We start from the raw sequence: 226076 nt of genomic DNA, 5'->3' as shown, positions 1-226076 counted from the left end.
TGCCCAGCTCCCGATACTGCAGCCATTGTTCTCGACTGAGATTGACGGTAGACGCCAGCCGAATGGCTTGGCCGTAACGTTCACGCATGATGAAACCTCCAAAACAAAAAGCCCCGCTGGCGAACCAGTCGGGGCTTGAGAAGAGTGTGAAATGACGAACGAAATCAGAACAGGGAGTGTGACTAAGCCAGTAGCGCCATGGCTTGATGTAGAGCTTTGGACTTCAGTTGTGCGCCTTGGCCAAACCATGCCGAATCGAGGCGGTAATCCTGACTGCGCGCTCGGCGCTGGTGATCAACAAATTCAGTCACCGCATTGAGTGCACCCCAAGCTGTACCGCGACTACTTGCCAACAAAGAGCCCATCCCGGCTCCGCTATACAGCGCCTGTACTTGTTGCATGGCACGGGAAACGGAGGGGTTATCCAGATCAAGGATTTGTTCACCCAGTACTTCACCAAAGTACTGTGCTGCTTCACTGGCAGAGATTGGGCGTTGCGATAGTTGCTTGAGATTGCCAATGAACTGCTCCCAGCCCGACAAGCCCAACCCCAAAGCTTCTTTCACCGCCTGCGGATCAAACTTGGTTGAGTGCGGCACCTTCACCGCGCCACTACGTTCAGCTACCGCCATTTGCAGCGTGTTATTACACACCACCCGCACCGAAGTGAATTGTGCCGTCGTGCACATCGACCCATCGCAACTGGTGGCCAGCAACAAATAGGCCTTCACCCGATCATTGCCACGCAGCAGGCTTTCTTGCCCGGTGCGTGCCAGTGCCCAGAGTTTCTTCCCGCCTTTCAGTACCCCAGCCGTTTCCAACTCAAAACCACCGGCCTCCACCAAGTCCTTATAAAAATGCAGCACCTCATCAGGCTGTACCACCTGATAACGATTTGACACCACCGACAACGGTGCCAACGTATCGGAGCGATACAGCACCTTGGCATCAGTGTGCGAGCGGATATGCATACCGGTGTCCGACACATTAAACAGCACATCGCTCTGATCAATCGACCAGGCCATCCCAGCCTCACGCAGCCACACCTCCAAGGGTTGCTGCTCAGTTAAGCGATTCCCTAAACCGTGCCACGGGGTGTCACGGACAAAAGCCATAGATTCAACAAGATGTGACATGAGCATTCTCCAGACGTAAAAAAAGCCCAAGTTCCAACTTGGGCGATGAATAAGAAAATGGCCTCACTTAGCCATTAACACATCAGTTATATATATCCAAGAAATTCTAAATACAAAAACAACCAAAATAACTTGTATATATATTATGAGAAATAAAATCCCAACACACAGCCAGAAAAACAAAAAAATCAGCAACGCAGAAGGCAATTAAATCAGCGAAAAGATTTGGTATTTTATTATTCTATATTTATCAACAATCATCAGAAGCACCATCAAACAATCACAACCTTAAACATTAAAGCCTCCATAGCTGCACAAGCTGTCCAGACACTCAAACAAACAACCAACTCACAAAGGTACGATATGCTCCAAAATCAAGAGCCCATATTTCATATTACTGCATCAGAGTTCTTAGATGAAGTCAGCAAAAACTTTATCAACGCCAACCAGTTCGTAACGGATCTTTTTACGGAAAGGTCTCGCTTGCTGGTAATTAGATTGGACTTAGGCCTAAGGGGAGACTCTGCCCGCAAGTACGACCCATACCATTTACGCGAATGCTTTAATCATCTTCTAAATAACCGGAGGCAAAAACCGAGTCTATTTGCCAATTGCCTTGGTTATATTTGGAGCTTGGAACTTGGGCAAGAAAAAGGCTTCCATTATCACTGCTACTTTTTCTATGACGGGGCCTACTCACAACAAGATCAGAATATTGGCCATGGAATTGGTCAATATTGGCAACAAGTCACCCATAGCGAAGGGACCTACTACTGCAGTAATGACGATAAGGCGTGGTTTGAACAACAGGGAACGTGTGGTATCGGCATGATCTCGCGCCACGAGGTGCTAAAACGCAACAATCTCACTAATCTCGTTGGGTATCTATTTAAAGACGAGGCCAATACACGTGCTTGTATCACGAGCTTGGGTTTGAAAAACATCAGGCTCTATGGCAAGGGGCGCTGAGAGCGTTAAGGCGAAATTGAAGGAGCCCCATGCTGCTGGAAAAGCGACAGAGTTTAGTCATCTTTGTCGCTTGGGTTCTAGATGGAAATGATTCATCATGAAGATGGAGTGGACGTCGCTGTGACCGCAAAATCGTTTGTACTCAGCAACCAAACTTTTTGGAATACCTATAAATCTCGGAAGGCGGAAACCCCGACTGGGGGAAGGGCATACATACTCACACACTGTTGAAACTTGTTGAATGAATCAACGCTTGTGGGCGGCCAAGTCAATGTTTGGTGGGGATACCATAGGGTAAAAAATACTGACACGGGTAATGATCTGAGAGGAACACCAGTTTGCTATCGACAGCAAATTTCGATTGCGCGTCGTTAGCTTACTGGCCTCTCTCCATTAACCCGGTTAGGAGAGCACCATGCCCACCCAGATCAATCAGCCTATTCGCTTTATTCGTTTGCCCGAGCTCTTAAAAATGGTTTCGATGGGGCGAACTACCCTGTACGACAAACTTGATGAGAAATCAAAGCGTTACGATCCAACTTTTCCTAAACCAATCAAAGACGGCAGTCGAATTATGTGGGTTGAGCACGAAGTGCAAGCATGGATAGAACAGCTTATTTGTAAGACAAGATCAATCGAATCAATTGCTTCGTCAATTTGACATTGGTTTTTAGGCCATAACCATTTGGTGGGGCTCAATAGGTGCTTTGCTTGAGCGGTTATGATTCCTGAAGAAGTTTGTGGTTAGAATAAATAGGTCAGAAGGTAGATAAAATTTATTATCCTTACACAATCCTTCATGTAGTATTGAGCCATGAAGAAAAAATGGCTCATTTCCTGGATTGGCGACACCGATCACAAGGCGGCAGAGGGTAAGCTCCCAGCTGGCGTAGGCCCTATTGCCAATGCGTTGCTAGGCCCGAATGTGAAATATGATCGGGTTTGTCTGCTCACCAACTACCACCGCGAGCGCAGTCTTAAATTCTGCGAATGGCTTGAGGACCTGACAGGTTATCCAGATGTCGGGCTCGAGGAAGTCGCGCTAAGCAGCCCCACCGATTATCAAGATATTTACCGCGAAGTCAGCCAATTTCTCACCGAATTGAAACTACCGCGCGAAGATGTTGAGCTCACCTTCCATCTCAGTCCGGGTACGCCAGCCATGGCGGTGATCTGGATTATGCTGGCGCGTACACGCTTTCCTGCTTCATTGATCCAGTCAGCTCAAAACAAAGCAGACGATAGTTCCGTAAGTTTTAGCATTGAGTCGGTGACTTTTCCGCTGGATCTGGCCAACGCATTCCTGCCCGATTTCCTGCAACGCAGTGATGAACGGATCGAGCGTCTCAGTCAGCCCATGGCGCTGGCGCCTGAATTTGCCAAAATCATCCATCGCAGCCCGATCATGCAGCAGCAAATCGAGTTGGCCCGTCGCGTAGCGATTCACAATGTGCCGGTGTTGCTGCTTGGCGAAACCGGTACCGGTAAAGAGCTGTTTGCCACCGCAATTCATGAATCTAGCCGCCGCAAAGATCAGCCGTTTGTTGCGGTCAATTGCGGTGCCATTCCCAAAGAGCTGGTCAACTCCGAATTATTCGGCCACAAGAGAGGCGCATTTACAGGAGCAGACTCTGCTCGACTGGGGCATTTTCGCGAAGCCAACGGTGGCACGCTGTTTCTGGATGAAATCGGCGATTTACCGCTAGATGCCCAAGTGCGGTTATTGCGCGCTTTGCAGGAAGGCCAAGTTACGCCGGTGGGCGAAACCAATCAGGTCAAAGTCGACGTGCGCATCATCGCCGCCACGCACCGTGATTTGATGGCTGAAGTGGCCGCAGGGCGATTCCGTGAAGACCTGTTCCATCGTTTGGCGGTGGGAATACTGCACTTACCCGCGCTGCGTGATCGCGGTGATGACATTGAGCTGCTGATCGAGCATTGCCTAGCGCGTATTAATGACGATAGCCGTGATTTGCCCGAGTGGCAGGATAAGAAAATTTCTGTAAGCGCAAAAAATATTCTGCTCACGCATGCATGGCCCGGCAATATCCGCGAGTTGTATCACACCCTGTTGCGGGCTGCGATTTGGTCCAAATCCAGTGAAATATCTGCGGAAGACATCCAAACCAATTTGCTGACCATGCCCAATAAATCCGGCGAGGTGCTGAATCAGCCTCTCTTCAAAGGCTTTGATTTACAAGCAGTTTTGGATCAGGTTGAGCGCCATTACTTGCAGCGCGCAATGCAAAAAGCGGGTGGCAAGAAAAAGCAGGCCGCTGAAATGTTGGGCTTTGCCAATTACCAAACCCTGAGCAATCGCATGGAAAAACTAGGCCTTTCCAGCGACGAAAACAACGACTAAAGGAGGCTGGCACAGTTTTCGCTATGAAGTGACCATCGCTAAAACGAGAACGCCAGACATGTTGATGCAAGACCTGCAATCACTCAATTTCGAACCATTGCGCAGCACTTACCCAGAGCTCGCCAATTTGGCCGCCCATGCCGAGCAATATCTGCATACCGATCCTGAAAGTGCCTTGGTGAAATTGCGCAGCTTTGCCGAGCGTATGGTCGATCACATCTACACCAAGCTGCGTTTGCCACAAGCGCCGCAGTCCAAATTCGTTGATTTGCTCAATAACGCCAGTTTTACCATGCTGGCCAACCAAATGGTGCTCGATAAATTTCACCTGCTGCGCAAGCTAGGCAATAGCGCTGCGCATGGTGAAACAATCCGCCCGATGGATGCCAATCGTGCACTGCATGAGGCGTGGCAAGTGGCGCGCTGGCTACATGTATCGATTGTGGGTGGCAAATCTGAAGACTTCGGCCCATTCCAAGAGTCGCCGAGCGATGGCATCGATACCAAAGCCGAGTTCAAGCGCGAGAAAAAACGCCTCAAACAAGAAAACGAAGCGAAAGAAGCCAAAATCCAAGCCATGCTCGCCGAGCTCGAAGCAATGCGTGCGGCTGAAAAAGCCATGCGTGACGTGATCAATGCCGCCAATCAACCATTGCCGCACGATCAAATTGCCTTGATGGCCACAGTGGCCGGCAAAGCCAGCGATCAGCTCAAATTCTCTGAAGATAATACTCGCCAATATCTGATCGACCGCGATCTGGCGCTGGCAGGCTGGAAAGTACCAAAGGCTGGTCAAACCAGCCCTGCGGTCGGCCTTGAAGTCGAAGTTAAACATCAAGGTACACAAACTGGGATTGGTTACGCCGACTACGTGCTGTGGGATGACAATGGCAAACCGCTGGCGGTGATTGAAGCCAAGCGCACCACCAAAGACGCGCGTGCCGGGCAAGCGCAAGCCAAAGACTACGCCGATGGCCTAGAGAAAATGCACGGCCAGCGCCCGATGATTTTCTGCACCAATGGTCACGACATCTGGGTGTGGGATGACGCGATGGGTTATCCGCCGCGCAAGGTGTATGGCTTTTACAGCAAAGATACACTCCAGTACCGTATTGGCTTCCAGCGCAATAACCGTATGGACTTGACGCAGATACATCCAGATGAAAATATCGCTGGCCGCTTGTATCAACTCGAAACCCTCAAGCGAGTGCAAGAGCGCTTTGCTGCCAAGCATCGCAAATCGCTCATCGTGCAAGCTACCGGCACCGGCAAAACCCGTGTCGCGATTGCGCTCACCAAGTTGATGATCGAGGCCAAATGGGCCAAGCGCATTCTGTTTCTGTGCGATCGTAAAGAGCTGCGCAAGCAGGCTAAAAAGGTCTTCAACGATTATTTAAAAGAGCCAATCTACGTCTTCGGCCAGCAAAACGAAGTCGGCAAGCAGGATGCCCGCATTTACATCGGCATCTACCAGGGCCTGATCAATCAGTACGAAGACTTCGACGTTGGCTTTTTCGATCTCATCATCGCCGATGAATCGCATCGCTCGATTTACAACCAGTACGGCGATATTTTCCGCTACTTCGACGCGCTGCAAGTCGGCCTGACCGCCACACCAGTCGAAATGGTTAGCCGTAGTACCTGCCAGCTATTTGGTTGTGACTACAAAATGCCCACGGCCAATTACACGCTGGAAGACGCGGTACGCGATAAAAATCTGGTCCCTTTCCGTGTCGTGACGCACACCACCAAATTCCTGCGCGATGGCATCAAGGGCAAAGACCTCAGCGACGAGCAAATCGCCCAGCTCGAAGACCAAGGGATCGACCCGAACGAGCTAGAGTTTTCCGGCAAGGACATCGACGAAGCCGTATTTAACAAAGACACCAACCGCGTCATTCTGCGTAATCTGATGGTCAACGGCATTCGTGATGCCGATGGCCAGTTGCCGGGCAAAAGTATCATCTTCGCCCGCAATATTGACCACGCCCGTTTGCTCTCCGAGCTATTTGACGAGCTGTACCCGCAATTTGCCGGTAAATTCTGCGCCGTGATTCACTCCGAAGAGCCCCGCGCCGAGCAGCTGATCGACGATTTCAAGGGGGGCGACAATTGTAAAAACGACGCGCTGCGGATTGCCATCTCGGTCGATATGCTCGACACCGGTATTGACGTGCCCGAAGTCGTGAATCTGGTCTTCGCCAAGCCGGTGAAATCCAAAGTGAAATTCTGGCAAATGATCGGCCGTGGCACGCGCCTATGCCCGGATCTGTTTGGCAAAGGCGAGCATAAAAAAGAATTCCTGATTTTCGATCACTGGGAAAACTTCGCCTACCACGAAATGGATCAGGAAGAAGCTGAGCCCAAAGTGCCCAAATCAATCGCCCAGCGCCGTTATGAAACGCGACTGGAGCTGGCAAAGCAGGCGCTAAAAGCCCACGAAACCGCCGCGTTTGCCGTGGTGCGCGATCTACTGATCAGCGATGCCGTAGCACTCAATGACCTGACCATCGCCGTGCGTGACAACTGGCAAGCGGTGCAGCAGGCGCGGGATGTGAATATCGTCGATGCCTTTGCACCCGCTACGGTACAAATGCTCGCCGAGACCATCGCGCCCTTGCTCACGTCACTTGATGTGCGCGGCCAAGGTGATGCCTTGCGCTGGGATATTTTGCTCGCCAGCGCCCAACATGCGCTGATTACGCAGCCCAAATTGCCGAATGCCTATCGTGCTGAGATTATCGCTTGGCTTGAACGTTTGCCGTCTAACCTGAACGCCGTACGTGCCAAGGCTGAAGAACTCAAAGCCATTAAATCCGATGATTACTGGCAAACCCTCAGCTTTACCGCGCTAGAGCATGGCCGTAAAGAGTTGCGCGAAATCATTCATCTGGCCGAGCGACCAAAATTACCGCCGCCACTGCCGCCGATGCAGCTTGATATCAAAGAAGACGAGGCCGAATATCAGGTAGCGCAGCGCCAGACCAAAATCAAATCGGTCGATGCACGCATCTACCAGCAAAACGTCGAAGCGGCCTTGCGCCCATTATTTGACACCAGCCCTGTGCTGCAAAAAATCCGCGAAGGTCTGCCCGTCAGCGATGCCGAGCTGGCCCAGCTCAACAGCCTGATCCACACCCATAATCCGGATGTCGATCTAAACGTGCTGCGCGAATTTTACGCCGACACTGCCGTACCGCTGGCCGATATCCTGCGCAGCATCATTGGCATGGATGCCAAAGCAGTCGAGCACCGTTTTGCCCAGTTTGCGCAAAAATACACGCTCAACAGCCAGCAAATGCGCTTTCTCGGCATGCTGAAAGACCAGATTAGCCTTTCTGGGGGTATTCGTTTGAACGCATTGTTTGAAATGCCTTTTACTTCAATACATGGCGAGGGTATTGGTGGCATCTTCCAGCGCGAAGATCAATTCGACGAGCTAACTAACATCATCCGCAGTTTTGGTGAACCCATCACTCAAGCCGTAACCTCAGTCAACGAAACAAGAAGTAACTAAGCAATGACGCAAGAAATACAAAACCATGTCTTCTGCCTAATGCACGAGTCCGGCGAAGCTTTGTACCCCGTCAAAATGAAGAATCGCGCCACGGGGGTTACGGCATACCGTGTTTCCAAATCAGGCAACACGCTGGCCGACTGCATCGAGCTACACGATGAGCAGGAAGTGCTGCGCTATGTACGCGATCTTGGTTATGGCGTGCGAGCACGTGGCAAACATTCGGCGCAGGCTAGTATCTACAAACTTGATCAGCGTAGCATCACCGAACTGCGCCTCCTCAAATCAGAATAAAGGTTTCCCATGATCACCGGCGAACTCAAAAACAAAATCGACAGCCTCTGGACCGACTTCTGGACCGGCGGCATTACCAACCCGCTCACCGTCATCGAGCAGATCACCTTCCTGATGTACTCGCGTCTGCTGGATATGGAAGAGCGCAAGGACGAGCGCCGCAAGCAATTGACAGGCAAACCCTTCAATCGCCGTTTTAACGACGACGAGCAGGATTGCCGCTGGGAAACTTGGCGCCATTTCGGCGCAGAGCAAATGCTGCCGCACGTGCGCGACAAGGTCTTCAAGCACTTCCGCGCTATGGCGGACCGTTCTGCAAATCAAGGTTCCGGCAACGAAGCTAGTCTGTTCGCGGATTTCATGAAAGACGCGCAACTGATGATCCAGAAAGCCACCTTGCTCGCCAAGGCGGTCGAGGCCGTGCACAACCTGCCGCTAGAACAAGGCGACACCAAGGGCGATCTGTACGAATACCTGCTCGGCAAGCTCACCACCGCCGGCATCAACGGCCAGTTCCGCACCCCGCGCCACATCATTCGCATGATGGTCGAGCTGATGCAGCCGCAGCCGGACGACCGCATTTGCGACCCGGCCTGCGGCACCGGCGGCTTTCTGGTGGAAAGCTACGACTACCTGCTGCGCAGCCATACCAGCGAAGCCGGCAAACACGTTGAAACCTATCTCAACGACAAGGGCGAAACCGAGACCGCCACGCTCTACTCGGGTGACTTACTGAGTGAACATCGCCAGCATATTGATAACGACATGTTCCACGGCTTCGATTTCGACGCCACCATGCTGCGCATCGCCAGCATGAACCTGATCATGCACGGCGTGGCCGCGCCGGATATTCACTATCAGGACACGCTCAGCCAGGGCTTTGCCGAAAAGCGCCCGCAGGCTGCCAAAGACAGCTTTGACCTTATCCTCGCCAACCCGCCATTCAAGGGCAGCCTGGACGAGCAGGACGTATCCCCCGACATTCTGCGCGTGGTGAAAACCAAGAAAACCGAGCTGCTGTTTATCGGCCTGATCCTGCGCATGCTGAAAACCGGCGGCCGCTCCGCCACCATCGTGCCCGATGGCGTGCTGTTCGGCTCGTCCAAAGCCCACGTGCAACTGCGCAAGCACCTGATTGAAAACAACCAGCTCGAAGCCGTGATTTCGCTGCCCAGCGGCGTGTTCAAGCCCTACGCCGGCGTCTCCACCGCCATCATCATCTTCAGCAAGGGCGGCAGTACCGACGACGTGTTCTTCTACGACATGCACGCCGACGGCTACTCGCTGGACGACAAGCGCCAGCCGATCAAAGACAACGACATTCCCGACATCCTCGCGCAATACCAGCGCTGGTGTGACCGTGACGGTGACTTTAGCGACCGCACCAAGCAAGCCTTCGGCGTGCCCAAAGCCGATCTGCTCGCACAGAACTACGACCTGTCGATCAACCGCTACAAACAGCAAGTGTACGAGGCCGAGCAGCACGAAGACCCGCGCGAAATACTGAAGCGGCTGATAGCGCTGGAAGCCGACATCCAGCGCGAGCTGCAGGAGCTGGAGGGGATGCTGGGATGAGCATGAAGCCCTTATCAGACTATTGCGAAGTAATTACTAAAGGTACAACACCAAAAACCATGGGGATAGATTTTGTTGAATCAGGCATTCCATTCATCAAGATTGAAAATATTAATGAAGGTCGCATTGTATTAGACTCGGGCGTAAGTTATATCGATGAAGCGGCAGATAAGGCACTAAGTCGCTCAAGGATTTACTCAGGGGATGTTTTGATTTCAATTGCAGGAACAATTGGAAAAACTGTTGTCGTTCCTCTTGAAATTCCAAGATTGAATTGCAATCAAGCAATTGCAATAATTCGCCCCAAAAAGGGATTGGATTCTCAATACCTTAAACACTGGCTTGCATCGCCTGCGGCAATTGAGCAGATTAATGGTGCAAAAGTTACGGCGACAATAGCAAACTTGAGTCTTGGACAAATTGGAAATCTGAACATAGATCTCCCCCCCCTCGAAGAACAAAAACGCATCGCCGCTATCCTCGACAAGGCCGACAGCCTGCGCCGCAAACGCGCCCAAGCCATTGCGCTGGCCGACGACTTCCTACGCGCCACCTTCCTCGACCTCTTCGGCGACCCCGTCACCAACCCGAAGGGGTGGCCGGTTAAACCACTTCACCAACTATGTGAAGTCGGTACTGGAGGAACGCCGAGTCGAGAAGTTGAGGCTTATTATGGTGGCGATATTCCATGGGTAAAAACTGGTGAAGTTGATTCTGATTGGATTACAACCTCAGATGAATGCATTACAGAGCGAGCGCTAGCAGAAACCAACTGCAAACTGTTCCCACCAAAGACTATTTTGGTTGCAATGTACGGCCAAGGTAAAACGAGGGGAAAAGCGGGAATGCTTGGACTGAGTGCAACTACGAATCAAGCGTGCGCAGCAATATTGCCATCCGAAAAAATCCAACCCGAATTTTTGTTGTCACTATTGAAATTTAGCTATGAATCAATACGGGCAATGGGGCGAGGTGGGAATCAAGAAAATTTGAATCTTGGTATGATTAAGTCGCTTGAAATTATTGTTCCAGATTCTGATGTGATTTCGAAATTTATGCATGTTAGCGAAAAAATTAAGGCATTGTTTGAGAATGAGAATGCCGCAATTGGTGAGCTTGATTTGCTAAATAGAAGCATGCAGTGGGACTGTTTGGGCTAAATTAAATAGATACCAAAAAATCTATTGGTTTAAGCAACTTAGTCTCGGGCGAAGATTGCGTCTGATATAGAAGAAGTGGTGGCCTTATAATGTTGTGAAAAAATAGTGCTTTGCTTGGTTTGCATGGTCTATTAGTGCGCAAGTGTTTTTTTGTTGAAAATGAAGTACATATGTTTAATTTTTGGTCGAAGGATAAAAAATGCCTGAAGATATTACTAGTGTAACTACAAATGAGCTAATAGCCAGAATAAGGCAGGCTGAGGCAATGAGAAGAGGGGCCGTTAATAATCTACATAGAGAAGGTCCGGAATATCTTGAGGCTTGCGAAGAGCTTGTGAGGCGTGGTTATCAAGAACTAATAGACGAAATTCGGAGGGGGGTAAATCGATGTGCTAATAATCCTTGTGTTGAAGGTAAGAACACGGCCCATCTTCCGGCAAAACCCACAGGAAAATGTAAATTCTGCGGTTTCCCAATGCCCTAATTGATTATTTATGCGTGACCGCAGGCGGCGAATTGGTTTTATAGGGGGTATTCGCCGCGTAGCGGCAAAACACCGCACGAAGCACCACCGCCCACGGCGTAATGCCTGCGGCGATTTCGCCCGACGGTAATTGATAATGACGGGCATTGCTCTGTAGCCCTTGTTAATAAATGCCTACAAGACAATACCCATAAAGGATGTCTATGCTCCGCCCCGATCTATCTGCCGATTACGCCCTGTGGCTGTCTGAACTAAAAACCCGCATCGCCGCCGCCCAGCAACGCGCGGGTGAGCTGGCAATGAAGCTTAATTTTTGAAGAAGCAACAATAATTATTAGCAGTGTACAGGGGCAAGATTTATGCGATCAGATAATTACTGATTTTGGCCAGTGGACGTCTCTGGAGGCCGCCTTGCAGGAGGGCGGATTTGAAGACAAAACCGCCGGACGGATCGAACAGGTGATGGCGCGCTGGAACCCTGATTCAAACAAGCTGGGTGTGCTCGGCCATGTGAAAGTACCTACAGATCGTCGCCGCATGGACTTGGTGCTGTACGAGCGCAGCAGCGTGGGCCAGCAGCTGTTAAGCATCGACACCATTGTCGAGCTGAAAACCAATTACGCCGGGCAGAAGGGCGAAATCCAAAAGCGACTGGCCCTGAATGGAAAAGGTAGCGCAATCGAACAGGTGCAAAAATATCAGGCATCTAGCCACCCCGGCAGTAAAGATGGTTATGTGCTGTACACCATCACCGAACTGCCATTTCCTGCACCCAAAGTCACCCCGTGCAGCCCCGGGTTTGCCAATGCAGGTACGCCTCTCCACGCGGGCGTAACGACGTTTATGAATGCAATTCGGCATAACCGTCTTACCCTGCTGGGCCACGCAACCGGCTAGCATGTGTTCTGCGCCTTGATCGAAGTGCCGCCAGTTGCCGTCGCCACTGCAACACCTGGGGTATTTGCTCAGCAGGCTTGATGCTAAAGGCGTTTTAATTAATACCCAGCAAACGAGATCAAAATGAGTATTGAACAACAATTTTCCGCAGCTTTACGCCAAGCCATTATCGATGCCCGCGAGCTGGGCTATAACCCGCAGCGCTTTGAAACCATGCTGAACGACTTGGGCGCTGTGGGCATGGCCAAAAAGCTAATCAAATCCGGCGAGTTGCAGGATGGTTTGAAATCCATCCTCAAAAAGGGGCGCGCCGATTTGACGCTGGAGCACATAATGCAAGCCGAGCCCCATCGCCAGCTTTTTAGCCGCGACGAGCTGGCGGCAGCCGCTTGGCGTTTGGAGCAAGCAAAAACAGCGTGAGAAATGTCGCCTAGAGCCGACTGTAGCCCCAAACTTATGGGTAGGGTTCGGGCATGTTGTCGCTAAATACCAAGTTAATAGTGGTTAGTTTCTACAGGACAATTGATGTGAATATCAAACTGATTGATGGCCTGCACCTGAATCATGAAGGTGTTTTATGCAATGCATTAGATGAGCACGTGCATTTACGTCAAGGCGATATGGATGGTGCTTGCGGACCTTATTGTCTCGCAATGGCTATTCTTATTTTGGACAAGACGCAAAGAGCAAATCTTGGTTCATGGGCGAATCCAGATTATCGAACTCAGATCGGAAAATTCTGGAAGTCAATAAAAGAGTTAGATCCCTTAGTTTTGAATGGTACCACTTCAGTTGATTTGCAAAAAATAATCAAAGCATATAACGGTGTCAAATCAACCTGTTTCAAAGGTGCTGGCAAGCAAATTTGCTCCGAAATACGTCAATCAATCGATAATGGTTTTCCCACAATTGTAGACGTGCGGAGTAGAAAGGAAGAAGGACTCAATCATTGGACCTTGGCGATTGGCTATAGTGATGATTTTATCTGTTTGCTAGACCCCGGATATGAATTGCCTACTTGCGCCCTCTGGAATGCGACTCTAACAAGTGAGCCAACAGCAAACCGAATGGGGTATCGCTATATGAATCCATGGCGGAGCTGTGATGTAGAAATGCGTGAAATGGTTGAAATTCAGCCCTAAGGAGTAAATCAATGAACAAAAATGCCCCATTGATAAATCAAAATGCCCCGCTGTATGAAGTGTTACGCAATGCATCAGAGGAAGAGTTAGCTAAGATTGCTGATTTGATCACTGACTCTGGGAAAGGGCGAGCTTCACTTGACGACAAAGTAAAGAATCAAATTTATACAGCTCAGCACTTTAAGAGACTTGCCCCTATCGTGGATATTTTAGAGCGCGAAATCCGGCGGTTTGGTAGTAATAGTGTTGCAACATTTTTCGGTAGTGAATTGATTTCATACCCGGAAATGGTTGTGGATGTGGCGAAGAAAATTGGAGCAAAGTTCTATAAAGATGATTGCGTTAGCAAAATCGAATTTGCAATTCTTGAGCTGATGCTGGGGGCTGCATTAAAGGGTAAAACTTCGACCGAAATAAAGGAAATGTTGAGGCAAAGTGGCTGCAATGTGAGCGATGAAATAGGGAAAAGTTTGAGTGGGGTAACAAATACAAAAGTTATATTGGATACAGTTGTGAAATTTTTAGGCCCTTACCAACTTTCACGCATAATGGCCGCCTCAGTAACGCCTACAGTGTTTACTGCTAGCACAATTACAGCAACGACAGCATTTGGAGTGGTTAGGGCTCCTGCCATGCTTAATCCAATCGGTTTGGCGCTTGGCGTTGTATGGGGCGCATATGGTTTAAGTGGTCCGGCCTATCGAGTCACTATACCTGTGGTTACCACAGTTGCATATATTCGACAAACACAAATTAAATTTCAAATTGATCGTTTTTGTATGGAGTTAAAACAACTATGTCAGTAGATCCTGGAATCTTACAGCGTGTAGTTGGAATGAACCCGGAAGTTTTAGAAGGGCTTTCGTCTGGAAGGTTAAGAATTGAAGGAGGAGTTATACGCATTACCGCTGGTCATAAAGGTGCGGGACAAATTTTTGCACATTTGAGATTTCCTAATGATCCTGATGCAGCTAGATCGGCATTGGAATCCCTTCAAAATCAAATCAGTAAAATGTCTGAAGGAATAGATGGTTTACAAAGTGGGATCAACTTAGTTAAGAATTTACAGATCGCAAATTTAGCACTTTCAGGATTGAACTTGGCTGTTTCTGCTGTTGGATTTGTAGTGGTTTGCAATAAGCTAAATAAAATTAATGATATATTAAATTATCAAACCATGAAGATTGATCAATTGCTAGAGTTGGCAATTGATTCTAGGCAGAGAGAGGAGTTTCGTGATCTGTCGAGGTTTGGGGCGTTACTTAAAACAGTAAGGCAGTTTGCGGAAGAGGGTGAAGTTACATGCTTGAAATCTCTGATTAAAGATGTTAATGAGCAGTATTGTTTTACGAGACTTGTTCTTGAGAATGTTGCAAGTAAGTTCAAAGAAGTTATTGTCGATCGCCACGAATTGCTGGATCTGCTGCAGGATCGGCTGATCAATCTGGCCTTAGTGAGAGTATTTGTGCAATATAGGGTTGGATATTTTGGGGCTGCATTGAGTGATCTTAACGAATTTCAATCTGATTGGTTGAAGATTAATGAGAGGATTGTTAAAGAAATTAGCTCTGATCCAGACTGGATTGGAGCTATGACGATGGAGTGTTCAAAAAAAGTTAAGAACTATTTGGAGCTTAGGAAAGTTGCGTTGCCTTCATTGGAGTATCAGGCGCAGCTGCTCGAAGCATACAAACAAAATCCTGCATTGGTAGATTATGCTTGTAATGATGCTGAGATAAGGATTTTAATTGCGGCATGATATTGATTGGTATTTTTTGCCAATTCCATGAAGATTAAGAAAAGAAAAGTGGGTGGGTTGATGTTCTCTCTAATTAGGTCGGTATCGTTGCGAAACTTCAAAGGTTTTGCTGAAGAGATAAAAATTGATCTGAAGCCAATTACATTATTGTTTGGTGCTAATAGTGCAGGCAAAAGCAGCATATTACACGCCTTGCAATATGTGCGTGAAATTTTGGAACGCAATAATGCAAATGCTGATCGAACATTGCAGGGAGGCGATGCAGTTGATCTCGGTGGTTTTCTAAACCTAGTTCATGATCGTGATCGTAGTAAAAATATCGAGATTGAAATTGCTATGGTATTGGGCGAAGAGCCTATCCCAGAGTTAGTGCCAGAAGCTTTTGAAGATGGACAAACCAATGAAAGCGATGTGTGGGCTTTTTACGATCAGCTCCAGCAGGTTCGAAATCGAGTCATGGATGTTGCGGTCCGTTTTGTGATCGGGTGGAGCGAACTTCGCGAAACAGCTTTTGTGAGTGAGTACACAATCAGTGCAAATGGCCAGTGGTGCATGAGAATTATTGCCACTAATGATGGTCGTGATGCGCAAATGAATATTAATTCGCAGAATCCAATTTTTATGGTGGAAACCGAGCCAGTTAATATGGACATGCTGGCAGACCTGCTTGGATTCGAACTGCCCACAGAGGATGCTACCACCACCGCTGAGGACGGCACTAAGTTGGCAAGCATCTGGCATGACCTCACCTCAGTTATGGAGGACTACGGTATCCAGCGGCCTGGTGCAGGTTTGAGGTCTTGGCTTAAAGATTCAGAATTCCGAGGTGCACTGCCAAAGTTGGGTCAAATGCTGTACATCCCGACTCCGGATGTTAAAGGGGCAAGTGGTATTTATATTGCCCGCGAATTTACTGCCTTCTTGTCATGGTTGACGATTGGTCCAGCCATGCTGCTGCGTGAACAATTGCAGCAGATGCGATATATCGGCCCATTACGGCGCATTCCTCCGCGCGGATTTGATGTATCACTAACCAAAAATGACAATGCTTGGTCAGATGGTATGGCTGCTTGGGAAAGCTTGCTGGCTGGATCGTCGACGTTTGTTGAAGAATGCAGTGACTGGATGAGAAGCCAACAAAAGCTTGCAACAGGCTATGGGCTTGAGCGTGTTGAAATACAGGAGATGCAACTCGTTAATGGCTTGCCACATGCGGTTGGCCCAATTCGGAAGCGACTATATTTGGTCGATAATCACGAGCTCAAGCACCAACCGCAAGATGTCGGGGTTGGTATTTCACAAATTTTACCCGTGGTGGTCGCAGCCAATGATATGCATGCCAGTATTGTTTGTATCGAGCAGCCAGAATTGCACGTTCATCCTTCTGTACAAGTTGGCATCGGTGATTTACTGATTGATGGTGCCATGAAAAATGGTCTGAATTTCTTGATTGAAACCCATAGCGAGCACTTAATTTTGCGCATCTTGCGTCGCATTCGTGAGTTTGCTGAGAGTCAGCAAGATTCAAATCTGCCAGAGATACGTCCGCAAGATGTTGGAATCATTTATTTGGGTAAGAACGATGGGGTCGTTAGGGTTCACAACCTCATCATTAATGAATCAGGTGATTTTGACACGCCCTGGCCGAAAGGCTTTTTTGAAGAGCGTGGTGAGGAGCTATTCTGATGATCAAGGAGTTTGCTGTTGAGCCTGCTGCAATCGTAGATAGTTACCGGGATTTTTGCTACGTGACTGAAAAGTTTGGAATTAGTGAAGGTAGGGTGATATCGCAGTATCCAAGCAAATGGAAAAAAATGGTTTATGAAGCTGCACAGGCGCGGCACGCAGGGACAGTAGAGTACGCCAGATTTGTCGAGCGATTAAAAAATATGCCTACAGATTTGCTGATGCCATTTTCCCGCCCTGGTGGAAATGGTAACACCCCATGGGTGACTCAGGCCTTGGCCGAGCATGCACGACTTCCGTTTGATTACTTACTCACACAGGAAGTTGAAGATCTTCCTTTGGTGGTCAAAGTGTCGGATATAGATGGTGAACATGCATGCTTCACTCCCTCACGACAGCTACGTATTAGACGAGAAGCAAATGAAATGGCAGATGCTTGTAATTTGCTACTCCGCTCTGCTACACGCATAAAACTTATTGACCCATATTTTGATTTTTTGCATGAGCGATTCCGAGCCCCATTCTTTGAATTCATCGAACGACTAAGGCCAAATACAGTAGTCGAGATTTTTAGAAATGATAGTGTTGCTACTGATGAACTTCGTAGACGGGGGAGCCGATACTTGCCAGAAAGATTGCCCCGAAGCATTAGGGTTTGCATGCATGTTTGGACGCAAGACGTTATGCACAATCGCTACCTCATGAGCAATCATGGAGGGGCTATTTTTGGCGTAGGGCTTGATGCAGCCGAAGATGAGGCTGCCAGAGAAGACGAAGTCACAATAATGCAGAAGGATATTTGGCTAGCTACATGGGATAAATACAGTAATACCCAAGCAATTGCCGAGTGGATACGCACATAACATCTCCACCCTAATTGTTTGAGATATGGGCTTAAGAGAGGGTCTAAGTAATGGTGACGAAGAAGGCTCAGTTTCAGGTTGGTTCTCGGTTGGCACATTTGCTAAGCCAAGAGTATGCATCCTCAGAAAAAGCGCTAAAAGAACTGGTCGATAATGGCTGGGATGCCGATGCAGGAGTAATTCGCATTTCTTTGCCTGAACCGATGACTGATGATCCGATTGAGATTATTGATGACGGTACTGGCATGACCGAGGAAGAAGTTCGTCGGCATTATCTTGCGATTGCCGCTGATCGTCGCCTTGTTCGAGGTGAACGAACAACTGGCAAAAATCGACGAGTGAAAGGACGCAAGGGAATTGGTAAATTTGCTGGTTTAATGGCTGCTGCAGAGATGCGCCTTGAGACCAGTGCGCGTGGAGTGACTAGCAGTTTTGACCTGCGTTTGGCTGACTTGGCTTCAGTTGAAGATATCGAGAATTTGCCAATAAATATCACGACTCAAGCTTGTTCACCCGAGTTGCATGGTACACGCATTGTGTTGACAAGGTTGCATGCTGGGTTTGCTTTTCCTGACCCCAAGAAGTTTCGCCAAGTATTACTCCACGAATATGGTCGAGAATCCAGTATTACTATCTATGTTGATAATAAAGCCCTTGGTGTGGATGATGTAGATGGTAGTTATCAGGAAAGCGTGACTACAGTTCGAGGAGTCGGTGACGTCAAACTTCGTTTTTCAATTGCGGAAAACAAATCAGTGTCAAGGCAACCTGGCATTGTGATTCGTGTCGATGGAAAAGTGATTGGTAAACCATCATTTCTTGGTTTAGATGAACGGGATGATTTCCCTCAGAAACTACTGAAAAAACTATATGGTGAGATTGACGCAGACGGTTTACGTGAACATGTGACTGCTGGTTGGGACGGCATCATTGAAAATAGTGAGTTGCTGGCACAGGTCATCGAAACGGCTCAGCCGGTATTGATTCAGGCTTTTGAAGTGCGTTATCGCCGCGATATTCAACTGGCTCAAGCTCGTTTGCAAAAGACTGTAAAAGAACGCTTGTCAGCTTTGCCGCAGTTTCGCCGCGAATTTGCAGAGCGTGCAATTACCAAAGTGCTAGACCGATTTTATGGAGAGTCGCCCGATAAGGTCGAGCCTTACATCTTTGTGCTATTAGAAGCGATAGAGAACGCTGATTATGGTGTCGTACTAAAGCATCTTGCAGGGACTGATCGTAGTGATGTTGTCGCTGTGGCTGAAGCGCTTGCTGATTTTGGCCTTGCCGACATGGCGCATCTTGTCGAGCAAGCGAAAGCACGAATTGCTTTTCTCGATAATTTAGAAGCCCTGGCGTTAGATCACAAGACATTGGAAGTTCAAATGCATAAAGCAATCGAAAAAAACTTATGGATTTTTGGCTCTCAGTATAGTCTGTTCAGTTCAAACACTACCTTGAAACGCCAGTCTGCTGACTTTCTTGACAAGAAATTTCAAGGGAAGCATGCCGCAAATCGGCCAGACCTTCTGTTAAACGAGAATCTCGATGGCGCGTCTCTGTTAATTGAATTTAAGCGCCCTAGTCACCCTCTGAATCATGATGATTATCAGCAGGCGACTGGCTACAGACATGATCTGTTAAAGGTTGTTAGTAAAGCTATCGAGGTTTTGGTCATTGGTGGCCACCGTTCAGCCGATTTCCCACAATATAATTTGGAGCCGAATGTTAGAGTGCTGACATACCTTGATGTTATTGCCAGTGCCCGACGTCAAATTGATTGGCAACTTAAATCTTAAATTCCTGGTTTACGTTAAGAAAAAACCGAGACCTCATATTGGCTGTTGTTAGCGACCCATAGTGTTTCGCTGTTTCAGTGCAGGTCATAAATTTTACGTAATATATGGAATGATAATCGATACCATTATTATCTTTTGGATTATGCAGCCCTGCTCGGAAACTGCAGAATATCACCGCCAGCCTTTAATTTGTCCAGATAGTCAGCCCACCACTGCATCATTTCTGTACGCTCGGGCAAGTGTTGAGCATGATTATACGTCGCAGCTACTGTGTCTTTTTCTCCATGTGCCAATTGGCGTTCAATCGCATCACGATGCCAAAGGTGCGATTCGTTTAGTTGGGTTGAGGCTATTTTTCGGAAGCTATGACCGGTAAATTCTTCCTGGCTGTAACCCAACCTGCGTAAAGCGACGTTGATCGCTGCCTCGCTCATTGGCCGACCGTTAGTGCGCCCGCCTTCAAAAACATACTGTTTGTGCCCACTGAGTGGGTGAATCGTTCTCAGTATCTCAAGGGCTTGTCTCGACAATGGGACAATGTGCGGTGCTCTACTTTTCATTTTCGCTGCGGGGATGCGCCATTGCTTGCGCTCGAAATCAATCTCAGACCATTCAGCCTTCCTTAATTCCCCAATGCGTGTAAAGACAAGGGGTGCTAATTGAGTGGCACACTTCACTGTTAGGCTTGCTTCCAAGCTATCAATCGCACGCATTAATGCACCAATCTTTACTGGATCAGTGATTGTCGGGAAGGGGGTTGAAGTGGGGGCTTGCAATACATCCGCTTTGGCGAGTATGTCTGCAGGATTGTGCTTTGCACGTCCTGTCGCTATTGCGTACGCAAAGACTTTTCCACATGACCAACGTACCCGATGTGCCGTTTCAATAGCTCCGCGCTCTTCAATGCGCCGTAAGCACGTTAGTAGCTCTGGTGCTTCGATAGTAGAAATATCGCGTTTTCCCAGCCACGGAAAAATATCACTCTCAAGGCGATTCATGGTTCGATCCCTGTGGCTTTTGGACTTGTTTGCCATCGCCCGATCAAACCATTCACGAGCAATTACTTCGAAGCTGGAGGAGTTTACAAAATGAGTCGCTGCTTTTTTGCGATTGCGCTCTTCTATCGGGTCGAGGCTTCTGGCGAGCAACGACTTAGCCTCTTCACGTAAGCCACGAGCGATTGCCAGCGTGACTGCGGGAAACTCACCGAACGACATCAGGGTTTCGACCCCATTGGGTTTGGTGTACTTAAAGCGCCAAATCTTGGAACCGTTACTTTTGACTAAGAGGAATAATCCGCCGCCATCATACAGGCGGTAGTCTTTCTCTCTGGCCTTAGCACTAGAGCACTCTGTTGGACTTAGGGGTTTCGTTTGGCGCGCCATAAGGGTACGGCCTCGCAATTGAGTAGGGTACCTACCAAATGTACCCCTAAACGTATCCCTAAAACAATGGTATCTGGTCAGACGGTATGGGATGTTCTGGGAAATAAAAAACCCGCAAAAGCTAGGCTTTATGCGGGTTTTAGGACTTCCACGTACTTCGTGGAACGAGCAATTGGTGGAGGTGGGGGGAGTTGAACCCGCGTCCTATCTTCGTATGTGTATGATTCATAATAAAATTATTTATCAGGTTGCGATTGAGTGCCGATTAGGCCACGTTTTGATTGCCAGCCGTGTTGAATAACGCGACCGCTTTGCCGCCGGCATCGGGATTCGCATCTGGAATCCATTTTCCATAAACGCGAGCAATCATCGTCCAGTCGGAGTGGCCCATTTGCTGCGCCACCCACATTGGATGTTCGCCCGCTGATAGCATCATCGAAGCATACGTGTGCCTCGTTTGATATGGCCGGCGGTAACGCACCTTCGCGCGCCGTAGCGCTGGCGTCCACAGTGATTTCCTAATAGCTGCATCGCCTTCCCATGGCTGGTTTTTCCGTGGATCGAGGAAAACTCGGCCGGATGGATGCAGGTAGCTGTATTGCTTCTGATCATTCAGCGCAGCCAGGGCAGGGGCCAGCAGTTTCAGATCGCGTGTGCCGGCCTTGGTCTTGGTGACCTCGGGCTCTTCACTGCCTTGAGTGATTGCCCGGCTAATGCGCGCCATGCCTCGGCGCCAGTCGATATCGCCCCATTCCAAGGCCACCAGCTCGGATGTGCGCAGGCCGGTCCAGAAAGCGAATTGGATTTGGTTGCGCGCAGTGCCTTGGAGCGCGGCCAAAATATCTGCCTGCTCGGTCGTTGTGAACGGGTCAACGTCATCATTGGATTTGGGCGCTTCTTTGCGCCGGTAATTCCAGCCATACAGCGGGTTTGAATCAATCAGCTCGTCATACACCGCGTCTTGAAGCGCTGCGCGCAGAGGGCTCAGCACGTTGGCAATCCGCTTATTGCTGACGTTCGACATGCCGTCACACCAGTCGCGAAGCATTGAGCGCGACAAATCCTGCAGCTTCAATGTGCCGAACTGTGGGGTGATCGTATTGAGGATGATCTTGCGATACCCGATATAGGTCGAGTTCTTGATCAGGGGTTTTTGCCGTTCAAGCCAGCGTTGCAGATAGGCTTGAAGGTGTTCTGTGCTGCCTGGTCGTGCCGCAAATCGTGCGGCCATTTTTGAATTCGGGAACGTGACTGAGTAATCGAATGTCCCGTTTTTGATCGCGTATAGAATCGCGTCGCGATGCCGCCGCGCCGCTTCTAGATTAGCGGGGGTGGGCTTGAGCGGGATACGCTCCCGGCATTCGACGCCGTTAAAGCTGAAACTGATTTGGATACTGCTTTCGCTGGCCGGCTTAACGCCGCTTCCGCTTCGACCCATCTTTCGTATGCCTCCAGATCGACAAGTGTTTTAATCCCGCTGGGCTGCAAAACTTCCCGCCCGCGGAGCCAATAACCAGATGATACTCGCGCCCAAACCGCCTTTTCTGTATCGCCGGTGAGCTCGCAGTATTTTCCGATCAGTACGTATCGTGTTCCATGTTGCATTGAATGTCCTCTCGGTTTGATTGGGCGCTAAAAAGCCCGCGGAAGGCGGGCTAGTTTAGGTATTTGCAATTACGGGAGTCTCACAATTTATTAGCGCCCATTCGATCCAATAATCAAGCCAAATTAGCCTGCACAGTGAACCTGCATGTTTGTTTTCTTCATCAAATATTGGCTTTAATTCTGGATGTTTAGTTTTGAAGTCGATTAGCCGTTGACTAACGATTTTTTGCAAATCCTTTGTAACCAACCGAATGCCTGGATGCCCGCCAATGAGGTGGTTATCGCTATAAAAAACATCATACAGCTCGACATCCTTCAAAAAATCACTCCAAGCGCAATAGCTTGGCCAACGTTCGTTGGTGCTGTCTGTGGGTTCACCAAATGCAGGTGAGCCTTTAAGGCTTATGCCTTTTGCGCCAAAGCTAATGCATGGGCAGTCAAGCCCATCGCCCTCACTCTTAATTACTTCGAGCTCGCCAATTGTGAAGGTGTATCCCATTTTCTCAGTCCGTAAAAAAGCCCCGGCTTGCGGGGCATGGGTTATTGGGTTGGGTATTGCTTAATCTGTAAACCCGCTGGGTCGATATGCCGGCACTGGCCGCCGCTCTAGCTCGGTCACTCTTTGCTTGAGCAGCCGGATTTCGAGCAGGGCGACTACTGCGAGCAGTGCCGCAGCTAGCCCCAGTAGCAGGAGTAGGGCGGTCATCCCTTGCCCTCCACCGATTCGACTGCTTCTCGGGCTTCTTTGCATGGGTTGAACTCCACGCCATAGCAAAGAAATTCACGCTGGTTATCGTCGTGCATAAGGTACGGCTTTTCGGCCGCAATCCGTTTCAGCGTTGACAGCAGCTGGTCGCGCTGTTGCTTTACAGTATCCAGTGCAAAAACAAATTGCTCTAAATCCTCGGTTTTTATGCCTTCCACAGCATTGACCGCAGCCACAATACGGCGGGCGTTGCGACCAACAACTGACTCAGCAATTAGATGGCCTCCGTAATATTCAACCGCTTCGCTTCCTGACATTTCGTGAACTGGTGTATCAGAAACCACGCAGTTGTTTGTGCCTAGTCGCCACGGCGTTGGTGTGTGCTGTTCGCTCATGCTGCCTCCCACTGGTTTGCTTCCAGCTTTGGCTCAGTCCAGCCCTTGATCTTGCCATCTTCGCCCACACTCAGAATGATGTAGTCGCCGTAGCCATTGTCACCAATGCAAAGTAAATCGTTAGGCACATAATCGCCTTTCCACTGCAGAAACTTCTTGCGATCATCCTTTGCCAAGAAATACTGTCCAGCATCGCAGACTTTGTAGTGGATTTCTGCTGTAGTGCCACTTGGCCAATCAATGATCTGGCCATCGTCGAGCCTGATTGTGGGATTCCACGAGTCGCCATTACGGCAAGGAATCAATGCGCCATCTTCATCTTCGACACCATTGACTTCGGCATCTTCCCAGTAGCGCACTTCCGCTTCTACGATCAGGTATTTCACTTCAACTTCGGTTCTGGTCAAAACGGTAATTTCGCTCATTTCTCAATCCTCAAATCTGCGCCTGCGCGCCAATGACTTTCAGCGTGGCAGGCATGAAGAAACCGCGGGCGGTCATGTGGGCGGGGCGGTCATTGACGACTCGCCACGCATCGCCGCAGGCTGGGCATTGAAACTGCCCGCGCGGCAGCTCGCCGGTGAGCGTTTGTGTAAAGCTTTCGTGCGGGCCGGTGTGGCCGCACTTGCAGGTGATGCCGATCATGTTGCGCCGCCTTTGCTCACTTCGACCCATCTTTGCCCAAGCGTGATTTTGATATTGCTTGGCTTTGGTTTTCCGTGGCCACAATGAGGGCACCAGTACGTGCCCATACCTGGGCAGTCAGGATCTTCCTCAAAGTTATCCGGCCATTCAGATTTAGGCAGCGTTTCGGAATGGCCGATTGTTCTCCCCTTGATCATGTAGAAGCACTTGTGTGGTGCTGGCCCATAACTGGGGAAGCAGGGGTCGCCATTTGGATCGATGCAATGTTTGCAGGTCATGACTTCCCCTTGCCGGCAATCGCAGCGTTTACTTGTTGGGTGATTTGGTCGAACTTATCTGAAAGGGATTTTTTATAGTCCGGCACGACGTAATGAGTGCGGGTTGTTGTCGTCACCTTAATTCGGTTGTTGCAGTAATCAGCTGCAACTTCCAGTACGTCACTGGCGTTTACGGCCACCCCATCATTCAGTGTTATCAGCATTGCTCGCCTCCCTTGCCGGCTTGCTTGGCCGCCAGCTGGTGTTCGCATTTTTTGGTCAAGTATTCCCACTGCGTGCCAACAAGTGACTCAGGGCTACGCCACTCATAAAGGTAGCGCGATCCGCTTTTGCACCACATCCCTCTAGACGTGACCACCACACGGATTTGATAACCATGCTTCTTTGTGGTGCGAACATCGCCAATTGCAGGCTTTTTCTTTTGCTCGCTCATGATGGTTATTCGCATCACTCGCCCCCTTTGCGCAGGGCTGCGCATTCGTCGCACTGGTCTGGCGTAGCTCCACGGTTATTGCCGCAGTATGAGCTGCCGTAGCGAAGCGGTATCGCTTTGCCGCAGTATTTCGGCTCGCTGGCCGGCTGCGGGGCGGAAGCAGTTGCTAGCTTTTTGCGTCGATTAACAATGAAGTCATGCCCGGCAGTCCATGCGGTGCGCTCCCAAGAATGAGGCGCGGCTTTTCGAGTGAGTGCGCCGGTCGCGCATTCTAGTAAGTGCCATAGCTCCAGTTCTTCCAGTTGCGTTACAGATGCCGGCCCGTGCGCTTGATAAAACCCTCGATTAAAGGCGAGTTGAATATGCCGGAGAAACCAATCGGCCAGCTCATTGGAAGCCGTGGGGTGATAATTCATCCGTTCAAGTGACCGCACAATCTCATCACGGCTGTACCACGTCGGCGCTTTTGCTTGTTTCACCGGCTCCTGCGCCGGTGGCTGCGGGGCGGTGGCGAGTATGGCGCGAACACTTTCAATTTCACGATATGCTTGAGCCGGCATAGAGTCAGCGAAACTACCTAGTGTTTTATCAAGGCGATTAGCCATTTCGATGTACAGCCCATCCGGCACTTGCGCTGGTGGCTGCGGGGCGGCGACTTGATGTCTTTTCTGAGCTGCGTCATTGAACCAGCCAAAATACTTGGCCGATTCATCCCTTAGTTGCTTATTTTCTTTTTCAAGGCGAATCACCTCGCTAGCTAGATCAACAGGTGGCTGCGGGGCTGCTGGCGCAACAGCCAAAATTTTTGCCCACCATTCAAGCTCTGTTGCTTCCGGTGATGCTAGCGCACTGCGCATGTAGGAATCCGGCTCAACAGGCACAAGCTGCCACCCATCCGGCACTTGCGCAGGCTTGCCAGATTCCAGCCCCTGCACAATCGCCCGCTGCGCGTTCAGCTCGCCAACCAAGCGGCGAAGCTCGGCGGCAATTTCATAGCGGTCAAGACTCTCGGCGCGATTTTGTTCAAGGTCTTCTGCTAGTTGAATAGCTTTGCTGTTTTCGCTCATTTCACCACCTCATAAATCACTGCGTTGCGCACGGTTCTGCGGCCTGAATCCCTGATCCAGCCTTCCTTCACCGCCTTATCGATCATCGTCCGGGCTTTGTTGTAGCTATCGGTGATGGCCATCACGTTGGAGAGTTGCACCGTTGTGCGCTCGGCCAGCAGTGCTTGCAGCGGCTCTAGCCCTGATTTGCGCTCGGGTTTTTGCCAGCCAGGCAATTTGCGGAAGGTGGCCAGCTGGTTGATTTTGCTAGTGCGCTTAACTCGGCCTTCTGCCAGCCATGCGCGGGCAGCTTTCAGGCCCGTGTCGTATGACCACTCGGCGATGTCGCACAGGTCGTTGATATTGAATTCGTGCTGGACTCGCTCAAAAACTTCCTCACGGCTAATCCGCTTCTCGGGCTGAATCGGGCTTCCCAGCTTGTTGAATACTCGGCCGCGCGGCGTCTTCACCTGCCGGCCCGTTAATACGTGCATATCGATCATGGTTGCTGATCCCTGCGTGTTGTCTTTTGCCCATGAGAAACGACAGCCTGCGCTGGCGTCGGTGCATGGTGGATAGGTTTCTGGTCAGGCAGCCTTTCATGCCGCGGCTATCTCCCGTTTAGCTGGCTTGGGCTTGCGAGCTTCCCAAGCGCCGATTTGCTCGAACGCTTTCAGATCGGCGGGGATGCCGGGGGCAAGGTGCGCGATTGGCACATGCACCCCATGCGTATTGCTGAGCCGCACCCATGCCTGATCGCCGCGGCGCTGGCTGTAAACACCGTGCTGGCCAGCGTGGTGGCCAGTGGTGATCAATACCGCCGTTGGTTGGTGGAAGGTGTTCATTGTGTTTCCTTTGGCCGTAAAAAATGCCCTCATCTGAGGGCATTCAGGGGCTAGCAGGTTGAGGCTGAATTGGTCGCGGATTTAATGGCTAGTTCACAATTCGGCCGCAAGATTGATAGATGAATTCCTTGGTCATCTCAATTGCTGCAGGATGGTTGCCGATGGAGATGCTTAGGGCGATTTGCTCTAATTCGACGGGGATAGGAGAGCTTTCGCCATAAAGAACAAATGGCGTTTTGCGGTGCGGGTCTTTCACTCGGCGCATTACTTCTCTTTTCAGTGCTTCGTCGCTGATTTCCTCAAGAACTTCATCTTCATCGACGTCTACATTGATATACATCGTCAAACCTCAGGCACTAAAAAGCCCAAGGTATTAGCTTGGGCTTTGCGGTTTATTGGGGAATGTCTTGCTCGGCCATTTCGTTCAAGAAATCACTGTGCTCGGCTAGGTCTTTCCCGATTGTGCTGGGCGCGATCTCTCCGGTTTCCTGATCAATCACCGGTGCATCGTCTTCCACTACCGAGTATTCACCGGTGAGCACAGCCGCGTTGTCCTGCCTGCCGCGCTCGCCTTGCTCGTCGAGGCCTACTGCGGTTTGCATTTCGATGCTGACTGGCAGGTATTTGAACAGCCGGCGGATGACTGTCTTTTTGGCCATTTCGTCGAAGTGGCTAACCCATGGGCCGTTGCCGCTGGCCTTGCTGGTTTTGCGTACTTGTTCAACGTCATAGTTGCTCATGACTTCAAACTGCACACCGCCATCTTTCAGCTTGGCAACAGCGTATACGTGGGTCATTTTGCCGCGCTCGCCACTGGCGGGGATGTGGTGGATATCCGGCGCCAAGCCCAGCTGATAGCGGAATTCATCGTTTTGGTGAACCGTATGCGCGCTGATGCTGATGATCTGACCAGAGCGGCGGGCCAGATCAATCATGCCGCGGTAACCGATGATCAACTGCACGTTGGCAAGGCCATCTTTTGCTTTGCCGTTACCAAAGGGCAGCAGATATACATGGCCCAGCGCATTGCCAGGTTCAAGCCCGAGCTGGGCGCACTGCATGATTGAGCCAAGGAAAGATTCCTGATTGCAGGCGGCAAGGGCTGGCACTTTGCGAATCTCGGTCAGAGCAATCCGCGCCAAACGGTCTGCATTCAGGTGCTTGGGCAGGGCCAGTGCCATTTGCTGCTTGATTTTCGGGTCTGTCAGCAGGCCAGCCAGTGTTTTGGGTTTGCCTTCCGACTTTTGCACGGCTTGGGTACGACTTGCAGCGGCGTTGGCTAGGGCTTGATTTGGGTTGTTGCTCATTTCAGTTATTCCTTGATGACGAAACGGCGCGAGCCTGGTGTTTCGGTGGTGTGTTTATCAACGATTTCGCCTGTGATCTGGTAAACGTCATCCAGTCCGGCGTCTTTAAGCTCTTGCCGAATTTCGGCGATTGCTTCTTTCCAGTTGGTTTTGCTGCTGGCCTTGCTGTTTTTCCAAGTAATCAGCGTGGCGCCATCGGTATCAATGAGGCCTGATTTATCCGCGATAGCGGTTTGCAGTAGGGCTTTGAGACGGTCTTCTTCCTCGTTCAGCTGCTTCTGTTTTTCGCGGAGCAGCTTGAGCTCTGACAGGGCCACCATTTCGGCCATGCCGGCCAGCGCCATGTCTTCAGACTGGTTGCTTGGGAATAGGGCGATCGCTTCTTCTGGCGTGATTGCGGCTGGCGGCACATCCCGCAGCACGTTTTCGTTCCAAAAGATCAGGCCTGCTTCGATTAGGGTTTGAATCAGGGCTTCATCGCGAATGATGCGAATGCAGATGTAGCGCTGGCCACCGATCAAAACGGCCAAGTCCCACCATTCCGCGCCGGTAACCGCCATGTACCACTGGCATTGCGCCACATAGGCCAGCGGGGCCTTACCGTCTTCCCACTGGCTGGCCACGTAGGCCGAGGCTGTTTTACATTCCAGGCCGCCTTTGATACCAACTAGCTTGCCTTCCTTGTCCAGCCGCGCCCGGCTGCCATCGGCCACCACAGCACGATCGATATTGGCCAGCATCCAAGGGTATTGCGGGTGCTGCATCTGGCAGTTAACGCGCTGTACTTTCTCACCGGTGCGGCGCTGATACTCAGCGGCCACCGTGGCTTCCAGCTCAATGCCCCAGTAAGCGGCCTCGCTCATTTCATCGCTGCGTTGCGTTCGGCCGGTCTTTTCTAGCCAGACATCAGCGGGGGATTTCCATTTATTCACGCCAAGGATGGCGCCGATATCTGATCCGCCAATGCCTTTCAGGCGCTGGGCCAGAAACTCTTCGCGAGTCGGTGCGTTCATGATTTAGCTCCAAATGAGGCCAGCCATGCCACCAAGGCAATCGCGGCCAGACAGTAGAAAAGCGGCACAACGACCGCAAAAAAGCCCGAGGGGTTTTGCTCGGGCCGTGGGTCTTTCCAGTAGCGCATCGGGTTCATTGCAGGCGCTCCAAGATGGGTAAACCGTTTTGGAAGGTGCGGGTGTACCGATAGCCATGGCTGATGCAGTAGGCTTCGTACTCTTCCAGCGTTTCTTCGCTATCAACCAGCCATGCTTGCAGCAAATGGCTCAATGTATCGATCACTTCGTCATCTCCTGTTCGGCCCATTCGCGGGCGGTGATTTCTACTGCTAAGCGCAAGGATTCAGCGGCATGCAGATACATGCCACGGCCTAGCAAGGTGAGGGCGCTGGTGGCCAGCTGCTCGGTCTTGTGGTTCCACGACATGGCCATTTCTTCGCGGTCGCTGCGCTGCATGAACTCTTCAATGAGCGCCAGCTTGCGGTCATCTGCCGCATCAGCTTCGCCGAGGTATTCGCAGTGCTGTGCCGTTGCTGTTCCGATTGCACATAGCATGATTGATCTCCAAAAAAATCCCCGCGCCGGCGGGAACCAGGGCGGGGAACAGGGATAAATGGAGTCGCCGGAAAATCCAGCGCAGAGCCTGCGGGGTGACCGGTACACCTTCCCGGCCTTCGGATGGGTCGCTGCGGTGTTTTGCAGCTATCCGATGTTGATCTACACAACCAGACAATCTGAGGTTGCAGGCTCTGCGATGGGTTCTCATCGGCAGGAAATGGGCGCTGGCCTTAACGCCGGCCAGCAGGCGGTTTGCTGATTTCTTCCCCGGTTCGGATCAGCGGCCTACCGGTGTTGTCGATGTAGCAGGATGCAGGAGCATCGGGAAACGTTCTTCTGCAAAAACGCTTCACGATGCCAGCTTTGGGAGCTGGCCGCCTGAATCGTGTCTCAGGCTAGACGCTGGAGTCGTTACGCTCTCCAGCCAAGTCGAATCGGTATTCTCATCCCCCCGATCAGGGTTGCCACCGCAGCGTTTCAGCCTTGTTGGGGCTGGCGCTTCATCATTACCGTCATCTGCGTTTAATCCGCTGGAATCGTCCGCGTTCCGCTCGCCTTGAGCTTTCCGCTGCCGCGCATCGGGCTAGACCGGTGGTTTTGTGTCGCTGAGTTGTTAAAGAGCAGTGCACGGTGTGTTGTGCTGATGGGGTGACTATAAGACTGCTTAATATATGTGTCAAGCATGATTAATAAGAATACTTAATATTTTTGTTGGGCGAAAAAAAACCGCCCGAAGGCGGTTGTGTTGATGGTGGGGTATGTGCCGCGTTTACTGTGCGTTCAGTCTGTTTTCGCACTCCGCATACGCACGACGACCTTCTTCAGTTGTGTCGTAACCTTGCCCGCCGGCCTCATCAAAACAGAACATGACCTGAGAAAAGCTAATAGCTTGTTGAATGGATGAGAAGTAAGCCCGGCTACTTCTTGCACTACAGGCTGCCTTTAAAACTCTTTCCATTGCCGACTCAGGGTAGAGTTGTTGCTCTACCCCTTGATAGTTTTGAAATGTTGAAAGAACTAATCCATTCTTGGCACTCACAATGGCGCTGTGTAATACAACACTATCGGAGCCACACACATAGGATTCTTTAGATATTGTATATTTCGCAGTCGGGTGATCGGTCGCGCCAAGATCTTTTTTTATGGCTAAGACCCAGACAAATAGCTTATTTTTATTTAGGCTAATTTCTTTGGTGCTAAAAATGTAATCTGTTGTTTTTTCTCTAAAAATCCATCCTTCCTGTGCCCCTGCAAAAGCAGACATAAGAACAAATACCACAAAAAAAATGAATCTCATTCTAAACTTGCCCCTGCTTCTTCAATAAATTGCTTGCACCCATCAATAAATGATTCTGAGTTACCCGTGCAATCGTTCTCATCATCAATCCCTTGTTGTTCAGCCCAATCGTAGCCAGCCTGATGCCCTGAGCAATCATCTGTACATCGATAGGTTCCAAATTGTTGGGCTTGATTGGCACTTACTCCTGTCATTGGTGCTGGCGGAAGCGTTTGTACGCCCGCATCTCTATATTCATCGCGGTTTGAGTCACCGCAGCCGACAAGCACCAAGAGGAAAATCAACAAAGCCCGCCGTAGCGGGCCACAACAAGCATCCATCAAGAGCAGTAGCCGCCTTTGTGATGCGACCCAGTCCCACCGTGGGGGTGTGTGCCTTTCGGGCAGGCCATGGCAGAAGACATAGCCGACAGGCCAAAGATAATGGCAACAAGTGCGAGAACCGGTTTTTTCATAAACCACCTCTCTATAGTCGAGCGGTAATTTTAATGAAAGAAGATCGCTGGGTATATGAAAACATGCATCTGTACTGTGAACATTTAATGCAAACCATTGCGGAGCGAAATTTAGCTGATCTTGGGTGAATGGCTGGCATACAATAAGCGCGCCTTCTACGGGAAAACCCTAGTGACCGACAACATTAGCCGCATTCGGATCGACGACATTACCTTTAGCGCCGGCGCCCGGCTGCAGATTCAGTTGGCCGATGGCCGGCCTATGCGAATGCGTTGGGGCGCAGTGAACGCAGGATCGCGTTGGCCAGTAGGCCCATGGGTGATGGGCGAAGATGTGCGGGCAGGGCGTTATGGAGAAGTGACGCCAGTACGGATTTGCTGCCAAGCGATCTACAACAAGGAAGGTACTTGGTGGATCATGCCCGCAGGCATGGGCCTGCAGGGCGTCATCATCAGGAACGGCTACGACAAGCGTGTGTACCTGGTGATGTATTCGGGCGAAGAAGGGTTAGTGGTGCGCTTTGTGTAGGCAAAGAAAAACCCGCTGAGGCGGGTTTTTACTTTAATGATTAAGCTTTATTGATTGCAGAAACAATGTTCCACCAGCTGCAGTTTCCTGTAATACGTGGCCCGCAATACAAAGGCTCATCGCAGCCATACGACTTAAAGCATCTCTTAGCTTTTAGCGCGCCCTCGATAATGTATGATTTGACATCTTTGTAAACTGAATCAATATCTTGAGAGCCATTGATAACATGTAACAAGTCATCATCTTGAGCTAGTGACAAGAAGATTTCTCGAATTTGGATTAGGTCTTCCAGCTTCTCAAAATGGTTCTCTTTGCCATCTCGCAGGCGAATGCGTGAGATCGCCAAATATGGGTCAGTGTCCACCAATATTGCCGCATCAGGTATAACGGTATCTTTCCGTATTATCGCTTCGATGCTGCGATAATCAGAGGATCGAAGGCCTTGATAAGCTATTGTTGAATAGAAATAGCGATCAAGGAAAACGATCTTGCCGTCTTCAAGCGCAGGGATGATCTTGTTTGTGAGATGGTCTTGCCGATCGAGGATAAATGTTTCCAGCTCTTCGTCTGCGGTCATTCGCCCTGATAGCGCAGAAGCTCTTAGTTTTTGCCCCCACTGACCATCTGTTGGTTCTTTAGAAATGAGTACATCTTCACCGACAGCGCGTAAAGCATCGGCGATTTTGTTGATCTGCGTGGTTTTTCCAGCGCCATCAATACCGTCAAAGACGATTAAAATTCCAGGATATGCGTTCATGCGCGTAGATTAGCACACCAACCAAAGGTCGTCACATCCCACCCCCACGCCAAACCACGCGCCCGACGATCTGTAGATCATGCCCAGGTGGCACGCTGATGTCCGGGTATGCGGCTTTGTTTGGATTGTCGCCACGAAGCATCACCACGCCAAACTCCTTGGCGTAGCGCTTGATGATCAGCTCATCGTCCATCATTACTGCGTAAATCTCGCCCATGCGCGGCTGGGCCGGACTGGTATCCAGCAGCACCACATCGCCGTCTTCGATCTTGGGGCTCATGCTTTCGCCGTGTGCGTAAATGACACAGGCGTTTTGTTCGTTCAGGCCAAATTTCTTTAGCCATTCCCGTTTGAACGCCAGCCCACCGGTGACTTCGACGTGGTCATTCAAATACCCATTGCCGCAGGCTGCCCGCGCGCTGTATTGCGGGATCAGCGCGTATTCATCTTCTGATGGGGTGCGGGGGTAAGTCATCTCTGACTTACTTTCTTCACCCGAAAAGGTCATAGGGCCCTTACCAGTGGCCAGCCACTCAGGGTTCACACCTAACGCAGTTGAGGCCGCCATCAGGTACTTGCCGTTAATGGATTTACTGGCGCCGGTACACCAACCATTCACCGCGACAGTAGACACGCCAGCAGCTCTCGCGAGTGCGGACTGTGACATCTGCTTGTTAGCCAAGGCTAATTTAATCCGGTCGCTTAATAGGCTCATATAAGCGAGCTTATCAGGTACTTCTATAATCATGCTTGACCCTAATATTAAGAATGCTTATAGTTGGCTCTATGAAAAAAGAAGCCCTAATTTCCTACTTCGGGAATACAGTCAAAACTGCGCTGGCTCTTAATGTGAAGCAGCCTGCCGTGACTCAATGGCCTGACGACCTCCCGTTTTCCGTGCTTGGGCGGATTGCCTTTTATCAGCCCAAGGCTTGGCGTGACCTGATGCGCAAAGATAAGCCCGCTGAATCGCCTATTGAGGATAGCCAATGAGCAAATCATTACATATCGACCGGGCAACAGCCCGCCAGAACGAAGCGGCGCTGCTGTCGGCGATTGCCGAAGTGGGCCAGGTGAATGTGGCTGACTCGCTGGGTATTGAATCGAGCACGATCAGCAAATGGAAGGCAGAAGGGCGGTTGAATCAGTTTGCCGAGCTGCTGACGGTACTGAATTTCAAAGTCGTTGATGCGAATTCAACCGTGGCCAGCCCGGGCGACGTGGTGATCAGTGCGGATGAACTGCGCGCGATGGAAACGCTGACTGCGAAGTATCTTGATGCCAAGCGCAATGGAGCCATTCTGGTTTGCGGCCGTTGGACCTTGCCCCGTTGGTTGTCGGGCCTGTTTGTGCGGGGTGGGAAATGAATTTCTACAGTCATCACATAGGCGACTACTTAACCGCCACCGCCCACCTGACCCTGATTGAGCACGGCGCATATCGCCGCCTGCTGGATATCTACTACTCGACTGAAAAACCACTGGCCAGCGATAAGAAGCAGATATATCGCTTGGTGCTGGCCCGAGTTAAAGAAGAGCAGGCTGCGGTTGATGTGGTACTGGAAGAGTTCTTTATCGAGACAAGCGAAGGCTGGCGGCATGAGCGCTGCGAGAAAGAAATCGCTTTGTGCAATAAAAACCGAACCAACGGCGTAAAGGGCGGGAGGCCACCAAAAAACAATAAGCCAAAAGAAACCCAAGGAACAACCGAAGATCAACCGAGCGAAAACCCAGAAATAACCCAAACAAAACCCAAAAATAACCCAGACGAAACCCAAGCAGAAAGCCCCCATTACCCATTACCCAATACCCATTACCCAATACCCAACTCCGTAGAATCGTCGTCGAATACTCAGGCTGCAGTTGCGCCCGAAAAACCGAGCCCGACGACGACCCAAAGCCGCATGACCGAATTTGCTGTGCTTCTCCGAGCCAGAGGGGCGTCTGTTACCCCTGCAGACCCGACTTTTGTTGGCTGGGTGAGTGATGGAGTCACTGACGCGCAAGCGTTGCAGGCTTTGGATTTGGCGAAAGAGGCGCGAGAGGCCAAGGCGTCGAATCAGCCGATCAGCGCCAGCTACCTCGACACGATTTTGCGCAAAAGCGTGTTGTCTGCGCCAACGCAAGCCACTGCCAAAGGCCGTGACGCAGCGCGAGTGGCGGCTGCTAAGTCCATTTTTAAGCCCGAACACATTACACACCTGATGGGAGACTCTAATGAACGCGCCATCAACTGAATTTGCACAGCCCCTTGCCGCAGCTTGGGTAGAGCGGATTTTCATGCGTCTGCATGGTCGTTTTGGAAACCCATTTCTGGACAAGTTTCGGGCTGGACAAATAGCGCAAGACGGGGAGGACATCGGAGTGAAAAATGCAAAAATCGTTTGGGGCGAAGAGCTTGCCGATCTGACCGTTGACGAAATCAAGCGAGGGCTTGCTGCTCGTTACAAATTCGGAGCGCCAAACTGTGACGATTTCAAAGAGGCTTGCCGGCCGGCGCTGGTGATCGATGACGAAACCCTGTTCCATCAAGCCTGCGCCTGTGCAGTTCGCCGCAAGTATGGCGAACCTGAAGGCTGGCCGAGCAATCGCCTGTTCTGGGCTTACCAGCGCATCGGTGGTGACCTGCTGGGCGACCGAACCCGTGAGCTACGTAAACGCTTCGCGGTGGCCTACGCCGAAGCTGCGGCGGACGAGAACAAGCCCATCCCCGAAGCGAGCCGCGAGCCTGCGCTGCCAGCGCCAGGCAAGACGACGATCACGCAGGAAGAGGCCAAAAAGCGCGCTGATACGATCAAGCAGGCGGCTCAGATTGGCAAATCTACGCAGTTCACCGCTTGGGCCTATGCCATCGCGAATGATCCCGGTGCCGTTCCGACCGTGAGCCTTGAGCGGGCGATCAATGCCTTTGTGGCTTGGGGCGTCCAGATTCCGCAAAGCTTGGCTGATTTTGTGACTAGCAAAGGGCTGCAGAAACTGCTGCCACAGGAGGCAGCATGAAACCCTGCGGCCACACCCCGAAGCAATGCATTCCTGAGTGCGATGATTGCGTGCTGGATGCCATGAAGCACCGCTGCACTTCCCATGCGCGCCGTGAATGGCTGACGCAGATTCATCGCGACGATAAACAGCGTTATGAGCGCTTAACGACCGCACTGCGGGCAGCGAAGAAGAAGGAGGCTGAGCGTGAGCGAGCATGACCATCAAGTGGCTTTATTCCGCTGGGCTCAGCTGCAATCAGCTGCGGTGCCAGCATTGAAACTGATGTTTGCGATCCCCAACGGTGGGGCGCGCAACATCGTGGTGGCCGGAAAGCTCAAGGCCGAAGGCGTGAAGGCCGGTGTGCCAGACATCCTGCTGCCGATACCGCGCGGGGTGTATCACGGTCTTTTTATCGAGCTGAAGCAGCCTAAGGGCAGGGTGGCACCGCATCAGGCAGAGTGGATCGCCGAACTGGGGTTGCAGGGGTATCGCTCCGTAGTCTGCTACGGATGGGAAGATGCGAAAGATACGATCATGGGGTATTTGAATTGAAGGGGGAGGCCATGAAAGACCAGGCATTACGCCGATTTATCGTCGATACACCTTTGCCGGTGTCATTTGTGGCCCAGATGGCCGGCATGAACGCGATCCGGGCGCTAAACATCCTGCAGCAGAATGCAGAGAAATGGAGCATCAAACTCACGCGCAGCCGCATCGATGGACATAACCCAGTGTGGCTAGTGCAGAACTTGCAGCGCGATTTTCACCAGTTCCGTGGGCTGTCGTTCAGCATGCGGGCCGCCGAGATTGCGCGCGAGCAGAACATTCAGCGGATTAAGCAGATGGCCGAGCTGTGCGGGCTGTCGGCAGAGGTGACGGTGAAGAGTGATGAGTAGCAAAGCAGCCGGTTCGTTCACCCCGAAAAAAGAAGCGTTTGCGATGAAGCACCATGAATGTGGTTGCGCATCAGAGGCGTATCGCTTTGCATACAACGCAGAGAAAATGAGTGCGGCGACGATCCAACGCAAGGCGAGCGAGCTACTAAAGGACGGCTATGTTGCGGCTAGGCTGGACGAGCTGAGAGCCGCGACACGCGAAAAGCATCAGATCACGGTAGATGATCTGCTGGCCGAGTTGGAAGAGGCGCGCATTGCTGCCTTGACCGCTGTGGGCGCTACGGGCAACCCTACGCCACAAGCATCGGCTGCGGTATCGGCCACAATGGGCAAGGCCCGACTGCTGGGACTGGATAAGCAGATCATCGAACAGAAGACCACCAGCTATGTGGTCGCACCGGGTGAGGCATCTAGCCTGGAGGAATGGGCAAATGCTTAGCGCTGCTGAACTTAAAGCGATAATTGAAAGTGAATTTATGGGCAGTCTTGAGCGCAGCTATGAGCAGTTCGTCGCAGCGCATTGTGTTGTCGGCAATGGCTCAGAGAATAAGCCCAAGCCGAAGTTTCTGATTCGTACAGAAAGCGGACAGATGCTAGGCGGCTTCAGCCCGCATGGATTAACCCGCCAAGTGCAATGCTTGGCGCATGAGCTCGATAATCTCCCGATCACTTGATATTGCCTGGCGGCCGCAGGAAGGGCCGCAAACTCGCCTGATCACCTGCCCAGCTTTTGAAGTAATGTTTGGCGGTGCACGTGGCGGTGGCAAAACTGATGCCATGCTGGGTGAGTGGGCGATTCATGCTGATCGCTATGGCGAGCATGCCAAGGGCGTTTTCTTTCGTCATTCCCTGCCACAGCTTGAAGCGGCAATCGCTCGAGCAAAGCAAATCTACCTGCGCCTTGGTGCGCGCTGGAAAGAGCAGGCCAAGACGTTTATCTGGCCGAACAAGGCCACGCTCAAGTTCCGCTATCTGGCAAATGAAGATGACGCCGAAAACTACCAAGGGCATGACTACACGCGGCTTTACTTCGAGGAGCTGACCAACTGGGCTGATCCTGCCGGTATTTTCAAAGTGATGGCAACTTTGCGAAGCGGCGCGGGTGTGCCGTGTCGAATGCGGGCGACGGCTAATCCGGGTGGCCCCGGGCATCATTGGGTAAAGGCACGGTATATCGATCCGGCTCCGGCTGGCTATAAGCCGATCATCGACCCTGAGACCGGCCAGGCGCGTGTTTTCATTCCATCATTGCTTGGACAAAACAAGATTCTGATGCAAAACGACCCGAACTATGCGGCACGGCTGCGCATGTCGGGCTCTGCGGCACTGGTCAAAGCATGGCTAGAAGGGGATTGGACTGTCATCGAGGGTGCGTATTTCAGCGAATGGTCGGCAGCGCGGCATGTGGTAAAACCGTTCGCTATTCCTTCGCATTGGGCGCAGTTCCGTGCCTTTGACTGGGGTAGCGCCAAGCCCTTTTGCTGCTTGTGGTTCGCGGTTTCTGATGGCTGCCTGGCTGCAATCCCGCGCGGGGCTCTGGTGGTCTATCGCGAATGGTATGGGCAGGAAGAGGGCAAGCCCAATGTAGGGCTACGCCTGACCATGCAAGAGGTGGCGAAAGGCATTATCAAGCGCGAGCGCGGCGACAAGATCGAATTCGGTGTGGCTGACCCGGCGATTTTCACCCGCGACGGCGGCCCAAGCATTGCTGAAACGATGATGGCAGAAGGCGTGATGTGGCGGCGAGCGGATAACAAGCGTGTGGCTGGCTGGGAGCAAGTGCATCTGCGGCTTAAAGGTGACGAGGATGACGACTATCGGCCAATGCTGTACGTGTTTGATACCTGCGGCGCACTGATCCGCACCTTGCCGGCCTTGCAGCATGACAAGAACAACGCAGAGGACGTTGATAGCGATATGGAAGATCACGCGCCAGATACGCTGCGCTATGGCTGCATGGCGCGAATGCTGATCAATGAGCTGCCGGCCGATAAGAAGGGCGCCCCATCGCCCGGCTCAATCGAGTGGATTCTGTCGCGCACCAAGCAGAAAACCCAGCGATCGAAGTATCGGGCCTGATCGCATGGATTGGAATAGCTCATTGCATAGTGGGGGCTGGATTAATCCATTCCCTTTGGAGACTCACTATGCGCACCCGCAATCTGGGCCGTTTAACTGCCGTAGCAAACGGCACACCCACTGACCTGACCGTTTCACCATTCTTGGTAGGTAATCCGATCACTGTTTCCCCATCTGCAGAAGCATTTGTGGGTACTGCCCGCCTTGAAGAAGCTGATGCCGTTGGTGGCCCGTTTACTGCGCTGGCAGGCGGCACGATCACCACTGGCGCTGCGCCGTTTGAAATTGTTACGACAAAGCGCTTTCTGCGTCTGGCCTGCACCGCTTTCACCTCTGGTGCGATCTCAGCGTCTTTGTCTACTGACTAATTGGCGGTAACCATGGATCAGATGGGGCAACCACAAGCCGAACCGCTGACGCAGCTCGATCAGCTGTATCAGCACACTAAGCCGCGCGATGTTCAGCCTGACCGGCAGGATATGGCGCTGCTGAAAAAGCACCAGAAGCGCGTAAAGGAAGCCTACGACTCGACCGAGAACAGCAACCTGCGCAAGCGTTGGAAGAAAGCGCGCGAGTATGTGGGCGGCGAGGTGAACGGCGATGGTGAAAAAGGCCTGGTGCGCGTCAATCTGATCCATTCCCATTTGGCTGCGCTGCAGCCGCAGCTGTATGCCAAAAGCCCTGAGATTGGCGTAACGCCGAAGGAAGGGCTGCAAGGCACGCAGCTGGAAAGCGCGCGCAAATTCTGCGCCACACTGGAAAAGCTGCTGAATGCCGAGCTGGTCAAAGCGGCCAAGCTGAAAAAACGCGGGAAAAAGGCCGTGCGTGGGGCTCTGACCACGAACCGGTCATGGGCGAAGATCAGCTATCAGCGCGAATATGAAAACGATCCGCTGATCGAAAACCGCATGAATGACGTGCAAGACAATATTGCGCGTATTCAGCACCTTTTGAGCGAATCGCAGGAAAACGGCGAAGAGCAGCAAGAGGCACTGGCCGAGCTCAAGCTGCAGCTGCAGGCCTTGGAAAAGCAAGTTGAAGTGCAGGTATCCGAGGGCTTGGTGGTGGACATTCTGCCGGCCGATGACGTTTTCATTCTCGACTCTGGCGTGAAGGAAATCGACAGCATCGACAACGCCTGCGCCATCGCGCACCGCGTGATGATGGAGAAGGAAGAGTACGAGGCTCGTTTTAAAATCGAATGCGACGATGCGGTGGAGCACTACGCCAAGAACGGCGAGGCCGCTAGCGAAGTCAATAAGAACGGCATGGTGGTGGTGTGGGAAGTATGGGATCGCCAAAGCCAGACTGTGTACACCTTTGCCCAAGGCGCTAAAGTCTGGGCGCGTGAGCCTTATCAGCCAGTCACCATGGGCGAAACGTGGTTCCCGTTCTTCCCGCTGCAGTTTCACCGCATTGATGAGACGCTAACGCCGCCTAGCCTGGTGGATATGCTGATCGAGCTGCAGGATGAATACAACGACCGGCGCACGAATGGCGCCGAACATCGCCGCAAGAACAAGCCAGTGCGGCTGCTGAATACCAGCAGTGGGATCACCGAAGATCAGGTCAATGCGATTAACAACCGCAGCAGCTCGACGGACATCATCGGCGTGAACGCCGACCCGAATGTTCCCATGCAGAATCAGTTGGGCTCGCTACCAGAAATCCCATACAACCCGCAGATGTACGATGCGAGCGATATTTTCCGCGATATGGAGATGATCAGCGGGGCATCGGATGCTTCGCGCGGCTCGATCAATAAAGCCAAGACTGCGACCGAAGCCGAGATTATGAGTATGGGCCTGCAGTCACGTACCGGCGAAGCGCTGGACGTGGTTGAGACATGGCTGTCTGACATCGCGAACTTTGCCGCCCAGATGCTGCTGCAGGAAATGACGGCCGAGCAGGTTTCGCAAGTGATTGGCGAGCCGGCTTTCTGGCCTGAGCTGTCGAAGGAAGAGACATTCCGGCTGGCCAACATCAATATCCGCGCCGGCTCTACGGCCAAGCCGAATAAGAGCAAAGAGCGCGAGCAGTGGGGCACATTGCTGCCCACGCTCATGCAGCTGGTGCAGCAGATTGCCATGGCTGAGTCGCAAGGGAATATGGGCTTTGCGCAGGCCTTGCGCAAGCTGGGTGAGGAAACCTTGAAGCGCTACGACGAGCACATGCGCTTTGAAGAGCTACTGCCGCCGGCGCAGCAAGCCTTGCCAGTTGTGCCGCCAGACATGCAACAGCTACCAATTCAAACCAACGTGCCTGCGGCTACTAGCCCTGCGCTGATGATGCAATGAGGGGAAAACAATGAGTAGCGTTCAAACCGTGCCGGATGGCTTCATGATCAACCCTGACGAGCTGCCGCAATCGATCAATTACAACGGCGATGGCACTGTGAATTACATCGAGGTGAACGCAGGTGGTCGGATTTATCGGCAGACACTGACTTATACCAGTGGGAAAGTCACTGGTATATCTGCATGGGTGAAGCAATGAGCATCGCAAGCAAAATCGTTGATTTCGTGAAGGATGAACCATTATTGGTTTCGCTTGGGCTTGTAACGCCTGCGGCCGTGAAGATAACTGGTACACCGGCGGTAGGACAGATTTTGACAGCCTCGCCATCAAGCGCTTTTACAGCATCCACCTACCAGTGGACCCGCAACGGAACGAATATTTCTGGCGCCACAGCGCAAACCTACACGGTTCAGGCTGCCGATAAGGGGGCTTTGCTGGGTTGCCTGGTCACTGGCTCGGTGGTGAGCGCGGGTGGCGCTCGTGTGCCGGCGGATGTGGTAACGCCTCCCGTGCTAGGTTATGGTGTATTGCTTGAATCGTTTGAGACCGTGACGGGTTGGACTAATCAAGGCGCTGTAGGGACGCTCAGTAGTGATGCTGTAAATAAGGTGCAGGGCGCAGCATCGATGCGACTAGCAAACAAGGGTGTCAATGGCACTTCGTTTGCAACTAAAGCAGCGGCATTTAATGCAGACCCATCTACATTCGACCTTGTTGCGTATTACGTGGCAGTTGATAACCGCCGACCTGTTCAAAAAATCAGCCCAACTTTCGGCCGGGGTGGCACGTATTCGCTTTCAAGTACGGGCGTCGATATTGGCACTTACGACCCAGAGAGCGCCTATTGGGCCAGTTTTAATGTGAGCGAGGATGCGACTATGCCGACCGGCGTAGCAGCCACCGACTTGCGCATTCGCCCAACTTTATCGGCACCATATGCTGGCGGCTTTTCAATTGATTCAATCGTGCGCAATGCGCCCCGCAAAGCGACCATCTGCCTTACTTTTGATGACGTTGAAAACACGATTTACACCTTCGCCTATCCTCGTATGAAAGCTTTAGGATTGGTTGGCACCATCTACGTTTGCCCATCCAATGTCGGCATTTCTGACAGCTTGACATGGGCGCAGATTGACGAACTTGCGGCGAACGGCTGGCATATCGGCAATGACGGTACGATGGACGACTCAAACATGAGTTTAAAAGCCACGCTGGCCGATGCTGTAAATGGGGCGATTCAGGTGCGGGATACGCTGGTGGCTCGCGGGTACCCACTGGAGGGGGCGCAGCACATCTGTTATCCATTCGGTGAATACAAGATCAACAAGACGCCGATTCAAGTCGCTACGCTGACTTGCAACGGAACAAACATCGTAACAATGGCCAGCACGGCGGGCATAGGTGTCGGCTGGACTTGTTACGGATTCGGCATTCCTGACGGGCGCACAGTAGTGAGCGTTGATAGTGCCACGCAGATTACGCTATCTGGCACAGTGCCGTCACAAGCGTTGCCGGCAGCATTCCTTGATGAAACGCATTGGTCAAACAATCGAGCATTGCCGGATGCGTTGGCGGCCCAAGGCTTCCGCACTGGCCGCATCACAAACGGCGACAACTACACCCGCTTCGGTTTTGGGCGCAATGCAATGATGCTGGGCGGGAAAGGATGGTCTGGCCAAACTCAGGCGGGAGCGCAAACACTTTTTGACCGCGCTAAGCTACGTGGCTTGACCGTGCTGGAATATTTCCACCGCATCACTCCTGCTGGCGGCGGCATTGATATTAGCGAGTCGCTTTTCGACTGGTACATCAATCTGCTTGCCACTGAACGCAACGCAGGGAACATTGATGTGCTGACTGTATCGCAGCTTTATGCGCGCGATGTAAACGGGGCGTCAAATATCCCTAGCTAAAAACCACAAACCCGCTTCGGCGGGTTTTTTGTTGATCGCATGGATTCTGATGTGAGGCTTTATCGTTCAAGCATCAAATTCTGAGAGTCCAATCATGGATCAAGAAACCCTGAACGAAGTCAAAGAAGAATTGGCGCTAGAGCAAGAGCAACAGCAACAGGCTGATGACGCCGGCGCGGTTGATGCTGGCTCTGCTGAGCCCGTGGCCGAAGACAAAGGCGCGGAGCCAGAGCCAAAGAGCACGGCTGATGCGGCGCTTGAAGCGCTGGGCCTGCAAGCTCAGAACAAGCCCGAAGCTAAGGCCGACGAAAAGGCTGCAGATCCAGCTGCTGCGAATGCTGATCCGGCCAAGTCCGATGCGGCCGCCAAAAAGCCGGATGACCTGGCTGATCTATCGCCCAAGGCGCAAAACCGCTTCCAAGAGCTGACCCAGACCCTGCGGGAGAAGGATACTCAGCTTGCTGAGGCGAATAAGGCCATTGATTTTGTTCGTCAAACCATCGGCGAAACACCTCAAGCTATCGAAAACTTTAAAGCCTTTGGCGCGTATCAGCGTGCGATTGAGACTGGCGACATTGAAACGGCGCAAAAGGTGTTGGTCGGGCAGCTTGAGCAACTGGCTATGCTCTCGGGCAAGGCTTCAATCACGGTGGATCCGCTAGCGGCATTCCCTGATCTGCGCGGCAAAGTGGATGCGTTTGAGCTGGACGAGCAAACCGCGCTGGAATTAGCGCGCTCGCGCACCGTGCAGCAGAACCAGCAACGCTTTGTGGAGCTGCAACACCAAACCCAGCAGCAACAGCTGGAAACCCAGCAGGCGCGAATTGCGGGCCAACAGGCGGTGGGTAGTCTGTGCGAACACTTGGCCGCGACTGATCCTGATTATTTGGCCAAAGAGCGGGTATTGCTGGAGCAGGTTGCCGTTATCCGCGACAACTACCCGCCGCATATGTGGGCTACTCAATTGCAGCTGGCCTACAACGTGGCCACACAGGCACTGAAAGCACAGCAGCAAAGTCTGCAGCCACGGCGAAACCCGGGGGCCATTCGCAGTACCGGCCTATCTGGCCAACGGCAGTTGCCAGAAGATACCGCGGGGCGCGTATTGGCTGATCCAATGTTTGCGCACTTGCAGAAGTAAAGCGGTAAGACGGCCAAGGCTACCTTGGCCAGTAGCACCCGAACTGTAACCGAAGTCGTTCACCGGATTGATGGGCTGTAACCGCAACTCGCCCAGGCGTTTGAGCAGTAACCAAACCCCAATCAGTCTGGAGAGCGTTATGCCATTGAGCATTGATGAAGCTAACCGCATCGCAACGGTTGCAATCGACAGTTACGAACGTAACACCCCAGTTGATCAGTTTACGATCGATAAACCCATCCTGAATGCCTTGAAAAAAGGTATGAAAAAGCTCGGCACCCAAGGTCTGAGCGGTTTCGTGCAGAACGTGCGTAAGGGCAATGATGCCAATCCGCAGTTCTACCAAGGCAATTCCAACGTTACCTACAACAAGCGTGATCCGGTGGCGCAGGCCAAATGGCGCACCGGCAACCTGCATGATGGCTTTACGCTCAATGAAGACGAGCTGCGCCATGCAGGGATTGTGATTACCGACGAATTGCGCGGCGGCACATCTCAGGCCTCTGCAGCCGAAGTGGTGCAGCTGGCCAACCTGATGGATGAAAACATCAAATCGCTGCGTCTGGGCGTGGAAGAAAACATCAGCCGCGCGCTGGTGTTGGGCTCTAGCTGGAATGCCGCTGCACCGGTCGGGTTGGACGATATCGTGTCGTTGACCCCAACCGTGGGCACGCTGGCCGGTATCGATGCCTCGACGCAAACCTACTGGCGCAACTTTGCGCTGACCGGCTTGGGCTCGACGTTGTCTGTCCTGCTGGACGCGCTGGAACAGGCCTATCGTGCTTGCGTTCGCCGTGGTGGCAAGCCTTCGGCGATCTGGTGCGGCTATGCATTCTACGATGCGCTGCGCAATGCGGTATTGGCGGCCAACCAAACCAGCGTGATGTACAAGGGCAGCGAGTCGATTTCCATCGACATGGGCACCAAGGAGCTGAGCTTCAAGGGCATCAAGATGGAGTGGATTCCCGAGTTTGATGACAACTTTGGCTCAGTTGTATCGCCCACCATTCCGTATTGGAAGCGCTGCTACATGATCGACGAAAGCTCGATCACGCTGCGCCCAGCTGCGGATAACTGGATGCGCATGCGTACACCGGGCCGCAGCCATGATGCGTACGTGTACTACTACGCAATGACGTGCACCTGGATGCTGACGTGCATTCGCCGTAATGCCAATGCGGTGTTGGCGCTGGCTTAACTATTACCCCGTTCAGGGTATTTGGGGTAGGGCGGCCAGCCCGTTCTACCCGTTTTTTGGAGATTGATATGCCTCTAGCAATTAAACCCGTATTGGTGACTGTGGCCCGCGACGCGACTGAAATCCTGCCGCGCATTGTTTTCCCGCATGAAGTGCCTGTGCTCGAAGCTATTCATGGCGAAGGTTCGGTAGCTCTGGCCAATGAACAGCCCGACTTTGCTCCTGTTGAGCTGGAAGGCGGGCTGGATGAAGCGTTTTCGCGCCTCGATCTGAACTACGGCGCCGACCATGTGCGCAGCGTGTACTACAACCAGCGCGATTTCGAGTCGGCCTGCCAAGAGCTGTATGAGCTGGAAGCGCCAAAGAAACCTGCCCGTGGTGGCGCTAAACCAACCCCTGCCGCCGAAGAGTAAGCGCCATGGCTCTGAATCGAACGTTGGGCGAAGTCCGTTCCGAGCTGCAAACCCGGCTTGGTTTTGGGATGTCTGGTTCGGCTGGCATCGTGAATTCGCCCATCATCGATTCGTTTATTCGTGCGGCGCAGGATGCGCTGTACGAGGAATGCGAATGGGCCGAATTGCAGCGGGCGGTTGAATTTACAGGCGGTACCGAGCAGGTGCTGTTTGATTATCCAGCTGACTGCAACGTGGAAAAAGTGCGGCTGTTTGCGGTGAAGGATAACGGCCAGTATTACCCGTTGGCGCAGGGCATCAGCCTTGGCACGCGCAATGCAGCCGGCGCGATCCTGCAGCGGCCATTCTGCTATATGAAGGCTGCCCAGCTGGAAGTATTTCCCATTCCAGATCGGCAATACACCTACCGCATCGAGTACACGGCGGCGCTGGCCCCGTTGGTGAGTGACAACGACCGGCTATCGATCAATTCGCGCATGGTGTTCCTGTCTGCGCTGGTGAAGGCGAAGTACCACTACCGCCAACCGGATGCGCAGGTTTATGAGCAGGAGCTGCAAAAGCATATCCAGCGCATCAAGGCTGGCCAACGCACGAAAACCGTGTGGGAAGCACCGCGTTCTGGCGGGCGCTATGACCCGCACGACTATCCACCCGGGGGCAGCTTTCTGTGTCGCTGATTACTTTTGATGAATTCGATCTAGGCCTTGATCTACGCAAGGCCTCAAGTGTTTCTGATGCCAACCGCTTGCGCCGGCTGGATAACGCTTATGTGACGACAGGTAAATCTATTCGCAAGCGTCCGGGCATGGTGAAGGTGGCCACGCTGGAAGCTGGCACCAAGGGGCTGGCGGCAGGCAATGGCAAGCTCAACACCTTCTACACGTCAGGAACGATCACCCACGCCAATGCGCTGTTCACGGCCAATAAGCTGACCAAGGCCAGCGGCAATACCACGCTGAAAAGCATTCCGTTCGTGGATGTATTCAACGGATTTCTGTATGTGGCGGCGATCTATGCCGATGATTCGTGCCGGCATCATTACGTGGATGGCACGGCCACCAATGAAGTGGCAGACGTGAAGTGCCCGCATAGCCCCATCGTGGCCAAGAAAGCCTCAAAAATCTGGTCTAGCGGCGGCGATGTGGTGCGATTTACCAAGACCAGCACCCCACGCGACTGGACCACTGCCAATGATGCAGGCTTCTTGCCGGTTGGTTTGAATCAGGCCGGCACCAAGACCGTGACTGCGCTGGGCGAGTACAACGCGCAGCTGGTGGTGTTTTTCTCCGACTCGGCACAGGTGTGGAACGTAGACCCTGACCCACTCAAGAATTCGTTTGCCCAGGGCATCGACATCGGGGTGCGTCATCCATACACGCACGACAATATGGCCGGCGATGTGATTTTCCTGTCGGCGCAGGGCATCCGTTCTACTGCGTTGCAGGCACAAACTCAAAACCTGATCGACATTGATGTGGGTTCGCCCATCGACAAGGTGGTGTTTAGCGAGCTGCCCGTTGGTATTACACCGCGCGGTATTTACTGGCGTGGCGGCGGACAATACTGGCTCTATGCCGGCAATGTGGCTTGGGTGTATTCGTTCTCGCGCACCGCCAAGATCAGCGCCTGGTCGAAATACATCCTGACCTACCCAATCGACGATCTGACCGAGCTGGATAACGTGCTGTACATCCGCTCTGGCGATGACGTGTACCGCATGGATGCGGCCGCATACACCGACAATGGCAATGTGTTCTCGGTCGATATTGAAACCCAATTTCTGGATTTCAAGCTGCCGGGCGTGCTGAAGCAGATTCTGGCCATGGATGCGGCGTTTACAGGTACAGGCTCGGTGGCTCACCGGTATGACCCGCGTGACCCGTCACTGATTACCTCGCCACCGGTGCCCATCACCGGCGACACCCGCGCCGGCCGGACGCTGCCAGTTGAGCTGATTACGCCAAACATCTCGATTGTGATCAACAACAAAGACGCAAGCGAGTTTGAAGTGAGCCTGCTCAGTTACTTATTTGAAAACCTTGGGGTGTGGTGATGATTGACCAGGCGACACAATCAGATTTGACTGAGATTTGCACTTTGTTGCTCGGCATGCAGGGCGAAACAAGCTTTGCCCAACTTTCAGTTGATCTTGATCGTCTGGTTGAATCGGTAAATTACTGGCTTAACTCACAACAGCATTGTGTTTTTGTTGATCGGAGAGATGGGAAGATCATCGGTATTTTTGCCGGCTGCGTGTCAGATAACTGGTTTTCGAAAGACCTGACTGGTTACGACATTATTTTTTACATCCAGCCAGCTCACCGCGGTGGAATTGGCGCGTACAAACTGGCCTACCACTGGAAGGATTGGTGTATCAGCAAGGGCGTAAAAGCCCTTCGCCCTGCGACATCAACGGGAGCTGATTGCGGCCAGTTTTATGAACGCCTTGGCTTCAAGCCGCAGGGCAAAACGTATTTGATGGAGGTTTGATATGTGCGGCGGTGGCGGTGGCGGTGTTGGTAGTAGCGGTAACCGAACTGGCGGCGGTGACGGCGGTTACTACGGTCAGGGTGCTGCGGCAAATAGCGGCGGATCGATGATGGGCGGGGGCTATGCTGGTGGCGGCTACTCAACCCACGGCAATGGCGAAGGGCGAGCGCACAGTGATGGCGGCATGCCAACTGGGGGAGTGTCATTCGATGGCCAAAAGGCCGTTGAAGGCGCTGTTGCTGGTGGGGCGGCCGCAGGATTGCCAGGGGCGGTTGTTGGCGGTGTTGTGAATGGCTTTTCGTATTCAGCCCCTACAGGATACGGGCTGAACAACTATGGCTACAGCAATGCCAATAATCCCGGTAAGTCAGGAAATGGCGCGGCTGCTGGTCGCGGGGGAAATTCTGAAGGTGGTGGCGCTGATCCACGGCGCGGTCAGATTGCTCAAGCCGTCAGTGAATTGCCTGCAAAAACACCGGAGCAAATCGCTGCAGAGAAGATGCAAGCCATGATTGATAAGATCAATGGTGCCTTTGGCGCCGATCTTAGCGGGATGCGCAGCGACATTTATAACTTCCATCTGAATGATCTTGATAAACAAAAAGAGCAAGCAGAGCGCGCGCTGCGCTTCCAATTGGCGCGGATGGGGCAGATGGGTGGGTCGGTCGATGTGGATGAAAATGCGCGGATGGCCTCTGATTACCTCACAGGCTCTAACAAGATCGGGCTGCTGGCCGATTCATCGGTCAATAGCGCCAAAACCGCAATTGATAATCAGCGACTTGCTTTGGTCAATGGAGTGCGTAGCGGCCAAGATGTGAGCACTCAGCTGGCCGAAGCCGGCAATACGATCAGCCGAAACATCAATGCCGCCAAGGATGCTGCCACCGGAACTGCTTTGGGGCGCGCATTTAATGTGCTGGGTACGCAATACGACAATGCGCAGACACAGGCTGGTATGAATTCTGTGCTTCTCCCCAACAAAAAACAGGGAGGACTCTTTTTTAGCAATCCCGGCTCGAATGGCCAAATCACAGGGAGTTGATCATGTGTGGCATTGGTAATGTCCTTACTTCTGTACTCGGTATCGGCGGCGCGGCAATGAAGGCCAAAGGCGAGCGCAAGCAACTTGAAGAAGAGCGTAGAGCATTTGAGGCCAAAATGGCTCTCCGGGATGCGGCGGTGCAAAAGCAGCAGCAAATGGTGATGACTGCATTGCCTGATCTTGGCGCTATGCCGCAGTTTCAGGCTGGCGGTGCATATGACCAAGCTGCACAGCGACAAGAGCAGGGCATGACGGCTGATCTAGCTAAGCTGCAGGACACTTCAATGGGCGAGGCTGCCAACGGCAAGGTGTCAGATGCCTATGCTCAGGCGCGGGCCGATGCGTCTGCACGGGCAATGACTGCCGCGATCAAAGATGCTCGACTCGCCGCGCGGGCGAATGCTGGCGGGCAAGTATTGCAGGGTAATCAGCAGGCACTAGGGCAGCTCAATAGCGATATGCAAGGCGCGATGTCGGACGCTAACGCGGCGGCGGCGAAGATTCAACCCAACGCCAAAGTGGGCGCAAAAACCGCGCTCGCCGGCGCTTTTATGTCGGGGTTCTAAATGGCTTTTACTACTAGCTTAGCCAATGCGTTTTCCAATAGCTTTCGCCCGACCGATGGTGCAAATGCGTATTTGAAGGGGCAAATTGCTGGGGCGCAAATAGCTGAAAGTCAAGCGCGGACTGAAAAGCTAAATTTAGAGAATCAGCGTGCGAAAGATGTGCCAGCAACGCTCAAGGACGCGGCATTCTGGAATGCTGGAATACTGCCTCATCAGCGTGGGCAATTTGAAGAATATTTGAATACAGGCAAATTTGGGCCTGATCAGCAATTCACCGATACAACTGCACCGCCAGTGATTCAAGATTTGCATGCCGGAAAGGTGACGCCTGCTGCAGCACCTGAATGGTTTGATAATAACTTGGTAAAAAAATTCACCAGTAATTACGGTGCTGGGCTTAATTCGCAAGTCGACGGACGATCTACCGCGCTTGATGTCGCAAATGCAGCGAGAATTAATGCTGGGGATTCTTATAAAATGGAGAATGGCATTATCTACAATAACCTTAATGGCAATGTAGATATGGCAAACCCGGTAAATCGCGTGACGGCTGAATTTTTGAAGGCCAAAACCGGAACTGAACTTGCCCAAGGGCGCAATTACGATGCTAGCGCTAGAAAGTCTAATGCAGAAGCCTACCAGACCAATCAAGGGTCGAATATGGTTCTGCCGCAAGGGGCGAGTATCGATCAGGTCGTGGCGCAGATCATGCCGGCCCTGATCGGGCAGGAAAGCGGCGGCAATCAATCTGCAGTAAGCCCAAAAGGCGCTGTAGGCGTCGCCCAAGTAATGAAAAAAACAGGTCCAGAAGCCGCGGCGGCGGCTGGCTTGCCTTGGGATGAAGGCAAATGGAGAGGCGACGCTGCTTATAACGAAACAATTGGGCGCGCTTACTTCAAAAAACAATTAATACAGTTTGGCGATCCGCAATTAGCGCTGGCTGCGTATAACGCAGGGCCGGGTGCAGTGCAAGAAGCGCTGCAGCGAGACAAGGCCGCTGGCGGCGATGGCAGCTTTGCGAGCGTTTCTCGCTTTTTGCCGGCTGAAACCCGCGCTTATGTGCCCGGTGTAATCGCCCGAATGGGTGGATTTCAGCTTAAACAGGCCAAGGATCAGGATGCGGCTGCGACAAAAGCCGTGAATATGACGATGCCTGATTGGCTGCGTGATCAATTCAGTGTGCAAGCGCTGGATGAGCGTGGTGCGCCACGGATTGATACCATGAGTGGCAAGCCCATCATTGACATGGCTGCAACCAACCAGCGACTGAATCAACTGAATGCAGCGTGGGAAGCCGCAGGGCGCCCGCCCATCGCCGAGTTTGCCGCTCGATTTCTTGTCAACGGGCCCAAGATCAACCAGGCACGTCTAAGCAATTGGGGCGAGCTGCCGCAAGCGCAGCCCACAGCGCAGGCCAGCCCCATGCGGCAGGTGGTGACAATGGAAGAGGTGGTGCAGACTGCCGCAAATCGCGGCGTCTCACCCGAGCTGGTGATTGCAACCCTGCAGCAGCGCGGCATTCAGGTAGCTCCGCCAACTGCGCCACCGCGAGTGCAAGCTGCCCCTCAGCCTAGCGCGCCAGCGCCAGCACCCGCTGCGCCAAAGCCAAAGCCGATAACCGATAATGGCTGGAAAAATCGCACTTACAGCGATGGCAGTGAAAAAGCCAAGCTGCCTACTTTGAAACTGCCCGATATGTTCCAGCTGAATATTCAGCCGCCGCAATCAGTCTATGACCAGAAGCGCGCACAGAATGAACAGCGGGCACAGCAGGTATCGCAACAACTACTCGCGAAGCCGTTTATGTTTGGAGGTTAAGCGCGCAGGCGTTCGATATGGGGGCGGGGCTTTTGTGCCGCCTGCCACAAATCGTAATTAATCTGCATCTGCAGCCAGCTTTCAGAGCTAGTGCCCAGTGCATCGGCAAGGCGTAGGGCCATATCCGCGCTAATGCCGGAATGGGCGTTAAGAATGCGTGACAGATGCGCGCGGGTCACGCCAAGCTTGGTGGCCGCTTCGGTGATGCTGATCCCCTCAAGCCACTCTTTCAGTACTTCGCCGGGGTGGGCGGGGTTGTGCATACGCATAGTAGTCTCCTAGTGATAATCCTGATAATCAACCAGCTCGACATTGCCATCGGGCAGAAAGCAAAAAGTGAGCCGCCAGTTACCATTCACGGTGACAGCCCAGTGCGGATAGAGTTCGCCTTTGAGCTGATGCAAGCGCCAACTCGGTACGGCCATGTCTTCCGGCACTTGCGCAGCGGCAAGGCTGGTCAACAACACTTGCAGTTTTTTTGCATGATCGGGGCGGATGCCCGCCTTGCTGCCCGTCTCAAAGAAGGCCTGCAAGCCTTTGTGCCTGAATGATTTAATCATGTGTGTAGTGTATACAAACGCTATACACATGGCAAGACCAGCTATGCACGCAAATGCTTGATTCTTTGTTGGGGTAGTGTCAGGATTTTGATTGCGTTACAAATTACTCAGGAGAGGCTGTGCTCATCTTTGATTTTATTTATTTCACTCTCATATTTGGGGTAATTGCCAAGGTGTGTGAATTGGTTAAAACCTCGGAACAGTACAAGAAGGCGCAAGAGGAGGGTGATCGCGGGACAATTAATATGCTGGATTTCATGCGAATCGGGATTGCCATACTTGGCTATGTTGGTGGAGTGACTCTGTGGGCCAAATACCATGGATGGATGTAAAAAGCCGCCTGCGGGCGGCTTTTATTTTGACAACCAACGTGGTGGATTCTCTACCAAATGTTGCTTTAGGCGCTCAACATCAGCTTTGCCGTCAATCAAATGCGTAACTGCGCTGGCTACGTATTCCTGAATGCGCTCGCTCAGCTCTTTATCAAAATCTTTGCTAGTCGCCTTGAATGCATCAAGGATAAACCTGATGCGCCCCATCTCTTCGTCCATTTCCTCCGTCAGTCTTGGCGGGGCTGACAGGCTTTCGTAAAGCCGGGCGATGATCTCAGCATTCATTGATCGCCCATTTTCCTTGGCCTTTTGCGCGATGAGGTCGCGCATGCCATCGGGGAAGCGAAGAATATATTTGTCGGCCGTCTGTGGCGATCTCTCTTTTGACATAGGTGTCTCGCAATAGTTTTTTTGCATGATAAAGCTATTGGCCATGCATATAAATCATGGCTATGAGCCATACTTTTTGTTGCAGAGCAAGTCGGGGCGACATATTATGCGTATATGGCTTTGAGCCATATTTTTCAGGAGAGTATGCAATGGGTTCCCCGAGCGAGTCACAAGACAAATTTATGCTGCGATTCAAGCTTGATGGGCAGCGCGAGCAGCTTAAAGCGCTAGCCGCAGAAGAAGGTAGAACACTGAATGGGCAGATACTATTTTTGATCAAAAAAGGAATGGAGGCTGCGTATGGCAAACGTACTGAGAATGCCTGAAATGAATGAAGCCACAACGGCGGCAACCGTTATGGCTTCGGAAGAAACATCCAACAGGAAAGGAAGTTCTGCCATGAAGCATAGCATGAATTCGGCACATCAAAATACCCGGGTCGATTACGAGCAGGCTATCACCGACTCGTATGATGCCGCCATCATGATGCAGCACTGCATCGATGATCTTGGTGCATTGTTCGTCGCCATCAAAGATGCGGCAACAGATGGATCAAACCTTCAGCGCTTGGCTGGCGTCGGCCAGTACCTTGCTGATGACTGGTCTGGGATGAATCAGGCCAACGTTGAAAAAATCAGTGTTGTGTACGAGCAACTCAAGGCCGCCCGCCGGCAAGTAAAGCGCATGGAGGTGGCAGCATGAACGAACTAGTCATTATTCAAGACGGAAATGCCGTAACCACTTCGCTGGCTATTGCCGAAGGGACGGAGACTCAACACAAGAATGTGCTGGAGCTTGTTCGCAACTATGCTGCTGATTTAGAAGAGTTTGGCCCATTCGCGTTTGAAACGCGGAAGGGTAGAGCACTTGAGCAGGGTGGCTTTGCGAAAGCAACAGAGATTGCCGTTCTTAACGAGCAGCAATCAACCCTGCTTCTGACCTACATGCGAAACAGCGAAATCGTGCGCAAGTTTAAGAAGGCCTTGGTCAAAGCATTTTTTGAACTGTCGCGAAGAACTGTGCAGCCTGCAATCCCACAATCGTTGCCTGAAGCATTGCGCTTGGCTGCGGACTTGGCTGATCAAAAAGCGAAGCTTGAGTTGATAGTTGCCGAGCAAGCTCCAGCTGTTGCGGCCCAGCAGCTGCTGGCTAGGTCCGATGGTGATATGTGCCTTCGGGATGCCGCAAAAGCACTCAACATTCAAGAGCGTCGATTCAATAAGTGGCTGATACAGATTGAATGGGTGCATCGCAGGCAAAATAACGGTCGCTTAGTAGGAAATGCCGCGAAAGAAAAGCAGGGCTTAATTACCCATAAGCCAGTTCAAATTCATCACACCAGTGGCGAGATAGAAACCGTTTTGCAGGCTTTGATTACCTCCAAGGGTATCGCGAAGCTGGCAGAACTCGCCGCAGAAGGAATTGCTGCATGAATGCTACTAAAACTCCACTACCTTCATATGCAGTCGATTTGTTGCTCGCAGCCAAGGCTATGCTTGGCAATAACAACGCAACAGAATGGCCTGAAGCTTTGCGAGAGAGGGTTAGGCTTTTGTCATCTGCCGTTGAATTATTTGAGAACAGTATGCCGTTAACTGCTGATGGGGAAATAATTGAGTTAGATTGACCCGTTTAATATCCCGCATGGATTCCCAGCACAGGGCAGACAATTAAGTCTGCCCTTTTATGTTTGGAAACGCCATGCCTGATTTATTCGATGAATTTGGAATTACACCGCAGCCGGCCAAGCCTGCGCCACGCGGTGATTTGTTCGACGAGTTTGGCATAGCACCGAGCAAGCCCGCCAACGCCAAGCCAGCTGGCAGCCGATCATGGGGCGATGTGGCGGGGGATGCAACTGCTGCGCTAGCGGGGGGCGGCAATCAGATATTGCAAACACTGAATTGGGTGGCCGATAAAGCCACTGGCCCGATTGCAGATGACTGGTTTGCCGGCAATGCCAAGGGGCTGATTGCTGATCGGCAGGCGATTCAAGACTTTAAATCCCCGCATCAACGCTACGCCGAGGCGCAGGTAAGCAATGCGAAGGGGGGGCAAGGCGTAATTGATGCCCTGCTGCACAACCCTAGCGCTGCAGCCAATTTTGTAGGGGAGCAGCTGCCAATGTTTGGCGTGGTGGGTGGCGGGATGCGCTTGGCACGTGGGGCCCAGGCCGGGGCGAATGCGGTAGCACGGATGACGGCCGCCAATGTCGGCACTGGCACAGTATTGGGGGCGGGTGACGCGGCCACTGGTGCGCAGGCTGATGCGTGGGCCGCCGGGCAATCTGATGACGTTGCACGAGAGGCAGGTAATCGTGCCGCGATGGTGGCAGCACCGATTTCTGCGGTGGCGAGTATGTTTGGCGCGGGCGCCGAATCAAGGGTGGCGGGCAAGCTGCTGGGCGATCAGGCTGCCAAGCTAAGCGCTGGGCAGGCGGCCATGCGCACGATTGGCATGGCCGGCAAAGAGGTGGGCGAAGAAGCGCTGGACGAGGGCGGTACGCAATTTGCGCAGAATTATGGCGCGCAATCGACATATAACCCAAGCCAGAATCTGTGGGAAGGCGTGCCAGAGGCCGCAACCTTGGGTGGCGCATTAGGCTTGGGCATGGGCGGTACATTGAACGCCGTTGAAGCTGTGCAAGATTACCGCCACCCTGCTCCGCAACCACAAGTGCCGCCACAACAAGCGGCGGAAGAGTATGCCGCCGCGCTCAACAATATTACGCGTAATGCCCCCCCAGCCAGCGAAACCGTGGCACCGCAGGGCGAAACCGTCACGCCGGAGTCAACGGCCGTGGTTGTGCCGGCGCGATCTGGTGAATACATCCCTGCTAGCGAGCCAGTACAGGAACGCGGCGCAGAGCCGGCGGTGCAGCCATTGAATACTGGTGGGGTATGGGAAGCGGGCGCAGATGGTGTGCGCGCGCAGCCGGCGGCAGAACCTGTGCAGCAGGCAACGCCACAGATCGAGGACAAGTCAGGTGTGCTCTACGCTGGGCCGGCTGGCGTGAGCGAGAGCATAGCCGAAGCAGCGCAGCCACCTAGCAAGGCCGAGATCGGCAAGCTGCAAGCCATCCAGAAGAACGCGCTTGCGGCCATACGGAGCATTGAGGCCAGGCACGGTGATGTGGTGGCCAAGATGCCAGTGGCTGCCAAAGCCCAATACACCAAGGCGCAGAATGCCTATCTGGCCGCATCCGAGCAGCTGCAGCAAATGGGGGTGGTTGATCCTTCGATTGCGCCGCAGCAGGGTGTGAGCTCACCGCGGATGAACCTGCGCGATGATCAGCTGGCAGGCCAAATTGCTGACACACGCGAGCGCGCAGCGATGATGCGGCAGCCGTTCACGCTGGAAGCTACCCCCGCCCAAAGCGAAGATACACCAGAGGGGTATCGCTCTACAGGTTATGAAAGCAATAAATTAAATAAAGATACCCTGTCTAAAGATGCGCAACAAAGCGCTGCGCTATCGACGGGGCCAATCCAAGCAGAGGTGCAAGTTGATACTCGAGTTCGAGATGACCGCAGCGCAGGCGATCAAGCGATTACGTCGCCAGCAGCTGATCAGCCCGCAAGAAGCCAGCCAGATCAAAATGGTAATGAGCCGCGAGCAAATGCCTCAGCCACTAACGCAGGAAGTGAGCCGGCTATTCGAGCTGGTGTATCTGATGCAGACACGGCCGCCGACCCCAAGCCGCCACTGAATAGTGAGCCGGCGCCTGCGGTCAAGCCAAAGGCAAAGACTCTGGCCGGAATCTATGATGGCGACCCTGTTTACCATGATGGGCTCGGCAATGTGTATCGGACGATTGAGCACCGCGGCAAGCAGATCAAGGACTATTTGACCGATCAGGAGCGCGCCGAGATTCTGCCGGTGGATAGCGATGGCGGCCAAATCAAGCAATCCACCAAACCCGCCTACCAATCCGGCCTGTCTGCCGCGCGGCTGCAAGAGGCCGTGGATAAGGCGATGGTGGGCGTGAATAACGCCACCGTGCGCGTGGTGCAAACGGCCGAAGAGGCTGCACAGATCGCCAAGGAATCGGCTGAGTCCATTCAATCCGGCATGGTGGAGGGCTTCTATCAGCCCAAAACCGGTGAAATTATCCTGATCGCTGATTCGATTGATACGCCCGGGCGTGGTGTGTGGGTATTGGCCCATGAGCTCTTGCACCGTGGTATCGAGGGTCATCTGGGGCGCACGCTGTTTCAGGTGTTGCACCAGGCCGAGACAAACCCGTTTATCCAGCGCCTAGCCAAGGCGATTGCGCGTGATCGCGGGCTGGGCACTGATCTATTTGACCGACTGCTTTCCGTTGAGGAAGCGCTGGCCGAACTCAATGCGGCCAAAGAAACCGGCAACTATGCCAGCTTGCTGCTGCGCTATCGGGTGAATGTGCCGCTCAATATGCGTGAAGGCTTAGCGGTCAAAGTAGGCGAATTGCTTGATCGGTTTAAAGCCTGGTTGGCGCGCTTCACTGGTCAGCCGAAGAACGAGTTCACCAATCAGCAGGTGCTGGATTTGCTGGGCGGGGCAATGGATTGGGTTCGCAGCGGGCAGGCAGAAACGAGTGAGGCCACTCAGCAAGCCAAGCTATCTGTTGCGCCTGAGCGCAATGGAGAAAAGACCAAGCACTTTGGCATTGGCCGTGATCGTGCTGGCGGTCTGACCGTTGGCGTGACCGATGCCGGCTATGAAGCATTTGCAACCGCAGTCGGCGCGCTGATGGATAAAACCATTGGCCGGGCGGTGGGTAAAGTCTCGGCTATGTCGCCCGAGCTGCGCAAGCAATTGCGCCAGTTCAAGTTGGATCAGGCCAAAGCTGAGCGCACGGCGCAGTCGGTGGCCGAGGCCGGCAAGGGCATTTCGCTGGATGATGCCAAGCTGCTGTCGGACTTTATCGAGGACGAGCTGCAGAGCGGCGTAGTGCCACCCGAGCACATCAAACAAATGGCGACGGCGATGCGCGCTGCGCTGGCGCAGCAAGGCCAAGACCTTGTTGAGCTGGGTATGCTCAGCCAAGAAACGGTGGACCGGCTGGGCGAGAACTATCTGCCGCGGCTATATACCCGCCAAGCCAAAAAGCTGGCCGACTATATGCCAGCCATCCTGCGCCAAGGTATTGATGGCGGCCGGATGAAGATGCGCGGCAAAAAGATGGTGGTGCCAGCCGATCAGGTCGAGAGCTACAAGGCGTTGGGCTGGCGTGAAGTGGCGCAGGCCAAGGGTGGCAATGTGGTGATGAACCGCGACTGGACCCGCGAAGAGCGTGCCCAGATGGGGGAAGATCGCGATGCCCGCACCCGCTTTGTTTTGGGTTACCTGCAAACGCAGCGCGATTTAGCGCTGGGGCAGCTATTCAAGCGCATTAGCCAAGACCCTGAGCTAGCCAGTGATACGCCGCTGGACGGCTGGGTGCAGATGCCGGCCACGCGCGACAGCGAGACGGGCGTGAGCAAATACGGCCAGCTGGCTGGCAAGTATGTTTCGCCGGAAGTGAATGAGCATCTTGAGTACATGATGCGTGATCAGAATGAGGCCATGCGCCTGTACCGCAAAGCGGTCGGGCTATGGAAAGAAGGGAAAACGGCCCTTAATCCTGCCTCGCACATGAATAACATCATCGGCAATATGCATATGACCATGGCCGCCGGGGCTGGGCCGAAGTGGTGGGCTCGCGCAGCCACGCAGATGCGCAAGGGCGGCAAGTACTATCAGGAAGCCATCGACGGTGGGCTGCTTGGCAATGATGGCAATTTTGAGCTGGCCGAAATGATTGGCCAAATGCGGGATGGCCAGTCCTTCGCTGACGCCCAGAAAGGCCCGTTCGCCCGTTGGTTCGATAAGTTGTATGGCTCTGGCAATCCAGTGTTGCAAGCCATGCGCAATGCCTACGGCCAAGAAGATGCGATCTTTAAGCTGGCGCTGTATATGAAGGCACGCGAGGGCGGCGCCGATGAAAATACGGCAATGGATTATGCAGAAACCTTTGTGTTCAACTACGCCGATTTGCCCAAGGGCGTGCGCGTAGTTCGTGATCATGGCTTGCCGTTCTTTAGCTTTACCAGCAAGGCGATACCGGCTGCTGCACGCTTAGCGATGACCAAACCACACCGTATCGCGGGGATTGTGGGTGCCTGGTATGCAATCAATGCCTTGTCGTACATGCTGTTGGGCGGTACTGGCGATGAGGACAAAGAGCGCGATGCGATGAGCGACCAAATGAATGGCTATTCAGCCTGGGGTATTCCGCGCAATATCCGGCTGCCAATCAATGATGCCAATAGCGCGGCCATGTTCCTGGATATTTATCGCTATATGCCGTTGGGTGATTTCATGGAAATGCGTGAGCAGGCCAAGGCGGGTGGTGACTTGCCAAGCTGGGCACAGCCTGGTGGCCCGCTGTATGGTTTGTTTGCCACGTACATGATGAACCGCGATACCTTTACCGGCAAAGAGATTACAACCGAAGGCGATGAGCTATTGGGTGAAGCGGCTAAGAAGCGGGCGATGTCGGTCTGGTCGCAATGGGCGCCGAATATGCCATTCGTGCCAGGATCTTATTACTTCAACCGACTGGCCAACGGCGCGGTGAATGAGTTTGCCGATACGCCGCTAAGCGATGCGCTGATTGCGGCCGGCTATTCCGGCGAAAACCGCTGGGGCGATCCAGAAAAGCTAGGTGATGCCGCCTTGGGCGCAGTGGGGGTTAAGCTGCGCCGTGTCGATGTGGCCGAGGGGCAGCGGCGCAAACAGTTCGACAAAGCGCAAGAGGCCCGGAAGATGAATGAGGAAATCCGGCGCGTGAACCGTGATCAGTCCATACCTGTTGAGGCCCGCACCAAGAAGGTGAAGGAGCTCATCGAGCGGCGTGATGAACTCATCAAGCGCATGGATTAGCCTAGGTGATACCACAATGGGCGGAACTGATTATCAAGGGTTTCGCCCATGCCCACCGCTCAAAACTACAGCCCCACGGCTGATTTTTCCCAAGATGAAACCGTTAATGCGTCGGGGCGCTCCACGGTCAATACGACCAAGCTCGACACAGAGTTTGCCAATATCGCCACTTCGTTCAATGCGCTGAACGGCAATCTGCAAAAGCTGCAGCGCGATGATGGCAAGCTGGCTGATTACTTGGTTGAGCCCTACAACCTGAGTGACCGGCTGCGCTCGATTGTCTGTGGCGGGTGGAATCCACGGGGGAACTGGGCTGCAAATACCCAATACTCGCCACGCGATTTTGTGCTGGCGTCTGGCCTGCAGTTTGTCTGCATTGCCGGACACAAATCTGGCTCATCATTTGGTGGGGATAATGCTTTCTGGATGGCTGCAAGCTCGGCAATTGACGCCAGCAACGCGGCCGCACAGGCTAATGCTTCGGCTGTGTCTGCTGCAAGCTCGGCCAGCGCTGCATCAACAAGCGCGAGCGCAGCGGCGAATAGCGCAACCGCCGCAAGCAGCGCAGCAACAGCAGCTGGCGATAGCGCCAACTCGGCTAGTAATTCTGCAACTTCGGCGGCTAGTAGTGCTTCGGCGGCAGGATCAAGTGCAACATCTGCAGCAGAAAATGCAAGCATCGCAATCAACGCTGCATCTTCTGTTTATGGTGTGGCAGGTCGCAATATCATCATCAACGGCGATATGAGTTGGGATCAGGAGCGCGTGGGAGCGGTGGTAACACCAGCAACTACAGGTGCACTGGCCTATGTGTTGGATCAGGTTGCTCTGTTTAATTCTCAAGCCTCGAAAATCACATCCCAGCAAGTGGCTGACGCCCCTGTAGGCTTTAGCAAGTCTTTGAAGCTGGTCGTGGCGTCGGCGGTGACACCTTTGGCGGCTGACTACTTTCAGTGCGTTTTGCCAATTGAAGGCTCTAACGCCATAGAGCTTGCGTGGGGCGCAGCGACAGGGCGCGCAGTAACATTGCAGTTTCGCATTAAGGCGTCAGTGACTGGTACTTTTGCCGGATGCATCCGCAATGGCTCAGCACTTAATCGCAGCTATCTTTTCACCTATGTAGTCAGTTCTACAGGCTGGGCTGTGTTTAGCGTGACGATCCCCGCGGATGTTATCGGTTCTTGGGCGACTGATAATGCCCGTGCCTTTGATATCGTATTCGACTTGGGCAGCGGTTCAAACTTCAATGGAACAGCGAATACTTGGCAAGCAGGTAATCAAACACGCGTGTCGGGATCGATAAACTGGATTGCCAACACTGGGGCAACATGGCAGATCACTGGTGTCAAACTCGAAGCTGGCTCAGTTGCTACACCGTGGACTCCACATTGGGGGCGTTGGGGTGGAGAGCAGCAAGCAGCGCTTCGCTATTACCAGCGATTTACTTTGTCTGTCGTGGGTACTGGCAATGTTCGCTACGTTACTGCGTCTAGTATTCTTCGTGCGCCTATGCGCTCTGCACCAACCCTTATAACTAGAGACAATGCAGGAACAGCCGGCATGTGTTCCGTCGATGCGGCTAACGGGGTATCAGCAGTAATGTCAAGTTTTGGCGGTAGTGATTCTGTTCGCGCTCAAGTGAATAACGTTCTGGTCGCTGTAGATAGCTTTGTAGTGTTTAACTGCACAGCAGATGCGAGGATGTAATGTACCAACTCATTCTGAACTCAGACTGTGTGTTAAGAGTAGCCGATCATGCTTGTATCCCAAACGACCCATTGAATGCTGATCGCGCCGCATATGACAAGTGGCTTGCTGCCGGTAATACGCCTCAAGCCGCTGACCCTGTTGAGCCTGTCGTGCCTGAAAGCATAACCCGCTACAAAGGAAAAATGCATCTATTGGCAATCGGTGAATACGACAGCATTAAGGCTGATGTTGATAGTCCAGCGTCGCCAGAGGCTTTGCGTGTTGGGTTCTATGATGCGCAGGACTGGCGGCGGGACTCACCGTTGATTGCGGCCATTGCGGAGAAAAGGAAATGGAGTGACAAGTATTTAGACCAGCTTTTCATGCAGGCCAGCCAGATCCCCTAATCCAAGTCGCATGGATTACTAGCCGTAAGCCCAAAATGCCCTACATACAGGGCATTTTTTACGCCCGTTGATTTCAATCTTTCAGGGCGACGCAATGAGCGGATTATTAGAAGAAGTGGGGGAGGTAGCGCATGGCGGCCAGCCGACGCCAAGCTGGGAGCAGTACTACCACATTGAAACCCGTGTCCGGCAGATCGAGCATCGCCTTGAATTATTTTCGACGGCCGAGCGGCGCATCGAAGCCATCAGCGGTGATCTGGCCCAAATCAAGATTCAGGTGGAAGCGCACCACCAGCACGTCACCGAGGTGAAGCAGCTGCTGGAAGACATCAAGGAATTGCTGCAGGTCTACGAAAACGCCCGCGGGACGGTGACGATTCTGGCGGCGCTGGGTGGCCTACTCAAATGGGTGGCCGGGGTAGGGGCCGCGTGCGTTGTGTTGTGGGTGTGGCTCAAGACGGGGATCAAATCATGAAGATTAATGACTTGCTTGATCATGTAGTTGGCTTGGAAGGCGGCTATGTGAACGATCCAAACGACAGCGGCGGCGAAACAATTTGGGGTATTACCATCGCTGTGGCGCGGGAAGAGGGCTACACCGGTCGCATGCAGGATATGACGCGCGAACAGGCTAAACAGATTTACCTGAAACGCTACTGGATTAAGCCCAAGTTTGCCGATGTCGGCGCCCGATCTCAGGCTGTGGCGGCTGAGCTATTTGATACTGGCGTGAACTGCGGTACTGCTACTGCCGGCATGATGCTGCAGCGAGCCTTGAACGTGATGAATAACCAGGCGGCGTTTTATCCTGATTTAAAAGTGGATGGTGCTATTGGCCCTGCCACACTCGCTGCACTGGATAAATTTCTGGCCAAGCGTGGGGCAGATGGTGAGGCTGTGATGCTTAAAGCCTTGAACTGCCTGCAGGGCGAGCGCTACATCGATCTGGCCGAGCGTCGGCAGAAAGATGAGGCCTTTATTTATGGCTGGATTCGTAACCGGGTGGTGATCTAAATGACCTTCGACTGGAAAAAAACCATAGGCGCCATTGCGCCGACTATAGGTACTGCCTTGGGTGGCCCGTTGGGCGGGCTGGCCGGTGCGGCTCTGGCCTCTGTACTGGGTGTTGAAAACGACCCAGAGCAAATTGGCGCGGCGGTGGCCAATGCCACACCCGAGCAGCTGCTGGCCATTCGCCAGGCAGATAATCAATTCAAGCTGCAGATGGCTGAGCTTGGGTTTAAGAGCGTGGCTGATCTGGAAAAGATCGCGGCGGACGACCGGGCCAATGCGCGTTCGCGTGAGATAGCGCTGAACGACTGGATGCCGAAAGCGCTGGGGCTGCTGGTAGTGGCGGGGTTCTTCGGCGTGATCGGCCTGCTGGTGGCCTATGGTCTACCAAAGAGCGGTAGCGATTCGCTTTTGGTGCTCGTTGGCGCGTTGGGGGCAGCGTTTGGCTCAATCGTGCAGTATTACTATGGTTCGAGCGCAGGTAGTGCAGCCAAGTCTCGCGCGATCGAGCAGCTCAAGTCATCGACTTGATAAACCGAAGCACATAGCCATGGCGCTTGCGGGCCAGCCTGATTTCCCTGATCCGCTGCATTAGGTTCTTCGGCCGCTCGATGCGTGGGGCATGGCCAAGGACTTTGCCTGATTTGTAGATACACAGAATCGGGTCGTAGGTGAACGGGTCACGGGAAAGAATCACCGCATACGAGCGACCGTTTTTCTTGTTGGACCAATACAACATATGCCACCTATGAGCGAAAGTTCATAAGTGGCATTTTCTTTTATGGCGCCGGCAATAGCCCGCCACCGATCTTTACTCGGGTTGCGGAAGATAAACGGTGCGCAATGTTGCGATTAATGTTCCGATTCTGGGGCAGAAAACAGGGCTAATAGGCATAAAAAAAGCCACTTAGATTTCTCTAAGTGGCTGATTTTATTGCTTAAAATTGGTGGAGGTGGGGGGAGTTGAACCCCCGTCCAGAAGCACTCTACAGTGAGTTCTACATGCTTAGTCTAGCCATTTGGATTTAACACTGAGTCACGCCGACCGACAGGCTTGAACAGTGCGAGTTACCTTAAGTTTAACCCCCGGCCAAGTAACCCGACCTGAGGCGATCCCATCTAAATGACTCTACTGCTGGTTTGACCCAGCCCGCCCGATGGGCCCTGCGGTGTAGAGTCTAGCTTAAGCAGCTAGAGCGTAAGTTTCGTCGTTTGCGACTATTTTGGTTCAGTGTTTTACGGGTAGTCTGAGAACCCGGCATGCCCCCATCCGCTTTGCAACCCCTGTCGAAACCATGGCACCCCCGGTTCGAGGTCTTCATGCGGCATGAAGAAAACAGATTGTAACCCGAATCAGTCTAAATGAGCCAGCAATTCCAGTGGATGGGCGATGGCCAGATCGGCGCCCCAGGCTTCGGGCTGGTCGGTAGCGCTGATATAGCCATAGCGCGCCAGTACGGTGGTCATACCCACTTTGCGTCCCGCTTCGATATCGCGCTCGGCATCGCCCACATACAGGCATTCGGCCGGATCTAGCCCTAACTCCGCCGCGGCATGCAGCATGGGTTTGGCATCAGGCTTGGGTATACCCACGGTATCCCCGGAAACACAGGTCTGCGGCGGGATAGGGAGGGGGAGTAATTCCACCAGCGGATCGGTAAAGCGCATTGGCTTGTTGGTGATAATACCCCAAGCCAGCCCGCGGGCATGGATGCCCTCGATCAGTTCGCGCACGCCATCAAATAGTGTGGTTTGCCCGCAAAGGTCTTGCTCGTAGTGATCGAGAAAGCGCGCGCGTAATTCGGCAAAGCGCGCATCGGCGGGCGTTACGCCAAAGCCCAGTTCCAAAAGGCCGCGAGCGCCGTGGCTGGCCAGTGGGCGAATGGCGCTGTAGGGCTGGGCGCTAATGCCTTCTTCGGCCAGCAGGCGGTTCAGTGCGGCGCCCAGATCGGGTGCGGTGTCGGCCAGTGTGCCATCCAGATCGAACAACACGCCGCGAATCGGTTTAGACATGGGCTTTCCTTGTGGCCACCAGATAGTTCACATCGGTATCGTCGCCCAGTTTGTACACATCAGTGAGCGGGTTGTAGCTCATGCCGGTGAGGGCCACGGTATCCAGGCCGGCCGTGCGCGTCATGCGCGCCAGCTCCGATGGTTTGAGGAACTTGCTGTATTCATGCGTGCCGCGCGGCAGCATATTCAGTACATATTCTGCGCCCACGACGGCCAGCAAATACGCTTTCGGGTTGCGATTGATGGTGGAGAAAAACACCCAGCCGCCCGGCTTGACCAAGCGGGCGCAGGCGGCAACCACGCTGGCTGGCGAGGGCACGTGCTCCAGCATTTCCATGCAGGTGACCACATCAAAGCTTTCCGGGCATTCTTCGGCCAGCGCTTCCACCGGCACTTTGCGGTAATTGAGAGTCAGGCCGCTGTCGGCGCCGCGCTCCAGCAGGTGCAGCTTGGCGACTTTCAGCGATTTATCGGCCAGATCAATGCCGGTGACGTCGGCGCCACGCTCGGCCATGCCTTCCGACAAAATGCCGCCGCCGCAACCCACATCCAGAATCTTCAGCCCAGCCAGCTCGGCATTTTGCCCAGCGTGTTGGGCAATAAAGCCCAGCCGCAGCGGGTTGATGTCGTGCAGCGGTTTGAATTCGCTGGTTTTGTCCCACCATTTGTGGGCCAGCGCAGAAAACTTGGCGATTTCTGCTTCATCAACATTGATGTGTTCGGTAGTTTGCTCTGGGGTATTGCTCACAATGCTAATCCTTATAAGGTCTACGCGCGTATACCCGCGCTAATCTTGCTTTGCCATTGTCGTGCTTTGGCCTGAACTTGCGCCAGATTCAAACTTTGATGCTGGCCGTGGCGATATACGGCGCGGCCAGCAATCCAGACATCGCTCACCTGCTGGCGATCGGCGGCGTACACCAGATGCGAGACCGGATCGTAACATGGCTGGGTGCCCACCGCGGAGAGATCCACGGCGATCAAATCGGCTTGTTTACCAACTTCCAGTGAGCCCAAGCGATCTTCCTGCTGCAAAGCGCGGGCGCCATTGAGCGTGGCCATTTCCAGCGCCTGCCAAGCCGGAATCGCTTCCGGATCGCCGCTCTGGCCCTTGGCCAGCAAGGCCGCCAGCCGCAGCTCGGCCAGCATATCGAGTTTATTGTTGCTGGCTGCACCATCGGTGCCAATGCCCACATTCACGCCGGCCGCCAGCTGCGCCTGAATTCGCGCCAGCCCCGAGGCGAGCTTTAGATTGCTGGCCGGGTTGTGCGCAATATGCACGCCTTTTTTGGCCAAGAGTGCGATCTCGCTATCGGTGGTGTGGACCATGTGTGCCGCCACCAGCGGGCTATCCAAGAGGCCCAGCCCGGCTAGCCGCTCTAGCGGGCGCACACCGTATTCTTTCTGGCTGGTGTTAATTTCATCCAGTGTTTCGTGGATATGGCAGTGAATGCCGAGATTAAGTTCATCCGCGAGGGTTATCACGCGCTGGAAGGTGGCATCGCTCACCGTGTAGGGCGCATGTGGCGCCAAGGTGAATTGCAGTAGTTTCTCGCCGGCAAATTCGGCCTGGCTTTTTAATGCTTTGCCAATGTAATCATCGGCATTGCTGGCATAGGGGGTGGGGAACTCGAGAATCGAGCAGCCGATGGTCATGCGAAAACCGCTGGCCAGTGCTGCACGAGCCACAGCGCTGTGATGGAAATACATGTCATTACAGCTGGTGGTACCGCCGGCAATCATCTCGGCAATCGCCAGCTGCGTGCCATCAAACACAAAATCATCGCTGACATGCGCGCCTTCGGCCGGCCAGATGTGCTCTTGCAGCCAGCGCATCAGTGGCAAATCATCGGCATAACCGCGCAATAGCGTCATGGCCGAGTGGGCGTGCAGATTAATCAGCCCGGGTAGCAGTGCGTGTTGGGGTAATTCGTGGTGGCGTGCCGCGGGATAGGCGGCTATTGCTTGTTCGCGCGGCAAAATGGCGCTGATTCGCTCATCGGTAATGACCAGCGCATGCTCGGTCAGTACGGTGTGGTGGGGAACTACCGGAATTAGCCAGCGCGGAAAGAGGATATCGGTCGCCATGATGAGCTCGAAAAAGCAGATGGCTTATTTTATCAGGCTAGCAGGGGGCCTGAAATGCGAAAAGCCGACCAATCGGTCGGCTTTTCGCTAATTCGGAAAATTCCGAATTATTTAGCAGCTTCAGAAGCAGCAGAAGCTTCAGGAGCAGCAGCAGCTTCAGAAGCAGCAGAAGCTTCAGCAGCTGGAGCAGAAGCTTCAGCAGCAGGAGCAGAAGCTTCAACTACAGCAGAAGCAGCTTCAGTAGCTTCTTCTTTTTTGCCACAAGCAGACAGAGCAACAGCCAACAGAGCAGCAACGAGCAGAGATTGTTTCATTTTGAAATCCTTTTCGAAAAGATTAACTAAAAAGTTTCGGTAACCGGCCAATTGGCCAATCGCCTAAATTCACTTCGGCGTGAGGTGTTTCACAACCAACGCTGCGAATTCTAATCAGCTCGTCGGTAAATTGCTAGTGCTGCAAGCGGCTTTTGGCCTTAAAAATGCAATGTAAACTGCTACTCCGTGTAACGCCGTGTACATCCTTATAAATCAAGACGTTGCGAAGCGCTAATCGGTAAGGATTGCGCCCAGAGTGTGGCAAAAAGTTGGCTCAATTGAGTGGCATATTGGCGCTGACTACCCCATTCACCCCGAAACCAGTCGTAATGATGGCGTTCCAGATAATGTAAATGATCGGCAATCAGCCAGCCTTTTGGCTGGTGGCGTAACTCAGCGGGAATTAAGCGCACTTCAATTAAATGCGCAAATCGTTCGGCCAGTTGTGTAAAGCGCGGGCAGCCGGTGCGCAGATAATCTTCGCGGGCCAGCAGCAGTTGCAGCCGCCCCGGCGAGGGCTGAGTAAAAAAGCGCCACAAGCGCTGCTGGTTGGCCGCGCTGCCTAGCCCCATCTCGCTGGCATCGTTTTCGCTGATTTGCAGGGTATGGCTGGCCAGATCAAATAATTGATCGATCCCAGCTTGATACCCTGCGCGGGTATCAAAGCGTTCGCGTTGCGCTGCCGTGTCAGCCATGGTTGGCGGGGGCCAGATAGCCGTATTCGTGATAGGTATATAAGACTTCGAGCAAAGCCTCGTCGTATTCACCGCCGGGCAAGCTGCGCTGATCGGCCAGCGCGCGCAGCTGCGCGAGCTCGGTGGCGCTGAGGCTGGCTAGCTCATCGGCTTCCAGTGCTTCGCCATTCAGATAAATGCCTTGTTCGTTGTAGAGCATTTGTGATTTCAGATTCAGCGTCACCCCGTGGCTAGCCACGGCGGCGACAAAATCGTCGTATTCGAGTGGGTCGCTGTGCTGGTCAAAAAACACATGCGGCTTGGGCTCGGAGAAATAGCGGCCGATAAAATCCTGCACCATGTGTTCATCCCAGCGGATTTGCGTAAGCATCTGCTGAATACGCGCGGTAAATTGCGCATCAATCTGCGCCGGGGTGGTGGTGACTTGCGCGTCGGGGTCGCTGTACATGCCATCGAGGCACAATTCATCCTGCAGGTATTCCAGAAATTTACTGGCGATTTCCTGGGTTTTCGGCGCGCGAAACCCCACCGAATACGTCATGCCCGGCTCAAGGGCAACGCCATAGTGCGCATATTTGGGCGGCAGATACAGCATATCGCCGTGTTCCAGTATCCATTCCTGCTCGGGGTTGAATTCTTTCAGGACCCGGATTGGGGCGTCTTCGATAAAGCCCATCGCGTCGTCGCTGGAAATTTGCCAGCGTTTTTTGCCGCCCACCTGCAACAAAAACACATCATAAGAATCATAATGCGGGCCGACTGTGCCGCCGGGTGGGGCGTAGGAGATCATCACGTCATCCAGCCGGGCATAGGGCAGGAAATTAAACTGGTATAAAAACTCGGCGATGTGCGGCACCTGATGGTTCACATCTTGTACCAAGATGGTCCAGTCGGTTTCAGGCAACCGCTTGAGGCGGCTGGGGCTAAACGGGCCGCGCTCGAGCGTCCAGCGGCCGTTTTGCTGGGTAATCAGCCGCGATTCGATGTCGTCGCGCTGGGCAAATTCGCTTAAGCGGGCAAAATCGATCAGCTCGGGAAAGCGATCCCAGGCCTGGCGAATCAGCAGCGGTTTTTTCTGCCAGTATTCGGCCAGAAAGGTTTCAGGGCTGATTCCGCCGAGCAGCGGGGCATGGAAAGCTGTTTTACGCATCGCGAGTGACTATAAAGAAAACCATAACAAAGACTATTATCGCACCGACTGGAGAATTCATGCTGAATGCCGGAGACCTGGCACCGGACTTTGCCTTGCCGGATGCCGCCATGGACATGGTGCAATTGAGCCAGTTTCGTGGCCAGCGCAATGTCGTGTTGTACTTTTTTAACAAAGATCACACCCCGGGCGGCATTGTCGAGGCGGTGGAGTTTTCCGATCGGGTTGACGCATTTGCGCAATACCAGACGATTATTCTCGGGGTTAGCTCGGATGACTGTCTGTCGCACGACAGCTTTATCGATGAGCAAGGTTTGGCGTTTGATCTGCTGGCCGACACCGAGCTGGAAGTCAGCCGTCTGTATCATGCCGTGCACGAATGGGAAGCGCAGGGCATGGTAAGATACGGCATTGAGCGCTCTACCTTTGTGATCGATCAGGCTGGCGTGATCCGCCACGCTCTGTATCACGTATCGCCCAAAGGCCATGCGGCCGAAATACTAAATCTTGTCAAACAGCTAGGATAATCCAACTATGCAAATCGCTAAAAATTCCGTTGTTACACTGCACTATCAGATGTTCGACGCAGAGGGCAACCAACTGGACAAAACCGAAGAGCCGATTGCATATCTGCATGGCGGTTATGACAATATCCTGCCGCTGGTTGAAGAAGCGCTGCACGGCAAAACCACCGGTGATCTGGTAGAAGTGAGCATGTCGGCTGACGACGCTTTCGGCGAATTCGACCCAGAACTCGTACGCGACGAAGAGAAAGATCAGTTCCCACCTGAAGTATCCGTGGGCATGATGTTTGAAGCGGATGATCCAGAAACCGGCGAAATCATTCTGTTCCGCGTGACTGAAATCGAAGGCAACCGCGTGACTGTGGATGGCAACCACCCATTTGCCGGCATGAACATTGTGTTCAAAGCCCAAGTGACTGATGTGCGTGAAGCCAGCGCCGAAGAAATCGCGCACGGCCACGTGCACGGTGAACACGGCCACCACCATTAATCTGTGCTAGCGATGGCAGCATGGCTGTCATCTCTGCGCGGTAATATTCACGGCGATCTCTTCAGGTCGCCGTTTTTCATACCCTGCCAAGCTGGCGTTTTCGCAGTTGTTGCAAACTTGCAACCGCCTGTCATGTAAGTTTAATGTGCGCACAGCTGAGCCAAGTCCCGCTTTGCTTGGTTTGCCGGCCTACCCACCACCGCTGGTCCGCTAGCACATCGCGCGCCTGTTGCACTAGTCCCCCACTTTCCCCTAGTATTTGTGCCAACAAGGTGAGCTCAACACAAGATGTTGTGTTTCCCCACAAACTATACACAGACTTATACACAAGGATCCGTGCATGTACGCTACGCTTGAAAGTACCCCAGCCAGCCGCAACGAGAATGCCGAAGTACCGGCGCTGTCGCACGATGCTGCGCAGTACGCCAACTACAAGATTATCCGTCGCAATGGCGCGGTGGTGCCTTTTGAGCCCACCAAGATCACCGTGGCGCTAACCAAGGCCTTTATCGCCGTACAGGGTAGCCATGCCGCTTCCAGCGCGGCGGTGCGTGAGCTGGTGGCGCGTCTGACGGATGCTGCGGTGAGCGCGCTGATGCGCCGCAAGCCCGATGGTGGCGCGATCCATATCGAAGACATCCAAGATCAGGTTGAGCTGGCGCTGATGCGCTCGGGCGAACACGACGTGGCGCGTGCCTATGTACTGTATCGCAATGAGCGTCAGCGCGAGCGCGCGGCCGCCCGTCAGGATCAGCCGGCCGAGCAGCAACACGCGATCAATGTGCAATACGAAGATGGCTCTAGCCGCCCGCTGGATATCAGCAAGCTCAAAGCGCTGATCGCCTCTGCGTGTACGGGTCTGGAAGCCTACACCGACCAAGAACAAATCTTGGCCGAAACCCTGAAAAACCTCTACGACGGCGTACCAGCCGAAGAGCTGCGCAAATCCACCGTATTGGCGGCGCGTACCTTCCTGGAAGTCGACCCAGCCTATACCCAAGTCACCGCCCGTCTAGTGCTGCACAGCCTGCGCCGCGAAGTGCTGGGTGAAGAAGTGAGCCACGAAGAGATGGCTACGCGCTACGCTGAGTATTTCCCGCGCTATGTGAAAAAAGGCATCGATGCCGAGCTGCTGGATGAAAAACTGGCCCAGTTCAACCTGGAAAAACTCGCGGCCGCGCTGGATCACAACCGCGATTACCAGTTCGGTTACCTCGGCCTGCAAACCCTGTACGACCGCTATTTCCTGCATATCGAAGATCGCCGCATCGAACTGCCGCAAATCTTCTTTATGCGCGTGGCCATGGGCCTGGCGCTGAACGAAATCAATCGTGAAGAGCGCGCCATCGAGTTCTACAACGTGTTGTCGAGCTTCGACTTCATGAGCTCAACCCCGACGCTGTTCAACTCGGGTACCCGTCACAGCCAGATGTCGAGCTGCTACCTGACCACCGTACCGGATGATCTGGATGGCATTTTCGAAGCGCTGAAAGAAAACGCCTTGCTGTCAAAATTCGCCGGTGGCTTGGGCAATGACTGGACCAACGTTCGTGCGATGGGCAGCCACATCAAGGGCACCAACGGCAAATCACAAGGCGTGGTGCCATTCCTGAAAGTGGTGAACGACACTGCCGTGGCCGTAAACCAGGGTGGTAAACGCAAGGGCGCCGTGTGTGCCTACCTGGAAACCTGGCACGCCGACATCGAAGAATTCCTCGAGCTGCGTAAAAACACCGGTGATGATCGTCGCCGTACCCACGACATGAATTCAGCCAACTGGATTCCTGATCTGTTTATGAAGCGCGTGATGGAAGGCGGCGAGTGGACTTTGTTCAGCCCATCCGAAGCCAGCGATCTGCACGATAAAGTCGGCAAAGCCTTTGAAACCGCCTACCTGAACTACGAAGCCAAAGCGGCCCGTGGCGAAATGCGCGTGGCGAAGAAAATCCCGGCGCTGACGCTGTGGCGCAAAATGCTGACCATGCTGTTCGAAACCGGCCACCCATGGATCACGTTCAAAGACCCATGCAATATCCGCAGCCCGCAGCAACACGTTGGCGTCGTGCATTCGTCGAACCTATGTACCGAGATCACCCTGAACACCAACGACGAAGAAATCGCCGTATGTAATCTGGGCTCGATCAATCTGTACAACCACCTGAAAAATGGTCAGCTCGACGCAGAGAAACTGTCGCGAACGGTGAAAACCGCGATGCGCATGCTCGACAATGTGATCGACATTAACTTCTACCCGGTGCGCAAAGCACGCAATGCCAATCTGAAACACCGTCCGGTGGGTCTGGGCATTATGGGCTTCCAGGATTGCTTGCACGCCCTGCGCGTACCGTATGCCTCAGAGGCGGCGGTGGAATTTGCCGATCTGTCGATGGAAACCGTGGCCTACCACGCGTACTGGGCCTCGACTGAGCTGGCGCAAGAGCGCGGCACTTACGGCAGCTACAAAGGCAGTCTGTGGGATCGTGGCATTTTGCCGCAAGACTCACTGCGCCTGCTGGAAGAAGAGCGCGGCGGCTATCTGGAAGTGGATCGCAGCTCGCGGCTGGATTGGACCATGCTGCGCGACCGCATCGCCGCCTACGGCATGCGCAACTCCAACTGCCTGGCCATCGCGCCTACCGCCACCATCTCCAACATCATTGGCGTGGATGCGTGTATCGAGCCGACTTACCAGAATCTGTACGTGAAATCGAATCTGTCCGGCGAATTCACCGTCATCAACGAACACCTGGTGCGCGATCTGAAAGCACGTGGCCTGTGGGATGAAGTGATGGTGTCGGATTTGAAATACTTCGATGGCTCGGTGCAGCGCATTGATCGTATTCCGCACGATCTGAAAGAGCTGTATGCCACCGCTTTCGAGATGGATCCGAAATGGCTGGTGGAAGCCGCTTCACGTCGCCAGAAATGGATCGACCAAGCGCAATCGCTGAACATCTACATGGCCGGTGCTTCGGGTAAAAAACTGGACGAGCTGTATAAACTCGCCTGGACGCGTGGCCTGAAAACCACTTACTACCTGCGCACGCTGGCAGCCACTTCGGCCGAGAAATCGACCGGCCGTGGCGGTGAGCTCAATGCCGTACCGGTGGATGGTGGCTACAACGCCGCTGCTGCAGCCCAAGCGGCGATTGCGGCCGCTGCAGTGGCGGATGCTACGCCAGCGACCGATGCGAAGTTCTGCTCGATTGATAATCCAGATTGCGAGGCGTGTCAGTAATATGGATATGCCCCGAAGTTTTCGGGGCATAAAAAAACCCCACCATGTTTCAGCATGGCAGGGTTTCCTGAAAAGCATGGTAGTGAGGTGTCCCTCTGCTTCCAATTATTGCTCTTCAAATTCCTTGGGGAAGGAAGATTTGATGTTAGCACTGATTGGTTTTGCAATCACCTCCAATCTACAGACGGCGTTAGTTTTCACACACAGTCTGTTTTCATAGATAAGGAGGTTTTATGCACAAGCTTAAAACTGTACCGGTCTGTGCTTATGTCCGCATGCGCAATGGTCGCCGTGAGGATGTATGTGCACACACCCGCTCATTACCTGATCGTTAATAAGGTTTGAGTCGAAAGGTGAACTCGATTTTTCGGGTTCACCAAATCAAAGTTTGAATCATTCAGTTTTAACATAAGGATTTTTACAATGCCGAATCAATGGGTTGTGCCGCACAATGGTGCGTGGGCTGTTCGTGGTGAAGGTAGCAAGAAGGTAACAAAACAATTTTCACATCAGGCGACTGCGATAGCAGAAGGCAAGCAAATCGCAAAAAACCAAGGTGTGGAATTAATTGTGCAAGGGAAAAATGGTCAAATTCGTGAGCGTAATACTTACGGTAAAGATCCTTTTCCACCTAAAGGCTGATGTTAGTGCCTGCGGCACCATTGTTTAGGTGCCGCTACCCGCGGCGGGGATGACTTTCTTTGCGTCGCCAAAGAAAGTCATCAAAGAAAGGCGCCCCCCGCCTGCGGCCCTCCGGGCTTCCCTCGGTCGGTCGCGAGCCAAACGATAAAGCAGTTTGTCTCGCTCCACTTCCTCGGCGATGGGCGAAAGGGGTTTAAACCCCAGCGCAATCAGCGTGGTACTGCCGTAGGGTGGGTATATGCCTGAAAAGCATTTTGAACATTGCTAGCATTGATATACCCCGGTGCCGCATAGCGGTGCCGATATTTAAGACGTTTCGGTGAGGCGTTTAAAATATCGGTGATCCCGATTTTAAATTTATGCAAAAGTCGCCTAGCAAGGCACTTTGTCGCAGCCTGTACAAGTCGTACGGCCAGACAAAGTAACGCAGCTAGGTGAGTTTTGCTTTAACAGATAGGAATGATTGTGACCCAACACCCGCTCGACCTTCTCATCGCTCGCCTGCCCAAGGCTGAGCTGCATCTGCATATCGAAGGCTCGCTCGAGCCCGAGATGATGTTTGCGCTGGCGCAGCGCAATGGCGTGGCTTTGCCTTACGCCGATGTGGCGGCGGTGCGCGCGGCGTATGAGTTTGATAGCCTGCAATCCTTCCTCGATCTTTACTATGCGGGCGCCTCGGTGCTGCTCACCGAGCAAGATTTTTACGATCTGACTTGGGCCTACCTCGAAAAAGCCCACGCCGATCAGATCGTGTACACCGAGATTTTCTTCGATCCGCAAACCCACACCGCGCGCGGTATTGATTTTGCCGTACCGCTCGCAGGCATCCACCGCGCTTTGCGCGATGGCGAAGCCAAGCTGGGCATTAGCTTTAAGCTGATCATGTGTTTCCTGCGTCATCTGTCGGAAGCAGATGGCTTCGCCACGCTGGCGCAGGCCGAGCCGTATCTAGATCAAATCGACGGTGTCGGGCTGGATTCCAGCGAAATGGGCCACCCGCCCAGCAAGTTTGCGCGGCTGTTTGCCCGTTGCGCCGAGCTGGGCTTGCCCGCCGTGGCGCATGCCGGCGAAGAAGGCCCCGCCAGCTATATCTGGGAAGCGCTCGATCTGCTCAAATCACGCCGCATCGATCATGGGGTGCGCTGCACCGAAGACCCGGCGCTGGTGGCGCACCTCGCCGCCGAGCAAGTGCCGCTCACCGTCTGCCCGCTATCCAATTTAAAACTCTGCGTGGTCACCGATCTGGCGCAACACAATCTGCGCCAGCTCTTGCAAGCCGGCCTGTGCGCGATGGTGAATTCGGATGATCCGGCCTATTTTGGCGGCTATCTCAATCAGAATTTCTACGCCTGTCGGCAGGCGCTGCAACTGAGCGCCGACGAAATTGTCCAACTGGTGCGCAATAGTTTCGCCGCCAGCTGGTTGCCCGCGGCGCAGCAAGCGCACTGGCAAGCCCAAATTACCCAAGTGCTGGCCGACCATCAGGCCGCCCACGCTTAAACCGGAAATGGCCGCCATGTTCAAACTCTGCCAACGTCTATCCCTCATCGCGCTGCTGGCCGCGCTGACGGCCTGCGCCAATCTGGCCGCGCCCAAGGTGAATCTGGTGCAAGATGGCCAGCTGCAGCCGCCGGCCGGGCAGGGGATTGCCGTACTGGCTTTCACCGCGCAGAGCTTTGATCGTGATACCGCCGAGGCTCGCCTGCAGCTCGATGGCCCCGCCGGCCGCCAATGGCTGCAGCTGCGCTTGGTCACCGACTTTATCCGCGCCCCCGGCCAGCAAAGCAACCCCAGCGGCCGACTGTTTGTACTGCCGCTGCCCGCCGGTGAATATCGCCTCGCCAATATCTACGGCAGCTGGCGCCGGCCCGGGAATAGCTTTGATTTATTCGGCAACTGGGAAAACGTCTTTGTGCCGCTCGATCAGCGCTTTACCGTCCGCGCGGGCGAAGTGCAATACCTCGGCGAAATTCACCTGCAGATGAATTACCAATCCACGGTCGATTACCGGCAGGATTTCGCCCGCGACCAATACGAATTGCAGCAGCGCCATGGCGTGAGCCGCACCGAGAATATCCGCCAGCAACCGTTGGCCAAGCCCTCAACCTGATTCCACCACCGAATGCGCAGCCCGCGCCGCCACTCGGTACCGAATCAACCGTAATGAACAGCAATCAACAATAGTCAGAACAGAAAGGAACCACGATGCTCAGCTTTGACGACGCCATCACCACCCGCACCGCCAGCGGCCAAGCCCCAGCCCAAGGCGGCCAGCCCGTACCGGCCCGCATCACCGCCGACGACAAACGCGTAATCAACGGCACCACCGACGTGAATCAACTGGTGCCGTTCAAGCACAAATGGGCGTGGGAAAAATACCTGGCCCAGTGCGCGAACCACTGGATGCCGCAAGAAGTAAACATGCAGCGCGACATCGAGCAATGGAAAACCGGCCAGCTCACCGAAGACGAAATGCGCATCGTGAAGCGCAACCTCGGCTTCTTCGTCACCGCCGACTCGCTCGCCGCCAATAACATCGTGTTGGGCACCTATCGCCAGATCACCTCACCCGAATGCCGCCAGTTCCTGCTGCGCCAAGCCTTCGATGAGGCCATCCACACCCACGCCTACCAATACATCGTGGAATCGCTGGGTCTGGACGAAGGCGAAGTGTTCAACGCCTACAACGAAGTGAAATCGATCCGCGACAAAGATCATTTCCTGATGCCTTTCATCGACGTACTGACCGATCCGGCCTTCAAAACCGGCTCGCTCGAAACCGATCAACAGCTGCTGCGCTCGATCATCGTCTTTGCCTGCATCATGGAAGGCCTGTTCTTCTATGTCGGCTTCGTACAAATCCTGGCGCTGGGCCGTCAAAACAAAATGACCGGCGCCGCCGAGCAATATCAATACATCCTGCGCGATGAATCGATGCACTGCAATTTCGGTATCGACCTCATCAACACCATCAAGCTGGAAAACCCGCTCTTGTGGACTGAGTCATTCAAGCAAGAAATCTACGGCCTATTCCAAAAAGCCGTCGATCTGGAATACGCCTACGCCGAAGACACCATGCCACGCGGTGTATTGGGCCTGAATGCCAGCCAGTTTAAAGAATACCTGCGCTTTATCGCCAACCGTCGGTTGGTGCAGATTGGTTTGAACGAGCTGTTCCCGGGTGCGAATAATCCATTCCCATGGATGTCGGAAATGATCGACTTGAAGAAAGAGAAGAATTTCTTTGAGACTCGGGTGACGGAGTATCAGACGGGTGGGGCGTTGAGCTGGGATTAAGTCTTACTTTTTAAAGTTGCAAAAGGTCGCCGTTGGCGGCCTTTTTTATGGTGTTTAATATGCTTCAGTCTAGCGTTCTTATATTGCTGAGTACATTTTTAGGTTGTCTATTTTTATATTTATTTATTTTGTTTTTTGGTGTGGGTGGTTATGTCTGGAGGTTGCTGAGGTTGTTGTACAGCTTTTTTATGATAATTGCCAATTGGTTTAGTACTACTAAGCTATTTTATTGTTTGAAGGCTTTGATTTCTGAATTTAATAATTTTATTTTTAATTGTGTTGACTCAAATAGGTACACTAGTGTTGTTTTGTGGTCTTGGGTTGTTCTGGCGCCCTTGTTGTATTTGGTTTTTTCTCGTGATTATATTGATCCGTTTTTTGAGATATCAATTTTTGTCTTGACTGGTAGCTTCTCTTTTTTTGTAATTGCGTGTTTCTTGTTGGAGGTTGATTTCATTAAGGGTTTGTTAGGTAGTCCCGCGGTTAAAACATTCTCCCTTGTTTTATTTTTGTGTGTTTTATGGATGTCTAGGGTTTCAACTTCTGAGGTTTTGAACTCAGCGTATGCAGTAAGTTCCTCTAACTTTCCTTTTGCTATGTCTGCTGGTGTTTTTATAAAAACATTTGGATTTTTATCTGTTCCATTTGTTTTGTTGGCACTTTTCTTTGAGTTTTCGATGATTTTTGTTCAGGGAGTAACTGGTAAGGGGGTTAAAGGTATTGTTCGTTTCTTTTGTTTTCTGATTTCTGCGGTCGTTATGCTTTATTTTTCATGTATTAGTGCTTCATATGTAGGTCTTTCAGATAGGACGAAATTTTTTATTGTTAGAATGGCGTATGATTTTGATTTCGTTTCTAATTTTAGGTGCGATATAAAATATGATGGAAAAGATGAAGCCAAATGGCGAGTTGCATATGTCGGGGATTCACAGAGTCGTGCGATCTATGTTAGAGAATTGCCGGATATACCAAAAGCTATAAGATTACTTACTGCTAGTGAGGCGCAAAAATATATTCCTTCGCCTATAAATACTAAATTAATTAACTGCAATTAGCTCCGTAGGGCGTAATCGCCGTAGGCATTACGCCGCATGCAAACTGTTTGGCGTATTTCCGCTTCGCGTCGAATACGCCCTGCCTGTTAAATACAAACCGCTGAATTAATTCTGCCGGTTTTGTTTTATGCGCCGTTGGCGCGATGTTTTAATGCGCGTTCCGCCGCGCTAACGGGAAGGGGTATTTGCTTCGCCAAATACCCCTTCACCCCAAAGGCGACCCGGGCGAAAAGCGCTCCGCGCTGCCCTTGCCGCGTCGTGAGCCAAACGATAAATCCGTTCGTCTCCCTCCTTGCCGCGGTTTTCGCTACACGGGAAACCAAGCCCCAGCTTTACCAGCGCGGCTGATACTGGCGGCAGTATTGTGCTGAAGGCATTGCCTCTATTTGTTTTGGTGAATATACCCCTGCGGTAGTTAGTACGAGTCGCCCGTGGAGCCGCGCCGTTCGGGAGGCGGTTGGCAAGGTTTTAAGCCGCAACCTGTTTGAGCTGCGCGACGCTAGCGCGCAGCGAGTTTTGCGGCGCCTTGCCAAGCGCTGGACGGACGGGGTTTCGCGGTGATCGGGCGCGTTAGGGTTGCAAGGGACGGAGCAAGACCGACTGGCCTAAGGCCACGGCCTTCGCTAAGGCGCTAAAGCGCCAAGCTCCGTCACGCCTTGCTCGTCCGGCGGGCGAAACCGCCGGTTTACCGCCTGCGCCAGCAGGCCATGCTCATTGGTTTAGATTCAATCCGCCTCAGGCCTGCATTTAGATTGATGGATTAATCGCGCAATGGAAACGGCTCACTGGGGTGAATCGTGCTGACGCGATTGTCACCGTCACCGCGGCTAAACGCGGTTAGCTGACTGGGGCGACACTGATGATTGCTGGTGCAGGCCCAGAGGCCGTACAGTTTGGTTGCGTTACCGTAAACCAACTGGCTACCAGCATCATTGACGGGGATGCTGCCAACACTAGTCCAATAAATGCCAGGATTACAGCTGCTGTCGTTCCGATCAAAGCAGTCAGCCGCTAACTGCATAAATTGGGTTAGACGGCCGATGGCCACACCATTTTCACGAACTTCAATGTATGCGGGGGTCGGTGAATTGGGGTAAGTGGCTCTGACATTGATGGCGAGCTGGCTGGTGCCGCTGTAAGAGCCTAGGTCAAGTCGTGCACTAAACCGTGATGCGCCATGTGAAGGAAGGCTGTCCGTCGTGGCTTGCCATGCACCCCATTCATGGTTGGCTGGCACTTCATTTTGCGTCCACCAGCGAGCCTGCCACACCCGTCCTTGGTAAATGGTTTTGCTGCCAGCTTCATAGATTTGCCCCGCATCCCATGCGGCAATTGAATTTGTTGGGTTCTTCCGCCATGCGCTATTTGCAGTGCCCGGGGTTTCGCCTTGTGACCACCATTGCGCACTGTATTCAACGTTTTGCCATTGTACGATCTGGCCCTGTTGATAAATCGTTGCACTATCCCAGAGCGGTGCTTGGCTGACGGTGCTGGCGTCCGTGGTTAAGCCGATTGCGGCCATTTGTTGGTCACTGAGGGCATGCACAATCGCTTGCGGTAATGGATTGGCATAGCTATAGGCCTTTCGCAACTCAAAAGTATTGCCAATTGGGAAAGGGCAGTAGTAGTCAATTGCAGCGCTGGTCAGTGGTGGAATGATACTGAGTACGCGTTCGATGCCTGGCAAGTTGCCACTGTAAAATTGCAATGGCGGCGGTGGAGGCGCACAGGTTGCAATGGCTAGCGGGCTAAAAACGAGTGTGCTGATACTCAGGCTGATGGCCTTCAAAGTGGTGATTTTCATGGTGTCTCCATCCAGATCTGTATTTAATTCAGTCTATTGCTGATTAGGGAAATCCCTATGTTTGCATAGGGCATCTCAAGATGGCATGACGCTGTTGCGCTGACAATGGGCAACGCTGGTTTGTCGTGATTTTGCTTTGTTCTAGATCACATTGGATTGGCCATACTCTTGATTCAAGCTACTAAAGCGCTGCCGATTGAGTTGGGCTGAAAATTAACATAGCCTCGCTAAATTGATCTCATTCACTATCTATCCCATGGAGCCATGCCATGCCCACTCAGCCTAGTCCGCACACACCGCCTGATCGCAATACAACACCCGCTACCGAACCACTTACACCACCGCTTACCTTGAATGTGGCGGAAATAAAGCTGGATTTTGATATCACTTTGCCCGAGACCGGCGGGGTGGGCTTGGGGGCGGATTTTCCTTTCGGGCCAGCGGTGACTTGGCCTGACCAGAGGCCACAGCCAGGCTCCATAGCCAGCGGCCTGCAGGGCTCGGCCCCGCGCCGACCAGATCAAAGCGCCAAGTATGCGGTTGTCGTCAGAAGCGAAACAGCCGGGGTGCCTGAAGGCTTGGCACGCGTACTGGATATCTTGGCCGCCAATATCGCACCGGCCCAGCCCAAAAAGGGCGATTAGGCTGAAGCCCGCAGGGGGCTGCAGCGGTGCTGTATGTGATACAGGGTGGAGTATGACCGTATGGGTATTGATTTGACTGATTTTTGTATGTATACCCCCGCTATGGTGGCGATTGGCTACTTCGCAGTGTTGGCATGGGTGATAAAGATGCCGCTTGGCTTGGGGCGCGATCTTTCGAGAAAACTTGCAGCTCTTTCAGTTTTAGCTTGATGATCATCAATCGACTTTCTTACTAATCACTGTCAGAATTTCGGTTTTCCTTAGCTAGAGACTGTCGTGAATAGATTGCTTGGCTTTGCCTTGGCCGTGGTGCTGAGTGCGGGCGCCTGGGCTTCCCCGCAAAAACTTCCCTCCATTCCGCATTTAAATGCGGGCGTGACCCAAGGCCAGCTGGCCAATGGCTTGCGCTATTTGATTAAGCCAATTCAGGCGCCGCCAGGGCAATCGGCGGAGGTGGAATTGCGGCTGCTGGTGAATAGCGGCTCGCTGGGTGAAGCCAAGGATGAGCGCGGGGTAGCGCATCTGATCGAGCATATGGCGTTTCGGCGCACGGCCAATTTTACTGGGGCGGAGATTAAGGCCTTGTTTTCGGCCAATGGGATGCGGCCAGGTGACGATAGCAATGCCTATACCAGCCACCAAGATACCGTGTACCTACTCAAGCTCAAGCGCGATGATCTGGCGCGCGGCTTGGCGCTGCTGGCTGATTGGGCCAATGGGCGGGTGATTTTTGATCCGGCTGAATTGGCGCTAGAGCGCCAAGTGGTGCTGGAAGAAATGGCCATGCGCGGTCGGGATAATTCGAACTGGCGCTCGTTTGTTTCAGTGATGCTGCCCGATTCGCCGTATATCGAGAATATGCCACTGGGCTACGAGGAAAATGTCCGTGATCTATCGCTAGAGCGGATTGAATCTTTGTATCGCAAGCTCTATCAGCCCCAGAAAATGACCCTGATCGTGGCGGGCGATTTACCGCGTGATATTGAAGCTAACATTAAGCACCTGTTTGCCGCCGCGCCCGCGGGAAATGAGCCGGTGCAATATGCCGTGACACCGCTGACGCCCAAAGCGCGTACCTATCGGGGTAACCCTTGGCCGCAAAATGAGCTGGCCGTGTCATGGAATTTCCTGCAACTGCCACTGCAAGATGCGCGGCAGATTCAAATGCAAAAATTGGCCCTGCTCGCGCTATCGCTGCGCTTAACCCAGCTGGGTACGCAAGAAAAGCAGGCCTTTAGCAAAGTCCAGATGGTGGATTGGACGGGCATGATCTGGCGTGGCATGTATTACACGCTGTATGCACCGGTGAAAGCCCAGCAACCGGGTACTGCCCTCACGCAGCTCTATCGTGAAATCCGCCGGGCGCGCGAATTTGGGATCACGCAGGCCGAGCTTGATGCGGCACTGGCGGCGATTGAGGTGCAGCTGAAAAACTGGCCAACCAGCAATGCCGACTGGGCAAATAATCTGCTGGCTGCGGCCAAGCTGGGTTATCCAGATTTATATGCGGCCGAGCCCAAAGCGATTTTGGATCCGGCCAAGATCAAGCTCGAGGCTGTGAATCAGGCCTTGCGCGAAGTGCTGGCCACGCCAGATCAAGTGGCCATGCTAATGGGGGAGCCCGGTGTCGCACGCTTTGATCTGGCGAGCTGGAATGATGAAAAACTTGCCGAGATGATGGCCACCATCGATGCGGAAAAAATCACGCCACCGACGGTGATCGCCGAGAAAAAACTCCTGCCCACTGAGCCCGCCCGCGGCAAGATTTTGACTACCCGCAGTGAACACGGGGCAACGGTGTGGGGCTTGAGCAATGGCGTGCAGGTGCTGGTGCGAAAACAGCGGCAACCCAATGAACGCATCGGCATCAATGGCCGGTTTCCGGGCGGCGCTTTAGCCCTGCCAAAAGAGCAGCAGTTTGTGTCGCAGCTGATGGCCAACTATATGTCGGCCTCGGGCTTGGGCGAGCATACGGCGACTGAGCTTACTTACCTGCTGCGCAATGAAGATGTGCTCTTGCAGCCGATGTTTGAAACTGCCCAGCATGGTTTTGGCGGTGTGGCCGCGCCGCGTTCGGTAACGACGCTGTTTCAATTGCTGTATCTGGGCTTAGCTCAGCCACGCAGTGATGATGCCGCCAAAGCTCGCGCCGCCGAAACCGCCATCCAGAATTATTGGCCTAATGGCCCGGGCTTTTTGCAAAATCTGTACGGTAGCGCTTGGCCGTATCGCGCCTGGGGCAGTCTAAATGATTTTGAGATCAGCACGGCCCAACTGGATGCGCTGCGACAGCAGCTGTATGGCCACCCGGAAGATTTGCGGGTGGTGATTACCGGGGTCAGCGATCTGGCCCAAATCAAAGATCTGGTTGAGCGTTATGTGGCCAGTATTCCTCCGGCTGATCCGGCTTTACCTAAGTTGCGCCCAAGTAAAATTCAGCCGCGTGAATCAAGCTGGCCCACGCCGCTAAGTGAGCGCCTACGCGCCTCACTGGATAAAACCCCTCAATTCTATAGCGACGCGATCCAGTGGGCCACAGTGTTGGATGACGAGCCCGCCAGCACGCTCAATGGCTTTTTGCAAGAAGGCCTGAATGATGTCTTAAAACAGCGGCTGTTTGCGACTTTGCGCGAAAAAGAAGGTGAAATTTACTCAGTGAATACCGCGGGCGAAATGTCACCCTTTTATGGCCCGACCCTGAGCGTGGAATATCGGTCTACTTACGACAAATGCGGCCCCAGCATTTTGAATACAGCCCAGGAGCTGCAAAAGCTGAGTCGTTATTCGGTTACCGATACTGAGCTGAAAGCCATGCATGAATACATGCAAAAAGGCTTGGATAACGGGCCGAATTATCCATTCTGGTATGCCTATTCGCAGATGTTCCATTGGGTGAATAACCAAGATCTCAGCTGGCTCACCGTTACCCCCAGTCAGTTACTCACCCGCGCGCGGGTGGATGCTGCCGCGCGTAAATGGTATGCGCCTGAGCGCTGGATTGTGGCTGCCAATAGCTGCAAGACGTTTCCTGATCTGAAAGTATTAGATCAGCCTATCGCCGCTACCACGCCGTAAAACGCGCCTGCCCATACGATTGGGCGGTACGCTCAACACAAAGCCACGCAATATTTTGCGTGGCTTTGGCTGCGGTCATCTCCCGCGCGGTGAGCTGTATTACTAGCGCTTTTCGGATGAATGGCGACCTTTTACCGCCGTGGGAACCCTCAGCCCCTGTACTGGTCGCATTGATTTTGTGCGGAACTTTGCGATGACAGCCACCGAACAACAAGCCATTCTGGCGATTACTTTGCTGGCCGCGTTTTGCGATGGGGATAAAGATCATCGCGAGCGCGATGCGATTAAGGGCATTGCAGCTAATCTGGGCTCGCAGGGGGTCGATTTGCCGCGGCTGTATCAAGATGTCTTGCTGGCGCGCTATACCATCAGCGATGCCGTAGTCGCCTTGCCGGCGGGGCCGCTGCGGCAATTGGCGTATGAAATGGCGGTGTGTGTGGTCGATGCCGATGGGCGGCAAACGGCGGCGGAGGCGGATTTTTTACTGCAATTGCGCGAGGCGCTACAGCTCAAACACGAGGCCAGCCAGATTGAGGCGGAGGCCAATGCCTGGTTTGGCTACGATGATGCCCCAGCCGCAGCGCCAGCGGCGGCGATGGGCGCCGGAATGGGGGCTGCGACTGTTGCAGCAACGCTCAACCCGGCCGTAGGGAGCAGCCCAGCGGCACGCCCAGATCCGGCAGGCCTGATTGTATTGCCTGAGGCGGCGGCACAGCAGCTCGATCAAAGCGTGTTGCGCTTTGCGATTGTGTGCGGGGCGCTGGAGCTCTTGCCGCAATCCTGGGCCACCATGGCGATTGTGCCGCTGCAGCTTAAGCTAGTGCACAGCGTGGGCAATGCTTATGGTGTCGAGCTAGATCAGGGCCATGTGCGCGAGTTTCTGGCCGCGGCTGGGGTGGGGCTCACCTCGCAATATGTCGAGCAATTTGGCCGCAAATTGTTGGGCGGGCTGCTGGGTAAATACGTGGGCAAAACCGCCGGCAAAATCGGGGGGGCGGCCACGGGCGTGGCGATGTCGTTTGCCACTACTTACGCACTGGGGCAGCTGGCCAAGCGCTATTACGCCGGCGGGCGGCAAATGCAGATGGCGGTGCTCAAAGACACCTTTAACCAGCTGCTGGGGCCGGCCAAACAGCTGCAGGCGCAGTATTTACCGCAGATTCAGCAACAAGCGCGCCAGCTGGATGCGGCCACGGTGATGAAACTGGTAAAAACCGGGATGTGATTCAGGCCGGTAATCTATGCGGCTAGGCGAGGGCACGCACCAAGGTGACTACCCATTCGGCCAGTCGGCCGCTGCTGTAGATCACCTGCGCTTGCCCCCATTGCCACAGGCTTTCGCGCAACGGCTGCAGCCAGGTTTCGCCGGGGCGGTGCATGGCCACCCAGATGAAATACAGTACGCCCGCCCAGCAGGCGAGGAAAATCAGGTTTTCCATCGGGCCATTGGCTTTAAAGAGATTAAGGCTGAATTTCTTGCGCACCGGCCACAGCAGCGGTACGCCTGAGGGCGTAAGCAAATCGCCCAGAATATGCGACAAATAGCCGATCACCAGCGGCAATACCGGCCATTCGCGCTCACCCGGGTGAGTGAGCAAAAACCAGATCACCAGCCCCACCATTAATAGCGAATGCGTAATGCCACGGTGGCCAAATAGCTTGGCCAGCGGTATCGAGATATACGGCACAATCCGCCCGAGGGTGGATTTGGGGTGATCCAGATCGGGCAATAGCCCGGCCGCGCCGGCGATAGCCACTTCATAAATATGTGGCATGCGCCCTAAAATCCCCACACTGCAGCCAACCATCAGCAGCGAAGCAAAGGCAATATGGGTTTTGGCGATCATGATGGCGGGGCGCTAAATCTAAACGGCGGCGGCGGGGCAGCGAGGGTAGCTGATTTTTGACCGTTTGTCAGCTCAAACGCGGCCAAAACGCCATAAAAAAACCGCCTTTGCCGGCGGTTTTTTTATCTTGGTGCCGCGCGAGCTTTAGCGGCCGCGCAGTTTACCTACGAGGGTGACAACGACCAGCGCTACCGCGCCGGCAATCACACCCACTAGCAGATTGCCAATGCTAGGCACTACGGCACCCAGCACATTACCACTTTCGGCGGCTAGGTGTTCCAGCCCGTGATGCAGCTGCGGAATACCGTGCACCAAAATCCCGCCCCCCACGAGGAACATCGCGGCGGTGCCGACGATGGTCAACAGCTTCATCAGCTTGGGCGCGGTGGCCACAAAGCCGCTGCCCAATAGCTGCGCTACCGGGCGATCTTGTTTTTGCAGCCAGAAGCCGATGTCATCCAGCTTCACAATCCCGGCCACCAGCCCATACACCCCCACGGTCATAATCAGGCCAATGCCGGCCAGTACGGCAAATTGGGTTGTCATGGGTTGGCCGGCGACGGTACCCAGCGCAATCACAATAATCTCGGCCGAGAGCACAAAATCGGTGCGGATCGCGCCTTTGATTTTTTCTTTTTCCAGCGCAGCCAGATCAATGCTGCCATCGGCCAGGGCTTGCAAATGGCTATCGTGTTCGGCGCTGTCCGCGGCTTCATCATGCGGCAGGAATTTATGCGCGAGCTTTTCCACCCCTTCAAAACACAGATACAGCCCGCCGATCATCAGGAGCGGAATCACCGCCCATGGCGCCAAGGCGCTGATCAACAGTGCGGCCGGCACCAGGATGATTTTGTTTTTCAGCGAGCCCACGGCCACTGCCCAGACGACTGGCAATTCGCGCTCGGCGCGCACACCGTTGACTTGCTCGGCATTGAGCGCCAGATCGTCGCCCAAGACCCCGGCGGTTTTCTTGGCGGCCACTTTGGTCATGACGGCGACGTCATCCAAAATGGTGGCGATATCGTCCAACAGCGTCAGTAAACTGGCTCCAGCCATGATGTTTCCTCTCCGTGCAGATTAATTTTTATTAAGCTTGGCAGTGTGCCGTTACTCGTCCACTTTGGCAAATCGCGGCTGGGCTTGGCCATCAATCATGACGTCTTCCAGAAACATCGCCAGCGGGCGCGCCCACCAGCCTCGCTCGCCATACTGCGGCTGGTAGATCACTAGCCATTCATCGGTTTCGGAATGACGGGCGATTTCGAGCGCGCGATACAGATTGCCTTTGTAATGCCGGTACAGGCCGGGGGTGAAAGCGGGTTTTGGTATGTCACTCATGGGTATGTCTCGCTAAATATCGATGGGATTGGCTTGTAGGGCTATACCCTATAAGTCTCGGGCAAAAAAATGGCCACCCGCAGGTGGCCATGTGCTGTGTACTGCGTTTACAGCTTGCCTTCCAGCCAGCTGGCGGCGGCTTGCAGCGCATCGCCAACTTTGTCGGTGTCCGGGCCACCGGCTTGGGCCATGTCTGGGCGGCCGCCACCTTTACCACCGACCACTTGCGCGGCCACATTCACCAGCTCGCCCGCTTTCACTTGGCCAGTCAGATCTTTGGAAACGCGCGCGATCAGGCTCACTTTACCGTCGTTTACGCAGGCCAGCAGGGCGATACCGCTTTGCAGGCGATCCATCAGCTTGTCGCTCATCTCGCGCAGCATGCCCGCTTCTACGCCTTCCACCACGCTGCCGATGCATTTCACGCCACTGATGGTGCGCATGCCCACGCCAATCAGCTGATCAAGCTGCGTGAAGGCCATCTGGCCTTTCAGCGCCGTCACTTCTTTTTGCGCGGCTTTGAGTTCGGCTTGCAGTTTTTCCAGCTTGCTGATCAGCTCGCCACCTTGGGCGCCAGTCAGGCTGGCGGCGGCTTTCAGCTCGGCATCTTGCGCTTGCACAGCGGCCAGCGCTGCGACGCCGGTAATGGCTTCGACCCGGCGTACGCCCGCAGCCACGCCACCTTCCGATACGATCTTGAAGAGGCCGATATCGCCAGTGCGGCCGACGTGCGTACCGCCACACAGCTCGGTTGAGAAGTCGCCCATTTTCAATACGCGCACTTCATCGCCGTATTTTTCGCCAAACAGCGCCATCGCGCCGGATTTGATCGCGTCGTCGTAGCTCATCAGCTTGGCCACGGCTTCTTCATTGGCCATGATCACGTGATTCACCAGGCTTTCCACTTTGCTCAGCTCTTCGGCGGTCAGCGCTTTGGGGTGCGAGAAGTCAAAACGGGTGCGCTCGTGAGTAACCAGCGAGCCTTTTTGCTCCACGTGGCTTCCCAGCACTTCGCGCAAAGCCGCATGTAGCAAGTGCGTGGCACTGTGGTTACGCTGGCTGGCTTGGCGCTTGGCAATGTCGATGCTGGCCGTGACCGCATCGCCCACTTTCAGGCTACCGCTGATCAACACGCCCTGATGGCCAAATACATCGGCTTTGATTTTCTGGGTGTCGGTGACGTTAAACACGCCCGCGCCGGCGATCACCCCGGTGTCACCGGCCTGACCACCCGATTCGGCGTAGAACGGCGTGTGATCGAGCACGATTACGCCTTCATCGCCATCGGCGAGGCTGTCTACCGGCTCATTGCCATTGTACAGCGCCACTACTTTGGCCGCGCGGCTCGCTTCGGTGTAGCCGTGGAAGCACGACGCTTCGCCCTCATAAGCCAAACCCGCGGCCATTTTGAATTGGCCCGCGGCTTTAGATTGCTTGCGCTGCGCTTCAAGCGCCGCTTCAAAGCCCGCGATATCAACGGTGACATTGCGCTCGCGGCACACGTCAGCAGTCAGATCGATCGGGAAACCATAGGTATCAGACAGTTTGAATGCCACATCGCCATCGAGCACTTGCTTGCCGCCAGCCAGTACGGTGTCGAGCAGGGTCATGCCGTTTTCCAGCGTGCGACCGAAGATTTCTTCTTCGGTTTTCAGTGCATCAATAATGTGCTCTTTGCGCTGGCGCAGCTCAGGGTAGGCATCGCCCATAATCTCGGCCAGTGGGGCCACCAGTTTATGGAAGAAATAGCCTTTCTGGCCCAGTTTGTAACCGTGGCGGATGGCGCGACGGATGATCCGGCGCAATACATAGCCACGGCCGTCATTACTTGGCAGCGCGCCATCGGCGATCAGGAAAGCACACGAGCGAATATGGTCGGCAATCACTTTCAGCGAAGGCGAATTGGCATCCGTGGCGCCGGTTTCGCGTTGCGCTGCAGCCAGCAAGTGCTGGAACAGATCGATTTCGTAGTTGGCATGCACGCCTTGCATCACGGCTGAAATCCGCTCCAGACCCATACCGGTGTCAACCGATGGTTTTGGCAGTGGATGCAGCACGCCCGCTTCGTCGCGGTTGAACTGCATAAATACGTTGTTCCAGATTTCGATGAAGCGGTCGCCGTCTTCTTCCGGCGATCCTGGAGGGCCACCCCAGTGTTGTGGGCCGTGATCGTAGAAAATTTCGGTACATGGGCCACATGGACCGGTATCGCCCATTTGCCAGAAGTTATCCGACGCGTAAGGCGCGCCTTTATTGTCGCCGATGCGCACGATCTTTTCCGCCGGTACGCCGACTTCCTTGTGCCAGATGTCATACGCTTCGTCGTCCGTGGCGTAGACGGTGACCATCAGCTTTTCTTTGGGAATGGCCAGCCACTCGGGCGAAGTCAGAAATTCCCAGGCGTACAAAATGGCTTCGCGTTTGAAGTAATCGCCAAACGAGAAATTACCCAGCATTTCAAAGAAAGTGTGGTGACGCGCGGTGTAGCCGACGTTTTCCAGGTCATTGTGCTTACCGCCAGCGCGCACGCATTTCTGGCTGCTGGTGGCGCGGGTGTATGGGCGCTTATCAAAGCCCAGAAACACATCCTTGAACTGGTTCATCCCGGCGTTGGTAAACAGGATGGTCGGATCATTGGCCGGAATCAGCGATGAGGAAGCCACTACCTGATGGCTCTTGCTGGCAAAAAAGTCCAGGAACTTCTGGCGAATCTGGGAAGATTTCATAAGACGTTACACACGGGCACGGTTTAAATTCAAGACCATCGATTTTAAAGCAAAGCGCGGCGGGCGGGTAGGGTAACAGCCCAGACTGTGCTGGTCTTTGGCGCGGATACCTGCGGTGGCGTTGCTGTTGGGGCTTTGCACCAGCCCGCGGGGTGCGGGCACCGTGCTTGCGCTGCGAGATTTCGCGGGCTTTAGACTGCGCTATTGCGCAAGTAGGGCGCTGCCTGATAATTGAGGTGGGGGTATATGGTTGGAGCTTAATTGAATTATTGATCTGGCGCTGATACCTGACTGGGTATCAATCAAAGTCAGGTGCGAAGTCCATGTCGTCCTCATCCATCCCGCCACCCTGTACCACTTTGTAAATCACACCGGTGCTAAAGCCGCGGCTGGCTAAAAAGCGCAGTTGCTTGGCGCGCTCTTTGGCGTCTTGCGGCGGCTGGCCAAATTTTTTCTGCCACAGGCGGCGGGCGGTGGCTTCTTCCTGATCAGCTACTTGCTCCAGACTCTGCTCAATCAGCTCGCTGGCTACGCCTTTTTGCCGTAATTCTTGCTTGAGTCGCCCGGGACCATAGCGCTGGCTGCGAAAATGCGTCCATTGCTCTGCAAAGCGCTCATCTGAGAGCCAGCCGCGTTGCTCGAAATCATCCAAAATCTGCTGCAGCTCGGCTTGTTGGGCTTCTAGCTGCTCGGGGTCGAGCTGTAGGCGTAGCTTGCCGGCGAGCTCGGCGCGCGAGTATTCGCGTTTGCTTAAAAATTGCAGCGCTTTGTTGCGCAGGCTGAGCGGTGGTTTCATCTGGGTAGAGGCTGGAGCGTGGATTGCGTGGAGCGTGCGCTGGTTTGTCAGGGGCAACAAAAAGCCCCCGCGGGGCGGGGGCTGTGGGGTGGGCTTATTCGCCCAGATCACCATCCAGATCGCCGCCCATTTCGATCGGCAGTGGTGCGCCGCCAATTTTCTCGCGGACTTTATTCACGATTTCTTCGGCCAGCTCGGGATTGTCTTTCAGGAATTGGCGGGCGTTTTCCAGGCCTTGACCAATCTTGTTGCCGTTGTAGCTGTACCAAGCACCGGATTTATCGATGATCTTGTTGGCCACACCTTGCTCGATGATCTCGCCTTCGCGGGAAATGCCTTCGCCATACATGATGTCAAAGGTCACTACGCGGAATGGAGGCGAGACTTTGTTTTTGGCGATTTTGACTTTGGTTTGGTTACCGATGATGTCTTCGCCTTTTTTCACCGCACCAATCCGGCGGATATCCAGCCGCACAGAGGCGTAGAATTTCAGCGCATTACCACCGGTGGTGGTTTCCGGGCTTTGCCCTGGCATCATTGCGCCGATCTTCATGCGCAACTGGTTAATAAAGATCACCAGGGTGTTGGTGCGTTTGATGTTACCGGTGAGTTTGCGCAGCGCCTGGCTCATCAGACGGGCCTGCAGGCCCACGTGCACATCACCCATCTCGCCTTCGATCTCGGCTTTGGGCGTCAGCGCGGCAACAGAGTCCACCACGATGATGTCTACCCCGCCTGAGCGCACCAGCATGTCAGCGATTTCCAGCGCTTGCTCACCGGTGTCTGGTTGGGAAATCAGCATTTCTGATACGTTCACGCCCAGTTTTTGGGCATAGACAGGGTCGAGCGCGTTTTCTGCGTCGATATAGGCGGCCACACCGCCCAGTTTTTGAATTTCGGCTACCACATGCAGACACAGCGTGGTTTTACCGGAAGACTCTGGCCCGAAGATTTCGACAATCCGGCCACGTGGCAAACCACCCACACCCAACGCCAGATCCAGGCCCAGCGAGCCGGTGGAGACGACTTGCAAGTCGTTTTCAATCTGGTTGTCGCCCATTTTCATGATGGCGCCTTTACCAAACTGGCGTTCGATTTGGGCTAGGGCGGCGGCGAGGGCCTTGCTTTTGTTGTCGTCCATGGTCATGTCCTGCGCGATTGGGTTTGGATGGAGTGATTATAGAACAATCGTTCTGTATTGCAATAGCTGGCGCAAAATTGTTGCATGCAGCAAATTAGAAATTGAGCGAGATCTCGGGGCTACTTGGCAAGGTGAAGTAGAAAATCGTGCCTTCGTTCGGGGTGGATTTGGCCCAGATGCGCCCGCCATGACGGCTGATAATCCGCTGGGTGGCGGTGAGGCCAATGCCGTTGCCGCTGTATTGGCTTTGCGAGTGCAGGCGGTAGAAAGGGGTAAAGAGCTGCTTGGCCTGCGCCATATTAAAGCCGACGCCTTCATCGGCAACATAAAACACCCGCTGGCCATTGACCAAGGTCTGGCTGAAGGTGATCTTAATGACATCGCAATGCTGGGAGAATTTCCACGCGTTTTCCAGCAGATTGTAGAGTGCGATGCGGATCAGTTTGGGATCGGCTTCGGCGCTCAGCGCCTCGCTGATATTGATGTCTTTGGCCCGATCTGGCTGCAGCATGGTGATTTCATCCATGATGTCTTGCGCCATTAAGCTCAGGTTGATTTCCTGCGGACGAATCTCGGTGGCGAGGAATTGCTGCAGCATCAGCAAATCATCAATCCGGCTGCTCATGCTGCTAATGCTGCTGCGTATCCGCTGCAGATAATTGCGTGCATTGTTATCGAGCTGATCTTGGTAGTCTTCCAGCAAGACCTGATTAAAGCCTTCCACCGTGCGCAGTGGAGTGCGTAAATCCTGCGTGAGAATATTGATCAGAATTTCCAGCTCATGCTTGGTGGTGGCGAGCTCGCGGCTGCGCTCTTCCACCACTTCTTCGAGGTGATTGCGATAGTTTTCCAGCTGAATTTCATTGGCGCGGCGGCTGGAAATATCAAATAGAAAACCCTGCAAATGCGGCAGGCCGTTGGGGTCGAGATCGCAGCTGGCGCTGATTTGTACCCAGACTTCTTTGCCGCTGGCCGCCAGCAGCCGGCATTCAAATTCATAAATCTGCCCCGGCTCATGTACATCGGCAAACAATGGATAGGCAAAATGCCGGTCATCCGGGTGCAGATAGCTGGTTAAAAAGCCTTCGCTATACCATTCGGACAACGGATAGCCCAGTAATTGCTCGGCCTGCGGGCCCACATAGGTAAAGCGCCATTCTTCCGGGCGCGCATCCCAAGGGATCAGGCGGGTGGATTCCACTAGCCGGCGCATGCGATCTTCACTCACCCGCAGGGCAGATTCGATCTGCCGGCGGCTCATCAAATCGGCTTCGAGCTGTAGATTTTTTTGCTCAAGCGCACCAATCATGTCTTTCAGCGCCAGGCGGTTGCGCTCCAGCGCGCTACCCAGCTGGCCGATTTCATCTTCGCGCTGCCATAAAAACGGCTGATCAAGCTGGTGGCTGGCCAGCTGGCCGGCCTGTTTGGTTAAGCGCTGCAAGGGGCGCAAGACGCGGGAATTAAGTAAAAAGAGAATCAGGCCCAGGCTAAACACCACCTGTAGCACCACCGCCACCAGATACTGGCGTAGCTTATTGCGGATATTTTCGGTAGCTAGGCCGTCATCCAGCTCCAGCGTGACATTGCCGATCACATTGCCTTGCTTGCTCACCAGATGCGAGAGTGACGAGAGCTGGCCTTTGCGGCGCTCGGGTTTGTCACTACTGAGAAAAATCCCCAGCGAGGCATCGTTCACCACGATGCGCACCACGCGCTGATCGCTCATCACCGATTCGAGCAGTGGTTTGCCCGATTCGGGGGCCAGATTCCACAGCGGCTCCTGCATGCCCAGCACCAGAATATCCACCAGCCGCTCGTGGTCTTGCTGCATATAGTTTTCGGCTTGTTGCAGTTCGGTGCGGATGCTCAGGTAGCCATTGAGCGTTGCGGGCAGCAACAACCCAAGCAAAATTGCCAGAATAACCGCCGGACGCAGAGACAGATTCATGCCGGAATGCTCGATTCATACAGTCTTAACAGAGATACCTTGCAGTCTAATCGAGTTTATTTATTCAGACCATGTCTTGTTCTGGCGCAAACTTGATCTGCACAACCGCGCCATCTGGGGCCTTGCCCGCATGGGATTTGATTTGTAGCAGCTTGCGCCGAAAATCCGCTGGGGATCACTGCACGCGCACGGCATAATAGCGGGCAAACAAACCATAACAGGGGCTCGCCATGAAAGTGATTGTTTTGGGTGCCGGGGTCATCGGGGTGACCACCGCCTGGTTTCTGGCGCGTGATGGCCATCAGGTCACCGTGATCGAGCGGGCGCAAGAGCCCGCGCGCGAAACCAGCTATGCCAATGGCGGGCAAATCTCGGTGTGTCACGCCGAGCCATGGGCCAATCCGAAAGCGCCGTGGAAAACCTTGCAATGGCTGGGCGAGGAAGACGCGCCGCTGTTGTTCCGCCTCAAGCTGGATTGGAATCAATGGCGCTGGGGCCTGCGCTTTTTGCAGCAGTGCACGCGCGAAAAAGCCAAATTCAATCTGCAAAATCTCGTCCGCTTGGGCCTGTATAGCCGCGATACCTTGCAAGGCCTGCGGGCGCAAACCGGGGTGGAATACAAGCAGCGCACCGAAGGGATTTTGCATTACTACACCGATCCGGCCGAATACGCGGCAGCGATTCCGGCGGCGGCGCTGATGCGCGAAGTAGGGCTAGATCGGCAGGTGAAAACTGCCGCCGAGTGTTTGGCAATCGAGCCGGCGCTGGCCAAGTCGCGGCATCCGATTGTTGGCGGCACATACACCCCAAGCGATGAATCGGGCGATGCACGGCTGTTTACCAATGAGCTGGCGGCGCGCTGTAGCGAGCTGGGCGTGGAGTTTCGCTACGACTGCGCCATCGAGGCGCTAGAGAAAATTGGCGACGATGTGCAAACCGTCCGGGTACGCAGCGCCGAGCAGGGCGTCGAGCGGCTGAATGCGGATCAAATCGTGGTTTGTCTCGGCAGCTACAGCCCGCTGCATTTGGCGCCGCTGGGGATTACGCTGGATATTTACCCGGCCAAGGGCTATTCGGCAACGATCCCAGTGCTTGACCCGAGCCAGGCGCCGACTGTGAGCCTGACCGATGATGGCTACAAGCTGGTGTTCTCAAGGCTGGGCGATCATTTGCGTGTGGCCGGTACGGCCGAATTTAATGGCTACAATCTGGAGCTTAATCCAATTCGCTGCAAGGCACTGATTGAGCGAACCAGCCAGATTTTCCCTGAGGGTATGGATTACGCGCGCGCCGAATTCTGGACGGGGTTGCGGCCGGCGACGCCGGGCAATCTGCCCTATATCGGCCAAACCCGTTATCCAAGTTTGTGGCTCAATACCGGCCACGGCACGCTGGGCTGGACGGAATGTTGCGGCTCGGCCAAGGCGATTAGCGATCTGATCGCCGGGCGGGTGCCTGAGGTGGATTATCCCTTCCTGCGGGGGATTTAATCGGGGCGGGCTTGGAGTAACAAAGGGGTATTGCTCGCCAGGGCTTGTATTAAAAAGCTTGGCGGGCAATACCCCTTTGATTTAGTGCTGGCACTCGCCGCGATGTGTTACAGCTTCACCGCATGCTCACGCGTGGCGTGGAATTTCAGCTCAGGCCAGCGTTCCATGGTTAGATCCAGATTCACGCGGCTGGTTGCCAGATAAGCCAGGCTATCGGCGGCATCGCGGGCCAGATTGTTCACCAGATTTTTCTCGAAGTCGGCGAGTTTTTTCGCGTCTTCACAGCTCACCCAGCGGGCGGTGTAGATGGGCGATGATTCAAAAATCGCTTCCACGCCGTATTCGTTCAAGAGGCGTGAGGCCACCACTTCAAACTGCAGCACACCCACCGCGCCCAAGATCAAATCGCCGCCGTTGAGCGGCTTGAATACCTGTACCGCGCCTTCTTCGCCCAGCTGTTGCAAGCCTTTTTGTAGCTGTTTGATTTTCAGCGGGTTTTTGATCCGCACCACGCGGAACATTTCTGGCGCGAAGAACGGAATGCCGGTGAAGGTCAGCAGCTCGCCTTCCGAGAATGAATCGCCAATCTGGATATTACCGTGATTAGGCAGACCGATAATGTCGCCGGCGTAGGCTTCTTCGACTTGCTCGCGGCCTTGCGCCATGAATGTCACCACCGAATTGGCGGCGATTTCACGGTTGAGGCGCAAGTGTTTGAATTTCATCCCGCGGGTAAATTCGCCCGAGCACACGCGCAAGAACGCAATCCGGTCGCGGTGTTTCGGGTCCATATTGGCCTGAATTTTGAATACAAAGGCCGAGAATTTTTCTTCGGTAGGCGCCACGTCGCGCTGCATGGTTTCCGATTCGCTCGGTTGCGGCGCCCAATCGACCAGCGCATTCAAAATCTCGCGAATACCGAAGTTATTAATCGCCGAGCCAAAGAACACCGGCGTGAGCGTACCAGCGAGGAATTCTTCCAGATCGAACGGGTGCGACGCACCGCGTACGAGCTCAAGCTCCATGCGGGTTTGGTCGATTTCGAGTGGGAACAGCTCATCCAGGCGTGGGTTATCAATGCCTTTGATGATTTCCACTTCATCCAGCGGGCCTTGGCCGGGGGTGAAGAGGATAATTTCATCCGACAAAATGCTGTACACGCCGCGGAAAGTTTTACCCATCCCGATCGGCCAGGTGATGGGCGCGCAGCGAATGCCCAGTACGCTTTCCACCTCGTCCAGTAGCTCCAGATTATCCCGCACTTCACGGTCGTACTTATTCATGAAGGTGATAATCGGCGTATGGCGCATGCGGCAGACGTTCAAGAGTTTGATCGTTTGCGCTTCCACACCCTTGGCGGCATCAATCACCATCAGCGCCGAATCCACGGCGGTGAGTACGCGATAGGTATCTTCCGAGAAATCCTGGTGACCCGGGGTGTCCAAGAGATTGACCACGTGCTCGCGGTAATCAAACTGCATCACCGAAGAGGCCACGGAAATGCCGCGCTGCTTCTCGATTTCCATCCAGTCGGAGGTGGCGAACTTGCCGCCTTTTTTGCCTTTGACGGTACCGGCGGCCTGAATCGTGCCCGAAAAATACAGCAGTTTTTCGGTCAAGGTGGTTTTACCCGCATCCGGGTGGGAAATAATGGCAAACGTACGACGACGCGCCACTTCGCTGCGAATATCCGGCATAGTCAAAAGAGGGACGGCAGAAAAACCCGCCATTGTACGCGCAAGCGGCCTTGGCGGGTAGGGCGCTTAGGCGGTCGGCAGGGTGATCGGCAGCAAGATGGTAAACACCGCACCGCCTTGCAGGTGATTACGGGCGGCAATATGGCCGCCGTGATCAAGCATGATCTGCCGACTGATCGCCAGCCCCAGCCCGGTGCCGCCGCCGAGGCGTACCCGGCTACTCTGGATAAATTTATCGAAGATGGTTTCCAGTTCGTTATCTGGAATACCGGGGCCATGATCGCGTACTTCCAGCCCGATGGCCGGGCTGCCATCGTCGAGCAAGGCCACCGGTAGGGTCTGGATTTCGATCCGGCTGTGGTTGGCGCTAAATTTGATCGCATTCGAGAGCAGATTCACGATAACCTGCGTGATCCGCGCTTTATCAAACACGGTAATCAGCTCTTGCTCGCCTTCTTGGAACTCGATCTGCAGCTGTTTGCCGGCAATGAGCGAGCCCATTTCGGCAATGGCTTGGCGAGTGATCACCTGCAGGCTGTGCTGGCCTTTGTCGTAGCTCATCTTGTTGGCTTCCAGCCGCGACATATCAAGCAGATCATTCAGGAGCAACAGCAGCCGCTTGCCCGAGGCATTGATGCGCTCGTAATAGCGGTTGAGGTGATTGGTTTCCGGCCCATCGAGCTTGCCGGTTTTGGCCAGCCCCATTTCGGAGAAGGACAAAATCGCATGCATCGGTGTGCGCAGCTCGTGGCTCATATTGGCGAGGAAGGACGACTTCGCCAGATTGGCGTTTTCGGCCACTTCTTTGGCATCGACCAGCCGGCGCTCGATTTCTTTAAGCTGAGCAATATCGGTAAAGAAGGCGTAGGCGTATTCAATGTTTTCCTGCTCATCCAAGACCACGCCGCTGTTGATCAGGAAGGGGCGGATCTTGTGATGCTGATCGAGTAATTCGATATCCTTGGTGGTATGTTCCTGCAAGGCAAGATCCATCAGGTCGTCCGGGAAGAACTGGGTACAGGTATCGCCCCAAATCGATTTCGGATTCAGCCCGATCAGCGCTTCGCGCTGATATCCCAGCAGGCGGGTGAACGATTGATTCACCTCGCGGATGCGATGGTCGGCATCAATCAGCAAGAAGCCATCCGCGGTCTGGTCAATAATCGTCCGGTTCAGACGCTCGGATTGGCGCAGCGACTGGGCGGCAATTCGTTGTGAGGTGATGTCTTCAATTACCGCAATCATGCCCTTGCTCATATCGCCCGCTACCAGCGCTTTGGCATAGATCATGGCCCAGAATGGCGAGTGATCGCGCCGGTACAGCTCGGTTTCACCCCGGAACACGCCGCCGGTAGCAATGCGTGACCAGATGCGCTGGCGCAGTTCGTCGTATTTGTCGGCTGAGCTAAAGAGCTGGCCAGTTTCGGTGCCGATAATATCGCTGCTGGCGTAGCCGAACAGCAGCTCAAAGGCCGGGTTTACGAGTCGCACTACGCCATTCATCGTCAGCATAATCGCCAGCGGGCTGGCATCGAGCACCGTGCGGATTTCGGCCGTGCGCTCTTGCACCATTTCATGCAACTGATCGCGGTGCTGACGTAATTCCTGCTCGGCTTGCCGGCGCTCGGAAATATCGCGGGCAGTGCAGCAAATGTAGGCTTCACGTTGATATTTGATCAGCGAGAGGGTGAGCTCCATCGCCAGTTTGTCGCCATTGCTGGTTTGCAGTGGCGTGTCGACAGTGAGCTGCTTTTGTTCCTGCAGTGCGTGCCAGTAATCCAGCCAATTTAGGTCGGTTAGCTCGGTAAAGAGATCGACAAAATGCTGATGGTTGAGCTCTTGGCGGCTATAGCCCGAATGGCTGGCCATGCTTTTATTGGCATAGCGGATAAGCCCGCTTTGATCGCACCAGAGCGTGAGATCAGGCGATTCATCGACCGTGTGCTGGGTGAGAAAAAGCCGGCCCTCAACTTGTTCGAGGTGGCGGATCTGCCGCAGCAGGATATACAACAGCAGCGACACCACGGCCATCAGCCCCATCGCCACCAGTATGCGGGTGATGGTTTGTTCTTTAAATGGGGCCAGAATCACGTCCAGATCATGGCTTACCGTGATAATCAGCGGCAGACCGGCCTGATTCACATTAAAGGTCAGTAGCTGCTCGCGGCCATTGGCAAACTGGACGCGCTCGGAGCTATGCCGACGCAAGCGCATCTGCTCGAACAGGAGCGTGTCATTTTGGCGCACATTGGTCGCAAGGCGGCTTTCATCGTAGGGATAGTTCACCAACACCACGCCATCGCTGCGCAGCAGGTTGATGGTCACGCCCGGGGCGAGATCGAGAGATTCGTAAAAGCGCAGGAAATAGGTGGGTTCCATCCCCGAGAGCAATACGCCGCCAAATTCGCCCTGCGGGGTGTTAATACGGCGGGTAAGGGCGATAAGCCATTTGCCATCGGTACGCGACAGGATGGGTTCGCTAATAAATGGGGCGGTGCTATTGGTTTGGCTATGGTAGTGGAAATACGCCCGATCGCTGAGATTGATATGCCGAGCCGGGTATTCCAGCCCGTGGCTATGAATGACGCCATCTGGGCCAATTGTGATAATGCCGCGAATCTGCGGCGTGAGGCGCACCTTGTCTTTTAGTGAAAGGTGCATCAGGTATTCGTCGGCGTGAGTCACGCCGCCGAGGCGATCCAGATCTTCGGCGATGTTCTGCATCGCCTGTTCGACCGACACAAAGGCACGGGTGGCATTTTCATCCAGCGCCCGGGCCAATGATTGATCGCTGCGTTGGGCTTCGGCTAAGGCCTGGTGATAATCGCGAACAGTGATCCATGCCAGCGACAGCAGCACCAGTAAGACCATAACCCCATAAAACCCCAGTAAACCGCTGCGCAGACCACGCAGGGTCTGCCGGGTTTTGTGATTATTGGGGTGACTGGCCTGCCGAATTGCGCCCAGACTAAAGATTTTGTTTCGCCTCCAGCGCTTCCCAGCGCTCCAGTTTGGCCATAACCAGCTCTTCAATAGCCGCAATTCTATCTTGCATTTCGCGGGCTTTCAGCGGCTCTTTGCGATAAAGCTCGGGATCAAGCAAAGATTGTTGCAAATTTGCTTGCTCGGCTTCCAAAGCCTCAAGTTCGGCAGGCAGCCGTTCCAGCTCGCGGGTTTCGTTGTAGCTGAGCTTAGTGCGTTGATTGCGCGGCTTTTCAGCGCTGGTTTTGGCCGCTGGCGCACTTGTAGCCGGTTTTTTCGCGTCTTGCTGGGCCAGCATGCGCTCGCAGGCACTCATCCAGTCGGCATAACCACCAGCGTTTTCCAAAAGCACGCCATTGGGTTCAAAGACGATGGTCTGGGTGACGACATTATCCAGGAATGCCCGGTCGTGGCTGACCACAAACACGGTGCCGGGGTAGCTGGCAAGCAGTTCTTCCAGCAATTCGAGAGTATCGATGTCCAGATCATTGGTGGGCTCGTCCAACACCAAAATATTGGCCGGTTTGGTAAATAGCCGCGCGAGCAAAAGGCGATTGCGCTCGCCGCCCGAGAGTGATTTCACCGGGCTGCGGGCCCGTTCGGCGGGGAATAGAAATTCCTCCAGATAGCCCATCACATGCTTACGCTGGCCGCCGATCTCGACGTAATCATTGCCTTGGCCCACGGTATCGGCCACCGATAGTTCTTCGTCCAGCTGTTCGCGGAACTGGTCAAAGTAGGCCACTTGCAAATTGGTGCCTTGTTTGACTGTGCCGGTGTCGGGCGCAAGCTGACCCAAAATTAGCTTCAATAATGTGGTTTTACCGGCACCATTGGGGCCGATTAGCCCGACCTTGTCGCCCCGCAGCAGGCGGGTGGTGAACGATTTGATCAGTACTTTTTCGCTGCCGTCCGGGTTGGGGTAGGCTTTGCTCACGTTTTCCAGCTCGGCAATCAGCTTGCCGCTGCGCTCGCCGGCATCAAGCTGAAAACTAACGTTGCCCACTCGTTCGCGTCGTGCGGCGCGATCGCGGCGCAATTGCTCGAGCCGACGTACGCGGCCTTCATTGCGGGTGCGGCGGGCTTCAACGCCTTTACGAATCCAGACTTCTTCCTGCGCCAAGAATTTGTCGAATTTACGATTAACGACGTCTTCTTGGGCCAGCATTTCGGCCTTTAGATTTTCATAAGCGCTGAAGTTGCCCGGAAAACTCGCTAGCTGGCCACGGTCCAGCTCGATAATCCGGGTGCTGATATTGTCGAGGAAGGAGCGATCGTGGGTAATAAACAACACGCTGCCGGCAAAGCCTTTGAGTAAGGTTTCCAGCCACTCGATGGCATTCACATCCAGATGGTTGGTTGGCTCGTCCAGTAGCAGTAGATCAGGCTCGGTAACCAAGGCTTGCGCGAGGGCTACGCGTTTTTTCCAACCGCCAGACAGGGTTTTAATCTGCACATCGGCGGGGAGTTTTAAAATCGACAGGGTATTGCTGATCAGCGAGTCCAACCGCCAGCCGTCTTGCGTTTCCAGCGCATGCTGCAAGCGCGTTAATTCGTCCATGCTCTGCTGGCTGCCATCCAGATGTTGGGTGGCATGGTGGTAATCAATCAGCAGCTGCCGCACATTTCCCAGCCCTTCGGCCACGGCTTCAAACACAGTGTGATCTGGATTAAACGTTGGCTCCTGCGGCACAAAGGCCATTCGGGCATCGTTAACTAGACGGATGGTGCCGTCATCCAGCTTGTTGACCCCGGCAATCGCCTTTAGCAAGGACGACTTGCCTGCGCCATTGCGGCCAATCAAACCAACCCTTTCACCCGGTTCGAGCACCAGGCTGGCACCGTCCAGCAGCGGCCAGTGGCCATAGGCAAGGTGGGCATTTTCTACGAGCAAAACGGGCATGGTTTGGACACTAACTTTTTGAACGAAAGCACAAATTATACGGCCAGTGTTTGGACTATGACATCGCCCAAGCTAGAATCGAGGCCAATCTGACGATGGAGGCATCCGCATGCAGCGTGTTTTACTCCTGATTTTGCTGGCTTTTTTTGCCCTTAGCCCCAGTGTGTGGGCCGCGAAAAAAAAGCCGGTAGCCGCAGCGCAAGGTAGCACCCATCCAGCCATCGTGGCGGATAACGCCGATTTACTGGATGCGCCTTATGATCCGGCCAAGCCGCCAGGGCGTCTGCGGGTGTTGGTGGCGCTGGGCCCTTCGACTTACTTTTTAAAAGATGGCCGCCCGCATGGGCTGGAATATGCGCTATTGCAGGGCTTTGAATCCGAGCTCACGCGCCGGCGTGGCAAAGGCCAGCCGCCAGTACGTTTACAGTTTATCCCGCTGGATGCCGGTGAATTGATCCCCGCCTTGCGCGAAGGGCGTGGGGATATTGCGGCAGGGCTATTGCCGCAGCTAGACGGGCTGAAAGCACTGGTGGGGGTCACCGAGCCCTATGCCCGCGACGAATGGTGTTTGGTCGGCAGCGCCAGCCGGCAGTTGGCGGGGCTGGACGAAGAAGTCGAGCTGCCAAGCTCCAGCTTTGGCCGGCGACTGCTCAGTAATGAACAAACTGATCTCAAATTAAAAGACGCCGCCCTTGGCGCAAACGCCGAAATGATCTTGCGTGCGATTCAGCAGGGCGAAACCCAGCTTACCTTAGCCAGCCGCTTGGTCACTCGCTTGTGGAACAGCCAATATCCAGCGTTGAAAGTCGGTGAATGCTTGGGGCAAAAAGTGGCTTATCAGTGGGCGGTGCGCCCCGATCAGCCGGCGCTGGTCGAGGATTTGAACCGCTATATCCAGAGCAAACAATTTACCAGTATGGATAAAGCCATTGAGCTGACCCGCCCGCATTTGATTAGTGGCGCGAAAGTAGCGCGCAGTGATGACAAAGTGTCGTCGATGGATAAGCTGGCGATTTTTGCGCCGATTTTTCAAGCCGCCGCGGCGGCGAATAATCTTGATTGGCTGCTGCTGGCGGCTATTGGGCAGAAAGAATCTAAGCTCAACCCTGTGATCCGCCAAAAAGGCCCGACCGGCATTATGCAGATCAACCCGTCCACCGCCCGCGCCATGGGGGTGCGTGATCCGCATTCGCACGAAGGCAATGTCTCGGCAGCCGCGGTGTACCTCGATTACTTGCGCAAGATGTACAGCAAGCAGGGCATCAATGAAGAAAACCAACTGTATTTCATGATTGCCGCGTATAACGCGGGCGAAGGGCGGCTGGAGCAATTACGCCGACAAGCCAAAGCCAAGGGCCTCGATCCGAATGTCTGGGTTGGGAACGTTGAAAAAATTGCGCTCTCTACGGTCAGCAAGGGCATGGTCGATTATGTTTCGACTGTAAATCGCTACTATCTGGCCTATCAGGCGGCTGAGCGAGCACGGCAAAAACAGAAAAAAGCCAGCGAATAGGCAGTAGTCAGCTTCTTTGCGCCTGATCACGAAACGCGGGCGTGGCGCAGGGTATAATTGTTGCAATTTGTAATAAAACTACGCGATTTATTGCAGCAAATCGGGCTGAAATGCTGCAAAAAAAGTTGAAACAAAATACAGGTTTAGCTTTTTTCTCTGTGCTGGGTCATGTATTTACGCGTTTAACTGGCGTATCGTTCGGCCTAAAGTCATGTCTGTTTATCTTCGGAGAGTTCCATTTATGCATTGCGGCACCAAAATCGTGGCCACGCTGGGCCCAGCTTCTACTGATCCAGCGGTCCTGGAAAGCCTGATTCAAGCCGGTGTGAACACCGTGCGTCTGAACTTCTCACACGGCAGCGCGCAAGATCACATCGATCGCGCCGCTACTGTCCGCGCCATTGCGGCCAAGCTGGGCAAATCAGTGGCGGTGTTGGCCGATTTGCAAGGCCCGAAAATCCGGGTGGGTAAATTTGAAAAGAACAAAATCGAGCTGGCCAAAGGCGCGAAATTCATTCTGGACGCCGAATGCGAGCTGGGTAACCAAGACGTAGTGGGTCTGGATTACAAAGAGCTGCCTAATGATGTTGAGCCCGGTGCGATCCTGCTGCTGGATGATGGCAAGCTTAAACTGGTGGTGGATCAAGTCGTGGGCGCGAAAGTGTTTACCACCGTGGTGGTGGGTGGCACCTTGTCGAACAATAAAGGGATTAACCGCCAAGGCGGTGGTCTGACTGCGCCGGCACTGACCGCCAAAGACATGGAAGACATCAAAACCGCGGCCAAGCTGGAAGCGGACTACATCGCCGTGTCATTCCCGAAATCATCGGCCGATATGTATATGGCGCGCACCTTGGTACGCGCGGCCGGTGGCCACGCGCTGCTGATCGCCAAAATCGAGCGCACCGAAGCGATTGATAATCTGGAAGAAATTCTGGATGCCTCCGACGGCATCATGGTAGCCCGCGGTGACTTGGCGGTTGAAGTGGGCGATGCTGCCGTGCCTGCGCTGCAAAAACGCATGATCAAACTGGCGCGTAAAAAGCACAAACTGACCATCACTGCGACGCAGATGATGGAATCAATGATCAGCAGCCCAGTGCCTACCCGCGCCGAAGTATCGGATTGTGCCAATGCCGTACTGGATGGTACTGATGCCGTGATGTTGTCGGCCGAATCTGCGGCGGGTAAATACCCGCTTGAAGCGGTACAAGCCATGGCGCGGACGATTGCCGAAGCTGAAAAATCAGGCGAAAGCAAAATCGAAGGCGAGTTTGACAATGTCAGCGACTTCGAGCGGATTGATCAGGCTGTAACGATGGCGGCGGTGTATGCCAGCAGTAATATGCAAGTGAAAGCGATCGTGTGTATTTCACACTCGGGCGCTTCAGCGCTGTGGCTGTCACGCTATATCACGGGTGTACCGATTTATGTGTTCACACAAGAGATCAACACCTATCGCAAACTGGCACTGTATCGCCATGTGCAGCCAGTGATGGTTGATCCAAATCTGGGCCCAGATCGTGAACAACATTTGGCCTTTGCCCAGCTCGAGCTGCTGCGCAGCGGCAAAGTGGTGCCGGGTGATCGTCTGATCGTAACGCTGGCATCGCCAGTGAATGGCGTGAATTCAGGCGCCAATACCATGCGTATCATCCAGGTGGCGCAAGGTAACCGCTAAGCGCTATTATGCGTCAGGCAACACGGCCGGTAGATCCGGCCGTTTTTTTTTTTGGTGGGCACTATGCTGAAGTGGTGGCCATCTGTAGGAGCAAGACATGAAAAAATCGGCGGACAAACAGCCAGCCAGCCCACGCAGCCCGCGTAAGCCAACCGCATCAGCGGCCAAACCCAGTCGAGCCAAGCCCGCCAAAGCGGCGGATGCCTTTAAGCCGGCCGGTGGCGAAGCGGTGCGCTTGGCCAAGCGTATGGCCGAGCTCGGCCTGTGTTCGCGCAGTCAGGCGGATCGACTGATTGAAGCGGGCCGTGTCGAAGTGGACGGCCAGGTTGTCACCACCTTGGGTAGCCGGGTGTTTGCCGAGCAGCACATCAATCTGCTGCCAATTGATCTAGAGCGCCTGGCCAATCAGCCGGAAAAAATCAGCATCCTCTGGCATAAACCGGCCGGCGTCGATGGCTGGGAAGTCGCCGATTTTCTCGCCATATTTGCCGAGCGCAGCCGTAGTCCGGATGATCAAACGGGCTACGCGTATTTGCAGCGCCACCGCCAGGGGCTATTGCTGCCGCTGGGGCTAGATCGGGAAGCTAGTGGCTTGCTGGTGCTGACGCAAGATCGCCGGCTGGCGCAAACGCTGAAGCAATACCGTGATTTCGAGCAGGAATATCTGCTGCAATTGCGCGCGCCAGCCACCGCCGCCCAACTGGCGCAAATGAATGCGTTGAAAGAATTTGACGGCGAGCCGATGAAAGGCTGGAAAGTCACTCAGCAAAACGAGCAGCAATTACGGCTAGTGCTGCGGGCCAATTCACCGTATCTGGTGCCGGATTGGTGCGAAGCGGGGGAAGTTGAAGGCGGCAATTACAAGCGCCTGCGGATTGGTCGCTTGGCGCTCGGCGGTTTGGCCGAAGGCCAGTGGCGCTATTTGCACGCGGATGAACGCTTCTGATTGCCAGGAGTATTGCCTGCAAAGCAAGCACTGCTTTCATTTATGGGGTAATACCCGACTAAGTATCTTGCTGGCCTTCCAGATGGCGACGGATCACCCGATTAAAGGCTTGAATCCAGTCGCTGGCAAATTGCCGATCGCCGGCATTAATCTCGGCAATCGCGCGCAACAGCGATTTTTGCTGCCCACGGTGGCTGTGGCGCAGCAAAATCGCATCAAACGCATCAATAATCGCCAAAATTTTGGCGCCATCACAAATCTGCTCAGCCTTGAGCCCATACGGGTAGCCGCTACCGTTGGCTTGCTCATGGTGTTGCAAAATCATTTCCGCGGCGGCTTGCCAGCCAGGAATCCGGTTGCACCATTCTGCGCCCCAGCTCGGATGGCGTTTAAGCTGCTCGCGCTCGGCGGCATCCAGCTGTGCGCTTTTCAGCCACAGATGTTCGGGCAGAAACATCATGCCCAGATCATGCAAATACACCGCCGCTTCCAGCTGCTGCGGATCGACCCGGTTGCCCACTTCGCGATTAGTGGCCAGGGCTAGCGTCAGGTTGCGATCGGTGCGGCCCTGAAAGGCGTTTGAACGCGCTTCCAGCTGCAAGGCCAGCTCGCGAAAGTAACGCAGGTCATCGTCTTGCTCCAGCTTGCTGCGGGCCTGCAGGGCAGCTTCCCGCGCCGGCAAATGGCTATTGCCGGGGCGAAAGCCGGTAATGGCTTCAATCAGCCGCGCCGCCGCCTGATCAATCTGTGCCTGCTCGAACAGCGCCAGGCCTTCTAGCCCATCACACAGCGTGAGTAGGGCGAGGCCGCTGGCGGGCTCATGGCGCTCCAATAGATCAATGGCCTGCTCCAGCCGATCGAGCGTCAGCAGAAATACTTCGCCGAGCAGATCGGTAAACAACAACTCGCCAGCGCGCATGCGGGTGAGCAGGCTTTCCACCGCGTGAATGAGCGGCAAGACAAACTCCAGCCGGCATAAGCCTGCATCGCCCTTGATATTGTGAAACGCGCGAAATAAATCGGCCACCACCGGCATCTGATTCGGTTGGCTGCGCAGCTGGGCAATCAGCGCCTCAATTTTGGGGGCATTGTCGGCTAAGCCATCGCGAAAATCCCGAAAGGAATTCCAGTCTTCAACTTGGGGCTGATTCAGCGCCGCTTTATTGGGCAGGAAAGGGCTAGGCATGGGGCATCCGGCGAAATGAAGGTAAAAGGGCATGGCTGTGTGCGCTTGAGCGTTTCACGCGCGTGGCACATGCCGTAAGATTGATTCTCTTTGTTATAGCGCGGCGCGCGCCAATGGGGAAATCCAAGTATGAACAGCCCAAGCCAGATTCTAAGCCCAGTGCAAGCCCGCATTTTGGCGGTCTTGATTGAAAAAGAACGCACCGTGCCCGATAGCTATCCGCTTTCGCTCAATGGCCTGCAAACCGGGTGCAATCAGAAAACCGCGCGTGAGCCGGTGATGGAGCTGAGCGAGAGCGAGATTCTGGCCGCGCTGGATGAATTAAAAAGTGCAGGTTGGATTACCGACCACTTGGCGGGGCGAGTGGCGCGCTACAGCCATCGCTTTGGGTCGCAGCTGGGTGTGCCTAGTCAGTCGGTAGCGGTGCTGGCCACCTTGATGTTGCGTGGCCCGCAAACCGCGGCTGAATTGCGCAGCCATTGCGAGCGTCTGCATCGGTTTGCCGATATTTCGGCACTGGAGGGTTTTCTGGCCGAACTGGCCGAGCGCAGCGCTGGCGCTTTGGTGCAGTTGTTGCCGCGTCAGCCAGGGGCCCGCGAATCGCGCTGGGCGCATTTATTGTGTGGTGAGCCGGTATTGGCCGAAGCGGTTGTCGCGAGTTCGCCACAGGCTAGTGGCGAATTGCTCGCGCGCATTGCGGCCCTGGAAGAAGAAATCGTGACGCTAAAAAACGAGTTTTCTGCATTTAAACGTCAGTTTGAGGCGTGAAAAATCCCGTTTTGCGACAGTGAACGTCGTAATTATGCGATTTTGTTCAAATTAAGTGTTTTTTCTGCAAAAAACGCTTGCCAGTGCAGCAGGGCTCGGGGAAGATATGCATCGCAGGATCTTCAAGCAGTGGATGTGTGTGTCGTAATGGCCTGGCCGTACCGCAGTGCTTTCCCTTGATGTCGTGCATTCTTTTTATTTATTCCGCATTTTAGGATACAAAAAATGGCACAAGGTACCGTTAAGTGGTTCAACGACGCTAAAGGCTTCGGCTTCATCACTCCAGATGAAGGTGGCGAAGATCTGTTTGCTCACTTCTCACAAATTCAGTCTAAAGGTTTCAAAACCTTGGCTGAAGGCCAAAAAGTTACTTTCGAAGTAACTACCGGCCCTAAAGGCAAACAAGCTTCTAACATCCAGCCGGTTTAATTCTCCGTCTGCATGTAGTTGCAAAAAAACCCGGCGCTGCCGGGTTTTTTCTTGCCTGCTGTTTGGCTGTACTTATAGGGTATCGCCATCTAAGCCTTATTTAGATTGGCTTGGCGGCAAATACCCCTGCGCTAAACGAGGTGGGGTTTACTGATTTTCCGGATGTTTGCCCACGACCGGCGCATAGTAAGCCCGAATTTTGGCCATGTCGGCCTCGATATCGCCGGTGGGGTAAAATAGCTCGCTGCAACCAGCGGCTTTGCGCTTGAAGTCGATATAGCCCAGCGCAATCGGCAGCTTGGCGCCCAGTGCGATGTAGTAAAAGCCGGTTTTCCACTTTTCGACTTTTTTGCGCGTGCCTTCGGGTGGAATCCCGACCACCAGCTGCTCGCTCTGCGCGTACACATTCACGATCTGGTCGACCAGTGAATTAGCCTGGCGGCGATCAACGGCAATGCCACCCAGCCAGCGCGAGAGCGGGCCGAGCGGGCCGCTAAACAGCGTATGTTTACCCATCCAGTAGATTTTCTGGCGCTTGGCAAAACACACCGCCAGGGCCACCGGGAAATCCCAGTTGCTGGTATGCGGCGCGCCGATCAGCACGTATTTATCCAGCGCCGGAAACTCCCCTTCAATGGTCCAGCCCAGCCGTTTTAGCGCCCAGCGACTGATGGGCGGCAAAATGTCGCGCAAAATCGGGGTGTCAAAAATGGTGGTGCGGCGCATTACTTTTGCAATCCTTGGCGCAGCAGCTCGTCGAGCAGATCGTTCAGGGTTTTGCCCTCAGCGGTGCAGCGCTCGTGCAGGGCGCTAACCAGGTCTTGTTTCAGTTTGCAGGCAAACGGCACCAAGCCTTGGGCTTGATCGAGTTTGCGCTGTTCTTTTTTATCGAGAACGCCGCCGGCGCCCGCCGCAAAGCGGTTGGGGGCGCTAGCACCGTGCAGGTCGTTGTGCAGTTTTTCGGCTTTGCGCTTCTCGAGTTCGTATTTTTTCATTGGCATGCTGGTGATCCTTGAGGCGAAGGGCGTATTCTACGGATTCATCTGCAATCAGTCCTGACTTTACGCATGAATTTAGCTGAACTTGCGCGCAAAACCCGCGAATTTGCCGATCAACGTGACTGGCGCCCCTATCACAACCCCAAAAATCTGGTGATGGCGATGTCGGTGGAAATGGCCGAATTGCTTGAACATTATCAATGGCTAACGCCCGATGAGGCGGCAAACTTACCGGTGGATACCACCTCACCGGTGGCGCAGGAAATGGCCGATGTGATGCTGTATATGCTGCGTTTGGCCGACGAAGTGGGGCTGGATCTGGAAGCCGCAATTTTGCACAAAATGCAGTTAAATGCCCAAAAATACCCCGCCTTGCCGCGCTAAGTTGATTGATGTATTGCCCGGTAAGCCTTATTTTAATTAGTCTCTAGCTCAATACCCCAAGAGGATGCCCGATGGTGACCAGTGTAATTTCCGATATGGATGGCGTGATTTACCGCGGTAAGCAGCTGATTCCCGGTGCCAATGAGTTTGTGCAACGCTTGCTGGCGGCCAAAACGCCATTTTTGTTTCTAACCAACAATGCCGAGCAAACCCCGCTGGATTTAAAACTCAAACTCGAATCTTTGGGGATTCATGGCCTGACGGAGGACAATTTCATCACCAGCGCGATGGCCACGGCGATGTTTTTGCGCCAGCAAAAAGAGCGCGCCAAGGTGTATGTGATTGGCGGCGGCGGCCTGATTAATGAGCTGTACAACGTGGGGTTTTCGATTTCTGAATCCAACCCCGATTATGTGGTTGTCGCCAAATCGTCAACTTTTAGCTTTGAGCAGCTGAAAAAAGCCGTGCGTTTTATTGATCATGGCGCCAAATTTATCGGCACCAATCCCGATATGATCGATCCGGTGGAGGGCGGTAATGAGCCGGCGGCCGGCACGATTTTGGCGGCGATTTCAGCGGCCACCGGCAAAAAACCGTATATCGTCGGCAAACCCAATGCGCTGATGATGATGCTGGCCAGCCGCAAACTGGGTGTGCACCCTGAAGAATGCGTGATGGTGGGTGATCGGATGGATACCGACATTGTGGGTGGCATGGAAGCTGGCATGAAAACCGCGCTGGTACTTTCGGGGGTTACGACCATGCCGATGCTGGATGAATTTCCCTACAAGCCCGACTATGTCTTTAACCATGTCGGTGAAATCGATTTTCAGGCGCTGTAGTCTAGGCTTGGGGCGCTCGGCGGCTTTTTGTATAATGCCGCCTTTTTCAGCAGAGGATAGGTCATGCGTTTTGAACATCTGGTGCAAATCAACGATCTGCAACAACCAGGCCCGCTGCTGCTGACTCGCAATCAGCTCTGGCAAGGTCTGGTGCTGCGCGCTGAGTCGCCCATGGAGTTTGTTGAGCACATCGATGAAAGCGAAGTGCTGCAACGTAGCGCCCACGGCCTTCAGCGCCGCGTGGTGATGGGCCAGCTGGAAGTGCTCGACCACATCGCTTACCAGCATGAAGAATCCGTGCATTACGACACCCAGCCCAGTGCCAAACATCTGGGTGGGCAGATGTGGATGAAAATCGAAGAGCCGGAGAGCGGCGCGCTATTCGTACGCTTTATTTACGAAACCCCACATCCCGATGATCCCGATCCCGAGCTGGAAAAATACCTGCGCTATCTGCAATCTGCGTGGCAGCAAATGGATCTTGATACCGTCATCACCATTCGTGAAATGGCTGCGAGTGGGCGTTTGGGCTAATGGCTGATCTCGGCAGGTGGCAATTAAAAAAGGGGCTGATTAGCTCCTTTTTTAATTTGTTTAGTTTTTGCGTAAAACCATGGCCGCAAGAACCAAGGCGATGGCAGCAATCGCGGCGCTGAGCCAATCAAACGCGGCGAGCAAGGTTTTGGGCCCGAAAGCATCGGGGATTTGCACGGAAATAATCCCTTCGACTTGCCCAAGTTGATAGCCGTAACCTTGTTTGGGGTACAGTGCCTGCACAGCAGCGGGGGCTTTTTGGGCGCTTTCATGGCAGCGCATGCAGGCTTCGGTGGCAACGAGTGCGCGGGCATACAACATTTTGCCGTTACGTTCTTCAAAATACTCGCTCGATTTATTTTCACGCATGGTTTCAATTGCTTTGCGTTCAAAAGAATTTGGTGAGTTTTTGGGGTTCATGTATTTATCTGAAGTGATGCGAAATGACGTTTTGGCATTGTCATTTTTCATTAGGTCAGAAATCTCACGCTGAACCAGCGCTGGGTTTTTAAGGTGGAAATTTAAGGTTTCCTGCACACTTTCTTGATCGGTGAGCGAATTATCCTGATTCACCAAATTGACAGCCAGCGTATCAAGGTGAGAATTGAGGTCGACGACTTCGCCTTTGGCTTCTTTGATCCAAATGCCTTTATATTGCGCCGCCCATTTACCAATCATTTCGACCATATTGGCGACCGTGCGGGCCTGCTGAACTTGTTCGTTGGAATAAATTGATTTAGCGAAGAAAATTGCAGGAAAACTGGCGATGACCAGTAAGAGAAGCAGGCGTTTCATGGCGGTCTTGGTGTCTTATTGTCGTGCAAGCCAAGACCGGTCCATGGGTGGGAGTTCAAGGCTTGAGGTTGGTCTCAGAGGGCTTAAGCATCTCCGCCCCCTTTTTTCATGATTTTCCCTTCAGCTGCACGCTGGCGACGAACTTCTTTCGGATCTGCAATCAAAGGGCGATAGATTTCTACGCGATCTTTCTCGCGCAGAATAGTGTCCAACTTCACACTCTTGGCGAAAATCCCTATTTTCTGCTGCGTTAAATCAATTTCAGGGAACTCGGCCAGGATGCCGGATTGTTCGATCGCCTGTTGGGCGGTGGTGCCGGTAGGCACTTTGAGGCTCAACAGTTTTTGTTTGCTGGCGGTGGCGTACACCACCTCGACGGTAATTTGGCTCATGGTTTATCCGTATTTGCGGTCGGCTTCTTTCACAAAAGCATCGACAAAAGTGCTGGTGATCTTGCCAAACACCGGGCCGATCACGGCATCAAGGGTGCGGCTGGAAAATTCGTAATCGAGTTCGAACTCGATTTTGCAGGCGTCTTCCATCAGTGGTTGAAAGCGCCAGATGCCGGTGAGGGCTTTGAAGGGGCCGTCGACAAAATGCATGACGATTTCGTGTTCGGTTTTAGTATCCCGTGTGCGAAAGAACGTGCTGACTTTCAAAAACTCGATCCGCACGGTGACATCGAGTACCGTTTCGCTGCGTTCATGCACTTCGACGCCGCCACACCAGGGTAAAAACCGCGGGTAATCTTCCACCCGGTCAACCAATTCATACATCTGGGCGGCGGAGTGGGGGACAAGGACGGTTTTACGAATGGACTGCATGGTCATCAATGGGCTGGCGGGGTAAAATACACGGCTCGCAGCAGCAGGTGCTAACCGATGTCGCGCGGTGCTGGAAATCAGGCCGCGTTTTGTCGCCATAGAGTGAAAATGAACGAATATCCTACCGAGCTAGAACACGACACGCAAGCCGATTACCGTCAGCCGGCCCCGGTGGATGAAACCGCCAGCTTCCGGATGCCCCCGCATTCGGTCGAGGCCGAACAATCGGTGCTGGGTGGTTTGATGCTGGAAAACACTGCCTTTGACCGGATCGCGGATATCCTGACCGAACAGGATTTTTATCGCGAAGACCATCGGCGGATCTTTCAGGCGATTATCAAGCTCATTGAGCACAACCGCCCGGCGGATGTGATTACGGTTAAAGAATCGCTCGATACTACCAATGATCTGACCTACGTGGGTGGGCTGTCGTACTTGGGCTCGCTGGTGCAAAACACGCCTAGCGCGGCCAATATCCGGCGCTACGCCGAAATCGTGCGCGAGAAATCCGTGCTGCGCCAGCTGGCCAGTGTGGCCACCGATATTGCTGACGCCACTTATTTCCCGAATGGGCGTGATGCCAAAGAGCTGCTTGATGAAGCAGAATCCAAGGTGTTCCAGATTGCCGAGCAATCGGCCAAAGGGCAGCAGGGTTTTCATACCATGCCGCCGATTCTGAAAGAAATCGTTGAGCGCATCGATTATCTGTATCAGCAAGAAAATCCATCCGAAGTCACCGGCACGCCAACTGGTTTTATCGATCTGGATAAAATGACTTCCGGCCTGCAGGGCGGTGATCTGATTATTGTGGCTGGCCGGCCTTCGATGGGTAAAACGGCGTTTTCGGTCAATATTGCCGAGAATGTGGCCATTCATAGCAAACTGCCGGTGGCGATTTTCTCGCTCGAGATGGGGGCGGCCCAGTTGGCGATGCGGATGGTGGGTTCGGTGGGCAAAATCGATATGCATAAGCTCAAAACCGGCCGCTTTGAGGATGAAGACTGGCTCAAGCTCACCCACGCCGTGGGCAAGCTCTCGGAAGCGCCGCTGTTTATCGAGGAAACCGGTGCGCTGACCGCACTGGATGTGCGCACCCGTGCGCGCCGCTTGGCGCGCCAATGTGGCGGTCAATTGGGTTTGATTGTGATCGACTACTTGCAGCTGATGGCTGGGCGCGCGGGCGCGAAAGACCAAAACCGCGCCACCGAGCTGGGCGAGATTTCCCGTTCGCTCAAAGGTCTGGCTCGCGAGTTGAAATGCCCGATTATCGCGCTCTCGCAGTTGTCGCGTTCGGTCGAGCAACGGACCGACAAACGCCCGATGATGTCCGATTTGCGTGAGTCGGGGGCGATTGAGCAGGATGCCGACTTGATCATGTTTATGTACCGCGATGAATACTACAACCCCGACAGCCCGCACAAAGGCTTGGCCGAGTGCATTTTGGGCAAGCACCGGAATGGCCCGGTGGGGCGGATTCCGCTGGTCTTTCAGGGTATGTACTCGCGCTTTGATAATGCGCTGATGCGCCCAGATGGCTGGAATAGCGATCTGGAGTAAGCTGGGGCCCAATCCGCAGCCGCTGTAGTCAATGTTCAAGCACGCAGCCTATCTCCGTGCCTTCGGCAGGATTGGCTGTCGCGCCGTAAGAGGAAAAACCGCATGAATACGCCAACGATTACCCATTTCCAGCAAGCCGTGCCGGTGAGTATTGATTACCCGCGCCCAGAGCGGCTGGTGAGTGGTAATCCGCAACGCCAAACCTGGACACACTACGAATCGAGCGATCGGCAACTGAGCTGCGGGATTTGGGCGTGCGAAGTAGGTGCCTGGCAAATTCGCTTTGCCGCCGACAAAGAAGAGTTTTTTTGCGTGATCAGCGGCAAGGTCTGCCTGCACGGTGCCGATGGCAGTGCCGTGATCGTGGCGGCGGGCGAAGCGGCGGTGATTCCGGCCGGCTTTGAAGGCCGTTTTGAAGTATTGGAACCGGTGCGCAAGTATTTTGTGGTGCTCGATCGCGCCGCCCGAGGTTAATGATGAAGAAATTTCAGCAGCTGTTCGACACGCTGAATCGCAAACTAGAAGGCGATCTCTCCGGGGTGGAGCTACCGAAAGCGCCACCGGCCGCCGAGTCTGGCCTAGGTGAGAAAGCCGCTGCGCCGGGTGAGCCCGAGCCGGCCAGTAAAGATCGGCTCGACCCGCTGTTTGCGCTGCCGATTGCACCAATTACCGATGCGGCCAGCAAAGGCCTTTCGTCGGCCAAAGAATTACTCAGCCCCGTGGCGAGCAAATTGGGCGCCAAAGTTGCCGCAGCGTGGCAAACTGGCGCTGAGCAGCTGAAACAAGTGGCTCAGCGCCGCGAAAAAGACCCCGCCGCCGAGCTGGCAGAGCTCGATAGCGACGCCATCTTATTCGGCCCACGGGCGGCCAAACCAGCTGCCAGCTCTGCTGCGCCCACGGTGCCAGCCGTTGCAGACGAAGCGGAAATCCTGCAGGAGAATTTTGCGCCGGAGCAGGGGTATATCCGCAGCGCGCATTACGAGAAAGGTCTGCATCGGCATACTGAGCCAGGTATGCCAGCTGCGGTGGAGCCAGCGACGAAGCGTAATCCTGAATACTTAACCCCGCCGGCGCGCAACGCTGCAGCAACACCCGCGGCGTTTGCTCCTGTCGCGCCAGTGGGCGTGCAGCCGCAGGCTGAGGTGGTGTCCACGCCCCGCCAGCCGGCGGCATCTCCAGCCAACGGCGATGTTCAACCAGTAGCTCCGCGCACGCAAGCCGCTTCATCAGTGCGTCCCCCCGCCGAGGTCAACGCCGAGCCCGTGGTTAGTGCAACTACGGCGAACGTGGCGGCGCCTCGCGCAACTGAAGTTAGTGCAGATATCGCACCGAATGAAGCCCCTCCCGCGCAAATCACCGATCCTTTGCAATACGCGCCGCCCGTGCGCGATTGGCCGCGTAAGCAGCGCCGTGAATTGCCGGTGATTGATATGCAACACATCCAGCGAAATCTGGAGCGCAGCGCGCGCAAATTAACGCTGGAGGGAGCCAAGTTGCCACCAGCGGAGCCGGTCGAACCCTTGCCGGTGATCAAGCCCGAAGAAATTCGCGAGCGCCTGCAGGATATTCACGCCAATAAGCGTCCGTCGGCCAAACTGGCGCCGAGTGAAGTGCGCCATGCGCGCGCGGATGCTCCCGCTCCAGCCGCGCGGCCCGCGACCATCGCTGTGACAACGCATAGCCCTGCGCCGGTGGCCCCCACTGCGCCTAATCATTCTGCAGCTGGTAAAACTTCGGCAGCCGGCAAAACTCCGGCAGTGGCAGTCACTCCAGCCGCACATGCCGCGGAGTTACTGAGCACGCCCATCGCCCGGGCGCCGGCGCCGGAAGTGATCCGCGTGTTTCAAGTGCCCGGTGCAGCGGTGGCCGCGCCGGCTGCCGTGAGCGCCGTAGTGGCTACGCCCAATCTGCATCAGGCTGAAGCCGTCAGTGAGGCGAGCACACCAGCCACAGAGACCGCTCCTCAGCTTGATCCGTTTGCGCATCTGAGCGATGAGCAATACTACCCGCCGACCGCGCCGGAGCTGGCAGAGCCGCTCGCACCTGTGGCAACGTCGTGGATTCAGCCGCAGAGTCAGCCTTTGCACACGGCCCCAAATCAGGGGGTGAACCATTGGTTGTCTCCTGCAGAGGTATTGCCTGCGGCACTTGATAATCCGCCGTTTGAGAGTGATACCCCTATTAGGTATGTGGAGCCGGCCCTGACCTCAGCGGCCGAAACTCCGGTCGTACGCCCCAACCAGTTTTTACGGCCCGATGAATTCGCGCCAACGCCCAAAGCCAGCACCAATCAGTGGCGCACCGAAGATGGCTTGTGCCTGCCGCTGGAATTACTGCGCCCGCCGGCCGCGCAGGCGATCCCGGTGACGCAGGAAGAACTGCTGGAACGCAGTATTCTGATTGAAGAAAAGCTCAATGAATTTAAAGTCAAAGTCAGTGTGCTGGATGCCTATGCCGGCCCGGTGATTACCCGCTTTGAAGTCGAGCCGGCCACCGGGGTGCGTGGTGCGCAGGTGGTGAATCTGGCCAAAGATTTGGCGCGTTCGCTGGGTCTGGCTTCGGTGCGGGTGGTGGAAACCATTCCGGGCAAAACCTGCATGGGGCTGGAGCTGCCCAACCCAAGCCGGCAGATGATTCGGCTATCCGAAATTCTGTCTTCGCCCGAATATCAGCAGCAAAGCTCACCCTTAACCATCGCGCTGGGCAAAGACATTAGCGGTATTCCGGTAGCAACTGATTTGGCCAAAACCCCGCATATGCTGGTGGCCGGTACCACCGGCTCGGGTAAATCGGTGGGTGTGAATGCGATGATTCTGTCCATTCTGTTTAAAGCCACGCCCGATGAAGTGCGCATGATCATGATCGACCCGAAAATGCTGGAGCTATCGGTGTACGAGGGCATTCCGCACCTGCTGGCGCCGGTGGTGACCGATATGAAGCTGGCAGCCAATGCGCTGAATTGGTGTGTGGGCGAAATGGAAAAACGCTACCGGCTGATGAGTGCGCTGGGCGTGCGCAATCTGGCCGGCTACAACCAGAAACTGGCTGAAGCCGCCGCGCGCGGCGAAAAACTCACCAATCCATTTACGCTCACGCCAGAGCAACCCGAGCCGCTAGAAAAACTGCCGCTGATTGTGGTGGTGGTGGATGAATTTGCCGATTTGATGATGGTAGCGGGCAAGAAAATCGAAGAGCTGATTGCGCGGCTGGCGCAAAAAGCCCGCGCCGCCGGTATACACCTGATTTTGGCCACCCAGCGCCCGTCGGTGGATGTGATTACCGGGCTGATCAAGGCCAATATTCCGACCCGGTTGGCTTTTCAGGTGTCGAGCAAGGTGGACAGCCGCACCATCCTAGATCAAATGGGGGCGGAAGCTTTGCTGGGGCAGGGTGATATGTTGTTCCTGCCGCCCGGCACCGGATATCCGCAGCGCGTGCACGGTGCATTTGTCGATGATGCCGAAGTGCATTGCGTGGTTGAATACCTGAAACAGCTGGGCGAACCGGATTACATCGAAGGGGTGCTGTACCCCGCCAACGAGGCCGAAGCTGGCAATGGTGGTGGCAGCGTGGCGGAGGGCGAAGAGAGCGATCCGCTGTATGACGAAGCGGTGGCGCATGTGATACGCAGCCGGCGGGCGTCGATTTCGGCGGTACAGCGGCAATTTCGCATCGGTTACAACCGCGCAGCGCGGCTGATTGAGCAGATGGAGGCCGCTGGGATCGTGAGCAATATGGAAAGCAATGGTAATCGCAGCGTGCTGGTGCCATCGCACGAATAGTTTGATACCACTTTCACAGTCCAACCCGCTACGGCGGGTTGTTTTTTGCCTGAAAATCGCCATGCGAATGGCATTTTTGCTGCTGCCAAGCCACAGCCGGCGCTGCTTCCACGATAGTCCTGTAATCTAAGTCACAAAGCAGGCTATGATTTCAGAATAAAAGCACAAAGTCTGGATGAGAGATGAAATCGTTTGCCGATGGTCGCTTCGTGGCCGAGAAAAAACTCGGGCAAGGTGCGCAGGGTTTGGTGTATTTGGCGACCGATACCCAGTTAAACCGGCCAGTGGCCCTCAAGGTATTGCACACCCAGCCGGTTGAGGCGTTGCGCGAAGCGCGCATGATCAGTCAACTGAATCACCCCAATCTGGTGACGCTGCACGATGCCTTTGCCCATGAGCAGCATCCCTGTCTGGTGTTTGAATATGTGGCCGGAGAAACCTTGGCCGCCCGCTTGCAGCGGCAGGGGCCGCTGGAGCCGGTAGCGGCGGTAAAACTCATGGCTGCGGTGCTGGAAGGCCTGTATGCCGCGCATCAGCGCGGCATTGTGCATCGGGATATGAAGCCGCAAAACATCATGCTGGATGAGCACGATCGGCCGCGGATTATGGATTTTGGTGTGGCCAGTAGCGCCGGCGAGCGCGACCCACAGCTCAATGGCACGGTGGGTTATATCGCCCCAGAAGCAATCAGTAATCTGCCGGTCAATGCTCAGGCTGATGTATTTGCTTGCGGGGCGATGCTGTACCAGATGCTGACCGGCCAGCCGGTGGTGAAAGCCGAGTCGATGTTTGCCATGTTGCATAAAACCGTCTCGGCCACGGTCGCGCCGCCCTCCAGCCTTAATAGCCAGATTAATGATCAGCTCGATCATCTGGTGCTCACGGCGCTGTTTAAAGACCCACAGGCGCGCTTTGCCGATGCTGGCGAAATGCGGGTGGCTTTGCTCGATTGGCTTGAGCAAAGCGGCGAAGCGGGCGCCGCTGCCAATGATGGTCGGCACAGCACGATTGAATTTTTGCTCCGCCGTATGCGCCATTCGGCCGATTTTCCAGCGCTATCGCAGACCATTCAGGCGATTAATCGGGTGGATGATTCTGAAGCGGAACGGATTCAGAGCCTATCGGGCGTGATTTTGCATGATATTTCGCTGACCAATAAGCTGTTAAAAATGGTGAATTCGGCCAGCTTTGGCCAGTTTGGCGGCACCATTAGTACCATTTCGCGGGCGATCGTGATTTTGGGCTTTGATCGTATTCGCAGTCTGGCGGTGACTTTGCTGCTGTTTGAGCATATGCAGAATAAAGGCCACGCCGCCCGCCTGCGTGATGTGGTGCTGGAGATCTTCTTTGGCGGCGTGCTCAGTCGGCGGCTGGCCGATAAATCGGGCTGGCGTGATACCGAAGAAGCGCTGATTTGTGGCATGTTTCAACATTTGGGCCGTTTGCTCACACATTTTTATTTCAACGAAGAAAGCGTTGAAATCATGAAACGGGTGGCACAAACCGGCGAGGCCGAAACGCTGGCCGCGCAGGCGATTTTGGGCGTGAGCTATGCCGAATTGGGCGAGGCGATTGCAAAAGAATGGAATTTCCCCGATCGCATCGTCACCAGCATGCGCCCTTTACCTGAGACCAAAGTACGCGAGCCGGCCAATCAGGGTGAGCGTTTGCGGGTCTTTGCCAATCTGGCCGGTGATTTGTTGCCCACTCTGGCGCAAAGCCCGCAGGCTGCCGCGGGCCATTTAGCTGGCCTTAGTAAACGCTACGCCGCCGCGGTGAGCTGGAAAGAGCGCGATTTGCATGATCTGATGCAAGAAGCGGCTGAGCAATACCTCAATTATCTGTCCGTGCTGGGGATAGACCCAGGCCCCACCAAGTTTGCTAATCAACTGCGAGCCATGGTGGGGCGCCAGCCGGTGGCGGCCCCCGCGGCACCATCAGAGCTGGCAGATATTCAGGTCTCGACCACGGCCAATGGCACGCTGGCCAATCCGGCGGCGGTACTCTCGGCGGGGATACAGGACATAACCAGTACCCTCGTTGGCGATTACAACCTCAACGATGTGCTGCGGATGATTCTAGAAACCATGTATCGCAGCATTGGTTTTGATCATGTGCTGTTTTGCACCCGTGACATCAAGCGCGGTTTGATGGTGGCCCGCTTTGGCTTTGGCGATGACATTGAAGTGCTGCAGCGGCAATTTAGCTATCCGCTGGCGCCGGTGCACGATGTGTTTCAGTTGGTGATGCAAAAGGGCGCCGATGTACTGATTGAAGACATCGATGCCGAAAGCATCAGCCAGCGCATACCGGCCTGGTATCGCAGTGCTTCGGCGGCCAAATCGCTGATTGTGTTTCCGGTGATTATTGATAAGAAGCCATTGGGGCTGTTTTATGCCGACCGCCTGGCCGCGCATTCACTGCAGTTGCCACATGAGCAGTTGAATTTACTTAAAACCTTGCGCAATCAGGCAATTTTAGCGATCCGGCAAAAGCAGTTTGCCGCGGGATGATGTTTGTGTGAACTTTTGTGCGATGCACAAAATAATGCTTGACCTCGTGGAGGCAAGCAGCAACAATGCAATTGTTGCGATGCACAAACTTACCTGGAGATTGCCATGTTTGCCACTCAGAAACAATTTGCTGAACTGAATCAAGCCAATCTGGAAAAATCACTGCGCCTGACGAATATCGCGCTGGGTGGTGCTGAGCGCCTGTTCCAGCTGCAACTGTCACTGGCTCGTGATCTGTTGGCCGAAAATGCTGAAACAGCTAAATCACTGTCACAAGTTAAATCAGTGCAAGAGCTGGTTGATCTGCAAAAAACCCTGACTCAGCCTAGCGTTGAAAAAACCATCGCTGTGGCCCGCACTGTGTACGAAGCTGCGAGCAGCACGCAAGCCGAGCTGAACAAACTGATCGAAGAGCAAGTGCTGGAATTCAACAAAAACCTGGTGTCGTCACTGGAACAAGCTGCGCAACAAGCGCCAGCTGGTAGCGCCGCTGTGGCACTGCTGAAAAACGCGGTTGAAAGCGCCAACACTGCTTTTGATACCGTACAAAAAACCAGTCAGCGCATCGCTGCTAACCTGACTGAAGCGACTGTAGCTGCAGTTGAAACTGGCGCCAAATCAGTGGCTGCCGCCAGCAAAGCGGGCAATAAAGCTGCTTAAGCTGCTAAGCAAATCTGAATAGAGCCACACCCTAGGGTGTGGCTTTTTTATTGAGCTTGGTGGGTTAGCAGACCGATATCGCCGCCCTGCGCGGCGGTATTGCGGCTGACGGTGATTTCGGCCACCAGCTGATAGAGCGGCCAATGCCCATCTTCAAATGGCAAAATGAGCGGCACAATCGCGCCGCTGCGCTTAGCCAGTTGCTGCCGTAGCAGGTGCGCATCGGGGCCGCTGTACATCGCCGCGGCCAGTTGTTCGGCCAGCGGTTCGGCACAAAAGATGACCCGCTCACCCAATTTGCGCGCCCAGTCTTGAATACGGTCTGTCGCAGGTAATACCGGTGTATTGCCGGTGAGTAAGGCGATACCCGCTTGCTGCAGCCGCAGCCATTCGCTGTGCCCCAAGCAGGCGACCAAACCGCGCCCTTGATAGTGCAGGGTATTATCTTCGCCGGTCGGGCCGGGCAAGGGGAGTGGCTGGCCGAGTGGGCTGCGCCGGGCTGCGTCCTCCCATAAGATTTCCAGATCAACACTCTGATCCAGATCCGGCCACAGCCCACTGAGGCTACGCAGGAAACTGAATGTGTCGGCAAGCTCTGCATAATGCGGCTGGCAGGGGTCGCCATTGCGAGTCCAGCGCCAGATCGCCCACGGACCGCCGGCTTTCGGGCCTGTGCCTGAGCCTGCGAGCCCCCCAAAGGGTTGCCCCCCTACTAGTGCGCCGATCTGATTGCGATTGATATACACATTGCCGACCGGGCACAGCGCTCGACAGCGCTGAATGGTTTCTTCCAGCCGGGTATGTATGCCCATGGTTAGGCCATCGCCCAGAGCCGCGACATCACGCAAGAGTTTGTCCAAGCCTTTGCGCGGATAGCGCAACACTTGCAGCACCGGGCCAAATACTTCGCCGCCAGCTTGCTTGAGGTCACTAATTTCAACGAGTGTGGGGCTGAGATAATGCCCACTGCTTGGCACTGCGCTGCGAGTACGCCACACCGCTAAACCTTGGTTTTGCCAGGCCTGGATACGCGCTTCAACCCGTTGTTTGGCGGCTGCAGAAATCAGCGGCCCCATTTCGGTCGCTAATTCGCTGGGGTCGCCGACGTAGAGCTCAACTAGCATTTCGCGCAAGCGCGGCAAGATTTGGCTAGCTAGTGGTTCCTCAATACACAAAATACGGGCGGCCGAGCAGCGCTGGCCAGCGCTATCAAAGGCCGACTGAACCAGATCACGTAATAATTGCTCCGGGTGGGCAGTGTTGTCGGCCAATAGGATGTTCACCCCGCCGGTTTCGGCTACCAGCACGCGGTCAGCGCCAAATGCGGCAATCGCCTGCTCAATTTTCCTAGCGCTAGCCAGTGAACCGGTAAAGGCCACCCCCTGGCAGCGATGATCGAGCGTAAGTGCTGCCCCCACGTCTGCGCCACCCATCAGCAATTGCAGTACATCGGTGCCGATGCCGGCGCGGTGGAAGCAATGCACGGCCAGGCTGGCAATCAGCGGCGTTTCAGGTGCCGGCTTGGCCAGCACCGGATTGCCGGCAATCAGCGCCGCGGCAATCTGGCCCGTAAAAATGGCCAGCGGGAAATTCCACGGGCTAATTGCCACCACAACGCCTACTGGCTGCGGTGCTTGCTGTAGCCAATGCTGGCGGGCTTGCTGTGCGTAGTAGCGACAAAAATCAATGGCTTCGCGCAGCTCTTGCTCGGCATTGCGCCAGGTTTTGCCCGCTTCGCGCACCAATAAATTCAGTAAGGGCGCGGCTTGCTGCTCCAGCAAATTCGCGGTCTGCTCTAGCGCTTGCGCGCGTTGCAACACGGGCGTTAGGCGCCAGCGCGAAGCGGCAGCTTCGGCCGCAGCAAAGGCGACATTAATCTCGGCCAGTTGACTGGGGCAATAGGCGCCAAGGCGGTCGGTATTTTGGGCGGGATTGAAGCAATCGATTTTAAGGGTATTGCTCGCAGTGTATTGATGTATAAGCGCTGAGGCTAGATACTGGGTGCTAGTATGTTCATTAATGCTGGCGATGCGGGTTTGCCATTGCGCCAGCATCGCTGGGTCGATTTGCGCGGGGGTCTCGCGGGGCAAATACAGTTTATTGGGCGGTTTTAAGCGTTTGCTGGCAGTGGGCGGCGTCACCGGAGGGTGAAACAGTTGATGCATAAACGATGTATTGGCCCCGTTTTCTAAGAAACGGCGCACTAAGTAGGGCAGCAGCTGGCGGCTATCGCCCACCGGCGCATACAGACGGCAAGGGCGTTCAATGCCCATTTCACTGGCTGCTTGGTAGAGGCCTTCGCCCATGCCCAGCAAGGCCTGATATTCAAATTGCTGCTGCTCGCCCATTAAATGCAGCTGGGCGATGGTAAATGCATTGTGGGTGGCAAACTGGGGAAAAATACGGTGCGGCGCCTGCAGGAGCACCTGCGCGCAGGCCAGATAATGCTGGTCGGTGCGGCTTTTTTCGGTCCAGACCGGGTAGTGGCTTAAGGCGGCTTGCTGCGCCAGCTTGATTTCGCTATCCCAGTACGCGCCTTTAACGAGGCGGACACTAATCGGTTTGTGTAGCTCGCGGCTTAGCTTATTCAGCCATTTCACCACCTCGAGCGCGTTTTTTTGATAAGCCTGCACCGCAATCCCCAACCCAGCCCATTCGCGCAGTTTGGGCTCATGCATCAGTCGGGCAAAAAGCTGCAGGGTTAAGAGCTGGCGTGCGCTTTCTTCGGCATCGATGGTGAGCCCAATATCCAGCTGCATGGCGCGCTCGGCTAAGGCATACAGCTGCGGGTAGAGTTGCTCTTGGACTGCGTCGGCCTGCTCAAGTTGAAATTTCGGATGCAAGGCCGAGAGTTTCACCGAAACACTGGGGCCAAAATACCCAGCACCCTGGCTGTATTGGCCTACCGCCTCAATGGCTTGGGCATAGGCTTCTCCATAGCGCCTAGCTTCGCTCTGGCTCATTGCGCTTTCGCCCAGCATATCGAATGAATAGCGAAATTCGCTGGCTTGTTGTTGTAAGGCCTCTTGAATGTGATCTGCAATCACAAATTGCTTAGCCAGCCGCAACAGCGCATGGCGGATCGATTCGCGAATCAGCGGGTCGGTTAAGCTCGACGACCAACTTTCGGCCAAATCCAGACCCAAAGTGGCCAAATTGATTTGCCAGGAAGGGCTTTGCCCACGTATGGCATGCCAATCGGCGGCATGCAGCTGCTCGGCAATCAGGGTCGAAACGGCTGCATCATCCGGGATGCGCAGCACGCCTTCGGCTAGATTTAATAAGGCGCGGCCAGCCGGGGTATGCAGCGGAAACTGCGCCAGCAAGGCATCCAGCCCACCGGTGGCTTGGCGCAGCTGGCGCACTTTTTGGCTCAGCAAATGCCCCATGGCATCGGCGCGTAGTTGCTGTTCGCTGCCGAGCATGCCGGTATTTGGTTGCTGGCTTGCCAAGCGCGCTTCGTCGGCCGCGCGCAATTGCGTCAGCGCGATTAAATCGCGCGGTAAATCAAAGAGGGCAGTGGGCAAGCGCAGCATATGGGTCCCTTGGCCCGTGGGCGCAGAGCTTATACCGTAAAGCGGCGAATGGTTTTGTCCAGGCCTTCGGCAATCTGGGTTAGGCGGCCGGCTAGTTGATTGATGTTTTCGGCGGCGCTATGGTTTTCCTCGCTGACCTGCGCGATTTTCTCCACATTGCGGGCGATTTCCTGGCTCGCAATACTTTGCTCTTTGATGGCGCCGCTAATGCTGCCAATGTGCTCCACACTGCGGCGGGTGACGTTTTCGATGGCGCTTAAGGCATCGGCCACACTTTCGGTGCTGCGCACGCCGCTTTCGACCAATTGCCCAGCGGAGCGCATCCCCTCTGCGGCCAGCGACGTATCGCGTTGTACCGAGTCGATTTTGCTGGTGATCTCAACAGTGGCTTGTGTGGTGCGCTCGGCCAATTTGCGCACTTCATCAGCCACCACGGCAAAGCCGCGCCCCAAATCGCCGGCTCGCGCCGCTTCGATCGCGGCATTGAGCGCCAGCAGATTGGTTTGATCGGCAATGTCTTTAATCACCATGGCAATGCTACCAATTTCATCCGAACGTTGATTCAGCTGCACGATGGTTTCAGACGAGCGATTGATCGAATCGGCAATCTGGTTGATCTCTACCGCGGCTTTTTTGGCAATGGCCGTACCTTCGCTGGCGGTGACCGAGGCCTCGCGCGCTTCGCTTTCCATCGTGAGGGTGTTGTCGGCAATCATATTGACGCTGACCGACATTTGCTCCACCGCGGCAGCCGTCGAAGCGGATGCTTCCGCCTGCTGGCGCGAAGCTTGGGCAATTTGTTCTGAAGCATTGGTGAGCTCGCGCGCCGCGCTTAACAGCTCGCCCGAATTGCGGTTAGCCAAGCCAATTACTTCGCACATGCCAGTAAACAGGCGATTTAGTGCGGTAGAGGTTTGGCCGATTTCATCATGCTGATTGGCGGTGAGGCGACGGCCAATATGGCCGGTGCGGTCCATTTCATCAATATCACGCTGCATCTGATTCAATGGCTGGCGCACGCTGCGTGAAATCACCACGGCGGCAATCACTGCGGCCGCAATCGCCAAGAGCAGCAGCACAATTGTGATTTGATTGGTGGCCGCTCGTTGGGCTTCAACTTTGCCGGCAATCGCCTTCACTGCCGTCATCGCTTCTTTGGCGTGTTCGGCGGAGTCTTCACCGAGTTTGCGTACGACTGCTTTGTGTTTATCAAAGGCCTGATTGGCTTCGCCGGTGCTGGCGTATTTGCCGGCGGCGACTTCATTAAAGGCCTTGGCGTAATCATCGAGCCCGGTTTGCAGCTCGGCAATGGCTTTTTTGCGCTCATCATTGGCGACCGGCGCGGCTTTATCGAGCGCGGCTTTGGCGTCGGCTTGGGCTTTATCCCATTTGACTTTGTATTCTTTTACTTTTTCCGGATTGCTCAGATTAATAAATAGGTCTTTTTCAAAACGGCGTAAATGCAGCACATTTTCGCCCAGCTCATTCATCGCAATGCCGTATTCCAGATCGGTGCTTAAGAGCTCTTGCACCACATTGGCCGATTGGCGCAAACCCATCAGGCCGGCCAAGCCCACGGCGATAATTAATACGATCATAACCACAAAACCGAGCGTGATTTTGGCGGCAATGGTGAGTTTGGACGACATGAGCGACTCCGAATTAGTTATTTAATCATCAGTATAGGTTGGCATAAGCAATCTGCAAGCCATGACGATGATTTCATAAAATGTCATATTTCAACGGTCAGGTGAGCTTGCGGTGAATCGGGTAAAATTGGCTTTTTGCTGTTTACCGAGCTTGAGCATGACCCAGGTCACAGAATTAACGCCGTATGAATTACTCGGTGGCGCGCCCGTGCTGCGCCAGCTAGTTGATCGCTTTTATGACCTGATGGCGAGCGACCCGCGCGCATCGACAATTCAGGCCATGCATGGCGCTGACACTGGCTTGATTCGGGAAAAACTATTCGAATTCTTGTCTGGCTGGTTGGGTGGCCCACAGCTGTTTATCGAAAAATACGGCCATCCGCGCTTGCGCGCCCGGCATATGCCGTTTGCGATTGGTGAGGCCGAGCGGGATCAGTGGTTGCTGTGCATGTATCAGGCAATGAACGACACCCCGATGCCGGCTGAAGTGCGCAGCCATCTGGAAGAAGCGTTTTTCCGCACAGCCGATTTTATGCGTAACCAATAAACTGGATTATTACAGGGGTATTGCCCTGCAAGCATTAGCTGGATTGATTTTAAAAAGGATACCCTTATGGGTATCCGTAGATTAATAACAAAGCTCACTCGCGAAGCGAGGCGCCCCTCAAGGAGGGGACGGGTGGGGTGGGAATAGAACATCAAGGCTGCAGACTAAACGCCTTATTCCCTAGGCTCGGCTTTGCTCCGACTCGCAGAGGATTGTTCTTCCACTTGGCCAGCAGCCTGAGGATACCCGACTGGGTATCCTTTTTTATTGGCCGCCGGCAAAGTCATTTTGCCGCCAGGCTTCATACACTGTGATGGCCACGGCGTTAGCCAGATTCAGGCTGCGGTTATTGGGCAGCATCGGTAGGCGGATACGCTCGCCCGGCGCGAATTCGGCCAAGATTTCGGCCGGTAGGCCACGGCTCTCGGGCCCAAATACCAGCACATCCCCGGGGGCATAGCTCACGGTATCAAAGCGCTGCGAGCCCTTGGTGGTGCCAGCAAAAAAGCGCCGCCCGGCTAGTGCGGCGCGGCAGGCGGCCCAGTCTTCGTGCACTTGCATCTCGGCGTATTCATGGTAATCCAGCCCCGCGCGGCGCATTTTGGTATCGTCCAGCGGAAAACCCAGTGGCTTGACCAGATGCAGGCGCGCACCGGTATTGGCGGCCAGACGAATGATATTGCCGGTATTGGGCGGAATTTCGGGCTGGTAGAGGACAATCTCAAACATGGTGATCCGTGGTGCAAGACAAATAGATTTACCCTTGACGGGCAGGGCGCTGATTCTACACTGAGATTCCATCGAGCTGGGAGTGCGTGTATGAGCGTGCCACTGACGCAGGAAATCTTGCAGGCCACCGCAGCCATGGCGCGGGCCGATGCGCTGAGCCCGGCGCAAACGCTGGCCTTGCTGTTTCGTGCGCTCGATCACTGGCTGCCCGCACCGGATGCCACGCCGTTTAATCCGGCGCGCACCCAAGGTTTTGCTGCGGCCTGCTACGCGGCCCAGCACGGCTGGCCGCTCACCTTACGGCGTGATCGGCACGCGCCCAATGGTTGGCGCTGGCAGGCCGAGCTACCCGCCAGCTGTGCCCCCGCGCAGTTGGGCCAGTGGCTGTTAGCGGCACAATTGGAGGTCGGCCAACAGCGGGCGCGCACAGCGCAGCTGGCGCGGGCTGATTCTGCGCAAATCTAGGGCTATTTCGCTGTCCGATCCGGGGTGGGGCTGATAGAATCGAGAGCAAATTTATTTTGCCAAAGACTGTTCCCGTATGACTCATACCGCCACGCTACTGATCAGCTGCCCTGATCAGAAAGGCATTTCGGCTGCGATTGCCAATTTCCTGTTTACCTACAACGCCAATATCGTGCATTCCGATCAACATCAGGACAACACCGATAATCTGTTTCTGATGCGCATTGAGTGGGATCTGGCCGACTTCACGCTGGACATGAATGCGTTTGCTGCGGCCTTTCAGCCGATTGCCGACCGCTTTAGCATGACCTGGAAAGTTGCGCTGTCGAATAAAGCGCAAAAAGTCGCAATTTTCGTTTCTAAATACGATCACTGCCTGGTGGATTTGCTGCATCGCTACAAGAGCGGCGAGCTCAAATGCGAAATTCCGCTGATTATTTCCAATCACGAAGATTGCCGCGCGCTGGCCGAGTTTTACGGTATTGAATACCACGTTATTGCCGTCAACAAAGACAATAAAGCCGCCGCCGAAGCGCAGCAGCGTGCGCTGTTGGCCGAAAAAGGCATCGATCTGATCGTGCTGGCACGCTATATGCAGGTGTTAAGCCATGAATTCACCGCCGCCTACCCGCAGCGCGTGATCAATATTCACCACAGCTTCCTGCCGGCATTTGACGGTGCCAAGCCGTATCACCGCGCGTTTGCCCGTGGCGTCAAGCTGATTGGCGCCACCAGCCACTATGTGACCGAAATCCTCGACGATGGCCCGATCATCGAGCAAGACGTCACGCGGATTTCACACCGTGATGATGTCGAAGCCCTGATTCAAAAAGGTCGCGATCTGGAACGCGTGGTGCTGTCGCGGGCGGTGCGCTGGCATCTGGAACACCGCGTGCTGGTGTATTCAAACAAAACGGTGATTTTCAACTAAACGTCCAACTAAACGCCTTGGCCACCGGCTGCGCACACTAGCGTGCGCTGGGCGGCGGGAATGGCTTGCAGTAAATCAAACAGGGGTATTGCCGGCTGAGTCTTTAGAATTAAGGCCTAGCGGGCAATACCCTTTGTTGTTAATTCGGGCTGAGCGCTTGCAGCAGATCGTTTTCCAGCTGTAGCAAGGCGCGCTCGTCGTTGAGTACGCTGCCAGTAATCAGAAAATGATCTTCCGCGCGTTCGCCCAAGGTCATGATCTTGGCTGACTGTATCTCGATCCGCTTGGCGGCCAAAATCCGCGCAATGGTGGATAACAGCCCGGGCCGATCGCCAGCCGCCACCGACAGAATATGAAATTTGCCTTTTTCGTCGGCGCGAATCTGCACATGTGGCTTCACTGGAAAATGCTTTTGCTGGCGCGATAGCCGCGCGCTGGGTGCGGCGGGGAGTGGCAGTTTTTTGGCGATGCGCTGCGCCAGCTCGAATTCCACGTAATTGATCAGATCGCGATACGAGGCATGGCGGCTATCGGGGATAAACACGTAGAAGGTATCCAGCGCATAGCCATGCGTGGTGGTGTGGATGTGTGCATCAAAAATACTGTAGCCGGCGTGCTCGAAAAAGCTGCATATCTGCGCAAACAGATCGGGCTGATCCAGCGTATACACCACCACCTGCAGGCCTTCGCCCGACTCGGATAGCTTGGCTTTGACGGTGGGCTCGGTGGCATGTATGCGGTTGAGCAATACACGGGTGTGCCAGGCAATATCGCGGGCATCCTGGCGCAGAAAATACACGGTATCCAGCAGCTTCCAGAATGGCTGATGCGCATCGCTGCGAAAGCCATACAGCCGCAGCAGACGCAAAGCCTCATCCTGCCGCTCGGCGAGCCAGGAGTGCGCGGTGATGTTCTGGCTATTCAGATAGCGGGCCGTGCCTTTAAACAGGTCTTCCAGCAGCTTGGCTTTCCAGGCGTTCCATACTTTCGGGCTGGTGCCGCGAATATCCGCCACGGTGAGCAGGTACAGCGCATTCAGATGGCGCTGATCTTTCACCAGCGCGGCAAATTCGGCGATAACTTCCGGATCGTAAACGTCCTGTTTTTGCGCGACTGAAGACATGGTGAGATGGTGCGTCACCAGCCAGACGATCAGCTCGCGGTCGGCTTCGGGTAGCGGGTGGCGCGCCACCCACTGGCGGGTAATCTCGGCGCCCAGCAGCGAATGATCGCCGCCGCGGCCTTTGCCGATATCGTGAAATAGCGCCGCCAGATAGATGACTTCGGGCCGCTCAAATTCGGCCAGCAAGCGCGAACAGAGCGGATATTCATGGGTAAAGGCGGTGACAGCAAAGCGGCGCACATTGCGCAGCACCATCAGCGTGTGTTCATCCACCGTATACACATGAAACAGATCATGCTGCATCCGCCCAACAATATCGCCAAACTCGGGGATATAACGGCCTAACACCCCATATTGATTCATGCGCCGCAAAATACGGGTGAGACCGCGCGGCTCGCGAAACAGTGAGATAAAGAGCTGGCGATTGTGGGCTTCGGCCAGAAAATCATCATCGATTAAATGCCGCGCATGCCACAGCGCCCGCAGTGTGGCCGGCGCGATATCACTGGCCTCGCGGCGCTGCTCGAAATGCAGGAACAGCGCCAGCATGCTGGAGGGTTTGCGGGTGAATAAATCCGGATCAATGGTTTCCAGCAGCCCATCACGAATCTGAAAATCGGCGCAAATCGGCAATGGCTTGGTGCCGATTTGCGAGAAAATCCGCGCCCGCAGTGCATGTAGCAGCACCGGTACCAGCTGCGTCACAATCCGCGCAGCCAGATAGTATTCGGCCATAAAGGCTTCCGAGGCGCGCTGGGTAATCCGCCCGGCGCTGGCCAGATCATCCAGCCCGAAGGCTTTAGCCAGCGGATGTTGGTAATCAAATAAAATCCGGTCTTCCCGCCGTTTGGCACGCCAGTGCAGGGCGATGCGATAAGTGCGCAGCACGCGCTCGGCTTCGCACAGCTTGCGGTTTTCTTCGTCGGTGAGCATGCCCATGGCCGCCAGCGCATGCCAATCGCGGCCCAGCCGCTGGCTGGCGGCAATCCAGCCGATCAGATGCAAATCGCGCAAGCCACCCGGGGCTTCCTTGATATTGGGTTCGAGCTTGTAGGTGGCGTTTTGAAAGCGGCCGTAGCGGGCTTGCTGCTCGATCAGCTTGGCGTCGAAAAATTCTTTCGGATCGATATGCCGGTGCACGGTATCCAGAAACTGGCTAAAGCGGGCGGTATCGCCCACCAGCAGGCGAGCCTCCAGCAACGCGGTTTGCACGGTGATGTCTTTTTCGGCTTCATTCAGGCAATCGGCCAGTGTGCGTACCGAGTGGCCAACCTCCAGCCCGATATCCCAGAGCTCGCCCACAAAAATCTCGAGTTTTTCCAGCAGCGCCGGGCTGGGTTGATCGGGCAGTAAAATCAACAAATCGATGTCAGAGTAGGGGTATAGCTCGCCACGCCCATAGCCGCCTACCGCAGCGAGCAATACCTCGCTAGCAAACTCATGTCGATTCCATAGCTCGCTCAGCGTTTGGTCGGTGAGGCTGGCTAGCTCGCTCAACAGCGGCGCGGTTTTGGCAGGTTCTGTAAAACGCGCTTGCAACTCGGTTTTGCTGCTGGCGTAGCTTTGGCGGATGGCGGTGACCGAGCGCATGGCTAACTCCGTAACTGATTGACTTGAGCGCTCAGCTCTTGCGGGAGCGCATTGATGTTGCTGGGGTGGCGGTAGCGGATAATCAGGCCCACCGTGAAAATCCCGCACAGCAAGGTTGAAACGGTTGAGATCAGCAAAGGCCAGCTATAGGAATGAATTTGCCATTGCACCACGGCATAAATGACCTGAAACGAGGCTGAAGTGATGAAGATCAACCAAGTGGACAGTGAAATATCATTCGATGAACGTGTTTTGATGAGCTTTTTCCACTGCGGGATATAGGCGCACAGCGATAAAAAGGGCACAGAGGTTTGCAGCAAATTTGCCAACTGAATGAGCCAGGGCGATGGCATACAGATCCTGATGGGAAGTGACTGGCGGCTAAGTGATGCTAAAACGCCCTCATCGGAGGGCGTTGGATTAAGCAAGCAAGTATTTCTCGGGGCGTGGTGGCGTACCCGCTGACACGGTCAGCACTTCGTAGCCAGTCTCGGTCACCAGAATCGTGTGTTCCCACTGGGCCGACAGGCTGCGATCTTTGGTCACAATCGTCCAACCGTCGTTCATTTGTTTGATTTCACGCTTGCCGGCGTTAATCATCGGCTCGATGGTGAAAATCATGCCCGGCTTTAGCTCGGGGCCAGTGCCGGCTTTGCCATAGTGCAGCACTTGCGGCTCTTCGTGAAATACCGCGCCAATGCCATGGCCACAGAATTCGCGCACGACCGAGTAGCCGGCTTTTTCGGCGTATTTTTGAATGGCGGCGCCAATATCGCCCAGCCGAGCGCCAGGCTTCACTTGCTCGATGCCGATCCACATGCAATCAAAAGTCACTTGCGACAGGCGTTTGGCATGCGCCGGTACCGCATCGCCCACCAGAAACATCCGGCTATTGTCGCCGTGGTAGCCGTCTTTGATCACGGTGATGTCAAGATTAACCACATCGCCATTTTTCAGCGGTTTGTCGTTAGGAATACCATGACAAATCACGTTATTGACCGAAGTACAAATCGATTTCGGATACGGAATATACCCCGGCGGGCAGTAGTTGAGTGGGGCAGGGATGGTGCCTTGCACATTCACCATGTATTCGTGGCACAGGCGATCGAGCTCGCCCGTGGTCACGCCAGGCACAACGAATGGGGTGATGTAATCGAGTACTTCGGCGCCCAGACGGCCGGCAACGCGCATTTTTTCGATTTCTTCAGCGGTTTTAATGGTGATGCTCATGGAATCCTCAGTGGGTGGGCTGGCCAGCAGCCGCGATCAATTTTTACGCAATTATAACACTGCGCTGCGGCGCCCCACAGCCGGTTTTTACCGTAGGCGGCTCAGGGCCTGATCGGCCAGTGCGTGATAGAGGTTCACCTTAAACTGCCGCGCCACGGCGCTAGCCAGCATGGCGGCCGCGAGACTGGAAATCACCATGTCGTGACCATCGGTCATTTCCATCATGATGACTGCGGCGGTGAGCGGCGCCCGGGTCACGGCGGCCAGTAGGCCCACCATGCCAATCGCCATCAGTTTGACCGGGGGCGTGGTGGCAAATAGCGGGGCAAACCAGCTGCCCACCCCGGCGCCCAGCGAGAGCGAGGGCGCAAAAATCCCGCCGGGTAAGCCGGTCAGGAAAGTGAGCACCATGCCCGCCCATTTCAGCGGAGTGAAATACCACGGCAGGGCGCTACCCTGATTGATGGCGGCGCTGGTGATTTCGGCGCCGCTGCCATGAATCGGTGCCAGCAAGCCCAAGAGCGCGATCAGTAGCCCGCACAGCGCCACAAAGCGATACGGCGCTTGTGTACGCCATTGCTGCACGCTGGCGGGAAGCCAGCGCTGGGCATGGATACAGGTCCAGCTAAAGATCCCGCCCACCAAGCCCGCTACCCCGCCGATGAGCACAATCGGCAGCAACATCGCGGCCGAAAAGCCCGGCACATGGATGCGGCCGAAATACACATAGTCACCGAGTAAGGCCAGCGACACCACGCCGGCGATAATCACCGCGCCCAGCAATTTGCCCGAGGTTTGTTCCTCGACCGAGCGGGCCAGCTCTTCAAAGGCAAACACAATCCCGGCCAGCGGGGTGTTAAACGCGGCGGCAATCCCGGCCGCGCCGCCGGCCAAAATTAGCTGGCGGCGAAACAGCGGCGTATCGATGCGGGCAAAGCCATGCAGGCTGTGCATGAGGCTGGCACCAATTTGCACGGTGGGGCCTTCGCGCCCCAGCACAAAGCCGCTGGCAAGGCCCGCCACAATGCCGATGAATTTGGCCAGCGCGATGCGCAGCGATAACAGCTGCGATGTCCGCTCCGGCGCGTGGGTGGTTTCCAGCGCGGCTTTGGTTTGCGGAATGCCGCTGCCTTGCGCGCCTTCGCCGAGCCGGCGCATCAGCCACAGCGCGGCTACGCCGCCGGCGGGCACCAGCAAGAGCGGCGCAAAGCGCCATTGCCCTTGTGCCCAGCTAAAGAGCCCAAAAGCATATTCGGCCGCCTTGGCCAGCAAAACCGCCACGAGGCCCACCAGCGCCGCACCCAGCCACAGCAGCGCGGTTTGGCGGCTACTGGTGGAGGCTTGCTGTACGGTATGACCGAGGCGCAGCCAGTAATGGCGCAGAAGGCGAGGTACAGACATGGGCATACGGGCGATGGTGAAGTAATGAGCATGCGCGGTAGCTAGAGGGAAGTCCAGTACCTAATACCATGCCGCGTGATAGCCGCACGGCGCGCAGCAAAAAGGCCCCGGAGTGGGGCCTTGCGGATTAGCTTGGGCGGCGCGTTTCCGGCAGCACGATATTGACTTCCAGCACTTCGAAATCGTCTTTTTTATCGAGCTGCACTTTAATGTCGGCCGGATCAATGGCCACATATTTGGAAATCACTTCCACCAGCTCTTTTTGCAGCTGTGGCAGGTAGTTGGGTGCTTCGCGGCCACTGCGCTCATGCGCCAGAATAATCTGCAGGCGCTCACGTGCGACCGAGGCGGTTTTTTTCTTTTCGCCAAAGAAATAACTCAGAATCGACATCGCTTAACCTCCAAACAACCGTTTCCAGAACGGCTGTTTTGGTACTTCGATAAAGCGCATCGGTTTTTCTTCGCCCAGGAAGCGGCCGATCACGTCTTTGTAGGCTTCTGATACATCAGTGCCGGCATTGTGAATCGCTGGCGTACCAGCATTTGAGGCCTGCAGTACGGTTTCAGATTCCGGAATAATCCCGATTAGCGGAATGCGCAGCAGATGTTGCACATCATCCAGTGACAGCATTTCACCCGATTCCACGCGCGCCGGGCTGTAGCGAGTGATCAGCAGGTGGGTTTTTACCGTGGTGCCTTCTTCGGCTTTGCGTGATTTGGCATCCAGAATGCCGATAATCCGGTCTGAGTCGCGCACAGATGAGACTTCTGGATTAGTCACTACAATCGCTTCATCGGCGAAATACAGCGCCAGAAACGCGCCGGTTTCGATACCGGCAGGGCTATCGCACACGATGTAATCAAAGCCGTCGTGTTTAAGCTCGTTCAGCACCCGCTCCACGCCTTCTTTTGAGAGCGCATCTTTATCGCGAGTTTGCGAGGCGGGCAGCACAAACAGATTGTCGCAGTTTTTATCTTTGATCAGCGCCTGGCGCAGCGTAGCTTCACCTTGGATGACGTTGACGAAATCGTAAACCACGCGGCGCTCGCAACCCATGATCAGGTCGAGATTACGCAGGCCCACGTCAAAGTCGATCACAGCGGTTTTAAAGCCGCGCAGCGCAAGGCCGGATGCGAAGCTGGCGCTGGTGGTGGTTTTACCCACGCCGCCTTTGCCTGAAGTTACTACGACGATTTTGGTCACGGTGATCCCCTGATGTTGAAATGTTGGAAAGCTCGCGCTTAGTTCAAGTTGGTTAAAGCTTCGATGACGATTTTGTTCTCATCGAGCAGAATCTGGCTCGGTTTGCCGCGAATGGCATCGGGCAGGTTTTCATCCAGCGCGCGATACACCCCGGCAATTGAAACCAGCTCGGCTTCCATGCAGGTGGTGAAAATGCGCGCTTCGGTATTGCCACGTGCGCCCGCCAGCGCCCGTCCCCGCAGTGGGGCATAGACATGGATATTGCCATCGGCGATGACTTCGGCGCCGTTGGAGACTAGCGCCAGCACAATCAGATCGCCGCCCTTGGCGTACACCTGCTGCCCTGTACGCACCGGGCGGGTAATGATCGTAGCGCCTTGTGGGGTAATGATTTCTGGCTGATGCACTGGGGGGGTATGTTGCGCGGGTTGGCTGGTGCTGGTGAGCTCGGTATCCAGTAGCACCACCAGGCCGGCTTCTCGCGCGGCAACTTGCTGATCTTTATTGCCACCCTGCACGGCGATGGGCGCGAGGGCAAATTGCCGCAGCAAATTCACCATGGCCACAATTTCAACCGCGCTGGGGATTTGCGGCAGGCTATTGAAATCGATCACGACTTGCTCGCCGCTCAGAAAATGATCGGTGCCACCCAATTGTGCTTGCAAGGCTGTTTGCAGCTGATCGCAATCGGTGGTGACCGGAACAAAGGCCGTCAAACGGGTGGTAGAGCTTTTGAATTCAAACAGGCTGGCCGTCGATTCCGGGTAGGCGAAACTGGTCATGAGCGTCACAAAGACAAGGGTGGGAATTAAACCCTGCAGTTTACCTTTTCAACCTCGCGCTAGGAAGCTGTAAAACCCTGTCAGCGAATGAAAACAACGCCCCGCCGGTCAGATCTGGCCATGCGGGGCGCTGGGATGTGGTTTTACTGCGTTGGATAGGCTTAATAAGCGCGGCGAGTGAGGCCGGTGCGGTGCATGATGGTGGTGGCCAATTCTTCGATCGACATCCGCGTGGTATTCAGAAACGGCACGCTGGCTTGGCGCATCAGTGCTTCGGCCTCGGCAACTTCAAATTGGCAGGTTTCGAGCTGACAATAACGGCTTTCCGGCTTTCTTTCTTGCCGGATTTGCCGTAAGCGCTCGGGGTCAATGGTGAGGCCAAACAATTTATTACGATACGGTAACAAAAGTTTAGGCAGCGTGTGCTGGCCGAAATCTTCCGGGGTCAGCGGATAGTTGGCAGCCTTAATCCCAAATTGCAAAGCCAGATACAAACAGGTGGGCGTTTTACCCGAGCGGGAGACGCCCACCAGGATCAAATCAGCTTCCTGCAAATCGCGTGGCATCACGCCATCATCGTGATTGAGCGAGAAATTCACCGCGTTGATCCGATTGTTATATTCCTCAAAATTGCTGATTTCATGTGCGCGGCCGATGGTGTGCGACGATTGCACGCCCAGCTCGTCTTCCAGTGGGCCAATAAATTGGGCAAAAAAATCAAAGGATTGGGCGTCGGGTACTTGGATTTTGGCGCGAATGCTCGGATCGGCGATGGTGCTGAATACCAGCGGCCGGCAGCCATCAATCAGGGCCTGTTTGCGGATTTTGAGCGCGACTTCTTCGGCTTTTTCCAGTGTATCGACAAACGGCAACACAATCCGGTTAAAGGTCACGTCCACAAACTGCGACAGCAGCGAATGGCCCAAGATTTCTACGGTGATCCCGGTGCGGCCAGAGACAAAAAAAGCGGTGCGACGCATAAGATATTCTTCCTTTTTCCCTAGGATAAACTGACGATCAGGGGAAAACCAGTAGATACAATTACTTACTTTGGTCAAAAAAAAACTATGTTTAACTTATTCTCCATTAAGTTGCGCTGCAACAAAGACGCACACCAATAAACAACTTCCTCACGAAGGGGTCGATACGATGACTGAACAGTACGTAGTGGATTTTGCACATCTGCGGATGAGCGATGTCGAACAAGTAGGCGGCAAAAACGCCTCGCTGGGCGAGATGATCTCGCAGCTGACCGAAAAGGGCGTGCGCGTTCCTGGCGGTTTTGCTACTACGGCTGAAGCGTATCGCACCTTTCTGGCCCACGAAGGGCTGGCTGAGCGCATTGATGCGGCGCTGGCCACGCTGGATGTCGATGACGTCAAAGCCTTGGCCGAAACCGGCAAGCAAATCCGCGACTGGATTATGGCTACGCCCTTGCCACCGCAGCTGGAAGCAGAAATGGCCGAACACTATGCCAAGCTCGGCGACAACGTCACCGTGGCGGTGCGCTCATCCGCCACGGCTGAAGACTTGCCTGATGCCTCGTTTGCCGGTCAGCAAGAAACTTTCCTGAATATCGTTGGCTACCAAAACGTGGTGGATGCGATGAAGCAGGTGTTTGCATCGCTGTATAACGACCGCGCCATTGCCTATCGCGTGCACAAAGGTTTTGATCACAAAATCGTGGCGCTGTCGGCCGGGATTCAGCGCATGGTGCGCTCGGACAAAGGCGCGGCGGGCGTGTTGTTCACGATTGATACCGAATCGGGTTTCGATCAAGTCGTTTTCGTAACTGCGTCGTATGGCCTTGGCGAAACCGTGGTGCAGGGTGCGGTGAACCCGGATGAATTTTTCGTACACAAACCTACACTGCGCGCCGGCCGCCCAGCGATTGTGCGCCGCCATCTGGGTGGCAAAGCCATCAAAATGGAGTTCGACACCGAATCCAAAGCCGGTAAATCGGTGCGCACCGTAGATGTGCCGCTGGCCGATCGCCGCCAGTTCTCCATTTCGGATGACGAAGTCCAGGAATTGGCGCAATACGCGTTAATCATCGAAGAACATTATGGCCGCCCAATGGATGTGGAATGGGGCCGTGATGGCATCGATGGCAAGCTGTATATCCTGCAAGCCCGCCCAGAAACCGTCAAATCGCAGGAAAGCGGCTCAGAAAAACTCACCAAATTCCGTATGCTGGAAACCGGCGCAGTGCTGACCGAAGGCCGCGCCATTGGCCAGAAGATTGGCCAAGGCCGCGTGCGCATTATCCGCGATGTATCGGAAATGGATCGCGTGCAAGCCGGGGATGTGCTGGTCTCCGACATGACCGACCCGGATTGGGAGCCCGTGATGAAACGCGCGGCTGCGATTGTCACCAACCGCGGTGGCCGTACCTGTCACGCCGCGATTATCGCCCGCGAGCTGGGTATTCCAGCCGTGGTGGGCTGTGGCGACGCCACCAAAGCCCTGCGCGAAGGTGACGAAGTAACTGTCTCGTGCGCCGAAGGCGACACCGGCAATGTGTATGCGGGCCTGCTGAAATTCGAAAAACTGGATGTGTCCTTGGCCACCATGCCGCAAGCGCCGGTGAAATTGATGATGAACGTCGGCAACCCGGAGCTTGCTTTCGATTTTGCCCAGCTACCGAACGAAGGCGTGGGGCTGGCGCGGCTGGAATTCATCATCAACCGCATGATCGGCATTCACCCCAAAGCTCTCCTGGCCTACCCGAATCTGGCTGAGCCACTGAAAACCCAAGTGGAAGAGCGCATCGCCGGCTACCGCTCGGCCATCGATTTTTACATCGATAAAATCGCCGAGGGCATCGCCACGCTGGGCGCGGCGTTCTACCCGAAAAAAGTGATTGTGCGGCTGTCGGATTTCAAATCCAACGAATACGCCAACTTGCTCGGTGGCCCGGAATACGAGCCGCATGAAGAAAACCCCATGATTGGTTTCCGTGGCGCGGCGCGTTACGTGGACAAATCATTCCGTGATTGCTTTGAGCTCGAATGCCGCGCCGTGAAAAAAGTGCGCGATGTAATGGGCATGACCAATGTGGAAGTGATGATTCCGTTTGTGCGCACGCTGAAAGAGGCCGAATGTGTCATCGATCTGTTGGCGCGTAATGGCCTCAAGCGCGGCGAAAATGGCCTGCGCATCATTATGATGTGCGAAATCCCCGCCAACGCCGTGCTGGCCGAGCAATTCTTGCAGTATTTCGATGGCTTCTCGATTGGCTCGAACGACATGACCCAGCTCACGCTCGGCATCGATCGCGATTCCGGCGGCCCGGTATCCGCCAGCTTTGACGAGCGCAACGAAGCGGTCAAAGCGATGCTCAGCATGTCGATCAAAGCCTGCCGCAAGCTCGGCAAATACGTCGGCATCTGCGGCCAAGGCCCATCGGATCACCCTGATTTTGCGCAGTGGCTGGTCGAAGAAGGGATTGAAACGATTTCGCTCAATCCCGATACCGTGGTGGAAACCTGGCTTTTCTTGGCTAAAGGTGGTAAAGCCTGAGGGGTATAGCCCTGTGGGTTTTATTTAGCTTTGCCTGGCAAAATATACCCATGGCAGTATAAAAGCCCGTCCATGTGACGGGCTTTTTATCGTGCTGGATCAGCCGGCTGGCGCAGGCGATAAACCTGGTAGCCATTTTTCAAACGGCGCGTCTCAAACGGACATTTCGCCCTAATTGGCTTCAATTGTAGGGTCAGCTTTAGCCGGCCACGCATACACATTAGATCGGTTACAGGAAGTGCACCTAAGGCGAAGCTCAACCGACGGGTATATCTGGCTGATTTAGAGAATGAATAGCCTCTAGCATCACGCCATGGTGGGTATATGCCGCGATGGTTGATCTAGGGCTTGAATTCCCGTTAAAGCGAAGGCCGAGTGAGGAGCGAGAGCTAGGCTCGCGACGATTGGGGGCACGGCGGAGCCGACTTCGCCTCGGGTCACCTTTGGGGTGCAGGGGCTTTGGCGAAGCCAAGCTCCCTGCCTGTCTGCGCGGCGGAACGTGCACCAAAAACAACGTGCCGCAGGCACTGAAAATCACTACAATCGTTGAAATGAAATTGGCTGCAATCGGCCAACAGCAGACATATTTAAAACATCACATCAGTTTGGTAAGCACATGGATTTGCGAGTTAAACTAAATCAATTAGTAATGGATTTTTGGTGTGATGTTGGCACTATTAATGAACTACCTACATGGGCTGATTCCGCAAATCTTGAACTGGGCGTCATACACACAGACGTATGGGAACTCTATTCAAATCCGGAAAAGAATAAAGCCAAAGAAATACTCATTAACATAGCGCATACTATAAATGGATTTTACCCTAAGAGCTTAGAAGCCAAGCCTTATGCTATTAATTCTTTCAAAAAGGCACGTTTAAAATTTACAAATGACGAAATTAATATTCAAGAGCCTTGCAAATTGGTTGAGAAAATTGATATTGTTTTCATTACCCCTAACAGACTAAAGAAGAATCCCTTTGATTCGCAACTAAAGAGAATATTGGCGATTCCAGATGGCTTGGGGATTTATATAATTGCTGCGACTGGTGCGATGAAAGTTGGACGAGAGAAAGTAGCCCTCACTTGATTGCTGAGCCTGAGAGACTTCTTTGTTTTTTGAGTGAAACTCAAAATTACGCCGCCATGAAGATAAAATAATAATGAACATCTGCTTTGGGTCGATAGCTACCCATCGAGCAAAGCTCGCAACACTGTGCACCTCAACCCCTACAACAATCAACAAACACTAACGCCGCGTTAATATCCGCCAGACGCACGTTCCAACAATAATCTCCACCACAATCAGGCTACCCAGCAGCCAATGATGATGCATTTGACGCGCCTTGAAATCGCGGGGTGTTGCTTCCAATCGGTAATCATGGGGCCAAACAGGCGATTGCCGAGTTGTAGCCTTGGTGAGCTTTTGGCAAAGCAGGCGGTGCCGAGTAGTTGAAAAAGGGGGACAAACCCGGTGGCACTACGCTAGGCATAGCAAGAGTTCAAAGTCCGGTAAAAATGAGCAAGGGTTTGCGGGAGCGTTGCATTGTATTTACAGTTCATCAGCCGTCGAGCGTTCTTCTGGCGCTTGGTAGATGGCCAGTTGCAGGAGATTGCCGATCAGTTGGCCGCGTACAAAGCGGGAGCAAGAGTCGTGCAGATCCATGCCGCGGCAGGGGTGGTAAACATGGTAATGGGTGCGGTAGTGAATGAGTAGGGTATCGCCGTCTAGCTCAATTTTATCAAGCTCGTTGAACGTATACTGCGCATGGGTATCGAATTCGCTCACTTCGCAATCCAGCGCGGGGCTGAGCTGCGCCCACTGGCTGAGCAAAAAGACATGCCAGTTGGCTAGGTCGGGTTGGCTGGTGGGTAGGGTGAGGACAATCATGGCTGAGGCTCGGCAAAGTGGGCTGCATTGTACTGCGTCGTGGTGCGCGCGGCATTAAAAAACCCCACGCGCGGGCGTGGGGTTGGGCTTACTTGCTTGCCGTCGTCGCGGCCAGTGGCGCTTAGGCGAACAATACGCTTGCCAGCCAGAACAGACCACCTGACAGCAACATCGTCACCGGCAGGGTCAGCACCCACGCCATCAGAATCGATTTCACCGTGCCGCCCTGTAGACCGCTCTTGTTGGCGACCATGGTGCCGGCTACGGCGGATGACAGGATGTGCGTGGTGGAAACCGGCATGCCCGTCCAGCTAGCGATCCCGATCGCGCTGGCAGCGGTGAGCTGGGCGGCATTGCCTTGGGCGTAGGTCATGCCCTTGTTACCGATTTTCTCACCCACGGTGAGCACGATGCGCTTCCAGCCCACCATGGTGCCCAAGCCCAGCGCCAGCGCCACGGCCACGATCACCCATTGCGGGGCGTATTCGGTGGTGGCGTTCAGGTCTTTGCGCAGTTTATCCAGATCGGCTTTTTCCTGTTTGCTCAGGATATCCAGCTTGCTGGCTTTCTTGGCGGTGTCATCCAGGCACAGCAGAATGCGGCGGACTTTGCGGCGGTCTTCGCCACTCAGATCGTTATACGATTTCACCCCTTGCAGTGTGCTCAGCAGGCTGCTGATGGCGGGCAGAGTGGTTTTCGATTCACATTTAAACAGCGTTGGCAGCGGGTGCTCTGCGGAATGGGTGAGGTCGATTTTGCCATTCAGGCGTTCACGATTGCTTTCGTAGAACGATTGCATATGCTGGGCGGCATCCACGGTGCGCTCGATTTGATAGGTGGTGCTATCCATATCCAGCGCAAATTTGGCCGGCGCCAGGCCAATTAATACCAGCATCAGCAGACCGATGCCTTTCTGGCCATCATTGGAGCCATGCGCAAAGCTCATGCCCATGGCTGATGCGATCAGCGTGGCGCGGGTCCAGAATGGGGGGTGTTTTTTGCCATCGGTGGTTTTGCGCTCTTCCGGCGTCATGTGCATGCGCGACTGGCTGCGCCATTTCTTCAGCGCCAACAGCAAGATCGCCGCCATCACAAAACCGATGGTGGGCGAAATCAGCAGCGAGAGCATGATATCAATGGCTTTTTTGGTGTTGATGCCCGAGAGCCAGTATTGATTATTCATCAGCGCATTGGCGATGCCCACGCCCATGATCGAGCCGATCAGCGTGTGCGAACTAGACGCCGGAATACCGAAATACCAGGTGCCCAGATTCCAGATAATGGCGGCCGCCAGCAGGGCATACACCATATACAGGCCATGACCCACGCCCACATTCAAGAGCAGATCCACCGGCAGCAAATGCACGATGGCATAGGCCACGCCCAAGCCACCCAGCATCACCCCCAGAAAGTTGAAAATCCCCGAGCCGATCACCGCCAGATGGGCGGGCATGGCTTTGGTGTAAATCACGGTGGCGACGGCATTGGCGGTATCGTGAAAGCCGTTGATAAACTCGTAGGCCAACACAAAAAACAGGGCAAGAGCGAGCATGGCGGCGGCCCCGAAGGGCATGCCCGAGAAGATGTCTAACATAAGTGACTCATAAAAAAGATAAAGCGTCCCCCACGGTTTGCATCAGGCCAAGCCGATCGCAAGCCGCGCGGGTGACGCATACAGCACATGGTGGTGGGCAGACGCCCGATGGCGCGTATTCTACCTTGAGTTTTAAGCTTTTATTTCAGAATTCAATAAAGTTTGCGCTGCATCTAATGAGGAGACGATTTCGATGCCAAGGGCTTTCACATGTTCTAGTGGATCACGTAAGTCTGGCACCATGATCACCCGACAACCGGCACTATGCCCGGCTTGCACGCCAAAGTTGGAATCTTCAAACACCACGCATTGCGCCGCGTTCACACCCAGCTGGGCGATGGCTTTCTGATAGATCTCCGGGGCGGGTTTAGGCTGGCTGACTTCATCGCCGCAGACGGCAAATTCAATCCGGTGCCACAGCTGCGCTTTATGCAGATGATGCTCGGCAATGCTGCGGCGCGTTGAGGTAGCCACTGCCTTGCGGATGTCGTGCGCTTCCAGCCAGTCAAATAGTGCCAACACGCCCGGGCGCAGGGCGATGCCGGCTTCGCTGCGCGTGAGGTAGATTTCGTGCGTGCGCTCGCGCAAGCGCTCACACGGGAAATCATCCCCTAGCTGTTCGCGCAGATAGGCGAGGGTTTTGGATGAATGCATGCCCACCATGCCCAGCGGTACGGCCGGATCAATCTCATGCCCAAGCTCGCGGGCGGCGTCATGCCAGCAGCTCAGGGCCATCCGCTCGGAATCCAGCAAAAGACCATCCATATCAAAAATGGCCGCCACAATCTGGGGGTGTTTCATTTGCGCAATCATCAAATATCGAAAACAATAGCAAAGTCTACCTAATCTACCGCCCGTATGGCCAATTCTTCTGCCCCTGCAGCGAGCTGCCCATGTGGTGGGCCCAGCTACAATCAATGTTGCGCGCCCTATCATGCTGGCGCTGTGCCGCCATCTCCCGAAACCTTAATGCGCTCGCGCTATAGCGCCTATGTCATGGGGCTAGAAGATTATCTACTGGCCAGCTGGCATGCCAGCACCCGGCCCGAGCGCCTGGATTTGCAGGAAGAGCCCAAAGTGAAATGGCTGGGGCTCACCGTGCATCATGCGGCCAGCGATGGCGACCATGGCACGGTGTCGTTTTTGGCCCGCTATAAAGTCGGTGGCCGGGCCTACAAGCTGGCTGAGCACAGCCGCTTTGTGCGCGAAGAAGGGCGTTGGTTTTATCTGGATGGTGATATTGCCGAATAAGGTGTTTTTCTTCTGACGCCTCATGTTAGGATGCAGTAACGCTGACGTTCTGATCAGCGGATAAATAATATCAACTGATCCAAGGTGAGCATGATGAAAACTTCCATTCTGGCCCTGAGCCTGTTGGCTGCGTTGTGGCAAGGTGCGGCCGTGGCCGCCGAGCAAGAACTGCTGCTGAGCGAAGGCGTGCGCAATCGCGTCGAAGCTACGGTGTCGGCCGTTGATCTGCGCAATCGCAATGTCACACTGAATCTGGCCGATGGCCAACAACTGAATTTCAGCAATGTTGATCCCCGCATCAGCCGTTTTGAAAACCTCGCCGTGGGTGACAAAGTGATGGTGGCGGCGGGTGAATCGCTGGCCATTTCATTGAGCAAAGGCACGGCTGGCGTGCGCCGTATTGAGCTGAGCGAAGCGGAAGACGTGCTGCCCAATGGCGCCGGAGTGCTGAAAACCCGCGCTACTTACAACGACATCATCGCCATCGACAAAACCAACGGCGTGGTGCGGGCGAAGAACCCGGAAGGCAAAATCGTGGATATTCCGGTGCAAAATCAGGAATACCTGAACAAAGCGGCGGTGGGCGATCAGATTGTGGTGCTGGTGCGTGCTTCGGCCACGATTTGGGGCAACGACACGCAATAAGTCGGCGGCCGATTTGGCGCCAGCCAATGCTGCACAAATAAAAAACGGCCCGTAGGCCGTTTTTTATTATGTATGGCAGTGGGGTATTGCTCTGTAATTAATCTATTTCAGAGCCTGCAGATCAATACCCATCCGGGTATCAGAACAGCCCCAAGCCGCGCAGCATAATCACGGTGATGATAATCGGCGTTACATAGCGCACCAGCACAAATACCGCGTTGATCAGCAGGCCATTGTTCAGTTGACCCTCGTTGCTCAGCTGTTTTTTCAGTTGCGGCAAGCCATACACCCAGCCCACAAACAAACAGATCAAAATCCCGCCCAGCGGCAACAGGATATTCGAGCTAATAAAGTCGAACAGATCAAACGCATTCAGGCCAAAGAGTTTCCAATCGGCCGTTAGTGACGACGACAGCATCGCCGGCACGCCAAACAGACCAATAATGCCCACTGAAATCAGCGTGGCCAGTTTGCGGCTAAAGCCAAAGCGCTCGCTCATCATCGCGACCGGTACTTCCAAGATCGACAAGATCGCGCCGGTGGCCGCAATTGCCGCCAACACAAAGAAGATCGCCATAAACACATTGCCCAGCGGCATGCTGGCAAACACGGCCGGAATCGTCATAAACACCAGCGATGGGCCCGCCGATGGCTCAAAGCCAAAAGCAAACACCGCTGGGAAAATCGCCAGGCCAGCCAGCATCGATACCGACAAATCGGCCAGCATCACGCGGGTGGCGGTGGCGGGGATATTCTGCTCTTGGCGGAAATAGCTGCCGTAGGTCAGCATCGTGCCCATACCGATCGACAGCTTGAAAAACGCCAAGCCCACGGCGGTGAGCACCACTGGCGCAGTGATTTTGCTAAAGTCCGGCGCAAACAAAAATTCCACCCCGGCCATTGCGCCGGGCAAGGTCAGGCTGCGAATACAGAGCAAAACCAGCAGCAAGAACAGCAGCGGCATCAGCTTTTTGGCCACCGCTTCAATACCTTTGGATACGCCCAGCATAATAATCACGCCCGCGCCGCCCAAGACCACCCACTGCCAGAACAGGGCCTGCATCGGGTTAGAGACCATGGCATCAAACGCGGCTTTCGCGGTGGCTGGGTCGGTGCTGTGGATGCTGCCCGACAGCGATTTAAAAATATACGCAAACACCCAGCCTGCTACGCCGGTGTAAAACGCCAGAATCAAAATGGCCGACAGCAGACCCATATAGCCGATCACGGTCCAGAATTTCTGATTTTTGGGCGCCAGCTTTTCAAACGCGGTGACTGCATTGGCGCGCGAAGCACGGCCGAGCATGATTTCGGTCATCATCACCGGCAGCGCCACCAGCAAGGTGGCCAGCAGATACACCACCAAAAAGCTCGCGCCGCCATTGGTGCCGGTGAGGTATGGAAATTTCCAGATATTGCCCAAGCCGACGGCTGAGCCCAGTGTGGCGACGAGTACGCCAAAGGTCGATGTAAATCCATCACGGTTCTGGCTCATGGCCTGCCCCTTATGCTTGTTTTGGTCGGTATGCGCATCATCAAATCCGGCTTGTAAGCTGTCCATTCGGGAAAACCCGTTTCGCCGCCCGGCGGGCGGACAAAATGCCGTGGATTTGATCTGGCGCAGCCGCAGCGCGGCGCGGTAACTTCAGTACAATAGTGCATTGCTTACGTTTTGCTGCGCCCACCTATGACTGCTGTGCCCGAAGCCACTGAACCGACCATGCCCCAGCCTGCCGACACGGCTGCCGCGCTGCCTGAAGCCGCGCCGGCCGAAGCTGCCGCCGAGCCCAGCGATGAGGCGCGCGCAGCGCTATTGCTGCAGGTAAAAAATCTGCCCGATCTGCCCGGTGTGTATCGCTATCTGGCCAGTGACGGTACGGTGCTGTATGTGGGAAAGGCCATTAGCCTCAAGAAGCGCGTGGGCTCCTATTTCATCAAAAACGATCACAGCCCGCGGATACGCCTGATGCTCAATCAGGTGGCCGCGCTGGAAACCACCGTGGTGCGCTCGGAAGCCGAAGCACTGGTGTTGGAAAATAACCTCATCAAGGCCCTGTCGCCGCGCTACAACATTCTGTTTCGCGACGATAAAAGCTACCCCTATCTGGTGCTCACCGGCCATGCCTCGCCGCGCTTGGCCTACTATCGCGGCGCGTTGGATAAGCGTCACACCTATTTCGGGCCGTTCCCGAATGGCTATGTGGTGAAAGAGAGCATCCAGCTGCTGCAAAAAGTATTTCAGCTGCGCACCTGTGAAGACTCGGTATTTAGCAACCGCTCGCGCGCCTGTTTGCTGCATCAAATTAAGCGCTGCTCCGCGCCGTGTGTGAATGCCATTTCACCCGAGGCCTACCGTGCCGACGTGAATAACGCGATGCTGTTTTTATCCGGCAAAGAAAATGAAGTGCTGCAACAGCTGGAAGAACGCATGCAAACACTCGCGGCCAATTGGGAATTCGAAGCTGCCGCCGCGGTGCGCGATCAGATTCAGGCGCTAGCCAAAGTACAAGAAAAGCAATTTGTATCCAGCAACAGCAGCGATGGCGACGCCGACATCCTGGCCTGTGTGGAAGAGGGGGGTGTGCTGTGCGTGAATCTGGCCATGGTGCGTGGCGGGCGGCATGTGGGCGACAAAAATCTCTTTCCGAGCCACGCCGACGAATACACGCCCGCCGAGGCCCTCAGTGCCTTTATCGCCCAGCATTATCTCGAGCGCACGGTGCCGCCGCTGATTTTCTGCAGCCCCGAGCCCGATGGCGCCAGCCTGCTGGCCGCCTCGCTCTCTGAGCAAATGGGCGCCGGCAAAGGCGGGCGGCGGGTGGTGATTAATAGCAACCCCAATGGCGAGCGCCGCGTGTGGCTGGAAATGGCGGCCAAAAATGCCCAGCTGGCCATTTTGCAGCGCAAATCGTTGCAAGCCTCGCAAGCCGGCCGGCTGGCCGCCTTGGTCGAAGCGCTGGGCCTGCCGGAAGAAACCCAGCGCATCGAGTGTTTTGATATTTCGCACACCATGGGCGAGCTCACCGTGGCCTCGTGCGTGGTATACGATCAGCAAGATATGCAGCCCAAGGAATATCGGCGCTTTAACATCGCCACCACTGTTTCCCCGGGCAAGGGCGATAGCGAATTTGCCCCGATCACGCCGGGCGACGATTACGCCGCCATGCGCCAGGTGCTGCAGCGCCGCTACAGCAAAATCGCCGCCGGCGAGGGCAAAATGCCCGACGTGATTTTGATTGATGGTGGCAAAGGCCAGCTGGGCGTCGCACTCGACATCCTTAATGAAATTGGCCTTGTCGAGCCATGGGTGATTGGCGTAGCCAAAGGCGAAACCCGCAAAGCCGGCTTAGAGCAGCTGATTATCCCGCGCCTGGGCAAAACATTGCAGCTCAAACGCGACCACCCGGGGCTACATTTGATACAACAAATCCGTGACGAGTCACACCGTTTCGCCATCACCGGCCACCGCGCCCGTCGCGCCAAAGCGCGCATCGCCAGCACGCTGGAAGACATCGAAGGCATCGGCCCCAAGCGGCGGCAAAAACTGCTGGCCCGCTTTGGTGGGCTGCAAGGCGTGAAGGCGGCCAGTGTCGATGATTTGGCGGCGGTGGAGGGAATTAATCAGGCGTTGGCGGAGAAGATTTATGCGGCGTTGCGGGGATAGGTGACTAATTTAATTACTGTGCCCAATCTCAGCGCGTATTGATTCGGCATAACTTAGCAGCCTAAATCAATCCATCCAAAATATAGTCAGACTTGGAGGCGCTGAATGGGCAAAACAACTGATGAATACGCACGGCGGCTGGTGAAGGTTGTGCAACTACTATGGCGTGATCCGACTCGCCATTTTTCGACTGCACAGCTGGCCGAAGTCGCACATTTTTCACCTTTTCATTTTCACCGGATTTACCGTGACATGATGGGGGAAACCGTAGCTGCGACGCAGCAGCGTTTGCGACTGCATTTTGCGGGCCGTGATTTGGAGCGCAGCGAATTGACTCAGCTTCGCGTTGCTCTTCGTGCGGGCTATCAGAGTAATGCGGCTTTTGTACGTGCTTTTGCAGCTGCGTATGGTGTAACACCAGGTGTTTATCGCCGACAGCGGAGTCTCCAGTTTAATAACACTCCGGAGATGGACATGTATCTAATTGAATTACGTACTGTAGCCGAGCCAATACACTTGGCTGCGAAGCGACATATTGGTGCTTATTTGAATATTGGCGAGGCGTTTAGCTTACTGGAATTGGCTGCGCCCAATTTGCCTTTGGCATCAAATGCTCGCTGGTTTGGTTTGTACCACGATGACCCTGCTGATGTTCAGCAAGGTATTGTTGGCGAGGAGTTACGTTCGGATGCCTGCGTCGAAATTACTGCAGAGGCAACGCTGCCCGCAGATTTACAAAAGACGCAAATTCACGCGGGGCGTTATGCGGTCATCGAACACCGTGGAGCCTACAGCGAATTAGATAGAGCGTACCAATGGCTGATTGGAACTTGGTTGCCGCAAAGTGGTGAAGTTCCGTTGCCACTGCCGGGCATTGAGTTGTATCTAAATGATCCGTGCAATACCGAGCCCAAAGAATTACGTACTGAAATTTGGTTGGCGCTAGCGGATTAGTTCACAAGGGCGTTGTACGTCGTAGTTGCGGAAAAACATTAGGCCGCAAGTATCAAACCAGAGCTGCGTCTTGTTTAGAACGGGTCGGCGGCTGTGCGCCGCGGCACTGACTTTCTTTGCTTCGCCAAAGAAAGTCAGCAAAGAAAGGCGACCCCGCAGCAGCGCGGGCTGCGCCCGTGCCCTCGTTGTGGACAGTCGAGGCGGCGGCTGCGCGACTTGGCCTGCGGCCTTCGAACAGTGCTCGCCGAAACCCCGCCCCGCCTGTTCCTCGCTCGGCGCCGCTGAAGGGGAATCCACCCCCAACTTTACCAGTGCGATAAATACTGGTGGCAGTATTGCGCTGAGGGCATTGCTGGTCTTTGGTTTACTGAATATACCCCTGCATAGCAGCGCCTTTCGGGAGGCTCTTGGCAAGCTTTTTAGCCACAACCTGTTGTGGTCGAAGGAAATTTTGGCGGAAGCTGCGCGACACTGGCACGCAGCGCCGCTGCTAGCCCCATCGGAATACACCCCAATCCGTGGCGCAGGGCGCAGTGCCTGAGTGGCGATGAGGCTATGGGTTTGGGTGGCACTGAGTATTGCCCGCGCTGGCGTACAGCTGGCAGGCTTAGCGCTGGCTGCGCTAGTGGGGTATGGCCCTGCAGGCTTTTTCAGCTAAGCCTTACAGGGCGATGCCCTTGGTTTACTTCTTGCGCGCGCCGGCTTTGGCGGGTTTTTTGGCCGGCGTGGGGGCTGGGGTGGCTTTGACCAGATCATCGCCATTCACATAGGCGGCTTTGATCGCGTCGGCGAGCTTGAGTACCGCGGTGGCGTAGAGCGTGCTCTTGTTGTAGCGGGTGATCACGTAAAAATTATTAAAGCCGAGAAAATGCTGGGTAAAGCCCGGCTCGGTTTCCAGCGTAAACAACACCGCTTGCTGCTTGGTGTTGATCTCATCGATCGGCGCCACGCCTTTGGCGATCAGCTCATCCACCGTGTAGTGCAGATTAAATTTATCGGCCACCAGCTGGCTGGGGTCGCCGTTAAAATTCACCGCCACCAGCGTATCGCCGCGATCTTGCCAGCCATGCTGATTTAAGTAATTGGCCACGCTGGCCAGCGCATCGCCCGGGTTGTTCCAGATATCGTGGTGGCCGTCTTTGTCCCAATCTTGCGCCCATTTGCGAAACGAAGAGGGCATAAACTGCGGCCAGCCCATGGCGCCGGCGTAGCTGCCTTTAAAGCTCAGCGGGTCTTCTTTTTCTTCACGCGCCAGCAAAAATAGCTGGGTGAGCTCGCCGCGGAAATACTCGGCCCGGCGCGGGTAATTAAACGCGATGGTGGCGAGCGCATCGGCCACGCGGAACGAGCCGGTGTAGCGGCCGTAATTGGTTTCGGCGCCCAAAATCGCCAGCAAGACTTCCGGGGCCACTTGATATTTGCGGCTCACATCGCCGATCAGGATGGCATTCTCGCGCCAGAAGCGCGCGCCATTGTTGATGCGAGTTTTATTCACAAAATTGGCTTCAAATTCATGCCAGGGGCGGCTGGTGGAGGGCTTGTCCAAAATCGCCAGGATATTGGGTTTGAGCTCCACCTGCTGCAGCCAGCCGGCCAGCTCATCGGGGCTAAAGCCATGCTGTTGGGCGGTTTGCTGGATGTAATCTTGCACATCGGGGCGGGTGACCAGCTCATCATCGGCGCTGGCATACGGCAGGGTGGCCAGCAGCAGGCTGGCAAGGGCGGTGCGAAGGAAAGACATGAGCAATTCTTGGTTAGTGGCGCCGCGGGCGCCGGTTTGGGGCCCGCGCTAGGGGTTGGATAGCGCGGTCGTCAGTAATTTGGCGGTGATATCCACGATGGGGATCACCCGTTCATAGGCCATGCGGGTGGGGCCGATCACGCCCAGCGTGCCGACGACTTCGCCATTGACCTGATACGGGGCGGTAATCACCGAGCATTCATCCAGCGGGGCAATGCCGGCTTCGGCGCCAATATAAATCTGTACGCCGTCGGCGCGGTGGCCTTGCTCCAGCAATTGCAGTAGGGCGGTTTTCTGCTCGAAAAGTTCAAACAGCTGGCGCATGCGCTGCATATCGCCCGAGAAATCATGCAGCCCCAGCAGCTGATGCTCGCCGGCGATCACCATGTGTTCGCTTTGCAAGCCATGGCTCATGGCTACGGCGGCGTTCATCAGGCTGGTGAGGTCTTGCTTCACGCGGATGACGTCGCTTTGCAGCCAGCTCAGCAAATTTGCAAGGGTTTTGCCGCCGCAATGCTCGTTTAAGAGCTGCGCCGCGGTGGCCAACTCGGTGGGGCTAAAGTGCCGCTCGGTTTGCACAATACGGTTTTGCACATCGCCATCGCTGGTCACCAAAATCAGCAGCACGCGCTTTTCGGCCAGCGGCAGAAATTCGATTTGCTTGAGCGTGAGCTCGCTGCGCTTGGGCGTCATCACCACGCCGGCAAAATTGGTCAGCTGCGATAAAAGCTGCGAGGCGGCCTGAATGCTGTGCTGCGGGTTGTCGTTCGGTAGGGCGTTGATCTGCACATGGCCCAGCGGCTGCACCGCCAGCAAGGTATCGACAAACAGTCGGTAGCCTTGCGCGGTGGGAATGCGGCCGGCCGAGGTATGCGGACTGGCCACCAGGCCCAGCGTTTCCAGCTCGGCCATCACATTGCGGATGGTGGCGCTGCTGACTTCCAGGCCGGAAAACTGCGACAAAGCCTTCGAGCCGACAGGCTGGCCTTCGGCGATATAACGCTCGACGAGCGTTTTAAGCAAAATCTGTGAGCGGTCGTTCAGAAGCATGGCACGGCTAGAGTCACAAAACGGCAGATTGGACGGCAACAACAGCGCACAGGCGCGCGTCAGGCTGGATTTTACCTGCTCTTCGGTGTATTAATGCGGCTGACGCACCAAATATTCAAGATTATGCACAGCCTATTTAAAACCATCGCCCTCGTTGGCCGCCTGAATACCCCTGCGCTCGGCGAGCCGATTTTGCGCTTGGCGCGCCTGTTGGATGAGGGCGGGGTAAAGGTGCTGATCGAGCAGGACATCGCCCGCGAACACAGCATCGAGCATTATCAGCGCGTTGAACGCGGCCATATCGGCAAGCTGGCCGATCTGGTGATTGTGATGGGTGGCGACGGTACCATGCTGTCGGTGGCGCGTTTATTGGCTCCCTATCGCATACCCCTTATGGGTATCAATCAGGGCCGGCTGGGCTTTATGACCGATCTGCCGCTGCATGAAATGGAAACCGCCGTGCCCAATATGCTGGCCGGCCAGTTTATCCCCGAAGAGCGCATCTTGCTGGAGGCCAGCATTTTGCGCGACGGGCAAACGGTGAATACCTCGCTAGCGTTCAACGACGTGGTGTTTAGCCGCGGCTCGATCGGCTCGATGATCGAATTCGAGATTTTTGTTGATAATCAGTTTGTGTACAGCCAGCGCTCGGATGGCTTGGTGGTCTCTACACCCACCGGCTCTACCGCCTATGCGCTGGCCTCGGGCGGCCCGATTTTGCATCCGGCCTTGCCGGCCATTACGCTGGTGCCGATCTGCCCACAATCATTATCCAATCGGCCGATTGTGGTGTCGGAAAACGCCCAAGTCGCGTTTTTGCTCACCCGCGGGCAGGATGCGCGGGTGTATTTTGATAACCAATCGGATTTTGAATTGCGCGAGATGGATCGGGTGCTGATCCGCCGCTACACCAATTCGCTGCGCATCCTGCACCCGCATGGCTACAGCTATTACGATATGCTGCGCGCCAAACTGCGCTGGGGCGAGAAGCTGCTGTAATTCATCACGCGTGGTTGCGGCGAAAGCCCCACAGCCGCGCGTTTGCCTCTTGTCCTGCCCGGCATCTTGCCCTAAAGTGAACGCTCGTTCTGTTTGTGCCGGGTACTGCCATGCTCTCTGCTTTGCATTTACGTGATTTCGTGATCGTTCGCGAGCTAGATCTGGATTTCGCCAGCGGATTAACCGTGCTCACCGGTGAGACCGGCGCGGGTAAATCCATCATCATCGATGCGCTGGGCTTGTTGCTGGGCGAGCGCACTGATGCGGGCGTGGTGCGCCACGGGGCCGAGCGCACCGAAATCAGCGCCGAATTCAATATCAGCGCCCTCGCGAAAACCAGCGCCTGGCTGGCTGAACAGGGCTTTAGCGATGAAGGCGAGCTGCTGCTGATTCGCCGCATTATCGATGCCAGCGGCAAATCGCGCGCGTTTATCAATGGCAGCCCCGGCACGCTGGCGCAGCTGAAAAGCCTGGGAGAAGGGCTGGTGGATATTCATGGCCAGCATGCGCATCAATCGCTATTGCGCCACGAAGCACAGCGCGAGCTGGTGGATGCCTACGCGGGCGCCACCGAGCTGGTGCGGCAGGTGAGCCAGCGTTATCAGCATTGGCACGCGCTGGCCAATGAGCTGCAATCGGCCGAGCAAAATGCCGAGCGCTTTGAAGCCGAGCGCGAGCGCCTGCAATGGCAAATCGATGAAATCAGCCAGCTGGCGCTGCAAGAGGGCGAATGGGCCGAGCTACAGGCCGAGCATAAACGCCTGCACCACGCTGCCAGCCTGATTGATGGGGTGCAATATGGCCTGACTTCTTTATCGGATGGCGACGAAAACTGCCAGAGCTGGCTCGCCACGGTGGCGCATCAGCTGGGCAAGCTAGCCGATTTTGATCCATCGATTCACGATACGCTGGAGCAGCTGGCCGGCGCCGAGGCGCAACTGGCCGAAGCGGTGAGTAGCTTGCGCCAATACGCCGATAAGCTGGAATTAGACCCGGAGCGCCTCGGGGAAGTGGAAGCGCGCATGGATGCCATTTACCGCGCCGGGCGCAAATACCGGATTGACCCCAGCTTGCTACCCGAACAGCTGGCCGATTGGCAAGCTCGGCTGGCCGAGCTGGGTGGCGAAGAAGGGCTGGATGCGCTGCGCAAACAAGTCGTGCAGGCCGAACAAGATTACCGCCGCCCGGCCGAGCAGCTCTCGGCCAAACGCGCCAAGGCGGCCAAGCAGCTGTCTAAATTAGTGAGCGAGCAGATGCAAACGCTGGCGCTGGCCGGTAGCCGCTGCGAAGTGGTGTTGCTGCCGCAAACCCAGCCGGCAGCCTTTGGCCTTGAGCAAATCGAGCTGCAAACGGCCAATCACCCGGCATCCCCCTTGCGGCCGATGGCCAAAGTGGCCTCGGGCGGTGAGCTGTCGCGCATTAGCTTGGCGCTGCAAGTGGTAACTAGCCAGGTGGCGAATGTCCCGACCCTGATTTTCGATGAAGTGGATGTCGGTATCGGCGGACGGGTGGCCGAGATTGTCGGGCGCTTGCTGTCAGAACTCGGGCAGAGCCGGCAAGTGCTGTGTATTACCCACCTGCCGCAAGTGGCCGCCTGCGGCCGCACGCATCTGCAGGTCGCCAAAGCCCAAGCCAAAGATGGCGTGCGCAGCAGCATCAGCCAGCTGAGCCACGCCGAGCGGATCGAAGAAATCGCCCGCATGCTGGGCGGGCTGGAAATCACCGACACCACTCGCCAGCACGCGGCCGAAATGCTGGGGCAGGTGGCCGTCGCGGGCTAAGCGCCTGCTGGAGCGTGGCCGCATCTAGCGGCCAGCACAGCGCAACGGCGCATTTGCGGTATCATGGTCGGCCTGATTTCAAGGGCTGACCAGATGGCCGCGCACGATAAACCCACACTGACTTCCCCCAACCCGCAGGCGGATGCTGCATTTATGCAGGCCGCGCTGGCGCAGGCGGCCCAAGCGGCGCAGCGCGGTGAGGTGCCAGTGGGCGCGGTGGTGGTGTATCGGGGCGAGGTGATTGCCGCCGCGCATAATCAGCCGCTGGCGCTGAACGACCCGAGCGCCCATGCAGAAATGCTGGCGCTGCGCGCCGCGGCCAAGCAGCTGGGCAATTATCGCCTGAGCGAATGCGAGCTTTTTGTGACGCTGGAGCCCTGCATTATGTGTGCTGGCGCCATCTTGCACGCCCGCGTGCGGCGGGTGGTGTATGCCACTGCCGATGCCAAAACCGGCGCGGCCGGCAGCGTCATCAACCCTTTTGCCAGCCCGCAGCTCAATCATCACACCTGTATCCAAGCTGGCCCCGGCGGCGCCGAGTCGGCCGCCTTGCTGGGTGAATTTTTCCGCCAGCAACGCGCCAGCCAGCGCGCCGCGCGCGCCCGCCCGCAGGCTCAGGTGCCGGGCTTGGCCAATTTGCGTGATTTAGGCGGGCTCAAAACAGCAGATGGCCGGCAGATTCGTGCCGGGCTGCTGTTTCGCAGCGAGCAGCTACAGGCCGTTGACCCAGCCTGCGCTGAATTCGCCGCGCTGCAAATCCGCTCGATTTGGGATTTGCGCTCAGCCGCCGAGCGAGCACAGACGCCTAATCCGCACTTTAGTGGCGTGAGCGACACCCATTGCGATGTTTTGGCGGCCACCGCGCAAGCCACGGCCTGCAGCGTGCCGCAATTACTGGCGCAACCTGCGCAGCTCGAAGCGTTACTGGGCGAGGGCCGCGCGGCGGCCATGATGCATGACTTGTATCGCGAGCTCGTTGCCAACCCGGCGGTGCAGCGGGTATATGCCCAGTGGCTAACTGATTTGAGCCTTGGTGGGCAATACCCCGCCTTAGTGCATTGCACTGCCGGCAAAGATCGCACCGGCTGGGCCATGGTGTTGCTGCTCTCGGCGCTGGGCGTGCCGCATGAAAGTATTCTGCGGGATTATCTACTGAGCGATGCCGCCATCCGCGGCAAATACGCCCCGCTGATTGCGCAGGCCTGCGCCGCAGGGGCCAGCAGCGAGACGCTGACGGCCATTCTGGGCGTACAGGGCGCCTATCTGAAAACCGCTATGCACGAAGTAAAAAAGCAGGCCGGCAACATGCCGCGCTATCTGCGTGAAGTGCTGGGCTTGTCGAGCGCCACCATCACCGCTTTGCAAGCGCAACTCCTGCAGCCGGCTGACCGCTAATCGCGGCCTAGGCTGAAACCAGCCTGATACCCAACGACTGTTTTGCCGCTGATCAACCGCTCGGCCACATTGGGCTGGGCGAGAGTACCGATCTTCGCTAAGGCAGAGCATGTCTATTGTTGGAGTAACATCATGCCGCGCACCTTACTGACAATGCTGGTGCTGTGTTTAAGCAGCCAGCTCTATGCCGCTGGCGCCGATGATCCACCCGGCGACGATTCCGCCACCCGTACCGCCGGCACTGTAAAGCCTAGCGATGATCCGGTTAGCCATGATGCTAATGACGATCATGGCGGCCTGCGCACCAAAACTGCCACCAGCGAAGACAGCAGCAGCCACCGCAGTGGCGCCGACGATGGCGGGGTGAGCCACAGTAGTCGCAGCGACAGTACGGGCAAAACAGCCAGCGGTGAGAGTAGCGGCAAAAGTGGTAGCGGCGACAGCGGCAAAGGCAGCGGCAGTAATAGTGGGAGCAGTAGTAGTAGCGGCAGCAGCCAAGGGGGCAAAAGCGGAGGTGAGGGCGGCAGTAAAGGCGGTGGCGACAGTGGCGGGAAAGGGGGCGGCGATGGTGGTGGTAAAGGCGGGGGTAAAAGTGGCGGTAGCGGCAAAGGCTAAGTGCGATTTTCGCCGCCTTTGCTAATGCCAATTGAGGGTATTGCTCTGCAGGCAATCAATAACAATGCCTTTAGAGCAATACCCTTGGTAGAGCGAGTATTAGCCGTAAACCGGATCAAACAAGCCAGCCAGGCCCGCGCCCGGTGATGGCTGGCGCATAAACGCTTCGCCCACCAGATAGGTGTGTACATTGTGATCGCGCATCAATTGCACGTCAGCCGCGGTGTGAATACCACTCTCGCACACGGCAATGCGGCCATCGGCCACGATTTGTGGCAATAGATCGATGGTGGTTTGCAGGCTCACTTCAAAAGTGCGCAAATTGCGGTTATTCACGCCCAGCAGCGGGGTTTTGAGCGTGAGCGCGGCATCTAGCTCTTGCGCATTGTGCACTTCCACCAGCACCGCCATGCCCAGGCTGTGCGCCAGCGCTTCAAAATCCTGCATCTGTTTTACATCCAGCTCCGCGGCGATCAGCAAAATGCAGTCCGCACCCCAGGCGCGCGCCTCGTAAAACTGATATTCATCGACCATAAAGTCTTTGCGCAGCGCCGGCAGCGTGCAGGCCGCACGGGCGGCTTTCAGGTAATCGGAGTGGCCCTGGAAATACTGCACATCGGTCAGCACCGACAAACACGCCGCGCCATGGGCGGCGTAATCTGGGGCGATCTCGGCCGGCACAAACGGATCGCGCATCACGCCTTTGGATGGGCTGGCTTTTTTGATTTCAGCAATCACGCCCGCTTTACCGGCTGCATGCTTGGCCTGAATCGCGCCCACAAAGTTGCGCAGATCACGGTTGGCCTCGGCTTGGGCACGGATTTCTGCAAGCGGGATGAGTTTTTTCGCGGCAGCCACTTCTTCAAACTTGGTGGCCCAGATTTTTTTCAGGATGTCGGACATTTTATTTCCAATGCTAGTTGCTTAATGCGACTTTTACAGCTTTCCCATTTTTCTCGTGTGGGTCTGTGCTTTGAGGTTTTGGTTTAAGGCTTGTCTCAAAAGTTACTTTGTCTTTGACCTTGATAGGTTTTGAACGATCATCGGGAATTATATTTGTGCGTAGAAAGTAATAATCGCCATCATCGCTGTCAATAAAACCATAATGCCCAATTATTCGCTTTATAGTTCCTGTCTGCCGTGTAGAAAAAGACTGTGCAACTTTTCTTACTCGATAGTTTGGTGGTGTTCTTGTATCTGGCTTAACTTCGAAGTCACTTTCGCATGATTTGACTAATGCGAGAAGAGTGCTGCAATTATAATCTTGCAATGAGAAGGCGGGGTCCATTTTACGAATCTGAGACCCAAGCGCACTTAGCGATAACCAGCCATCCTCATCGAAGTTGCTATTCATGTATGCCGATGAAATTAGCGTGGCTGCACTGTAATCTTTCTCTGTGATAGCTTCAGTAGGCTCCGAAAGATTGTCTGTATAAACAAAGTGATTACATGAATTAATAAATATTGCTTTGGTGTTTTGTCTTCGACCAACTCCAAGAACATACATGCCATGTTCACGTAATCGGAGTGCTAGCGAGTAAAAATCTGAATCGCTAGAGACAATTGCAAAAGCATTGAAATTCTTATTCGGGCTGGCCACTAGCTCGATTGCATCCATGACCATCGAGCCATCGGTTGCCTGTTCGCCATGGCGAAACTGTTGAAATGTCCGGATGGGAGTTTCTCGTAATAGCTCTTTCCATGAGCCCATATTTTGAGCGGTCCAATCACCGTAAACCCGTTTTAGGACAATATCACCAATCTTGTTGATTTCATTGATGATAGAATTTAGTAGTTTTGGTGAGATGTTGTCACCATCAATGAAAACTGCAAATTTATAGTTCACAGATAATCCTCATCTATCTGGGCTTATAAACTACGGCCGTCGAAGACTTCAACGGGCATAGTCAGGGGCTCTAGACCATCGATACAGCCCACATTCACGCGGTAATACCCAGCCTTGCGCAAGGTTTGGTGGAATGGATAAATCCCGCATACCTTGCAGAAATAATGTTTCGCCACGCCTGTACCGAATTGATACACGCTCAATTGCTCGGCGCCGGCTTCGATCACTAATTCTTCCGGTGAATAAATATACGGCGTCATCAGCGCACCTTTGCGCTGGCAGATTGAGCAATTGCAGCGCACGCCCGAGCTGATTTCGGGCGAGCTGATGCGGAACTTCACCGCGCCGCAATGGCAGCTGCCGTGGTAAGTGCGCCGGTTTTCCATTACTTGGCTAGGCCTTGTGTGAACGACACGAGCGCATCAAGTTTGGCTTTGGCGGCGCCGCTGGCCAGGGCTTCGTGCGCGGCGTTGATGCCGTCTTCGAGCGTTACCGCCAAATTGGCAGCGTAGATCGCGGCACCGGCATTTAGCAGCACGATATCGCGACAAGGGCCGCTGAGGCTGCCAGCCAAAATGCCTTCGATAATGGCTTTGGATTCTTGCGCGGTGCCAGCGTACAGCGCTTTGCTGTCGGCCAGACTAAAGCCGAGATCACGAGGATCGAATTCGTATTCAACGATGTCGCCATCTTTCAGTTCGGCAATCATGGTCGGGGTGCTGATCGAGATCTCATCCAGCCCATCTTTGCCGTGCACAATCAGCACATGCTTAGAGCCCAGTTGCTTGAGCACCCGCGCTTGAATACCGACCAGATCCGGGTGGAATACGCCCATCACCTGATTATCCGCACCTGCTGGGTTGGTGAGCGGGCCAAGGATATTAAAGATGGTGCGCACGCCCAGCTCTTTGCGCACTGGCGCGACGTATTTCATCGCACTGTGATGGTTAGGCGCGAACATAAAGCCAAGGCCGACCTGATCAATACACTGGCCAACTTGTTCGGCGGTGAGGTTCAGATTCACGCCAAACGCTTCGAGTACATCGGCCGAGCCAGAGCTCGACGACACCGAACGGCCACCATGTTTGGCCACTTTCGCCCCCGCCGCGGCGGCTACGAAGGCCGAGCAAGTCGAGATATTAAACGTATGCGCGCCATCGCCGCCGGTGCCACAGGTGTCGACCAAGTGCCGGCCATCTTGCACCGCCACTTTGGTCGAAAATTCGCGCATCACGGTCGCAGCGGCGGCGATTTCAGATACGCTTTCTACTTTGGTGCGCAGGCCCATTAGTAGGGCGGCGATTTGCGCTGGGGTCATTTCGCCCGACATGATTTGCCGCATCAGGTGCAGCATTTCATCGTAAAACAGCTCGTTATTGTCGATCAGGCGATTCAGTGCGGTTTGGATGGTGATCATAATGCTTCCGGCAGTTTTTATTGTTGGACTTCAATGGCAATCGTAGCTTGATCCCATTGTTGAGCAGCTTGGGCGATCTTTTCAAGACGGGGGGAGTGCTCGGGTTCCGCTAGGTTGGCAATTTCGAAAATCACACCCGTTTGGTCTTGTTCAGTCGCAAAATAAAGTAACTCGACACCGGAGCTACTAATTTTACCGGCTTGAGCAACTTGATAGCCTTGCGTAATCAGTGCCGTTTTTCTTTGCTCAAATTCAGTTCGACTCAACCAAGCGGCTATATGTTGCAGCCCTCCAGTCGGTTGACGCTGGAGAAATTCTAAAAAAATGCTTGGCTGCATATCGTGTTGCTCAATCAGTTCAATTTGCAGCGCCCCTGAATTGGCGAGCGCGATACTAATGACAGGAGATGCGCTTGCTTTGCCTCGATACTCGAAGTTATCAAGTTGAATTTTGCGTTTGATAAAGAATGGTCCAATCCCAAGTGTGGTGGCCCAATATTGCATGGCACTATCAATATTGGGGACAACAAAGGCGATTTGACGAATCTCTCCAAATTGTTGGCTCATCGCGTTCTCTAAGCAGAAAAACGGCCGCACTAAGCGGCCAATCGGTTAAGCAAATTCACGCAAGAAATTCTCGAGCATTTTATGCCCGTGTTCGGTCAGGATCGATTCGGGGTGAAATTGTACGCCCTCGATCGCCAAAGTTTTGTGGCGCACGCCCATGATTTCGCCATCTTCCGTCCACGCGGTGACTTCTAAGCAATCAGGTAGCGATTCGCGCTCGATCGCTAGCGAGTGATAACGCGTAACGGTTACAGGGGAGGGTATGTCTCTGAACATCCCGATATTGTTATGGATAACGGGGGATACCTTGCCATGCATCAGTGTTTTGGCGTGGATAATCTTGCCGCCAAAGGCTTCACCAATCGATTGATGCCCCAAGCACACGCCCATAATCGGCAGCTTGCCAGCGAAATGCTTGATAGCCGGTACCGAAATGCCGGCTTCCAGTGGCGAGCATGGGCCGGGTGAAATTACCAGGTATTTCGGATTCATCGCCTCGATTTGTTCGATGCTGATTTCATCGTTGCGATGCACGTGCACGTCTTGGCCGAGCTCACCGAAATACTGCACGAGGTTGTAGGTAAAGCTGTCGTAGTTATCGATCATTAAAAGCATGATTTAATCCTTTATCGCAGATGGCAGTGGCGGGGCGCTTAGGCGTCCAGGCCTTGGCTAGCAAGCTCGGCGGCGCGCAGTACGGCGCGGGCTTTATTGAGCGTTTCCTGCCATTCGCTCTGCGGGACTGAGTCGGCCACGATGCCGGCGCCCGCTTGCATATAGAGGGTTTGGTTTTTAACCACCGCGGTGCGCAGCGCAATCGCCACATCCATATCACCGTTAAAGCCCAAATAGCCAACCGCGCCAGAATACACGCCACGCTTGGTCGGCTCGAGCTCGTCAATGATTTCCATTGCCCGAACTTTTGGCGCGCCCGATACGGTGCCCGCCGGGAAAGTAGCTTTCAGTACGTCAATTGCGGTTTGCTGCGGTTTGAGTTTGCCTTCCACGCTCGACACGATGTGCATCACGTGCGAATAGCGCTCAACGACCATTTTGTCGACCAACTTCACCGAGCCGGTTTGCGCCACGCGGCCAGCGTCGTTGCGGCCTAAGTCGATCAGCATGACGTGTTCGGCGATTTCTTTTTCATCGGCCAGCAGCTCGGCTTCGAGCGCCAGATCGTGTTCGCGATCTTTGCCGCGCGGGCGGGTACCAGCAATCGGGCGCACGGTGACGGTATCGTCTTCTAGGCGCACCAAGATTTCGGGTGAGGCGCCAACAATATGCATATCGCCAAAATCGTAATAGAACATATACGGCGATGGATTAATGCTGCGCAGAGAGCGGTACAGTGACATGGCCGAGGCATTAAATGGCGCGCTCATACGCTGCGCCAGCACCACCTGCATCACATCGCCGTCTTTGATGTATTCCTTGGCTTTCAGTACTGCATCTTTAAATGGCTGCTCGCCAAATTCGGATACCGGCTCGCCAGCGCTGGCGACGGGCAGCGAGAACGGAATCTGCGCTGGCTCGCGCAATTTCAGGCGCAGCGCCAGTAAGCGCTCTTCAGCTACCTGATAGGCATTGTCTTGGCTTGGGTCGGCGTACACAACGAGGTAAAGCTTGCCCGATAGATTGTCGACCACGACGATCTCTTCGGATAGCAAGAGCTGAATATCCGGCGCGCCAATGGGGTCGGGCTTCGGGCATTCAGCCAGCTTACGCTCGATATAGCGAATGGTTTCATAACCAAAATAGCCGACTAAACCGCCCAGAAAGCGCGGCAAGCCTTTGGTTGACGGTGCTTTGAAGCGGGCCTGATAAGCTTCAATGTAATCGAGCGGGTTGCCGCTATGGGTTTCGATCACGCGATCGTCGTGAATCAGCTCGGTGGTTTGGCCACAGACTTTGATGCGGGTACGGGCCGGCAGGCCAATAAAAGAATAGCGGCCAAAGCGCTCGCCACCGACCACGGATTCCAGCAGGTAAGAGTAAGGGCGGTTGGCGAGCTTCAAATACACCGACAGCGGGGTGTCGAGGTCAGCAAATAATTCAGAAATCAGCGGAATGCGGTTATAGCCTTGGGCCGCCAAGGCGTGAAATTCTTCACGAGTCAGCATGGGACTTCTCTCCAGATGGAAAAATCAGAATGAACGAGGTGTGGGCGCGCTTAGCGACGCCATCGCCATTCCAGCCAGAGATCAGTACAGTAAAAAGCCATGATGACAGGGGATCGAGGCCGATCCAATCAGGTAGGAAACAGCATCGATTGTGCGGGAACTACCCGCTAGCGTCAAATGTAAACGGGGTTTTCCCGTATGGCCGTGGTGCGGGTTCACTTTTCTTGCAAGCGGCGGCGGCAGCTTTGGTAGAATCGGTGTTTTAGTCCTGCAGAAAATGTGAAACCACGATGCTGACACTGTTCAATTCTCTTGCCCGCGAAAAACAGGAATTCAAACCGATTACCCCCGGACACGTAAATATGTATGTCTGTGGGATGACGGTGTACGACTACTGTCATATCGGGCATGCGCGGATGGTGGTGGTGTTTGATGTGGTGGCGCGTTGGTTGCGCGCTTCTGGCTATCACGTAAATTACGTGCGCAATATCACGGATATTGATGACAAGATCATCAAGCGTGCGGTGGAAAACGGCGAATCGATTCAAAGTCTCACCGCTCGCTTTATCGACGCAATGAACGAAGATTTTGCGGCGCTGGGTATTCAGCGCCCGGATCACGAGCCCCGCGCGACTGAGCACGTGGACGGCATGCAGGCGATTATCCGCAAGCTGTTTGACAATGGTTTGGCTTATCACGCCCCCAATGGCGATGTGTATTACTCGGTGAAAGACTTTGCCGGCTATGGCAAATTGTCGCGCAAAGATTTTGACGAGCAGCGCGCGGGCGAGCGGGTCGAGGTCGACCCGAATAAACGTGATCCACGCGATTTTGTGTTGTGGAAAGCGGCCAAAGCCGATGAGCCGGCCGAAGTGAAGTGGGAGTCGCCTTGGGGGGCGGGCCGCCCGGGTTGGCATATCGAATGCTCGGCCATGAGCTGCCATCATTTGGGCGAACATTTTGATATTCACGGTGGCGGCGAAGATTTGCAGTTCCCGCACCATGAAAACGAAATCGCCCAATCCGAAGGGGCACATGGCCATCAGTATGTGAATTACTGGCTGCACAATGGCTTTATCAATGTCGATAACGAGAAAATGTCCAAGAGCTTGGGCAATTTCTTCATCATTCGCGATGTGCTGCAGCAGTTTGATCCCGAAGTGTTGCGTTTCTTTATTCTGCGCGCACATTACCGCAGCCCGCTGAACTACAGCGATGTGCATCTGAATGACGCCAAAAATGCGCTAACCCGCCTATATACCGCGCTTAAAGCGGTGGCACCAGCTAAGGTGGCAATTGATTGGCAAGATCCGTTAGCGGCGCGCTTTAAGGCGGCGATGGACGACGATTTTGCGACGACCGAGGCAGTCGCGGTGCTGTTTGAATTGGCGGCTGAAGCCAATAAGCACGCCGGTACCGAGTTGGGTGCGCAAAAGGCGGGGCTGCTCAAAGCCTTGGGCGGCGTGCTGGGATTGCTGCAGCGCGATCCACAAGCTTTCCTGCAAGCCGATGTGGGTGCAGTAGGCGAGTGGACTGCGGAGAAAATTGAAGCGGCGATTGTGGCGCGACGTGAAGCACGGGCGGCCAAAAACTGGGCAGAGGGTGATCGCATTCGCGATCAGCTGGCGGCCGCCGGGATTGTGCTGGAAGACAAAGCCGGCGAAACCACTTGGCGCCGGACTTGATCGGCCTAGGTGTGCAATAAAAAAACCGCCCGTTGGGGCGGTTTTTTTATTAGTGGTGGCGCAGGCGCGGCAGGAAAATGTCGCGCTTATTCGGTTTTAACCACGGGCGTAATGCCCATGGCTTTGAGTTTGCGTACCGCGGCTTCGGCTTCGGCCTTGTTTTTGAAGGGGCCAATTTGTACGCGGGTTTCGAGGTACGCCGGAATGCCCGCCTGCTGCAGCTGGCCGAGTAGTTTTTCCGCATTGTTCGAGAGCAGAAACACGCCGGCTTGCACGCTGTAGCCACGGCTATTGCTGACTGGGGCCGGATAGGTGGCCGGCGCAGCGGGCGCCAGGCGTGGCGCATTGCTAGGTAGGGTGGTGCTAGGCAGGGCGGTGCTGCTTGGTATGGCAGTCATTGTCTTGAGGGGTATAGCCGTAGCAGCTATTGCGGGCATGGCTTTGGGGGTGATACTGGTCTTGGGTATGCTGGTGGCGCCGGGAATATTCTCGATGCGTTGGCTGCTGCGCGGGCTGGTGTTACCTGCCATCTGCACGCCGGGTGGCAGAGCCGTTTGGCCGGCGCGTGCTGCTGGCGCTGTGCTTGGGCGGGCGCTGGCAAGTGGTGTTGCGGCGGCGGTTGGGGCGGGGGTAGCAGTTGGCGCCGCTGTTGGAGCAACTGTTGGGTTGGCGGTCGGTGTGGGGCTGGGGGCGCTAGTGGCGGCAGCACTTGCGGTGCTGGGTTCGCTGGCGTTGAGGCTGGCCATTTCGCTGGCCGAAATCTCGGGCGCAATTTGCGGTAAATCGACTTTCGGGGTGGCGTTATCTTGGCTTTTTTCCAGCCAGGCAATGCCGCCGAGAATCGCGGCAATTAATGCGCCCGCAATCCCAAGTCGCCAAAGTAACTGGGTTTTTAGCTGTTGCTGCTCTTTTTGCTGCAGGATGGGGTCGAGACCGTCACTCATTCTCTGTCTGCTTTGTGGCTGTAAGTGATATAATGATGGGCTATTTGCCTCGATTTTTGCCTGGCGAGGCTTGGCGAGTTGCGACTTTCCCTAGGCGCAGAGGCTAGCCGAAAAAGGCAAAGGGCAGCAAAAAACAATTTCTGTCTGTTAACAAAACTGAACATTCAGCCCTCTGGAGAAATCAATAATGGCTATCGAACGTACTATTTCTATCATCAAGCCGGACGCAGTAGGTAAAAACGTAATCGGTAAGATCTACGACCGTTTTGAAACTGCTGGCCTGAAAATCGTTGCGGCCAAGCTCAAGCAACTGTCACGCACTGAAGCTGAAGGCTTCTACGCAGTACACAAAGAGCGTCCTTTCTTCAATGATCTGGTGAACTTTATGATCTCTGGCCCGGTCATGATCCAGGTGCTGGAAGGCGAGAACGCCGTACTGAAAAACCGCGAACTGATGGGCGCGACTAACCCGAAAGACGCAGCGCCAGGCACCATCCGTGCTGACTTCGCTGCCAGCATCGATGCCAACGCCGTTCACGGCTCAGACAGCCTGGAAAATGCAGCGATCGAAATCGCTTACTTCTTCCCAGCTTCTGAAATTTACAGCGCCAAGTAATTGACGCGCGCGGAGCACACCATCATGTCGTTAAATTTGCTGAATTATGATGCGGACCAATTGGCGCAGCTGGTGGTCGAAATGGGTGAGAAACCCTTTCGGGCCAAACAGTTGCTCAAATGGGTGCATCAACGCGGTACGGCCGATTTCGACCTGATGAGCGATATTGCCAAGGCATTCCGGCAAAAACTCGCGGCGCAAGCCAGTGTGGCTCCGCCCTCGCTGATGGCCGAGCAGGTGGCCAGTGATGGCGTGCATAAATGGCTCTTGGATGTGGGCACCGGTAATGGGGTGGAAACCGTGTTTATCCCTGAGGATGATCGCGGCACCTTGTGTGTCTCAAGCCAGGTGGGCTGTGCGCTGGACTGTACCTTCTGTTCGACCGCTCGCCAGGGTTTTAATCGTAATTTGAGTACGGCCGAAATTATCGGTCAGTTGTGGTGGGCTAATCAGCGCCTGTCACTCAATGCCGCGCGCCTGGGGCAGGCTGTGAATGATGATTCACGGATTGTGTCCAATGTGGTGATGATGGGCATGGGTGAGCCGCTGGCTAACTACGACAATGTGGTATCGGCGTTACGCCTGATGCTCGATGACAACGCTTACGGCCTATCACGCCGGCGCGTGACTTTATCGACTTCCGGCATGGTGCCGCAGCTGGATCGGCTGCGTGATGATTGCCCCGTGGCGCTGGCCGTGAGCCTGCATGCGCCCAATGACACGATCCGTGATCAGATCGTGCCCCTGAATAAAAAATACCCGTTAAAAGAACTACTTGATGCCTGTAATCGCTATCTGGAAAAAGCCCCGCGCGATTTTGTGACCTTCGAGTATGTGATGCTGGCCGGGGTCAATGATCAGCCAGAGCATGCACGCCAACTGGCGGATCTGGCGCGTTCGACCTCGTGTAAATTCAATTTAATTCCGTTTAATCCGTTTCCGAATTCCGGCTATGATCGCTCGGGTCGTGAAGCAATTCAGCGGTTCCGTGATATTCTCACGCAGGCTGGCTACATCGTGACGGTGCGTAAAACGCGCGGCGATGATATTGATGCCGCCTGTGGCCAGCTTGCTGGCCAAGTAATGGATAAAACCCGCCGTCAGGCCAAATTTGCAGAAAAGTTTGAAGAAGTACGCCCGATTCTGTTTCAGCATAAACAAGGCTAACTGAAATGAAGAAGTACTGCTTGCTGTTGATGTGTGTCCTTTGTTCGTCCATGGCTTGGGCTAACGATGAGCCCACGCCGGCCGAGCAGCGCGCGATGACGCGAACCAATCTGGCTACCGAATACTACAAGCGCGGCGCCTATGCGATAGCAATTGAAGAGGGCAAAAAAGCGCTGGAATCGGTGAAGAACTTCCCGTATGCGCTCAATATTTTGGCCTTGTCGTACTGGGCGGTGAAGGAAGACGCCACCAGCCGTAGTTACTTCGAACAAGCTCTGCGTGCGGCGCCGAAAGACCCCGATATTAATAAAAACTACGGCAATTTTTTGTGTGAGGAAGGCGAGCATCGCGCCGGGCTTGCTCGCTACGATGTGGTGTTGGCCAATCCGTTTTTTCCGAATCAGGATCAAGCCTTGGTGGCGGCAGCCAATTGCAGCCTGAAGGCAGGTGACCGTGCATTGGCTAAACAATATTTCCAGCGCGCGGCACAATTACAAAGCCGCAATCCGCAAGTGAAATATCAACTGGCAAGTTTTCTGCTGGAAGAGCAAGATTTGCCCGAGGCAAAACGCCATTTTGTCGATTTGATGCGAATTTTTCCGCAACCCCCGGCTGAGTTATTGTGGTTAGGGGTACGGATTGAACGGGCGATCGGTAGTAAAGAGGCCGAAACCCGCTATGCCAAGCAGCTGCAGCAGCTGTATCCCGATGCGGTGGAAACCACCAAATTGTTAACCGGTAAATATGACTGAACAAGAACAAGCTATACCGGCTTCATCTGGCGCGATGCCAGCAGGCCAGCAACTTCGCAGCGCCCGGGAGGGGCGGGGCTGGAGTGTGGAAGATGTCGCAAGGCAACTGAAACTCTCGGCGCGGCAGATTGTGGCGCTGGAAGAAGAGCGCTTTACCGATCTGCCCGGCAATCTGTTTATTCGCGGCTTTGTGCGTAATTACGCGCGTTTGCTGGGCTTGGATTCCGAGCCATTGCTGCAATACCTCGCCGGGGTATTGCCTGCAGATGTAGCTAAAACGCCTGTTTCCAGCGTAAACGTCCAGGTTGATCAGCCTGTTACGATCAAAACTGCCAGCCGCGGCCCTTCGGCCACGGTCATCATGGCACTGTTGGGCGTGTTTATCGGTGTGGGTGGTGTGTATTGGTATTTGCAGCAGCCCGGCTCGCCTGAGCTGGATTTGCCCACGATCCCAACGCCAGCAGTGGTCGAAGCGTCGGCGGCTAGTGCGGTTGAAGCGGTTGCTTCGGAAGCCTCGGCTGTGATGCCTGAACTCGTTGCTACGCCAGCTTCGGCGGCCTCTGCCGTAGTGGCGATGGCCAGCAAAGCCAGTAGCGTGGCCTCGGCGGCCAGTAGTGTGGCTGTGAGCGGCCCTGAGCTGGTGATTGTGACCGAGTCGGATAGCTGGGTGCAGGTGGTGGACGCGAGCGGCAATAAAGTCTTGTCCGAGATTGTGCGCCCCGGTTATGAGCGCCGTGTGGCGGTGCAGCCACCGTTGTCGATTCGTGTCGGCAATGCCCCAAAAACTCGTCTTAGCCTGCGTGGTCAGGCGGTAGATCTGGCGCCATTTATGAAGCCAGGTTCTGATGTCGTTAATATGGAATTGAAGTAAGCCCTTATGTCGAGCCCGATTCAGCGTCGTAAAACCCGTCAGGTCCAGATTGGTCATGTGTGGGTAGGTAGTGACCATCCGATCATGGTGCAATCCATGACCAACACCGATACGGCCGATGCCGAAGCCACTGCACGCCAGATTTTTGAATTGTGGCGTGCGGGCTCCGAGGTGGTGCGGATTACCGTCAATAGCGCCGAGGCCGCCGCGCAGGTGGCCAATATCAAGACCAAGCTCGAAAACTGGGGCTGCAAAGTGCCGCTAGTGGGGGATTTTCACTTTAATGGTGATCGCCTGCTGCGCGATTACCCGGAGTGTGCCGAAGCGCTGGCTAAATACCGGATTAACCCTGGTAACGTGGGTAAGGGCGCCAAGCGGGACGAAAAGTTTGCGCTGATGATCGAGCGGGCCATCGAATTTAACAAACCGGTGCGCATTGGCGTGAACTGGGGTTCGCTGGATCAAAGCATCGCTGCCCGCATGATGGATGAAAATTCCAAACGCGCGGTGCCGCTGACGGCCGAAGCTGTGATGCGCGAGGCGCTGATTGTGTCGGCGCTGGAATCGGCCGATCAGGCGATTCAGTGGGGCCTGTCACCCGATAAAATTTTGTTGTCGTGCAAAGTCTCGCACGTGCAAGATCTGATTGCCGTCTATCGCGATCTGGGTGCGCGCTGCGATTATCCGCTGCATTTGGGGCTGACCGAAGCGGGCATGGGCTCAAAAGGCATCGTGGCATCGAGTGCCGCCTTGGCTGTACTGATGCAGGAAGGCATTGGCGATACCATTCGTATCTCGCTCACCCCCGAGCCTAATGGCGATCGCACCAAAGAAGTCGTGGTGGCCCAAGAATTACTGCAAACCATGGGGCTGCGTAGCTTTACCCCACTGGTGACCGCTTGCCCAGGCTGCGGCCGTACCACGTCAACCGTGTTCCAAGAGTTGGCGCAAGATATCCAGAATTTCCTGCGTGAGCAAATGCCGGTTTGGCGCGCGCAGTATCCTGGCGTAGAAGACATGAAAGTGGCGGTGATGGGCTGTGTGGTGAACGGCCCGGGCGAGTCAAAACTCGCCGATATCGGCATTAGTTTGCCCGGTACGGGTGAAGTGCCGGTCTGTCCGGTGTATATCGACGGGCAAAAAGATGTGACCCTGAAAGGTGATCACGTTGCGGCCGAGTTTCAGGCGATTGTCGAAAACTACGTGCAGACCCGCTATGGCGAAAACGGCAGCAAGCGCCGTACCGATGCGCCAAAAGTGATTCCGCTCACGCCGGTTTAAATCCCGTTTACACCCATTCTTTTGTTTTAATTTCAGTAGCAGGTTAACAAGCACAATGGCTCAAACCATTCAGGGTATCCGCGGCATGAACGATGTGCTGCCGCAAGAATCGCCACGCTGGCAGTATTTCGAACAAGTTTGTCGTGATTGGCTGGCCGCCTATGGCTACCAAAACATCCGCATGCCGCTTGTGGAATCGACTCATCTTTTTGTGCGTGGCGTTGGTGAGCATACCGATATTGTCGAAAAGGAAATGTACGCCTTTGAAGACAGCCTGAATGGTGAAAAGCTGACCCTGCGCCCAGAAGGCACCGCCGGTTGCGTGCGAGCATGTATTGAACACGGCCTGCTGTATAACCAAACCCAGCGTCTGTGGTACATCGGGCCGATGTTCCGGCATGAGCGCCCGCAAAAAGGCCGCTTGCGCCAGTTTAATCAGCTGGGCGTAGAGGCGTTTGGTTTCGCCACCCCTGATCTGGATGCCGAGCTGATTATCATGTTGGCTGATCTGTGGCAGCGCCTTGGCCTGACCGGGCTGACGCTGGAGCTCAATTCGCTGGGCAATTCCGACGAGCGCGCGGCTCACCGTGCCGAGCTGATCAAGTATTTGGAAGGCTTTGTGGATGTTTTGGACGAAGACGGCAAGCGCCGCCTGTATACCAATCCACTGCGTGTGCTGGATACCAAAAATCCTGCTTTGCAAGAAATGGCTAATCAGGCGCCCAAGCTGGAAGACTATCTGGGTGAAGAATCTAAAGCGCATTTTGCCGGGGTGAAAGCGCTGCTGGATGACGCAGGCATTGCCTATCGGCTAAATCCGCGCTTGGTGCGTGGCTTGGATTACTACAACCGCACCGTGTTCGAGTGGGTCACCACCGAGCTTGGCGCACAGGGTACCGTCGCGGCGGGTGGTCGCTATGATGCGCTGGTGGAACAACTGGGCGGCAAGCCTTGTCCGGCGGTTGGTTTTGCCATGGGGATTGAGCGCTTGATGCTCTTGTTGGAAGCCCAGCAAGTGGCTACGCCAGCGCAAAGCCCCGATGTATACGTGATTAGCCAAGGCGATGCGGCAGCGCGGGCGGCATTTGCCGCGGCGCGGCAATTGCGCGCCAATGGCCTGAATGTGATATATCATGCTGGCGGTGGCAGCTTTAAATCCCAATTCAAAAAAGCCGATCAGTCCGGTGCCGCATTGGCGGTGATCGTGGGCGAGGGTGAATTGGCCGCTGGCACAGTGAATATCAAGGTCTTGACCGGTGCGCAGCAGGGGGAGCAGCACACCGTAGCGCAAGATCAGATGGTTAATACGATTCGTAGTCTTAAATAATCGAGGACGACATGGCTGCTTTTGACTTACAAGAACAAGAACAAATTGCCGAACTGAAAGCCTGGTGGCACAGCTGGGGTAAAGCGCTGGCCGCCGCGGTTGTGTTGGCGCTGCTCGCCTACGCTGGCTGGTCAGGCTGGCAAACCTGGCAAAAGCACCGTGCGGCCGAAGCCGCTGAACTCTATGCCCAGCTGCAACTGCAGGCAATGGATGAGGCCAAATTCACCGCTACGCTGACCACCTTGAAAACCGATTTCGGCAGCACGCCTTATGCCGCACGTGCCGCGCTGGCCGCCGCCAAACTGGCTTATATGAAGGGCCAGCCGGCTAAAACCCGCGATGAATTGAACTGGGTGATTAGCAATGCCAAAGAAGTGACTTTGCGTGATTCGGCTAAATTGCGTTTGGCGGGCGTTTTGCTCGACGATAAAAAATACGACGAAGCCCTGGCTTTGGTGAAAGCGCCGGAAGAAGAGAGCTATTCGGGTCTGTTTGCTGAAGTACGTGGCGATGTATTGCTCGCTAAGCAAGATAAATCGGGCGCTGCAGACGCATACCGTCAAGCTTTGGCGAAATTGCCAAAAGACGCGCCCAATGTGAAATTGCTGGAAGTGAAACTTGATACGCTGGGAGCCAACTAAGATGCAATGCTTGCGGATCGCTGCCCTCGGTGCACTGAGCCTGCTGGCTGCGTGCTCTACTCCAAGTAATGTGCCAGATCCATCGCCGCTACCGAAGGTCAGTCAGGCTGCGACGGCGAAGCAAGTGTGGCGCAGCGAAGTAGGAAGCGATACCGATTTCCGCTTCCAGCCTGCGTTCTTGGCCGATCTGGTGGCCGTGGTGGGCGGCAAGAATGAAGTGGCTTTGCTGGATCGTGCCACTGGTCAAGCCAAATGGCGGGTGAAACTGGAGCAACCGGTTGCAGGCGGGATTGGCATTGGCGCTGGCATGGTCGTGGTGGGTAGCCTTAAGGGCGATGTGATCGCGCTGGATTTGGCCAATGGCAAGCCCGTGTGGACGATCAAAACTAGCAGTGAAGTGATTTCTTCGCCGATCGTGAACAAGAATCTGGTGCTAGTTCGCTCGGCAGATGGCAAGCTCAGCGCACTGTCGGCCGCTAAGGGTGAACTGCAATGGGTGTATCAGCGCCCGCAACAGCCCGCGTTGCAACTGCGGAACTATGCAGCACCCGTGGTGGCAGATGGCATCGTTTATGTCGGGCAGGCCGCTGGGCGTTTAACTGCGCTGGCAGCCGCTGATGGCCGCGTGTTGTGGGAAGCGCCGATTGCGCTGCCACGTGGTGCGAGTGAGCTTGAACGCATCACCGACATCGTAGCACCGCCGGTCGTGCATGCCGATCTGGTGTGTGCGGTTGCCTATCAGGGCCGGGTGGCGTGTATCAGTACCCAAAATGGCTCACTGGTATGGTCGCGGGAGATTTCTAGCTGGTCGGGCCTCGCCATTGACGAGCGCCATGTGTATGTCACCGATGACCAAGGGCAGATTAATGCCTTCGAGCGCACCACGGGCCGCTCGGTATGGAAGCAAGATGCGCTGAAATATCGCTTTGTGAGCGCCCCCGCCGTGCTGGGTAATCAGCTGGTCGTGGGTGATCTCGACGGTTATTTGCACTATATGAATTTGGAAGATGGCAGTTTGGTGGGCCAACAGCCTACCGATGGCAGTCGTATTTTTGTCGCACCTCAATCTGCGGGCTCGCAGGCCTTGGTGCAAACGCGTAAGGGCAGCTTGTATCTGCTCAGCGCTCAGTAAGAGAATTGAATGAAACCAACCATTGCCCTCGTGGGGCGCCCGAATGTGGGCAAATCCACGCTGTTTAATCGCCTGACCAAAACCCGTGATGCCCTGGTGGCAGATCAGCCTGGCCTGACTCGTGATCGTCACTATGGTCATGGCAAGGTCGGCGATAAGCCGTATCTGGTGATCGATACCGGTGGCTTCGAGCCCGTTGTGGACGAAGGCATCATGTTCGAGATGGCCAAGCAAACACTGCAGGCCGTGGATGAGGCCGATGCGATTGTTTTTGTCGTGGATGGGCGCAATGGCCTCACCCCGCAAGACAAGATCATTGCCAACCGTCTGCGTCAGGGTGATCGCCCGGTGTGGGTGGCGGTGAACAAAATCGAAGGCATGAACCGTGCGGTGATGACCGCCGAGTTTCACGAGTTGGGCCTTGGTGAGCCGGTGGCGATTTCAGCCTCGCACGGCGAAGGTGTACGCGATCTGGTGAATGATATTCTGGCCGGTTTCCCTGAGCCAGAAGACGAAGAAGAGCGCACGCATCCGACTTTTGCTATCGTGGGTCGTCCGAACGTCGGCAAATCAACGCTGGTTAACACCATTTTGGGTGAAGAGCGCGTGATTGCTTTTGATGCACCTGGCACTACGCGTGATTCGGTGTTTATTGATTTTGAGCGCAATGGCCAAAACTATACGGTGGTGGATACTGCCGGGGTGCGCCGGCGCGGCAAAGTGACCGACATGATCGAGAAATTCTCGGTCATTAAAACCATGCAGGCGATTGAAGACTGTAACGTGGTGATTTTGGTGCTGGATGCCACGCAGGATGTCTCGGATCAGGATGCCAAGATCGCCGGTTTTGTATTGGAAGCCGGCAAAGCCATGGTGGTGGCGATCAATAAATGGGAAGCCGCGGATGAAAATCAGCGCAATACCATTAAGCGTGAAATCGCCCGGAAACTCTCCTTCCTGGATTTTGCCAAATTCCACTATATCTCTGCATTGCATGGCAAAGGTGTCGCGGATATTTTTGGTTCGATCCATCAGGCCTATGATGCCGCGATGGTGAAAATTCCAACGCCGAAGCTGACACGTGCGCTGCAGTTGGCGATGGAACGTCAGCAGCCGCCATTGGCCGGCAAGATTCGCCCCAAAATGCGTTATGCCCACCAAGGTGGCTCAAATCCACCGGTGGTTGTGATCCACGGCAATGCATTGGAGGCCGTTCCTGCGTCATACTGGCGTTATCTGGAAGGCTTCTTCATGAAGATGTTCAAGCTACAAGGCACGCCACTGCGCGTTCAATTCAAGAAAACGGGCAATCCGTTTGAAGGAAAAGAACCGCCGAAGTTGAATCGCCGCGGCAATAAATAAAATTGCTGATTGTAAGCTGTTGATTCATGTACTATAAGCGTAAGATGTTTTGACTCAAGCCGTATACACGGATAACTAAATAACAAGCCGGAGAATAACAATGAGTGCTAAGGGGCAAATGCTGCAAGATCCATTTCTGAACATCTTGCGCAAAGAACACGTACCTGTCTCAATCTACCTGGTGAACGGCATTAAACTGCAAGGGCAGATCGAATCGTTTGACCAGTATGTGGTATTGCTGCGCAATACCGTGACCCAGATGGTGTACAAGCATGCCATTTCAACTGTGGTGCCATCACGTTCAGTGACTGTGCCGCACGACAACCCAGCCGCTGCTGCAACTGAAAACTAATTGCGGGCAGTTTGCTGCGTGTCCAGCCCCGAAAGATTCGTTCTTTCGGGGTTTTTTCTGCTTGTAATTTATGTAATTGGCCCCATGCTCAAAGCCTAGCGGGTAAAGAAAAACAGAGGTTTGCATGTTTGAACGCCACCAAGGCGGCGATGAAGCCATTTTGGTCTGCTTGGATTTTGGCGAAGCAGATTACCGAGATGGTGTCGATGAATTTGTAGAGTTGGTCAAATCAGCGGGCGTGACGCCGCTGCATATTATCGAAGGTAAACGCCAGCGGCCGGACCCGGCCTATTTTGCGGGCTCAGGCAAGGCCGATGAAATTGCCTTGGCCGTGGCGCAGTATCAGGCCTCGCTGGTGATCTTTAATCATCAGCTCTCGCCAGCCCAAGAGCGGAATCTGGAAAAAAAGGTGCAAGCGCGGGTGCTTGATCGCACGACCTTGATTCTGGATATTTTTGCCCAGCGTGCGCGTACCGCCGAGGGCAAGCTGCAGGTTGAGCTGGCGCAGTTGGCGCATATCCAAACCCGTTTGATCCGTGGTTGGACGCACTTAGAGCGGCAAAAGGGCGGTGTTGGTTTGCGCGGGCCGGGTGAAACCCAGTTGGAAACTGACCGCCGTTTGATCGGAGTGCGCGTAAAACGCCTGAAAGATCAATTAGCTACCGTGCAAAAACAGCGGACGACTCAACGCAAATCACGCGAGCGCAATCGGCAATTTACGGTTTCGATTGTCGGGTATACCAATGCTGGAAAATCCACTTTATTTAATGCGCTGACCAAAGCCAAAATTTATGCGGCCGATCAGTTATTTGCTACGCTAGATACCACTAGCCGCAAGCTCTTTTTGGATAATGAACATTCGGTGGTTTTGTCGGATACGGTCGGGTTTATTCGCCAATTGCCGCACACGCTCGTGGCGGCATTTCGCGCTACGCTGGAAGAAACCATCAATGCGGATTTGCTACTGCACGTGGTGGATATCAATCATCCAATGCGTGAATTACAAATTAGCGAAGTGAATAAAGTGCTGGCCGAAATCGGTGCGGAACATATTCCACAAATCATGGTCTTCAACAAGATTGACCTGAAAGCACTGCCGCCTGAATTGGGGCGGGATGAGTATGATAAAATTCAATCGGTCAAATTAAGCGCCATGCAAGGGCAGGGGCTTGATTTGCTGCGTACTGCCTTGATTGAAGCCATGAGCCAGTCAGAAAAGGAAGAATAAATGAGTCAAAACGATCCGCAATGGGGTGGTGGCCGTCCTGGGAATAATGGCGGGCCACCTGGAGTGGAAGAAATCCTGCGCTCCTTGAGCGATAAGGTAAATCGCCTGCTGGGTGGCAAAGGTAACGGTAACGCCAATGGTCAAGCGCCTTACGGTAGCCAGCCTAGCAAAGGTGGCTCAGCCGGCTTGATCTTGGTGGGCGGCGCCTTACTGGCGCTGTGGCTGGGTTCGGGTGTGTATGTGGTAGATGAGCGGGAAAACGCGGTCATCACCCGTTTTGGTAAATATGTCCAAACCGTTGAAAGTGCCGGTTTGAAATGGCATATGCCCTATCCAATTGAGCAGCGCCAGATTGTGAATGTGACTGAGCTGCGCAGCCTAGAGGTCGGTGTTCGTGCCGAAGGGGCGGGCAATGATGAAAGCACCATGCTCACCGGCGACCAGAACATCATTGAAGTGCAGCTGGAGGTGCAATACAACCTCAATTCTGCCCGCGATTTTCTGTTTAACAACCGCTTCAAAGATGGCGATGGCCGTGATGTGGTGAAACAGGCGGCTGAAACAGCGATTCGCGAAGTGGTCGGTAAAAATAAAGTCGACTATGTGCTCAATGAAGGCCGCGGCAAGATTGGTGAAGACACCAAAGAAATCATCCAAGATCTGCTGACCAAATATGGCACCGGCATTTCGATTTCTCGGGTGAATATTTCTGATGTGCAGCCACCTGAGCAAGTTCAGGCGGCTTTTAGCGATGCGGTGAAAGCACGGCAAGATCGGGCTCGCTTGATCAATGAAGGTACGGCCTATGCCAACGATGTGGTGCCTAAAGCCAGCGGTATGGCTGCGCGCTTGAAAGAAGAGGCGCTGGGTTATCGCGAGCAAGTGGTATCCCGCGCCGAGGGTGATGCCTCACGCTTCCGCCAGATTGCCGCCGAATATGCCAAAGCACCGCAAGTGACGCGCGATCGGATGTATCTCGATGCCATGCAGACCATGTACCAGAACACCACCAAGGTGCTGGTGGATCAAAAAGGTAGCGGCAATCTCTTGTATCTGCCGCTGGATAAGCTGATGCAGATGAATGCAAACAGCAATGGTGGCGAAGTAGCGCCAGCGGCGAAAGCGGCTGATCCTGTCGCCCCCGTTCCCGCCGCAGAAACCGCCCCTGCTAAGCAGCGCGGCGACCGTGACGGCCGCTAAGGAGTGATCATGAACAAAATTATGCCGGTAATCGGAGCTTTATTTGTCGCGTTGTTCATTTTCTCAACGACGTTTTTTACTGTAGATCAGCGCCAATATGCGATCGTCTTCCAGTTCTCGGAAGCGGTTCGGGTGATTAAAGATCCAGGTTTCCATTTCAAAGTGCCGTTGCTGCAAGATGTGCGCTACTTTGATAAACGGATTCAGACCATCGATGAAGAGAGCCCGGCGCGGATTCAAACCATCGAAAAGATGAACGTGAAAGCCGATAGCTTTATCAAATACCAGATCGTGGATGTCGAGAAATACTACAAAGCGGTCGGGGTGGATCAGCGGAAAGGTGTTGATCGTCTGCGCAATACCGTGAACAACATGCTGCGCGATGAATTCGGTAAGCGCACGGTTCAAGACGTGATCTCGGGTCAGCGTGATGAAGTGATGGATTACGTGCGCAAAGTAGCGGATGCCGATGCAGCGCGCATCGGGGTGCGGGTACTGGATGTACGCATCAAACGCGTTGAGCTGGAAGACAGCACGCTCAACTCGGTATACGAGCGCATGCAGTCCGAGCGTAAAGCGGTGGCCAGCCAATTGCGCGCCGAAGGTAGCGCCGCGGCCGAGAAAATCAAAGCCGATGCGGATAAACAGCGCGAAGTGATTCTGGCAGCAGCGTATAATCAGGCGCAGCAAATGAAAGGTGAGGGCGATGCCAAAGCCGCCGGTATTTATGCCGAAGCGTATGGCAAAAACCCAGAGTTCTACGCCTTCTATAAGAGCCTTGACGCTTACAAGCAAAGTTTTGCCAAGAAGAGCGATGTGCTGGTGGTTGACCCTAGTGCCGACTTCTTCAAATACATGAAGAATCCGCGCGCTGGCGGCGCCAAATGAGTGAAACGCTCTGGCTTGGCTTGGGGTTGATGCTGGTGTTTGAAGGCATCATGCCCTTTACCCTGCCGCATGTTTGGCGTGCTACCTTGCGCCGGATGGCTGAGCTTACTGACGGACAGATACGCCTGATCGGTTTCTGTTCGCTGATAGCAGGTTTGTTGATTTCGCTGGCGGCCAAATAACCCCTCGGGGGTATTGCCGTCAATCATCTAAATGACGCCCACACCGGGGTATACCCCGGGTGGGCATTTGGTTTGTATAGACAATGCGTAATTGGATCCTCCCCGAATATATCTCCGATGTCCTGCCTAGCGAAGCGCGCCAGATCGAAAGCATGCGTCGCCGCCTGCTCGATCAGTTTGCGCTGTACGGCTATGAGCAGGTTGAGCCGCCGCTGGTGGAATATGTGGAATCGTTGCTCACCCAGCACGATGCCGCGCTGGATCTGAAGACCTTCAAGCTGGTGGACGAGCTAAGCGGACGGCAAATGGGTTTGCGTGCTGACATCACCCCGCAGGTGGCGCGGATCGACTCGCATATCCTCAATCGCGAAGGCGTGGCGCGCCTGTGCTATGCCGGCTCGGTCGTGTGTACTCGCCCGGATGGCCTGCTTTCTACCCGCCAGCCGCGCCAGATCGGTGCCGAATTGTATGGCTGTGCGGATATCGCCGCCGATGTGGAAGTAATCGAGCTGATGTTTGCCAGTCTGCAAGAGGCAGGGGTGAGCGATCTCACGCTGGAAGTGGGCCACATTGGCCTCTTTAACGCGCTGGCCGATGCGGCCGGTTGGCAAGGCGAAATTCGTCAGGCGGCTTTTAATGCTCTGCAACAAAAAGACCAACCTACGCTGACCGAGTTGGCGGCGAATCTGCCGGCTGATTTACGCGCCGGCCTGCTGGCGCTGCCCAATTGCTATGGCGATAGCAGTGCGCTGACTCAAGCTGCGGCCCAGTTGCCAGCGCTGCCGGACATTCAGGCGGCTTTGGCGACGTTGCAGCAGCTGTACGCGGCGCTGGCTGCGCGCGGTTTGGCGGTGCGTTTTGATCTGGCCGAATTGCCTGGTAGCTACTATCACACCGGGCTGGTGTTTAATGCCTATGCTAAAGGCTTTACCAATGCCGTAGCGCGCGGTGGCCGCTATGACAGCGTGGGCGAGAAATTTGGCCGTTCGCGCCCTGCGACCGGTTTTAGTATCGATTTGCGTGGTTTAACCCGTCTGCCATTCCCGGCACGGCGCCCCGGGATCTTGGCCCCACAAGGGGAAGACCCGGCTTTGCTGGCGAAGATTCGCCAACTGCGGGAAGCCGGCGAGATCGTGATTGTTGACTTGGGTGTGCTGAGCACCGAGGTCGATGTCGACCGCACCCTGCAGCAAAAAGAGGGTGTTTGGCAAGTGCTAAGCCTGTAAAAAATAAGCCGTTTTTACAAAAAAAACGCTGGCTCAAACAGCGTTTTGACGTTAAAGTTCCGTCGCAACGTTACCGCTGTAATGTTGCCAAATTATTTTGTGTTTTATGCATCGAGGTTTGGGAATGAGCAGAAATGTAGTCGTTATCGGTACCCAGTGGGGTGACGAGGGTAAGGGCAAGATTGTTGACTGGCTGACCGATCACGCTCAAGGCGTGGTTCGCTTTCAAGGCGGTCACAACGCCGGCCACACCCTGGTCGTTGGCGGCAAAAAAACTGTTCTGCGTCTGATTCCATCGGGCATTTTGCACGCAGGTAAAGCTTGCTTTATCGGTAACGGTGTTGTGATTTCACCAGAAGCGCTGCTCAAAGAAATCGACGAGCTGAATGCGGCCGGGATCGATGTGGCTAGCCGCCTGCGCATTTCTGAAGCGTGTCCGCTGATTCTGCCATACCACATCGCGCTGGATCAGGCTCGCGAAGCCGCCAAAGGCGACAAGAAAATCGGCACCACCGGACGTGGTATCGGCCCAGCCTACGAAGACAAAGTGGCGCGTCGTTCGATCCGTCTGCAAGATCTGTATCACCCAGAGCGTTTCTCGGCCAAGCTGCTGGAAAACCTCGAATGGTATAACTTCCAGCTGGTCAATTACTTCAAAGCTGAGCCGGTTGAATTCCAGAAAGTATACGACGATGCGCTGGCCTATGCTGAGCGCATTAAACCGATGCTGGCCGACGTATCTCGCACACTGTACGACCTGAACAAAGCCGGCAAACCGCTGCTGTTTGAAGGCGCGCAAGGCACCTTGCTGGACATCGACCACGGCACTTACCCATTTGTGACTTCAAGCAACTGTGTGGCGGGTGCAGCGGCACCAGGCGCCGGCGTTGCCCCACAAATGCTGCAATATGTACTGGGTATTGTGAAGGCTTACACCACACGCGTAGGTTCGGGCCCATTCCCAACCGAACTGTTCTGCGATATTGGTGCCGGTCTGGCAAAACGCGGTAATGAGTTTGGCTCGGTGACGGGTCGTCCACGCCGCTGTGGCTGGTTTGATGCTGCGGCACTGAAACGCTCAATCCAGATCAACGGTGTATCCGGTCTGTGTGTCACCAAGCTTGATGTGATGGACGGTATCGAGACCATCAAACTGTGCGTGGGCTACAAAGTGAACGGCGTAGAGACCGACATTCTGCCTGTCGGCGCGGATGACATTGCTCTGTGCGAGCCAATCTACGAAGAAATGCCAGGCTGGAATGACAGCACCTTTGGCGTGAAAAAGTGGGAAGACCTCCCAGAAAATGCCCGCAAATACCTGCAACGGATCGCTGAAGTTTGTGAAGCGCCTATCGATATCATTTCTACCGGCCCAGACCGCGAAGAAACCATCGTACTGCGCCACCCATACAACGGCTAAGCACTCCTTGCTAAGAAAAAACCCGCCAATTGGCGGGTTTTTTATTGCCTAGTGCGTCGGCGAGTGGATTAAGCAAAAAAGCAGCAATCAAACTTAAAGCGTTGGCTTTCTAGTCGGGGTATTGCCCGCCAAGCAAATAAATACCTAGCTTGGCAGGCTATACCCTTATTTTTTCTTCTTGGCGGTTTTCGTGGCCGCTTTCTTGCTGCTGGATTTGTTGGCTTTGCTCACCGCTTTGGTGTTGCCCTTATTGCGGCTGGCGCTGGCTTTGCCTTTGCGTGTATTGCTAGGCTGTTCGGCGCTGCTGCGCGGCGAACATTGCATCACCGTTTTGCGTTTTTTGCCTTTGCCGGTGGTGATTTTGGTGCAGCGCTGCTGGCTGCTGCGGGCTTCGTCGTTGCGGGCAGAACTGCTGGTGGCATTGGTGGCCGCTTTGCTGCTGGCGCTGTTGGGGGCCGCCGCAAAGAGGGCATTTACATTCAGGCCTTTGCCGCCGCCATCTGCAATGCGGCGCGCGCCATTAAAGCGAGTTTGCCAGTAGCTCAGATTCATATTGGCTACTTCGATATTGCGGCCTTTGCGCGGAGCATGAATAAAGCGATTGTCGCCCAGATAAATCCCCACATGCGAGAACGTACGCCCCAGCGTATTAAAGAACACCAAGTCGCCCGGTTTAAGCTCATCTTTATCGATGGTTTGCCCGGTTTGCGACATGCCCAGCGCAGTGCGGGGCAGGGTGATGTTCATTGAGTTTTGAAAGACGTATTTGATAAACCCCGAACAATCAAGCCCAGACTCGGGCGAATTGCCGCCCCAGGTGTATTTCACCCCGATTAAGCTCATGGCGGATAGCAGCAAATCTTGGGCCGGGGTGTAATCCGTGCCTTTGGGCATGACATTACTGCTGGATTTGGCTTTGCGAGGTTTGGGGTTGGCCGGGCTGCCAGGTTCGGCATCGTCCAGATTGAGGGATTCGGCGTTTTTAAGTACCGGCGGCGTGCTGTCGCCCAGTGGCATGTCTTGGTCGGCTAGCGCCCATGGGCTAGCGGCTGCGCAGACTGTAGCGAGAATGATGATCCATTTCATGGGCAAGAACTTTACGGGTGTGGAAAACGGCTGTAAAGCCTAAAATTCAAATTTCGGCCTGCTGCCCTTTGGGACTGACTCGATGTTGAAAGAAACGTTCACGGTGATGCGTGATTTACCGCGTGTGCGCGAGATTATCGCGATTTTGATGCGGCATGGCTTGGGTAATTTGGTACAGCGTTTGGGCTTGGCAAAGGGCATTGAACGTGCTGGCGATTTGCTGCATTGGCCAGGCGATCATGAGATCGAGCAGTTGGCCCCCGCCGTGCGGGTGCGCAAGGCGCTGGAGCAGCTTGGCCCAACGTTTATCAAGCTAGGGCAGGTGCTAGCTACGCGGGTTGATATGTTCGAGCCGGAGTGGATTGCCGAGTTTGAAAAGCTGCAAAGTGATGTGCCGCCACTGCCGTTTGCCGAGCTATTACCCGAGCTGCAAGCCGCGCTGGGCGCAGACCCACACAGCCTGTTTATTGAGCTGGATCCACAGCCCATCGGCTCGGCTTCGATCGCGCAGGTGCATCGTGCGCGCCTCGCCGATGGCACCGAGGTGGTACTTAAAATCCGTCGCCCCAATATCACTGCCAAAATCGATGCCGATTTGCGGATTTTGCGGCATATCGCCTCGCTGGCGGTATTTGAGTTTCCGGATTTACGCCGCTATCAGCCGGTGCGAATGGTGGATGAATTTGCCAAATCACTGCATCGCGAGCTCAATCTCTCGATTGAGGCGCGGCATTTAGAGCGCTTTACCACCAATTTTGCTGGCCACGATGAAATCGTGATCCCGAAAATCTGGTGGGAATGGACTTCCGAGCGGCTGATTGTCCAGGAGTACATTGCCGGCGTGTCGGGCAATGATCTGGCCGGTGTCGATGCCGCTGGTCTGGATCGGAAATTATTGGCCGCGCGCGGGGCCGATGCGGTCTTGAAAATGGTATTGATTGATGGTTATTTTCACGCCGACCCACACCCCGGCAATGTGAAATATCTGCCCGATAGCCGGATCGCCTTTCTGGATTTTGGCATGGTGGGGCGACTACCGCACCCACGCCGCGATCACATTGTTGATCTATTGGCTGCGCTCGCCCAGCGCGATGAGCATGGCATTTTGAATGTACTGCTGGAATGGACCGGCGACACGGTGGTGGATGAAGACAAGCTGGCGGCCGATATTGCCGACTTTATGTTCAACTACGAAAATCTTTCGCTTAAAGACATTCAGTTTGGCCATCTCTTGAATGATGTGGCGATGATTATGCGCGAGCATGAGATTACGCTCCCATCGGATCTCACGCTGCTGTTTAAGGCGCTGATCACGCTGGAAGGCTTGGGCCGCCAGCTCGATCCGCAATTTCAGATGGTGCCGCATCTCACCCCGTTTGTGCGCGAAGTGATTATGGCGCGCTATAACCCGAAAACGCTGTTTAAACGGGGCAAAGAGAATCTATTTGAAGCGTTTTCAATTGTCTCGGGCCTGCCGCGCGATATTGGCAAGCTGATCAAACAGGCGCGGCGGGGCAATCTGCGCATCGATCTGGATTTAAAACGGCTGGATAACTTTGGTAGTCAGTTGGCCAAAAGTGCCAATCGGCTCACCATGGGCATTGTGACCGGCGCGCTGATTATTGGCTCATCCATCGCCATGACCATCAAAGTGGGGCCGACGATTTTCGGTATGCCGCTGCTGGGTTTCCTGGGCTTTGTGCTCGCACTGATTAATGCCATCTGGCTGATGTTTGCGATCTGGATTTCCAGCAAGAGTGAAAGCTAGGCTTTAGCACTCACTGCTGTGCCCCTTTGGTGCGGGTGTTGCATGATTCTTGAGCGGCGCAATCAGGGCCTGCCACTGCGCTAGTTTGGCTGCTAGTGGCAGGGTATAGGCTGGGCTGCTTGATGGCGCAACGCTGCTAGCGAGATACATCGGGATGTATCTTTGGCCGTGCTTGGCTGCGGCTTGCCCGTTAAATACCACCAGTTGCAACTGCGGCAGCTGGGCGATCAATTCGGCCAGCGGGTTGGGGTTAATTTCTCGCAATGCGCTATCGAGGCTGCCGCGGCGCTGGGCTTGTGCGACCACATCCCACAGCGCAATCCCTGCGGCTTGCAGGGCGGCGTAACGGGCCGGGAAGGGTTGTTCGTGCAAGGGCTGGCCCAAAAGGGCGCTCATGATCGGCCAGAAGGCATTGCGCGGGTGGGCGTAGTATTCACCTGCCGCCAGCGAAGCATCGCCCGGCAGGCTGCCCAAGATCAGAATACGGGCATCGGCCCGCCAGATCGGCGCAAAACTGCTTTTACTGCTCACGATTGCTGTAGGAGCGCTGCGCCATCAAAGCCGAGGCGTAAATTGCCCCAATGCCGGCCACCAATAAAGATGGGTACATCCAGCTCGGTCATGGTTTCGCCGGTGTCCCGCACATAGGTTTGCAACAAGAAGCGTTCGGTATTCTGCGCGGCGCGCAGGCCCGCCGGGTCGTTGAAAATGCGGCGATCGCGGCTGTTAACCAGATCTTGGGCCGGATCACCACTGAGTGGTTTGGAATACCAGCTATTGTGGGTGGGGCCATAGCCGCGGTTATCGACGGCTAAGGCAAACTTACCCCCCGTTGCCGTGCGCACTAAATCATCATAAATCGGTTGAATTTCATTCACGAAATACTGGCTGTAGCTCGTGGTGTATTTTGGTGGCTTGGTGTCGGCCACGGGCTGATAGCGCTGATCAAAAACATCAATCCCGCGCTGTTGCAAAGCGGTAATTTTCTCGGCCACGCGGTCGCGGTAGCGCAGGCATAAGCGGATAGCGCTATCGAGCGCGCCTTGCCCAATCACAAAGCGACCCACCATGCTTTGTACGTTTTCCGAGGCTTTGGCCACATCTTGTGAAGACACCGCCGAGTGCTGCATTTTTTCGTTCACCATCAAGGTGAGCTGGTGAATTTCGCTGACATTGGTATTGACCAAGTGATTAGCCGTGCTGAATTCCTCTAGGGTGGCGGCAATCCCGCCCAGGGCCTGCGAGGTGTTTTCAAAGTCGTGCACCATACTGGCAAATTGGGCGGAGGCTTTTTCCACGACTTCGCGGGTGCGATTGGCGTCGGCAGTAATTAGGTGAGTTTCTTCTAGGGTTTCGGAAACCTGAGCCAGCATATTGTCGATGTCGTGCGAAATCTCATCGGTAGCCACACCTACTTTTTCGGCCAGCTTGCGTACTTCATCGGCCACCACCGCAAAGCCACGCCCTTGCTCGCCAGCGCGTGCGGCTTCGATTGCGGCATTCAGTGCCAGTAAATTGGTTTGACCGGCGATTTCCTTGATCAGGTCGACAATGGTCTTGATGCTGGCCGAGCGCTTATTCAGGCCATCTACGGTTTGGTTAAAATTGCCGATCTTGCTGTTAATCGCGCTAATGCGCTGCACGACGTCTTGTAATTCTGAAAATGAGGCGTGCGCCAGTTCTAAATTAGTGGCCGTGGTGTGGGCAATTTCGCCGGTTTGTTCGGTGACGTGGCTAATGCCGGCGGTGGTGCTGGCGCTGGCTTCAACAATACGTTGGGCTAGTTTGTCTTGCTGCTCGGTGGCCAGCGCCGAATCCCGGATGTGTTTTTGTGATTTGGCGGCTTCCAGTGCCATGCTGATGGTCATATTCTGGACAGTGGCGATGATTTCGCGCTGTTTGCCCAGAAAACGATTGCAGGTGTTGGCTAGCTGGCTGATTTCGTCGGTGTAGGGCGATGGAATATTCTGTGATAGGTCGCCATCATGATTGGCCGCGTCGGCAAATACGGCCTCGATCAGACGCACCGGTTTGGTGATCCAGAAATGAAAATACGTAATCTCGATCACGCACAGGAGAGCCGCACCCATCAGTGCGAGCCAGCCATAAGTAATCAGCGAATCCACGACCTGCAGTACGCTTTGCTGCTGGGCCGCGGGTAAGGCGGACAGCGCGGTAGCAAGTTCGCTGCGCGCGCTGTATAGCAGGATTAAAATCAGCAGGGGAAAACAGCCCAACAGGGCAATGAAGGCAAATTTTCGTGCCAGTGTCGGGATGAAATTCTTCTCGAACGCCCGATGAAAGTCCGCAATCCAGGCCATGAGAGTGGATTCCTGTTTTTATATTTTTATTTGTAAGGCGTGTTGCTACTAATGCAAGGGCTTTAGTGATCAAAGGCCAGCTGCAAGTCATCCAGAGAAAGATGCCATTTTTTCAGCATGCGGCTAAATACCGCCAGCTCGGCATCGTTGATTTCTTCGTCTGATTTGGCTAAATCAAGTGATAGCGCCGCCAGTTGTAGGCGTTTTTTCGGCTCGGTGACGGTGTCGAGCAGCTCATCAATGCGCTCTTTATCAACCAGATGCACGGTGCCGTTTTCATCGGCTTCATCGCCGATGTCGTTACAGTAATCCTGCAGCACCTGAATAAAGCCTTTGCGTGAAATGCCCAGTACGTCATACACATGCAGATGTTCCAGCTCATCGATTTCTTCCGGATCGAAATTGCCGTCACAGATCATTTGCAATACCAGAATGCGGGCCATCGCTTCTGGGCTATTGATTGCGTATTTTTTCATGGTGTTATCCCTCGTGGTTCCAGTGCCGTGCGCAGTGGCGTTGGTAAACTACTTATTTTTCTGCGCTGATAATCAAAGGCAGCCATGCCGGTTCTAGCCTGGGCAATCGGGCGGCCTTCTTGGGTTACATCGTAATAAAGATCAAAGCTGGCGCGCCCAACTTCGGCGCAACCTAGGGCAATTTGCAGCGATTGCCCGTGAAATACTTCCTGGCGAAAACAAATGGCGACATCGGTCATGATTAAGCCCTTGCCACCTACATCCAGCTCATCGGCAAAACCCAATTGCTTGAGCCATTGCAGTCTGGCTTCGTGCAATAACGCCAGTAATGCGTCGTTGCTCAGATGCCCACCGTAATTGATGTCGCGAATACGAATTGTCAGCTCGGTGAAAAACAAATCGCATGTGGGTAAGCTTAGTTCAAATCGCGCCATCGGGGAAAAATAAGTACTTTCTAAAGTATCTGGTGTTGCAGTGTATGCGCAGGCGAAAACGGCTGGCAATACCGGCATTTCCCATCTGTTGCATCATTGGGCTGCTAGACTGAACGTACAGGAAATTTCTTGCTGGGGAGACCAATCATGTATACCCGAATTTTTGTCCCGATCGATCATAGCGAAACCAGTGATGCGGCGCTGACCGAGGCTTGCCGCCTCGCCAGTGAGCAGCATGCCACTTTGCGCCTGATTCATGTGATCGATCTGGCGCAATTTGCCTGGAGCGCCAATGAATTTCTGGATGTGCCGCAATTGCAGTCTTCGCTCAAAGAAAGTGGCGAGCATTTACTGCTTGACCGGGCAGCACAGGTACGGGCGCAGGGGCTTGAGGTGGAAACTGCGCTGCTGGAAATCTGGGGTGGCCAAATTGCCAAGGCCATTGTGGAGGATGCGGTACAATGGCAGGCTGATTTGCTAGTGATGGGCACGCACGGTTATGGTGGCCTCACGCATTTATTGCTGGGTAGTGTGGCCGAAGGTGTGATGCGCTATACCACCAAGCCGGTGCTGCTGGTGCGCGCGCCGCAAAACGCTGTTTAAACGAGTTCTGCATGTCGATTGAAATCAAAGCCCCTTTGTCGGTTACTGACCACCGTCGTGATATTACCGGAATGCGCTATGTGTATCCGGTGGTCTCGCGGCGAGCGGGTGGGGTTTCAATTGGTATTAATCTCAACCCCAATAATGCCTGTAATTGGGCTTGTGTGTATTGTCAGGTGCCCGATCTGCAGCGGGGGTCAGCGCCGGCGATTGATCTGGGCATGCTGGAGGCCGAGCTGACGGCATTGCTGCATGAGGTTGTGCATGGCGATTTCATGCAGTCGGCGGTGCCGGCTGAGGCGCGGCGACTGAATGACATTGCTTTCTCGGGCAATGGCGAGCCAACCACCGCGGCTGAGTTTTTATCGGTGATGGAGCTGGTGGCTGAAGTGCGAGCGCAATTTGCGCTAGATATTAAGACCGTACTGATTACCAACGGCAGTCAGCTGGATAAGGAGCCGGTGCAGGCCGGGATCGCGCGCATGGCGCAATTGCAGGGGGAGGTCTGGTTTAAGCTTGATCGGGCGCCCGAAGATGGTTTTGCCTTTGTAAACCAGATTAATTTGCGCGCCAGTCAGGTTGAGCGGCGCCTACGCGCAGCCGCTACCCTGTGCCCGAGCTGGATACAGACCTGTATGTTTGCGATGGATGGTCAGCTGCCAAGCGAGGCTGAGCTGGTAGCCTACTTGGCGTTTTTGCAGCGACAGTTGGCGGCCGGGGTGCCATTGGCTGGCGTGCTGCTGTATGGGCTGGCGCGGCCTTCACTGCAGCCAGCTGCGCCGCGCTTAAGTGCTGCGCCGGCAGGCTGGATGCAAGACCTTGCGACGCGTATTGAGGCGCTGGGTTTGCCGGTAAAACTCAGCGCTTGATTTGCTGCGGCTTATTCGCCGACCTGGGCGGATTTGCGAATCAGATCTTGCAGCAGGTTTGGCTGTTGCTCGCGCAGATAATTCAGCGCCTGAATTTCTTCTTTGCGCAGGGCGGCCAGATCAATCCCTTCTACATGGACGACGCGCAGTAGTTCACGCACGGGCTTGGGCATGGCGCGGCCGCTTTCATAGCGTGAGCCCCCACTTTGCGTCACGCCGATCTGACTCCAGAAGTCCTGTTGATTCATGCCAAGTTGTTTACGGATCTGTTTGGGATTCAGGGTGGTTGTCATGGTGTTCTCCTTAATGATGAGGCCAACGATTCCTCTATGCCGCATTGATAAATGTTGATGTCATCTTAAGAATTTTGACTCTGTGAGGCACGGCACTTTTGCAACTGCCCAGTGTTGAATATTGCCGAACTTAAAATGGAACTAAATCAAGGGCTAATCAGCGAATGCTAATTTGTTTGGCATATTGCGTCAAATCCCTATTGCGCTGGGTGATGTTTTTGTGCATATGACTTTGTCATTGCATTTCGGGTGATGTATTAGCCTGAGGGTTAGGCTAATACATCTTTGTGGTGCGATACGGGGAGGGGGTATTATTTAAGCTGCAAGCTGAAATCAGGCCTTTCGCTGCTAATCTCGTGCAGTAGATTTTCTATGGCTGACAGTTCATGTGGGCTGAGGTGCTGGCGCGCTTGGGTAAAATCCGGCCAATTGAGCTGCACCGGGCCGGCAAGATTGTTGGCGAGCAAGTCGTATAAGCCATCCAGATTGTGGCCAAAGGCCTCGTCGGCCGGGATTTGCGCGCCAATCTGTTGATAGAGCTCCGCAAGTGAATGCACATGGCAGAGGGTTAGCGTGGTGTGGCTTGGCATGCGGGCACCTCGGTAAAGGTCTGGTAATGATCAATGGTAATAAAGCGCGGGCCGTTGCCTTGGTAAACCAAGCGTTTGGCATTGCGCTTTTGGCCGTGGTAATCCAGGTCGGCCTCTTGGTAGCGCCCACTTGGTAGGCGTTGCTCGCGGTTGCCAAAGCGATCGCCGCCAATCGATTTGCCAGGTAGAACATCCCACAGGCTGCGGCCCGGCTGCCAGCCGGCCGCCTGGGCCTCGCGTTTGTTCACAAATTTGGGCGGCAGGCTTTGCGTTAGCGCGAGGCTAGTGAAGACTTCGTTGAGTTCTTGCGCATTGAGCTGGTGGCTGCGGGCAAATTGCTGCGCCAATTGGCTGCAGCTTGGCGTGGCGGCGCTAGCCCAGGTGCTTAGGCTCAGGCCGGCGATGGTCAGAAGAGTCAATAAGCGCGGCATAGGTTGGCTCGGGATTGGGGTGGGGTCATTATGCGCTGAATTGCTGGCTGGCGCAGAGGGATGAAGCCCTGAGATGGCGCGGCTTGGTTGTCGCAATACAGGGATTCCGCTACTATCAGGGGTTTCCCGATTGTCCCGATTGGCGATCCCTGCTATGGCAAAAACCCTGTACGACAAACTTTGGCAATCGCACGTGGTCCGCGAAGAAGCGGACGGCACTTGCCTGATCTATATCGACCGTCATCTGGTGCATGAAGTGACGAGCCCGCAAGCCTTTGAAGGGCTGAAACTGGCTGGTCGCCAACCATGGCGTAAAACCTCGGTGGTGGCCACGGCCGACCACAACACCCCCACCAATGAGTGGGACAAAGGCATTCAAGACCCGATTTCGCGCCTGCAGGTGGAAACGCTGGATGCCAATATCAAAGAATTTGGCGCGCTGGCGTATTTCCCATTTAAAGATCAGCGCCAGGGTATCGTGCATGTGGTTGGCCCGGAAAACGGCGCTACGCTGCCGGGTATGACTGTGGTGTGTGGCGATAGCCATACCTCAACTCATGGTGCTTTTGCGGCGCTGGCGCACGGTATCGGTACTTCCGAAGTTGAGCACGTACTGGCTACGCAAACGTTGGTTGCCAAAAAATCGAAATCCATGCTGGTCCGCGTGGATGGCCAACTGGGCTTTGGTGTAACTGCCAAGGACGTGGCGCTGGCGATTATCGGCAAAATCGGTACCGCTGGCGGTACGGGCTATGCGATTGAATTTGGTGGCGATGCCATTCGCAGCTTGAGCATGGAAGGGCGAATGACCCTGTGCAATATGGCTATCGAAGGTGGCGCGCGTGCGGGCATGGTCGCGGTGGATGATAAAACCATCGATTACCTGCAAGGCCGCCCATTCTCGCCAAACGCAGAGCAATGGGATGCCGCAGTCGCTTACTGGCGTACGCTGGTGTCTGATGAAGGTGCTGAGTTTGATACCGTCGTCACGCTGCGTGCGGAAGAAATCGAGCCGCAAGTCACTTGGGGTACCTCACCCGAGCAAGTGCTGGGCATTTCCGGCAAAGTGCCCAATCCAGCCGCCGAGAGCGATCCGGTGAAAAAAGGCAGCTATGAGCGCGCCTTGCAATATATGGGTTTGACCGCGGATACCCCGCTGGCGCAAATCGCCATTGATAAAGTCTTTATCGGCTCCTGTACCAACAGCCGGATCGAAGATTTGCGCGCAGCTGCGAGTGTCGTCAAAGGCAAGAAAAAGGCAGCTTCGGTCAAGCAAGTATTGATCGTGCCAGGTTCGGGCTTGGTAAAAGCCCAAGCCGAAGCTGAAGGCCTGCATCAGATCTTTATCGAGGCCGGGTTTGAATGGCGTGAGCCGGGCTGTTCGATGTGTCTGGCCATGAATGCCGATCGTTTGTCACCTGGTGAGCGTTGCGCTTCGACTTCAAACCGCAACTTTGAAGGGCGGCAAGGTCAGGGCGGGCGTACGCATCTGGTGAGCCCAGAAATGGCCGCCGCCGCCGCGATTGCCGGTCATTTTGTTGATGTACGAACTTTTGCCTAAGGAGTGCGCATGCGTGTCATTTTGTTCGGTGTGTTACTGCTGAGTCTGACCGCGTGTAACACCATTTCCGGAATCGGCAAAGACATTAAAAAAGGTGGCGAAGCCATCGAAAAGGCAGCGAAATGAAACCGTTTACTCAACTGGATGGGCTGGTGTGCGCGATGGATCGTGCCAACGTCGACACCGATGCCATTATCCCTAAGCAATTTTTGAAATCGATCAAACGTTCAGGCTTTGGCCCGAATCTGTTTGATGAATGGCGCTATCTGGATCACGGCGAGCCGGGTATGGATAACAGCCAGCGTCCGCTCAATCCGGATTTCGAGCTCAATCTGCCACGCAATCAAGGCGCGCAAGTCTTGTTGGCGCGTGATAACTTTGGCTGTGGTAGTTCGCGTGAGCACGCGCCATGGGCGATTGAAGATTTCGGCTTTCGCGCACTGATTGCGCCAAGCTTTGCCGATATTTTCTTTAATAACTGTTTCAAAAATGGTCTGCTGCCGATTGTGCAGCCTGCGGCCGTGGTTGATCAGTTGTTCCGTGAAGCGGCCAGCGAAGGTTATCGCTTAAAGATTGATTTGCCAGCGCAAACCATCACTACCCCAAGCGGCGAGCAATTCAGTTTTGAAATCACCGAGCATCGCAAACATTGTTTGCTCAATGGTTTGGATGAAATCGGCCTGACTTTGGCGCATCGGGATGAAATCGCGGCTTTTGAAGCGCGGCGTAAAGCCGAGCAGCCGTGGCTGTTTGCCTAATTAATTGAGCCCCGACACAAATTTGGGGCTTAATTTTTAGACTTGATCAATAAATATGACCGGGTTTTATCGTATAGTTTCACGGTCAAATACACACTTGGAAAGTAAACCCATGATCCTGCATAAATTTAAAAATTCGAGCGATCTTGATCGTGCTGCTGCTGACCTGATCATTTCCATGGTACGTGCCAAGCCTAATGCAGTGCTGGGTATGGCCACCGGTGGTACTCCAGTTGGCCTGTACAAAGAAATCGTGAAAACCTACCAGGCAGGTCTAGTGAGCTTTGCTCAAGCTAAAACGTTCAATCTGGATGAATACGTGGGTCTGCCAGTGACTCACCCAGAAAGCTATCGCAATTTCATGCAGCGCAATCTGTTTGATCACATCGATATCAAAGCGGAAAACACCCATGTACCGAACGGCAATGCCGCCGATGTGGATGTAGAGTGCCGTGATTACGACCGCATGATGTTCGAGCAAGGCCCGGTTGATCTGCAATTGCTGGGTATTGGCCACAACGGCCACATCGGTTTTAACGAGCCAGATACGCAATTGTCACGCGGTACTTACAAAGTAACGCTGAAAGAAGAAACCCGCGAAGCCAACAAACGCTTCTTTGACAGCATTGATGATGTACCCACTCACGCCGTGACCATGGGTATGGGTTCGATCATGCAAGCCAAAGCAATTTTGCTGGTAGTGAAGGGCGCTGAAAAAGCTGCCATCCTGGATGCAACCCTGAATGGCCCGATCACCACGCAAGTGCCAGCTTCATTGCTGCAAACGCACCCACGCGTGATTGTGATGACTGATTGCGACGTTGATTACAAAGTATCGTTCTAAGCTGGCCTAGCCCAGTGAGCAAAGAGGGGCTTGCCCCTCTTTTTCACGTCGGCGGCAGTTTTTTTTTGCTAGGGGTATTGGGCTGTAAGCCAATCTAGATCAATACTGCAGACCTATACCCATTAGTATTTTGCATTGACACTCAACACCACGACGAGAGCATTATGAAAGTTCTGATTCTGCCCGGTGACGGCATTGGCCCCGAAATTGTTGCTCAGGCGAAAAAAGTCCTGCTGGCGCTGCAGCAAGATGGCCTGGCGCTGGAGCTGCAGGAAGCCCCATTGGGTGGCGCAGCTTATGATCAATACGGCGCGCCGTATCCAGAATTCACGCAAAAACTGGCGCGTGAAGCCGATGCGATTTTGCTCGGCGCCGTGGGTGGCCCACAGTACGACCAGCTGGAGCGCCCGCTGCGCCCAGAGCGTGGCTTGCTGGCCATCCGCAAAGATCTGAACTTGTTTGCCAATCTGCGCCCCGCGATTCTGTACCCGGAATTGGCCAATGCTTCCACGCTGAAGCCAGAAGTGGTGTCAGGCCTGGATATCCTGATTGTGCGCGAGCTGACCGGCGATATTTACTTCGGCCAGCCACGTGGTATTCGCACCAATGAAGCGGGCGAGCGTGAAGGCTTTAACACCATGCTGTACGCCGAAAGCGAAATCCGCCGCATCGGCCATGTGGCTTTCCAGGCGGCGCAAAAGCGCGGCAAACGCCTGTGCTCAGTGGATAAAGCCAATGTGCTGGAAACCACCGAATTCTGGAAAGAGATCATGACTGATCTAGCCAAGGAATATCCGGATGTCGAGCTGAGCCACATGCTGGTGGATAATGCCGCCATGCAGCTGGTGAAAGCGCCGAAGCAATTCGATGTGGTGGTCACCGGTAATATCTTTGGTGACATTTTGAGCGATGAAGCTTCTATGCTGACCGGCTCAATCGGCATGTTGCCAAGCGCCTCGCTCGACGCCAACAACAAAGGTCTGTACGAGCCAAGCCATGGCTCGGCGCCCGATATTGCTGGCAAAGACGTGGCCAACCCATTGGCGACGATTTTGTCGGTCGCGATGATGCTGCGCTACACCTTCAATAACGAAGCTGCCGCGCAACGCGTAGAAAACGCCGTGAAAAAAGTGCTGGCCCAAGGCCTGCGCACGGCCGATATCTATGAAGCGGGTACGACCAAAGTCGGCTGCTCGGCGATGGGTGATGCGGTGGTGGCGGCGCTGTAAGGTCGTGCGCCGTACCGTTTGTAAGCCAAAAAAGAGCCTTGCGGGGCTCTTTTTTACTGCACAGCGTATGCTAAAACTTGCCAGCACAGTTTGGGAGAACGCCATGAAAGCCGGTTTAGTGGTCCTTGGGGTCGTGGCCAGTGTCTGGATGAACACGGCGCACGCCGAAGACATCACGCTCACCTTGCAAGAATATCCGCCCTATATGGGCGATGCCTTGCCGCACAAAGGCTTGCTTACCCGCATTGTGGTAGCTGCATTTGCGCAGCAAAAAATCACCGCCAAACTGGTGGCGGTGCCGAATAAGCGTGCGATTGATGGGGTGCGCATGGGCTTGTATGAGGGCGGTTTTGGCTGGGCCAAAAACCCCGAGCGCGAAAAAGACCTGATCTACACCGACCCGATTTTGTCGCTGAGCATGGTGTTTTGCCAAAAGCGCGGGCGCGAAATCAGCTGGAAAAAACTGCCCGATCTTGCCACCTATCGCATCGGTATTACCTCGGGCAATTTTTACTCGGATGAATTTGATAATCTGGTGAAGGCCGGCGTATTAAAAGTAGACGCCAGCAATAGCGACGTGAGCAATCTGCGTAAACTCAATGCCGGTTATATCGATGTCTTGCCGATTGATGTCGAAGTTGGCCCCTATCTGATCGCGCAAAATCTGGGCGAAGACGAGCGCAAAAATATCGTGTGCCCGCCGCAAGCCTACTGGAGCGCGCCGCTGCATGTCGTGCTTGATCGCAAAAACCCCAAATCCCCGCGCTGGGCGACTGAATTTAATATTGGCCTGCGTAAATTGCTGGAAAGTGGCCAGCTCAATACCTTGCTCGATCAGGCGCGTAAAGACATTAATCAGGCCAAATAAGCGCCCACCCAGCCTGTGCCGCGCAAGGTGGGTAGGCTTGCGCCGCGATCAAAGGTAAAATACCTACTCACCGCACCGGCCAGCAGGTCGCGTGCGGTTGTTTTATTTGGATACCTGGAGTGAGTATATGTCTAAAGCCATTTCTGTTGCGCTCGTCGGTGCAGATACCCCCGCAGCTCAAACTGTTCTGGATGTATTGGGCGAAATGCCGATCCAGCTTGGCGCGCTGTACCCACTCGCCGATGACGAAGAAGCCGGCACGCTGGAGCTCAATCAGCAAGTGCTGCCTATTCTGGATCTGGAAACCTTTGATTTTGCCCATGTGGATGCGGCGCTGTTTGTGGGCGAGCCGGCGCTAGCCACCCGCTATGCGGCGCAAGCCGCCAGCGCGGGCGTGGCGGTGATTGATCTGACTGGTGGTGCTAATGCGCCGGTGGGCGCGGCCAGGCGCGGGCAAGTGGTGAGCCTGCCGCAAGTGGTGACCTCGATGATTACAGCCGCGCTGGATGCACTGAAAACCGCGGCAGCGCCTGAGTTTGTGGCGGCCAGCGCGCTGCTGTCGGCCTCGGGCGAAGGCAAAAACGCGATTGAAACGCTGTCGATGCAAACGCGGCAACTGTTTGCCCAGCAGGAAGTTGAGCTGGGTGGCTATCCCAAGCGCTTGGCCTTTAATCTGCTGCCGGTGACCGATGCTGAAGCCATCAACCGGGTGCAACAGGAAGTGGCGGCCGCAGGCCTGCCCTTGCATAGCCTGACCCTGACGCACGCGCCAGTGTTCTTCGGCCATGCCGTGAGCCTGAGCGTACGCCTGGCCCAGCCACAAACCCGCGCGCAAATCGAAGCCGCGCTGCAGGCCTCGCCAGCGCTGTTTTTCCTGCAAGTGGACGGCGCCGCCGGCATCGCTACCCCGCAAGATGCAATTGGCGCCGACAAAATCTGGGCGAATCAGCTGCAAGTATCGAACGATGGCCTGACGGTCACGCTGTGGCTGGTGGCCGATAATGCCCGCTTGCCAGCTCGCGCAGCAGCCTTGCTGCTGGCCCTGCTGTAATCCGGTGTATAACTCGTTCGCCTGAAAGCAAAAGCCCCGCACCGCGGGGCTTTTTGTTTTTGTGCTTGCACGCGCAGGATCGCACAGTTGCGACGGACAGAGGCCTTGCGAGCGCTAAGCTGCCTTAGCTGGTATGTTGCTCTAGGGTATAGCGCGCTCCGCCATCAATACCAAGGTGTTGCACCAGATACGGTAGGGAGGTTTGTAGTGATTCGGCCAGCGTCCACGGCGGGTTAAACACAAACATGCCACTGCCGTACATGCCAAAACCATCGGCGCGCGGGCTATGGACGGTGAGGGCCGCATGCAGCCAGCCTTTGGCCGGCAGTTTTTTCAGTTTATCCAGCATCTGCTTGACTTCAGGGCGCGAGAGCTCCGGATACCAGATCGCGTACACGCCGGTGGCAAAGCGCTCCAGCGCCAGCTTCATGGTGTCGACTACGCGCACATAATCGTGTTTGTCTTCGTACGGGGGGTCGATCAGCATCAGCGCGCGACGCGGCGGTGGTGGCAAAACGCCTTTGATGCTGGCAAAGCCATCGGCATGCTGCACCTGGGCCGCGCGCCCGGCGCTGGCAAAATTGTCGCTCAAGAGTTGCACATCGCTGCTGTGCAGCTCAAACAGCCGCAATTTATCGTCGCTGCGCTGCAAGGCCTGAGCCACATAGGGCGAGCCCGGATACAGCTGCAAACGCTCGCCCGGATTAAGTTCGCGCACGATCTCGACATAACGCTGTAGCGGCGCGGGCAGGTCTTGGCGTTGCCAGATACGGGCAATGCCGGTGTTGTACTCGGCGTTTTTGGTGGCGTAGCCTTCGGTCAGCGAATACACGCCGGCCCCGGCGTGGGTATCGATATACCACCACGGCTTGTCTTTCTGGTTTAGATAATCCAGCAGCAAGGTTTGAACGGCGTGTTTGAGCACATCGGCATGGTTGCCGGCGTGAAAGGCGTGGCGGTAACTGAGCATGGGGCACCTGCAGAACAATCGCCTATTTTAGCGCTAAACCGCAGTGCCCACCTAACTGCCTGCGCAGCGGCCATGCGCGCCAGTGTAGGTACAAGTGACATTCCCAGCGCAAAACCGCACCGCGCGGGCGCATTGTGCTTAGAATGGCTTATGGCTTTATCGTGAGGTAGGCATGGGCTGGTTGCTAATCGGGCTGAGTCTGTTGTGTTTGGCGCTGCTGGTGTACGCCTGGCGCGCCCGCCGCTTGCGTCGGCGCTATCAGGCGCTGGTGGATAGTATTCCCGATCTGGCGTGGGTCAAAGATCGCGAGGGACGCTTTGTGGTGGTGAACAAAGCCTTTTGCGATATCTGGCACATCGCCGATGCCCGCCAGCTGTTGGGGAAAGACGATTTTTTCCTTTCGCCGCCGCATCTGGCGCAGCGCTATCGCGAAGATGATTTGCGCATCGTGGAATCTGGCGAAGCAATCCGCCAGGAGCATCCGTTTGAGCATGTAGAAGACGGCCAGCGCTGGATGGAGCTGATCAAAGTACCGGTGCGCGAGGGGCGGCAGGTGATTGGCACAGCCGGCATTGCCCGCGATATCAGCGAGCGCAAACGTGCCCAAGAGCAGCTGCGCTGGCTGGCTGAACATGATCCGCTCACGCGGCTCTATAACCGCCATGCGCTGGAAAACCAGCTGGCCGAATGGGTACGCAGCGGGCTACCGTTTGCGCTGTGGTTGATCGATCTGGATCATTTCAAACGGATTAACGATGCGCTTGGCCACGCCGCGGGCGATGCCGCGCTGGTGCAAATTGGCGAGCGGCTGCAATCGATTAGCGAGCAGGTGTTTCGCCTGGGTGGCGACGAATTTGTCTTGCTGGCGCCGCAGGCGCAATTGGCCTTGATTGATGAAGCGCTGGGGCGCTTTTTGAGTGAGAGTATCCGGATTGAAGAGTTGGATTTTCCACTCGGATTCACCGCGGGGCGTGTCAGTTTTCCGGCCGATGGGCACAGCGGCGGGCAATTGCTCAAGCATGCCGATGTCGCGCTCTATCAGGGCAAGGCCGCCGGGCGTGGGCGGGTAAGCGGTTTTCAGGCCATCATGGCGCAAGACGCGGTGCGCCAATTGCAGCTCGAACGTGAATTGCGCCAGGCGCTGGAGCGTGGCGAATTTCGCCTCGTGTATCAGCCACAAGTGCGGCTGACAGATGGGCAGGTGACTGGTTTTGAAGCACTAATTCGCTGGTATCAGCCCTTGCGCGGCGAGATTAGCCCGCTGCAGTTTATTCCCTTTGCCGAGCAAACCGGCATTATCGCCGCGATTGGCGATTGGGCGCTGGAAGAAGCCATGGCGCAGCTGCAAAGCTGGGCGGCGGCTGGCCAGCCTTTACTGCCGGTGGCGGTGAATGTCTCGGCGCTGCAGTTAGCCCATGGCCGTTTTGCCGAAAGCGTGATCGCGCGCGTGCAGGCCTTACCGCCCGCTTTGCAGCCTTTATTGCAGCTGGAGCTGACCGAATCCACGCTGATGGACCAGCATGCCTGGCAAGCGCTGCAGCAGCTCACCGCGGCGGGGATCGCGATACATATGGATGATTTTGGTACCGGCTACTCGAACCTGGCGATGTTGTCGCGCCTTGCGCTCAGTAAGCTCAAGTTTGATCGCAGCCTGATCAAGAATATCCCCGACAATCAGGCCCAGCAGCAGGTATGCCGCGCCTTGCTTGATCTGGCGCGAGCGCTACAGCTTGAAGTCGTGGCCGAAGGGGTGGAAACGCCGGCCGAAGCCGACTGGCTGGCGGCGCAAGGGGTGGATTACGCTCAGGGCTACTGGTTTAGCCGGCCGCTGGAGGCTAATAAGGTGCCAGCCTATTTGCAGGCTGAAGGTATGTTGCTGTAGCTACTGATTTATATTGATTTTGGGGCGATACCTGCCTAGGTATTGCGCAGCGCCCGCTGCGGTGAGCGTACAAACAGGCCACCGAACACCCGCACACATAGATACACCCATTGCGCCAGCAGATACGACATGCCATCGGCTAAACACAGGCTGCGTAAAAGCTGATCGGCCTCGCGCCGGTGGGGCTTTGCCGCCAGCGCGCCTTCCCGAATTAACTGGTACAGCGCATCATGCACCAGCGAGCCGCGCACAATACTGGGTAAATCCGGCATCGGGCCGCTGGCGCCATCCCAGCTGTAATGCGCCGCAATGGCCAGTGTGCCATCTGGGTGCAGGCGCAGAAAGCCATTGCCCACCGCCTCTAGCGGGCGCAGCGGGGTGAGGAGCTGATAGGGGGTATCCAGCGTGTATTTATAGGTGCGCCGGCGGCGATAAAACGCCGGCATTACTGGCCCTGCCGTTCGGCAATGGCCTCGGCCCAATAATTGATATTGCTTTCGGTAATGGCCTGATAGTCATTGATAAAGCCTTGCAGCACATCGTCTTCAATGGCTTGCAATTCGGCGGTGAGGTAAATCAGCCGATCCCGTAGCGCACGCAGCTTCAGGTGAATGGTGTTGTTGCGCATCCAGTATTCTTCGATATTCAAAAAACTGGCAATCCCGCCCAATAACGTCATCAGCGCCCCCAATACCAAGGCGATATTTTTGGCATAGGGCGTCAGCCATGGCCATTCCAGCCCCAGCACCACGGTGGAAGCCGCCGCGAGGGTCAAGAGCGAGAATTTGAGGGTATAGGTGGTTTGCTTGAGCTGCTGGCTTTTGCGCTCGCTATAGCGCTGATGGCGGATGATTTTGCTGAGCAAAAATCGCACCCGGATATCCGGATGCTGCGTAATGATCTGCGCGGTGATGTCGTGATCCATCATTTTGATGTAAGTGAAAACCCCATCATAACAGTGCCGTTCGCGCATGGACGCTCCTGACGCACTGCAGTAGCATGCTCGCAACGATTTAAAAACAAAAATAGGGAGTCAACCATGTGGCGCGCAAAACGCTATCTGGGCGTAATGTTATTGATGGTTTGGGGGGTGGTTACGCCTGCCGCTTGGGCGGGTAATCAGGCGCTGGCGGTCAGTCCAAGCGTAGTGCATGGTGAGTTGCCAAATGGGGTGCGATATTTCATTAAACGCAATCTGCAGCCAGCAGGGCAAGTACAGGCCCACCTGCTGGTGAATGTGGGATCGGTGCACGAACAAGATCAGGAATTAGGCTTCGCCCATTTGCTGGAGCATCTGGCTTTCCGGGGAACCCAACACTTTACGCATGAGCAGATTAAAGCATTGCTCGAACGCGAAGGTGTGGTGGCCGACTCGAATGCCCATACCTACCCAGAATATACCCGCTACGAATTATCACTCAAACCCGCGCAAATGCCAGCTGGCTTGCAATTGCTGGCCGATTGGGCCAGTCAGGGTATCGCCTTTGAGGATGCACATTTTCAAGCCGAACAGAAAATTGTGTTGGCCGAAGAGATTACCCGCAGGGCTAGTGCCAAATATTGGCAAAGTGTCTACGACTCGCTCATCCCCGATTCGGTCTATGCCCGGCGACTGCCCATTGGTGACAAGGCGGTAATTCGTGCTGCAAGCTTGCAAAAAGTGCGGCAGTTTTATCAGCGCGAATATCAGGCTCAGCGCATGGTGGTGATGGTGGCAGGGGATATCGACCCGCAACAGATTGAGCAGCAGATTAAAACGCTGTTTGCTCCTTTAGTGCGTGGCGAAGCCGCGGCTGAGTTTAAGGCCACCTTACCCTTGCAGCCGTTGCAGCAGTTTGTGGATCGTGACTTAGGCATTGCCCAATCGACCTTGCAATGGTCGTGGCGGCTTGGGCAATTAGGGCAGGGCTATGATCTGCAGACTGCTTACAGCGATGAGGTGATCGCCGGAATCTTGGAAAAACGCCTATTGCAGCGTTCGCTTCAGACCGAAAGTGCGCTGCAGCGGCTCGAAATGGATCAAAAACCGGGGGGGGTCATCCCCAACCGGGAGATTGAACTATCGTTTGAGCTTGAGGTGAAGGACAACCGGCTGAAAGATGGACTGCGCGAGATGTATCAGGAATTTGTACGCGCCAAGCAGCATGGGTTTACAGCCGAAGAAATTGCAGCGACTGCAGCGCAGCTCAAGCGGGAGAGCGCTCGTGTGTTCAGCAATGAAAGCTGGGTAAATCGGATGCTGAATCATGTGCGTTATGGTTATCCCTTGATCACACCGGAAGAGCGTCAGCAATTGCGTGAGCAGCTGGCGGCCAAGGTTACGCCTGAGGGCCTGCAGCAGCGTTGGAAAGATCTGCTCGATGCCAAAGGGCAAATGGTCTTTGTATTGCAACCGAGTAATCTCGTGTCATTCACCAGTTTTTCGCTGTCTTCGTTGCAGAGCATGATGGCTGAAGTTCGGGCGCAGCAACTGCCGGCCTTGAATGGAAAAGGGTCAGCATCTGCCGCGGCAGGGCTAGTGCCGCAGACGATCAGCCGGCAGAGTGTTGATGCCGCCACTGGGGGAGTCACCTTTTACCTGCCCAACGGGATAGAAATATTGGTGATCCCCGCCAAAACGCCGAGCAATAAAATCGCGCTCTCCGGTTTTTCACCCCTAGGCATTGTGCATTTACAGGATAAAAAACTGTACCGCGCGGCCTTGGTGCTACCGTATGTGCATAGCAAGGTCGGCTTTGGTGGCTTAAGTTCAGCCGAATACCAGCAATTTTTACGCGAATACTCGCTCACCATGGGTGCCGACTTTAATCCCGATTCCACCCAAATTGCAGCCACTTCAGTGCCGGATGGTTTGGAGGGCTTGTTGCTCGGCCTGCGTTATTTCCTGCAAGGGCCAAAATTTGATGCTGCGGTATTGGATGAAAGCCAGAAAATGGCGTATCAAAGCTATTACAGCGGGACTAACTCTCTCTATGCCTCGCTGAGTGAGAGCCGCTACGGCGAGAATTGGCCTTATAAAGAGGATTGGTACAGCACGGATTTTGAAGCCAATCTGGCGCAATTACAGGCTGTACAGCAAAAACTGTTGGGTAATCCGGCTCAATTCAAATTTGTGTTGGCAGGCGTAGAGCCCAAGCAAGCTCAGCCCTTGCTCGAAAAATATCTCGCTAATTTGCCTGTGACAGCGGCAAATACCGAGCCTGCCAAGGCTGGGCAGAAATGGCTGGGATTAAATTCACCCTCGCAAGTCAAACAGCGTATTCGCGGTAGCACAGCATGGCGGGTCTTACAGGTTGATGTGCCATTAGCGGCCTCACAAGATAACTTAATGCTGGGGCTGGCCCTGAGCGAAGTGATTCATGATGCGCTGAATCAGGCTTTGCGTGAGGTGGCTGGTGATGTTTATGGCGTGCAATATTCGACAGCGCTAAGCCCAGCACAAGGCATGTTAATGACTTTTGAATTCAAGCATGACGATGGGCGTTGTTCGGAAGTAGTGGCTTCGGTGGAACAGGTGTTGAAAAAGCTCTTCAAAGAACCGCCCACGGCTGCAACGGCCGAATTAACCAATACCAAAATGAATCAGATGCTGGAGCGAATTGCCCGTGATCCGGTATGGCGGGCGTATTGGGTTTCGCGCAGCTGGATGTGGAATGGTACAGGTGGGAGTGTTGCTATGCAGGAAGTAAACTACACGCCGGCCCAGCTTCATCAGTATTTGCAGGATTGGCTCAAGCCCTCTCGCTGGACTTCTGGGACGTTTAATTGTCGCAATGAAGTGAAATTCGACAAATTATTAGCTGAGCAATAACAAAAAGCCCCAGCCAAATAAGGCTGGGGCTTTTGCTTGCGAGCTAAAAGACACTTAGGTGTATTGTAATTCGCGCGCCTTGCCCCAGAACACCCGATACGAGTAGATGGTGTAGCCAATGATGGTCGGCAGCACGATCGCGGCGCCAAAGAGCATGATGAGCAGGGCTTCGGGGCTGCTGGCGGCTTGCCAGATGGTGAGCTGATCGATCACCAGATGCGGGAAGATACTGAACACCAGCCCGAAAAAGCACAGCGCCACAATCCCGACCGTGGCCGCAAAGGGTAGCCAGCAGAAATTATCATTGCCTTGCTGCTGGCGCTGGGCGAGTTTGGGTAGGCTGTATGCCATTACCGCAAACAGGGCGATCGATACCAGTGGCACCGGGGCCAGCAGGAAGAAGTTCGGCAGGCTAAACCACAGCTCAAATACCCGCGGGCTGATAGCCGGGGTGGCCACCGACACCAGCAGTGCTGCCAGCGCGGCAAAACCTAAGCTGGCTTTGGCCCAGCGCACGGCGCGTTGTTGCAGATCGCCGGTGGATTTCATAATCAACCAGCCGGCGCCAAGTAGGGCATAGGCGGCGATCAGGCTTAGGCCCACCAGCAGGGCAAAACCCCAGGCGGCCCAGCCCGGCGCAAAGCCGGTGAGATAGCGCCCCAGCATCACGCCCTGCGCTACCGTGGCCAAGAGTGAACCGACGAAAAACAAGCGATTCCACAGCGGCTGGTGCTGCGCTTGAGCTTTCACGCGAAAATCAAAAGCCACCCCGCGCAAAATCAGCCCCAGCAGCATCAGCGCCACCGGCAAATACAGTGCAGTGAGAATCACACCGTGCGCCAGCGGGAATGCCACCAGCAATAGGCCCACCCCCAGTACCAGCCAGGTTTCGTTGGCATCCCAGAAGGGGCCAATCGCGGCGATCATCTGATCTTTTTGTGGGGTATCGCTCGCTAGCTCAAGCAAAATGCCGACGCCAAGGTCATACCCATCCAGTACAACATAGGCAAACATCGCCACCACCATCAGGGCGGCAAAAATTACTGGTAGCCAATAGGCCAGATCAATGCCCGTCATGATGTCACTCCTCAAGCTTTGGCTTTGCGGGCCAGGTAAAAGACCACCGAAATGTATGAGGCGAGCAAGAACACATACAGCGCCAGATACATGATCAGCGTGCTCAAGATCATGCCGCCCGCTACATTAGAGGCCGCATCAGCAGTTTTGAGTACGCCTTGCACTAGCCAGGGCTGGCGACCGATTTCGGTCACATACCAGCCGGCCACGGTGGCAATCCAGCCGCTAAAGGTCATGCCGATCAACACGCGGCCCAGCCATGGGGCTGGCTCGCCCACCCGGCGCAGTTGCCAGGCGGCCAGCCAGCTGGTGAGCAGCATCAGCACACCCACGCCCACCATCACCCGGAACGACCAGAATACTTTCGCAACTGGCGGATGCTCGCCCACAAACTCATTCAGGCCTTTGATTTCGCCATTCAGATCATGCGTCAGAATCAAGCTCGCCAGTTTCGGGATGCCAATGGCGTAGTCATTGCTGCGCGTTTCGCTATTGGGCAGAGCGAACAGCAACAGCGGCGCACCGCGCTCGGTGTGCCACACCCCTTCGATGGCTGCTAGCTTGGCCGGCTGGTGTTTCAGGGTATTCAGGCCATGCATATCGCCGACAAAAATTTGCAGCGGGATCAAGAGCGCCGCCAGATACACGCCGGTTTTCAGGCTGGCATGGACGCCGCCGGTGCGCTGGCCAGCCAGCCAGCGATACGCCGAAACCCCAGCCAGTAAAAACGCTACCGTAAGGCCAGAGGCCAGCAACATATGGGTGAGGCGATAAGGCATGGATGGATTGAAAATCACCGCCAGCCAGCTAGTCACATGGGCTTGGCCATTGATCATTTCAAAGCCGGCCGGGGTTTGCATCCAGGAATTAAGCACCAAGATCCAGAATGCCGACAGCGTCGTGCCGCCAGCCACCAACACGGTGGCTACCGTATGCATCCGGTTGGAGACCCGTTGCTGGCCAAACAGCATAATCCCGAGGAACGTCGCTTCTAGGAAAAACGCCGTCAGCACTTCATAGGCCAATAGCGGCCCGGCGATATTACCCACCGTTTGCATATAGCCCGGCCAGTTGGTGCCGAACTGAAAACTCATGGTAATGCCGCTAACCACGCCCAGCGCAAAAGTCAGGGCAAAGATTTTTACCCAAAATGCATAGGCATCCAGCCATTTGGCTTCGCCGGTGGCATTAAAGCGCAGCTTGAAAAACAGCAGCACCCAACCGAGCGCAATGCTGATGGTGGGAAACAAGATATGAAACGTGATATTGGCGCCAAATTGAATGCGGGCCAATAACAGCGGATCGAGCACACTGGCATCGGGTGGCATGGTCTATTCCTCCTTGCGGGCGGCTTCTTGGCCGATAAAGGGCAGTTTTTGGGTAAACAGTAAGAACTTTTGCACCTGCGCGCCGAGCTTCATCAGCTTTTCCAGCGTTTCGACATCCAGTTTTTGAATATCGCTAAACCAGCTGGTCACCAGATCAATCAGCCCATGCATTTCGGCCATCCGCGCCTGCGCATAGCGTTCGGCGTCGTTGCCCGGCTCTTCCATCAGCGCCCCGCGCAGCATGGTGAGGGTCGGCTCCACTTCGCGCTTGCGGCGCTCTTCGGCCAGGGTTTGAAAAATCGCCCACACGTCTTCCGGGGTGGAGTAATACTCGCGCCGATCGCCGGGAAAATGCTGCAGCTTTACCAGCCGCCACGATTCCAGCTCTTTGAGCCCCATGCTGACATTCGAGCGCGAAAAGCCCAGCGCCTCGGCCATTTCGTCGGCATTGAGTGGTTTTTCACTAACAAACAGCAGCGCATAAATCTGCCCCACAGTGCGATTAATGCCCCAGCGGCTACCCATTTCGCCAAAGTGCAGCACGAAAGATTGGATCAAAGGTGTGAGCTTCATAAACGTTTTGAATTTTCAGTAATCTTTGAAATTTGATCTGGATCATATTCCAGCGGGGGTGAGCTTGACAATGGGCTGCCCAAAAATTAGGCGATTGTATTTTGCTATCTGGCTGATTGATAAAAACTAAAATGCTGGCGATTGACTTTGTCATATTCGCGTCAGGCAATGGCAGGGCGATTGGGCTACAATGCGCGCCAGCCAAGGTGAGGCGCGCAGCAATCGCTGCCCGCCTTTAAACGGGAAACAGGTGAAAAGCCTGTACTGCCCCTGCAACGGTAAATCAGTGTAGTCGGTCATGCGCTCAGCGCAGCCACTGTTCGCATCGCGAATGGGAAGGCGACCGATCGGCCCGCAAGCGGGTCACTGATCAGTCCGGATACCGGCCTCGGTGGCTGCGCATTGGCGCAGCGAAACGCACGGCAGGGTGCCCGCGCGCGTGAACTCAGGATCGTTCGATCCGGCTAACGCGTGGCCTCTGTCGGTTTTAAACAGCAATACACTGTGGGTGTATTGCCGGAGGCCCTAATGAATACGCGTCTTTCCCAGTTATACCTCGTAGTTTTATCGACCTTTCCGCTGCTGGCCCAGGCCGCAAACACCGCCGAGCCGCTTGAAGAAATCGTGGTTACCGCATCGCGCATTGCCCAGCCCGAGCGCGAAGTCATCGGTGATGTGACGGTCCTGACCGCAGCCGAGCTGGCCCGCGAAGGCCAGAGTAGCCTGCCTGAAGTGCTGGCGCGCCAGCCCGGCATTCAAACCGCCAGCAATGGCGGCCCGGGCAAAGCGATGAATCTGTTTATCCGTGGCGCCAATACCAATCAAAGTATTGTGCTGATTGATGGGGTGCGCGTGGGTTCGGCCACCACCGGCACGGCTGCGCTGCAGAATATCCCGCTGGCGCAGATTGAGCGCATTGAAATCCTGCGTGGCCCTGCGGCCAGCCTGTATGGCGCTGATGCCATTGGCGGGGTCATCCAGATCTTTACCAAGCGCGGCCAAGCCGGTATGCAACCGGCCATTAGCTTAGGCATGGGCACGCAAGACAGCCTGCAAGCCAGCGCCAGCCTGAGTGGCGGCACGGCTACCACCCGCTATGCCGCCAGCGTGAGCCATTACAAAACCGACGGCATTAGCGCGCTGGTGCTGCCTAAATACGCCAAGTACAACAGCGATGCCGATGGCTATGAAAATACCAGCGGCTCGTTGAGCCTGAGCCATCAGCTGGCCACAGGGCATGAGCTGGGCGCCAGCCTGCTGGTGGCCGATAGCGAAAGCCATTACGACAACGCCTACGCGCCGAAGGTTTACGATTATCGCGATGAAAGCACCAGCGGCGCGCTGCAGGTGTACAGCAGCAATCAATTTACCGAGCGTTGGCATAGCCGCCTGCAAGTGGGCCAAAGCCTCGACAATAGTTACACCTATGCGCCGGCCGCGACTGCGGCCAAAGAGCGAAGCCAGTTTAAAACCCTGCAAACTCAAATAAGCTGGCTCAATGATATTCAATTCGGCCCGGGCACGGCCACCTTGGGTGCCGAGACGCTGAATCAGGAAGTCTCTGGCACCACCAAATACGATGTAGATCAGCGCCGCATTAATAGTTTCTTGGGTGGCTATCTGGCCAAGCTGGGCCCGCTGAGCCTGCAGGGTAATCTGCGCAGCGACGATAACTCGCAATTTGGCCGCCAAACCACCGGCAGCGCAGGCGCGAGCTATCAGCTGAGCGAGCAGTGGCAACTGGGTGGTAGCTACGGCACCGCTTACAAAGCACCGACCTTTAACGATCTGTATTTCCCCAATTACGGTAATCCGCATCTGAAACCGCAAGAATCAGCCGGTGGCGAGCTCTTTACCCGCTATCGTGGCGATGCGCTGCAGCTGAGCCTGACGGGCTATCGCAATACAGTGAAAAACTTCATCCTGACCCGCACCAATACCGTCAGCAATGTCGAGCGCGTGCGCCTGCAGGGGATTACGTTCACCGGCGATTGGCAGAGCGGCAACTGGCTGGCCGGCGTGAGCTACGACTACCTTGATGCCAAAGATCTGCAAAAAGATCAGCAACTGGCGCGGCGCGCCAAGCACAGTGCTTTGGCCTATGCCGGCTATGCAGCCGATGGCTGGCAGCTGCGTGCGGAAGTGCAGGGCCAGAGCAAACGCTATGACGACATCTATGGCGTTGGCCGCGTGACGCTGGCGGGCTATGGCGTGGTGAATCTGAGCGCCGATTACCAGCTGAACAAAGACTGGAGCGTGAATGCCCGGGTGAATAATCTGTTTGATCGCGATTACACCCAGGTTTACGACTACGGCACGCTGGGCCTGAATGGCATGCTGACGCTGCGCTGGGCACCGCAAAAGTAAGCCATGTTGTGGTTCGCCCCCCAATTACTGCTGCCGGCCTTGTGGCTTGCGCTGGTGCTGGAGGCGCTGTGGGGTGAGCCCCGGCGCTGGCACCCGCTGGTCGGCTTTGGCCGTCTGGCGCAGTGGCTGGAGCAGCGGTGCAATACCGGTAAGATGGGTATTGCCCGGGGGGGCTTATGTGTTCTGATTTTGGTGGTGATACCTGCAGGGGTATTTGCGGCTGGCTTAGGGCTATTGCAGACTCAAGCCCAGTCCATGCCCCTGAGCGCCAGCCACTGGGCGAGTAGCGCGGCGGCGGTGTTGGGGCATGGGTTCTTGCTGTGGTTTGCGCTGGGCGCCCGCAGCCTGCATGAGCATGTGATCGCCATCTGGCGGCCGCTGCAGGCGCGCGATTTACCCGCGGCGCGGGCGGCTTTGCAGCGGATTGTTAGCCGCGATTGTGCCGCGCTGGAACACCCGGCCATCGCCCGCGGCGCGATTGAATCCACGCTAGAAAACGGCGCCGATGCGGTGTTTGCCACCCTGTGCTGGTTTGTTTTGTTGGGCGGGCCGGGCGCGCTATTGCACCGGCTAGCCAATACCTTGGATGCAATGTGGGGCTATCGCACGCCACGCTTTAATCAGTTTGGCCGCGTGGCGGCGCGGCTGGATGATGTGCTCAATTTTATTCCCGCCCGCGTTACGGCGCTGAGCTATGCGCTGCTGGGCCAAACCCGGCTGGCGCTACATTGCTGGCGGCGGCAAGCCCCAGAGTGGGATAGCCCGAATGCCGGGCCGGTGATGGCCAGTGGCGCCGGCGCGCTGGGCGTCGCCTTGGGCGGGCCGGCGGTTTATCATGGGCGGCTGGAAGAGCGCCCTACCTTGGGTGCCGGCCGGGTGCCGCAGGCTGCCGATGTGCGCCGCGCGCTGTGGCTGGTGCAACGCTGTTTTGCCTTGCAACTGGCACTGGCGGTGCTGTTGCTGGTGCTGCAGTGGTGGTGGGGATGATGCCGTTTAACCCTGCGCGGAAATACAACTAATGTCGCAATTACTCACGGGCCAGCCCCCGCGCCATGGTGGCAATATGGCCACCATCATGGCCAATTTTGGCGGTAGCCGGGCCGACTGGATCGATTGCTCGACCGGTATTGCCCCATATAGCTATCCGCTGCCGCCATTGCCGGCGGCGGTGGTACAGCATCTTGCCCACCCGGATGCCAACTTTCACGCTGCGGCGGCCGCGTATTACGGTGTGGCCGAGGGACTGCCGGTGGCGGGTAGCCAGGCCGCGATTGCCGGCTTGCCGATTGTACGGCTGCAGACCTGCGGGCGCGCCCGGGTCGGGGTGCTGCGCGGCGCGTATGCCGAGCATGGTTGGCGCTGGCAATTGGGTGGGCATCAGGTGAGTGCACTGGCGGCGGATGCGATTGCGGCGGCCATCCCCGCGCTGGACGTACTGGTGCTGGTGAACCCGAACAACCCCGATGCCCGCAGCTGGCCGAGCGCCACGCTCCTAGACTGGGCGGCGCAGTTGTCGGCGCGCGGTGGCTGGCTGGTGGTGGATGAAGCCTTTATCGATGCGCCCGCACTGGCGGGTAGCCAAACTAGCTTGCTGACCGCCGGTGAACAGCCGGGGCTGATTGTGCTGCGCTCGGTGGGGAAATTCTTTGGCCTAGCCGGTTTGCGGCTGGGCATGGTGTACGCGCCGGGGGCTATCCGCACCGCGCTGGCGCAATGGCTGGGGCCGTGGGCGGTGAGCGGCCCCGCGCTGTGGGCGGCGCAGTTGGCCTGGCAAGATCGCGACTGGCAGCAGGCGCAACTGGCGCGGTTGCAAGCCGATCAGGTCTGGCTGAGCGAAACTTTGCAAGCGCATGGCCTCACCGTTGCGGCCAGCCATCCGCTCTTGCAGTATTGCCCGGTGAGTGCCGATGTCATTGATCAGTGGGGGTATGCGTTGGCAAGTCAGAAAATCTATGCCCGCGTATTCAATACCCCCGATGCCGGCTCCAGCGCACTGCGCTTTGGCCCGGTGGCCGAGGCCGACCGCGTGCGCTTTGCCAGCCGCCTCGCCGCTGCGCAAGCGCAAATCGGCCCTGCCGACCCCCATTAAGGAAACCGCATGAATGATGTGACTACCGCGCCGGCTCAGCCCGCCGACCTCCAGCCTGCACCAGTCGAGATTGCCGCGCCCGCCACCTGTGGCAGCGCCGGCCCGCAGCGCATCGCCTGCCTAAGCAGCGAAACGGTGGAAGTGTTGTATGCCTTGGGCCAAGCGCACCGCATCGCCGGCATTACGGCCTTTGCCCGCCACCCGGCCGGGGTAACCAAGCTACACCCGATCATTAGCGGCTTTTCGACCGCCAAGGCGGAAAAGATTTTTGCCGTGCAGCCCGATCTGGTGCTGGCGTATTCCGGCCTGCAGGGCGAAATTGTGAAAGAGTGCATTCAGGCTGGGCTTGAAGTGCATTTTTTCAATCAGCGCAGCATCGCCGGTATTTTGGGCATGATTGCCACTTTGGGCCGGCTGCTGGATTGCCAGCCGCAAGCGCAAGCGCTGATTGCTGAGCTGAACTCGACGCTCGCCGCCGCCCGCGCGCAGGCCGCGACCTTGCCGCGCCGGCCGCGGGTGTATTTCGAAGAATGGCATAGCCCGCTGTATAGTGGCATCCGCTGGGTCTCCGAGCTAATCGAAATCGCTGGCGGCGAGGATATTTTTGCCGCCCGCTCAAGCGCGGTGGCCGCGAAAGATCGCACGGTGAGTGCCGACGAAGTCATCGCCGCCGCGCCCGAACTGATGATCGCCAGCTGGTGTGGCCAGCCGCTAGACCCGGCCCAAGTGTATGAGCGAGCGGGCTGGGCGGCCGTGCCGGCGCTGGCGCGCCAACAAGTACACGAAATAGCCAGCCATGATTTGCTGGTGCCCGGCATTACCGCGATTACGCGCGGTTTGCCGCAATTACAAACCCTGATTACTGCTGTTGCCCTGGAGCCTGCTGCATGAGCCAAGACACTACCCGCGAAGCGCGCCACGCCGCGCGCATGGCCCGTAAAAAAGCCATTATCGATGCGCATATTGCCGAAGCCAACCTCGATACCGGCATTCTGATTTTGCTCACCGGCAATGGCAAAGGTAAATCATCCTCGGCTTTTGGCATGGTGGCGCGCGCGATTGGCCACGGCATGAAAGTGGGCGTGGTGCAATTTATCAAAAACCGCACCGACACCGGCGAAGAAGCCTTTTTGGGCAAACACTGCGATTGGCATGTGATGGGCGATGGCTTTACCTGGGAAACCCAGAATTTTGCCGCCGACCAAGCCCGCTCCGAAGAAGCCTGGGCGCTGGCCGCGCAAATGCTGAACGACCCAAGCTACGACGTGGTGGTGCTCGATGAGCTGACTTACTGCCTCTCGTATGGCTATCTGGATAAAGCCAAGGTGATTCGCGATCTGGAATCACGCCCCGAGATGCAACACGTGGTGGTGACCGGCCGCGCCGCAGTGGCCGAATTGCGCGAGATTGCCGATACCATTACCGAGCTGCAAGACGAAAAGCATGCGTATCGCGCCGGGATCAAGGCGCAGAAAGGCTTGGAATGGTAAACCCACTGGGGGTATGGCTCACTATGCCTTGCCCGCACTTGCGTCAGGAGCGCCCATGACTGCCCAAACCCCGGCCGGTGGCCAGAAAAACAACCCGCAGCACGGTATTACGCTGGAAACCATGCTCAACGATCTGGTGGCCTATTACGGCTGGAAAGAGCTGGCGCGGCGGATCCCGATTCAGTGCTTTTACAATGAGCCCTCAATCAAATCCAGCCTGAAATTTCTGCGCCGCACGCCGTGGGCGCGTGCGCAAGTCGAGGCGCTTGATCTGGCCTTGCGCAGCCAAGATGATGGCCGCGCATGAGTGACAATCTGCCTGCACTACTGGCGCGCACGCTGCATGAGGAAATTCCGCTCACCCGCGAGATTGGCCTCAGTGTGGCCAGCGCCAGCCCGCACCTCATTGAGCTCGCCGCGCCGCTGGCGCCCAATATCAATCACAAATGCACTGCATTCGGCGGCAGCTTGTATGCGGTGGCGGTATTGGCTGGCTGGAGCATGGTGTTTGCCCGTCTGCACGTCGCCGGCCTGCACGCGCATATCGTGATTCAGGATGCGCAGATTGAATACCTGCTGCCAGTGGTTGAAACCATCAATGCGCGCTGCGAATTGGCCAGCGATGGCGAGTTTGAGCGCTGCCTCAAGCTATTTAACCGCAAAGGGCGCGGGCGGATTGAGCTCGCGGTGCAGATTGTCACCGCGCAGGGTGTGGCGGTGCGCTTTCGCGGGAATTATGTAATCCATGACTAAATCACAAGGTGCGCTGCTATGAGTGCCGCTGTATTACTGATCGCTGCGCCTTCATCGGGCTCCGGCAAAACCACCATCACTGCGGGCTTGGCGTGGCTGTATCGCCGGCAGGGCAAGCGGGTGAAGGTGTTTAAATGCGGGCCGGATTTTCTCGACCCGCTACTGCTGGGGTTTGCCAGCGGCTCGCCGGTGGATAATCTGGATTTGTGGCTGGTGGGTGAGGATTTGTGCCGCCAGATGCTGGCCGAAGCTGCGCGTGATTACGATGTGGTGTTGATCGAGTCGGTGATGGGTCTGTTTGATGGCGAGCCGAGCACCGCTGATCTGGCGGTGAAATTTGGCTTGCCGGTGCTGGCGGTGATTGATGCCGGCGCGATGGCGCAAACTTTTGGCGCGCTGGCCTTTGGCTTGGCGCATTACCGCGCGGATTTGCCGTTTTATGGGGTGCTAGCCAATAAAGTGGCCGGCGAGCGGCATGCGCAAATGTTGCAAGAAGCCTGCCCGGCGGCGCAGTGGCAGGGCTGGGTGGGGCGGGGCGAGCCTTTGCCCGAGCGGCATCTGGGCATTGTGCAGCCGCATGAAGTAGCCGATTTGCCGGCACGGCTGGATCAGCTGGCCGAGATGCTGGCCAGCCAGCCGATTGCCCAGCTGCCCGCGCCGACTGCATTGAGCGCACCGGCGGCTGCGCCGATCCCGCCCTTGCTGGCAGGGCGGCGGATTGCGGTGGCGCAGGATGCGGCCTTTTGCTTTATTTACCCGGCCAATCTGGCCTGCCTGCGCGCGCTGGGCGCCGAGGTGGTGACGTTCTCGCCGCTGGCGCACGAGGCTTTGCCTGCGTGTGATGCCGTGTGGCTGCCGGGCGGGTATCCCGAGCTGCATGCGCCGGCGCTGGCCGCACATCCCAGCATCGCGGCGGAATTAGCTGCGCATCTGGCCGCGGGCCGGCCGATCTGGGCCGAGTGTGGCGGGATGCTGGCGCTGGCCGAAGCGCTGACGCTGAGCGATGGGCAAGTGCAGCCAATGTGGGGGCTGCTGCCAGCGCAAGGGCAAATGCAAACGCGGCTGGCGGCGCTGGGCGCGCAGCAGATCGATCTGGGTGCCGGTGCGCTGCGCGGGCACACCTTTCATTATTCCACCTTGCAAACCACGCTCACCCCCGAGGGGTATGCTACGCCATGCCGCTTAGGGTCTAGCGGTGAAGCGGTATACCGGCATGGGTATTTGCGGGCAAGTTATTTGCATGTCTGGTTTGCGGCCAATCCGGTGGCCACGGCCGCATTGTTTGGAGTACAAGTATGAGTTTTCAACGCCACCTGCGTGATTGGGTAATGGGCCTGAGCCTGAGTGTATGGGCGCTGGCCAGCACGGCGGCCCCACTGACGGTGAAAGATGATCTGGGCACCAGCATTACCTTGGCGCAGCCGGCCAAGCGCATTATCAGCCTGGCCCCGCATGTGACCGAAGATTTGTTTGCGATTGGCGCTGGCAAGCTGATTGTGGGCGCGGTGAGCTATAGCGATTACCCGCCCGAAGCCAATCAGATTGAGCGCATTGGTGGTTACAACGGTTTTGATCTGGAGCGCATCCGTGCTTTGCAGCCCGATCTGATTGTGGGCTGGGCCACGGGCAACCCCGAGCGGCATCTGGCGCAGGTAAAGGCGTTGGGCGTGCCGGTGTTTCTGACCTTTTCGAAAAAACTGGGTGATGTACCCACCGTGCTGGAGCGCTTGGGCGTGCTGACCGGGCAGCAGGCGGGTGCGGCGCAAGCGGCCAAACGCTATCGCGATCAGCTGGCCGAGCTGCAAAAAACCTATGCCGGTCGCAAACCGGTGCGGGTGTTTTACCAGATCTGGGATCGCCCACTCATGACCATCAATAACACGCAGATTATCTCGGATGCCATGCGCATTTGTGGTGCGGTGAATGTGTTTGGCCACTTGCCGGATTTAACCCCGAAAGTTGATGTAGAAGCCGTGCTGGCCGCCAACCCCGACGCCATTATGACCAGCGGCGAGCCGGGCATGAAAACCGATTGGCTGGCGCCGTGGCAGCAGTGGAAAAACCTGAAAGCCACGCAAAACAAACAGTTTTATGTCTTGCCCAAAGACAGCGTGAACCGCATGGGGCCGCGCCTGGTGGACGGCACCCGCGCCATGTGTGAGGCGGTGGACAAGGTGCGCCGGCAATGAGTCGCGCGGCGGCTTCCGCGCGGCTGACGCCGCGGCGTGTTATCAGTACTTTGAGCGTGTTGCTGTTGCTATTGGCGCTGGCCGTGGCGGCCAGCCTGTGTTTTGGTAGCACCAATTACCGCCCGTGGCAGCTGTGGGGCGGGGGAGCAGAAGCGGCTTTGGCGCGCGATGTGGTGCTGGCGCTCCGCCTGCCGCGCACGCTGGCGGCGATTGGCGTGGGCGGGCTGCTGGCGCTGGCCGGCACCTTGCAGCAGGTGCTGCTGCGCAATCCGCTGGCTGATCCGTATATCCTGGGTACTTCCGGCGGGGCCAGTGTGGGTGCGCTGTTGGCGCTATTACTGGGGGTGGGTATCTGGGGCGTGAATCTGGCTGCCGGCGCAGGGGCTTTGCTGACCATCGTGGTGGTGTTTTTGCTGGCCGGGCGCGATCAATCCAGCACCCAGACGCGCTTGCTACTCACCGGCGTGGCGTTGGCGGCGTTTTGTGGTGCGCTGTCGTCTTTGCTGCTGAGCATGGCGCCCGATGGCCTGTTGCGCGGCATGATTTTCTGGCTGATGGGCGATCTGGCCGGTGCGGCCTGGCTGCCCGCCCTCGTGATGCTGGGGCTGATGTTGCTGCTGCTGTGGCCGCTGGCGCGTGAGCTGAACATCATGGGCATGAGCTCGCAAGCCGCGTTTTCGCTGGGACTAAATCACACCATGTTGCGCTGGATATTGTATTTCGCCGCGGCGCTGGCCTGCGCATTGGCGGTCACTACTGCCGGCATGATCGGCTTTGTGGGTTTGATTGTGCCGCATGCCTTGCGGCTGGTGATTGGGCAGGATTTACGCTTGCTGCTGCCAGCGGCGGCGCTGGCCGGTGGCGTGGTGCTGCTGCTGGCCGATATGCTGGCGCGCACACTCTTGGCGCCACAGCAATTGCCAGTCGGCGTAGTGATGGCGCTGCTGGGGGTGCCGGTGTTTTTATGGTTGCTGGCCCAGCGCGCGGGCGGGGGGCGGGCATGACCGCAGCGTTAATGCAGGTGCAACAGCTGCGCTTGCAACAAGGCTCGCGCGAGCTGGTGCGCGATTTGCAACTGATCATCCAGCCGGGTGAAGCCTGGATTGTGCTGGGGGAAAATGGCTGCGGAAAAAGTACTTTGCTGGCCACCTTGGCGGGCTGGCGCGCACCGGCCGCGGGTGAAGTTCAGCTCGCCGCGGCCGGCGGACTGTTGCCTTTGTGCCGGGTGCCGCCAACCGAGCGTGCCCGGCTGATCGCTTGGCAAACCCAGCAGGACGAATGCCCGTTTCCACTCTCGGTGCTGGAAAAGACCCTCACTGGCCGCCACCCGCATTTAAGCCGCTGGGCTTGGGAGGGCGCGGCCGATCTGGCGCTGGCTGAAGCGCAGCTGGCGCGGCTGGATTTGCAGGGCTTTGGCGAGCGCGATCTGGCCAGCCTGTCGGGCGGTGAGCGCCGGCGGGTGGCGCTGGCCACGGCCTTAACTCAGCAAGCGCCGCTGCTGTTACTGGACGAACCACTCTCGCAGCTGGATGTGCGCCATCAGCAACAAGCTTTGCAGGTGCTGCGTGCCGAGCGCGCAGCAGGCCGCAGCCTGCTGGTAGTGAGCCACGACCCCAATCACGCCGCCCAATTTGCTACCCACGCCTTGTTGCTGTTTGGCGATGGGCGCTGGCAGGCAGGGGTATGTGATCAGGTGCTCAATACTAAAAGCCTTAGCGAGCTATACCATCACCCTGTATCTGAGCTTAGCCAGCAGGGAACGCGCTGGTTTGTACCGCAGGCGCCGGCCTAAGCTGGCGGCCGGCTCGGGCCCGGCGGTGGGCTTCATTTTTGGTGATTGAGACACGTTGCTGAGCGTGTTGCCCGTGACTGTGCATCGGCAGTCGCGGCGCATTGCCGTGCTTGTGTTTTGCTGATTTTATCCTTACATTTTTCTGTGTTATTCAGCTGCCAGAGGAAAGGATATGCCCAGCACTCGCCGACGTCGCAAAATCGCCCTGGCTTGCCAGGGGGGCGGTAGCCAAACCGCGTTTACCGCTGGGGCGCTCGACGCCCTGTTTAGTGAGAATTTTCAGTCCGATTTTGAGCTGGTGAGTTTATCCGGCACCTCGGGCGGGGCGATCTGTGCCGGTTTGCTCTGGTATGCCTTGCGCAAGGGCGATGCGCAGCCCAGCAAGCGCCTGCTGGATTTCTGGCTGGATAATATGGCGCAAACGGCGGCCGAGCGGCAGTTTAATGATCAGGTCATCGAAACACTGCGCGCCACCAGCAAGGGCCATATGCCGCATTTCAATATGAGCCCGTCTGATCCGCTGGCCAAATGGATGATGGCGCTCAGCACGCAAAGCCTGCGCCCCGAATTCACCGATTTTGCTTTGCTGCTGCAAAAGCATTTTGATTTTGCCGAGCTGCAAGCCTGGGGGCCACAGCCGCAGGCACCGGCGCTTTTATTGGGAGCGGCCGATATCCTGACCGGCGAGCTGCGTAAGTTTAACTCCCGCACCGAGTCGATTCAGCTGGAGCATTTTCTGGCCTCGTGCGCGGTGCCGAATATTTTCCCAGCGGTGCTGCACGAAGGCCGCGCGTATTGGGATGGCCTGTTTTCGGATAACCCACCCATCAATGAGCTAGTGCGTGCGCAATATGTCGGTGAGGGCAATATCCCGGATGAAGTTTGGGTGATCAAAATTAATCCAACCGGCTGCCGCAGTGTGCCTGAGCTACCCGAAGCGATTGCCGATCGGCGTAATGAAATGGTGGGCAATGTTTCGCTATTTCAGCAGCTCGATACCTTAAGCTGGCTCAATGAGCTGATGCTGCGCGATGCTTTCCGCCCTGAGTTTCTGGCCCAATTTGATATCCGCCAGCCGGTACTGATCCCGAAATGCCATCTGGCGCAGGCCACCGCACCGTACCATATTCCGTTTATTGAAATGAGCGAGGCGTTGCATGAGCTGGATTACGAAAGCAAGCTGGATCGTAATCCGGAAAACCTAACGCGCCTGATCGAAGATGGCCGGCGGCAGGCCAGCTTATTTCTGCAAGGGCGGCGGGCGGCTTTGCGCTCAGGCTGAGTTTGGGCTAAGTTATGGGCTGGCGTCGAGCGTTGGGCCGCGCCGGGGCGGGCGTTTAATCCCGCCAGCTGGCCTGAATAGCGCGTAATTCGGGCTCGAGGGTGAGAAACAGCGCTGCCAGCGCTGGATCAAAATGCTGACCGGCTTGGGCAGCAATATGCGCAAGTGCGTCTTCTACAGTCCAGGCCGCTTTGTACGGGCGCACACTGGTGAGCGCATCAAAGACATCGGCAATCGCCACGATGCGCGCCGCCAGCGGGATTGCCTCCCCAGCCAAACCCTGCGGATAGCCCTTGCCATCCCAGCGCTCATGGTGGCTTAGGGCTATGGTGCGGGCAATTTGCAGCAAGGTTGAGCGATCTTCACCGATGATACGCGCGCCAATTTCGGCATGGGTTTGCATGATTTGCCATTCGGCGGGGTCGAGCTTGGCAGGTTTGCGCAAAATCGCATCGGGAATCCCGATTTTGCCAATGTCATGCATGGGCGCGGCATGCAGTAATTCTTCAGCCCAATGCGTGCTTTGCCCGGCGGCCAGCGCCAGCTTTTGCGCGTAGTGGCTCATGCGGATCACGTGCATGCCGGTTTCATTGTCTTTAAACTCGGCCGCGCGCCCGAGCCGACGGATGATTTCCAGCCGGGTGTTGCGCAGCTCATCCGCGCGCACCAGCGATAAATGCGTTTTTACTCGCGCCAGCACGATGGGCGGGCTGACCGGTTTGGTGATGTAGTCAACCGCGCCGGCCGCAAAGCCTTCGGCTTCGTCATTACTATCGCTCAGGGCCGTGACGAAAATCACCGGAATATTGGCCGTGGCCGGATCGCCCTTTAACCGCCGGCAGACTTCAAGCCCGGTCATGTTCGGCATCATGACATCGAGCAAGATCAGCGCTGGCGGCGCTTGGCTCACAAGTTGCAGTGCTTTTTCACCATCGCGGGCAAATTGCAGCCGGTAATGTTCTTGCAGAATATGGCGCAGCACCTGCAGATTATTGGGCTCATCATCAACCAGCAGTAGCAGGGGATTAGGCTCAGTCATGCTGTTCTCCGCTCAAAATCTGTTGCCATTGCTGCAGGGTAGCGAGGGCCGCATCAAAATCGAATTGCCCCAGTGCGTGGTTGAGGGTTTGCCATAAGGCTGGTGGGCAATAAGCCTGCAAAGGGGCGAGGGTGTCTTCGGCTAGCTCGCCACGGGCAAACGCGGCGGCCAGTACAGACAGCGTCGCTGCTAACTCTGGGGTGGCAGGTAGCGGTGTACCTGTGTTTGCTGGGGTGGCTGCGCTTGCGGGCGACAATGCGGCGCTCGCTGAGGCCAATAGGCTGGCCCATTCAGCTTGCCAGCCACTGGGCAGCGTGCGGGTGGATTCGATTTGCTGGGCCCACTGGGTCATCGCGGTGAGCCCCAGATTGGCGGCCACCCCGCGTAGCCGGTGTGCGGTGGCGGCCAGTGCGTCAGCATCGGCAGTGTTTAGCTCGGCAGGCAAGTTTTGATATTCCTGCACAAAAGCGGCCAGATGGGTTTGCCAGGCCGCCTCGCTACCCCAGCGGGCGAGAGCGCCAGCGCGATCGATCGTTGCACTGACTGCATCAACGGTGGCAGCAACTTGCCCCAAGGCTAGGCCTTGAGATGGATGACTTGTCACAGAAATTGGGCTCGTGGGCAAGCCCAAGACTCGTGCTATTTCGGCATTGAGCGCCGCGTGATCAACGGGCTTGGAGGCAAAGCCGACCATGCCGGCAGCTTCGGCATCCACCCGGTCTTGCGAGAGTACGCTGGCGGTGAGTGCGATGACCGGTGGTGCTGGCCGGCCTTGTGCGGCGGCCCAGCGCAAAATGTGCCGCGTAGCCTGCAAGCCATCGATCTGTGGCATTTGCACATCCATCAGTACCACATCAAATTCGCCCTGCTCAAAGGAATGAATGGCCGCCGCGCCGCCCTGTGCCAGCGTGACCTGATGCCCGTCTTGCTGGAGTAATAGCTGCATTAGCTCCAAGTTTTGCGCCACATCATCCGCGACCAGGAGGCGTAATGGCGGGAGGACAATTCTTGTACCGTGGGCAACTTCCTCCGCCATGTCGGCTGCGCGTAAAGGTAGCTGCAGCGTAAAGCAACTACCCACACCTTCGCTACTGCGGACGCTGATGGTGCCGCCCATCAGTTCTGCTAGTTGGCGGGCGATGGTTGTGCCCAAGCCAGTGCCACCAAAGCGGCGCGCCATCGACACATCGGCTTGGGTAAAGGGCGCGAAAATAGTCTCGAGCCGATCCGGGGCGATACCAATACCGGTATCGCGGATCTGGCAGCACAGCTGTGTTTGATCGCACTCGACGCTGAGGCTAACTTGCCCGTGCTCGGTAAATTTCACGGCATTGCCGAGCAAATTGGTCAGGATTTGTCGCAGCCGCAGCGCATCGCCGCGAATCGCCGTGGGGCAATCGGGCGCATAGTGCAAGGTGAGCGCCAAGCCTTTTTGCTGGGCTTGCAGGGCGAAGGTGCTGATCAGTTGCTCGCACAGCTGGCGCAGTGAAAAGTCGGCTTCTTCTAGCTCAATAGCACCACGTTCGAGTTTGGCGGTGTCCAGAATATCGTTCAAGAGCCCCAGCAGCGCGCGGGCCGATTGGCGCACGATGTCGAGGTGGCGAGCCTGCTGGGCATCCAGGGGCGTGTGCTGCAAAAGTTCGGTAAACCCCAAAATGGCGTTCATCGGCGTGCGGATTTCATGGCTCATATTGGCCAAAAACATGCCCTTGGCGGCGGCAGCTTGTTCGGCACGATCGCGCGCTTCGGTCAGTGCCTGCTCCATTTTTTTGCGCTCGGCCAGGTCATGCGCCAACTTCACCACTTTCCAAGGCTGCCCATCCAGATCCAGAATCGGGTTGTAGACGGATTGAATCCAGATTTCTTGCCCGGCGCGGCCACGTCGGCGGTATTCGCCGCTTTGAAATTCACCCTGCTGCAAGCGTTGCCAGAAGGATTGATATTCTGGGCTGTCGCGCTCCTCGCTAAAGCACAGCAGACTATGGTGCTGGCCAATGAGCTCGGCCGCGCTATAGCCAGTGAGGCTGAGGAAGTTGTCATTGACGGCGAGGATCGTGCCGGTGAGGTCAAATTCAACCACGCTGAGTGCGCGTGAAATGGCATGCACAATGCCTTCGTGTTCTGCTGCGCGGATTTTGCTCTCGGTGATATCCAGCAGTACGCCATCGATCCACTGCGCCTGGCCTTGCTCGTCGTATACCACGCCGGCGCTTTCCGACACCCAGCGCTCGCCACCACCCCGATACAAAATACGGTATTCCACCACATAGGATTGCTGGGCGCTGATGGCGGCATCAATGCAGGCGCGCACTCGCGCCAGATCGTCCGGGTGGATGATGCTGACGGTGCTCAGGCTGCCATCCAGAAACATTTCGGCCGGCCAGCCGCTGAGCTGAGTCATGCCTTGGCTGATAAACAGTTTGGTCCAGTCAAAATCAACTTTGCTGCGAAAGGCTACGCCGGGCATGTTGGCGATCAGGGTGCGGTATTGTTGTTCGCTCGATTGCAGGGCTTTGGCAATCCGGACCCGCTCGCTGATATCGGTGATAAAGCCAACAAACATCGGCTCGCCGGCCATTTGGGTGCGGCCCACGGCCAGCCGGATCGGAAACACCGAGCCATCACGGCGCTGGGCATAAACTTCACGCCCTTGGCCAATGATGCGGGCGTCCCCGGTTTGCAGGTAATGCAATAGATAACCATCATGCTCGGAGCGGTAAGGTTCGGGCATCAACCGGTTGATGTTTTGCCCGATTAACTCGGCGGCAGGCCAGCCAAATTGCTGCTCGGCCGCCTGATTGAGCGCACGGATCTGGCCGTGTTGATCAATGGTAATGATGCCATCAACGGCGGTATCGACGATGGCGCGCATTTGCGCTTCATTACTTTGCATCTGCCGCAACAGCTGGCGATAGCGCAAAAGGGCATTGCCGGCCAGTACAAACACGCTAGCCGTGATGGTAAAGAGTGCGATACTGATGGCAAGATAGGTGTTGGCACCCATCGTGGGGGTATAGGCCGGGTCAGCGCTTCCTACAAAGCGTGCCGCGGCCATACCCGTATAGTGCATACCAGTAATCGCGCAGCCCATCACGATGCCACCCAGCAAAATCGACTGCAAGGCGCTAAAGCGGCCGCGGCGGCGTAGACCAAAGCGGATCCAGAGGGCCAGCATAGCCAGCCCCACCGCTACCACAATGGAGGCCGCAAACCACCATGGGTCGTAGCGCAGCAAAGGGTTCATCCGCATGGCGCCCATGCCGGCATAATGCATTGCACCAATCCCACTGCCGACCAATACCCCGCCGATCACGAGTTGCCAGCGGTTAATGTCTCGCTGCCACAGCAGATTCAGTGTTACCCAGGAGGCCAATACGGCGGGCAGCATCGATAGCAAGGTGAGGCCATAGTCGTAGCTGATGGTGGTGCAGAGCGAAAACGCCAGCATGCCAATAAAATGCATCGACCAGATGCCCACGCCTAAAGCAAAAGAGCCAGTGAGAAAAGCCACCTGCCGCAATGCCCGCGTGTGGGCGAGTCGCGCCATGCCAGCCACCTGCAAGGCCATGGCTGAGCTCAGAATGGCAATGACAAAAGACAAGGCCACCAGATCGTAGCGATAGCTGCCGTAGAGCAGGAGCTGGCTAGGTATATCGGCGGCGAGAAAAAAGTCGCTGAGCATGGCGCCTTGTGCTATTGAGGCGGTAAAGCCTCAGTATAGGCGGCGCTTGGGCTTGGGCACAGTAAGTAAAGGTCAAGAAAAAAGCCACCCGCAGGTGGCTTACTTGGGTGTGGCGGGGTGCTTAGACCACGGCTTCCATTTTCGGGCTGCGGCCCATGAGATCGGCAATAATGTCGCTGACCTGCGCTTGCTCGAACAAGACCTGGCACACCGATTGTGTAATCGGCATGTCGATACCCAGCTCATTGGCTTGGCGCAATACTTCGCGGGCAGTGGGTACACCTTCGGCAACGTGGCCGAGATTTTTCAGTACGCCATCCAGATCAAGCCCCTGTGCTAGCAGCAGGCCAACCCGGCGATTGCGGGATAGATCACCGGTCGCAGTGAGCATCAAATCACCGATCCCGGCCAGACCCATCATGGTTTCGGGCTTGCCACCCAAAGCGACGCAGAAACGCGCCATCTCGGCCAGGCCGCGAGTCAGCAGCGCCGCGCGAGCATTCAGGCCCAGATTCAGGCCATCGGCCACCCCGGCGGCGATCGCCATGACGTTTTTAACAGCGGCGCCGATTTCTACGCCCACCAAGTCATCGGAGGCGTAGAGGCGCAGTACATTGGTATTCAGATCATTTACCACTTGCTGGGCAAACACGGCATCACTTGCGGCAATGGTGACCGCCGCGGGTAAGCCTTTGGCAACTTCCTGCGCAAAGCTGGGGCCAGAGAGCATGCCGCGCGGAATATGATCGGGCATCTCTTGCTCGGCGACTTGATGCGGCAGCAGCATAGTGCCCGCTTCTAAGCCTTTGCACGCCCACAAGACGGGTGCGGTATTGCCAAGTTCAGCCAGTGCTTTCAAGGTGCTACGCAGGCCAGACATCGGCGTTACAATCAAAATCAGGCCAGCGTCGCTGATGGCTTCTGCCATGGATGTGGTGACTTGCAGTTGCGCGGGGAAGGGCGCATCCGGCAGGTAGCGTGGGTTGCAGGCTTCGTTGCGCATGGTTGCAACTTGTTCAGCTTCACGCGACCACAGCGTAACCGATTGGCGGTCGGCAAAACGGATCGCTAGGGCGGTGCCCCAAGCGCCAGCGCCAAGAACGGCAAGTTTCAAGGGTTGATCTCCTGCAGATGGGCTATACGCCCCAAACTTCTTCGATACGGATGTAGCCGGTTTGGCCATCACGATGTTTGACTTTCAGCCAGCCGGTGCCGGTGTTATCCAGCAGTTGCAATAGTACATTGCGTTCGGCTTTGAAGAGGGTGGTGGCTTGTGGTTGCGGCGCAACGCGAATGTCTGCCAGTTTGCTCACTTGCACATAACGAGTGCTGCTGGCGTCGGTTTTGGCAAGCCAAGCCAGCGTGCCATCCCGATCCCGTACCCGTAGCCAGTTGCCTTGTTCGGCGATGAGTTCGAGCGGGATATTGGCACTTAATACAAAGCGTTTCGTGCTGTTTTCGTTTGGCGCTTCATACAGAATAACGCCATGACGGGCGCTGGAACGGTATTCCAGTGCATGCACACTACCGGCCGCCAAGGCCAGTAGTGCACCCACGTGCAAATAATATGCTGCGCGATTAATGAGTGGTTTGCTCATTGGCTTCTTGTGCGGCAGCTTGTTGACGCTGTTGCAGGTAGATCGCTTCGAAGTTGATCGGTTGCAGAATCAGCGGAGGGAAGCCCGCACGCGTTGTCAGATCTGATACGGCTTCGCGCAGGTACGGGAACAGAATACTTGGGCAACCGATGCCCAGCAGCGGATCCAGTTCTTGCTCAGGTACGTTTTCAATCTGGAACAGACCAGCTTGGGTTACTTCCACCAGAAATACGGTGCGATCTTCCACTTTGGCAGTGGCAGTGACGGTCAGGCCAGCCTCGTAAAAGCCATTGTCGAAGCTTTTAGCTTGGTTGCGGAACTGGATATTGAATTCAGGTTGCGCTTGTTCCATGAAAGAATTTGGCGCGTTTGGCGATTCGAGCGAAATGTCGGTTACGTACAGTTTTTGTACGGCGAAAATCGGTTGTTGTACTTCTTGGTTTTCTTCGCTCATGGTCCATCCCTTTGAGTCGTGGTATTTAAACAAGGTATTCGCTACATAGCTATCAACATTGATAGCGTTATTCAGCGCGCAGGAATCATCGCATAGTTGTTCGCCTGATGCCATGATCTCTGCGGTGATTTGGTATCCAGATGACGCTTATTGTTCACCTTGCAGCAAGGGGATTAATTTGCCAGCGTGATCTAGGGCTGCCAAGTCGTCAAAACCACCTACATGATAATCATCAATGTAAATTTGCGGCACTGTACGGCGCTGGGTGCGTGCCATCATGGCTTCACGTTGCGTAGGATCGAGGTCCACGCGGATTTTTTCCAGATTATCGACACCGCGTTCTTTAAGTAGGCGCTCTGCCCGATCGCAATAGGGGCAGTATCCGGTGCTATACATGATTACTTTGGCCATTTGGTCGCTATCCTTGTGCAAAGCCAGTGAGTTTGTGTTGACTTTGCTTTTGTTGAGTACATCTTCCTAGATGCGGCGCTAAAGCGGAAATGCAAGTCTTAAGATTTTGGCTGGAAAGTTGTCTGGTAGAGGTTTATGAAAATCAATCGCTTATCGACTTGTTGGCGCTTTTTCGTTGGATTGGTGTTGACGTGTTCGAGGCGGGTGGGTATAGTTCGGCCTCTCTGCTGATGACGCAGCGAAACGAAGTGACGTTT

The 226076-nt window shown here is 55.2% G+C and carries 226 protein-coding genes, 1 other RNA gene, 1 pseudogene and 1 riboswitch (1 of these 229 running past the window's edge); of the genes and pseudogenes, 131 read left to right on the top strand and 97 right to left on the bottom strand.

The window, feature by feature from the left end:
- Together QV747_RS06540 and QV747_RS06535 are read right to left on the bottom strand one after the other, a co-directional pair.
- Window positions 1-88: the beginning of a YqaJ viral recombinase family protein gene (locus tag QV747_RS06540; RefSeq protein ID WP_273430590.1), read on the bottom strand. Its footprint begins 902 nt before the window's first position; the window shows 88 of its 990 coding nt (coding positions 1-88); the start codon lies at window positions 86-88; its stop codon lies off the left edge, out of view.
- Window positions 89-182: 94 nt separating this feature from the next.
- Window positions 183-1136: a DUF932 domain-containing protein gene (locus tag QV747_RS06535; RefSeq protein ID WP_288791481.1), complete on the bottom strand. Its 954-nt coding sequence runs from the start codon at window positions 1134-1136 to the stop codon at window positions 183-185.
- A gap of 363 nt (window positions 1137-1499) precedes the next feature.
- Between QV747_RS06535 and QV747_RS06530 the strand changes: the two genes are divergently transcribed.
- The 16 genes from QV747_RS06530 (at window position 1500) to QV747_RS06455 (ending at window position 19640) form a co-directional block, all read left to right on the top strand.
- The gene (locus tag QV747_RS06530; RefSeq protein ID WP_273430586.1) at window positions 1500-2105 is read left to right on the top strand and encodes an inovirus-type Gp2 protein; all 606 of its coding nucleotides are present in this window, start codon (window positions 1500-1502) and stop codon (window positions 2103-2105) included.
- A 415-nt stretch (window positions 2106-2520) separates the two neighbouring features.
- Window positions 2521-2766 carry an AlpA family transcriptional regulator gene (locus tag QV747_RS06525; protein ID WP_273430584.1) on the top strand — a complete coding sequence of 82 codons (246 nt, stop codon included), beginning with the start codon at window positions 2521-2523 and terminating at the stop codon, window positions 2764-2766.
- A gap of 153 nt (window positions 2767-2919) precedes the next feature.
- Window positions 2920-4467: a sigma-54-dependent Fis family transcriptional regulator gene (locus tag QV747_RS06520; protein ID WP_273430582.1), complete on the top strand. Its 1548-nt coding sequence runs from the start codon at window positions 2920-2922 to the stop codon at window positions 4465-4467.
- Window positions 4468-4525: 58 nt separating this feature from the next.
- A complete protein-coding gene (locus QV747_RS06515; protein WP_273430580.1) occupies window positions 4526-7984 on the top strand; it encodes a DEAD/DEAH box helicase family protein in 3459 nt (1152 codons plus the stop codon).
- Window positions 7985-7987: 3 nt separating this feature from the next.
- Window positions 7988-8278: a hypothetical protein gene (locus QV747_RS06510; RefSeq protein ID WP_273430578.1), complete on the top strand. Its 291-nt coding sequence runs from the start codon at window positions 7988-7990 to the stop codon at window positions 8276-8278.
- A 9-nt stretch (window positions 8279-8287) separates the two neighbouring features.
- Window positions 8288-9853, top strand: coding sequence for a class I SAM-dependent DNA methyltransferase (locus QV747_RS06505; protein WP_273430577.1), 1566 nt, complete (start codon window positions 8288-8290; stop codon window positions 9851-9853).
- Entirely contained in the window at window positions 9850-11013 is a 1164-nt protein-coding gene (locus tag QV747_RS06500; RefSeq protein ID WP_273430575.1) for a restriction endonuclease subunit S, read from the top strand. Before QV747_RS06505 ends, QV747_RS06500 begins: the two co-directional genes overlap by 4 nt.
- A 199-nt stretch (window positions 11014-11212) precedes the next feature.
- Window positions 11213-11497 (top strand): hypothetical protein, encoded by a 285-nt coding sequence (locus tag QV747_RS06495; protein ID WP_273430573.1) that lies wholly within the window; start codon window positions 11213-11215, stop codon window positions 11495-11497.
- 411 nt (window positions 11498-11908) lie between these two features.
- Window positions 11909-12394 (top strand): hypothetical protein, encoded by a 486-nt coding sequence (locus QV747_RS06490; protein WP_273430571.1) that lies wholly within the window; start codon window positions 11909-11911, stop codon window positions 12392-12394.
- 123 nt (window positions 12395-12517) lie between these two features.
- Window positions 12518-12814, top strand: a complete 297-nt coding sequence (locus QV747_RS06485) for a hypothetical protein (RefSeq protein ID WP_273430570.1) — start codon at window positions 12518-12520, stop codon at window positions 12812-12814.
- Between the two features lie 107 nt (window positions 12815-12921).
- Complete coding sequence (locus QV747_RS06480; protein WP_273430568.1) at window positions 12922-13536, top strand: hypothetical protein; 615 nt, start codon at window positions 12922-12924, stop codon at window positions 13534-13536.
- A gap of 11 nt (window positions 13537-13547) precedes the next feature.
- Window positions 13548-14342: a hypothetical protein gene (locus tag QV747_RS06475; protein ID WP_273430566.1), complete on the top strand. Its 795-nt coding sequence runs from the start codon at window positions 13548-13550 to the stop codon at window positions 14340-14342.
- Window positions 14333-15295 carry a hypothetical protein gene (locus tag QV747_RS06470; RefSeq protein WP_273430564.1) on the top strand — a complete coding sequence of 321 codons (963 nt, stop codon included), beginning with the start codon at window positions 14333-14335 and terminating at the stop codon, window positions 15293-15295. The genes QV747_RS06475 and QV747_RS06470 overlap by 10 nt, the downstream gene beginning before the upstream one ends.
- A gap of 27 nt (window positions 15296-15322) precedes the next feature.
- Window positions 15323-16981 carry an AAA family ATPase gene (locus QV747_RS06465; RefSeq protein ID WP_273430562.1) on the top strand — a complete coding sequence of 553 codons (1659 nt, stop codon included), beginning with the start codon at window positions 15323-15325 and terminating at the stop codon, window positions 16979-16981.
- A complete protein-coding gene (locus tag QV747_RS06460) occupies window positions 16981-17844 on the top strand; it encodes a hypothetical protein (RefSeq protein WP_273430560.1) in 864 nt (287 codons plus the stop codon). Before QV747_RS06465 ends, QV747_RS06460 begins: the two co-directional genes overlap by 1 nt.
- A gap of 50 nt (window positions 17845-17894) precedes the next feature.
- Complete coding sequence (locus tag QV747_RS06455) at window positions 17895-19640, top strand: ATP-binding protein (RefSeq protein WP_273430558.1); 1746 nt, start codon at window positions 17895-17897, stop codon at window positions 19638-19640.
- A 140-nt stretch (window positions 19641-19780) separates the two neighbouring features.
- Here QV747_RS06455 and QV747_RS06450 read toward each other — a convergent pair whose 3' ends face one another.
- From QV747_RS06450 to QV747_RS06355, 20 genes are all read right to left on the bottom strand, one after another.
- Complete coding sequence (locus tag QV747_RS06450; RefSeq protein WP_273430556.1) at window positions 19781-21025, bottom strand: tyrosine-type recombinase/integrase; 1245 nt, start codon at window positions 21023-21025, stop codon at window positions 19781-19783.
- A gap of 265 nt (window positions 21026-21290) precedes the next feature.
- Window positions 21291-22463, bottom strand: a complete 1173-nt coding sequence (locus QV747_RS06445; RefSeq protein WP_273430554.1) for a site-specific integrase — start codon at window positions 22461-22463, stop codon at window positions 21291-21293.
- 222 nt (window positions 22464-22685) lie between these two features.
- Entirely contained in the window at window positions 22686-23129 is a 444-nt protein-coding gene (locus QV747_RS06440) for a hypothetical protein (RefSeq protein ID WP_273430552.1), read from the bottom strand.
- 60 nt (window positions 23130-23189) lie between these two features.
- The gene (locus QV747_RS06435) at window positions 23190-23336 is read right to left on the bottom strand and encodes a hypothetical protein (protein ID WP_273430550.1); all 147 of its coding nucleotides are present in this window, start codon (window positions 23334-23336) and stop codon (window positions 23190-23192) included.
- Entirely contained in the window at window positions 23333-23731 is a 399-nt protein-coding gene (locus tag QV747_RS06430) for a hypothetical protein (RefSeq protein ID WP_273430548.1), read from the bottom strand. Before QV747_RS06430 ends, QV747_RS06435 begins: the two co-directional genes overlap by 4 nt.
- Window positions 23728-24156 carry a hypothetical protein gene (locus QV747_RS06425; RefSeq protein ID WP_273430546.1) on the bottom strand — a complete coding sequence of 143 codons (429 nt, stop codon included), beginning with the start codon at window positions 24154-24156 and terminating at the stop codon, window positions 23728-23730. The genes QV747_RS06430 and QV747_RS06425 overlap by 4 nt, the downstream gene beginning before the upstream one ends.
- Window positions 24157-24166: 10 nt before the next feature.
- Window positions 24167-24376 (bottom strand): hypothetical protein, encoded by a 210-nt coding sequence (locus tag QV747_RS06420; protein WP_273430545.1) that lies wholly within the window; start codon window positions 24374-24376, stop codon window positions 24167-24169.
- Between the two features lie 274 nt (window positions 24377-24650).
- Window positions 24651-24857 carry a hypothetical protein gene (locus QV747_RS06415; RefSeq protein WP_273430543.1) on the bottom strand — a complete coding sequence of 69 codons (207 nt, stop codon included), beginning with the start codon at window positions 24855-24857 and terminating at the stop codon, window positions 24651-24653.
- On the bottom strand, window positions 24851-25102 hold the full coding sequence (locus tag QV747_RS06410; RefSeq protein ID WP_273430541.1) for a hypothetical protein: 252 nt from the start codon (window positions 25100-25102) through the stop codon (window positions 24851-24853). The genes QV747_RS06415 and QV747_RS06410 overlap by 7 nt, the downstream gene beginning before the upstream one ends.
- Window positions 25102-26154: a hypothetical protein gene (locus tag QV747_RS06405; protein ID WP_273430539.1), complete on the bottom strand. Its 1053-nt coding sequence runs from the start codon at window positions 26152-26154 to the stop codon at window positions 25102-25104. The genes QV747_RS06410 and QV747_RS06405 overlap by 1 nt, the downstream gene beginning before the upstream one ends.
- Window positions 26151-26636 (bottom strand): hypothetical protein, encoded by a 486-nt coding sequence (locus tag QV747_RS06400; RefSeq protein ID WP_273430537.1) that lies wholly within the window; start codon window positions 26634-26636, stop codon window positions 26151-26153. Before QV747_RS06400 ends, QV747_RS06405 begins: the two co-directional genes overlap by 4 nt.
- A 96-nt stretch (window positions 26637-26732) precedes the next feature.
- Complete coding sequence (locus QV747_RS06395; protein ID WP_273430536.1) at window positions 26733-26978, bottom strand: hypothetical protein; 246 nt, start codon at window positions 26976-26978, stop codon at window positions 26733-26735.
- An 88-nt stretch (window positions 26979-27066) separates the two neighbouring features.
- On the bottom strand, window positions 27067-27318 hold the full coding sequence (locus tag QV747_RS06390) for a hypothetical protein (RefSeq protein ID WP_273430534.1): 252 nt from the start codon (window positions 27316-27318) through the stop codon (window positions 27067-27069).
- A 52-nt stretch (window positions 27319-27370) separates the two neighbouring features.
- On the bottom strand, window positions 27371-28285 hold the full coding sequence (recT, locus tag QV747_RS06385) for a recombination protein RecT (RefSeq protein WP_273430532.1): 915 nt from the start codon (window positions 28283-28285) through the stop codon (window positions 27371-27373).
- 5 nt (window positions 28286-28290) lie between these two features.
- Window positions 28291-29298 carry a YqaJ viral recombinase family protein gene (locus QV747_RS06380; protein ID WP_273430530.1) on the bottom strand — a complete coding sequence of 336 codons (1008 nt, stop codon included), beginning with the start codon at window positions 29296-29298 and terminating at the stop codon, window positions 28291-28293.
- Window positions 29295-29435 (bottom strand): hypothetical protein, encoded by a 141-nt coding sequence (locus tag QV747_RS06375; protein ID WP_273430528.1) that lies wholly within the window; start codon window positions 29433-29435, stop codon window positions 29295-29297. Before QV747_RS06375 ends, QV747_RS06380 begins: the two co-directional genes overlap by 4 nt.
- Window positions 29432-29581, bottom strand: a complete 150-nt coding sequence (locus QV747_RS06370; protein ID WP_273430526.1) for a hypothetical protein — start codon at window positions 29579-29581, stop codon at window positions 29432-29434. Before QV747_RS06370 ends, QV747_RS06375 begins: the two co-directional genes overlap by 4 nt.
- Window positions 29578-29853, bottom strand: a complete 276-nt coding sequence (locus QV747_RS06365; RefSeq protein ID WP_273430524.1) for a hypothetical protein — start codon at window positions 29851-29853, stop codon at window positions 29578-29580. Before QV747_RS06365 ends, QV747_RS06370 begins: the two co-directional genes overlap by 4 nt.
- 772 nt (window positions 29854-30625) lie before the next feature.
- The gene (locus QV747_RS06360; RefSeq protein WP_273430522.1) at window positions 30626-31120 is read right to left on the bottom strand and encodes a hypothetical protein; all 495 of its coding nucleotides are present in this window, start codon (window positions 31118-31120) and stop codon (window positions 30626-30628) included.
- A gap of 29 nt (window positions 31121-31149) precedes the next feature.
- Window positions 31150-31437 carry a hypothetical protein gene (locus QV747_RS06355; protein ID WP_273430520.1) on the bottom strand — a complete coding sequence of 96 codons (288 nt, stop codon included), beginning with the start codon at window positions 31435-31437 and terminating at the stop codon, window positions 31150-31152.
- 342 nt (window positions 31438-31779) lie between these two features.
- Between QV747_RS06355 and QV747_RS06350 the strand changes: the two genes are divergently transcribed.
- Window positions 31780-32136: a hypothetical protein gene (locus QV747_RS06350; protein ID WP_273430518.1), complete on the top strand. Its 357-nt coding sequence runs from the start codon at window positions 31780-31782 to the stop codon at window positions 32134-32136.
- Between the two features lie 40 nt (window positions 32137-32176).
- On the opposite strand, the gene tmk is transcribed toward QV747_RS06350, so the two are convergent.
- Both tmk and QV747_RS06340 read right to left on the bottom strand, forming a co-directional pair.
- Window positions 32177-32893 (bottom strand): dTMP kinase, encoded by a 717-nt coding sequence (tmk, locus tag QV747_RS06345; RefSeq protein ID WP_288791480.1) that lies wholly within the window; start codon window positions 32891-32893, stop codon window positions 32177-32179.
- Between the two features lie 31 nt (window positions 32894-32924).
- Window positions 32925-33608, bottom strand: coding sequence for an XRE family transcriptional regulator (locus QV747_RS06340; protein WP_273430609.1), 684 nt, complete (start codon window positions 33606-33608; stop codon window positions 32925-32927).
- A 71-nt stretch (window positions 33609-33679) separates the two neighbouring features.
- Here QV747_RS06340 and QV747_RS06335 point away from each other — a divergent pair, with 71 nt between their 5' ends.
- The 23 genes from QV747_RS06335 (at window position 33680) to QV747_RS06225 (ending at window position 51731) form a co-directional block, all read left to right on the top strand.
- Window positions 33680-33886: a Cro/CI family transcriptional regulator gene (locus QV747_RS06335; RefSeq protein ID WP_273430515.1), complete on the top strand. Its 207-nt coding sequence runs from the start codon at window positions 33680-33682 to the stop codon at window positions 33884-33886.
- Window positions 33883-34260, top strand: a complete 378-nt coding sequence (locus QV747_RS06330) for a CII family transcriptional regulator (protein WP_273430512.1) — start codon at window positions 33883-33885, stop codon at window positions 34258-34260. The genes QV747_RS06335 and QV747_RS06330 overlap by 4 nt, the downstream gene beginning before the upstream one ends.
- The gene (locus tag QV747_RS06325) at window positions 34257-35129 is read left to right on the top strand and encodes a YdaU family protein (protein ID WP_273430510.1); all 873 of its coding nucleotides are present in this window, start codon (window positions 34257-34259) and stop codon (window positions 35127-35129) included. The genes QV747_RS06330 and QV747_RS06325 overlap by 4 nt, the downstream gene beginning before the upstream one ends.
- Window positions 35110-35892, top strand: a complete 783-nt coding sequence (locus QV747_RS06320) for a hypothetical protein (protein ID WP_273430508.1) — start codon at window positions 35110-35112, stop codon at window positions 35890-35892. The genes QV747_RS06325 and QV747_RS06320 overlap by 20 nt, the downstream gene beginning before the upstream one ends.
- Window positions 35889-36092, top strand: a complete 204-nt coding sequence (locus QV747_RS06315; protein ID WP_273430506.1) for a hypothetical protein — start codon at window positions 35889-35891, stop codon at window positions 36090-36092. The genes QV747_RS06320 and QV747_RS06315 overlap by 4 nt, the downstream gene beginning before the upstream one ends.
- Window positions 36079-36426: a VRR-NUC domain-containing protein gene (locus QV747_RS06310; protein WP_273430504.1), complete on the top strand. Its 348-nt coding sequence runs from the start codon at window positions 36079-36081 to the stop codon at window positions 36424-36426. Before QV747_RS06315 ends, QV747_RS06310 begins: the two co-directional genes overlap by 14 nt.
- A gap of 11 nt (window positions 36427-36437) precedes the next feature.
- Complete coding sequence (locus QV747_RS06305) at window positions 36438-36770, top strand: hypothetical protein (protein WP_273430503.1); 333 nt, start codon at window positions 36438-36440, stop codon at window positions 36768-36770.
- Window positions 36763-37209: a terminase small subunit gene (locus QV747_RS06300; protein ID WP_273430501.1), complete on the top strand. Its 447-nt coding sequence runs from the start codon at window positions 36763-36765 to the stop codon at window positions 37207-37209. Before QV747_RS06305 ends, QV747_RS06300 begins: the two co-directional genes overlap by 8 nt.
- Window positions 37202-37444, top strand: a complete 243-nt coding sequence (locus QV747_RS06295) for a hypothetical protein (RefSeq protein WP_273430499.1) — start codon at window positions 37202-37204, stop codon at window positions 37442-37444. Before QV747_RS06300 ends, QV747_RS06295 begins: the two co-directional genes overlap by 8 nt.
- Window positions 37416-38849 carry a terminase large subunit domain-containing protein gene (locus tag QV747_RS06290; protein WP_273430497.1) on the top strand — a complete coding sequence of 478 codons (1434 nt, stop codon included), beginning with the start codon at window positions 37416-37418 and terminating at the stop codon, window positions 38847-38849. Before QV747_RS06295 ends, QV747_RS06290 begins: the two co-directional genes overlap by 29 nt.
- A 68-nt stretch (window positions 38850-38917) precedes the next feature.
- Entirely contained in the window at window positions 38918-39217 is a 300-nt protein-coding gene (locus QV747_RS06285; RefSeq protein ID WP_273430495.1) for a hypothetical protein, read from the top strand.
- A 12-nt stretch (window positions 39218-39229) separates the two neighbouring features.
- A complete protein-coding gene (locus QV747_RS06280; RefSeq protein WP_273430493.1) occupies window positions 39230-41146 on the top strand; it encodes a hypothetical protein in 1917 nt (638 codons plus the stop codon).
- A gap of 10 nt (window positions 41147-41156) precedes the next feature.
- The gene (locus QV747_RS06275; protein ID WP_273430491.1) at window positions 41157-41345 is read left to right on the top strand and encodes a hypothetical protein; all 189 of its coding nucleotides are present in this window, start codon (window positions 41157-41159) and stop codon (window positions 41343-41345) included.
- A complete protein-coding gene (locus QV747_RS06270; protein ID WP_273430489.1) occupies window positions 41330-43060 on the top strand; it encodes a polysaccharide deacetylase family protein in 1731 nt (576 codons plus the stop codon). Before QV747_RS06275 ends, QV747_RS06270 begins: the two co-directional genes overlap by 16 nt.
- Before the next feature lie 94 nt (window positions 43061-43154).
- Window positions 43155-44201, top strand: coding sequence for a hypothetical protein (locus tag QV747_RS06265; RefSeq protein WP_273430488.1), 1047 nt, complete (start codon window positions 43155-43157; stop codon window positions 44199-44201).
- Between the two features lie 139 nt (window positions 44202-44340).
- Window positions 44341-45399 (top strand): phage major capsid protein, encoded by a 1059-nt coding sequence (locus tag QV747_RS06260; RefSeq protein WP_273430486.1) that lies wholly within the window; start codon window positions 44341-44343, stop codon window positions 45397-45399.
- 68 nt (window positions 45400-45467) lie between these two features.
- Window positions 45468-45812 (top strand): hypothetical protein, encoded by a 345-nt coding sequence (locus QV747_RS06255; protein WP_273430484.1) that lies wholly within the window; start codon window positions 45468-45470, stop codon window positions 45810-45812.
- Window positions 45813-45817: 5 nt separating this feature from the next.
- A complete protein-coding gene (locus QV747_RS06250; protein ID WP_273430483.1) occupies window positions 45818-46489 on the top strand; it encodes a hypothetical protein in 672 nt (223 codons plus the stop codon).
- On the top strand, window positions 46480-47865 hold the full coding sequence (locus tag QV747_RS06245; protein ID WP_273430481.1) for a hypothetical protein: 1386 nt from the start codon (window positions 46480-46482) through the stop codon (window positions 47863-47865). Before QV747_RS06250 ends, QV747_RS06245 begins: the two co-directional genes overlap by 10 nt.
- A complete protein-coding gene (locus QV747_RS06240; RefSeq protein ID WP_273430479.1) occupies window positions 47865-48302 on the top strand; it encodes a GNAT family N-acetyltransferase in 438 nt (145 codons plus the stop codon). The genes QV747_RS06245 and QV747_RS06240 overlap by 1 nt, the downstream gene beginning before the upstream one ends.
- A 1-nt stretch (window position 48303) precedes the next feature.
- Window positions 48304-49347, top strand: a complete 1044-nt coding sequence (locus QV747_RS06235; RefSeq protein WP_273430477.1) for a hypothetical protein — start codon at window positions 48304-48306, stop codon at window positions 49345-49347.
- Between the two features lie 2 nt (window positions 49348-49349).
- Window positions 49350-49913, top strand: a complete 564-nt coding sequence (locus tag QV747_RS06230; RefSeq protein ID WP_273430476.1) for a hypothetical protein — start codon at window positions 49350-49352, stop codon at window positions 49911-49913.
- A 522-nt stretch (window positions 49914-50435) separates the two neighbouring features.
- Window positions 50436-51731 carry a transglycosylase SLT domain-containing protein gene (locus QV747_RS06225; protein ID WP_288791479.1) on the top strand — a complete coding sequence of 432 codons (1296 nt, stop codon included), beginning with the start codon at window positions 50436-50438 and terminating at the stop codon, window positions 51729-51731.
- On the opposite strand, the gene QV747_RS06220 is transcribed toward QV747_RS06225, so the two are convergent.
- A complete protein-coding gene (locus QV747_RS06220) occupies window positions 51728-52000 on the bottom strand; it encodes a HigA family addiction module antitoxin (RefSeq protein WP_273430473.1) in 273 nt (90 codons plus the stop codon). The genes QV747_RS06225 and QV747_RS06220 overlap by 4 nt on opposite strands.
- A gap of 9 nt (window positions 52001-52009) precedes the next feature.
- Entirely contained in the window at window positions 52010-52291 is a 282-nt protein-coding gene (locus QV747_RS06215; protein WP_273430471.1) for a type II toxin-antitoxin system RelE/ParE family toxin, read from the bottom strand.
- 119 nt (window positions 52292-52410) lie between these two features.
- Between QV747_RS06215 and QV747_RS06210 the strand changes: the two genes are divergently transcribed.
- On the top strand, window positions 52411-52623 hold the full coding sequence (locus QV747_RS06210; protein ID WP_273430469.1) for a hypothetical protein: 213 nt from the start codon (window positions 52411-52413) through the stop codon (window positions 52621-52623).
- A gap of 21 nt (window positions 52624-52644) precedes the next feature.
- Here the strand turns inward: QV747_RS06210 and QV747_RS06205 are convergent, their stop codons facing one another.
- On the bottom strand, window positions 52645-53058 hold the full coding sequence (locus tag QV747_RS06205; protein ID WP_273430467.1) for an Arc family DNA-binding protein: 414 nt from the start codon (window positions 53056-53058) through the stop codon (window positions 52645-52647).
- A 104-nt stretch (window positions 53059-53162) separates the two neighbouring features.
- Between QV747_RS06205 and QV747_RS06200 the strand changes: the two genes are divergently transcribed.
- The 10 genes from QV747_RS06200 to QV747_RS06155 all read left to right on the top strand — a co-directional run bounded on the left by QV747_RS06200 (window position 53163) and on the right by QV747_RS06155 (window position 63557).
- Complete coding sequence (locus tag QV747_RS06200; RefSeq protein WP_273430465.1) at window positions 53163-53339, top strand: hypothetical protein; 177 nt, start codon at window positions 53163-53165, stop codon at window positions 53337-53339.
- Window positions 53314-53715: a hypothetical protein gene (locus tag QV747_RS06195; RefSeq protein ID WP_273430463.1), complete on the top strand. Its 402-nt coding sequence runs from the start codon at window positions 53314-53316 to the stop codon at window positions 53713-53715. The genes QV747_RS06200 and QV747_RS06195 overlap by 26 nt, the downstream gene beginning before the upstream one ends.
- Window positions 53712-54446 carry a Rha family transcriptional regulator gene (locus QV747_RS06190; protein ID WP_273430461.1) on the top strand — a complete coding sequence of 245 codons (735 nt, stop codon included), beginning with the start codon at window positions 53712-53714 and terminating at the stop codon, window positions 54444-54446. Before QV747_RS06195 ends, QV747_RS06190 begins: the two co-directional genes overlap by 4 nt.
- The gene (locus QV747_RS06185; protein WP_273430460.1) at window positions 54443-54640 is read left to right on the top strand and encodes a hypothetical protein; all 198 of its coding nucleotides are present in this window, start codon (window positions 54443-54445) and stop codon (window positions 54638-54640) included. The genes QV747_RS06190 and QV747_RS06185 overlap by 4 nt, the downstream gene beginning before the upstream one ends.
- Before the next feature lie 74 nt (window positions 54641-54714).
- Complete coding sequence (locus tag QV747_RS06180) at window positions 54715-59919, top strand: hypothetical protein (protein ID WP_273430458.1); 5205 nt, start codon at window positions 54715-54717, stop codon at window positions 59917-59919.
- A 48-nt stretch (window positions 59920-59967) separates the two neighbouring features.
- Window positions 59968-61626: a hypothetical protein gene (locus QV747_RS06175; RefSeq protein ID WP_273430456.1), complete on the top strand. Its 1659-nt coding sequence runs from the start codon at window positions 59968-59970 to the stop codon at window positions 61624-61626.
- Window positions 61626-62015 carry a hypothetical protein gene (locus tag QV747_RS06170; protein ID WP_273430455.1) on the top strand — a complete coding sequence of 130 codons (390 nt, stop codon included), beginning with the start codon at window positions 61626-61628 and terminating at the stop codon, window positions 62013-62015. Before QV747_RS06175 ends, QV747_RS06170 begins: the two co-directional genes overlap by 1 nt.
- Window positions 62016-62109: 94 nt before the next feature.
- Window positions 62110-62490 (top strand): hypothetical protein, encoded by a 381-nt coding sequence (locus QV747_RS06165; RefSeq protein WP_273430453.1) that lies wholly within the window; start codon window positions 62110-62112, stop codon window positions 62488-62490.
- On the top strand, window positions 62487-63029 hold the full coding sequence (locus QV747_RS06160; RefSeq protein ID WP_273430451.1) for a glycoside hydrolase family 108 protein: 543 nt from the start codon (window positions 62487-62489) through the stop codon (window positions 63027-63029). Before QV747_RS06165 ends, QV747_RS06160 begins: the two co-directional genes overlap by 4 nt.
- Window positions 63030-63557, top strand: coding sequence for a hypothetical protein (locus QV747_RS06155; RefSeq protein ID WP_273430449.1), 528 nt, complete (start codon window positions 63030-63032; stop codon window positions 63555-63557).
- A 414-nt stretch (window positions 63558-63971) separates the two neighbouring features.
- On the opposite strand, the gene ssrA is transcribed toward QV747_RS06155, so the two are convergent.
- From ssrA to QV747_RS06120, 7 genes are all read right to left on the bottom strand, one after another.
- Window positions 63972-64332, bottom strand: a transfer-messenger RNA (tmRNA) gene (gene ssrA / locus QV747_RS06150).
- A 47-nt stretch (window positions 64333-64379) separates the two neighbouring features.
- The gene (locus QV747_RS06145) at window positions 64380-65039 is read right to left on the bottom strand and encodes an HAD family hydrolase (protein WP_034619869.1); all 660 of its coding nucleotides are present in this window, start codon (window positions 65037-65039) and stop codon (window positions 64380-64382) included.
- On the bottom strand, window positions 65032-65754 hold the full coding sequence (gene ubiG, locus QV747_RS06140) for a bifunctional 2-polyprenyl-6-hydroxyphenol methylase/3-demethylubiquinol 3-O-methyltransferase UbiG (RefSeq protein WP_373317297.1): 723 nt from the start codon (window positions 65752-65754) through the stop codon (window positions 65032-65034). The genes QV747_RS06145 and ubiG overlap by 8 nt, the downstream gene beginning before the upstream one ends.
- A 53-nt stretch (window positions 65755-65807) precedes the next feature.
- The gene (locus QV747_RS06135) at window positions 65808-67127 is read right to left on the bottom strand and encodes a TRZ/ATZ family hydrolase (protein WP_273430444.1); all 1320 of its coding nucleotides are present in this window, start codon (window positions 67125-67127) and stop codon (window positions 65808-65810) included.
- 107 nt (window positions 67128-67234) lie between these two features.
- Window positions 67235-67441 carry a hypothetical protein gene (locus QV747_RS06130; protein WP_034619865.1) on the bottom strand — a complete coding sequence of 69 codons (207 nt, stop codon included), beginning with the start codon at window positions 67439-67441 and terminating at the stop codon, window positions 67235-67237.
- Window positions 67442-67647: 206 nt separating this feature from the next.
- Window positions 67648-68136, bottom strand: a complete 489-nt coding sequence (locus QV747_RS06125; RefSeq protein WP_273430442.1) for a hypothetical protein — start codon at window positions 68134-68136, stop codon at window positions 67648-67650.
- Window positions 68129-69286: a cupin domain-containing protein gene (locus tag QV747_RS06120; protein WP_273430440.1), complete on the bottom strand. Its 1158-nt coding sequence runs from the start codon at window positions 69284-69286 to the stop codon at window positions 68129-68131. The genes QV747_RS06125 and QV747_RS06120 overlap by 8 nt, the downstream gene beginning before the upstream one ends.
- A gap of 59 nt (window positions 69287-69345) precedes the next feature.
- Here QV747_RS06120 and QV747_RS06115 point away from each other — a divergent pair, with 59 nt between their 5' ends.
- The 8 genes from QV747_RS06115 (at window position 69346) to QV747_RS06080 (ending at window position 78532) form a co-directional block, all read left to right on the top strand.
- Window positions 69346-69813, top strand: a complete 468-nt coding sequence (locus QV747_RS06115) for a peroxiredoxin (RefSeq protein ID WP_028450806.1) — start codon at window positions 69346-69348, stop codon at window positions 69811-69813.
- A 7-nt stretch (window positions 69814-69820) separates the two neighbouring features.
- Window positions 69821-70300, top strand: coding sequence for a peptidylprolyl isomerase (locus QV747_RS06110; protein WP_028450805.1), 480 nt, complete (start codon window positions 69821-69823; stop codon window positions 70298-70300).
- Window positions 70301-70640: 340 nt separating this feature from the next.
- A complete protein-coding gene (locus QV747_RS06105) occupies window positions 70641-73538 on the top strand; it encodes a ribonucleoside-diphosphate reductase subunit alpha (protein WP_028450804.1) in 2898 nt (965 codons plus the stop codon).
- 423 nt (window positions 73539-73961) lie between these two features.
- Entirely contained in the window at window positions 73962-74180 is a 219-nt protein-coding gene (locus QV747_RS06100) for a DUF2188 domain-containing protein (RefSeq protein ID WP_273430436.1), read from the top strand.
- Window positions 74181-74645: 465 nt separating this feature from the next.
- Window positions 74646-75680 carry an adenosine deaminase gene (locus QV747_RS06095; protein WP_273430434.1) on the top strand — a complete coding sequence of 345 codons (1035 nt, stop codon included), beginning with the start codon at window positions 74646-74648 and terminating at the stop codon, window positions 75678-75680.
- Window positions 75681-75696: 16 nt separating this feature from the next.
- Complete coding sequence (locus QV747_RS06090) at window positions 75697-76290, top strand: hypothetical protein (protein ID WP_273430432.1); 594 nt, start codon at window positions 75697-75699, stop codon at window positions 76288-76290.
- Window positions 76291-76385: 95 nt separating this feature from the next.
- Entirely contained in the window at window positions 76386-77477 is a 1092-nt protein-coding gene (locus QV747_RS06085) for a ribonucleotide-diphosphate reductase subunit beta (RefSeq protein WP_273430430.1), read from the top strand.
- 59 nt (window positions 77478-77536) lie between these two features.
- Window positions 77537-78532, top strand: a complete 996-nt coding sequence (locus QV747_RS06080; protein ID WP_273430429.1) for a hypothetical protein — start codon at window positions 77537-77539, stop codon at window positions 78530-78532.
- A gap of 760 nt (window positions 78533-79292) precedes the next feature.
- On the opposite strand, the gene QV747_RS06075 is transcribed toward QV747_RS06080, so the two are convergent.
- Window positions 79293-80336 (bottom strand): carbohydrate-binding protein, encoded by a 1044-nt coding sequence (locus QV747_RS06075; protein WP_273430427.1) that lies wholly within the window; start codon window positions 80334-80336, stop codon window positions 79293-79295.
- Between the two features lie 269 nt (window positions 80337-80605).
- Here QV747_RS06075 and QV747_RS06070 point away from each other — a divergent pair, with 269 nt between their 5' ends.
- From QV747_RS06070 to QV747_RS06055, 4 genes are all read left to right on the top strand, one after another.
- On the top strand, window positions 80606-80980 hold the full coding sequence (locus tag QV747_RS06070; RefSeq protein WP_273430426.1) for a DUF2589 domain-containing protein: 375 nt from the start codon (window positions 80606-80608) through the stop codon (window positions 80978-80980).
- A 60-nt stretch (window positions 80981-81040) separates the two neighbouring features.
- Window positions 81041-81190, top strand: a complete 150-nt coding sequence (locus QV747_RS06065; protein WP_273430424.1) for a hypothetical protein — start codon at window positions 81041-81043, stop codon at window positions 81188-81190.
- Between the two features lie 66 nt (window positions 81191-81256).
- The gene (locus QV747_RS06060) at window positions 81257-84055 is read left to right on the top strand and encodes a M16 family metallopeptidase (protein WP_273430422.1); all 2799 of its coding nucleotides are present in this window, start codon (window positions 81257-81259) and stop codon (window positions 84053-84055) included.
- A gap of 193 nt (window positions 84056-84248) precedes the next feature.
- Entirely contained in the window at window positions 84249-85280 is a 1032-nt protein-coding gene (locus QV747_RS06055; protein ID WP_273430420.1) for a YcjF family protein, read from the top strand.
- 22 nt (window positions 85281-85302) lie between these two features.
- Here QV747_RS06055 and QV747_RS06050 read toward each other — a convergent pair whose 3' ends face one another.
- The 7 genes from QV747_RS06050 to QV747_RS06020 all read right to left on the bottom strand — a co-directional run bounded on the left by QV747_RS06050 (window position 85303) and on the right by QV747_RS06020 (window position 93851).
- Entirely contained in the window at window positions 85303-85902 is a 600-nt protein-coding gene (locus tag QV747_RS06050) for a metal-dependent hydrolase (RefSeq protein ID WP_273430418.1), read from the bottom strand.
- Window positions 85903-86046: 144 nt separating this feature from the next.
- Window positions 86047-86958, bottom strand: a complete 912-nt coding sequence (locus QV747_RS06045) for a DUF808 domain-containing protein (protein WP_273430415.1) — start codon at window positions 86956-86958, stop codon at window positions 86047-86049.
- A gap of 51 nt (window positions 86959-87009) precedes the next feature.
- Entirely contained in the window at window positions 87010-87240 is a 231-nt protein-coding gene (locus tag QV747_RS06040; RefSeq protein WP_273430413.1) for a DUF1653 domain-containing protein, read from the bottom strand.
- 107 nt (window positions 87241-87347) lie between these two features.
- Window positions 87348-89966 (bottom strand): alanine--tRNA ligase, encoded by a 2619-nt coding sequence (alaS, locus tag QV747_RS06035; protein ID WP_273430411.1) that lies wholly within the window; start codon window positions 89964-89966, stop codon window positions 87348-87350.
- A gap of 298 nt (window positions 89967-90264) precedes the next feature.
- Window positions 90265-90762, bottom strand: coding sequence for a recombination regulator RecX (recX, locus tag QV747_RS06030; protein WP_047396746.1), 498 nt, complete (start codon window positions 90760-90762; stop codon window positions 90265-90267).
- A gap of 94 nt (window positions 90763-90856) precedes the next feature.
- Window positions 90857-91903 carry a recombinase RecA gene (gene recA / locus QV747_RS06025; RefSeq protein ID WP_028450780.1) on the bottom strand — a complete coding sequence of 349 codons (1047 nt, stop codon included), beginning with the start codon at window positions 91901-91903 and terminating at the stop codon, window positions 90857-90859.
- A gap of 94 nt (window positions 91904-91997) precedes the next feature.
- A complete protein-coding gene (locus QV747_RS06020; protein WP_051259096.1) occupies window positions 91998-93851 on the bottom strand; it encodes an ATP-binding protein in 1854 nt (617 codons plus the stop codon).
- 230 nt (window positions 93852-94081) lie between these two features.
- Here QV747_RS06020 and QV747_RS06015 point away from each other — a divergent pair, with 230 nt between their 5' ends.
- A complete protein-coding gene (locus tag QV747_RS06015; RefSeq protein WP_273430407.1) occupies window positions 94082-95341 on the top strand; it encodes a D-amino acid dehydrogenase in 1260 nt (419 codons plus the stop codon).
- A 107-nt stretch (window positions 95342-95448) separates the two neighbouring features.
- Here QV747_RS06015 and QV747_RS06010 read toward each other — a convergent pair whose 3' ends face one another.
- The 3 genes from QV747_RS06010 to QV747_RS06000 form a co-directional block, all read right to left on the bottom strand.
- Window positions 95449-97038, bottom strand: coding sequence for a peptide chain release factor 3 (locus QV747_RS06010; RefSeq protein ID WP_028450778.1), 1590 nt, complete (start codon window positions 97036-97038; stop codon window positions 95449-95451).
- Window positions 97039-97104: 66 nt separating this feature from the next.
- Window positions 97105-99909 (bottom strand): PAS domain S-box protein, encoded by a 2805-nt coding sequence (locus tag QV747_RS06005; protein WP_273430405.1) that lies wholly within the window; start codon window positions 99907-99909, stop codon window positions 97105-97107.
- A gap of 97 nt (window positions 99910-100006) precedes the next feature.
- Window positions 100007-101923, bottom strand: coding sequence for an ATP-binding cassette domain-containing protein (locus tag QV747_RS06000; protein WP_273430403.1), 1917 nt, complete (start codon window positions 101921-101923; stop codon window positions 100007-100009).
- Between the two features lie 109 nt (window positions 101924-102032).
- Here QV747_RS06000 and QV747_RS05995 point away from each other — a divergent pair, with 109 nt between their 5' ends.
- From QV747_RS05995 to QV747_RS05985, 3 genes are all read left to right on the top strand, one after another.
- Complete coding sequence (locus QV747_RS05995) at window positions 102033-103436, top strand: transglycosylase SLT domain-containing protein (RefSeq protein WP_273430401.1); 1404 nt, start codon at window positions 102033-102035, stop codon at window positions 103434-103436.
- 241 nt (window positions 103437-103677) lie between these two features.
- On the top strand, window positions 103678-105117 hold the full coding sequence (gene pyk, locus QV747_RS05990) for a pyruvate kinase (RefSeq protein WP_028450775.1): 1440 nt from the start codon (window positions 103678-103680) through the stop codon (window positions 105115-105117).
- Window positions 105118-105214: 97 nt separating this feature from the next.
- Window positions 105215-106063 (top strand): RNA pseudouridine synthase, encoded by an 849-nt coding sequence (locus QV747_RS05985; RefSeq protein WP_273430399.1) that lies wholly within the window; start codon window positions 105215-105217, stop codon window positions 106061-106063.
- A 58-nt stretch (window positions 106064-106121) separates the two neighbouring features.
- Here the strand turns inward: QV747_RS05985 and QV747_RS05980 are convergent, their stop codons facing one another.
- Entirely contained in the window at window positions 106122-107249 is a 1128-nt protein-coding gene (locus QV747_RS05980) for an HD domain-containing phosphohydrolase (protein WP_273430397.1), read from the bottom strand.
- 129 nt (window positions 107250-107378) lie between these two features.
- On the opposite strand from QV747_RS05980, the gene QV747_RS05975 reads away from it, so the two are divergent.
- A complete protein-coding gene (locus QV747_RS05975) occupies window positions 107379-108017 on the top strand; it encodes a YceH family protein (protein WP_273430395.1) in 639 nt (212 codons plus the stop codon).
- 225 nt (window positions 108018-108242) lie between these two features.
- Window positions 108243-108446 (top strand): cold-shock protein, encoded by a 204-nt coding sequence (locus QV747_RS05970; RefSeq protein WP_028450771.1) that lies wholly within the window; start codon window positions 108243-108245, stop codon window positions 108444-108446.
- A 147-nt stretch (window positions 108447-108593) separates the two neighbouring features.
- On the opposite strand, the gene QV747_RS05965 is transcribed toward QV747_RS05970, so the two are convergent.
- Window positions 108594-109172, bottom strand: coding sequence for a lysophospholipid acyltransferase family protein (locus QV747_RS05965; RefSeq protein WP_273430393.1), 579 nt, complete (start codon window positions 109170-109172; stop codon window positions 108594-108596).
- Window positions 109172-109447 carry a hypothetical protein gene (locus QV747_RS05960; protein ID WP_028450769.1) on the bottom strand — a complete coding sequence of 92 codons (276 nt, stop codon included), beginning with the start codon at window positions 109445-109447 and terminating at the stop codon, window positions 109172-109174. The genes QV747_RS05965 and QV747_RS05960 overlap by 1 nt, the downstream gene beginning before the upstream one ends.
- Window positions 109448-109513: 66 nt before the next feature.
- Between QV747_RS05960 and QV747_RS05955 the strand changes: the two genes are divergently transcribed.
- The 3 genes from QV747_RS05955 to QV747_RS05945 all read left to right on the top strand — a co-directional run bounded on the left by QV747_RS05955 (window position 109514) and on the right by QV747_RS05945 (window position 111204).
- Complete coding sequence (locus QV747_RS05955) at window positions 109514-109828, top strand: nucleotide pyrophosphohydrolase (protein ID WP_028450768.1); 315 nt, start codon at window positions 109514-109516, stop codon at window positions 109826-109828.
- A 71-nt stretch (window positions 109829-109899) separates the two neighbouring features.
- Complete coding sequence (locus QV747_RS05950; protein WP_231550563.1) at window positions 109900-110670, top strand: HAD-IIA family hydrolase; 771 nt, start codon at window positions 109900-109902, stop codon at window positions 110668-110670.
- A gap of 63 nt (window positions 110671-110733) precedes the next feature.
- Window positions 110734-111204 carry an SRPBCC family protein gene (locus QV747_RS05945; protein ID WP_028450766.1) on the top strand — a complete coding sequence of 157 codons (471 nt, stop codon included), beginning with the start codon at window positions 110734-110736 and terminating at the stop codon, window positions 111202-111204.
- 60 nt (window positions 111205-111264) lie between these two features.
- Here the strand turns inward: QV747_RS05945 and QV747_RS05940 are convergent, their stop codons facing one another.
- The 3 genes from QV747_RS05940 to QV747_RS05930 form a co-directional block, all read right to left on the bottom strand.
- Window positions 111265-111999: a DUF3365 domain-containing protein gene (locus QV747_RS05940; RefSeq protein ID WP_273430389.1), complete on the bottom strand. Its 735-nt coding sequence runs from the start codon at window positions 111997-111999 to the stop codon at window positions 111265-111267.
- A gap of 83 nt (window positions 112000-112082) precedes the next feature.
- Window positions 112083-112391, bottom strand: coding sequence for an RnfH family protein (locus tag QV747_RS05935; protein WP_273430387.1), 309 nt, complete (start codon window positions 112389-112391; stop codon window positions 112083-112085).
- Between the two features lie 3 nt (window positions 112392-112394).
- Entirely contained in the window at window positions 112395-112823 is a 429-nt protein-coding gene (locus tag QV747_RS05930; protein WP_273430385.1) for a type II toxin-antitoxin system RatA family toxin, read from the bottom strand.
- Window positions 112824-112931: 108 nt separating this feature from the next.
- On the opposite strand from QV747_RS05930, the gene dnaB reads away from it, so the two are divergent.
- The 5 genes from dnaB (at window position 112932) to QV747_RS05905 (ending at window position 121335) form a co-directional block, all read left to right on the top strand.
- A complete protein-coding gene (gene dnaB / locus QV747_RS05925; protein WP_273430383.1) occupies window positions 112932-114380 on the top strand; it encodes a replicative DNA helicase in 1449 nt (482 codons plus the stop codon).
- A 102-nt stretch (window positions 114381-114482) separates the two neighbouring features.
- The gene (locus QV747_RS05920; RefSeq protein ID WP_273430381.1) at window positions 114483-114854 is read left to right on the top strand and encodes a cupin domain-containing protein; all 372 of its coding nucleotides are present in this window, start codon (window positions 114483-114485) and stop codon (window positions 114852-114854) included.
- A 2-nt stretch (window positions 114855-114856) separates the two neighbouring features.
- Window positions 114857-118162 carry a DNA translocase FtsK gene (locus QV747_RS05915; RefSeq protein WP_273430379.1) on the top strand — a complete coding sequence of 1102 codons (3306 nt, stop codon included), beginning with the start codon at window positions 114857-114859 and terminating at the stop codon, window positions 118160-118162.
- A gap of 182 nt (window positions 118163-118344) precedes the next feature.
- Entirely contained in the window at window positions 118345-120675 is a 2331-nt protein-coding gene (locus tag QV747_RS05910; RefSeq protein ID WP_273430377.1) for a serine/threonine protein kinase, read from the top strand.
- A 105-nt stretch (window positions 120676-120780) separates the two neighbouring features.
- Window positions 120781-121335, top strand: coding sequence for a phasin family protein (locus QV747_RS05905; protein WP_028450759.1), 555 nt, complete (start codon window positions 120781-120783; stop codon window positions 121333-121335).
- 47 nt (window positions 121336-121382) lie between these two features.
- On the opposite strand, the gene putA is transcribed toward QV747_RS05905, so the two are convergent.
- Together putA and QV747_RS05895 are read right to left on the bottom strand one after the other, a co-directional pair.
- Window positions 121383-124871 carry a bifunctional proline dehydrogenase/L-glutamate gamma-semialdehyde dehydrogenase PutA gene (gene putA / locus QV747_RS05900; protein ID WP_273430375.1) on the bottom strand — a complete coding sequence of 1163 codons (3489 nt, stop codon included), beginning with the start codon at window positions 124869-124871 and terminating at the stop codon, window positions 121383-121385.
- Window positions 124872-124900: 29 nt separating this feature from the next.
- Window positions 124901-126520: a methyl-accepting chemotaxis protein gene (locus QV747_RS05895; protein ID WP_273430373.1), complete on the bottom strand. Its 1620-nt coding sequence runs from the start codon at window positions 126518-126520 to the stop codon at window positions 124901-124903.
- A 157-nt stretch (window positions 126521-126677) separates the two neighbouring features.
- Between QV747_RS05895 and QV747_RS05890 the strand changes: the two genes are divergently transcribed.
- Window positions 126678-127067, top strand: a complete 390-nt coding sequence (locus tag QV747_RS05890) for a group II truncated hemoglobin (protein WP_273430371.1) — start codon at window positions 126678-126680, stop codon at window positions 127065-127067.
- A gap of 264 nt (window positions 127068-127331) precedes the next feature.
- Here QV747_RS05890 and QV747_RS05885 read toward each other — a convergent pair whose 3' ends face one another.
- On the bottom strand, window positions 127332-127796 hold the full coding sequence (locus QV747_RS05885) for a tRNA (cytidine(34)-2'-O)-methyltransferase (protein ID WP_028450757.1): 465 nt from the start codon (window positions 127794-127796) through the stop codon (window positions 127332-127334).
- A gap of 90 nt (window positions 127797-127886) precedes the next feature.
- Between QV747_RS05885 and QV747_RS05880 the strand changes: the two genes are divergently transcribed.
- The gene (locus QV747_RS05880; RefSeq protein WP_273430369.1) at window positions 127887-128261 is read left to right on the top strand and encodes a hypothetical protein; all 375 of its coding nucleotides are present in this window, start codon (window positions 127887-127889) and stop codon (window positions 128259-128261) included.
- Window positions 128262-128337: 76 nt separating this feature from the next.
- Window positions 128338-129192 (top strand): formyltetrahydrofolate deformylase, encoded by an 855-nt coding sequence (purU, locus tag QV747_RS05875; protein WP_028450755.1) that lies wholly within the window; start codon window positions 128338-128340, stop codon window positions 129190-129192.
- 139 nt (window positions 129193-129331) lie between these two features.
- Here purU and QV747_RS05870 read toward each other — a convergent pair whose 3' ends face one another.
- The 8 genes from QV747_RS05870 to QV747_RS05835 form a co-directional block, all read right to left on the bottom strand.
- On the bottom strand, window positions 129332-131905 hold the full coding sequence (locus QV747_RS05870; RefSeq protein WP_273430336.1) for a [protein-PII] uridylyltransferase: 2574 nt from the start codon (window positions 131903-131905) through the stop codon (window positions 129332-129334).
- Between the two features lie 2 nt (window positions 131906-131907).
- Window positions 131908-132258, bottom strand: coding sequence for a SemiSWEET family sugar transporter (locus QV747_RS05865; RefSeq protein WP_273430334.1), 351 nt, complete (start codon window positions 132256-132258; stop codon window positions 131908-131910).
- A 67-nt stretch (window positions 132259-132325) separates the two neighbouring features.
- Window positions 132326-133135: a type I methionyl aminopeptidase gene (map, locus tag QV747_RS05860; RefSeq protein WP_273430331.1), complete on the bottom strand. Its 810-nt coding sequence runs from the start codon at window positions 133133-133135 to the stop codon at window positions 132326-132328.
- Between the two features lie 87 nt (window positions 133136-133222).
- Complete coding sequence (locus tag QV747_RS05855) at window positions 133223-134536, bottom strand: chloride channel protein (protein WP_273430329.1); 1314 nt, start codon at window positions 134534-134536, stop codon at window positions 133223-133225.
- A gap of 127 nt (window positions 134537-134663) precedes the next feature.
- A complete protein-coding gene (gene minE / locus QV747_RS05850; protein ID WP_028450751.1) occupies window positions 134664-134927 on the bottom strand; it encodes a cell division topological specificity factor MinE in 264 nt (87 codons plus the stop codon).
- Window positions 134928-134930: 3 nt separating this feature from the next.
- On the bottom strand, window positions 134931-135740 hold the full coding sequence (gene minD / locus QV747_RS05845; protein ID WP_273430326.1) for a septum site-determining protein MinD: 810 nt from the start codon (window positions 135738-135740) through the stop codon (window positions 134931-134933).
- 38 nt (window positions 135741-135778) lie between these two features.
- Window positions 135779-136522 (bottom strand): septum site-determining protein MinC, encoded by a 744-nt coding sequence (gene minC, locus QV747_RS05840; RefSeq protein ID WP_273430324.1) that lies wholly within the window; start codon window positions 136520-136522, stop codon window positions 135779-135781.
- A 161-nt stretch (window positions 136523-136683) separates the two neighbouring features.
- A complete protein-coding gene (locus tag QV747_RS05835; protein WP_028450748.1) occupies window positions 136684-137502 on the bottom strand; it encodes a pyruvate, water dikinase regulatory protein in 819 nt (272 codons plus the stop codon).
- Between the two features lie 169 nt (window positions 137503-137671).
- Between QV747_RS05835 and ppsA the strand changes: the two genes are divergently transcribed.
- A complete protein-coding gene (ppsA, locus tag QV747_RS05830) occupies window positions 137672-140044 on the top strand; it encodes a phosphoenolpyruvate synthase (RefSeq protein WP_273430321.1) in 2373 nt (790 codons plus the stop codon).
- Between the two features lie 616 nt (window positions 140045-140660).
- Window positions 140661-141134 carry a hypothetical protein gene (locus QV747_RS05825; RefSeq protein ID WP_273430319.1) on the top strand — a complete coding sequence of 158 codons (474 nt, stop codon included), beginning with the start codon at window positions 140661-140663 and terminating at the stop codon, window positions 141132-141134.
- 215 nt (window positions 141135-141349) lie between these two features.
- On the opposite strand, the pseudogene QV747_RS16610 reads toward QV747_RS05825, so the two are convergent.
- From QV747_RS16610 to QV747_RS05810, 4 genes and pseudogenes are all read right to left on the bottom strand, one after another.
- Window positions 141350-141490, bottom strand: a pseudogene (locus QV747_RS16610) (DUF454 family protein); the annotation flags it as partial.
- Between the two features lie 106 nt (window positions 141491-141596).
- Window positions 141597-141935, bottom strand: coding sequence for a hypothetical protein (locus tag QV747_RS05820; protein ID WP_273430317.1), 339 nt, complete (start codon window positions 141933-141935; stop codon window positions 141597-141599).
- A gap of 121 nt (window positions 141936-142056) precedes the next feature.
- Window positions 142057-143529: an inorganic phosphate transporter gene (locus tag QV747_RS05815; protein WP_047396624.1), complete on the bottom strand. Its 1473-nt coding sequence runs from the start codon at window positions 143527-143529 to the stop codon at window positions 142057-142059.
- Window positions 143530-143661: 132 nt separating this feature from the next.
- On the bottom strand, window positions 143662-144330 hold the full coding sequence (locus QV747_RS05810; RefSeq protein WP_273430314.1) for an HAD family phosphatase: 669 nt from the start codon (window positions 144328-144330) through the stop codon (window positions 143662-143664).
- A gap of 57 nt (window positions 144331-144387) precedes the next feature.
- Between QV747_RS05810 and QV747_RS05805 the strand changes: the two genes are divergently transcribed.
- Together QV747_RS05805 and QV747_RS05800 are read left to right on the top strand one after the other, a co-directional pair.
- Window positions 144388-144780 (top strand): YchJ family protein, encoded by a 393-nt coding sequence (locus QV747_RS05805; protein ID WP_273430312.1) that lies wholly within the window; start codon window positions 144388-144390, stop codon window positions 144778-144780.
- Window positions 144781-144873: 93 nt separating this feature from the next.
- On the top strand, window positions 144874-145425 hold the full coding sequence (locus QV747_RS05800) for a hypothetical protein (protein ID WP_156129090.1): 552 nt from the start codon (window positions 144874-144876) through the stop codon (window positions 145423-145425).
- Window positions 145426-145564: 139 nt separating this feature from the next.
- On the opposite strand, the gene QV747_RS05795 is transcribed toward QV747_RS05800, so the two are convergent.
- Window positions 145565-146920 (bottom strand): sodium-dependent transporter, encoded by a 1356-nt coding sequence (locus QV747_RS05795; RefSeq protein WP_273430309.1) that lies wholly within the window; start codon window positions 146918-146920, stop codon window positions 145565-145567.
- Window positions 146921-147145: 225 nt separating this feature from the next.
- On the opposite strand from QV747_RS05795, the gene uvrC reads away from it, so the two are divergent.
- Window positions 147146-149089 carry an excinuclease ABC subunit UvrC gene (gene uvrC / locus QV747_RS05790; protein WP_273430308.1) on the top strand — a complete coding sequence of 648 codons (1944 nt, stop codon included), beginning with the start codon at window positions 147146-147148 and terminating at the stop codon, window positions 149087-149089.
- Between the two features lie 105 nt (window positions 149090-149194).
- Window positions 149195-150043: a GyrI-like domain-containing protein gene (locus QV747_RS05785; protein WP_273430306.1), complete on the top strand. Its 849-nt coding sequence runs from the start codon at window positions 149195-149197 to the stop codon at window positions 150041-150043.
- A 682-nt stretch (window positions 150044-150725) separates the two neighbouring features.
- On the opposite strand, the gene mltB is transcribed toward QV747_RS05785, so the two are convergent.
- Window positions 150726-151784: a lytic murein transglycosylase B gene (mltB, locus tag QV747_RS05780; protein ID WP_273430304.1), complete on the bottom strand. Its 1059-nt coding sequence runs from the start codon at window positions 151782-151784 to the stop codon at window positions 150726-150728.
- 48 nt (window positions 151785-151832) lie between these two features.
- Window positions 151833-152834 carry a heat-inducible transcriptional repressor HrcA gene (gene hrcA / locus QV747_RS05775; protein WP_034619852.1) on the bottom strand — a complete coding sequence of 334 codons (1002 nt, stop codon included), beginning with the start codon at window positions 152832-152834 and terminating at the stop codon, window positions 151833-151835.
- A 123-nt stretch (window positions 152835-152957) separates the two neighbouring features.
- Between hrcA and QV747_RS05770 the strand changes: the two genes are divergently transcribed.
- The 4 genes from QV747_RS05770 (at window position 152958) to QV747_RS05755 (ending at window position 157624) form a co-directional block, all read left to right on the top strand.
- Window positions 152958-153833 carry an NAD kinase gene (locus QV747_RS05770; RefSeq protein WP_047396762.1) on the top strand — a complete coding sequence of 292 codons (876 nt, stop codon included), beginning with the start codon at window positions 152958-152960 and terminating at the stop codon, window positions 153831-153833.
- Between the two features lie 110 nt (window positions 153834-153943).
- A complete protein-coding gene (recN, locus tag QV747_RS05765; RefSeq protein ID WP_273430302.1) occupies window positions 153944-155614 on the top strand; it encodes a DNA repair protein RecN in 1671 nt (556 codons plus the stop codon).
- A 93-nt stretch (window positions 155615-155707) separates the two neighbouring features.
- Window positions 155708-157009 carry a tRNA adenosine(34) deaminase TadA gene (tadA, locus tag QV747_RS05760; protein WP_288791478.1) on the top strand — a complete coding sequence of 434 codons (1302 nt, stop codon included), beginning with the start codon at window positions 155708-155710 and terminating at the stop codon, window positions 157007-157009.
- Window positions 157010-157141: 132 nt separating this feature from the next.
- Window positions 157142-157624 (top strand): hypothetical protein, encoded by a 483-nt coding sequence (locus QV747_RS05755; RefSeq protein WP_273430298.1) that lies wholly within the window; start codon window positions 157142-157144, stop codon window positions 157622-157624.
- Window positions 157625-157723: 99 nt separating this feature from the next.
- Here QV747_RS05755 and trpC read toward each other — a convergent pair whose 3' ends face one another.
- From trpC to trpE, 7 genes are read right to left on the bottom strand one after another with little or no spacing between them, the layout of a single operon-like run.
- Window positions 157724-158527 carry an indole-3-glycerol phosphate synthase TrpC gene (trpC, locus tag QV747_RS05750; protein ID WP_273430296.1) on the bottom strand — a complete coding sequence of 268 codons (804 nt, stop codon included), beginning with the start codon at window positions 158525-158527 and terminating at the stop codon, window positions 157724-157726.
- 13 nt (window positions 158528-158540) lie between these two features.
- Window positions 158541-159470 carry an NYN domain-containing protein gene (locus QV747_RS05745; RefSeq protein WP_273430294.1) on the bottom strand — a complete coding sequence of 310 codons (930 nt, stop codon included), beginning with the start codon at window positions 159468-159470 and terminating at the stop codon, window positions 158541-158543.
- Between the two features lie 23 nt (window positions 159471-159493).
- On the bottom strand, window positions 159494-159856 hold the full coding sequence (locus tag QV747_RS05740) for a GFA family protein (protein WP_273430292.1): 363 nt from the start codon (window positions 159854-159856) through the stop codon (window positions 159494-159496).
- Window positions 159856-160887, bottom strand: a complete 1032-nt coding sequence (gene trpD, locus QV747_RS05735; RefSeq protein ID WP_028450730.1) for an anthranilate phosphoribosyltransferase — start codon at window positions 160885-160887, stop codon at window positions 159856-159858. Before trpD ends, QV747_RS05740 begins: the two co-directional genes overlap by 1 nt.
- Window positions 160888-160904: 17 nt before the next feature.
- On the bottom strand, window positions 160905-161453 hold the full coding sequence (locus QV747_RS05730) for a VOC family protein (protein WP_273430289.1): 549 nt from the start codon (window positions 161451-161453) through the stop codon (window positions 160905-160907).
- Between the two features lie 45 nt (window positions 161454-161498).
- The gene (locus QV747_RS05725; protein WP_273430287.1) at window positions 161499-162068 is read right to left on the bottom strand and encodes an aminodeoxychorismate/anthranilate synthase component II; all 570 of its coding nucleotides are present in this window, start codon (window positions 162066-162068) and stop codon (window positions 161499-161501) included.
- 38 nt (window positions 162069-162106) lie between these two features.
- A complete protein-coding gene (trpE, locus tag QV747_RS05720; RefSeq protein ID WP_273430285.1) occupies window positions 162107-163576 on the bottom strand; it encodes an anthranilate synthase component I in 1470 nt (489 codons plus the stop codon).
- Between the two features lie 290 nt (window positions 163577-163866).
- Between trpE and cysS the strand changes: the two genes are divergently transcribed.
- Complete coding sequence (gene cysS / locus QV747_RS05715) at window positions 163867-165261, top strand: cysteine--tRNA ligase (RefSeq protein ID WP_273430284.1); 1395 nt, start codon at window positions 163867-163869, stop codon at window positions 165259-165261.
- 86 nt (window positions 165262-165347) lie between these two features.
- Here the strand turns inward: cysS and QV747_RS05710 are convergent, their stop codons facing one another.
- Window positions 165348-166205: an SPOR domain-containing protein gene (locus QV747_RS05710; RefSeq protein ID WP_273430283.1), complete on the bottom strand. Its 858-nt coding sequence runs from the start codon at window positions 166203-166205 to the stop codon at window positions 165348-165350.
- 187 nt (window positions 166206-166392) lie between these two features.
- Here QV747_RS05710 and ndk point away from each other — a divergent pair, with 187 nt between their 5' ends.
- The 16 genes from ndk (at window position 166393) to QV747_RS05630 (ending at window position 181850) form a co-directional block, all read left to right on the top strand.
- Window positions 166393-166821 carry a nucleoside-diphosphate kinase gene (ndk, locus tag QV747_RS05705; RefSeq protein WP_028450725.1) on the top strand — a complete coding sequence of 143 codons (429 nt, stop codon included), beginning with the start codon at window positions 166393-166395 and terminating at the stop codon, window positions 166819-166821.
- A gap of 24 nt (window positions 166822-166845) precedes the next feature.
- Entirely contained in the window at window positions 166846-167988 is a 1143-nt protein-coding gene (gene rlmN / locus QV747_RS05700; RefSeq protein WP_273430282.1) for a 23S rRNA (adenine(2503)-C(2))-methyltransferase RlmN, read from the top strand.
- A 50-nt stretch (window positions 167989-168038) separates the two neighbouring features.
- Window positions 168039-168740 (top strand): tetratricopeptide repeat protein, encoded by a 702-nt coding sequence (locus QV747_RS05695; protein WP_273430281.1) that lies wholly within the window; start codon window positions 168039-168041, stop codon window positions 168738-168740.
- Window positions 168733-169611 (top strand): helix-turn-helix domain-containing protein, encoded by an 879-nt coding sequence (locus QV747_RS05690; protein WP_273430280.1) that lies wholly within the window; start codon window positions 168733-168735, stop codon window positions 169609-169611. The genes QV747_RS05695 and QV747_RS05690 overlap by 8 nt, the downstream gene beginning before the upstream one ends.
- A gap of 6 nt (window positions 169612-169617) precedes the next feature.
- Window positions 169618-170892, top strand: a complete 1275-nt coding sequence (gene ispG / locus QV747_RS05685) for a flavodoxin-dependent (E)-4-hydroxy-3-methylbut-2-enyl-diphosphate synthase (RefSeq protein WP_273430279.1) — start codon at window positions 169618-169620, stop codon at window positions 170890-170892.
- Between the two features lie 55 nt (window positions 170893-170947).
- The gene (gene hisS, locus QV747_RS05680) at window positions 170948-172219 is read left to right on the top strand and encodes a histidine--tRNA ligase (protein WP_273430278.1); all 1272 of its coding nucleotides are present in this window, start codon (window positions 170948-170950) and stop codon (window positions 172217-172219) included.
- Between the two features lie 11 nt (window positions 172220-172230).
- On the top strand, window positions 172231-172860 hold the full coding sequence (locus tag QV747_RS05675; RefSeq protein ID WP_028450719.1) for a tetratricopeptide repeat protein: 630 nt from the start codon (window positions 172231-172233) through the stop codon (window positions 172858-172860).
- A 1-nt stretch (window position 172861) separates the two neighbouring features.
- Window positions 172862-173992, top strand: a complete 1131-nt coding sequence (bamB, locus tag QV747_RS05670) for an outer membrane protein assembly factor BamB (protein WP_273430277.1) — start codon at window positions 172862-172864, stop codon at window positions 173990-173992.
- 9 nt (window positions 173993-174001) lie between these two features.
- Window positions 174002-175354 carry a ribosome biogenesis GTPase Der gene (der, locus tag QV747_RS05665; RefSeq protein ID WP_051259087.1) on the top strand — a complete coding sequence of 451 codons (1353 nt, stop codon included), beginning with the start codon at window positions 174002-174004 and terminating at the stop codon, window positions 175352-175354.
- A 100-nt stretch (window positions 175355-175454) separates the two neighbouring features.
- Complete coding sequence (gene hfq / locus QV747_RS05660) at window positions 175455-175706, top strand: RNA chaperone Hfq (RefSeq protein WP_028450718.1); 252 nt, start codon at window positions 175455-175457, stop codon at window positions 175704-175706.
- A gap of 124 nt (window positions 175707-175830) precedes the next feature.
- Window positions 175831-176934 carry a GTPase HflX gene (gene hflX / locus QV747_RS05655; RefSeq protein ID WP_273430274.1) on the top strand — a complete coding sequence of 368 codons (1104 nt, stop codon included), beginning with the start codon at window positions 175831-175833 and terminating at the stop codon, window positions 176932-176934.
- Window positions 176935-178134 (top strand): FtsH protease activity modulator HflK, encoded by a 1200-nt coding sequence (gene hflK / locus QV747_RS05650; protein WP_273430272.1) that lies wholly within the window; start codon window positions 176935-176937, stop codon window positions 178132-178134.
- 9 nt (window positions 178135-178143) lie between these two features.
- A complete protein-coding gene (gene hflC / locus QV747_RS05645) occupies window positions 178144-179022 on the top strand; it encodes a protease modulator HflC (RefSeq protein ID WP_028450715.1) in 879 nt (292 codons plus the stop codon).
- Window positions 179019-179204, top strand: a complete 186-nt coding sequence (locus QV747_RS05640; protein WP_028450714.1) for a DUF2065 domain-containing protein — start codon at window positions 179019-179021, stop codon at window positions 179202-179204. Before hflC ends, QV747_RS05640 begins: the two co-directional genes overlap by 4 nt.
- A gap of 83 nt (window positions 179205-179287) precedes the next feature.
- Window positions 179288-180430: an ATP phosphoribosyltransferase regulatory subunit gene (locus QV747_RS05635; protein ID WP_273430269.1), complete on the top strand. Its 1143-nt coding sequence runs from the start codon at window positions 179288-179290 to the stop codon at window positions 180428-180430.
- Between the two features lie 124 nt (window positions 180431-180554).
- The gene (locus QV747_RS05630) at window positions 180555-181850 is read left to right on the top strand and encodes an adenylosuccinate synthase (protein WP_028450712.1); all 1296 of its coding nucleotides are present in this window, start codon (window positions 180555-180557) and stop codon (window positions 181848-181850) included.
- A 165-nt stretch (window positions 181851-182015) separates the two neighbouring features.
- Here QV747_RS05630 and QV747_RS05625 read toward each other — a convergent pair whose 3' ends face one another.
- Window positions 182016-182936 (bottom strand): C40 family peptidase, encoded by a 921-nt coding sequence (locus tag QV747_RS05625; protein WP_273430268.1) that lies wholly within the window; start codon window positions 182934-182936, stop codon window positions 182016-182018.
- 82 nt (window positions 182937-183018) lie between these two features.
- Between QV747_RS05625 and QV747_RS05620 the strand changes: the two genes are divergently transcribed.
- Entirely contained in the window at window positions 183019-184704 is a 1686-nt protein-coding gene (locus QV747_RS05620) for an AarF/ABC1/UbiB kinase family protein (protein ID WP_273430266.1), read from the top strand.
- A gap of 3 nt (window positions 184705-184707) precedes the next feature.
- Here QV747_RS05620 and QV747_RS05615 read toward each other — a convergent pair whose 3' ends face one another.
- The 4 genes from QV747_RS05615 to QV747_RS05600 all read right to left on the bottom strand — a co-directional run bounded on the left by QV747_RS05615 (window position 184708) and on the right by QV747_RS05600 (window position 187935).
- Complete coding sequence (locus tag QV747_RS05615) at window positions 184708-185235, bottom strand: DNA-deoxyinosine glycosylase (RefSeq protein ID WP_273430264.1); 528 nt, start codon at window positions 185233-185235, stop codon at window positions 184708-184710.
- On the bottom strand, window positions 185232-187025 hold the full coding sequence (locus tag QV747_RS05610) for a methyl-accepting chemotaxis protein (protein WP_273430261.1): 1794 nt from the start codon (window positions 187023-187025) through the stop codon (window positions 185232-185234). The genes QV747_RS05615 and QV747_RS05610 overlap by 4 nt, the downstream gene beginning before the upstream one ends.
- A 62-nt stretch (window positions 187026-187087) precedes the next feature.
- On the bottom strand, window positions 187088-187501 hold the full coding sequence (locus QV747_RS05605) for a TerB family tellurite resistance protein (protein ID WP_028450709.1): 414 nt from the start codon (window positions 187499-187501) through the stop codon (window positions 187088-187090).
- A complete protein-coding gene (locus tag QV747_RS05600; protein ID WP_028450708.1) occupies window positions 187498-187935 on the bottom strand; it encodes a thioesterase family protein in 438 nt (145 codons plus the stop codon). The genes QV747_RS05605 and QV747_RS05600 overlap by 4 nt, the downstream gene beginning before the upstream one ends.
- Before the next feature lie 147 nt (window positions 187936-188082).
- Between QV747_RS05600 and QV747_RS05595 the strand changes: the two genes are divergently transcribed.
- Window positions 188083-188538: a universal stress protein gene (locus QV747_RS05595; RefSeq protein WP_273430257.1), complete on the top strand. Its 456-nt coding sequence runs from the start codon at window positions 188083-188085 to the stop codon at window positions 188536-188538.
- Window positions 188539-188549: 11 nt separating this feature from the next.
- Complete coding sequence (locus QV747_RS05590; protein WP_273430255.1) at window positions 188550-189407, top strand: radical SAM protein; 858 nt, start codon at window positions 188550-188552, stop codon at window positions 189405-189407.
- Window positions 189408-189418: 11 nt separating this feature from the next.
- Here the strand turns inward: QV747_RS05590 and QV747_RS05585 are convergent, their stop codons facing one another.
- From QV747_RS05585 to QV747_RS05575, 3 genes are all read right to left on the bottom strand, one after another.
- Window positions 189419-189700, bottom strand: a complete 282-nt coding sequence (locus QV747_RS05585) for a DNA-binding transcriptional regulator (RefSeq protein WP_034619846.1) — start codon at window positions 189698-189700, stop codon at window positions 189419-189421.
- 311 nt (window positions 189701-190011) lie between these two features.
- A complete protein-coding gene (locus QV747_RS05580) occupies window positions 190012-190290 on the bottom strand; it encodes a barstar family protein (RefSeq protein ID WP_273430253.1) in 279 nt (92 codons plus the stop codon).
- A complete protein-coding gene (locus tag QV747_RS05575; protein ID WP_273430251.1) occupies window positions 190269-190721 on the bottom strand; it encodes a ribonuclease domain-containing protein in 453 nt (150 codons plus the stop codon). Before QV747_RS05575 ends, QV747_RS05580 begins: the two co-directional genes overlap by 22 nt.
- A 154-nt stretch (window positions 190722-190875) precedes the next feature.
- On the opposite strand from QV747_RS05575, the gene leuC reads away from it, so the two are divergent.
- From leuC to QV747_RS05540, 7 genes are all read left to right on the top strand, one after another.
- The gene (gene leuC / locus QV747_RS05570) at window positions 190876-192282 is read left to right on the top strand and encodes a 3-isopropylmalate dehydratase large subunit (RefSeq protein ID WP_028450702.1); all 1407 of its coding nucleotides are present in this window, start codon (window positions 190876-190878) and stop codon (window positions 192280-192282) included.
- Window positions 192283-192291: 9 nt separating this feature from the next.
- Window positions 192292-192408, top strand: a complete 117-nt coding sequence (locus tag QV747_RS05565) for an entericidin A/B family lipoprotein (protein WP_156129093.1) — start codon at window positions 192292-192294, stop codon at window positions 192406-192408.
- A complete protein-coding gene (gene leuD / locus QV747_RS05560) occupies window positions 192405-193040 on the top strand; it encodes a 3-isopropylmalate dehydratase small subunit (protein ID WP_028450701.1) in 636 nt (211 codons plus the stop codon). The genes QV747_RS05565 and leuD overlap by 4 nt, the downstream gene beginning before the upstream one ends.
- A gap of 112 nt (window positions 193041-193152) precedes the next feature.
- Window positions 193153-193884 carry a glucosamine-6-phosphate deaminase gene (gene nagB, locus QV747_RS05555; protein ID WP_028450700.1) on the top strand — a complete coding sequence of 244 codons (732 nt, stop codon included), beginning with the start codon at window positions 193153-193155 and terminating at the stop codon, window positions 193882-193884.
- Between the two features lie 164 nt (window positions 193885-194048).
- Window positions 194049-195113, top strand: a complete 1065-nt coding sequence (gene leuB, locus QV747_RS05550) for a 3-isopropylmalate dehydrogenase (RefSeq protein ID WP_273430249.1) — start codon at window positions 194049-194051, stop codon at window positions 195111-195113.
- Between the two features lie 103 nt (window positions 195114-195216).
- On the top strand, window positions 195217-195981 hold the full coding sequence (locus QV747_RS05545; protein ID WP_169721088.1) for an ABC transporter substrate-binding protein: 765 nt from the start codon (window positions 195217-195219) through the stop codon (window positions 195979-195981).
- Window positions 195982-196108: 127 nt separating this feature from the next.
- A complete protein-coding gene (locus QV747_RS05540) occupies window positions 196109-197032 on the top strand; it encodes an Asd/ArgC dimerization domain-containing protein (protein WP_273430248.1) in 924 nt (307 codons plus the stop codon).
- 124 nt (window positions 197033-197156) lie between these two features.
- Here QV747_RS05540 and QV747_RS05535 read toward each other — a convergent pair whose 3' ends face one another.
- On the bottom strand, window positions 197157-198002 hold the full coding sequence (locus QV747_RS05535; RefSeq protein WP_273430246.1) for a 23S rRNA (adenine(2030)-N(6))-methyltransferase RlmJ: 846 nt from the start codon (window positions 198000-198002) through the stop codon (window positions 197157-197159).
- Between the two features lie 172 nt (window positions 198003-198174).
- On the opposite strand from QV747_RS05535, the gene QV747_RS05530 reads away from it, so the two are divergent.
- Window positions 198175-199884, top strand: coding sequence for an EAL domain-containing protein (locus QV747_RS05530; RefSeq protein WP_273430245.1), 1710 nt, complete (start codon window positions 198175-198177; stop codon window positions 199882-199884).
- 35 nt (window positions 199885-199919) lie between these two features.
- Here the strand turns inward: QV747_RS05530 and QV747_RS05525 are convergent, their stop codons facing one another.
- Both QV747_RS05525 and QV747_RS05520 read right to left on the bottom strand, forming a co-directional pair.
- Window positions 199920-200330 (bottom strand): hypothetical protein, encoded by a 411-nt coding sequence (locus QV747_RS05525; RefSeq protein ID WP_273430243.1) that lies wholly within the window; start codon window positions 200328-200330, stop codon window positions 199920-199922.
- Complete coding sequence (locus QV747_RS05520; protein WP_273430242.1) at window positions 200330-200857, bottom strand: DUF4231 domain-containing protein; 528 nt, start codon at window positions 200855-200857, stop codon at window positions 200330-200332. The genes QV747_RS05525 and QV747_RS05520 overlap by 1 nt, the downstream gene beginning before the upstream one ends.
- A gap of 66 nt (window positions 200858-200923) precedes the next feature.
- Here QV747_RS05520 and QV747_RS05515 point away from each other — a divergent pair, with 66 nt between their 5' ends.
- A complete protein-coding gene (locus QV747_RS05515; protein ID WP_273430241.1) occupies window positions 200924-203695 on the top strand; it encodes a M16 family metallopeptidase in 2772 nt (923 codons plus the stop codon).
- A gap of 54 nt (window positions 203696-203749) precedes the next feature.
- Here the strand turns inward: QV747_RS05515 and QV747_RS05510 are convergent, their stop codons facing one another.
- The 3 genes from QV747_RS05510 to QV747_RS05500 are packed head-to-tail and all read right to left on the bottom strand — an operon-like array spanning window position 203750 to window position 206673.
- Window positions 203750-204772, bottom strand: a complete 1023-nt coding sequence (locus QV747_RS05510; RefSeq protein WP_273430240.1) for a cytochrome d ubiquinol oxidase subunit II — start codon at window positions 204770-204772, stop codon at window positions 203750-203752.
- Window positions 204773-204783: 11 nt separating this feature from the next.
- On the bottom strand, window positions 204784-206100 hold the full coding sequence (locus QV747_RS05505) for a cytochrome ubiquinol oxidase subunit I (RefSeq protein WP_051259084.1): 1317 nt from the start codon (window positions 206098-206100) through the stop codon (window positions 204784-204786).
- A 3-nt stretch (window positions 206101-206103) separates the two neighbouring features.
- A complete protein-coding gene (locus tag QV747_RS05500) occupies window positions 206104-206673 on the bottom strand; it encodes a GbsR/MarR family transcriptional regulator (protein ID WP_273430239.1) in 570 nt (189 codons plus the stop codon).
- Between the two features lie 187 nt (window positions 206674-206860).
- A riboswitch (cobalamin riboswitch) is annotated at window positions 206861-207079 on the top strand.
- Window positions 207080-207201: 122 nt separating this feature from the next.
- Here QV747_RS05500 and QV747_RS05495 point away from each other — a divergent pair.
- The 12 genes from QV747_RS05495 (at window position 207202) to QV747_RS05440 (ending at window position 218635) form a co-directional block, all read left to right on the top strand.
- Window positions 207202-209040: a TonB-dependent receptor domain-containing protein gene (locus QV747_RS05495; protein WP_273430237.1), complete on the top strand. Its 1839-nt coding sequence runs from the start codon at window positions 207202-207204 to the stop codon at window positions 209038-209040.
- A gap of 3 nt (window positions 209041-209043) precedes the next feature.
- Window positions 209044-210027, top strand: coding sequence for an adenosylcobinamide-phosphate synthase CbiB (gene cbiB, locus QV747_RS05490; protein ID WP_273430235.1), 984 nt, complete (start codon window positions 209044-209046; stop codon window positions 210025-210027).
- A 31-nt stretch (window positions 210028-210058) separates the two neighbouring features.
- The gene (locus tag QV747_RS05485) at window positions 210059-211129 is read left to right on the top strand and encodes an aminotransferase class I/II-fold pyridoxal phosphate-dependent enzyme (protein WP_273430234.1); all 1071 of its coding nucleotides are present in this window, start codon (window positions 210059-210061) and stop codon (window positions 211127-211129) included.
- Between the two features lie 9 nt (window positions 211130-211138).
- Complete coding sequence (locus tag QV747_RS05480; protein ID WP_273430232.1) at window positions 211139-212020, top strand: ABC transporter substrate-binding protein; 882 nt, start codon at window positions 211139-211141, stop codon at window positions 212018-212020.
- On the top strand, window positions 212017-212619 hold the full coding sequence (gene cobO, locus QV747_RS05475) for a cob(I)yrinic acid a,c-diamide adenosyltransferase (RefSeq protein ID WP_273430231.1): 603 nt from the start codon (window positions 212017-212019) through the stop codon (window positions 212617-212619). Before QV747_RS05480 ends, cobO begins: the two co-directional genes overlap by 4 nt.
- Window positions 212620-212674: 55 nt before the next feature.
- On the top strand, window positions 212675-212926 hold the full coding sequence (locus tag QV747_RS05470; RefSeq protein ID WP_028450688.1) for a VF530 family DNA-binding protein: 252 nt from the start codon (window positions 212675-212677) through the stop codon (window positions 212924-212926).
- Complete coding sequence (locus QV747_RS05465) at window positions 212923-213372, top strand: YiiD C-terminal domain-containing protein (RefSeq protein WP_273430230.1); 450 nt, start codon at window positions 212923-212925, stop codon at window positions 213370-213372. Before QV747_RS05470 ends, QV747_RS05465 begins: the two co-directional genes overlap by 4 nt.
- An 18-nt stretch (window positions 213373-213390) precedes the next feature.
- Window positions 213391-214671 (top strand): cobyrinate a,c-diamide synthase, encoded by a 1281-nt coding sequence (locus QV747_RS05460; protein ID WP_273430228.1) that lies wholly within the window; start codon window positions 213391-213393, stop codon window positions 214669-214671.
- Entirely contained in the window at window positions 214668-215561 is an 894-nt protein-coding gene (locus tag QV747_RS05455) for a cobalamin-binding protein (protein ID WP_273430227.1), read from the top strand. The genes QV747_RS05460 and QV747_RS05455 overlap by 4 nt, the downstream gene beginning before the upstream one ends.
- On the top strand, window positions 215558-216565 hold the full coding sequence (locus tag QV747_RS05450; RefSeq protein ID WP_273430225.1) for an iron ABC transporter permease: 1008 nt from the start codon (window positions 215558-215560) through the stop codon (window positions 216563-216565). The genes QV747_RS05455 and QV747_RS05450 overlap by 4 nt, the downstream gene beginning before the upstream one ends.
- Entirely contained in the window at window positions 216562-217353 is a 792-nt protein-coding gene (locus QV747_RS05445) for an ABC transporter ATP-binding protein (RefSeq protein ID WP_273430224.1), read from the top strand. The genes QV747_RS05450 and QV747_RS05445 overlap by 4 nt, the downstream gene beginning before the upstream one ends.
- 172 nt (window positions 217354-217525) lie before the next feature.
- Window positions 217526-218635 carry a patatin-like phospholipase family protein gene (locus QV747_RS05440; RefSeq protein WP_273430222.1) on the top strand — a complete coding sequence of 370 codons (1110 nt, stop codon included), beginning with the start codon at window positions 217526-217528 and terminating at the stop codon, window positions 218633-218635.
- A 55-nt stretch (window positions 218636-218690) separates the two neighbouring features.
- Here the strand turns inward: QV747_RS05440 and QV747_RS05435 are convergent, their stop codons facing one another.
- The 6 genes from QV747_RS05435 to grxC all read right to left on the bottom strand — a co-directional run bounded on the left by QV747_RS05435 (window position 218691) and on the right by grxC (window position 225819).
- Window positions 218691-219674 carry a two-component system response regulator gene (locus tag QV747_RS05435; RefSeq protein WP_273430220.1) on the bottom strand — a complete coding sequence of 328 codons (984 nt, stop codon included), beginning with the start codon at window positions 219672-219674 and terminating at the stop codon, window positions 218691-218693.
- On the bottom strand, window positions 219667-223356 hold the full coding sequence (locus tag QV747_RS05430) for a PAS domain S-box protein (RefSeq protein WP_273430219.1): 3690 nt from the start codon (window positions 223354-223356) through the stop codon (window positions 219667-219669). Before QV747_RS05430 ends, QV747_RS05435 begins: the two co-directional genes overlap by 8 nt.
- Before the next feature lie 121 nt (window positions 223357-223477).
- The gene (locus tag QV747_RS05425) at window positions 223478-224470 is read right to left on the bottom strand and encodes an NAD(P)H-dependent glycerol-3-phosphate dehydrogenase (protein ID WP_273430218.1); all 993 of its coding nucleotides are present in this window, start codon (window positions 224468-224470) and stop codon (window positions 223478-223480) included.
- Between the two features lie 22 nt (window positions 224471-224492).
- Window positions 224493-224954, bottom strand: coding sequence for an SH3 domain-containing protein (locus QV747_RS05420; RefSeq protein WP_273430216.1), 462 nt, complete (start codon window positions 224952-224954; stop codon window positions 224493-224495).
- Complete coding sequence (secB, locus tag QV747_RS05415) at window positions 224935-225408, bottom strand: protein-export chaperone SecB (RefSeq protein ID WP_028450679.1); 474 nt, start codon at window positions 225406-225408, stop codon at window positions 224935-224937. The genes QV747_RS05420 and secB overlap by 20 nt, the downstream gene beginning before the upstream one ends.
- Window positions 225409-225555: 147 nt before the next feature.
- Window positions 225556-225819, bottom strand: coding sequence for a glutaredoxin 3 (gene grxC / locus QV747_RS05410; protein WP_028450678.1), 264 nt, complete (start codon window positions 225817-225819; stop codon window positions 225556-225558).
- Between the last annotated feature and the right edge of the window lie 257 nt (window positions 225820-226076).

Source organism: uncultured Chitinibacter sp. (assembly GCF_945957625.1).
GTDB lineage: Bacteria > Pseudomonadota > Gammaproteobacteria > Burkholderiales > Chitinibacteraceae > Chitinibacter > Chitinibacter tainanensis.
This window is presented reverse-complemented; position numbering and strand designations above follow the sequence as displayed.

What these genes read in the sequence shown, in the direction of transcription:
- QV747_RS06205 (WP_273430467.1), bottom strand. Translation starts at nt 53,058, where the DNA reads ATGGCCAATAGCTTTATCATGCAAAAAAACTATTGCGAGACACCTATG.
- QV747_RS05885 (WP_028450757.1), bottom strand. Translation starts at nt 127,796, where the DNA reads ATGTTTGAGATTGTCCTCTACCAGCCCGAAATTCCGCCCAATACCGGC.
- map (WP_273430331.1), bottom strand. Translation starts at nt 133,135, where the DNA reads ATGAGCATCACCATTAAAACCGCTGAAGAAATCGAAAAAATGCGCGTT.
- QV747_RS06520 (WP_273430582.1), top strand. Translation starts at nt 2,920, where the DNA reads ATGAAGAAAAAATGGCTCATTTCCTGGATTGGCGACACCGATCACAAG.
- QV747_RS05545 (WP_169721088.1), top strand. Translation starts at nt 195,217, where the DNA reads ATGAAAGCCGGTTTAGTGGTCCTTGGGGTCGTGGCCAGTGTCTGGATG.
- recT (WP_273430532.1), bottom strand. Translation starts at nt 28,285, where the DNA reads ATGAGCAACAACCCAAATCAAGCCCTAGCCAACGCCGCTGCAAGTCGT.
- QV747_RS05755 (WP_273430298.1), top strand. Translation starts at nt 157,142, where the DNA reads ATGCCGCGCACCTTACTGACAATGCTGGTGCTGTGTTTAAGCAGCCAG.
- QV747_RS06475 (WP_273430566.1), top strand. Translation starts at nt 13,548, where the DNA reads ATGAACAAAAATGCCCCATTGATAAATCAAAATGCCCCGCTGTATGAA.
- QV747_RS06160 (WP_273430451.1), top strand. Translation starts at nt 62,487, where the DNA reads ATGAAGATTAATGACTTGCTTGATCATGTAGTTGGCTTGGAAGGCGGC.
- QV747_RS06460 (WP_273430560.1), top strand. Translation starts at nt 16,981, where the DNA reads ATGATCAAGGAGTTTGCTGTTGAGCCTGCTGCAATCGTAGATAGTTAC.
- QV747_RS06515 (WP_273430580.1), top strand. Translation starts at nt 4,526, where the DNA reads ATGTTGATGCAAGACCTGCAATCACTCAATTTCGAACCATTGCGCAGC.
- QV747_RS06250 (WP_273430483.1), top strand. Translation starts at nt 45,818, where the DNA reads ATGGCTCTGAATCGAACGTTGGGCGAAGTCCGTTCCGAGCTGCAAACC.
- QV747_RS06510 (WP_273430578.1), top strand. Translation starts at nt 7,988, where the DNA reads ATGACGCAAGAAATACAAAACCATGTCTTCTGCCTAATGCACGAGTCC.
- QV747_RS05930 (WP_273430385.1), bottom strand. Translation starts at nt 112,823, where the DNA reads ATGCAGTCCATTCGTAAAACCGTCCTTGTCCCCCACTCCGCCGCCCAG.
- QV747_RS06000 (WP_273430403.1), bottom strand. Translation starts at nt 101,923, where the DNA reads ATGCCCGTTTTGCTCGTAGAAAATGCCCACCTTGCCTATGGCCACTGG.
- cbiB (WP_273430235.1), top strand. Translation starts at nt 209,044, where the DNA reads ATGTTGTGGTTCGCCCCCCAATTACTGCTGCCGGCCTTGTGGCTTGCG.
- QV747_RS06320 (WP_273430508.1), top strand. Translation starts at nt 35,110, where the DNA reads ATGAACGCGCCATCAACTGAATTTGCACAGCCCCTTGCCGCAGCTTGG.
- QV747_RS05530 (WP_273430245.1), top strand. Translation starts at nt 198,175, where the DNA reads ATGGGCTGGTTGCTAATCGGGCTGAGTCTGTTGTGTTTGGCGCTGCTG.
- QV747_RS05525 (WP_273430243.1), bottom strand. Translation starts at nt 200,330, where the DNA reads ATGCCGGCGTTTTATCGCCGCCGGCGCACCTATAAATACACGCTGGAT.
- QV747_RS05625 (WP_273430268.1), bottom strand. Translation starts at nt 182,936, where the DNA reads ATGAAATGGATCATCATTCTCGCTACAGTCTGCGCAGCCGCTAGCCCA.
- mltB (WP_273430304.1), bottom strand. Translation starts at nt 151,784, where the DNA reads ATGTCTTTCCTTCGCACCGCCCTTGCCAGCCTGCTGCTGGCCACCCTG.
- QV747_RS06435 (WP_273430550.1), bottom strand. Translation starts at nt 23,336, where the DNA reads ATGACCGCCCTACTCCTGCTACTGGGGCTAGCTGCGGCACTGCTCGCA.
- QV747_RS05610 (WP_273430261.1), bottom strand. Translation starts at nt 187,025, where the DNA reads ATGGCCTGGATTGCGGACTTTCATCGGGCGTTCGAGAAGAATTTCATC.
- QV747_RS05430 (WP_273430219.1), bottom strand. Translation starts at nt 223,356, where the DNA reads ATGCTCAGCGACTTTTTTCTCGCCGCCGATATACCTAGCCAGCTCCTG.
- QV747_RS06455 (WP_273430558.1), top strand. Translation starts at nt 17,895, where the DNA reads ATGGTGACGAAGAAGGCTCAGTTTCAGGTTGGTTCTCGGTTGGCACAT.
- nagB (WP_028450700.1), top strand. Translation starts at nt 193,153, where the DNA reads ATGATCCTGCATAAATTTAAAAATTCGAGCGATCTTGATCGTGCTGCT.
- QV747_RS06005 (WP_273430405.1), bottom strand. Translation starts at nt 99,909, where the DNA reads ATGGTCTTACTGGTGCTGCTGTCGCTGGCATGGATCACTGTTCGCGAT.
- QV747_RS06365 (WP_273430524.1), bottom strand. Translation starts at nt 29,853, where the DNA reads ATGCTATGTGCAATCGGAACAGCAACGGCACAGCACTGCGAATACCTC.
- hisS (WP_273430278.1), top strand. Translation starts at nt 170,948, where the DNA reads ATGGCTCAAACCATTCAGGGTATCCGCGGCATGAACGATGTGCTGCCG.
- QV747_RS06045 (WP_273430415.1), bottom strand. Translation starts at nt 86,958, where the DNA reads ATGGCTGGAGCCAGTTTACTGACGCTGTTGGACGATATCGCCACCATT.
- hrcA (WP_034619852.1), bottom strand. Translation starts at nt 152,834, where the DNA reads ATGCTTCTGAACGACCGCTCACAGATTTTGCTTAAAACGCTCGTCGAG.
- QV747_RS05940 (WP_273430389.1), bottom strand. Translation starts at nt 111,999, where the DNA reads ATGAAACGCCTGCTTCTCTTACTGGTCATCGCCAGTTTTCCTGCAATT.
- QV747_RS06155 (WP_273430449.1), top strand. Translation starts at nt 63,030, where the DNA reads ATGACCTTCGACTGGAAAAAAACCATAGGCGCCATTGCGCCGACTATA.
- QV747_RS05975 (WP_273430395.1), top strand. Translation starts at nt 107,379, where the DNA reads ATGAACAGCCCAAGCCAGATTCTAAGCCCAGTGCAAGCCCGCATTTTG.
- QV747_RS06070 (WP_273430426.1), top strand. Translation starts at nt 80,606, where the DNA reads ATGCCCACTCAGCCTAGTCCGCACACACCGCCTGATCGCAATACAACA.
- QV747_RS06120 (WP_273430440.1), bottom strand. Translation starts at nt 69,286, where the DNA reads ATGCGTAAAACAGCTTTCCATGCCCCGCTGCTCGGCGGAATCAGCCCT.
- QV747_RS06285 (WP_273430495.1), top strand. Translation starts at nt 38,918, where the DNA reads ATGCGCACCCGCAATCTGGGCCGTTTAACTGCCGTAGCAAACGGCACA.
- QV747_RS05445 (WP_273430224.1), top strand. Translation starts at nt 216,562, where the DNA reads ATGACCGCAGCGTTAATGCAGGTGCAACAGCTGCGCTTGCAACAAGGC.
- QV747_RS05565 (WP_156129093.1), top strand. Translation starts at nt 192,292, where the DNA reads ATGCGTGTCATTTTGTTCGGTGTGTTACTGCTGAGTCTGACCGCGTGT.
- QV747_RS06400 (WP_273430537.1), bottom strand. Translation starts at nt 26,636, where the DNA reads ATGATCGATATGCACGTATTAACGGGCCGGCAGGTGAAGACGCCGCGC.
- QV747_RS06185 (WP_273430460.1), top strand. Translation starts at nt 54,443, where the DNA reads ATGAATGCTACTAAAACTCCACTACCTTCATATGCAGTCGATTTGTTG.
- QV747_RS05815 (WP_047396624.1), bottom strand. Translation starts at nt 143,529, where the DNA reads ATGTTAGACATCTTCTCGGGCATGCCCTTCGGGGCCGCCGCCATGCTC.
- QV747_RS06085 (WP_273430430.1), top strand. Translation starts at nt 76,386, where the DNA reads ATGCTCAGCTTTGACGACGCCATCACCACCCGCACCGCCAGCGGCCAA.
- QV747_RS05970 (WP_028450771.1), top strand. Translation starts at nt 108,243, where the DNA reads ATGGCACAAGGTACCGTTAAGTGGTTCAACGACGCTAAAGGCTTCGGC.
- QV747_RS06020 (WP_051259096.1), bottom strand. Translation starts at nt 93,851, where the DNA reads ATGAATCTGTCTCTGCGTCCGGCGGTTATTCTGGCAATTTTGCTTGGG.
- QV747_RS06500 (WP_273430575.1), top strand. Translation starts at nt 9,850, where the DNA reads ATGAGCATGAAGCCCTTATCAGACTATTGCGAAGTAATTACTAAAGGT.
- QV747_RS05965 (WP_273430393.1), bottom strand. Translation starts at nt 109,172, where the DNA reads ATGCGCCGCACCACCATTTTTGACACCCCGATTTTGCGCGACATTTTG.
- QV747_RS06015 (WP_273430407.1), top strand. Translation starts at nt 94,082, where the DNA reads ATGAAAGTGATTGTTTTGGGTGCCGGGGTCATCGGGGTGACCACCGCC.
- QV747_RS05915 (WP_273430379.1), top strand. Translation starts at nt 114,857, where the DNA reads ATGAAGAAATTTCAGCAGCTGTTCGACACGCTGAATCGCAAACTAGAA.
- QV747_RS06065 (WP_273430424.1), top strand. Translation starts at nt 81,041, where the DNA reads ATGGGTATTGATTTGACTGATTTTTGTATGTATACCCCCGCTATGGTG.
- trpE (WP_273430285.1), bottom strand. Translation starts at nt 163,576, where the DNA reads ATGCTGACTCGTGAAGAATTTCACGCCTTGGCGGCCCAAGGCTATAAC.
- QV747_RS06260 (WP_273430486.1), top strand. Translation starts at nt 44,341, where the DNA reads ATGCCATTGAGCATTGATGAAGCTAACCGCATCGCAACGGTTGCAATC.
- QV747_RS06410 (WP_273430541.1), bottom strand. Translation starts at nt 25,102, where the DNA reads ATGCGAATAACCATCATGAGCGAGCAAAAGAAAAAGCCTGCAATTGGC.
- QV747_RS06010 (WP_028450778.1), bottom strand. Translation starts at nt 97,038, where the DNA reads ATGCCGGATATTCGCAGCGAAGTGGCGCGTCGTCGTACGTTTGCCATT.
- QV747_RS05695 (WP_273430281.1), top strand. Translation starts at nt 168,039, where the DNA reads ATGGCTTGGGCTAACGATGAGCCCACGCCGGCCGAGCAGCGCGCGATG.
- QV747_RS06055 (WP_273430420.1), top strand. Translation starts at nt 84,249, where the DNA reads ATGACAGCCACCGAACAACAAGCCATTCTGGCGATTACTTTGCTGGCC.
- QV747_RS06130 (WP_034619865.1), bottom strand. Translation starts at nt 67,441, where the DNA reads ATGAAACAATCTCTGCTCGTTGCTGCTCTGTTGGCTGTTGCTCTGTCT.
- QV747_RS05805 (WP_273430312.1), top strand. Translation starts at nt 144,388, where the DNA reads ATGGCCAATTCTTCTGCCCCTGCAGCGAGCTGCCCATGTGGTGGGCCC.
- QV747_RS06485 (WP_273430570.1), top strand. Translation starts at nt 12,518, where the DNA reads ATGAGTATTGAACAACAATTTTCCGCAGCTTTACGCCAAGCCATTATC.
- QV747_RS05635 (WP_273430269.1), top strand. Translation starts at nt 179,288, where the DNA reads ATGCGTAATTGGATCCTCCCCGAATATATCTCCGATGTCCTGCCTAGC.
- QV747_RS05630 (WP_028450712.1), top strand. Translation starts at nt 180,555, where the DNA reads ATGAGCAGAAATGTAGTCGTTATCGGTACCCAGTGGGGTGACGAGGGT.
- QV747_RS06425 (WP_273430546.1), bottom strand. Translation starts at nt 24,156, where the DNA reads ATGAGCGAAATTACCGTTTTGACCAGAACCGAAGTTGAAGTGAAATAC.
- QV747_RS05810 (WP_273430314.1), bottom strand. Translation starts at nt 144,330, where the DNA reads ATGAAACACCCCCAGATTGTGGCGGCCATTTTTGATATGGATGGTCTT.
- purU (WP_028450755.1), top strand. Translation starts at nt 128,338, where the DNA reads ATGACTCATACCGCCACGCTACTGATCAGCTGCCCTGATCAGAAAGGC.
- QV747_RS05535 (WP_273430246.1), bottom strand. Translation starts at nt 198,002, where the DNA reads ATGCTCAGTTACCGCCACGCCTTTCACGCCGGCAACCATGCCGATGTG.
- trpD (WP_028450730.1), bottom strand. Translation starts at nt 160,887, where the DNA reads ATGATCACCATCCAAACCGCACTGAATCGCCTGATCGACAATAACGAG.
- hflX (WP_273430274.1), top strand. Translation starts at nt 175,831, where the DNA reads ATGTTTGAACGCCACCAAGGCGGCGATGAAGCCATTTTGGTCTGCTTG.
- QV747_RS06235 (WP_273430477.1), top strand. Translation starts at nt 48,304, where the DNA reads ATGTGCGGCGGTGGCGGTGGCGGTGTTGGTAGTAGCGGTAACCGAACT.
- tadA (WP_288791478.1), top strand. Translation starts at nt 155,708, where the DNA reads ATGGCCGCGCACGATAAACCCACACTGACTTCCCCCAACCCGCAGGCG.
- QV747_RS06430 (WP_273430548.1), bottom strand. Translation starts at nt 23,731, where the DNA reads ATGAGCGAACAGCACACACCAACGCCGTGGCGACTAGGCACAAACAAC.
- QV747_RS05460 (WP_273430228.1), top strand. Translation starts at nt 213,391, where the DNA reads ATGAGTGCCGCTGTATTACTGATCGCTGCGCCTTCATCGGGCTCCGGC.
- QV747_RS06145 (WP_034619869.1), bottom strand. Translation starts at nt 65,039, where the DNA reads ATGTCTAAACCGATTCGCGGCGTGTTGTTCGATCTGGATGGCACACTG.
- QV747_RS05585 (WP_034619846.1), bottom strand. Translation starts at nt 189,700, where the DNA reads ATGACAACCACCCTGAATCCCAAACAGATCCGTAAACAACTTGGCATG.
- minE (WP_028450751.1), bottom strand. Translation starts at nt 134,927, where the DNA reads ATGTCGATTCTGAGTTATTTCTTTGGCGAAAAGAAAAAAACCGCCTCG.
- QV747_RS05510 (WP_273430240.1), bottom strand. Translation starts at nt 204,772, where the DNA reads ATGACGGGCATTGATCTGGCCTATTGGCTACCAGTAATTTTTGCCGCC.
- QV747_RS05470 (WP_028450688.1), top strand. Translation starts at nt 212,675, where the DNA reads ATGACTGCCCAAACCCCGGCCGGTGGCCAGAAAAACAACCCGCAGCAC.
- QV747_RS06445 (WP_273430554.1), bottom strand. Translation starts at nt 22,463, where the DNA reads ATGGGTCGAAGCGGAAGCGGCGTTAAGCCGGCCAGCGAAAGCAGTATC.
- QV747_RS05495 (WP_273430237.1), top strand. Translation starts at nt 207,202, where the DNA reads ATGAATACGCGTCTTTCCCAGTTATACCTCGTAGTTTTATCGACCTTT.
- QV747_RS05955 (WP_028450768.1), top strand. Translation starts at nt 109,514, where the DNA reads ATGAATTTAGCTGAACTTGCGCGCAAAACCCGCGAATTTGCCGATCAA.
- QV747_RS05905 (WP_028450759.1), top strand. Translation starts at nt 120,781, where the DNA reads ATGTTTGCCACTCAGAAACAATTTGCTGAACTGAATCAAGCCAATCTG.
- QV747_RS06090 (WP_273430432.1), top strand. Translation starts at nt 75,697, where the DNA reads ATGTTCAAACTCTGCCAACGTCTATCCCTCATCGCGCTGCTGGCCGCG.
- QV747_RS06165 (WP_273430453.1), top strand. Translation starts at nt 62,110, where the DNA reads ATGAGCGGATTATTAGAAGAAGTGGGGGAGGTAGCGCATGGCGGCCAG.
- QV747_RS06220 (WP_273430473.1), bottom strand. Translation starts at nt 52,000, where the DNA reads ATGCGTATGCACAACCCCGCCCACCCCGGCGAAGTACTGAAAGAGTGG.
- QV747_RS05945 (WP_028450766.1), top strand. Translation starts at nt 110,734, where the DNA reads ATGCGTTTTGAACATCTGGTGCAAATCAACGATCTGCAACAACCAGGC.
- QV747_RS05580 (WP_273430253.1), bottom strand. Translation starts at nt 190,290, where the DNA reads ATGCCAAGCCACACCACGCTAACCCTCTGCCATGTGCATTCACTTGCG.
- ppsA (WP_273430321.1), top strand. Translation starts at nt 137,672, where the DNA reads ATGACTGAACAGTACGTAGTGGATTTTGCACATCTGCGGATGAGCGAT.
- QV747_RS05540 (WP_273430248.1), top strand. Translation starts at nt 196,109, where the DNA reads ATGTCTAAAGCCATTTCTGTTGCGCTCGTCGGTGCAGATACCCCCGCA.
- ispG (WP_273430279.1), top strand. Translation starts at nt 169,618, where the DNA reads ATGTCGAGCCCGATTCAGCGTCGTAAAACCCGTCAGGTCCAGATTGGT.
- QV747_RS05960 (WP_028450769.1), bottom strand. Translation starts at nt 109,447, where the DNA reads ATGCCAATGAAAAAATACGAACTCGAGAAGCGCAAAGCCGAAAAACTG.
- QV747_RS06360 (WP_273430522.1), bottom strand. Translation starts at nt 31,120, where the DNA reads ATGTCTGCTTTTGCAGGGGCACAGGAAGGATGGATTTTTAGAGAAAAA.
- QV747_RS05865 (WP_273430334.1), bottom strand. Translation starts at nt 132,258, where the DNA reads ATGCCATCGCCCTGGCTCATTCAGTTGGCAAATTTGCTGCAAACCTCT.
- QV747_RS06215 (WP_273430471.1), bottom strand. Translation starts at nt 52,291, where the DNA reads ATGATTAAATCATTCAGGCACAAAGGCTTGCAGGCCTTCTTTGAGACG.
- QV747_RS05835 (WP_028450748.1), bottom strand. Translation starts at nt 137,502, where the DNA reads ATGCGTCGCACCGCTTTTTTTGTCTCTGGCCGCACCGGGATCACCGTA.
- minC (WP_273430324.1), bottom strand. Translation starts at nt 136,522, where the DNA reads ATGACCAGTTTCGCCTACCCGGAATCGACGGCCAGCCTGTTTGAATTC.
- QV747_RS05740 (WP_273430292.1), bottom strand. Translation starts at nt 159,856, where the DNA reads ATGGAAAACCGGCGCACTTACCACGGCAGCTGCCATTGCGGCGCGGTG.
- QV747_RS06275 (WP_273430491.1), top strand. Translation starts at nt 41,157, where the DNA reads ATGAGTAGCGTTCAAACCGTGCCGGATGGCTTCATGATCAACCCTGAC.
- QV747_RS05440 (WP_273430222.1), top strand. Translation starts at nt 217,526, where the DNA reads ATGCCCAGCACTCGCCGACGTCGCAAAATCGCCCTGGCTTGCCAGGGG.
- QV747_RS05995 (WP_273430401.1), top strand. Translation starts at nt 102,033, where the DNA reads ATGCAGCGTGTTTTACTCCTGATTTTGCTGGCTTTTTTTGCCCTTAGC.
- QV747_RS05950 (WP_231550563.1), top strand. Translation starts at nt 109,900, where the DNA reads ATGGTGACCAGTGTAATTTCCGATATGGATGGCGTGATTTACCGCGGT.
- QV747_RS05675 (WP_028450719.1), top strand. Translation starts at nt 172,231, where the DNA reads ATGGCTGCTTTTGACTTACAAGAACAAGAACAAATTGCCGAACTGAAA.
- QV747_RS05575 (WP_273430251.1), bottom strand. Translation starts at nt 190,721, where the DNA reads ATGCCGCGCTTATTGACTCTTCTGACCATCGCCGGCCTGAGCCTAAGC.
- QV747_RS05825 (WP_273430319.1), top strand. Translation starts at nt 140,661, where the DNA reads ATGGATTTGCGAGTTAAACTAAATCAATTAGTAATGGATTTTTGGTGT.
- QV747_RS06440 (WP_273430552.1), bottom strand. Translation starts at nt 23,129, where the DNA reads ATGGGATACACCTTCACAATTGGCGAGCTCGAAGTAATTAAGAGTGAG.
- QV747_RS05620 (WP_273430266.1), top strand. Translation starts at nt 183,019, where the DNA reads ATGTTGAAAGAAACGTTCACGGTGATGCGTGATTTACCGCGTGTGCGC.
- QV747_RS05465 (WP_273430230.1), top strand. Translation starts at nt 212,923, where the DNA reads ATGAGTGACAATCTGCCTGCACTACTGGCGCGCACGCTGCATGAGGAA.
- QV747_RS06505 (WP_273430577.1), top strand. Translation starts at nt 8,288, where the DNA reads ATGATCACCGGCGAACTCAAAAACAAAATCGACAGCCTCTGGACCGAC.
- trpC (WP_273430296.1), bottom strand. Translation starts at nt 158,527, where the DNA reads ATGTCCGACATCCTGAAAAAAATCTGGGCCACCAAGTTTGAAGAAGTG.
- QV747_RS06300 (WP_273430501.1), top strand. Translation starts at nt 36,763, where the DNA reads ATGAGTAGCAAAGCAGCCGGTTCGTTCACCCCGAAAAAAGAAGCGTTT.
- hfq (WP_028450718.1), top strand. Translation starts at nt 175,455, where the DNA reads ATGAGTGCTAAGGGGCAAATGCTGCAAGATCCATTTCTGAACATCTTG.
- QV747_RS05595 (WP_273430257.1), top strand. Translation starts at nt 188,083, where the DNA reads ATGTATACCCGAATTTTTGTCCCGATCGATCATAGCGAAACCAGTGAT.
- QV747_RS05870 (WP_273430336.1), bottom strand. Translation starts at nt 131,905, where the DNA reads ATGCGCTCGGTCACCGCCATCCGCCAAAGCTACGCCAGCAGCAAAACC.
- QV747_RS06175 (WP_273430456.1), top strand. Translation starts at nt 59,968, where the DNA reads ATGCCCACCGCTCAAAACTACAGCCCCACGGCTGATTTTTCCCAAGAT.
- QV747_RS06075 (WP_273430427.1), bottom strand. Translation starts at nt 80,336, where the DNA reads ATGAAAATCACCACTTTGAAGGCCATCAGCCTGAGTATCAGCACACTC.
- QV747_RS06315 (WP_273430506.1), top strand. Translation starts at nt 35,889, where the DNA reads ATGAAACCCTGCGGCCACACCCCGAAGCAATGCATTCCTGAGTGCGAT.
- QV747_RS06170 (WP_273430455.1), top strand. Translation starts at nt 61,626, where the DNA reads ATGTACCAACTCATTCTGAACTCAGACTGTGTGTTAAGAGTAGCCGAT.
- QV747_RS06040 (WP_273430413.1), bottom strand. Translation starts at nt 87,240, where the DNA reads ATGAGTGACATACCAAAACCCGCTTTCACCCCCGGCCTGTACCGGCAT.
- QV747_RS06280 (WP_273430493.1), top strand. Translation starts at nt 39,230, where the DNA reads ATGGATCAGATGGGGCAACCACAAGCCGAACCGCTGACGCAGCTCGAT.
- QV747_RS05985 (WP_273430399.1), top strand. Translation starts at nt 105,215, where the DNA reads ATGAAAAAATCGGCGGACAAACAGCCAGCCAGCCCACGCAGCCCGCGT.
- QV747_RS05710 (WP_273430283.1), bottom strand. Translation starts at nt 166,205, where the DNA reads ATGAGTGACGGTCTCGACCCCATCCTGCAGCAAAAAGAGCAGCAACAG.
- ndk (WP_028450725.1), top strand. Translation starts at nt 166,393, where the DNA reads ATGGCTATCGAACGTACTATTTCTATCATCAAGCCGGACGCAGTAGGT.
- QV747_RS06110 (WP_028450805.1), top strand. Translation starts at nt 69,821, where the DNA reads ATGCAAATCGCTAAAAATTCCGTTGTTACACTGCACTATCAGATGTTC.
- QV747_RS05605 (WP_028450709.1), bottom strand. Translation starts at nt 187,501, where the DNA reads ATGAAAAAATACGCAATCAATAGCCCAGAAGCGATGGCCCGCATTCTG.
- QV747_RS06255 (WP_273430484.1), top strand. Translation starts at nt 45,468, where the DNA reads ATGCCTCTAGCAATTAAACCCGTATTGGTGACTGTGGCCCGCGACGCG.
- QV747_RS05795 (WP_273430309.1), bottom strand. Translation starts at nt 146,920, where the DNA reads ATGAGCCAGAACCGTGATGGATTTACATCGACCTTTGGCGTACTCGTC.
- QV747_RS06050 (WP_273430418.1), bottom strand. Translation starts at nt 85,902, where the DNA reads ATGATCGCCAAAACCCATATTGCCTTTGCTTCGCTGCTGATGGTTGGC.
- QV747_RS05435 (WP_273430220.1), bottom strand. Translation starts at nt 219,674, where the DNA reads ATGACTGAGCCTAATCCCCTGCTACTGCTGGTTGATGATGAGCCCAAT.
- QV747_RS06420 (WP_273430545.1), bottom strand. Translation starts at nt 24,376, where the DNA reads ATGATCGGCATCACCTGCAAGTGCGGCCACACCGGCCCGCACGAAAGC.
- QV747_RS05515 (WP_273430241.1), top strand. Translation starts at nt 200,924, where the DNA reads ATGTGGCGCGCAAAACGCTATCTGGGCGTAATGTTATTGATGGTTTGG.
- QV747_RS05800 (WP_156129090.1), top strand. Translation starts at nt 144,874, where the DNA reads ATGAAAACTTCCATTCTGGCCCTGAGCCTGTTGGCTGCGTTGTGGCAA.
- QV747_RS05920 (WP_273430381.1), top strand. Translation starts at nt 114,483, where the DNA reads ATGAATACGCCAACGATTACCCATTTCCAGCAAGCCGTGCCGGTGAGT.
- bamB (WP_273430277.1), top strand. Translation starts at nt 172,862, where the DNA reads ATGCAATGCTTGCGGATCGCTGCCCTCGGTGCACTGAGCCTGCTGGCT.
- cobO (WP_273430231.1), top strand. Translation starts at nt 212,017, where the DNA reads ATGAGCCAAGACACTACCCGCGAAGCGCGCCACGCCGCGCGCATGGCC.
- QV747_RS05640 (WP_028450714.1), top strand. Translation starts at nt 179,019, where the DNA reads ATGAGTGAAACGCTCTGGCTTGGCTTGGGGTTGATGCTGGTGTTTGAA.
- leuB (WP_273430249.1), top strand. Translation starts at nt 194,049, where the DNA reads ATGAAAGTTCTGATTCTGCCCGGTGACGGCATTGGCCCCGAAATTGTT.
- QV747_RS06290 (WP_273430497.1), top strand. Translation starts at nt 37,416, where the DNA reads ATGAGCTCGATAATCTCCCGATCACTTGATATTGCCTGGCGGCCGCAG.
- QV747_RS06125 (WP_273430442.1), bottom strand. Translation starts at nt 68,136, where the DNA reads ATGGCTGACACGGCAGCGCAACGCGAACGCTTTGATACCCGCGCAGGG.
- QV747_RS05770 (WP_047396762.1), top strand. Translation starts at nt 152,958, where the DNA reads ATGCACAGCCTATTTAAAACCATCGCCCTCGTTGGCCGCCTGAATACC.
- QV747_RS06340 (WP_273430609.1), bottom strand. Translation starts at nt 33,608, where the DNA reads ATGAGCCTATTAAGCGACCGGATTAAATTAGCCTTGGCTAACAAGCAG.
- QV747_RS06535 (WP_288791481.1), bottom strand. Translation starts at nt 1,136, where the DNA reads ATGTCACATCTTGTTGAATCTATGGCTTTTGTCCGTGACACCCCGTGG.
- QV747_RS05725 (WP_273430287.1), bottom strand. Translation starts at nt 162,068, where the DNA reads ATGCTTTTAATGATCGATAACTACGACAGCTTTACCTACAACCTCGTG.
- QV747_RS05500 (WP_273430239.1), bottom strand. Translation starts at nt 206,673, where the DNA reads ATGAAGCTCACACCTTTGATCCAATCTTTCGTGCTGCACTTTGGCGAA.
- QV747_RS06270 (WP_273430489.1), top strand. Translation starts at nt 41,330, where the DNA reads ATGGGTGAAGCAATGAGCATCGCAAGCAAAATCGTTGATTTCGTGAAG.
- dnaB (WP_273430383.1), top strand. Translation starts at nt 112,932, where the DNA reads ATGAACGAATATCCTACCGAGCTAGAACACGACACGCAAGCCGATTAC.
- QV747_RS05910 (WP_273430377.1), top strand. Translation starts at nt 118,345, where the DNA reads ATGAAATCGTTTGCCGATGGTCGCTTCGTGGCCGAGAAAAAACTCGGG.
- QV747_RS06180 (WP_273430458.1), top strand. Translation starts at nt 54,715, where the DNA reads ATGCCTGATTTATTCGATGAATTTGGAATTACACCGCAGCCGGCCAAG.
- QV747_RS06230 (WP_273430476.1), top strand. Translation starts at nt 49,350, where the DNA reads ATGTGTGGCATTGGTAATGTCCTTACTTCTGTACTCGGTATCGGCGGC.
- QV747_RS06530 (WP_273430586.1), top strand. Translation starts at nt 1,500, where the DNA reads ATGCTCCAAAATCAAGAGCCCATATTTCATATTACTGCATCAGAGTTC.
- QV747_RS05485 (WP_273430234.1), top strand. Translation starts at nt 210,059, where the DNA reads ATGTCGCAATTACTCACGGGCCAGCCCCCGCGCCATGGTGGCAATATG.
- recX (WP_047396746.1), bottom strand. Translation starts at nt 90,762, where the DNA reads ATGAAACCACCGCTCAGCCTGCGCAACAAAGCGCTGCAATTTTTAAGC.
- pyk (WP_028450775.1), top strand. Translation starts at nt 103,678, where the DNA reads ATGCATTGCGGCACCAAAATCGTGGCCACGCTGGGCCCAGCTTCTACT.
- uvrC (WP_273430308.1), top strand. Translation starts at nt 147,146, where the DNA reads ATGCCCCAGCCTGCCGACACGGCTGCCGCGCTGCCTGAAGCCGCGCCG.
- QV747_RS06115 (WP_028450806.1), top strand. Translation starts at nt 69,346, where the DNA reads ATGCTGAATGCCGGAGACCTGGCACCGGACTTTGCCTTGCCGGATGCC.
- QV747_RS06335 (WP_273430515.1), top strand. Translation starts at nt 33,680, where the DNA reads ATGAAAAAAGAAGCCCTAATTTCCTACTTCGGGAATACAGTCAAAACT.
- QV747_RS05980 (WP_273430397.1), bottom strand. Translation starts at nt 107,249, where the DNA reads ATGCCTAGCCCTTTCCTGCCCAATAAAGCGGCGCTGAATCAGCCCCAA.
- QV747_RS06395 (WP_273430536.1), bottom strand. Translation starts at nt 26,978, where the DNA reads ATGAACACCTTCCACCAACCAACGGCGGTATTGATCACCACTGGCCAC.
- tmk (WP_288791480.1), bottom strand. Translation starts at nt 32,893, where the DNA reads ATGAACGCATATCCTGGAATTTTAATCGTCTTTGACGGTATTGATGGC.
- QV747_RS06330 (WP_273430512.1), top strand. Translation starts at nt 33,883, where the DNA reads ATGAGCAAATCATTACATATCGACCGGGCAACAGCCCGCCAGAACGAA.
- recA (WP_028450780.1), bottom strand. Translation starts at nt 91,903, where the DNA reads ATGGACGACAACAAAAGCAAGGCCCTCGCCGCCGCCCTAGCCCAAATC.
- QV747_RS06305 (WP_273430503.1), top strand. Translation starts at nt 36,438, where the DNA reads ATGAAAGACCAGGCATTACGCCGATTTATCGTCGATACACCTTTGCCG.
- QV747_RS06080 (WP_273430429.1), top strand. Translation starts at nt 77,537, where the DNA reads ATGCTTCAGTCTAGCGTTCTTATATTGCTGAGTACATTTTTAGGTTGT.
- QV747_RS05480 (WP_273430232.1), top strand. Translation starts at nt 211,139, where the DNA reads ATGAATGATGTGACTACCGCGCCGGCTCAGCCCGCCGACCTCCAGCCT.
- QV747_RS06525 (WP_273430584.1), top strand. Translation starts at nt 2,521, where the DNA reads ATGCCCACCCAGATCAATCAGCCTATTCGCTTTATTCGTTTGCCCGAG.
- QV747_RS05690 (WP_273430280.1), top strand. Translation starts at nt 168,733, where the DNA reads ATGACTGAACAAGAACAAGCTATACCGGCTTCATCTGGCGCGATGCCA.
- QV747_RS06105 (WP_028450804.1), top strand. Translation starts at nt 70,641, where the DNA reads ATGTACGCTACGCTTGAAAGTACCCCAGCCAGCCGCAACGAGAATGCC.
- leuC (WP_028450702.1), top strand. Translation starts at nt 190,876, where the DNA reads ATGGCAAAAACCCTGTACGACAAACTTTGGCAATCGCACGTGGTCCGC.
- rlmN (WP_273430282.1), top strand. Translation starts at nt 166,846, where the DNA reads ATGTCGTTAAATTTGCTGAATTATGATGCGGACCAATTGGCGCAGCTG.
- secB (WP_028450679.1), bottom strand. Translation starts at nt 225,408, where the DNA reads ATGAGCGAAGAAAACCAAGAAGTACAACAACCGATTTTCGCCGTACAA.
- QV747_RS06190 (WP_273430461.1), top strand. Translation starts at nt 53,712, where the DNA reads ATGAACGAACTAGTCATTATTCAAGACGGAAATGCCGTAACCACTTCG.
- QV747_RS06200 (WP_273430465.1), top strand. Translation starts at nt 53,163, where the DNA reads ATGGGTTCCCCGAGCGAGTCACAAGACAAATTTATGCTGCGATTCAAG.
- QV747_RS06325 (WP_273430510.1), top strand. Translation starts at nt 34,257, where the DNA reads ATGAATTTCTACAGTCATCACATAGGCGACTACTTAACCGCCACCGCC.
- leuD (WP_028450701.1), top strand. Translation starts at nt 192,405, where the DNA reads ATGAAACCGTTTACTCAACTGGATGGGCTGGTGTGCGCGATGGATCGT.
- QV747_RS05730 (WP_273430289.1), bottom strand. Translation starts at nt 161,453, where the DNA reads ATGAGCCAACAATTTGGAGAGATTCGTCAAATCGCCTTTGTTGTCCCC.
- QV747_RS05880 (WP_273430369.1), top strand. Translation starts at nt 127,887, where the DNA reads ATGAGCGTGCCACTGACGCAGGAAATCTTGCAGGCCACCGCAGCCATG.
- QV747_RS06195 (WP_273430463.1), top strand. Translation starts at nt 53,314, where the DNA reads ATGGCAAACGTACTGAGAATGCCTGAAATGAATGAAGCCACAACGGCG.
- QV747_RS05785 (WP_273430306.1), top strand. Translation starts at nt 149,195, where the DNA reads ATGGGCAAAACAACTGATGAATACGCACGGCGGCTGGTGAAGGTTGTG.
- QV747_RS05455 (WP_273430227.1), top strand. Translation starts at nt 214,668, where the DNA reads ATGAGTTTTCAACGCCACCTGCGTGATTGGGTAATGGGCCTGAGCCTG.
- QV747_RS05855 (WP_273430329.1), bottom strand. Translation starts at nt 134,536, where the DNA reads ATGTCTGTACCTCGCCTTCTGCGCCATTACTGGCTGCGCCTCGGTCAT.
- QV747_RS06390 (WP_273430534.1), bottom strand. Translation starts at nt 27,318, where the DNA reads ATGTATATCAATGTAGACGTCGATGAAGATGAAGTTCTTGAGGAAATC.
- QV747_RS06240 (WP_273430479.1), top strand. Translation starts at nt 47,865, where the DNA reads ATGATTGACCAGGCGACACAATCAGATTTGACTGAGATTTGCACTTTG.
- QV747_RS06375 (WP_273430528.1), bottom strand. Translation starts at nt 29,435, where the DNA reads ATGAACCCGATGCGCTACTGGAAAGACCCACGGCCCGAGCAAAACCCC.
- QV747_RS06470 (WP_273430564.1), top strand. Translation starts at nt 14,333, where the DNA reads ATGTCAGTAGATCCTGGAATCTTACAGCGTGTAGTTGGAATGAACCCG.
- QV747_RS05520 (WP_273430242.1), bottom strand. Translation starts at nt 200,857, where the DNA reads ATGCGCGAACGGCACTGTTATGATGGGGTTTTCACTTACATCAAAATG.
- QV747_RS06295 (WP_273430499.1), top strand. Translation starts at nt 37,202, where the DNA reads ATGCTTAGCGCTGCTGAACTTAAAGCGATAATTGAAAGTGAATTTATG.
- QV747_RS06450 (WP_273430556.1), bottom strand. Translation starts at nt 21,025, where the DNA reads ATGGCGCGCCAAACGAAACCCCTAAGTCCAACAGAGTGCTCTAGTGCT.
- QV747_RS05895 (WP_273430373.1), bottom strand. Translation starts at nt 126,520, where the DNA reads ATGTCGTCCAAACTCACCATTGCCGCCAAAATCACGCTCGGTTTTGTG.
- grxC (WP_028450678.1), bottom strand. Translation starts at nt 225,819, where the DNA reads ATGGCCAAAGTAATCATGTATAGCACCGGATACTGCCCCTATTGCGAT.
- QV747_RS06465 (WP_273430562.1), top strand. Translation starts at nt 15,323, where the DNA reads ATGAAGATTAAGAAAAGAAAAGTGGGTGGGTTGATGTTCTCTCTAATT.
- hflK (WP_273430272.1), top strand. Translation starts at nt 176,935, where the DNA reads ATGAGTCAAAACGATCCGCAATGGGGTGGTGGCCGTCCTGGGAATAAT.
- QV747_RS05935 (WP_273430387.1), bottom strand. Translation starts at nt 112,391, where the DNA reads ATGAGCCAAATTACCGTCGAGGTGGTGTACGCCACCGCCAGCAAACAA.
- putA (WP_273430375.1), bottom strand. Translation starts at nt 124,871, where the DNA reads ATGCTGCGCTTGCCCACTGCCCTCTTTGATTTACCGCGCGATTTAATC.
- QV747_RS06495 (WP_273430573.1), top strand. Translation starts at nt 11,213, where the DNA reads ATGCCTGAAGATATTACTAGTGTAACTACAAATGAGCTAATAGCCAGA.
- QV747_RS06405 (WP_273430539.1), bottom strand. Translation starts at nt 26,154, where the DNA reads ATGAGCGAAAACAGCAAAGCTATTCAACTAGCAGAAGACCTTGAACAA.
- QV747_RS06100 (WP_273430436.1), top strand. Translation starts at nt 73,962, where the DNA reads ATGCCGAATCAATGGGTTGTGCCGCACAATGGTGCGTGGGCTGTTCGT.
- QV747_RS06225 (WP_288791479.1), top strand. Translation starts at nt 50,436, where the DNA reads ATGGCAAACCCGGTAAATCGCGTGACGGCTGAATTTTTGAAGGCCAAA.
- der (WP_051259087.1), top strand. Translation starts at nt 174,002, where the DNA reads ATGAAACCAACCATTGCCCTCGTGGGGCGCCCGAATGTGGGCAAATCC.
- QV747_RS05590 (WP_273430255.1), top strand. Translation starts at nt 188,550, where the DNA reads ATGTCGATTGAAATCAAAGCCCCTTTGTCGGTTACTGACCACCGTCGT.
- QV747_RS05890 (WP_273430371.1), top strand. Translation starts at nt 126,678, where the DNA reads ATGACCCAGGTCACAGAATTAACGCCGTATGAATTACTCGGTGGCGCG.
- hflC (WP_028450715.1), top strand. Translation starts at nt 178,144, where the DNA reads ATGAACAAAATTATGCCGGTAATCGGAGCTTTATTTGTCGCGTTGTTC.
- QV747_RS05820 (WP_273430317.1), bottom strand. Translation starts at nt 141,935, where the DNA reads ATGATTGTCCTCACCCTACCCACCAGCCAACCCGACCTAGCCAACTGG.
- QV747_RS05420 (WP_273430216.1), bottom strand. Translation starts at nt 224,954, where the DNA reads ATGAGCAAACCACTCATTAATCGCGCAGCATATTATTTGCACGTGGGT.
- QV747_RS06380 (WP_273430530.1), bottom strand. Translation starts at nt 29,298, where the DNA reads ATGAACGCACCGACTCGCGAAGAGTTTCTGGCCCAGCGCCTGAAAGGC.
- QV747_RS05600 (WP_028450708.1), bottom strand. Translation starts at nt 187,935, where the DNA reads ATGGCGCGATTTGAACTAAGCTTACCCACATGCGATTTGTTTTTCACC.
- alaS (WP_273430411.1), bottom strand. Translation starts at nt 89,966, where the DNA reads ATGAAATCTTCCCAGATTCGCCAGAAGTTCCTGGACTTTTTTGCCAGC.
- cysS (WP_273430284.1), top strand. Translation starts at nt 163,867, where the DNA reads ATGCTGACACTGTTCAATTCTCTTGCCCGCGAAAAACAGGAATTCAAA.
- QV747_RS05505 (WP_051259084.1), bottom strand. Translation starts at nt 206,100, where the DNA reads ATGCCACCCGATGCCAGTGTGCTCGATCCGCTGTTATTGGCCCGCATT.
- QV747_RS06135 (WP_273430444.1), bottom strand. Translation starts at nt 67,127, where the DNA reads ATGGCGACCGATATCCTCTTTCCGCGCTGGCTAATTCCGGTAGTTCCC.
- QV747_RS06415 (WP_273430543.1), bottom strand. Translation starts at nt 24,857, where the DNA reads ATGCTGATAACACTGAATGATGGGGTGGCCGTAAACGCCAGTGACGTA.
- QV747_RS05450 (WP_273430225.1), top strand. Translation starts at nt 215,558, where the DNA reads ATGAGTCGCGCGGCGGCTTCCGCGCGGCTGACGCCGCGGCGTGTTATC.
- QV747_RS06265 (WP_273430488.1), top strand. Translation starts at nt 43,155, where the DNA reads ATGGATCAAGAAACCCTGAACGAAGTCAAAGAAGAATTGGCGCTAGAG.
- recN (WP_273430302.1), top strand. Translation starts at nt 153,944, where the DNA reads ATGCTCTCTGCTTTGCATTTACGTGATTTCGTGATCGTTCGCGAGCTA.